This window comes from Edaphocola aurantiacus (assembly GCF_019797745.1).
GTDB classification, from domain to species: Bacteria; Bacteroidota; Bacteroidia; order Chitinophagales; family Chitinophagaceae; genus Edaphocola; species Edaphocola aurantiacus.
In genome coordinates this window covers 1-211,317 of record NZ_VOSI01000004.1, presented here as the reverse complement: position 1 = coordinate 211,317, position 211,317 = coordinate 1, and the positions used below count along the sequence as shown (strand labels likewise).

168 protein-coding genes and 3 tRNA genes are annotated in these 211,317 nt (G+C 44.3%); 74 read left to right on the top strand and 97 right to left on the bottom strand.

Annotated features, from left to right (window positions below; all coding sequences use genetic code 11):
* Window positions 1–99: 99 nt before the first annotated feature.
* Entirely contained in the window at window positions 100–885 is a 786-nt protein-coding gene (locus FTD44_RS12830; protein WP_222166818.1) for a 3-hydroxybutyrate dehydrogenase, read from the bottom strand.
* A 5-nt stretch (window positions 886–890) separates the two neighbouring features.
* Complete coding sequence (gene panC, locus FTD44_RS12825; RefSeq protein WP_222166817.1) at window positions 891–1,739, bottom strand: pantoate--beta-alanine ligase; 849 nt, start codon at window positions 1,737–1,739, stop codon at window positions 891–893.
* A 235-nt stretch (window positions 1,740–1,974) separates the two neighbouring features.
* On the opposite strand from panC, the gene FTD44_RS12820 reads away from it, so the two are divergent.
* From FTD44_RS12820 to glmS, 3 genes are read left to right on the top strand one after another with little or no spacing between them, the layout of a single operon-like run.
* Window positions 1,975–2,790, top strand: coding sequence for a glycogen/starch synthase (locus tag FTD44_RS12820; protein WP_222166816.1), 816 nt, complete (start codon window positions 1,975–1,977; stop codon window positions 2,788–2,790).
* A gap of 26 nt (window positions 2,791–2,816) precedes the next feature.
* Window positions 2,817–4,238: a DUF4270 family protein gene (locus tag FTD44_RS12815; protein WP_394369741.1), complete on the top strand. Its 1,422-nt coding sequence runs from the start codon at window positions 2,817–2,819 to the stop codon at window positions 4,236–4,238.
* A 12-nt stretch (window positions 4,239–4,250) separates the two neighbouring features.
* Window positions 4,251–6,089, top strand: coding sequence for a glutamine--fructose-6-phosphate transaminase (isomerizing) (gene glmS / locus FTD44_RS12810; protein WP_222166814.1), 1,839 nt, complete (start codon window positions 4,251–4,253; stop codon window positions 6,087–6,089).
* An 80-nt stretch (window positions 6,090–6,169) separates the two neighbouring features.
* On the opposite strand, the gene FTD44_RS12805 is transcribed toward glmS, so the two are convergent.
* The 5 genes from FTD44_RS12805 to FTD44_RS12785 all read right to left on the bottom strand — a co-directional run bounded on the left by FTD44_RS12805 (window position 6,170) and on the right by FTD44_RS12785 (window position 10,860).
* A complete protein-coding gene (locus FTD44_RS12805) occupies window positions 6,170–7,483 on the bottom strand; it encodes a phenylacetate--CoA ligase family protein (protein WP_222166813.1) in 1,314 nt (437 codons plus the stop codon).
* 93 nt (window positions 7,484–7,576) lie between these two features.
* Complete coding sequence (locus tag FTD44_RS12800; RefSeq protein WP_222166812.1) at window positions 7,577–8,500, bottom strand: beta-ketoacyl synthase chain length factor; 924 nt, start codon at window positions 8,498–8,500, stop codon at window positions 7,577–7,579.
* A 71-nt stretch (window positions 8,501–8,571) separates the two neighbouring features.
* Window positions 8,572–9,294: a ribonuclease III gene (rnc, locus tag FTD44_RS12795; protein ID WP_246625434.1), complete on the bottom strand. Its 723-nt coding sequence runs from the start codon at window positions 9,292–9,294 to the stop codon at window positions 8,572–8,574.
* 12 nt (window positions 9,295–9,306) lie between these two features.
* A complete protein-coding gene (gene fabF / locus FTD44_RS12790; RefSeq protein WP_222166811.1) occupies window positions 9,307–10,566 on the bottom strand; it encodes a beta-ketoacyl-ACP synthase II in 1,260 nt (419 codons plus the stop codon).
* Between the two features lie 57 nt (window positions 10,567–10,623).
* Window positions 10,624–10,860, bottom strand: coding sequence for an acyl carrier protein (locus tag FTD44_RS12785; protein WP_124635397.1), 237 nt, complete (start codon window positions 10,858–10,860; stop codon window positions 10,624–10,626).
* Between the two features lie 309 nt (window positions 10,861–11,169).
* Between FTD44_RS12785 and FTD44_RS12780 the strand changes: the two genes are divergently transcribed.
* Window positions 11,170–11,676: a hypothetical protein gene (locus FTD44_RS12780; protein WP_222166810.1), complete on the top strand. Its 507-nt coding sequence runs from the start codon at window positions 11,170–11,172 to the stop codon at window positions 11,674–11,676.
* Window positions 11,677–11,747: 71 nt separating this feature from the next.
* Here the strand turns inward: FTD44_RS12780 and fumC are convergent, their stop codons facing one another.
* The 9 genes from fumC to FTD44_RS12735 form a co-directional block, all read right to left on the bottom strand.
* A complete protein-coding gene (gene fumC, locus FTD44_RS12775; RefSeq protein WP_222166809.1) occupies window positions 11,748–13,169 on the bottom strand; it encodes a class II fumarate hydratase in 1,422 nt (473 codons plus the stop codon).
* Between the two features lie 44 nt (window positions 13,170–13,213).
* Window positions 13,214–13,285 (bottom strand) — tRNA-Arg (locus FTD44_RS12770).
* Between the two features lie 47 nt (window positions 13,286–13,332).
* Window positions 13,333–13,932 (bottom strand): gliding motility lipoprotein GldD, encoded by a 600-nt coding sequence (gldD, locus tag FTD44_RS12765; protein WP_222166808.1) that lies wholly within the window; start codon window positions 13,930–13,932, stop codon window positions 13,333–13,335.
* On the bottom strand, window positions 13,933–14,535 hold the full coding sequence (locus FTD44_RS12760) for a DUF4296 domain-containing protein (RefSeq protein ID WP_222166807.1): 603 nt from the start codon (window positions 14,533–14,535) through the stop codon (window positions 13,933–13,935).
* 7 nt (window positions 14,536–14,542) lie between these two features.
* Window positions 14,543–15,463 carry a type IX secretion system protein PorD gene (porD, locus tag FTD44_RS12755; RefSeq protein ID WP_222166806.1) on the bottom strand — a complete coding sequence of 307 codons (921 nt, stop codon included), beginning with the start codon at window positions 15,461–15,463 and terminating at the stop codon, window positions 14,543–14,545.
* A complete protein-coding gene (gene coaBC, locus FTD44_RS12750; RefSeq protein ID WP_222166805.1) occupies window positions 15,460–16,662 on the bottom strand; it encodes a bifunctional phosphopantothenoylcysteine decarboxylase/phosphopantothenate--cysteine ligase CoaBC in 1,203 nt (400 codons plus the stop codon). The genes porD and coaBC overlap by 4 nt, the downstream gene beginning before the upstream one ends.
* 5 nt (window positions 16,663–16,667) lie before the next feature.
* Window positions 16,668–17,990: a DUF58 domain-containing protein gene (locus FTD44_RS12745; RefSeq protein WP_222166804.1), complete on the bottom strand. Its 1,323-nt coding sequence runs from the start codon at window positions 17,988–17,990 to the stop codon at window positions 16,668–16,670.
* Window positions 17,991–18,114: 124 nt separating this feature from the next.
* Complete coding sequence (locus FTD44_RS12740; protein WP_222166803.1) at window positions 18,115–18,657, bottom strand: calcium-binding EGF-like domain-containing protein; 543 nt, start codon at window positions 18,655–18,657, stop codon at window positions 18,115–18,117.
* Window positions 18,658–18,782: 125 nt separating this feature from the next.
* Entirely contained in the window at window positions 18,783–19,499 is a 717-nt protein-coding gene (locus tag FTD44_RS12735) for a DUF4290 domain-containing protein (protein WP_222166802.1), read from the bottom strand.
* A 285-nt stretch (window positions 19,500–19,784) separates the two neighbouring features.
* Here FTD44_RS12735 and FTD44_RS12730 point away from each other — a divergent pair, with 285 nt between their 5' ends.
* From FTD44_RS12730 to FTD44_RS12715, 4 genes are all read left to right on the top strand, one after another.
* Window positions 19,785–20,624 (top strand): alpha/beta fold hydrolase, encoded by an 840-nt coding sequence (locus FTD44_RS12730; RefSeq protein ID WP_222166801.1) that lies wholly within the window; start codon window positions 19,785–19,787, stop codon window positions 20,622–20,624.
* 6 nt (window positions 20,625–20,630) lie between these two features.
* A complete protein-coding gene (gene tamL / locus FTD44_RS12725) occupies window positions 20,631–23,084 on the top strand; it encodes a translocation and assembly module lipoprotein TamL (RefSeq protein WP_222166800.1) in 2,454 nt (817 codons plus the stop codon).
* A 106-nt stretch (window positions 23,085–23,190) separates the two neighbouring features.
* A complete protein-coding gene (locus FTD44_RS12720) occupies window positions 23,191–24,798 on the top strand; it encodes a sensor histidine kinase (RefSeq protein ID WP_222166799.1) in 1,608 nt (535 codons plus the stop codon).
* A gap of 2 nt (window positions 24,799–24,800) precedes the next feature.
* Window positions 24,801–25,493: a response regulator transcription factor gene (locus tag FTD44_RS12715; protein WP_222166798.1), complete on the top strand. Its 693-nt coding sequence runs from the start codon at window positions 24,801–24,803 to the stop codon at window positions 25,491–25,493.
* Between the two features lie 104 nt (window positions 25,494–25,597).
* Here the strand turns inward: FTD44_RS12715 and FTD44_RS12710 are convergent, their stop codons facing one another.
* From FTD44_RS12710 to rpsJ, 18 genes are all read right to left on the bottom strand, one after another.
* Window positions 25,598–27,052 carry a hypothetical protein gene (locus tag FTD44_RS12710; protein WP_222166797.1) on the bottom strand — a complete coding sequence of 485 codons (1,455 nt, stop codon included), beginning with the start codon at window positions 27,050–27,052 and terminating at the stop codon, window positions 25,598–25,600.
* 85 nt (window positions 27,053–27,137) lie between these two features.
* Entirely contained in the window at window positions 27,138–27,491 is a 354-nt protein-coding gene (locus FTD44_RS12705; protein WP_222166796.1) for a hypothetical protein, read from the bottom strand.
* A 344-nt stretch (window positions 27,492–27,835) separates the two neighbouring features.
* Window positions 27,836–28,234 (bottom strand): 30S ribosomal protein S8, encoded by a 399-nt coding sequence (gene rpsH, locus FTD44_RS12700; RefSeq protein ID WP_129019805.1) that lies wholly within the window; start codon window positions 28,232–28,234, stop codon window positions 27,836–27,838.
* 119 nt (window positions 28,235–28,353) lie between these two features.
* Window positions 28,354–28,623 carry a 30S ribosomal protein S14 gene (gene rpsN, locus FTD44_RS12695; RefSeq protein ID WP_222166795.1) on the bottom strand — a complete coding sequence of 90 codons (270 nt, stop codon included), beginning with the start codon at window positions 28,621–28,623 and terminating at the stop codon, window positions 28,354–28,356.
* A gap of 2 nt (window positions 28,624–28,625) precedes the next feature.
* Window positions 28,626–29,198 carry a 50S ribosomal protein L5 gene (rplE, locus tag FTD44_RS12690; protein ID WP_129019807.1) on the bottom strand — a complete coding sequence of 191 codons (573 nt, stop codon included), beginning with the start codon at window positions 29,196–29,198 and terminating at the stop codon, window positions 28,626–28,628.
* A 2-nt stretch (window positions 29,199–29,200) separates the two neighbouring features.
* Window positions 29,201–29,536: a 50S ribosomal protein L24 gene (gene rplX / locus FTD44_RS12685; RefSeq protein ID WP_129019808.1), complete on the bottom strand. Its 336-nt coding sequence runs from the start codon at window positions 29,534–29,536 to the stop codon at window positions 29,201–29,203.
* Window positions 29,537–29,595: 59 nt separating this feature from the next.
* Window positions 29,596–29,964: a 50S ribosomal protein L14 gene (gene rplN, locus FTD44_RS12680; RefSeq protein WP_129019809.1), complete on the bottom strand. Its 369-nt coding sequence runs from the start codon at window positions 29,962–29,964 to the stop codon at window positions 29,596–29,598.
* Between the two features lie 138 nt (window positions 29,965–30,102).
* Window positions 30,103–30,363 (bottom strand): 30S ribosomal protein S17, encoded by a 261-nt coding sequence (gene rpsQ, locus FTD44_RS12675; protein ID WP_129019810.1) that lies wholly within the window; start codon window positions 30,361–30,363, stop codon window positions 30,103–30,105.
* Window positions 30,364–30,379: 16 nt separating this feature from the next.
* A complete protein-coding gene (gene rpmC, locus FTD44_RS12670; RefSeq protein ID WP_129019811.1) occupies window positions 30,380–30,586 on the bottom strand; it encodes a 50S ribosomal protein L29 in 207 nt (68 codons plus the stop codon).
* Between the two features lie 57 nt (window positions 30,587–30,643).
* The gene (gene rplP / locus FTD44_RS12665) at window positions 30,644–31,066 is read right to left on the bottom strand and encodes a 50S ribosomal protein L16 (RefSeq protein ID WP_129019812.1); all 423 of its coding nucleotides are present in this window, start codon (window positions 31,064–31,066) and stop codon (window positions 30,644–30,646) included.
* A 123-nt stretch (window positions 31,067–31,189) separates the two neighbouring features.
* Window positions 31,190–31,990, bottom strand: a complete 801-nt coding sequence (gene rpsC / locus FTD44_RS12660; protein WP_222166794.1) for a 30S ribosomal protein S3 — start codon at window positions 31,988–31,990, stop codon at window positions 31,190–31,192.
* A gap of 33 nt (window positions 31,991–32,023) precedes the next feature.
* Window positions 32,024–32,371, bottom strand: a complete 348-nt coding sequence (gene rplV / locus FTD44_RS12655) for a 50S ribosomal protein L22 (RefSeq protein WP_129019814.1) — start codon at window positions 32,369–32,371, stop codon at window positions 32,024–32,026.
* A 73-nt stretch (window positions 32,372–32,444) separates the two neighbouring features.
* A complete protein-coding gene (rpsS, locus tag FTD44_RS12650; RefSeq protein ID WP_129019815.1) occupies window positions 32,445–32,714 on the bottom strand; it encodes a 30S ribosomal protein S19 in 270 nt (89 codons plus the stop codon).
* A 75-nt stretch (window positions 32,715–32,789) separates the two neighbouring features.
* Window positions 32,790–33,617: a 50S ribosomal protein L2 gene (gene rplB, locus FTD44_RS12645; protein ID WP_129019816.1), complete on the bottom strand. Its 828-nt coding sequence runs from the start codon at window positions 33,615–33,617 to the stop codon at window positions 32,790–32,792.
* A gap of 94 nt (window positions 33,618–33,711) precedes the next feature.
* The gene (rplW, locus tag FTD44_RS12640; protein WP_129019817.1) at window positions 33,712–34,008 is read right to left on the bottom strand and encodes a 50S ribosomal protein L23; all 297 of its coding nucleotides are present in this window, start codon (window positions 34,006–34,008) and stop codon (window positions 33,712–33,714) included.
* A 67-nt stretch (window positions 34,009–34,075) separates the two neighbouring features.
* Window positions 34,076–34,711, bottom strand: coding sequence for a 50S ribosomal protein L4 (rplD, locus tag FTD44_RS12635; protein WP_129019818.1), 636 nt, complete (start codon window positions 34,709–34,711; stop codon window positions 34,076–34,078).
* 2 nt (window positions 34,712–34,713) lie between these two features.
* On the bottom strand, window positions 34,714–35,331 hold the full coding sequence (rplC, locus tag FTD44_RS12630) for a 50S ribosomal protein L3 (protein WP_129019819.1): 618 nt from the start codon (window positions 35,329–35,331) through the stop codon (window positions 34,714–34,716).
* 249 nt (window positions 35,332–35,580) lie between these two features.
* Window positions 35,581–35,886 (bottom strand): 30S ribosomal protein S10, encoded by a 306-nt coding sequence (rpsJ, locus tag FTD44_RS12625; protein WP_124635426.1) that lies wholly within the window; start codon window positions 35,884–35,886, stop codon window positions 35,581–35,583.
* A gap of 356 nt (window positions 35,887–36,242) precedes the next feature.
* Here rpsJ and FTD44_RS12620 point away from each other — a divergent pair, with 356 nt between their 5' ends.
* From FTD44_RS12620 to rfbG, 16 genes are all read left to right on the top strand, one after another.
* Window positions 36,243–42,503, top strand: coding sequence for a T9SS type A sorting domain-containing protein (locus tag FTD44_RS12620; RefSeq protein ID WP_222166793.1), 6,261 nt, complete (start codon window positions 36,243–36,245; stop codon window positions 42,501–42,503).
* Between the two features lie 336 nt (window positions 42,504–42,839).
* A complete protein-coding gene (locus FTD44_RS12615) occupies window positions 42,840–48,713 on the top strand; it encodes a GEVED domain-containing protein (RefSeq protein WP_222166792.1) in 5,874 nt (1,957 codons plus the stop codon).
* 220 nt (window positions 48,714–48,933) lie between these two features.
* A complete protein-coding gene (locus FTD44_RS12610) occupies window positions 48,934–53,748 on the top strand; it encodes an Ig-like domain-containing protein (protein WP_222166791.1) in 4,815 nt (1,604 codons plus the stop codon).
* Window positions 53,749–53,856: 108 nt separating this feature from the next.
* Complete coding sequence (locus tag FTD44_RS12605; RefSeq protein ID WP_222166790.1) at window positions 53,857–54,492, top strand: class I SAM-dependent DNA methyltransferase; 636 nt, start codon at window positions 53,857–53,859, stop codon at window positions 54,490–54,492.
* A 198-nt stretch (window positions 54,493–54,690) separates the two neighbouring features.
* Entirely contained in the window at window positions 54,691–57,342 is a 2,652-nt protein-coding gene (locus FTD44_RS12600; RefSeq protein ID WP_222166789.1) for an acetate and sugar kinases/Hsc70/actin family protein, read from the top strand.
* A gap of 26 nt (window positions 57,343–57,368) precedes the next feature.
* On the top strand, window positions 57,369–58,388 hold the full coding sequence (locus tag FTD44_RS12595; RefSeq protein WP_222166788.1) for a hypothetical protein: 1,020 nt from the start codon (window positions 57,369–57,371) through the stop codon (window positions 58,386–58,388).
* Window positions 58,389–63,875 (top strand): hypothetical protein, encoded by a 5,487-nt coding sequence (locus tag FTD44_RS12590; protein WP_222166787.1) that lies wholly within the window; start codon window positions 58,389–58,391, stop codon window positions 63,873–63,875.
* Entirely contained in the window at window positions 63,872–64,321 is a 450-nt protein-coding gene (locus FTD44_RS12585; RefSeq protein WP_129019827.1) for a hypothetical protein, read from the top strand. The genes FTD44_RS12590 and FTD44_RS12585 overlap by 4 nt, the downstream gene beginning before the upstream one ends.
* A 10-nt stretch (window positions 64,322–64,331) precedes the next feature.
* Window positions 64,332–65,465, top strand: coding sequence for a hypothetical protein (locus tag FTD44_RS12580; protein ID WP_222166786.1), 1,134 nt, complete (start codon window positions 64,332–64,334; stop codon window positions 65,463–65,465).
* A 16-nt stretch (window positions 65,466–65,481) separates the two neighbouring features.
* Window positions 65,482–66,372, top strand: a complete 891-nt coding sequence (locus tag FTD44_RS12575; protein WP_222166785.1) for a hypothetical protein — start codon at window positions 65,482–65,484, stop codon at window positions 66,370–66,372.
* Window positions 66,373–66,476: 104 nt separating this feature from the next.
* Window positions 66,477–68,756: an NADP-dependent malic enzyme gene (locus FTD44_RS12570; RefSeq protein WP_222166784.1), complete on the top strand. Its 2,280-nt coding sequence runs from the start codon at window positions 66,477–66,479 to the stop codon at window positions 68,754–68,756.
* 5 nt (window positions 68,757–68,761) lie between these two features.
* The gene (locus FTD44_RS12565; protein WP_222166783.1) at window positions 68,762–69,559 is read left to right on the top strand and encodes an RDD family protein; all 798 of its coding nucleotides are present in this window, start codon (window positions 68,762–68,764) and stop codon (window positions 69,557–69,559) included.
* Window positions 69,560–70,159, top strand: a complete 600-nt coding sequence (locus FTD44_RS12560) for an acyl carrier protein phosphodiesterase (protein WP_222166782.1) — start codon at window positions 69,560–69,562, stop codon at window positions 70,157–70,159.
* A gap of 68 nt (window positions 70,160–70,227) precedes the next feature.
* Window positions 70,228–71,460, top strand: coding sequence for a serine hydrolase domain-containing protein (locus FTD44_RS12555; protein WP_222166781.1), 1,233 nt, complete (start codon window positions 70,228–70,230; stop codon window positions 71,458–71,460).
* Window positions 71,461–71,490: 30 nt separating this feature from the next.
* Window positions 71,491–72,264, top strand: a complete 774-nt coding sequence (gene rfbF / locus FTD44_RS12550) for a glucose-1-phosphate cytidylyltransferase (protein WP_222166780.1) — start codon at window positions 71,491–71,493, stop codon at window positions 72,262–72,264.
* Window positions 72,265–72,280: 16 nt separating this feature from the next.
* Window positions 72,281–73,354 (top strand): CDP-glucose 4,6-dehydratase, encoded by a 1,074-nt coding sequence (rfbG, locus tag FTD44_RS12545; RefSeq protein ID WP_222166779.1) that lies wholly within the window; start codon window positions 72,281–72,283, stop codon window positions 73,352–73,354.
* A 109-nt stretch (window positions 73,355–73,463) separates the two neighbouring features.
* Here the strand turns inward: rfbG and FTD44_RS12540 are convergent, their stop codons facing one another.
* Entirely contained in the window at window positions 73,464–74,405 is a 942-nt protein-coding gene (locus FTD44_RS12540; protein WP_246625433.1) for a polyketide cyclase, read from the bottom strand.
* Window positions 74,406–75,048: 643 nt separating this feature from the next.
* A complete protein-coding gene (locus tag FTD44_RS12535) occupies window positions 75,049–75,624 on the bottom strand; it encodes a DUF4126 domain-containing protein (RefSeq protein ID WP_222166778.1) in 576 nt (191 codons plus the stop codon).
* Between the two features lie 114 nt (window positions 75,625–75,738).
* Here FTD44_RS12535 and miaE point away from each other — a divergent pair, with 114 nt between their 5' ends.
* Window positions 75,739–76,335 carry a tRNA-(ms[2]io[6]A)-hydroxylase gene (gene miaE, locus FTD44_RS12530; RefSeq protein WP_222166777.1) on the top strand — a complete coding sequence of 199 codons (597 nt, stop codon included), beginning with the start codon at window positions 75,739–75,741 and terminating at the stop codon, window positions 76,333–76,335.
* A 17-nt stretch (window positions 76,336–76,352) separates the two neighbouring features.
* Window positions 76,353–77,150, top strand: coding sequence for a 3-deoxy-8-phosphooctulonate synthase (kdsA, locus tag FTD44_RS12525; RefSeq protein WP_129019838.1), 798 nt, complete (start codon window positions 76,353–76,355; stop codon window positions 77,148–77,150).
* Window positions 77,151–77,222: 72 nt separating this feature from the next.
* Here kdsA and FTD44_RS12520 read toward each other — a convergent pair whose 3' ends face one another.
* Window positions 77,223–77,822 carry a thioredoxin family protein gene (locus FTD44_RS12520; RefSeq protein ID WP_222166776.1) on the bottom strand — a complete coding sequence of 200 codons (600 nt, stop codon included), beginning with the start codon at window positions 77,820–77,822 and terminating at the stop codon, window positions 77,223–77,225.
* A gap of 181 nt (window positions 77,823–78,003) precedes the next feature.
* Here FTD44_RS12520 and FTD44_RS12515 point away from each other — a divergent pair, with 181 nt between their 5' ends.
* Window positions 78,004–78,567 carry a UbiX family flavin prenyltransferase gene (locus tag FTD44_RS12515; RefSeq protein ID WP_222166775.1) on the top strand — a complete coding sequence of 188 codons (564 nt, stop codon included), beginning with the start codon at window positions 78,004–78,006 and terminating at the stop codon, window positions 78,565–78,567.
* A gap of 104 nt (window positions 78,568–78,671) precedes the next feature.
* Here FTD44_RS12515 and FTD44_RS12510 read toward each other — a convergent pair whose 3' ends face one another.
* A complete protein-coding gene (locus tag FTD44_RS12510; protein ID WP_222166774.1) occupies window positions 78,672–79,424 on the bottom strand; it encodes a LytR/AlgR family response regulator transcription factor in 753 nt (250 codons plus the stop codon).
* Entirely contained in the window at window positions 79,402–81,261 is a 1,860-nt protein-coding gene (locus FTD44_RS12505) for a tetratricopeptide repeat-containing sensor histidine kinase (RefSeq protein ID WP_222166773.1), read from the bottom strand. The genes FTD44_RS12510 and FTD44_RS12505 overlap by 23 nt, the downstream gene beginning before the upstream one ends.
* Before the next feature lie 153 nt (window positions 81,262–81,414).
* On the opposite strand from FTD44_RS12505, the gene FTD44_RS12500 reads away from it, so the two are divergent.
* The 4 genes from FTD44_RS12500 (at window position 81,415) to FTD44_RS12485 (ending at window position 85,551) form a co-directional block, all read left to right on the top strand.
* Complete coding sequence (locus FTD44_RS12500) at window positions 81,415–82,368, top strand: SIMPL domain-containing protein (protein WP_222166772.1); 954 nt, start codon at window positions 81,415–81,417, stop codon at window positions 82,366–82,368.
* 113 nt (window positions 82,369–82,481) lie between these two features.
* A complete protein-coding gene (locus FTD44_RS12495; protein WP_222166771.1) occupies window positions 82,482–83,654 on the top strand; it encodes a vWA domain-containing protein in 1,173 nt (390 codons plus the stop codon).
* Between the two features lie 102 nt (window positions 83,655–83,756).
* Window positions 83,757–85,175, top strand: a complete 1,419-nt coding sequence (locus tag FTD44_RS12490) for a serine hydrolase domain-containing protein (RefSeq protein ID WP_222166770.1) — start codon at window positions 83,757–83,759, stop codon at window positions 85,173–85,175.
* 118 nt (window positions 85,176–85,293) lie between these two features.
* Complete coding sequence (locus tag FTD44_RS12485; protein ID WP_222166769.1) at window positions 85,294–85,551, top strand: hypothetical protein; 258 nt, start codon at window positions 85,294–85,296, stop codon at window positions 85,549–85,551.
* 87 nt (window positions 85,552–85,638) lie between these two features.
* On the opposite strand, the gene gyrB is transcribed toward FTD44_RS12485, so the two are convergent.
* Window positions 85,639–87,621 carry a DNA topoisomerase (ATP-hydrolyzing) subunit B gene (gene gyrB, locus FTD44_RS12480; protein ID WP_222166768.1) on the bottom strand — a complete coding sequence of 661 codons (1,983 nt, stop codon included), beginning with the start codon at window positions 87,619–87,621 and terminating at the stop codon, window positions 85,639–85,641.
* Between the two features lie 265 nt (window positions 87,622–87,886).
* On the opposite strand from gyrB, the gene FTD44_RS12475 reads away from it, so the two are divergent.
* The 4 genes from FTD44_RS12475 to FTD44_RS12460 are packed head-to-tail and all read left to right on the top strand — an operon-like array spanning window position 87,887 to window position 92,172.
* Window positions 87,887–89,011: a hypothetical protein gene (locus FTD44_RS12475; protein ID WP_222166767.1), complete on the top strand. Its 1,125-nt coding sequence runs from the start codon at window positions 87,887–87,889 to the stop codon at window positions 89,009–89,011.
* A gap of 15 nt (window positions 89,012–89,026) precedes the next feature.
* Entirely contained in the window at window positions 89,027–90,079 is a 1,053-nt protein-coding gene (locus FTD44_RS12470; RefSeq protein ID WP_222166766.1) for a sensor histidine kinase, read from the top strand.
* Between the two features lie 20 nt (window positions 90,080–90,099).
* Window positions 90,100–91,179 (top strand): AI-2E family transporter, encoded by a 1,080-nt coding sequence (locus FTD44_RS12465; RefSeq protein WP_222166765.1) that lies wholly within the window; start codon window positions 90,100–90,102, stop codon window positions 91,177–91,179.
* 36 nt (window positions 91,180–91,215) lie between these two features.
* Entirely contained in the window at window positions 91,216–92,172 is a 957-nt protein-coding gene (locus FTD44_RS12460; RefSeq protein ID WP_222166764.1) for an ion channel, read from the top strand.
* 722 nt (window positions 92,173–92,894) lie between these two features.
* Here the strand turns inward: FTD44_RS12460 and FTD44_RS12455 are convergent.
* The 4 genes from FTD44_RS12455 to porW form a co-directional block, all read right to left on the bottom strand.
* A tRNA-Asn gene (locus tag FTD44_RS12455) sits at window positions 92,895–92,968 on the bottom strand.
* A 336-nt stretch (window positions 92,969–93,304) separates the two neighbouring features.
* The gene (locus tag FTD44_RS12450; RefSeq protein ID WP_222166763.1) at window positions 93,305–93,712 is read right to left on the bottom strand and encodes a hypothetical protein; all 408 of its coding nucleotides are present in this window, start codon (window positions 93,710–93,712) and stop codon (window positions 93,305–93,307) included.
* A 389-nt stretch (window positions 93,713–94,101) separates the two neighbouring features.
* Window positions 94,102–94,175 (bottom strand) — tRNA-Asn (locus tag FTD44_RS12445).
* 76 nt (window positions 94,176–94,251) lie between these two features.
* On the bottom strand, window positions 94,252–97,647 hold the full coding sequence (gene porW / locus FTD44_RS12440; RefSeq protein ID WP_222166762.1) for a type IX secretion system periplasmic lipoprotein PorW/SprE: 3,396 nt from the start codon (window positions 97,645–97,647) through the stop codon (window positions 94,252–94,254).
* A gap of 183 nt (window positions 97,648–97,830) precedes the next feature.
* Between porW and FTD44_RS12435 the strand changes: the two genes are divergently transcribed.
* Genes FTD44_RS12435 through FTD44_RS12420 form a run of 4 tightly spaced genes read left to right on the top strand, consistent with a single transcriptional unit; the run spans window position 97,831 to window position 100,460 of the window.
* The gene (locus tag FTD44_RS12435; RefSeq protein WP_222166761.1) at window positions 97,831–98,328 is read left to right on the top strand and encodes a GNAT family N-acetyltransferase; all 498 of its coding nucleotides are present in this window, start codon (window positions 97,831–97,833) and stop codon (window positions 98,326–98,328) included.
* 43 nt (window positions 98,329–98,371) lie between these two features.
* Window positions 98,372–98,983, top strand: a complete 612-nt coding sequence (locus tag FTD44_RS12430; RefSeq protein WP_129019853.1) for an L-threonylcarbamoyladenylate synthase — start codon at window positions 98,372–98,374, stop codon at window positions 98,981–98,983.
* 16 nt (window positions 98,984–98,999) lie between these two features.
* Window positions 99,000–99,422, top strand: coding sequence for a hypothetical protein (locus FTD44_RS12425; RefSeq protein ID WP_222166760.1), 423 nt, complete (start codon window positions 99,000–99,002; stop codon window positions 99,420–99,422).
* Window positions 99,423–99,449: 27 nt separating this feature from the next.
* A complete protein-coding gene (locus tag FTD44_RS12420) occupies window positions 99,450–100,460 on the top strand; it encodes a BtrH N-terminal domain-containing protein (protein ID WP_246625432.1) in 1,011 nt (336 codons plus the stop codon).
* A gap of 92 nt (window positions 100,461–100,552) precedes the next feature.
* Here FTD44_RS12420 and FTD44_RS16215 read toward each other — a convergent pair whose 3' ends face one another.
* The 15 genes from FTD44_RS16215 to FTD44_RS12345 all read right to left on the bottom strand — a co-directional run bounded on the left by FTD44_RS16215 (window position 100,553) and on the right by FTD44_RS12345 (window position 120,533).
* Window positions 100,553–101,092 carry a T9SS type A sorting domain-containing protein gene (locus FTD44_RS16215; protein WP_222166759.1) on the bottom strand — a complete coding sequence of 180 codons (540 nt, stop codon included), beginning with the start codon at window positions 101,090–101,092 and terminating at the stop codon, window positions 100,553–100,555.
* Window positions 101,093–101,199: 107 nt separating this feature from the next.
* Window positions 101,200–103,497: an SdrD B-like domain-containing protein gene (locus FTD44_RS12410; protein WP_222166758.1), complete on the bottom strand. Its 2,298-nt coding sequence runs from the start codon at window positions 103,495–103,497 to the stop codon at window positions 101,200–101,202.
* Between the two features lie 354 nt (window positions 103,498–103,851).
* Window positions 103,852–104,553, bottom strand: coding sequence for a L,D-transpeptidase family protein (locus tag FTD44_RS12405; RefSeq protein ID WP_129019856.1), 702 nt, complete (start codon window positions 104,551–104,553; stop codon window positions 103,852–103,854).
* Window positions 104,554–104,627: 74 nt separating this feature from the next.
* Complete coding sequence (locus FTD44_RS12400) at window positions 104,628–105,350, bottom strand: Bax inhibitor-1/YccA family protein (RefSeq protein WP_246625431.1); 723 nt, start codon at window positions 105,348–105,350, stop codon at window positions 104,628–104,630.
* A 123-nt stretch (window positions 105,351–105,473) separates the two neighbouring features.
* A complete protein-coding gene (locus tag FTD44_RS12395) occupies window positions 105,474–106,490 on the bottom strand; it encodes a DUF3078 domain-containing protein (protein ID WP_222166757.1) in 1,017 nt (338 codons plus the stop codon).
* Window positions 106,491–106,712: 222 nt separating this feature from the next.
* Window positions 106,713–107,729, bottom strand: a complete 1,017-nt coding sequence (locus tag FTD44_RS12390) for a DUF3078 domain-containing protein (protein WP_222166756.1) — start codon at window positions 107,727–107,729, stop codon at window positions 106,713–106,715.
* Between the two features lie 53 nt (window positions 107,730–107,782).
* Window positions 107,783–108,814 (bottom strand): gliding motility lipoprotein GldB, encoded by a 1,032-nt coding sequence (gene gldB, locus FTD44_RS12385; protein WP_222166755.1) that lies wholly within the window; start codon window positions 108,812–108,814, stop codon window positions 107,783–107,785.
* Window positions 108,815–108,875: 61 nt separating this feature from the next.
* Window positions 108,876–109,601: a tRNA1(Val) (adenine(37)-N6)-methyltransferase gene (locus FTD44_RS12380; RefSeq protein ID WP_222166754.1), complete on the bottom strand. Its 726-nt coding sequence runs from the start codon at window positions 109,599–109,601 to the stop codon at window positions 108,876–108,878.
* A 6-nt stretch (window positions 109,602–109,607) separates the two neighbouring features.
* Complete coding sequence (tsaD, locus tag FTD44_RS12375) at window positions 109,608–110,627, bottom strand: tRNA (adenosine(37)-N6)-threonylcarbamoyltransferase complex transferase subunit TsaD (RefSeq protein WP_222166753.1); 1,020 nt, start codon at window positions 110,625–110,627, stop codon at window positions 109,608–109,610.
* A gap of 21 nt (window positions 110,628–110,648) precedes the next feature.
* A complete protein-coding gene (locus FTD44_RS12370) occupies window positions 110,649–113,093 on the bottom strand; it encodes an AsmA family protein (protein ID WP_222166752.1) in 2,445 nt (814 codons plus the stop codon).
* 53 nt (window positions 113,094–113,146) lie between these two features.
* Entirely contained in the window at window positions 113,147–116,542 is a 3,396-nt protein-coding gene (locus tag FTD44_RS12365; protein WP_222166751.1) for a DUF4175 family protein, read from the bottom strand.
* Window positions 116,543–116,554: 12 nt separating this feature from the next.
* Window positions 116,555–117,718, bottom strand: coding sequence for a tetratricopeptide repeat protein (locus FTD44_RS12360; RefSeq protein ID WP_222166750.1), 1,164 nt, complete (start codon window positions 117,716–117,718; stop codon window positions 116,555–116,557).
* A 75-nt stretch (window positions 117,719–117,793) separates the two neighbouring features.
* Window positions 117,794–118,801: an NAD(P)/FAD-dependent oxidoreductase gene (locus tag FTD44_RS12355; protein ID WP_222166749.1), complete on the bottom strand. Its 1,008-nt coding sequence runs from the start codon at window positions 118,799–118,801 to the stop codon at window positions 117,794–117,796.
* A gap of 38 nt (window positions 118,802–118,839) precedes the next feature.
* The gene (locus FTD44_RS12350) at window positions 118,840–119,175 is read right to left on the bottom strand and encodes a YkvA family protein (RefSeq protein ID WP_222166748.1); all 336 of its coding nucleotides are present in this window, start codon (window positions 119,173–119,175) and stop codon (window positions 118,840–118,842) included.
* Between the two features lie 170 nt (window positions 119,176–119,345).
* Window positions 119,346–120,533: a T9SS type A sorting domain-containing protein gene (locus FTD44_RS12345; protein ID WP_222166747.1), complete on the bottom strand. Its 1,188-nt coding sequence runs from the start codon at window positions 120,531–120,533 to the stop codon at window positions 119,346–119,348.
* Between the two features lie 639 nt (window positions 120,534–121,172).
* Between FTD44_RS12345 and recQ the strand changes: the two genes are divergently transcribed.
* From recQ to FTD44_RS12305, 8 genes are all read left to right on the top strand, one after another.
* Complete coding sequence (gene recQ / locus FTD44_RS12340; protein ID WP_129019868.1) at window positions 121,173–123,380, top strand: DNA helicase RecQ; 2,208 nt, start codon at window positions 121,173–121,175, stop codon at window positions 123,378–123,380.
* A gap of 265 nt (window positions 123,381–123,645) precedes the next feature.
* Complete coding sequence (locus FTD44_RS12335; RefSeq protein ID WP_129019869.1) at window positions 123,646–123,894, top strand: acyl carrier protein; 249 nt, start codon at window positions 123,646–123,648, stop codon at window positions 123,892–123,894.
* 22 nt (window positions 123,895–123,916) lie between these two features.
* Window positions 123,917–124,804, top strand: a complete 888-nt coding sequence (locus FTD44_RS12330; RefSeq protein WP_222166746.1) for an LpxL/LpxP family acyltransferase — start codon at window positions 123,917–123,919, stop codon at window positions 124,802–124,804.
* 42 nt (window positions 124,805–124,846) lie between these two features.
* On the top strand, window positions 124,847–125,251 hold the full coding sequence (locus FTD44_RS12325) for a 3-hydroxyacyl-ACP dehydratase (protein ID WP_237559449.1): 405 nt from the start codon (window positions 124,847–124,849) through the stop codon (window positions 125,249–125,251).
* Between the two features lie 2 nt (window positions 125,252–125,253).
* The gene (locus tag FTD44_RS12320; RefSeq protein WP_222166745.1) at window positions 125,254–126,381 is read left to right on the top strand and encodes a beta-ketoacyl synthase N-terminal-like domain-containing protein; all 1,128 of its coding nucleotides are present in this window, start codon (window positions 125,254–125,256) and stop codon (window positions 126,379–126,381) included.
* A complete protein-coding gene (locus FTD44_RS12315) occupies window positions 126,378–126,956 on the top strand; it encodes a D-sedoheptulose-7-phosphate isomerase (RefSeq protein WP_222166744.1) in 579 nt (192 codons plus the stop codon). Before FTD44_RS12320 ends, FTD44_RS12315 begins: the two co-directional genes overlap by 4 nt.
* A gap of 12 nt (window positions 126,957–126,968) precedes the next feature.
* Window positions 126,969–127,655: a nucleotidyltransferase family protein gene (locus FTD44_RS12310; RefSeq protein ID WP_222166743.1), complete on the top strand. Its 687-nt coding sequence runs from the start codon at window positions 126,969–126,971 to the stop codon at window positions 127,653–127,655.
* Window positions 127,656–127,658: 3 nt separating this feature from the next.
* On the top strand, window positions 127,659–128,183 hold the full coding sequence (locus tag FTD44_RS12305) for a D-glycero-alpha-D-manno-heptose-1,7-bisphosphate 7-phosphatase (protein WP_222166742.1): 525 nt from the start codon (window positions 127,659–127,661) through the stop codon (window positions 128,181–128,183).
* A 112-nt stretch (window positions 128,184–128,295) separates the two neighbouring features.
* Here the strand turns inward: FTD44_RS12305 and FTD44_RS12300 are convergent, their stop codons facing one another.
* Complete coding sequence (locus FTD44_RS12300; RefSeq protein ID WP_317196839.1) at window positions 128,296–129,261, bottom strand: 3-hydroxybutyryl-CoA dehydrogenase; 966 nt, start codon at window positions 129,259–129,261, stop codon at window positions 128,296–128,298.
* 141 nt (window positions 129,262–129,402) lie between these two features.
* Between FTD44_RS12300 and FTD44_RS12295 the strand changes: the two genes are divergently transcribed.
* Window positions 129,403–130,095: a hypothetical protein gene (locus FTD44_RS12295; RefSeq protein ID WP_222166741.1), complete on the top strand. Its 693-nt coding sequence runs from the start codon at window positions 129,403–129,405 to the stop codon at window positions 130,093–130,095.
* Window positions 130,096–130,165: 70 nt separating this feature from the next.
* Here FTD44_RS12295 and FTD44_RS12290 read toward each other — a convergent pair whose 3' ends face one another.
* The gene (locus tag FTD44_RS12290; RefSeq protein ID WP_222166740.1) at window positions 130,166–131,488 is read right to left on the bottom strand and encodes a sugar MFS transporter; all 1,323 of its coding nucleotides are present in this window, start codon (window positions 131,486–131,488) and stop codon (window positions 130,166–130,168) included.
* 51 nt (window positions 131,489–131,539) lie between these two features.
* On the opposite strand from FTD44_RS12290, the gene FTD44_RS12285 reads away from it, so the two are divergent.
* The 7 genes from FTD44_RS12285 to FTD44_RS12255 all read left to right on the top strand — a co-directional run bounded on the left by FTD44_RS12285 (window position 131,540) and on the right by FTD44_RS12255 (window position 138,618).
* Window positions 131,540–132,472, top strand: coding sequence for an ROK family protein (locus FTD44_RS12285; RefSeq protein ID WP_222166739.1), 933 nt, complete (start codon window positions 131,540–131,542; stop codon window positions 132,470–132,472).
* A 35-nt stretch (window positions 132,473–132,507) separates the two neighbouring features.
* Window positions 132,508–133,743 (top strand): dihydroorotase, encoded by a 1,236-nt coding sequence (locus FTD44_RS12280; RefSeq protein WP_222166738.1) that lies wholly within the window; start codon window positions 132,508–132,510, stop codon window positions 133,741–133,743.
* 6 nt (window positions 133,744–133,749) lie between these two features.
* The gene (locus tag FTD44_RS12275; RefSeq protein WP_129019879.1) at window positions 133,750–134,310 is read left to right on the top strand and encodes a DUF4199 domain-containing protein; all 561 of its coding nucleotides are present in this window, start codon (window positions 133,750–133,752) and stop codon (window positions 134,308–134,310) included.
* A 13-nt stretch (window positions 134,311–134,323) separates the two neighbouring features.
* Window positions 134,324–135,271, top strand: a complete 948-nt coding sequence (locus FTD44_RS12270; RefSeq protein WP_222166737.1) for a glycosyltransferase family 2 protein — start codon at window positions 134,324–134,326, stop codon at window positions 135,269–135,271.
* Window positions 135,272–135,321: 50 nt separating this feature from the next.
* Window positions 135,322–136,488 carry a 1-deoxy-D-xylulose-5-phosphate reductoisomerase gene (locus tag FTD44_RS12265; RefSeq protein WP_222166736.1) on the top strand — a complete coding sequence of 389 codons (1,167 nt, stop codon included), beginning with the start codon at window positions 135,322–135,324 and terminating at the stop codon, window positions 136,486–136,488.
* Window positions 136,489–136,515: 27 nt separating this feature from the next.
* Window positions 136,516–137,886 (top strand): RIP metalloprotease RseP, encoded by a 1,371-nt coding sequence (rseP, locus tag FTD44_RS12260; protein ID WP_222166735.1) that lies wholly within the window; start codon window positions 136,516–136,518, stop codon window positions 137,884–137,886.
* A gap of 81 nt (window positions 137,887–137,967) precedes the next feature.
* Window positions 137,968–138,618 (top strand): heme exporter protein CcmB, encoded by a 651-nt coding sequence (locus FTD44_RS12255; RefSeq protein ID WP_317196838.1) that lies wholly within the window; start codon window positions 137,968–137,970, stop codon window positions 138,616–138,618.
* 77 nt (window positions 138,619–138,695) lie between these two features.
* On the opposite strand, the gene FTD44_RS12250 is transcribed toward FTD44_RS12255, so the two are convergent.
* On the bottom strand, window positions 138,696–139,460 hold the full coding sequence (locus FTD44_RS12250; RefSeq protein WP_222166733.1) for a hypothetical protein: 765 nt from the start codon (window positions 139,458–139,460) through the stop codon (window positions 138,696–138,698).
* A 297-nt stretch (window positions 139,461–139,757) separates the two neighbouring features.
* Here FTD44_RS12250 and FTD44_RS12245 point away from each other — a divergent pair, with 297 nt between their 5' ends.
* The 5 genes from FTD44_RS12245 to FTD44_RS12225 all read left to right on the top strand — a co-directional run bounded on the left by FTD44_RS12245 (window position 139,758) and on the right by FTD44_RS12225 (window position 144,712).
* Window positions 139,758–140,507: a hypothetical protein gene (locus FTD44_RS12245; protein WP_222166732.1), complete on the top strand. Its 750-nt coding sequence runs from the start codon at window positions 139,758–139,760 to the stop codon at window positions 140,505–140,507.
* Window positions 140,508–140,542: 35 nt separating this feature from the next.
* Complete coding sequence (locus FTD44_RS12240) at window positions 140,543–141,739, top strand: hypothetical protein (protein ID WP_222166731.1); 1,197 nt, start codon at window positions 140,543–140,545, stop codon at window positions 141,737–141,739.
* A 49-nt stretch (window positions 141,740–141,788) separates the two neighbouring features.
* On the top strand, window positions 141,789–142,433 hold the full coding sequence (locus tag FTD44_RS16095; protein WP_246625430.1) for a phage tail protein: 645 nt from the start codon (window positions 141,789–141,791) through the stop codon (window positions 142,431–142,433).
* Window positions 142,434–142,627: 194 nt separating this feature from the next.
* On the top strand, window positions 142,628–143,272 hold the full coding sequence (locus tag FTD44_RS16090; protein ID WP_246625429.1) for a phage tail protein: 645 nt from the start codon (window positions 142,628–142,630) through the stop codon (window positions 143,270–143,272).
* Between the two features lie 18 nt (window positions 143,273–143,290).
* A complete protein-coding gene (locus tag FTD44_RS12225; RefSeq protein WP_222166730.1) occupies window positions 143,291–144,712 on the top strand; it encodes a T9SS type A sorting domain-containing protein in 1,422 nt (473 codons plus the stop codon).
* Window positions 144,713–144,776: 64 nt separating this feature from the next.
* Here the strand turns inward: FTD44_RS12225 and FTD44_RS12220 are convergent, their stop codons facing one another.
* The 5 genes from FTD44_RS12220 to FTD44_RS12200 form a co-directional block, all read right to left on the bottom strand.
* The gene (locus FTD44_RS12220; protein ID WP_222166729.1) at window positions 144,777–147,914 is read right to left on the bottom strand and encodes an efflux RND transporter permease subunit; all 3,138 of its coding nucleotides are present in this window, start codon (window positions 147,912–147,914) and stop codon (window positions 144,777–144,779) included.
* Between the two features lie 72 nt (window positions 147,915–147,986).
* Window positions 147,987–149,090 (bottom strand): efflux RND transporter periplasmic adaptor subunit, encoded by a 1,104-nt coding sequence (locus FTD44_RS12215; RefSeq protein ID WP_222166728.1) that lies wholly within the window; start codon window positions 149,088–149,090, stop codon window positions 147,987–147,989.
* A 29-nt stretch (window positions 149,091–149,119) separates the two neighbouring features.
* Complete coding sequence (locus FTD44_RS12210) at window positions 149,120–150,403, bottom strand: TolC family protein (protein ID WP_222166727.1); 1,284 nt, start codon at window positions 150,401–150,403, stop codon at window positions 149,120–149,122.
* Between the two features lie 93 nt (window positions 150,404–150,496).
* Window positions 150,497–150,886, bottom strand: coding sequence for a hypothetical protein (locus tag FTD44_RS12205; protein WP_222166726.1), 390 nt, complete (start codon window positions 150,884–150,886; stop codon window positions 150,497–150,499).
* Window positions 150,887–151,346: 460 nt separating this feature from the next.
* On the bottom strand, window positions 151,347–157,658 hold the full coding sequence (locus FTD44_RS12200) for a T9SS type A sorting domain-containing protein (RefSeq protein ID WP_222166725.1): 6,312 nt from the start codon (window positions 157,656–157,658) through the stop codon (window positions 151,347–151,349).
* A gap of 660 nt (window positions 157,659–158,318) precedes the next feature.
* On the opposite strand from FTD44_RS12200, the gene FTD44_RS12195 reads away from it, so the two are divergent.
* Both FTD44_RS12195 and FTD44_RS12190 read left to right on the top strand, forming a co-directional pair.
* A complete protein-coding gene (locus FTD44_RS12195) occupies window positions 158,319–160,115 on the top strand; it encodes a sensor histidine kinase (RefSeq protein ID WP_222166724.1) in 1,797 nt (598 codons plus the stop codon).
* A gap of 51 nt (window positions 160,116–160,166) precedes the next feature.
* Complete coding sequence (locus tag FTD44_RS12190) at window positions 160,167–160,838, top strand: response regulator (protein ID WP_222166723.1); 672 nt, start codon at window positions 160,167–160,169, stop codon at window positions 160,836–160,838.
* Between the two features lie 74 nt (window positions 160,839–160,912).
* Here FTD44_RS12190 and gldC read toward each other — a convergent pair whose 3' ends face one another.
* Genes gldC through FTD44_RS12175 form a run of 3 tightly spaced genes read right to left on the bottom strand, consistent with a single transcriptional unit; the run spans window position 160,913 to window position 163,907 of the window.
* Window positions 160,913–161,269 (bottom strand): gliding motility protein GldC, encoded by a 357-nt coding sequence (gene gldC, locus FTD44_RS12185; protein ID WP_222166722.1) that lies wholly within the window; start codon window positions 161,267–161,269, stop codon window positions 160,913–160,915.
* A gap of 47 nt (window positions 161,270–161,316) precedes the next feature.
* Window positions 161,317–162,069, bottom strand: coding sequence for a tetratricopeptide repeat protein (locus FTD44_RS12180; RefSeq protein WP_222166721.1), 753 nt, complete (start codon window positions 162,067–162,069; stop codon window positions 161,317–161,319).
* Window positions 162,066–163,907: a BatD family protein gene (locus FTD44_RS12175; RefSeq protein ID WP_222166720.1), complete on the bottom strand. Its 1,842-nt coding sequence runs from the start codon at window positions 163,905–163,907 to the stop codon at window positions 162,066–162,068. Before FTD44_RS12175 ends, FTD44_RS12180 begins: the two co-directional genes overlap by 4 nt.
* A gap of 175 nt (window positions 163,908–164,082) precedes the next feature.
* Between FTD44_RS12175 and FTD44_RS12170 the strand changes: the two genes are divergently transcribed.
* The gene (locus tag FTD44_RS12170; protein ID WP_222166719.1) at window positions 164,083–165,243 is read left to right on the top strand and encodes a M28 family metallopeptidase; all 1,161 of its coding nucleotides are present in this window, start codon (window positions 164,083–164,085) and stop codon (window positions 165,241–165,243) included.
* Window positions 165,244–165,250: 7 nt separating this feature from the next.
* Here FTD44_RS12170 and FTD44_RS12165 read toward each other — a convergent pair whose 3' ends face one another.
* The 7 genes from FTD44_RS12165 to FTD44_RS12135 all read right to left on the bottom strand — a co-directional run bounded on the left by FTD44_RS12165 (window position 165,251) and on the right by FTD44_RS12135 (window position 181,684).
* The gene (locus tag FTD44_RS12165; protein ID WP_222166718.1) at window positions 165,251–167,053 is read right to left on the bottom strand and encodes a T9SS type A sorting domain-containing protein; all 1,803 of its coding nucleotides are present in this window, start codon (window positions 167,051–167,053) and stop codon (window positions 165,251–165,253) included.
* Window positions 167,054–167,210: 157 nt separating this feature from the next.
* Window positions 167,211–167,849, bottom strand: a complete 639-nt coding sequence (locus FTD44_RS12160) for a hypothetical protein (RefSeq protein WP_222166717.1) — start codon at window positions 167,847–167,849, stop codon at window positions 167,211–167,213.
* A 124-nt stretch (window positions 167,850–167,973) separates the two neighbouring features.
* A complete protein-coding gene (smc, locus tag FTD44_RS12155; RefSeq protein WP_222166716.1) occupies window positions 167,974–171,501 on the bottom strand; it encodes a chromosome segregation protein SMC in 3,528 nt (1,175 codons plus the stop codon).
* An 841-nt stretch (window positions 171,502–172,342) separates the two neighbouring features.
* Window positions 172,343–174,976, bottom strand: coding sequence for a tetratricopeptide repeat-containing hybrid sensor histidine kinase/response regulator (locus tag FTD44_RS12150; protein ID WP_222166715.1), 2,634 nt, complete (start codon window positions 174,974–174,976; stop codon window positions 172,343–172,345).
* 156 nt (window positions 174,977–175,132) lie between these two features.
* Window positions 175,133–179,317, bottom strand: coding sequence for a GEVED domain-containing protein (locus FTD44_RS12145; protein WP_222166714.1), 4,185 nt, complete (start codon window positions 179,315–179,317; stop codon window positions 175,133–175,135).
* A gap of 302 nt (window positions 179,318–179,619) precedes the next feature.
* Window positions 179,620–180,978, bottom strand: a complete 1,359-nt coding sequence (locus FTD44_RS12140; RefSeq protein WP_222166713.1) for a peptidylprolyl isomerase — start codon at window positions 180,976–180,978, stop codon at window positions 179,620–179,622.
* Between the two features lie 46 nt (window positions 180,979–181,024).
* Window positions 181,025–181,684 carry a porin family protein gene (locus FTD44_RS12135; RefSeq protein WP_222166712.1) on the bottom strand — a complete coding sequence of 220 codons (660 nt, stop codon included), beginning with the start codon at window positions 181,682–181,684 and terminating at the stop codon, window positions 181,025–181,027.
* Between the two features lie 114 nt (window positions 181,685–181,798).
* Between FTD44_RS12135 and FTD44_RS12130 the strand changes: the two genes are divergently transcribed.
* From FTD44_RS12130 to FTD44_RS12115, 4 genes are all read left to right on the top strand, one after another.
* Window positions 181,799–184,417 carry a valine--tRNA ligase gene (locus FTD44_RS12130; RefSeq protein WP_222166711.1) on the top strand — a complete coding sequence of 873 codons (2,619 nt, stop codon included), beginning with the start codon at window positions 181,799–181,801 and terminating at the stop codon, window positions 184,415–184,417.
* Between the two features lie 103 nt (window positions 184,418–184,520).
* Window positions 184,521–185,003, top strand: a complete 483-nt coding sequence (locus FTD44_RS12125; protein ID WP_222166710.1) for a hypothetical protein — start codon at window positions 184,521–184,523, stop codon at window positions 185,001–185,003.
* 8 nt (window positions 185,004–185,011) lie between these two features.
* Complete coding sequence (locus FTD44_RS12120; protein ID WP_222166709.1) at window positions 185,012–185,467, top strand: protein-disulfide reductase DsbD domain-containing protein; 456 nt, start codon at window positions 185,012–185,014, stop codon at window positions 185,465–185,467.
* A 162-nt stretch (window positions 185,468–185,629) separates the two neighbouring features.
* Window positions 185,630–187,456: a T9SS type A sorting domain-containing protein gene (locus FTD44_RS12115; protein WP_222166708.1), complete on the top strand. Its 1,827-nt coding sequence runs from the start codon at window positions 185,630–185,632 to the stop codon at window positions 187,454–187,456.
* A gap of 54 nt (window positions 187,457–187,510) precedes the next feature.
* Here the strand turns inward: FTD44_RS12115 and FTD44_RS12110 are convergent, their stop codons facing one another.
* Both FTD44_RS12110 and FTD44_RS12105 read right to left on the bottom strand, forming a co-directional pair.
* The gene (locus tag FTD44_RS12110) at window positions 187,511–188,356 is read right to left on the bottom strand and encodes an isoaspartyl peptidase/L-asparaginase (RefSeq protein ID WP_222166707.1); all 846 of its coding nucleotides are present in this window, start codon (window positions 188,354–188,356) and stop codon (window positions 187,511–187,513) included.
* Window positions 188,357–188,359: 3 nt separating this feature from the next.
* The gene (locus FTD44_RS12105; RefSeq protein ID WP_222166706.1) at window positions 188,360–189,268 is read right to left on the bottom strand and encodes a cyanophycinase; all 909 of its coding nucleotides are present in this window, start codon (window positions 189,266–189,268) and stop codon (window positions 188,360–188,362) included.
* A 220-nt stretch (window positions 189,269–189,488) separates the two neighbouring features.
* Here FTD44_RS12105 and cphA point away from each other — a divergent pair, with 220 nt between their 5' ends.
* Window positions 189,489–192,119, top strand: coding sequence for a cyanophycin synthetase (cphA, locus tag FTD44_RS12100; protein ID WP_222166705.1), 2,631 nt, complete (start codon window positions 189,489–189,491; stop codon window positions 192,117–192,119).
* Between the two features lie 45 nt (window positions 192,120–192,164).
* On the opposite strand, the gene FTD44_RS12095 is transcribed toward cphA, so the two are convergent.
* Both FTD44_RS12095 and FTD44_RS12090 read right to left on the bottom strand, forming a co-directional pair.
* A complete protein-coding gene (locus FTD44_RS12095; protein WP_129019911.1) occupies window positions 192,165–192,425 on the bottom strand; it encodes a hypothetical protein in 261 nt (86 codons plus the stop codon).
* A 3-nt stretch (window positions 192,426–192,428) separates the two neighbouring features.
* Window positions 192,429–193,640 carry a DegT/DnrJ/EryC1/StrS family aminotransferase gene (locus tag FTD44_RS12090; protein ID WP_129019912.1) on the bottom strand — a complete coding sequence of 404 codons (1,212 nt, stop codon included), beginning with the start codon at window positions 193,638–193,640 and terminating at the stop codon, window positions 192,429–192,431.
* 131 nt (window positions 193,641–193,771) lie between these two features.
* Between FTD44_RS12090 and FTD44_RS12085 the strand changes: the two genes are divergently transcribed.
* On the top strand, window positions 193,772–195,229 hold the full coding sequence (locus tag FTD44_RS12085; RefSeq protein ID WP_222166704.1) for an aldehyde dehydrogenase: 1,458 nt from the start codon (window positions 193,772–193,774) through the stop codon (window positions 195,227–195,229).
* Window positions 195,230–195,301: 72 nt separating this feature from the next.
* On the opposite strand, the gene FTD44_RS12080 is transcribed toward FTD44_RS12085, so the two are convergent.
* Window positions 195,302–195,790: an FKBP-type peptidyl-prolyl cis-trans isomerase gene (locus FTD44_RS12080; RefSeq protein ID WP_222166703.1), complete on the bottom strand. Its 489-nt coding sequence runs from the start codon at window positions 195,788–195,790 to the stop codon at window positions 195,302–195,304.
* A 3-nt stretch (window positions 195,791–195,793) separates the two neighbouring features.
* Window positions 195,794–196,279 carry an FKBP-type peptidyl-prolyl cis-trans isomerase gene (locus tag FTD44_RS12075; protein ID WP_222166702.1) on the bottom strand — a complete coding sequence of 162 codons (486 nt, stop codon included), beginning with the start codon at window positions 196,277–196,279 and terminating at the stop codon, window positions 195,794–195,796.
* 144 nt (window positions 196,280–196,423) lie between these two features.
* Here FTD44_RS12075 and lptB point away from each other — a divergent pair, with 144 nt between their 5' ends.
* Window positions 196,424–197,185 (top strand): LPS export ABC transporter ATP-binding protein, encoded by a 762-nt coding sequence (gene lptB, locus FTD44_RS12070; protein WP_222166701.1) that lies wholly within the window; start codon window positions 196,424–196,426, stop codon window positions 197,183–197,185.
* On the opposite strand, the gene FTD44_RS12065 is transcribed toward lptB, so the two are convergent.
* From FTD44_RS12065 to ccsA, 4 genes are all read right to left on the bottom strand, one after another.
* Window positions 197,186–197,743, bottom strand: coding sequence for an OmpA family protein (locus FTD44_RS12065; RefSeq protein ID WP_222166700.1), 558 nt, complete (start codon window positions 197,741–197,743; stop codon window positions 197,186–197,188). It lies immediately after the preceding gene.
* A 114-nt stretch (window positions 197,744–197,857) separates the two neighbouring features.
* A complete protein-coding gene (locus FTD44_RS12060) occupies window positions 197,858–199,279 on the bottom strand; it encodes a Glu/Leu/Phe/Val family dehydrogenase (RefSeq protein ID WP_129019918.1) in 1,422 nt (473 codons plus the stop codon).
* Window positions 199,280–199,307: 28 nt separating this feature from the next.
* On the bottom strand, window positions 199,308–199,520 hold the full coding sequence (locus FTD44_RS12055) for a CcmD family protein (protein WP_129020621.1): 213 nt from the start codon (window positions 199,518–199,520) through the stop codon (window positions 199,308–199,310).
* Window positions 199,521–199,597: 77 nt separating this feature from the next.
* Window positions 199,598–200,266, bottom strand: a complete 669-nt coding sequence (gene ccsA, locus FTD44_RS12050; protein ID WP_222166699.1) for a cytochrome c biogenesis protein CcsA — start codon at window positions 200,264–200,266, stop codon at window positions 199,598–199,600.
* A gap of 168 nt (window positions 200,267–200,434) precedes the next feature.
* On the opposite strand from ccsA, the gene FTD44_RS12045 reads away from it, so the two are divergent.
* Entirely contained in the window at window positions 200,435–200,935 is a 501-nt protein-coding gene (locus FTD44_RS12045; RefSeq protein WP_222166698.1) for an NADPH-dependent FMN reductase, read from the top strand.
* A gap of 105 nt (window positions 200,936–201,040) precedes the next feature.
* Here the strand turns inward: FTD44_RS12045 and FTD44_RS12040 are convergent, their stop codons facing one another.
* A complete protein-coding gene (locus FTD44_RS12040) occupies window positions 201,041–201,505 on the bottom strand; it encodes a hypothetical protein (RefSeq protein WP_222166697.1) in 465 nt (154 codons plus the stop codon).
* A 242-nt stretch (window positions 201,506–201,747) separates the two neighbouring features.
* Here FTD44_RS12040 and FTD44_RS12035 point away from each other — a divergent pair, with 242 nt between their 5' ends.
* Window positions 201,748–202,044, top strand: coding sequence for a hypothetical protein (locus FTD44_RS12035; protein WP_222166696.1), 297 nt, complete (start codon window positions 201,748–201,750; stop codon window positions 202,042–202,044).
* A 56-nt stretch (window positions 202,045–202,100) separates the two neighbouring features.
* On the opposite strand, the gene FTD44_RS12030 is transcribed toward FTD44_RS12035, so the two are convergent.
* The 9 genes from FTD44_RS12030 to lysA all read right to left on the bottom strand — a co-directional run bounded on the left by FTD44_RS12030 (window position 202,101) and on the right by lysA (window position 207,829).
* Window positions 202,101–202,667: a DUF4256 domain-containing protein gene (locus tag FTD44_RS12030; protein ID WP_222166695.1), complete on the bottom strand. Its 567-nt coding sequence runs from the start codon at window positions 202,665–202,667 to the stop codon at window positions 202,101–202,103.
* Between the two features lie 54 nt (window positions 202,668–202,721).
* Complete coding sequence (locus FTD44_RS12025) at window positions 202,722–203,300, bottom strand: YdeI/OmpD-associated family protein (RefSeq protein ID WP_222166694.1); 579 nt, start codon at window positions 203,298–203,300, stop codon at window positions 202,722–202,724.
* 4 nt (window positions 203,301–203,304) lie between these two features.
* Window positions 203,305–203,691 (bottom strand): DoxX family protein, encoded by a 387-nt coding sequence (locus FTD44_RS12020; protein WP_222166693.1) that lies wholly within the window; start codon window positions 203,689–203,691, stop codon window positions 203,305–203,307.
* A 6-nt stretch (window positions 203,692–203,697) separates the two neighbouring features.
* On the bottom strand, window positions 203,698–204,165 hold the full coding sequence (locus FTD44_RS12015) for an SRPBCC domain-containing protein (RefSeq protein ID WP_129019926.1): 468 nt from the start codon (window positions 204,163–204,165) through the stop codon (window positions 203,698–203,700).
* A 1-nt stretch (window position 204,166) separates the two neighbouring features.
* The gene (locus FTD44_RS12010; RefSeq protein WP_222166692.1) at window positions 204,167–204,493 is read right to left on the bottom strand and encodes an ArsR/SmtB family transcription factor; all 327 of its coding nucleotides are present in this window, start codon (window positions 204,491–204,493) and stop codon (window positions 204,167–204,169) included.
* Window positions 204,494–204,608: 115 nt separating this feature from the next.
* Entirely contained in the window at window positions 204,609–205,388 is a 780-nt protein-coding gene (locus FTD44_RS12005) for an enoyl-CoA hydratase/isomerase family protein (RefSeq protein WP_129019928.1), read from the bottom strand.
* Window positions 205,389–205,424: 36 nt separating this feature from the next.
* On the bottom strand, window positions 205,425–206,165 hold the full coding sequence (locus FTD44_RS12000) for a ParA family protein (protein ID WP_222166691.1): 741 nt from the start codon (window positions 206,163–206,165) through the stop codon (window positions 205,425–205,427).
* A 98-nt stretch (window positions 206,166–206,263) separates the two neighbouring features.
* On the bottom strand, window positions 206,264–206,602 hold the full coding sequence (locus FTD44_RS11995; protein ID WP_129019930.1) for a hypothetical protein: 339 nt from the start codon (window positions 206,600–206,602) through the stop codon (window positions 206,264–206,266).
* A 27-nt stretch (window positions 206,603–206,629) separates the two neighbouring features.
* Window positions 206,630–207,829 (bottom strand): diaminopimelate decarboxylase, encoded by a 1,200-nt coding sequence (gene lysA, locus FTD44_RS11990; protein ID WP_202615973.1) that lies wholly within the window; start codon window positions 207,827–207,829, stop codon window positions 206,630–206,632.
* Between the two features lie 410 nt (window positions 207,830–208,239).
* Between lysA and FTD44_RS11985 the strand changes: the two genes are divergently transcribed.
* Window positions 208,240–209,271 carry a T9SS type A sorting domain-containing protein gene (locus FTD44_RS11985; protein WP_222166690.1) on the top strand — a complete coding sequence of 344 codons (1,032 nt, stop codon included), beginning with the start codon at window positions 208,240–208,242 and terminating at the stop codon, window positions 209,269–209,271.
* Window positions 209,272–209,501: 230 nt separating this feature from the next.
* Window positions 209,502–210,560, top strand: a complete 1,059-nt coding sequence (locus tag FTD44_RS11980; protein ID WP_222166689.1) for a T9SS type A sorting domain-containing protein — start codon at window positions 209,502–209,504, stop codon at window positions 210,558–210,560.
* Window positions 210,561–211,317: the final 757 nt, after the last annotated feature.

Genomic DNA, 211,317 nt, shown 5'->3' with positions numbered 1-211,317 from the left:
CTTTAACAGCTCAAAAATATTTATAACTTTTTTATATAAATTGTGGGGGGGGGCCCCGGCCCCCCCCAACACTTTTTATATACAATTATGGATAAGCTATTAGTGTGCTGTCCAGCCGGCATCAACCGACAGGGCAATACCTGTTGTCACTGATGCTGCTGCGCTTTCTGTCAGGAACAATACTGATTCGGCAATCGCCTCAACAGTGATAAATTCTTTTACTGCATGCTCTTTCAGGAATACTTTTTCGATCACTTCTTCACGGGTCATGTTATGGGCTTTCATCTGGTCCGGAATCTGGTTCTCTACAATCGGGGTGAATACATAGCCCGGACATACTGCATTGGCCGTAATACCGAATTCTCCGCCTTCAAGGGCCATTGTTTTGGTAAAGCCGACGATACCGAATTTAGAAGAAACATAAGCACTCTTGAATGGTGACGCGATAAGACCGTGTGCAGAAGCGATATTGATGATACGACCGAACTTCTGTGCTTTCATAGCCGGCCATAAAGCTTTGGTCATATGAAAGGCAGCATTCAGATTGATGTCGATAATCGCATCCCATTTTGCATCAGGAAAATCCTCAACAGGAGACACGAATTGTATACCGGCATTATTGATCAGGATATCTACCACACCAAAGCGCTCCAAACTCTGAGCAGCCATGTCGCTGATCTGCGTCGGGTCGGCCATATTAGCCGGGAAGAACAGATGATCGATCCCGAATTCAGCAGCAATACCTGCAGCAATTTCCGCACCGTTTGGTTCCAGTCCGTTGAAGATAATATTATACCCTTTCTGGGCATACATTCTGGCAATAGCCATACCTATACCGCTGGTACTTCCGGTAATCAGTACGGTTCTTTTTGTTGCGCTTGACATGAGTATTATTTTTTTAAGGGTAAATTATCGATCAGTCTTATGTCACCGATAAATGCCGCAATAAGCGCAATCATGTTACGGGAAGGACTATAGTCTTCCAGTATCTCAAGGGTATCGGCATCGGCGAGTGTTACATAGTCGGGCCTAAAACCTTTATGCTCCAGCAAATCCAGGCATTCTTTCTTTACGATGTCAAATGCTTTAGTTCCGTTCTGCGCTTCTACAGATACCAGGCATTGATAGAGTAAACCCGCCAGTGCCCGCTGTCCTTCTGTAAGTCTGCGGTTACGTGAACTCATAGCCAGGCCATCCGGCTCGCGCATGGTTGGTACAAAGTGAATCATTGTATCATCCTCACGCAGGCTTAAGAGTTGCTTTACGACCATGCATTGCTGGTAATCTTTCTGCCCCATATACAGGTTATCGGCCTGTACGGCATCCAGTAAGCGGCTCATGACCTGGGCCACACCCTGGAAATGTCCCGGGCGTGCAGCGCCATCCAGCACGGTTTCTACATATCCGAGATCGTAAGACTCAAGGCTGACAATACCTTCAGGATACATTTCCGTGACCGAAGGCAGGAAAAGTATATCACAACTGGCATCCGTAAGCATGGTAATATCCTGCTCTATCGTAACGGGATAGTGTTCAAAATCTTTTGGATCATTAAACTGAGTGGGGTTGACAAATATGCTGCAAACAGTAGTATCAGCATTTTGTTTAGCGTTTTTGATCAGGCTGATATGCCCTTCATGTAAGGCGCCCATAGTGGGAATAAAGCCGATCTTTGCTTGTCCGGACCGGTAAGATTGCAGTGCTGCCTTAAGATCCGCTTTTGATTTAACTATTTTCATTCTGAAAATACGTGACTTCTGTGTAAATTATTGGTAAAAGGTACTCAGATTAGGGATAAATTCATATAATATTCGTACCTTTGCCGTCAAACCTACCATAAAAAATGGTTAAAAACAAAAAAACATGAAATTTATAACATTTTACGCTGTGCATACATACGCTATCCCATAGTGTAAGGTGATTCCGATTGGTGATTGTATGTTATAAATATTTGTAATTTAAAAAAGTGCTTGAATGTCTAAGAAAAGAGTTTTGATCATTACCAGTGAGCTTTCCCCATACCTGGAATCTTCGGATTTCGCTGAATTACTAAACAAATTATCGGTTAAGACCTTTGACTCGGGAATGGAGATCCGGGTTATTATGCCGCGCTTTGGCACAATAAATGAGCGCCGTCACCGTTTACATGAAGTAGTACGCTTATCCGGGATCAATGTTGTTGTAGATAAAGAAGATCATCCTTTACTGATTAAAGTAGCTTCTTTGCCTAACGCAAGACTGCAAGTATACTTCATGGATAACGAAGATTTCTTCAAAAGAAAATTTGTGTACCGTGATGCCGATGAACAATTCTACAATGATAATACAGAACGTATGATCTTCTTCGCGAAGAGTTCTCTGGAGATTGTAAAAAAATTCGGATGGCCTCCGGACATTATTCACTGTCATGGCTGGATGACCGCATTAGTACCGATGTTCCTGAAAACGGCTTACAAAAAAGAGCCTGTTTTCGCACAGTCTAAAACGGTATTTACAGCACAACAGAAACAATTTGAAGAAAAGTTGTCGGAGGATATGTTTAAAATGGTCCTGAATAGCGTTCCTATTAAAGACAAAGATCTGGAACCTTACGGAAATGACTATGATGGTCTCAACTACGGTGCCTGTAAATATGCAGATGTAGTGATTCATGGTCAGAGTACACTGAGCGACGATATCATCAACGATTTTAAATCGACCAAAAGCAAAAAAGTTGTACCTTACAACACTGAATGGTCAGAGGATATCAGCAGCTTATTTGAAGTGTACCAGACTTTGGCAGTAGATTAAAAGTAAAATTTAAACGTATTTATCTCTTGGTTACTAAAATCAATAAAAACATTATAAAAGCCTTGGCTGTTTGCACAGGCTTTTTTTCTTTGGCATCATGCCGGGAACACTCGGTAACACCTACTTCTGGGCTGGTACCGGAAGTGGATAACATTCATACATTCGCTATGAATACCGGTGACTTTACCATTCAGTTGCACAATCGCCTGTCCGACTCTATCATTACCAGTACTTATTATCTGACCGGCAGCACCAACGTGTCTGCGATCGGTTTAGGTACTTATGTAGATCCGTTCTTCGGTCGTACGACTGCATCTGCTTACCTGCAGGTAACTCCTTACAAGTCCGGCTTTGCTTTCCCAAGCGGTAGTATAATGGATTCTGCTGTGCTGGTATTTCCTTACCTGAGTGGTACTACAGGTGCCAAAAGCTATGGAGATACAACCAAAGCACTGCACCTGAATGTATACCGTACAACATCCAAAGTTGAGGTATCCGGTACGTATTACAGCAGCTCTGTACTACCTACAGAAGCTACTCCTATCGGATCAGGAACCATTCCGTTTACCAATTATAAGAGCAGCAGCAAAATAGCCACTGCAACAAAAGATACGCTTACAGCTCAGCTGAGACTGAAGCTGAACAATAGTTTTGCTCAGGAGATCAGAAATGCAGATACGGCTAATTTTCTTAATACTACAGCTTTCCAGGAATACCTGAAAGGCTTATACATTACCCCTGACCTTACCCAAGCCGGCGGATTGCTCAGCTACTTCCTGATACCGAGTGTAAGCTCCGGAGATCAGAAGAACCTGGCTGCTGCACGCCTGGAGTTCTATTACCATACTGCTGATACCGTTTTAATGAGCAGCTTCCCGCTGAAAACTGATGTATGTGGTTATTTTACGAATTACAATCGTAATTATACCGGATACCCTGCAGCGAATTACCTAAATAAAAATTCTGATTCTGTACTGATTCAGAGTGAGCCAGGGTTTGCTACAGAAGTTACGATTACCGGCCTGATGAATATTCCACTGGCGGTAATCAATAAAGCGGAGATGGTGTTCACTGCAGTGAACCTGGCCAGCCCGGACAATATCTTTACCCCGATCGATGTACTGACACCGGTACTAATGGAGAACGGTCAGGAAATGCCGCTATACGAGGTGGTAGATAATAACGGTAATACGAATAGCAGTGGTTCTTTATTTGTGAATCCATATGCTCAGAAAAGAACAATCGCGGGTATAGAATATACTCAGTACCGCATCAATATTCCAAGAACATTGCAGCATGCGCGCATTGAAGGAAAAAATGCAGTAACCATTCGTCTTCGCGGGTCTAAAAACTACCCTGGTATGTTCCGTGTACTGGCACCGGGTATCGGTGCGGGCGGAGAGACCAACTTTCAATTTAATCTCATTTATACTAAACAACAACAATAACTTTCATCATCTATGTGCGGAATCGTAGCATACATTGGAAAAAGACAGGCTTACCCTATTTTAATCAAAGGTCTTCAGAGATTGGAATACAGAGGCTATGACAGTGCCGGCGTCGCACTGTTAAACGGAGATCTGCATGTGTACAAAAAAGCAGGAAAGGTATCTGACCTTCAGAAATTTGCAGAAGGACAGGATGTTGAAGGAACAATCGGTATCGGACATACCCGCTGGGCGACCCACGGAGAACCGAATGACCGCAATGCACACCCTCACGTATCTAACTCCGGCAACTTTGCATTAGTACACAACGGTATTATTGAAAACTATGCTGCTTTAAAAGAGCAACTGACCAACAGTGGATATACCTTTAAATCAGATACCGATACGGAAGTGCTGGTAAACCTGATCGAAGAAATCAAGAAACAGGAAGAAGTATCACTAGAAGATGCTGTACGCATTGCCCTGAACGAAGTGGTAGGTGCTTACGCTATTGTTGTTATTGATCGCACTAACGAAGATAGCCTGATCGTAGCCCGTAAAGGCAGTCCGCTGGTATTGGGTATCGGAGACCAGGAGTTCTTTGTAGCATCTGATGCTTCTCCGATTATTGAATACACTAAAAACGTAGTATACCTGGATGACCAGGAATATGCGGTTGTAGACAGAGCAGGTAAATTCACGATTAAGACACTGGGTAATATCGAAATTACTCCGTTTATACAAAAATTACAGATGGACCTTGAGTCTATCGAGAAAGGTGGATTTGAGCATTTCATGCTGAAAGAAATCTATGAACAACCACGTGTAATCGCTGATGCTGTAAGAGGCCGTATGAGTGCTTCTGAAGGCTGGATCAAACTGGGAGGTGTAAATGAATTTGCAAACCGCATCAATAAAGCTAAAAGATTTATTGTAACAGCTTGTGGTACTTCATGGCACTCTGGTCTGATCGGTGAATACCTGATCGAAACACTGGCACGTGTACCGGTTGAGGTGGAATATGCTTCTGAATTCCGTTACCGTAACCCGATCATCAATGAAAGTGATATCATCCTTGCGATCTCTCAATCAGGAGAGACTGCAGATACACTGGCTGCGATCGAGGTTGCAAAAGAGCGTCAGGCGCTGGTTTACGGTATCTGTAATGTAATCGGTTCCTCTATCGCCCGCGTATCTCACGCCGGTTCTTATACCCATGCGGGTCCGGAAATTGGTGTGGCTTCTACCAAAGCATTTTCTACACAGGTTGTAATCCTGACTCTGATGGCTTTGCAGATCGCTCAACAGAAAGGTACTATTTCCAATTCTTACCTGCGTCAGGTATTGTATGAACTGGAAAACCTGCCTAAGAAAATTGAGAAGACACTGGAACTGGATGCACAGATCAAAGTAATAGCTGAGCAGCTGAAGGATGCACAAAACTTCCTGTATCTGGGTCGTGGCTATAACTTCCCTGTGGCACTTGAAGGCGCACTGAAACTGAAAGAAATCTCTTATATCCATGCAGAAGGTTATCCTGCCGCGGAAATGAAACATGGTCCTATCGCACTGATTGATGAGCAAATGCCGGTAGTGGTATTGGCTACGAATGAAAGTGCCTATGAGAAAATTGTTTCTAACGTACAGGAGGTTAAAGCCCGTAAAGGTATTGTTATCGCTGTAGTGAACGAAGGCGACAAACAAATCAAATCGATGGCGGATTATGTAATTGAAATCCCGCAAACGGAAGAGATCCTGACTCCATTGCTGACGGTTATACCATTGCAATTATTATCGTACCACATTGCAGTAATGCGTGGTGCCAATGTAGACCAGCCGCGTAACCTGGCGAAGTCTGTTACTGTAGAGTAATCACATTTTAATATACAAAGAGGAAGGCTCCTGCATATGTGCAGGAGCCTTCCTCTTTGTATAACTTATTGTATAATTGTTTATCGTATAATCCGGTTAAGCTTTCCGGCTTCGCATTTGGGTAATGAATCCTGGTCGTACAGGCATACATTGGTGGTAATCCCTACCCTCTTCTTTATTTCGGCCGATACTCTTTCTGCATAATCGGCTTTCAGTGCCCGGTGTTCTACGGTTTCCTTCCCTATCTTCAATTCTTCCAGCACATGATCATCCAGCTCGACATCAATATCCAAGGATACGATCATCTGCTCCTTTACAACAGGCTTCAGGTAGTAATTGGGCAGTAAGCCGCTGATATGTCCGAAGGCTTCTTCGATCTGGCTGGGATATACATTTACACCGCGCACAATCAGCATATCATCTGTACGGCCGGCAATGGGGGCCATTTTGACCATATTTATCTTTGAGTCATCATCATAATACAGACGGGTGATATCGTTGGTCCAGTAGCGCAGCAAGGGCATCCCTTCTTTGGTCAGTGTGGTGATGACCAGTACCCCTTCTTCGCCTGGTGGTACCGGCTCTTTGGTAACCGGATCGAGGATCTCGGGATAGAAATGATCTTCCCAGATATAACTGCCTCCTTTTTCCTCAAAATCTTCCATAGCAACCCCTGGCCCAATAATTTCGCTTAAGCCGTAAATATTGGTCGCTATGACGCCTAAACGCGATTCTACATGTTGTCGCACCATCTCAGTCCAGGGTTCAGATCCCAATACGGCATATTGCAGGCTGATCTCCTGAGGCGTAATACCTCTGCGGGCAAATTCATCGGCTATCGTTAAGGCATAAGATGGAGAGCAGCAGATTACCTCCGGCTTGAAGTCTATGATCAGGTCGACCTGCTTGGTGGTCATACCACCGGATATAGGTAAAACAGTCATGCCCAGCTTTTCGGCACCATAGTGCAAGCCCAGCCCCCCGGTGAAAATGCCGTAACCATATGCATTATGTAAAAGCATGCCCGGTCTGGCCCCGGCTGCCTTAAGGGAGCGCGCCACGACTTCGGTAAACAGATCCAGATCTGCCCGGGTATAACCCACAACTGTAGGCTTACCGGTGGTGCCACTGGAACAATGTATGCGGGTAAGTTCAGAACGGGGCACGGTAAGTAAACCGAAGGGATAGTTATCTCTTAAGTCCTGCTTATATGTAATAGGTAATTTGTGGATATCTTCAATACTCCTGATATCCGCAGTAGTAATGCCGGCTTCCAGCATTCTGTTTCTGTAAAAAGGGGACTTTTCCTCCAGGCGGGACAGCAGCTTAAGTAAGCGCTCTGACTGTAAGGCACGCAGCTCCGAAAGAGACAAAGTCTCTATCTCTGTATTCATTTTTAAATCTGTTTGAGTTGTTCTACTAAGCTACAAATGATTGAATGAATAAGCAAGAAAAAGCCTGTATGTGCTGTTAAAATAATGCTATAACTACGCTGTAACCGGCAGCAGCTCAAACACGGACCAGAAGGCTCTGCAGGAGTTGACCACAATAACCGGCATATTCATTTGCTGCAGGTATTTTATGCCCAGGATCAGCGCCATTGAGGAACCGGTAGGATTATATCCGATCACTTCATGTACATCCACTTGTTCAGGAGTATGTTCTAGCGTGATTGCCTCTGAATAGTTCTTCACTAATAAGAAGGGCTGATGGGCATACTGCTGTATAATAGCCTGTACCTTTTCAGCAGCAACAGATTTATTATTGGTCTTAAATTGTGTATATGCTTTTAATGCTGCAATTGATTTATCCGGTGTGTTACCCGCTACCATAAACGAGGCACCCTCTCCTACCTGGATATCTTTGCGCAGGCCTTTCAAAAGCCACTCCAGTGTATCATTTTTCTCGTCAACGCCACCAATCACTATCTTCTGTTGCGGATACTGTAAAAGCTTTAATTCTGCATCCAGTAAAGCGCTCTCGAAAGATTGTGCTTTATGTACGAAGGTCATGTTATGTACATTACACTGAATCGATAAGGCTATCGCTCCGGCAATGGTATTGTGTGTGCTTTGAATAAAGGCCGTCGGGTTCAGCATCGACTCATTCTGACGCACCATATTGCCCAGGAATGATTCTGAATCCTTAAGCATACCATATGCAGTACCTACCGTAATCGCAGAAAGATCTGCAGCGGTAACACCTGCATCATTGATCGCTGACTTGGCAGCAGTCAGCCCCATGCGCAGTCCTTTACTCATACGGCGCAGTTGCATCGGCGGGATCCATTGTGCATAAGCAGGTTCCTGAGCGTCAAGGCTTGGAGGACAGTTATCCAGATCAGGAAGCGGGCTATGGGTATCAATCATGCCCAAGGCATTGATACTGCATATACTGTGTATATACATCATAAGGTCATAAATCTTTGAAAAACACCTGCAATACGCAGGTATGGCCAGCAAATATAAGTAAAGATTTCAGCTTATTCTACTACCTCACCCAATTGTTCCAGGGCCTTTTGCGCAGCAGTCTGTCCGGCTTGTTTTTTGTTGTAGCCGGTCGCTTTAATAAAGAGTTCGCCGTCAATTTCGATTCCTACGGTAAATACCCTTCTTCCGGCTTCATTGGACTCGCCGAGGGTAATAAAATCGACTACTTTATTGTTGACCTGTGCCCAGTTATACAACTTGTTTTTAAAGTTGAAATCAGTGGCTTCAAGATCGTCAATATCGACGTAATTGTAGAGTAAGTTTTTGAGAATGAATTGCTCCGTTTTATCGAAACCCCGATCGAGGTATATGGCACCTACAAGGGCCTCCAGAGAGTTTCCGAATATATTGCTCCGGCGCAGCATTTTATCGTGCTTATTGAAGCGGATCAGCTTTTGTATACCCATCTTCAGTGCAATCTCATTAAGAGACTGACGGCTAACAATTTTTGAACGCATTTCGGTAAGGAAGCCTTCGTCCTTGTTAGGGTATTTTTTAAACAGATAAGCGCCTACAATACTGCCGATAAAAGCATCTCCAAGAAATTCCAGCCTTTCGTTATTGGCTTCCAGCTGCTCATTGGATGAGCGGTGTGTGAAGGCAATGATGTAAAAGGGCAAATGTTTAGGAGCAAAGCCCAGAAGATTTTTCAGTGCTTTTTTCAACTCTTTGTCATCACTTGACGAGTTCCTGAAAATATGCGTTCCTATGGCCAATAGTAAAGGGTTCTATTCTTCGAATTTTTTGAACACTACAGATGCATTATGCCCGCCGAAACCGAATGTATTACTTACCGCAGCACGGATCTCTCTTTTCTGAGCCTTGTTCAGGGTAAGATTAATGTTCGGATCGATAGCAGGGTCTGCAGTCGAGTGATTGATGGTTGGAGGTACAACGCCATTTACCATAGCCAGAATCGTTGCTACTGCCTCAATCGCGCCGGCAGCACCTAACAGGTGACCCGTCATAGATTTGGTAGAGCTGATATTCAGCTTATAGGTATGCTCACCGAATACTTTTTTGATTGCGGTCAGCTCAGCGATGTCTCCTAATGGAGTTGAAGTTCCGTGTACATTGATGTAATCGATGTCTTCCGGTTTCAGGTTTGCGTCATTCAGCACTTCATTCATTACATTGATTACGCCTAATCCTTCCGGATGAGGTGCAGTCAGGTGGTAAGCATCGGCAGACATACCGCCTCCTACCATTTCACAAATGATGTTGGCTCCTCTTGCTTTGGCATGTTCCAGCTCTTCAAGAATGATACCTGCACCACCTTCGCCCAGTACAAAACCATCACGGTTCAGATCAAATGGACGGCTGGCTGTTTTAGGATCATCATTTCTTTCAGAAAGGGCTTTCATTGCATTGAACCCTCCGATGCCGGATTGGGTTACCACAGCTTCAGAACCACCTACTACAAATGCATTAGCCTTACCTAAACGGATATAGTTAAACGCGTCGATAAGTGCATTGGTAGAAGAAGCGCAGGCACTAACAGTAGCATAGTTAGGTCCGCGGAAACCATACTTCATAGAGATATGCCCGGCGGCAATATCCAGAATCAGTTTGGGAATAAAGAAAGGATTGAAACGGGGAGTTCCGTCTCCTGAATTAAAATTGGTCATCTCTTCGATAAAGGTGATCATACCACCGATACCGGATGTCCAGATAACGCCTACTCTGTCTTTGTTAATTGTGTCTGCATCCAGGCCTGCATCTTTAACCGCCTGCTCTGCCGCTACCATAGCGATCTGAGAGAAACGGTCCAGTTTGCGGGCTTCCTTACGATCCATGAATTGCTCAGGATTAAAGTCTTTCAGTTCGCAGGCAAATTTAGTTTTGAATTTTTCGGCATCAAACTGTTTAATGAAATCAGCGCCCGATACTCCATTAACCAATGCGTTCCAGTATTCGGTTACATTATTGCCAATTGGGGTCAGGGCGCCGAGGCCCGTTACTACTACTCGTTTTAACGGATAATTCATTAAATGTGTTTTTGTCTAAAAATAATTAAACTCTGGTTTCGCTTTTTTGTGTGAAGCTTACTTTGCGTGCTCTTCCAGGTAAGAGATAGCCTGACCTACTGAAGTGATGTTCTCAGCTTGATCATCCGGAATAGAGATATTAAACTCTTTTTCAAACTCCATCATTAACTCTACTGTATCCAGAGAATCCGCACCTAAGTCGTTAGTAAAACTAGCTTCTGGTGTAACTTCTGATTCGTCAACGCCTAATTTGTCAACGATGATTTTTTTTACGCGGTTTGCAACTTCTGACATGTTAGTTGAAATTTTAAGATTTTGTGCAAAAATACTTTTTTATTTAAAATTACCAATTTTCGTTTCAACTTTTTTAAACCTTTTTATTTTAGGGATACCAGTTGTTTATGCTGTTATTCCGCTGCTTTTAGCCTTTTTTATCCCTTATAGTAAAGGTATGTTAAAGCCTGAAAAGGTATGCTCATGCCGCAGGAAAGCATCGCCGGAAGCAAGAACACTAAAGTTAAGAACAATTAAGCTTACATATTCTTTTTCCACCATATTTAATAGTAACTTCGACCTATATTTCACCTACTAAACATTATTATCATGCGTCTCAGACTATTCACCCTGCTCGCTATGCTCTTCCTGGGTACCGGTACCCTATCGGCTCAGAAGAGCAAGATTACGACTCCCCTCGAGCTCAACAATTATTATGCCGATGTAACAGACTCTCTCTATACAATGGGACAGACCTGGGGCAAACTCTTCAACAAATCATATACCGCAAAAGACTTTGCACCGCTGGTCAGCCAACATAAAGCCATGATTGCTTTTGTGGAGCGTAAACAGAGGGAAGTGATGGCACAAAAGGATTTCGCAGGATCGGAAAGCCTGCGCCTGGCCATGCTGGACTTTCTCTCTTATGAAAAACGCCTGATGACCGAGGGCTTCATCCCTTTTGAAAAGCTGAAGGCCAATGCTACGGAAGAACAGATCAAGACCTGTATTTCCAAGCTGGAGGAACTTGCCAAATCGGAAAGTGAAGAACTGGGTAAGGTACAGAATGCACAAATGGAATTTGCCGAAAAGAACGGCTTTACGATTGAAGAATAATAAACTTATCTATAAAAAGAGAAAGGATCGCGTAATGCGATCCTTTCTCTTTTTATGATATATCAGTTCAATTAACCGATCTCACCACACATACTTGCCGGAACAACCCACTCATCGAATTGTGCCTCAGTCATATGTTCAAAATCCAGGTCTTTCAGTTTATATTCAATTGCAGCCTGCTTCAGGGTAATGCCACGTTTGTGTGCATCCTGTGCGATACCAGCAGCGTTGTAATAACCGATTTTGGTATTTAATGCGGTAACCAGCATCAGGGAGTTGTTTACGTGCGCATCGATGTTTTTCTGAATCGGCTCGATACCCTGAGCACATTTCACATCAAAGCTTACACATCCTTCTCCGATCAGTCTTGCAGAGTGCAGGAAGTTAAAGATCATCATCGGCTTGAATACATTCAGCTCGAAATGACCATTAGAGCCACCTACGTTGATCGCTACATCATTACCCATTACCTGTGCTGCAATCATGGTCAGGGCCTCACACTGAGTAGGATTTACCTTACCCGGCATGATAGAAGAACCTGGCTCATTGTCCGGGATATGCAGCTCTCCGATACCCGCACGCGGACCGGAACTCAGCAGACGTACATCATTTGCGATCTTCATCAGACTTACCGCAACTGTTTTTAAGGCACCATGTGCAAATACTACTGCATCATGTGCGGCCAGACTTTCAAATTTGTTAGGAGCAGTTACAAATGGCAGGCCGGTTAAGTCTGCGATTTTCTTCGCTACAGCAACATCATATCCTTTAGGAGCGTTTAAGCCAGTACCTACTGCAGTACCACCCAGAGCCAGTTCGCTCAGGTGCGGAAGGGTGCTTTCGATCGCCAGGATACCGTAGTTCAGCTGTGCTACATAACCACTGATTTCCTGACCCAGGGTCAGCGGAGTTGCATCCATCAGGTGGGTACGACCGATTTTAACCACATGCATATAAGCTTTCGCTTTTGCATCCAGGGTATCTCTCAGTTGTTTGATACCTGGGATAGTGGTTTCTACCAGCATTTTGTATGCAGCGATGTGCATTGCGGTAGGGAAAGTATCGTTAGAAGATTGTGATTTGTTTACATCATCGTTCGGATGCAGTGCTTTTTCTTTATCGGTCAGCTGACCACCTTGCAGTACGTGTCCGCGATAAGCTACTACTTCGTTTACGTTCATATTAGATTGGGTGCCGGAACCGGTTTGCCAAACTACCAGGGGAAATTCATTATCTAATTTTCCTTCCAGGATTTCGTCACATACGGTGCCGATCAGTTGAGACTTTTCAGCAGGCAGTACACCCAGGTCAGTGTTAGTCAACGCGGCAGCTTTTTTCAGATATGCAAATGCCTTGATGATCTCTTTCGGCATTTTATTAATATCCTGAGCAATTTTAAAATTGTCTACCGAACGTTGGGTTTGCGCTCCGTAATATGCACTAACAGGGACTTGTACTTCCCCCATAGTGTCTTTTTCAATACGAAATTCCATTGTTTGAAAATTTTAATCTTTGAGAATGAACATAAATTGTAAAGTGGTCTCACCAAGAATCGAACTTGGATCTAAAGTTTAGGAAACTTCTATTCTATCCATTGAACTATGAGACCGTCCTGACTTCAATATTTCAGGAATTGCGCTGCGAATTTAAAAACTTTTATCTGAATTGCAGCGTCTCAATTAAATGTTCTATATCCTTTTTCAGGAAAGTGGCCGCCGGTGCTATAGAATCGGCATTCGGCGCACTGTTAAAATAGAGAGAACCGCGGATAAAATGTTTGGTTTTATCTGTAACGTAGAACTGGTATACTGATGCTGCATTGCCGCCAACAGTATAAAATACACCTTCCATACCGCTTTTGGTGGTAAAGGCAGGGGCATCAATAAAGTCGGCCTTTTTATTATGGGCATTGGTCAGTTTGTAACTCTCTCTTACAAGGTCGTTCAGATCTGCTCCCGGTGCAATCGCTTTATAGCTCAGGTATATCATTGCATTGATGCCTGGAAAGTTTACATTGATCCAGTAGGGCTGATGCTCTTCTTTGATCAGGTTTAAATCCTGTACTACTTTTCCGTACACAGGGTATTCGAACCGGAAAGGGAAACCAGCGCTGTCGAAGGTTTTATAGGCATGTGTTTCCGGCAGGTCTATCTTGAAATATCCTCTGGGCTTGGGCATAGAAGGCTCCGGCTTGCAGGAGGTTACAAATATAAAGGAACTCACTACCAGGGTAATTACTGCGTAAATATGCTTCATCTATTGTGCTTGCTTTTTAACTTTATCAAGGGTTTCTTTAATGTCTTTGTTTTTGCGGCGTATATCTTTCAACTCCTCGTCTTCGGTACGGTCTACCGGCTCTACAGAGGTCCGTTCCGGACGATCTATCTGAGGGGTTGCTACGGGCGTTGTAGCTTCTGGCTGCAGGATAGTGTCAGTACCGGCAACAGCAGTGCTATCCTCCGCCAGAGGAGCGACTTTGGGCATATCTGTCCCTTTGTATTTATTCGCCTTATCCAGCACCTTACGGTATACACTGTCCATAACTGTAGGATGCGCATAATACCAGTCCAGGGCGGTCTGCAATTTATCCAGCGACAAATTATGGTGCTTCAGGACCATGGCATAATAATAGGCCAGCGTGTCCGTGTTTTTTTCTGAACCATGTGGTATGGTATCTGCAAATTTACCAATGCTGTAATCCTCCGCAACCTGCAGGTCGAAGAGGATATTGCCCATTTCAGTTACGGGAATAGGAGGCTCCTGTTCTCTGTCGCAGGAGGTAAGTGTCAGGGAATAAACGACTATACTTAAAATAATGCCTAACCATATCCGGAATCGGCTCAATTGTACACATTTCATTACTGGGCTATCGGGCATCATTATATTTTGCAGCATTTGTAATATCTAATGCTGCCAGCTTAGGGGCATACTTTTTACGCTCTACTTCAGTCATTGCTTTCAGCATACCTATGTATTCTGTACTTTTGGCATTGAAGAAGAACTGGAGTAAAACAGAAGAAGGGTTTTGCTGGTTAAGGGTCACCAGACTTTCCAGACCATCCATGATCACTCTGCGGCTTTCTTCCGGTTTTTCCCACATCATATCCATCCCAAAGCGATGGTATGCATACAGGTAAGGACGAAACGCTTCAAAGCGCGGGTTCATGATCTGATCTATAAGCCAGTAGCGGTTCTTATTACTGCCTTCACTTGATTTCCATCCGACAATAGTCTTTCCCTCTTCCGGGGCATTCAGTACAATATACTGTGCCTTCTTGAAAAATTCTGTACCACCACCCTGCTGAAATGAATCATAGGTAAAGCCAAGTATAATATTGATATAATAAGCAATTGTTGCGGTAAGGTTAGCAGCAACCGGATCGCTGCCGGCAACACGCTGCTCATCGAACAGCACTACTTGTCCCTGCTCATATTTAAAAGAAAGATCCCGGTCCTGGAAATTGACCAGCGGAGAGGTATATGTTGAGTTGAATACCGGGCGGGATGCCTGTACCGTAAGCGTTCCGCTGAATATACTCCCGCTTTTCTTGGTCAGGTTCAACAGAAAACTGGCTTCTATTTTCTCAATATTCTTATAGGTGTCATTGGTCCATTTGGTATTATTCAGCAATTGGTTCAGGGAGTTCTCCAGGTTTTCCATCAACTTGGGATCTACCCCTTGCAGGCGCTCATAACGCACCGTTACCTTGCCGTTAAACTCCTGGGCAAGGACTGCTGTATTCACCAACAGCATGCAAACAATAACAACGATAAAGCGTCTGATCATGATCTGGAAATATAATTAATAATCTCCCGGGCTACATCGGCCTTGGACTGCAAAGGTAGCTCATATGGAGGTTTGTTTGTACTGATGATGGTCACCTTATTGGTATCTGTACCAAAGCCCGCACCTTTATCATTCAGGGAGTTCAGTACAATAAAATCGGCATTCTTCTTTACCAGCTTGGCCTGGGCATGCTCCAGCTCATTATTGGTTTCTAAAGCAAAGCCGACAATGACTTGTTTTGTCTTTTTCTGCCCCAGGGTAGCGAGGATATCCGGATTCTTGACCAGCTCTAAGGTCATATGATCCAAGTCTTCTTTCTTTTTAATCTTTTCTTTTGCCTGTTCTGCGGGTCTGAAATCGGCTACTGCCGCACTCATAATTACCAGGTCCATCTCTTCAAAAACGGCTTCGCATTGGGCGTACATCTCCTGTGCACTTTCTACCTTAACGACCGTAATTCCCGGCATCGATACCGTCTCTTTGGTCGGCCCCAGGACAAGGGTTACTGCTACGCCCTGCTGAGCCAGGTTCTGTGCCAGGGCAATACCCATTTTGCCCGAAGAATAATTACCTATAAAACGCACCGGGTCCAGTTTTTCGTATGTTGGTCCGGCCGTGATCAATGCCTTCTTATAAATGGATAAAGCCTGTTTTTCAGCCTTTTGCGCCAGGAAACCGGCCACAAATTGTACAATGCGTTCCGGGTCGGCCATACGTCCTGCACCAATGATGCCACTGGCCAGCTCTCCGTGTTCCGGCTCAATGATCGTATTACCGTATGACTGTATTTTCTGTACATTGGCCTGGGTAGAAGGATGTATCCACATATCCTCATCCATCGCCGGTGCGACCAGCACCGGACAGGTAGCGGAAAGGTATACTGCCTGTACAATATTATCGCAAAGACCATGTGCCATTTTAGCCAGGCTATTGGCACTACATGGAGCCACCAGCATAACATCGGCCCAGCGACCCAGATGCACATGATTATGCCACTGATCATTATCACTCACACTACTATATACACTATTCTTAGACACGGTAGACAGGGACAAGGGACTTACGAAGTCCGCCGCAGCACGGGTCATTAATACCTGCACCTCTGCACCCTGCTTTACCAGCTGGCGTACCAGTTCCGGTGTTTTATAAGCAGCAATGCTGCCGGTTACCGCAAGAATAATTTTCTTATTGGTCAACATAAATCTTAAATAGATTGTCTTGATTTCAGTTCTAAATAATTATTGACTACATCTACAGTCAACTTTTCCGGTGTTGTCAATACTGCTATAATACCATAGCGGCGCAGTTCTTTGACCATTTGCTTTTTTTCATAGTCAAAGCGATCTACTATTGTCCGGGTATAAATACCTTCTGTGGTATCGGGTTGTGCATCTTTCAGTTCTTTGATCGTCGTATTTTCAAAAAACACCACACAAAGCAAATGTCTCTTGGCCAGTCCCCTCAGGAAAGGCATCTGCCGCTCCAGTGAAGTCAACGATTCAAAATTGGTATACAGCATCAGGAAGGATCTCTGGCTGAGCTTATGACGGGTTACGGTAACCAGTCTTTCAAAGTCGGCATCCAGAAAGTCGGTATGCTGATGGTATAAGGTTTCCAGGATTTTATTCATCTGTCCCGGACTAGCCTCTGCCGGAATAATATCCTGTACTGCAGAGGAAAAGGTAATCAAGCCCACTTTATCATGACGATGCAGCGCAACGTTCATAAAAGTGAGTGCGGATTTAATGGAGTGATCCATTAAGGTCATTCCCTCAAAAGGCATTTTCATAGAACGGCCTTTATCAATCACACAATAGATCATCTGCGCCCTTACATCGGTAAAGGTATTGACCATCATATTGTTCTTACGGGCAGTGGCTTTCCAGTTGATGGTACGGATATCATCTCCGTTTACATATTCCTTGATCTGTTCAAATTCAAGACTATGGCCCAGGCGGCGGATCTTTTTGGTACCGGCCATCTGATTGCGATCGCTGGTGGCCATAAGCTGGTAGTTTTTAAGATAGCGGGTGGTAGGATATACTTTTACCTCTGCAGGCTCGTCCATCACAATCCTTCTCTTCAACAGCCCTAAAGGGCTGGTCACAAAAGCAATGATATGTTCAAAACGGTACAGCCCGCGACTGAGGGGTTTCAATTCATATGAGATAAGGTCTTCCTGTCCTGCGCTCAGCTGCTTATACAATACGAAATCGCGTATCTGAAACTGTACAGGCACTTCGTCTATACATTCAACCTTAATGGTATACCCAAACCGGTTTTTCAATTGCAGTCTTACGGGATTATCTTCGGCCAGGTGCCAGCGATCCGGCACAATGCGATGCATCTCAAGCGTTCTGTTGCCTCCAAACAACAGTAGGATATCAATTATGGTGAGTGCTGCAAAAGTGAATAGTAAGATTATGGCTGCATACCAGAGTACGGGCATAAAGAAAGCAGCAAAAAACAGTACGGCATTTATGGCCAGTACTATAAACCAACGATAGTGTATAAAAACATTTTTCATGGATACCTTCTAAACTGTACAGCAATTTGCCGATCAGAAGTTCAAAAATAATAAATAAAAGCGAGGCTACCGGAATAAAGATAGCCTCGCTTTTTCTTTTCGCAAGAAGAATTGCGGGATGAAATTATTTAGTCCACAGGGACGGAGAACCTACTCCCTGGTATCCGAAGTTATCAATGATACCGTCAGAAGAGCTTACACGATAGTATAATTTCAGCTCGCCGTGTCCTTTATAGAATTTTTCCGGGGTAATGGCGCCGTAACCTACAACGGTTTTGGTCAGTGTACCTACGGTATACGTCTGTGTTGGGATAAAGATAGAATCTTTAACAATGTTTGCAACCAGTACCGCATTGTTCTGGTTATTGAAGTTGCGGATCTGTATGCTGGTCAGTGTAGAGTTATTTTCTACTGATACTGTATAGCGCGCGATGCTGCTTACGGTACCATCTTCAGTAACTGTCCAGGCGCCTTTATAACGGTCACGGGTAATCGTTTCACAACGATCTCCTTCATAACCAGCAGGACAGGTACATGATCCGTCAGTCTCACAAGTTCCTCCGTTTGCACAAACGATAGCCTTACACTTATCCACTTCACAAGATGATATTGTAAACGTAGTAATTGCTGCTATTGCGCTAAAAGATGCCAATAAAAAACGCTTCATAATTATAATATCTTACAGAATGATTGAAAGGGATTACTTAATTTTAATGCCTAAAAATAATCAAAGAAATCGGAAAAGCAAACTTTTGCAAAAAAAACAATTCAATGCAGGACCGGTTATACGGCTTAACTGCGCTTTTTGTTTTTAGAATAATGCCCGCTATTGCTATTATTGTTGCTATTACTATTGCTGTTGCGGTTGTTTTTATTACCTCCGCCTCCGCTGCCGCTATTTTTATTGCGGTTTTGGTTATTATTATTGTTGCCGCTATTACTCTGCGCGTGTTTTTTAAAGTTGCTGTTGTTAAAGCGAACCTTTACATCTCCCGGCACATAGTCCAGCGCACCATTACTCAACATCCTCAGTTCTTCTTTGATGATATCGTCCTGCACCTGCTCTTTATGCCAGTTAGCATAGGATAGTTTCATGTAATAGGCTACTGATTGTGTAAACCCTTTACGTTTTTCTTCATCATCGGTCTGTATCGCACGGTCTATAATCTGGGTAATATTGTGCCCGATATGTTTATTCTTGCGGTTGCGTTTTGGATATGGTAATGGTTCCGGCCTTTTAGCCATTTCCTCTCTCGTCGGAACAGGATATGGGGAATCGATCTTCAGCTCAAAATCAGAGATACGGAAGATATGGTCCCACAGCTTATGCCTGAAGTCTTCTACATTTTTCAGATGCGGATTCAGGATACCCATCAGCTCTATTATGGACTGTGCATTTTTCTGGCGTTTTTCCGGATCTTCTATGGTGAGAATATAATCCACCATTTTCTGAATGTGCCGTCCATATTCCGGCATTAGTAATTTATTACGGGAAGTATTATACTGCATTAAAAAAGGATCAAAATAATTGAAAGTGAAGTAGCTCTCTCAATAGCATTTAAGGATGTATGCCATGAGCAAACTGTATAAACAGGAGATTACTGTTACTGCAAATATATAATATTTTAATTTAAAAACACTTTTTGTTCCTTTGGGCCAAAATGCAGGCTTCCGTTTAAATAATCGGAAGCGTTCGTAAAATTCCTGTAATTTTGCCACCTTCTGTATATTTTATTTTTAGTGATGCCATGTGGTAGAAGAGTACGATATGGCTTTACAATAAATTATTAATTGATGCAAAATCATTTCATCGAAAGCAACGGTCTTAAGCAGCATTACCTGGAGTTTTATGCCGGGCCGGACAAGCCTCACCTGATCATGGTGCATGGCATTACAGCCAATGCTCATGCATTTGACGGCGTTATTCATGCCGGGCTGCTGGGACAGTATAATATTTACTGCCCTGACTTAAGGGGAAGAGGCTTAAGTGCCAAACCAGCATTCGCCTACTCCCTGCAGGACCATGCTATGGATATACTCGGACTGCTGGATCACCTGGGCATTGAAGAGGCCAATATAGCAGGACACTCTTACGGCGGACTGCTCTCTGCCTATCTCTGTGCAAATTACCCGGACCGCATCCGTAAAATTGTGTTTATAGATTCCGCTGCGGAGCTGAACCCTAATTCAGGGGCCATGCTGGCACCGGTATTTGAGCGATTATCTAAGGTATATGACTCTTATGATGCATTTATTGACAGTATGAAGAGCGCTCCTCAGATTACCTTCTGGGATGACTTTATGGAAAGCTATTATTGTGCAGATATACAGATGCGTGCAGATGGCAGAGTGGACACTATTCCCAACCTGGCCAATATGACTTCTGTTGCACTCAATGTCATCAACCAGAACTGGAAAAGTACCTTTGAGAAAATAATGATACCTTGTGTACTGATCAACGGTACAGATGATTATAACCTGGATGAACCGTTGCTGCCCCGGTATAAGGCAAAAGAAACCGTTGCCATCATGAAGGACTGCACCCTGCATTCTGTAAAGGGCAATCACCAGACCATGTTATACGGCGCGCATGCCCGCGATATTGCACATATTATTTCGGATTTTATCCAGTAATCGTATATGAAATTTAAGGCGAAGACTACATATCGGAAATCGGGGTACCATGGCTGCTTTGCGGCATTATGGTTAGTCCTGTTCCTGTACTCCTGCAGCCCTACAAAGCACTTCAAACAAAATGAATACCTGCTGCGTAAAAACACCGTCAATCTGCGTACCGATCAGACCTATGCAGATAAAGGGGCTTTAAAAGATGCCCTGAAAAGTGTAATTGTTCAGCAGAACAATACTTATTTCCTAAGTGCATTCCCCTTCAAAATATGGCTGTATAACTTACGCTATAAAAAGTTCCAGAAGGACACTGCCAACTTTCAGATCCGCTCCCGCATTGCGGAAAAACCAGTTATTTTTAATGAAAGTACGATCAGTACTTCCAAGAAACAAATGCAAAGCCTATTGCGCAACCAGGGCTATTTTAATGCTGTGGTGACAGCTACTCATACCACCAAGGATAAGGAGGTTGTTGTACAGTATGATGTCAATACGCATCATGGATTCCTGATTGATACATTAGATTATAATGTTGACAGCTCTGACCTGGCGCAGACCATGCTGCCTATATGGAAGAAGAAATCATTGCTGCAGCAATCAATGCCCTACTCTAATGGCTTGCTGTCTGCTGAGCGCAGCCAGATGGTGAACCTGGCGAAGAACGAAGGCTTCTACAAATTCAACACTGATAATATTTCTTTTGAGCTGGATACCTCCGGTACCAAAACCTTACGCTCTAAAAAAAGTATAGTAGAAAACGCTGCCAATATTCTGGTGGGAAAAATCAAAAATAGCCGGCCTACTGTTTCTGTTACAGCTACGGTAAAAGAGGAAGAAAACTATACCGCATTTAACCGGTACCAGTACCAGCATATCTATGTATACCCGGAGTATAAGGATAATGAGAACTTTCGTAAAAGTTACCAGTACGAACAGGTGATTGACGGTATTACCTTCCGGTACAAAAACAAAAGACCGCTCGTTCGTAACGGGGTTATTAAATCTAAGATCTTCCTGCAACCAAAGGGCTTATACCGCCAGCAGGACTATGACAATACTCTGCTGCAGCTGAATGACCTTGGTATCTACAACTATGCCCGTATCTTCCTGCTTGACGGCAAAGACTCTTCGGGCAGCCTTGAGCAGTTAAATGCGCACATTATCCTGAGCCCCGCCAAACCATATGAGTTCTCTACCAACTTTGAATTATCAGGAGGGGATCTTTATATTGCCGGTAGTGCTGTAAATGCTTCTGTGACTAACCGTAACATGTTCCGCGGGGCGAATCAGTTCTCCGTTTCCGGCACCTATGGGTTTGAGCTGAACCAGTATAAGAATACCGATCGTCCGTTCTTTCAGCGATTCTACCTGCTCTCTCAGAATTTCGGTTTAAACATGAAGCTGATTTCGCCCAAATTCATTTTACCGTTTTCCATCAACAATAACCGCTCTGCCAGTCCCAAAACAGTGTTTACAATTGGGGTCAACTACCTGGACCGCCCAGCCTACTTCAGGCTGCGCAATATCAACAGTAGTTTTGGTTATGTATGGAAAAGCAATAACTGGACCACCTGGCAGATCAATCCTGTATTTATCAATACCCTGCACCTGAGTAATATTTCTGACTCTTTCCGTGTGCGCATGAATCAGGTTCAGGCCATTCGTAACAGTTACCAGGAGAACTTCATTGAAGGCGAGAATGTAGAATTTATTCATAATACAGAAGGCCGGTTACCGCACCGTCATACTTATCTGCGACTGGGCCTGGAAGAGGCCGGTACGCTTATGCGGGGTATCAATGCTATCGCCAAAGCTGCTAATGATAAAGGTTTATCCTTTAACTATGCTAATTATGTACGGCTGGATTTTGATGCGCGCCAGTATTTCAAAAGTAATAATGCAACATTCGTGCTGCGCATGTATGGTGGTGTCGGTATCCCGTATGGCAATTCCCGTACGCTCCCCTATATCAAACAATACTTCGTCGGCGGAGCCTATAGTATCCGGGGCTGGGCACCACGCCTGCTGGGCCCGGGCAGTTATTATAATCCTGCAGCCCAAAACAGCCAGGATCGCATTTTCATTGACCAGAGCGGAGACATTAAACTGGAATGGAATGCAGAATATCGTTTTAAAATGATCCAGCTATTCGCAGGTGCAATAGGCTTAAATGGCGCTGTATTTGCCGATGCTGGTAATATATGGCTGGCACAGCAGGACCCTAATCTTCCGGGTGCTTCTTTCCGCTTCAATGCACTGTGGCAGGACATCGCATTGAGTACCGGCGCCGGTCTGCGCGCTGACATTGGCGGCTTCCTGATCTTAAGGGCAGACTGGGCTTTCCCACTGAAAAAACCTTACGTACCTTATAACAGTGGCTGGGTAATAGAGGGCATTGACTTTGGCAGTAAGGAATGGCGCCACCAGAATATCAACCTCAATATCGGTATCGGTATGCCCTTCTAATGCCTAAGGGCTGATTCTATCTTAACTACTTATTAGTAAGTTAATTAATGTTAATGCACTCCTGCGATTGGAATAAGTCATTAATATTGTTTCTTATTTGTAAGTAATGCGCAGTAAAAGACAATTACGGTATATTACGGTGCTGATGGTATTGAGTCTGGCGCTTATTGGCCTTTTTCTGGGCATCTGGATCGACAGTAGTTATGAGACAGAAAAACGGAATCTGAATAAGGCGCTGAATGTATTATATAACGAACTGACCCAGGAACAGTTTACTGAATATATTACAGGCGAACTGAGCCGGTATGTGCTGCAACAGCAATTAGCATCCGGCATGCTTTCTCTCAACCAGATATCTGCACTCAAATCATCTGCTACGGTCCAGTCATTAGGCACACCTCATCTGGTCGCACCGCAAATGAATGATACAACTGCTTCTCATCATAAAAGGCAACCGGAATCGCTTCAGGAACAAGTACCTACAATACAATCCTATAATTCTATTGATGATGCCCCGGACAGTATTAAGAAACTCCTGGTAAACCAGATTCAGTCTATCGCCTCTACTCCAGATGGATTGACGATTATCGCTCAACCTGATTCTGCAATATCGTCTAAAGATACACCGGCTAAGGTTTCCGCCAGAGGAACTGCAGGAACCCTTAACTCCAATGCAAAGAAGAGTGCAAACCTGGACGAGATGATAGAACAGGTAATGGGCATGATTAACGGGGCTAATGTGATCAAGAGTATGGATACGGCAAGGTTGTTCTCCAGTTTCTCTTCGATGGTTGTAGAACGGTACAAGGGACTTAAAGTATCAAAAAAGCAGCGCTACAATGATGATTTCTTAATGGATAATGAGAAATCCGTTGCATCCCTACTCGGCATGGAAGTATATGTCTATAATTACAGACCATATCTCTGGACGGGATTATATACCCAGTTGATGCTCTCGCTGGTCGTGTTTGTGATCTGCACCCTTACCTTTTATTTTTCTTACCGCACCCTGGTGCAGCAACAGCAACTAACCACCCAGAAGAATGATTTCATAAGCAATACCGCTCATGAATTGAAAACCCCCATTACCACCTCGCTGCTGGCCCTGGAGGCCTTCAATCACTTCGAGATTAAAGACCATATCGAACAGACCAAAGAATACATCAGTATTGCCAACAGTGAGCTTAAACGTCTGGAGGCTTTTGTACTGAATATCTTAAACCAGTTATCGGTAGATCAGGGTACGATACAGTTTCATAAAAGCGAATTCCGCTTCCCGCAGTTATTGCAGAATGTAATTACAAAATACAAGGCAACTATTATTATGCAGGAAAGGGTGCTGGAAATACTGGGTACTGTCCCTAACGGGGTCATTGAGGGTGATCCTTTCCACCTGGAGAGTGCGATCGGCAATGTGCTGGATAATGCGATTAAATATGGCAGAGAGAAGGTATGTATTGCGACTCATGCTGCAGATGGATATGTGAGTATTGAAATAGAAGACGACGGCACTGGCATTGCACCGAAAGAGAGCAAAAGAGTATTTGAAAAATTTTATCGCGTACACAGTGAAAAGGGACATATCGTAAAGGGCCATGGGCTGGGGCTTGCCTATACCCAATATGTGATTAAAGCGCATAATGGCACTATACGTATTGATGACTCTACTTTAGGAGGCGCAAAATTTATTATAAAAATTCCGATTAAGTATTAGTTATGGAGGGTAAAAAAATTCTGTATATTGAGGATGAACAGGCACTGGCCAGGATTGTGACGGATATGCTGCGACTGAAGGGGTACCAGGTATTGCACAAGGAAGATGGTCAGAATATCCTATCCGTTTTAAATAATTTCCAGCCCGATCTCTGCATTTTCGACATTATGCTACCGCATATAAACGGATTGAGTATTGCACAGATTGTTCGCGGAATCGATACTAAGCTGCCGATTATTTTTCTCAGTGCAAAGGGACAGGGGCAGGATGTCATTGATGGCTTCAGTGCTGGTGCGAATGATTATATACGCAAGCCCTTTAGCATCGATGAGCTGATGGTGCGTGTGCAATACCAGCTCAAACAGAAAGAAAACCCTGCTGAGCTGCAGTCAGGCACTCATGAGCGTGTATTTGGCGATTGCAGCTTCAATCCTCAACAGTATACTTTAAAGGTAGGCACAGAGCTGTATACTTTATCTCAACGGGAATCAGAGATACTGTCCATGCTTTTCTTGGATCCTGATACGATCATTAACAGGCGGGAACTCTTGCTATCAGTATGGGGGGATGATACCTTTTACAATTCCCGCAATCTGGATGTCTACATCCGTAAAATAAGAAACTACTTCCAGGCCTCTGCACAGGTATCTTTGGTTACGCTGAAAAGTGTAGGTTTTAAGATGATACTGAAATAGTATGGCAATCATACATAAAAGGCTAAGTCTATCCCGAAGGGTAGCCTTAGCCTTTATACCAGTGTATATAGCTTAACAAATATGGCTAGATCTTAGCACATCTGCTAAAACATCTTTTTATAAACCAGATAGTCATTATTGTCCTTCTCCGGTACCCATAGAAAATAACCAAATCTTGTGCAATCAGAGTGCATAAACCTGGAATTACTTTCCGGAAATTGAATCTTCCCCTCTATATTTCTATGCTCTATATTATATTTCAATAGTGTATTTTTACTTTGCCCATTTTCATCTTTTGAAAAATAGGTGATTAGCAAATTGGGATATTCCACATTAATATTCCACATCAAAATATTTACAGCTTTATAATTGCTCATAAGGTTAGCATATCCGAAGTGTTCATTAACGGGTATGGACAAAATACTTGATTGCCCCGTTTCTAAATCGTATAGAATATTGGTAATTGCATTTATGAAATATTTTCCGCTAAACCGCAATTCTAAAAATTGATATCCGACTTCCTTTTGTATCTGAGGCATTGTAAATCTGAGGAATTTTTGAAACTGGTAAGTACCGTTTTCCAGCTCAAACCTGGCCAGAAAATAATTAGGTTTATCCGTATCTAATTTCAGTTTAACAACTGTAAAATAAGCCGCATTATTGTATATGTGGAATTTCGGAAGAATGTAATAATCATCAGGAAGCCGTTCATCGCTGATGGCACGGGAGCCGCAGTACACCCCATCTTTATACAAATTCATAGTATAAAAACTCCGTAATACAGAGTCCTTCATATTTTGGATATAAGTGTGCATAGAAGTAACATATATAGAATCATGGACGTATTCAAAATGTACAAACTCATCTCTCTTCGGAATACCTTCTGCCTCTACCTCTTTCAGCTTACTCATCGCTGTAAAGGAATCTTTGAAGTTCAACAGGTAGTTATTGAATAAATGCTGCGGGGTAAGGGAAACCTTTAGCTGCTGCCTCCCGGTTCTGAGATCAATAAAATCAAAAGTATTGGTCTGCACACAGTTTTGAATATACATCTGCTGCTTATTATTCAATAAAAGATTCGACGCAGATTTTTTAATTTTATAACTGCCCAGATCCAAGGTATCCTTTTGCCTCATTAATTTCACATCTTCGATCAGTACATCAATATTGCGGTAAATCTTATAATTGGAATCAGTACCAAACTCTAAAGCATATGTTTGCGGAGGAAAATAGTACTTCTGAAACAAGGCTGTGGATAGTATAAACTGGTTCCCTTTAAAATCATTCAATTTGTATTCCTTTTTGATGTAATCCAGGTCTTCCGAAAAATCTTCAGATAGCAGGAATGCATATGGAATATTCTTTATATCCAGCACTTTTAGTTTTTCATAAAATTGCTCATTACAGAGATGGCAGTTGCCCGGTACAAAAGGGATTAATACCCTTACATGTTCCTGCTCCTGTTTATACTCCTTTGTATGCTGCACCCTGCATTGTGCATTACTGATCAGAATGGCTATGTAAAAAATAATGTATTGAAAGTATCTGGTTATATTCATTTATGTTCTATTATAGGTTTTAAATAAAAGGAATATGACATGCTCATATTCCTTTTATGACTGAAAGCTGCAAATATTAATTGGACTAATTGCTGATATTATCAAACTCAATCTCCAGAGTAGTTGGCGTTCCCTTAATGTCCTCAATATTGGTTCCGTCGTTGTCACCAGGATCCATCATACAATTAATAATGGTGCCATAACCGACCATTTCATAATCATTGTAAATCTTAACCCTTTGTCCGGGTTGGGGATACTTTCCGTAGCCTTCAAATTCCATACAGCGGGGAGCATGCAGATTATGACAGGTTATTATATTTGTTGCGCTCCCGTTGTACGTGCCAGCCTGATTAGTTGACGGCTGCCACCTGATCCAGGAAGCATTTGCTACAGTCGACATTCCTATAATAGAAATACCTAAAACGATCATTTTTCTCATAAATGCAAAATTTAAGTTTGAATAGAGCCCAAACCTAGCATACATAAATCATTATTCATAATCGTTTTATTTACATTTATTGTATAGATATAAACTAAAATTGTAGTAGAAATTATATCAGTCAATTAAAATCTACACCTACAGAAGTTATTCTTTGGTTAATAAAAAGCACTACAAACAAAAAAGGCTACCCAAATCGATAACCTTTTACATATGCTTTAGCCAATATCTACAGCACTATTATAAAGCAGACAATTTTTTCGCCCCAAGAATAGATATGATATAAAAGAAAAGAGACTACCCTTTCGGACAGTCTCTTTTCTTTTATATTCAGTAAAAGTATATTACCAAACGTGGCATAATACTTCACCACCTACGTTATTGTTACGTGCTTCTTTATCAGTCATTACACCTTTAGAAGTAGAAACGATAGCAATACCCAAACCATTCTTTACTCTTTTGATTTCAGAAGGTTTAGCATACTGACGTAAACCTGGGCGGCTGATTCTTTCTAATGAACGGATAACCGGCTCTTTAGATTGACCATCATATTTCAATGCAATCTTAATTAAACCTTGTTTGTTATCGTCTTCGAATTTATATTTTAAGATATAACCTTTATCATATAAAATCTCAGTGATTCTTTTCTTCAGATTAGAAGCTGGGATTTCAACGATACGGTGTTTAGCCATCTGAGCGTTACGAATGCGCGTTAAAAAATCGGCTATAGGATCTGTTACCATTTTTAAACTTTAAATTTTAAGTTGAGTAATTGACGCTAGTTACCATATTGCTATGGACATAGGCCTAATAATTTCAAACCATCAGAAACCGAAACCGGCAATGATAGTCGACTAAATGCTTACCAAGAAGCTTTAGTTACGCCTGGTATCAAACCATTCAATGCCATTTCGCGGAAGATAACACGGCCAATACCAAATTGACGCATGTAACCTTTAGGACGACCTGTTAATTGACAACGATTTTTAAGACGAACAGGAGAAGCGTTTTTAGGTAATTTGTCCAATGCTTCGTAGTCACCTGCAGCTTTTAAAGCAGCACGTTTTTCAGCAAATTGAGCTACCATTTTCTCACGCTTGCGCTGACGCGCTTTTATGGATTCTCTAGCCATGATTAGTTGATATCTTTTTTAATATTTTTGAATGGTAAGCCTAATTCTTTCAGTAACTCGTAAGCTTCTTCGTTAGTTTTAGCTGTAGTTACGAAAGTAATATCCATACCAGAAATACGATTTACTTTATCGATATCGATCTCAGGGTAAATGATTTGCTCTGTAACACCAAAAGTGTAGTTACCACGACCATCAAAAGATTTGTCATTGATACCTTTGAAGTCACGTACACGTGGCAAAGAGATAGAGATCAAACGATCCATAAATTCAAACATATTAGCACCACGTAAAGTTACGCGAGCACCGATAGGCATGTTTTTACGTAATTTGAAGTTAGAGATGTCCTTTTTAGATAATGTAGGAACCGCTTTTTGACCAGCGATCATTGTCATTTCTTTCACAGCATCATCAACTAATTTCTTGTCAGATGTAGAACCTTTTACACCTTGGTTAAGACAGATCTTAACCAGTTTAGGTACTTGCATCACGGTTTTATAACCGAATTTCTTCATCAAAGCCGATTTAACTTCATCAGCATACTTTTTCTGAAGACGCGGAGTGTATGTAGTACTCATTATTAAATTGCTTGACTAGTTTTTTTAGAAATACGAACCGTTTTACCATCGTTACGTTCGCGCGTTACACGTACAGGAGCCTTAGCTTTCGCATCCCACAACTGTACATTTGAAATATTGATTGGCGCTTCCTCTTTTACAATGCCACCTTGTGGATTTTTTGCACTTGGTTTGATGTGTTTGGTAACGATGTTAACACCTTCTACCAATACACGCCCTTTAAGCGGATATACTGCCAATACCTGACGGGGAGTAGTGCGGCTTTTGTCATCGCCTGCGATTACTGCAACCTGATCGCCTTTCTTGATATTGAATTTTGGTTTGAATCTAGTTTTCATTTTAAACGAATTCTATAGTGCCGCTTGAGTCAACGGGCGGCAAAGGTACAAAATATTTTTTACAAAACCTCAGGAGCTAAGGAAACAATTTTCATGTATCCTTTATCACGCAGCTCTCTGGCCACTGGCCCGAAGATACGAGTACCACGAGGGTCGCCAGCATTGTTTAATAATACTACTGCGTTTTCATCGAAGCTGATGTAAGAACCATCTTTACGACGTAACTTGTTCTTTGTTCTTACGATAACGGCCTTAGTAACAGTACCTTTTTTAATACCACCAGCTGGGATAGCATCTTTTACTGTAACCACAATCTGATCGCCTACATAAGCATATTGCTGACCTGAGTTGCCTAATACACGGATACAAAGTACTTCTTTTGCACCACTATTGTCTGCTACTTTTAGCCTTGATTCTTGCTGTATCATTTTATAAAAATGTTTAGCTGTTCGCTTTAATTGTTAATTGTTTAATCCTTACACAGCAATGAGCTGCTCCGGACTGTTTAAAATCTTTTCAGCGCTGCAACACGATGGAATGCAGATGAATAAAGATCGCGTGGTAAACTATTTAGCCTTTTCGATGATTTCTACTAATCTCCAGCATTTTGTTTTGCTCAGAGGGCGAGTTTCCATGATACGTACGGTGTCACCAATACCACATTGGTTAGTTTCATCGTGCGCGTGGAATTTAGTAGTTTTTTTCAAAAACTTACCGTAAATAGGGTGTTTTACCTTACGCTCTACTGCAACAGTGATTGTTTTATCCATTTTGTTGCTAGTAACTAAGCCTATACGGCTTTTTCTAGTTTTTCTTTCTACTGTCATGATGACTAAAATATTTTTAGTTTCCTAATTGTCTTTTGCGTTGCTCTGTAATTAGTTGTGCGATCTGACGACGTACTGAACGGATGATCATCGGATTTTCAACTGGGTTAACAGAGTGGCTGAATTTTAATTTATTAAGACGATCAGTCTCAGCACCAATCTTATCTAACAACGCCTCATCGCTTAATGAACGATAGTCTTCTACTTTTTTAGACTTTGCCATTTTAAATACTTTTTTAATGGTTAGAACTATGCTTTACAGCAAGATTCATGATGTTAATTATGCTTCAACGTAATCGTGACGAACAACGAACTTAGTTTTGATAGGCAGTTTTTGAGCGGCTAATTCCATTGCTTCTTTAGCCAGTTCCATTGGTACACCTTCAACTTCGAACATGATGCATCCTGGTTTTACTACAGCTGCCCAGTATTCCAAGCTACCTTTACCTTTACCCATACGTACCTCTGCTGGTTTTGCAGTAATTGGTTTATCAGGGAAGATACGGATCCAAACAGTTCCTTCACGCTTCATATGACGTGTCATAGCCTGACGTGCAGCTTCGATCTGACGGTTAGTAATCCATTTTGGCTCTAAAGCTTTCAGACCGAAAGAACCGAATGCTACAGTAGCACCACGTTGTGCATTACCTCTGATACGGCCTTTATGCTGTTTACGACGCTTAACTCTTTTTGGTTGTAACATTATATTATATTTTATTCAGATTGTACAGGATGATATCTTTATTGATTACCAGCGCCTGAACCTCCTGAGCATACAAAATTATTTTTATAAGGCAGCGTGGTATATCACCACGCTACAGGATAATTAGTCTTTATTTTGACGAGGAGCTCTGTCACCACCACGGTTGTTGTTACCGCCACGGTTATTGCCACCGCGATTGTTACCACCTGGTCTGCGATCGCCACGACCTTCACTACGCTCACCGCCACGACGGTCTGTAGAACCGGAAGTGATGTTCGGATTCAACTCTCTCTTACCTAAAACTTCACCTTTACAAATCCAAACTTTCAGACCGATTTTACCGTAAACAGTCATCGCGTATACGTTAGCATAATCGATATCCATACGGTAAGTATGTAATGGTGTACGACCTTGTTTCATTTCTTCTGAACGCGCGATCTCAGCACCACCTAAGCGACCACTCGCTTTGATTTTGATACCTTCTGCACCCATGCGCATTGCAGTAGCGATTGCCATTTTGATAGCTCTTTTGAAGCTTACACGGCCTTCGATTTGACGAGCGATAGTTTCACCTACGATCTGAGCATCCAGTTCAGGACGACGGATCTCCATAATGTTGATTTGAACATCAGCATTAGCGGTTAATTTTTTCAGCTCTTCTTTAATTCTATCTACTTCCTGACCGCCTTTACCAATGATGATACCTGGTTTAGACGTGTGAATAGTAATGATTAATTTACCAAGTGTACGTTCGATAACGATACGAGAAACACCACCTTTGTTGATGCGGGCATTCAGATAAGTACGGATTTTGTGGTCCTGTACCAGGTTCTTGCCATATTGTTTCTGATCGCTATACCACATAGAATCCCATCCACGGATGATTCCTAAACGATTACCTATTGGATTTGCTTTTTGACCCATTATTCAGTTGTTATGGATTTGAAATATTTTAAATTAGTTTGCTTTGCTATCAACAATGATTGTTACGTGGTTGCTGCGCTTGCGGATGCGATATGCACGACCTTGCGGAGCTGGTAACATACGTTTTACCATACGACCACCATCTACAAAAATTGTTTTTACGATCAGGTTAGCATCTGCTACATCCTGACCCTGGTTTTTTTGTTTCCAGTTGTCAATAGCACTTAATAATAATTTCTCCAATGCTACTGAAGGATGCTTTGTGCTGAACTTTAAAATGCTTAAAGCCTTTTCTACTTCCATACCGCGCACCAGGTCCGCTAACAAACGCATTTTGCGCGGAGAAGTAGGATAATTTCTTAAACGAGCTGTTGCTTCCATATACCTTAAATCCTTGAAGGACTCTATTTAAAAAGGTTACTAAAAAAATTAAATACTGTACGTAAGGTTTAACTTACTTTTTCTTGTCACTGTGACCTTTGAAGTTACGTGTTGGCGCAAACTCACCTAATTTATGACCTACCATGTATTCAGTTACATAAACAGGGATGAATTTGTTGCCATTGTGAACTGCAAATGTGTGACCTACAAAATCAGGAGAGATTGTAGAGCGACGGCTCCAAGTTTTGATTACAGTTCTTTTAGCGCCTGCTTCGTTTTGAGCCAATACTTTTTGCTCAAGGTTATGGTCAATGTAAGGACCTTTTTTAATTGAACGACCCATTGTTGCGTTTTTTGTGATGATTTGGCAGGTTTACTTTGCAGCAACCTGCCCATTTTATCTATTAAGAATTAATTATTATTTTTTCTTAGCACGTTGAATAATCAGTGCATTTGAAGGTTTAGTCTTGCTACGTGTTTTCTCACCTTTAGCATACTTACCAGTACGGCTACGTGGGTGACCACCAGAAGATTTACCTTCACCACCACCCATCGGGTGATCTACAGGGTTCATCGCAACACCTCTTACACGTGGACGTAAACCTCTCCAACGGTTACGACCTGCTTTACCCATAGATTCCAGTTGGTGATCGCTGTTAGAAACAACACCTACTGTTGCGTAACATGCGCTTAATACTTTACGCAGCTCGCCAGATGGCATTTTTAATACAGCATATTTATCTTCTTTCGCGCTCAGCTGTGCATAAGTACCAGCAGAACGAGCGATAGAACCACCTTTACCAGGTTGCATTTCAATGTTGTGAATTACAGTACCTAATGGCATGTTTTTCATCAACAGAGCGTTACCTACTTCAGGAGCAACGCTGTCACCACTGATTACAGTAGCACCAACCTGCAGACCCTGAGGAGCAATGATGTAACGTTTTTCACCATCAGCATACGCTAATAAAGCGATGAATGCAGTACGGTTCGGATCGTATTCGATTGTCTTAACTGTAGCAGGAATATCTTTCTTGTTACGTTTGAAATCAACGATACGATAGTGTTGTTTATGACCACCGCCAATATTGCGCATAGTCATACGACCTTTAGAGTTACGGCCAGAAGAACTGTTCTTTCTGTCTAATAAGCTCTTTTCTGGTTTGTCAGTAGTAATTTCTGCAAACGCATTTCCTACTCTGAAACGAGTACCGGGAGTGGTCGGTTTGTATTTACGTAAAGCCATTTTTCTAAATAGAATTTAGTAATTTGATTATCTGGCGGCTAGCCAATAGCGTCAAATTATTATAATTAATGATTTAATTATTGTATTTCAATTATTACAGAGAGAACAGGTCAATTGTTTCTCCATCTAAAAGCGTAACTACTGCTTTCTTGTATGCTGGCTTACGGCCTTGTACATATCCGGCTTTAGTGAAACGGCTTTTATTTTTAGCAGGAACTACCATAGTGTTTACTTCTTCAACTTTTACATTGTAGAAATTCTCTACTGCTTCCTTAATTTCCAATTTGTTGGAACGCTTGTCCACTACGAAAGTGTAACGGTTTTGTTTTTCCATTTGGCCATTTACCTTTTCGGTAATCACCGGGCGAACCAATACTTCTGAAAGTCTCATTGTTATTAAATTTATTTTTTTAGCTATTGCTAATCAAAAATTATTGTTTCTTTCGTCAACGTGAATCTTAAGCTTCAACTTCAACTGCGTCAGTAAATACTTTAGCAGCGCTTTCTGTTAATACCAGTGTTTTTGCATTCAGGATATCATAAGTATTGATATCGCTTAATACGCTAGCTTTAACTTTAGGCAGATTGCGTACGCTTAAGTAGAAGTTTGCATCGTAATCAGCATTTACTAATAACAATTTCTGATCTGCAACTTTCAGACTGTTTAATACAGCTAACATTTGTTTTGTGTTAGGAGCATCAACTTTAATGTCTTCGATTACTACGATTTTGTTATCTTTTGCTTTATACGTCAGTGCAGACATCTTAGCCAGATCTTTTACTTTACGGTTCAGTTTGAAATCGTAAGAGTGAGGAGCTGGACCATTCACTGTACCACCACCTTTATATAATGGGTTACGGATGTTACCTTTACGGGAACCACCAGTACCTTTTTGACGGTGTAATTTGCGGCTAGAACCTTTTACTTCCGCGCGGGTCTTTGTTTTGTGAGTACCTAAACGACGAGCTGCTAAATATTGCTTAACTGCTAAATAGATAACGTGATCGTTAGGCTCAATGTTGAAGATATCTTCTGGCAATTCCACCGTGCGACCGGTCTTTTCACCTTTGCTATTTAATACTTCGATTTGCATGATTATTTCTGAATTAAAACGATGGAACCATTGTGACCCGGAACTGAACCAGCAACTACGATATAGTTTTGTTCAGGAAACACTTTCATTACTTTAAGAGCTTTAACCTTTACGCGGTCACCACCCATTTGGCCAGCCATTCTCATATTTTTAAATACGCGGCTAGGATAAGAAGATCCACCAATAGAACCTGGTGCACGCTGACGATCGTGCTGACCGTGAGATGCCTCACCTACCCCGGCAAATCCGTGACGTTTAACAACACCTTGGAAACCTTTACCTTTTGTAGTACCGATTACACTAACTTTTTCGCCTTCAGCGAAAATGTCACATGTAATAGTTTCACCAACTTGTTTATCGATAGAGCAGTTGCGAATTTCTTTCACTACAGATTTCGCATCTGTATTTGCTTTTGCGAAGTGATTAAGAAGAGCTTTCGGCGTGTTTTTCTCTTTACGTGTACCGTAAGCTATTTGAAGCGACTCGTAACCGTCTGTTTCTACGGTTTTCTTTTGCGTAACAACACAAGGGCCAGCTTCAATAATGGTGCAGGCAACCTGCTTTCCATTAGCCTCGAACACACTTGTCATGCCGATTTTTTTGCCAATAATACCTTTCATTTGTTAGAGATAATTATTATTTCGTTATTACAAGGGACAACAATCCCGTTTTGTTTTATGTTTATTTAATAGCTCAATGGAAATTCAGAACTGTGTCTGACACCCTTAGTCAAGCGCCCGTTTCAGTTGTTATTGCTACAGTATTATATATCTGTCGCACTGATAGGGATTAACCGTTTATTCAGTTATGTATAAAGAACAAAGCTTTCGCTATTAAATTTTTTGATTTTTGCTTGAAACTACAGCAGGTTAGGCTTTGATTTCAACTTCAACTCCACTCGGAAGATCCAGTTTAGACAGAGCATCAACAGTCTTGCTGCTAGATGTATAGATGTCTAATAAGCGCTTGTGAGTACATAATTGAAATTGCTCTCTTGCTTTTTTATTTACGTGCGGTGAACGCAGAACCGTAAATATTTTCTTATCCGTTGGCAAAGGAATAGGGCCAGTTACGACTGCTCCTGTACCTCTTACCGTCTTAACGATTTTTTCTGCTGACTTATCAACCAAATTATGGTCGTAAGATTTCAATTTAATGCGAATGCGTTGTGACATAATTCAAAAAACTTCCTTTAATAATTGGGAGTGCAAAGGTATAACTAAATTTTTAATATCCAAATTTATTTTTAATATTTTATTTTTTCAGCATGTTATCATACTGTAACCTCCTGCACAATGAGGCGCAAATGTACATAAAATCAGGCATTCTAATTGAATTTATTATTTTTCACATCTCTAAATGATTACATGCCAAATAATTAGCTGTAAAATAAAACACATTTAATTAATAATAATGCATGTAAAGTTTCACTTTTTTTTTCTTTTTAATTACGTTTGTAGGCTCCCTATGTTAACAAGTTGTAAACGAAGTGTTATGGTTTAATCTTAAAAAGTAATTAAATTCTATCATTATGATGAAATTTACTGCGAAAGTAAAGTTGGCTCTTCTGGCCGCCATGATGTGCATCACACAAGGCTTTGCCCAGACGTACACCTTTACTAATGCCGGCGCAACCGGTACCAACGGCCCCACCCAGGCCCAGGTAACCACAGCCTATGCTGCTACTCCCCAGGCAGGCATGGTTACCGTAACTGGTGGTATTCAAAATTGGAGTGTGCCCGTCTCCGGTCTCTATAAGATAGAGGTATACGGAGCAAAAGGCTACGGCACGAATGCGGGCCGCGGTGCCTATATGAGTGGCGAGTTTAACCTTATTGCAGCGGATCAGCTCAAGATCCTGGTTGGTCAGCAAGGCGGATGCTGTGTGGCTAGCGGAACACAGCAATTTGGCGGCGGCGGCGGTTCTTTCGTTGTCAAGACAAGCGGTAATGTACCTATGATCATTGCCGGTGGCGGTGGTGGTGCTAATGGCAATGCTGCACTGGTCGCTACAGCGGATGCATCAACTGCAACCTCAGGTAATCCTGGTGCCGGTAGCGGCAATGGCGCAGCCGGTACCAGTGGTGGGGGTGGTGGTGGCATCAACAATGCCGGCGGTGGCGGTGGCTTCTCCGGCGATGGCGGTGTTACTGCTGGTGATCCCGGCGGATACGCTTTCCTGAATGGAGGTATGGGCGGTACTGCCGCAACTACATCCGGCGGATGGGGCGGATTCGGAGGCGGTGGTGGCGCCAACTCCTGGGATAACCGTCGCGGTGGCGGCGGTGGTGGCTACAGCGGTGGTGGCGGTGCAGGATCTTCTACCGGAGCTGCCGAAGTCGGCGGTGGTGGCGGTTCTTACAACTCCGGCAACAACCAGGTAAATACAGCTGGTCTGGGAACCGGACATGGATCTGTAATCATTACATTACTGAACCCTGTATCCAGCATTCCAAACAATACTGGTGTGATCGGCTTCCCCAGCCTGGTAAATGGCGCCTGCCCCGGTGGACAAATGATTACAGCACGCATTATGAACTTCGGTAATAATTTCGTGGATTCTGTAAAAGTGGCCTGGTCTGTAAACGGTGTGTTGCAGACGAATAACTGGTACCAGGTAAACCTGGATACCATTACCACTCCAACCAGTCAGCTTAATGTAAACTTAGGCACCTACAACTTTGGCCCGGGCACTTACCAGGTTAAAGCGTGGACTTCCCTACCCAATAATCAGAATGATACGGCTCACGGCAATGATACTTTCCAGATCAGTTTAACGACTAAACTGGCCGGTACCTATACTATTAACAGTGGTGCGGCCACTGGTGGTACAAACTTTACCAATTTTAATGATTTTGCTACGGCCCTCAATACACTCGGGGTCTGCGGCCCTGTTGTGGCTAATGTTGTAGCGGGTTCCGGCCCTTATAATGAAACTGTATCCTTTGGCAATATTGATGGTTCCAGTGCGATCAACAGAGTGCGTATTAATGGTAACGGAGAATCGATTCAGTTCAACCCTACCAGTACTACAAACTACAGGATCGTGACCCTGGACGGAACAAAGTACTTCACGATCAACAATCTTAAGATCAAATCACTGAATAATACTTATGGCTGGGGTGTACATATTACCGGCAATGCGATGAGAGACAGTATCGTGAACTGTGAGATCAATCTCTCTGCTATCACAGGTACCTCTTCTGTAAATGCCAATGGTATTGTTATCTCAGGATCATCAACCTCTGCAACTACTGCCAGTAATGTAACCCATCTGTATATCGGTAATAATAATGTTATCGCAGGCGCTAATGCCGGTTCCGGTGGTGCATACTATGGTATTACCTTCAGTGGTGTGAGTTCTACTACTCCAAACGACAGTATCTCCATCGTAGGTAATGAGGTCTCTAACTTCTATTACTATGGTATACGATATACTTATGTAAACGGTGGTAGTTTAAACTATAATAATATACACCGCAGCAACAAAACTGCAATCGGAACAACTGCTTATGGTATATACTCATACTATTGTATCGGTATCCGCACTATCGGGAACAAGATCCACGATATGGCGGCCCCTGGCGTAACCTCGACCAGCACATTCTATGCAATGTATAACTACCATTATAATAATACAGCGGCTACTCCTATTATAATTGCAAACAATGTCTTGTATAACCTGGGTAACTACGGTGGCATACAGTACCTGCTTCAGGCAACCGGTCCTGCGACTAAGGTGTACCACAATACAGTCGATGTAAGCGCAGCCCAGGGTACGTCTACAAGTGCCATTTATGCGATCTACCTTACGACTAATACCGGTTCTGAAGTTAAAAACAACATTGTAAACTTTACCGGTGGCAATAATGGTACCAAATATGGTATTTATGTGAGCACTGCCAGTACACCTGCAAACCTGCAGAAGAACAATGTGTACTTCAACACAACGCAGTCCGGTGCACAGACACCATATTATTACGGTACAGCATATGCAAGCCTTGCGGCATTCCAGGCGGCTTACCCGACTCAGGAAGTGGGCTCTCCTTCTGCAGATCCGATGTTTGCCAATGCTGCTGCAGGCGACTTAAGTCCGGCATCTTCCGCGATCATCAACAACGGAACGAATGTATTCACCGATGTGCCTACCGATATTAATGGCTTACCAAGAAGTACGGTGCCAACAATCGGTGCATTTGAATTTATCCCATCCGGCAATAATGATGCGAAAGCAGTAGCTTACTTAAGCCCTGCGTCTACTTTCTGTGCCAATACGACTTTACCTGTTCAGGTAATTATCGGCAATGGCGGGGCTAATGTGCTCAATACCATGCAGGTAAACTGGAAGGTAAATGGTACAACCATGACTCCGTTCAGCTATACAGGTCCATTGACGGCTCCGGGATCTCCTACAGGCCAGAGCATTGATACAATTACCTTAGGTAATGTCACCCTGCCTGCAGGTCAGAATAATATTGTGGTTTGGACCTCTAATCCGAATAACGCTACGGACCCTAACCATGCCAATGACACGATTTTCTGGTCGGGATTATCCTCTCTCAGTGCAGGCACTTATACGATCAACAGTGCGGCACCTACTGCGGGTACAAACTTCAACAGTTTCGGTGCTTTCGCAACTGCATTGAACGCGGGTATCTGCGGACCGGTAGTGGCTAATGTGGTATCCGGTTCTGGACCGTATAATGAAACCGTGGAGTTTCCTAATATTCCGGGATCAAGTGCGGTAAATACGGTGCGTGTGAACGGTAACGGAGAAACAATCCAGTTTAACTCAACGGGCCTTGGTAACCATGTGATCGTTGGTCTGAACGGTACGAAATACTTCACGCTGAACAATCTTAAGATCAAAACCCTGAACAATACTTATGGCTGGGGTGTATTTGTGACAGGCGATGCTAGTCGTGACAGTATAGTCAATTGTGAAGTAGATCTGTCGACTATTACAGGTACCAGTTCTGTAAATGCCAGTGGTATTGCCGTTTCCGGATCCAATACCTCTCCGACTACTTCCTGTAATGTTACACACTTGTACATAAAGAACAACAAAGTGATCGCAGGTAGTACAGGAGCCGGTGGTGCATACTATGCTATTACCTTTAGCGGAGTAAGCTCTACTGCTCCGAATGACAGCATCTACATTGTAGGTAATGAAGTAACAAACTTCTATTACTATGGTATCAGGGCTTCATACAACAGGGGTGGAGAGATCAGTTATAATAACGTTCATCGTTCCAGCAAAGCCAATACCAATACTTCGGCATATGGTATTTATTACTATTATGGTCAGGGTATTAAGTGTATCGGTAACAAGGTACATGATATGGCCATGCCTGGTGTGAATAATACCAATATCCTGTATGGTATTTATAATTATCACTACAACAACCCTGCTACTACTCCGAACCTGATCGCCAATAACATCCTGTATAACCTGGGCACTTATTCCGGAACGCAATACTTAATGTATATATACGGACCTGCTCAGAATGTTTATCATAATACGATAGATGCCAGTGCCATTCAGTCTAATGGCGGTGGTACGATGTACGGAATTTATTTTGGTTATAATACCGGATGTAATTTCAGAAACAATATAATCAGCATGACGGGTGGCAGTACCGGAATTAAATACGGTTTCTATGGTTCCTCCACAACCTATGCTGCTGATTTGCAGAAAAACAATGTTTACATGAACTCTACACAAACCGGTGCACAGTATCCATATTACTTTGGTACTGCTTATGCAACCCTGGCAGCTTTCCAGGCAGCATATCCGGCACAGGAAGTAGGTTCTCCAAGTGTAAATCCACAGTTTATTTCACCTACTACAGGAGATCTGTCTCCGCTGAATATTGCGGTAATGACTGCGGGTAATAACTTACAGACTGATGTACCTACCGATATTAACGGTGCCGTACGCTCTGCAACTCCGACCATTGGTGCATTCGAATTCTCCATATCGGGTACAAACAATGCCAGAGCCCTGAGCCTGATCAATCCTTCCGGCAATTACTGTTCCGGTACACAACCGGTTGAAGTAATGATCGGTAATGTGGGTACAAACAATATCAATAGCCTTCAGATCAACTGGAGTATAAACGGCGTATTGCAGACACCAGTTGCCTATAACAGCCAGCTGGTGCCGGTCGGCGTTACTCCAGGCCAGAGCTTCGATACGGTATTGCTGGGCAATGCAACCTTTAACGCGGGTACTAACCAGGTGAAGGCATGGACCTCGGCTCCAAACGGATTACCAGACAGCCAGCCGGCTAATGATACCACCACAACGCATACCAGCCCGGCAACATTTACTGTTACCGCGAGTAAGGCTACGATCTGTGCCAACGACACATCTATCCTGTCTTTGTCTCCTGGTTACGGCTATGCTGACAATGCTTTGGAATGGCAATCCTCTACCGATGGTATTAACTGGACTTCAATTGCCAACTCTGATACCGTAAATTACCTGGTTACCAACATTGGTGCCAATACCCAATACAGGGTGCGTATTCTTACAGGCGGCAATAACTGTACCTCTCCGACAACAACGATAAATGTTACTTATGTAGCACCTCCTACGGTAGTGGGTGACGAGAGTTGTGCGCCGGGAGCGCTGATGCTGACTGCATCTACAGGCCCCGCCAATTTTATCAGATGGTACAACAGTACCACAACCAACACTGTCCTGCTGACCAATGACACGCTCAACCTCCCTTATGTTGGTGTAACTGCAACCTACTATGCAGTGGCTGTTACCCCGACTGGATGTGCCAGTGTAAAAACACCGGTTAATGCAGTGATCCATGTATTACCGCCTGTTAACTTCGGACCAGACTTCGATACCTGTACTACAAATGCAGCTGTGTTTACAATTGATCCTGGTGTACAGCATCCTGGTGCTACATACCTCTGGGATGATAACAGTACCGCAAGCATACGTAATGTACATGTATCAGGTACTTATTATGTTACCGTAACAGATACTAATGGTTGTTCTAATTCTGATACCGTTAATGTATCCATCAGCCCCAGACCGGTTGTAGATCTGGCAGCAGACGGAACAGGCTTCTGTATCGGTGCTACTAAAGTGCTGGACGCCGGTCCTGGTGGTGAAAACGGTGGTAACTACTACTGGACTACCGGTGCTACAAGCCGCACCATCACTATAGCTAACCCGGGTACCTATATAGTGTATGTAACGAGCAATGCAGGATGTCTGACGGTAGATACAGTAACCGTAACACAGGACGGATATGCACCTACTGCGACTGGTATACTGGCATTAGCCAATGGGCCTACCGGCTTCACCTTCTCCGCAGTGAATGCACAGAATGTTACCGCATATGAATGGGATTTCGGTGATGGCAGCGCAGTAAGCACACAAGCCAACCCGACGCATCATTATACTGCCGGTGGTTATTATACCATCAGATTAAAACTGTTCAGTACTTGTGCGGATATCTCAGACAGCTCTACGGTATATATATTAGGTACCGGAACCAAGGATGTCAATCTTGCGAAAGAGGCCATTAAAGTATACCCTAATCCGACAAACGGACAAAGCGTATTCCTTGAAGTGACTGACCCTGTTAAGATCAATGAAATAGTTGTGTACAACACATTGGGCCAGGAAGTATACCGCACACCGGTAAGCACCTCGGACAATAAGTACAGACTGGACCTGCCGGCATATTTAAGCTCAGGAATGTACCAGTTAAATATCAATACCAACAAAGGGAATACTGTTCGTAAACTCGAACTGCTGAAGTAATTCCTGATATATTTACTGATAATAAGAAAGCCCCCGGTTACGGGGGCTTTCTTATTATCAGTAAATAGCCATAATCTTATATCATATTATTATTTTATGATAATTTTAACATTTTCATTACATTTAATTCACATTATTGCTAAAAGCATCATTTCATTGCTAATCAATACTTTTTAAAAAACATAATATTTAAGCGAATATATAATAAATATAATTTAACACCATATCTATCTTAAATCACGACAGGTAGCTATGCGAAATTTCACTTTCCTATTCAAAAACTATACATTCGTTGACCTTTTTATAAAAAGGATTATTTTTTTTAATATTTATCGTATGAAAGTAAAATTCACATCTTCCGGAAGGATTTGGGCGCTGCTCATTCCCCTTCTTATGTCCCAGACGGCAGGCTTGTACAGTCAGGCTCCTGCGACCTGTACACCCACCTACTCAACCGGTTGTACTTCTGGGGACAACATTGATGATGTTACGCTTGTTGGCGCAACCACTACGCTGTCCAATATGAATACTCCCTGTGCGACTGCACCTATTAATGGTTATGCAGATTACACAACCAGCCCGACACTGGGTGTACCGGATTTATACCCGGGCCAGACATATAATGGTACCGTAACCACAACTTACGGTAGCGCTTATGAATATGTTACGGTATGGATCGACTATGATAACAATGGTACTTTTGCCACAACAGAACAAGTGGCTACTTTTGGCCCTATCAGTGTAAGCTCTACCGGTGCTTATTCCTTTACCGTACCGGCAGCGGCGACTCCGGGTATACGCAGAATGCGCACAATGGTGGTGTATAACTCAGCGCCTACCAACGCATGTGGCTCTTATACCTACGGAGAAGCGCATGACTACCGGGTCTTAATCGGTTCTAATACCCCGTGTACCAATCCTCCTGTTGCCGGTACTACCGTTGCCAGCCCATCGGGTCAGGTGTGTCCGGGCAATGCAGTAAGCCTTTCTCTTAATGGTGTTACCATTTCTTCGGGTCAGACCTATGAGTGGGAAAGTTCACCTAATAACACTACTTATACAAGTATGGGTACCCCTGGTATTTTGCCGGGAACGAATGTAAGCCCGCTGGTCACTACATGGTACAGATGTAAGATAGTATGTTCAGGCGGTACTCCTGTATATTCAACTCCGGTGCAGGTAAATGTGGCTACCGGATTGGCAGGTACCTATACCATCAACTCGGCTTTAGCTACTGGTGGTACCAACTTCCAGACCTTTACCGCGGCAGCTGCGGCATTGAACTGTGGCATTACCGCACCGGTAACCATCAATGTTGTACCGGGATCCGGACCATACACAGAAACATTCAACCTGACTGCTATCGGTGGTGCAAGCGCGACCAATAAAGTTAGAATAAATGGTAATGGTGAGACGATTCAGTTTAACGGAACCGCTACTACGAACATGAGAATCGTATCGATGGATGGTACCAAATACCTGACGATTGACAGCTTAAATATCAAATCTCTGAATGCCTCTTACGGCTGGGGTATACACATTGCCGGAACAGCAGAGAAGGATAGTATCCTGAGATGTACTGTGGATATGTCTTCTATTACCGGTACCTCTTCTGTAAACGGTAATGGTATCGTTATCTCGGGCAGCAACCTTAGCTCTGCTACGAATGCATCGAGTGTAAGAAGTATCTATCTCGGAAAAAATAAAGTTATTGCCGGTCCTGCAAATGCTTCCGGTGGTTGTTACTACGGTATTACGTTTACCGGATCAAGCTCTACGGCTCCGAATGACAGTATCTATATCGTAAACAATGAAGTAACCAATTTCTATTACTACGGTATCAGAGCCTCATACAATAAAGGTGGTGAGATTAGTTACAACAATATACACAGAACAGCCAAAACCGTTTCTACAGCCACTTCTGCATATGGTATCTATTACTATTACGGTGTGGGTGTGAAGTGTGTTGGCAATAAAGTACATGATATGGCTGCGCCTGGTATTGGCAATACCAATACCTTATACGGTATCTATAACTATCACTATAACAATACTGCAACTACTCCTATCCTGGTAGCCAATAATATTGTATATAATCTGGGTAGTTACTCCGGTAGCCAGTACTTACTGTATTGCTATGGCCCGTCTCTTAAAGTGTATCATAATACTGTAGATGCAAGTGCCGTACAGGCTACTACTGCCAGTACTATGTACGGTTTGTATGTAGGTTATAATACAGGCAGTGAGTTTAAAAACAATATTATCAATATTACCGGAGGTAATGGTGGTACCAAATATGGTATCTACCACAGCTCCACTACTTATGCAGCTACTTACCAGAAAAATGATATCTATGTAAACTCTACACAGTCCGGTACACAAACACCTTACTACTATGGAGTAGCCTATGCGTCTCTTGCTGCATTCCAGGCGGCCTACCCTACACAGGAAGTAGGTTCTCCTAATGCTGCACCGCAGTTCACCAGCCCTGCAACGGGTAACCTGACTCCGGCGGCTTCTGCACTGATCAATACCGGTACCAATGTATTTACAGATGTACCTACCGACATTAATGGAATTCCAAGATCTGCAACACCAACAATTGGAGCATTCGAATTCTTACCTGCCGGTGCCAATGATGGTAAATCTGTAGCATTCATCAGCCCTGCGGGCACATACTGTGCCAATACCAATACTCCGGTTAAAGTGGTGATCGGTAATGCCGGTTCCAATACCCTGAGCAATATGACCGTAAACTGGAAGTTGAATGGTACTACTATGACTGCGTTTAACTGGACTGGTAACTTAGTGGCTCCAGGTTCTCCAACCGGTAATACAACGGATACTATTGTTTTGGGTACGGTATCATTACCTGCCGGTTCGAGCAATATTGTGGTTTGGGTAACCAGTCCTAATGGCCAGACAGATCCGGTACATAATAATGACACAATTACCTGGGCAGCAAACTCTGCATTACCTGGTGGTACTTATACCATCAACGCAGGTGCCCCAGTTTCAGCAACAAACTTTACCAGCTTTACAGGATTCAAAAATGCCCTGGCATGGGGTATCTGTGGTCCGGTGGTAGCGAATGTTGTTGCCGGTTCCGGTCCATATAACGAAATGGTTGAATTCCCTAACGTTACCGGATCAAGTGCGGTAAATACAATCAGAATCAATGGTAACGGAGAAATGTTACAATACAATGTACCTAATGCCAATATCTTACCAATATTCTCTTTAAACAATACCAAATACTTTACCTTAAATAACCTGAAGATAAAAACCCTGAACAATACTTACGGATGGGGTATCCTGCTGACAGGTGATGCAAGCCGCGACAGTATTGTAAATTGTGAAGTAGACCTGTCAACCATTACCGGAACCAGTTCTGTTAATGCGAATGGTATCGTCATCTCTGGCTCTAACACCTCTCCGACAACTTCTGCAGCGGTTACTTATGTTAATATAAAAAACAATAAGGTAATTGCGGGTAGTACAGCTGCAGGTGGTGCATATTATGGTATTACCTTCACTGGTAACAGCTCAACTGCTCCGAATGACAGTATCAATATTGTAGGTAATGAAGTAACCAACTTCTATTACTACGGTATCAGAGCATATTACAATAAAGGTGGTGAGATCAGTTATAACAACATTCATCGTTCCAGCAAAGCCTCTACCGCTACCTCGGCATATGGTATCTACTATTACTATGGCCAGGGTATCAAATGTATCGGTAACAAAGTACATGATATGGCTATGCCTGGTGTGAATAATACCAATATCCTGTATGGTATTTACAACTATCACTACAATAACACTCCGGCAACGCCTAACCTGATTGCCAATAATATCATGTACAACCTGGGTACATATTCCGGTACACAATACTTAATGTATATATACGGACCTGCTCAGAATGTATATCATAATACTATCGATGTAACTGCGCTGCAGTCCAATACCGGTGGCGGTACTATATATGGTATCTACTATGGGTATAACAACGGCTGTAACTTCAAGAACAATATCATCAACATTACAGGTGGCAGCACCGGTGTTAAATATGGTTTTTATGGTTCATCTACCAGCTATACTGCTGACTTACAGAAAAACAATGTTTACGTAAACTCTACACAAACCGGTGCACAGTATCCGTATTACTATGGTACTGCATATGCAACCCTGGCAGCATTCCAGGCAGCATATCCAACACAGGAAGTAGGTTCACCAAGCGTAGATCCTCAATTTATTTCATCTACTACAGGTGATTTATCTCCGTTGAATGTTGCGGTAATGACCGCCGGTAACAACTTACTGGCTGATGTACCGACAGATATCAATGGTGCAGCACGCGCTACTACTCCGACCATCGGTGCATTCGAATTCAGTGTTTCCGGTACGAACAATGCAAGAGCACTGTCTTTATTAAAACCTACCGGCAACTACTGCTCCGGCACACAACCGGTTGAAGTAATGATCGGCAATGTGGGTACAAACAACATCAATACATTACAGATCAACTGGTCGGTGAACGGCGTTACACAAACTCCTGTTCCTTACTCCAGCTTATTAGTTCCGATTGGTACGGCATCCGGTCAAAGCTTCGATACCGTTTTACTGGGCAATGCTAACCTTAATCCGGGTAATAATGCGATCAAAGCATGGACATCAATACCAAACGGTCAACCTGACCCTTACCCGGCTAATGACACTGCAAAAATCACTGCAGTACCTGCATCATTCTCCGTAACGGGCAGCATGGCTACTATCTGTGCCAATGATACCTCTGTATTATCATTATCTCCTGGATACGGATATGCACCGGGATCATTACAATGGGAGTACTCTACAAACGGTACTACCTGGACGGCTATCCCGAATACTGATACCGTAGTGTACAAAGCAACAGGCATCTCAACTGCTACTCAGTACAGAGTACGTATCTTAAGCGGTGGTAATGGTTGTATTTCACCAAGCTTTACACTGAATGTTAACTATGTTGCTCCGCCAACAGTGGTAAGTGCACAAAGCTGTAGCCCTACTGCCTTAACGCTGAGCGCTACTCCGGGCAGTGGTAACACCCTGAAATGGTACTCCAGTGCAACCAGTAATACAGTTTTGGCAACCACCAGCAGTTACACGACACCAACCCTGTACGCAACTACAACATACTATGTTGTTGCGGTAACATCTACAGGATGTGCCAGCGTAAGAACACCGGTTAATGCTTATATCCATATCCTGCCACCGGCAAATCTGGGTCCGGATTTTGATACCTGTACCTTAAATGCAGCCGCATTTACAATAGACCCGGGCACACAACATCCTGGTGCAACATACCTCTGGGATGATAACAGTACCGGAAGTAGCAGAAGCATTACCCAATCGGGAACATATTATGTAACCGTAACCGATACAAACACTTGTTTTAAATCAGATACAGTTAATGTAATCGTAAACCCAAGACCTATCGTAGACCTGGATGCAGGTGGTACCGGATTCTGTGTTGGTGCAACCAAAGTACTGGATGCAGGACCAGACGGTGAAAATGGTGGTAATTACTACTGGACTAACGGTGCGACTAGCCGTACCATTACCGCAACTGCTGCCGGAACATACATCGTATTTGTAACCAGCGCCGAAGGCTGTCTGACTTCAGATACCGTTACCCTGACCCAAGCCGGTTATGCTCCTACTGCAACAGGTATCCTGGCCCTGGCCAACAGTCCTATGGGCTTTACCTTCTCTGCTGTAAATGCACAGAATGTTGTGGGCTATGAATGGAACTTCGGAGATGGTACACAGGTGAGTAACCAGCCTACCCCATCGCATACTTATGCTGCTGGTGGTTATTATACTATCAAAGTAAAACTGTTCAGTGTTTGTGCAGACATTACTGATAGCTCTACAGTATATATCCTGGGTACCGGTACTAATGATATTAATATCACAAAAGATGCCATCAAAGTATATCCTAATCCGTCGAACGGACAAACGATATTTATGGAAGTGGCAGATCGCATCCGTATCAAAGATGTGGTGGTATTGAACAACCTGGGACAGGAAGTATACCGCACGGCATATAACAATAGTGCAAGTAAATATCAATTGAACCTGCCTGCTCACCTGAGTTCTGGTATGTACCAGTTACATATCAATACCAGCGAAGGCACTACCGTTCGCAAAATTGAACTCATGAAATAGGGACAACAATCCTTATCTATATAAAAAGTCCGGCGCTCTGCAGAGCGCCGGACTTTTTATTACCGCATACACCTGAAATAAAGATCTATATGAAAAATACGGACAAATGATTTTTTTAGTATAACTTTATACTCTCTCTAAATTATACTTTTTGTGTCGGCCTTCTCTGGTCGACGGGCTATTTATTATTGGTGCATTATCAATTATAAATACCTAAAGTATGTTACGCAAACCCTTTTACAATGTTTTTCAGGCGCTTCTATTCCTGCTGACCCTGTATGGTTCAAGCAGCTTATACGCGCAAACAGTGACCATTACGTCCTCTTCTACTACCATTCCCGGGCTCACCAATAGCTCAGGAGGCGGTACAACTACTATTAACTTTCAGAACAGCAATCCCTATCCCGTCATTATTACGAACATATCGGGTGTATCTGCCACTTCGGGGAATATGAATGCTGCACTCTGGTATAAAACCAGTGCCATTTCAGCAGCTCCCGGCCTTATCTCCACCGCAAATGGATGGCAGCTTGCGGCTACAGGTACCTTTGCCAATACGGCAAACACTACCACGACCAATGCAACACCCGTATTATCTAATATCAACCTGGTCATACCACCCAACACGACCTATGGCCTTGCCATATACCTTGATGGTCAGAGGGCCTGTTTTCCAGCCCTGACCGCCACATTAACCGGCGGCGGCTGTACGGTGACCATGAGCCCGACAACCAGCTATGGTAGCGGTATACCAAACAGTAGTCCGACCACTTCACTTTCCTATAACTGGATTGGTACGATCACTTTTATCAAAGGGGTAAACGGAATGAATAATGCAGGGGTTACGCAATTGAGCAGTCCCGCCAGCAACATATGTTCCGGCACTTATCCGGTTAAAGTAAAGGTGAACAATGCCGGTAATAATGTGATCAACAATGTTACCGTACAATGGTTGCTGAATGGTGTGGCACAAACCCCATATGTGCTCAGCCAGCCTCTGGATACTTTTGGGGGCAGTGGCGTTAATGAAAGAGAAGTTATACTGGGCAACTATACATTTGCATCCAATACTCCGGTTGCGATTAAAGCATGGACAACCCTTCCGAACGGTGTAGTAGATACTGTTCCAGCCAATGATACCATTAATAAAATCATTAAAACCGGTCTTGCCGGTACCTATACGGTAAACAGCGCCGCTGCTACCGGGGGCACCAACTATGCCTCTTTTACAGCACTGGCCAATGACCTGAATACTTATGGTTTGTGCGGACCGGTTACGGTAAATGCTGTTGCAGGATCAGGACCATATACCGAGTATATCAATTTCAAAAATTTCCCGGGCAGCAGTGCTACTAATACGGTACGCATCAATGGTAACGGGGTAACCGTAAAATACCTGAACACTGCAAACCAAAGACAGCTCTTAACACTGGAAGGTACCCAATATACACGCATAGACAGCATTACATTCCAGTCTATGGCTACAGACTATTGCTGGGGAGCATTGCTGTATGCCAATGCATTAAATGATTCTATAACCCGATGCACTTTTGATCTGAGCTCCATAGTAACCACTACCACAGCAAACTCCTGCGGCATTTTGTTCAATGGTGCTCCGCTAAGCCTTTCTATAGGAGGGACTAACGGTACGAACTGTTACATCGCTGACAACTATATCAAAGGTGGTACCGGTACCGGTGGTATGTATGCCGGCTTCTATATATTCGGCAACAACAATAACAATATCATCCGGAACAATCGCATTGAGAATTTCTACAATACCGGTATTTCATTGACAGATGGCATCAATAATATTGTTGAAAATAATGATATTAATCGCGCAACCAAAACAGGAATGAGCACCTTTAGCGGTATTAGCTGCGGCGGGTCAACAAGTACCACCGGGAGCCTGATCGTACGCAACAATAAAATACACAGTCCTTATGGGGGTACCGCGGCGAATACCAACTCATTTACCGGTATCACAAACTCTGCCGACGGCACAAGCTCCACTCCTGTTCTGGTTTACAACAATATGATCTACGATGTAAACCAGGGAGGAACAATCTATGGTTTATTCATCTCTGGATCTCAATACTCCCGTTATTATCATAATACCATAGACATCAGTAAACCACTTACCGGCACCGGCTTGGTACACGGAATGTATATTTCCGGACCAGATACACAGCTGTATGTATATAACAATATGGTATCCATCACCAGCGGTACGCTGGGTACAAAGTATGGATTTTACTACCTGAACGGAACGGCGGTTACGGATGCTCAGAAAAACAATATTTATGTCAATTCGAATCAGACCGGAACCCAGTATTACGGATATCTTTCTACCCCGTATACAACACAGGCGGCATTCCAGGCCGTGTATCCAGCAATGGAAAATGGTTCCCCTATTGCAGATCCGCAATATGTAAATGCAGCTGCCAATAACTTTGCCCCTGGCAATCCGAATGTAACCAATGCCGGGCTTAATGTAACCAGCTATGTACCGGTAGATATCTCAGGCACTACTCGTACCATCATGCCGACTATCGGTGCTATAGAGGTGCTGCCTACACAAACAAATAATGGTGCATTGACACACCTGCTGACCAAAACATCTTTGTTCTGTGCCGGCAACCAGAATATCTATCTGAGACTGGCCAATACCGGAACCAATACCATCACCAGTGCAACACTAAACTGGCAACTGAATGGTGTAAACCAGGCTCCGTTAAACTACACCGGCAACATGGTTGCGCCAACCAATACCAGCGGCCAATGCTTTGATACCATAACGATCAGCAATGTATCCGTTACTGGCCCCTCCACAATCAAGGTGTGGCTGACTCAGGTAAACGGTGCGGCGGACAATAATCACAACAATGATACCATACAGTTATCGCTGAGCCCGACTACATTTGTAGTGGCAGCAACCAAAGACAGCATTTGTAGCGGTACTCTGGCTTATCTGGCATTAACACCGAATATCGGTTATCCTGCAGGGGGACTGCAATGGGAAAGTTCTCTGAATGGTACAAGCTGGACTCCATTGAGCAGTACCGATACTACCCGGTATGCATCCGCTGCACTGAGCGCCAATACCTGGTTCCGTGCCCGTATCATCAACGGTGGTACCGGATGTTATTCCAATAGCAAACTGATCAATGTAAATACCAATACCCTAACCGCTGCAGACACTTCCCGTTGCGGACCTGGTACCGTTACCTTCAATGCCAATACCACTTCCGGCAATGTAGTAAAATGGTACACTGCTGCAACTGGCGGTACTCCTGTAGCCACCGGCAACAACTTTACGACGCCATCCCTCAGTGTGACTACTCCATATTATGTAACATCCGAGTCTTCAAACCTGATTGATACCAGCGTTGGACGTCAGTCGACGACATCAACATCAAGCAGCGGCAACAATGAGTCCGGACTGGTATTTGATGCCTTGCAATCTTTCATCCTCAGCTCCGTTAATGTATATGCGATCGTGAATCCTGCGGGACCGGGTACCGTTACGGTTTCTTTAAAAGATGCCAATGGCACAGTGCTGCAAAGCGGCACCTTCCCTGTTAATGCGAATTATCCTGCAGGTACCCTGAACACTTTGCCGCTCAACTTTAGCGTACCGGCCGGTACCGGTCTGCGCCTGACGCTGAGTGCCTCTACAGGTATTGCCGGTTTCGCCAGAGAAACTGTTGCCGCGAATATCAACTTCCCGTATACCCTTAACGGCGTATGCACGATCAACGCTTCTTTCAGCGGCACTTCAGTTCTGACTACGCAATACCTGCACTTCTTCTACTGGAAGATCAAAAATGGCTGTAGTTCTGCACGCCAGCAAGTCAATGCGATCATCAAACCGAAACCAACGGTTACCTTAGGTAATGATACCGCTATCTGTCCGGGTAATAGTATTACGTTAAATGCCACAGCTACTCCGGCTACCGGTCTGAGCTACCAGTGGAGCAATGGTGCGACCACCAATAACATTACAACAAATACGCCAAATACTTACTGGGTTAAGGTTACCAATAATGTAAGTTGCTCTGCTACCGATACGCTGATACTGAGCAATGCACCGATTCCAACAAACGTGCTGGCTACAGATTATGTATTATGTACAGGAGGTAATGTAGTATTAAATGCAGGCAACCCCGGCAATACATATCTCTGGAACACGGGTAGTACCAGCCAGAGTATTACCGTTACAACACCGGGCAACTATACTGTAAAAGTAACCAATGCAGGAGGCTGTAATACCATCTGTAATACACATGTTACCCAGTATCCTTTGCCATTAAAATCACTGGGTGCAGACCAGGTGATCTGTAGCTGGGATACTGCTATATTGAATGCAGGTAATCCGGGTTGTACCTATAACTGGAATACCGGTAATACAACGCAAATAATCACAACCCCAGACTCCGGTACCTACTGGGTAAAAGTAACCAGCACTGTAGGGTGTGTACAGTATGATACGGTACATATTGCTTATGCAACAATACCACCAAATGACGGTTTCAACTTTATCCCGCAGCTCAATATCCAACCGGGACAAGTATTGTTTGAACCGATCAATCCCCTGGCTGGCCTGAGTTATACCTGGAACTTCGGAGATGCTACCCCGGAAGTAACACAAAACAGTCCGGTACATATTTACGCCTCAAACGGTAATTATGTAGTAAAAATGACCTCGTTCAATGGTTGTCTGTACCATGACACCACACTCACCATTAATGTTGATCTGCTGACCGGAATCAAACGAGTGCATGGACTGGATGCCACTATTGATATATACCCTAATCCTGCGCAGGACATCCTGAATATCGAGATCAGAGATAAGGATATCAAAATGAATGGCATTGCCGTGTATAACAGCATTGGTCAGGCTGTATTCCAGCAAACCATGCTGAATACCACCAAACAACAAATCAGTCTGAGCAATCTGAGCGCGGGCAGTTATATCATACATATCATTACCCCGAACGGTATTACATACAGAAGATTTAATATTATCCGATAAAGATTTGTTTATTGCACTACACCAGGGGCTGTACTTTTGTACAGCCCCTTTTTGCTAATGATATAATTCAGTCAGCGATGATTATTTTTGTATAAAACCTATTTAGCTATGTCCGGACAAGATGATAAACAACCCACTTTTGACGCCTGGAACAAGGTTGCCGCATTGTATGAAAGCCGGTTTATGGATCTGGACATCTACAATGATTCCTATGACATCTTTCTTGGCTTACTCCCTCAAAGTGCAACAGTTTTGGAGCTGGCCTGCGGACCGGGCAATGTTACCCGTTACCTCTTACAGCATCGCCCTGACCTGGAGCTTACCGGTATAGATATTGCTCCGAATATGATAGAGCGGGCAAGGCATAATAACCCGAAGGCTGTATTTGAAACAGGTGATATCAGGGCAATAAAAAACAGAACTGATCGCTACCAGGCTATTATTTGCGGCTTTGGTCTGCCCTACCTCAGTCCCGAAGAAACGGCTGCATTGTTTGCAGACAGTGCCGGGCTTACAGCAAAAGAGGGTGTGCTGTATATCAGTTTTGTGCCGGGCGATCCTTCTTTGTCTGGTTTACAAACCGGCAGCAGCGGAGACCAGATGTATTTCTATTATCATGACCCTCTAATGATCGAGCAGCAACTTCTCGGTGCCGGATGGCCTATACATCACAAACTGCATGTACCCTATACCCATACAGATGGTAATGCTTCCATGCACACTATATACATCTGTATATGCTAACCTACAGTGCAGCAATGAGATAACCACAATTTTCACAAATATTAAAGAAGCCCGAAGGGTTACCTTTTGCCTCTTGCTCAATTAATGAAATAAAGGTCGGGATGCACTCGCCGGGAAATATGGTGTTTTGCCGAAATTATCATATCTTTTGTAAGTAAATGTTTATTTTGCGATACGCCACACAAGAAAAACATCATTATGAATTATTATATTTTACCCGTTGTCATTAACGATCGCAGAGAGGTAACCTTACAATTACAATCACAGGATCAGCCTGTGCAAAATCAATATTTAATTGAAGTTCCTGAAAATGTACATTTCAACTTATTCAGTATGTTGAAGGATGCAGACATCCGTACATTTATACCCGAAACACAGGATATACACATTGGAAATCTGAGTCCAGCTTACACGCTGGAAGGGAACAAGCTGACCGTTACCCTTAGGGCTCAGGAGCAAGCGCCCATTGTACCTGCAGCACCGGAGCCGGAACCGGAAGCAGAGGCGCCACTCACTTATGATGACCTCGATACTTATAAACCGGCACCCAAACAACAGCCACAGTTTTTTGATGCACCACCTCCGGTTCTGTCTGCCAGCAGCAATATCGGCCATTTCGCAGGTTGTATTGAGATCACTGCAAATAATTACAGCAATGGTGCGTTCAATGTATTCGGTAACATAGGTCACAAGCTGCCGGAGCTGAATACTGATCAGTTTCCTGACCTTCATATCAGTGTAGAGCTGGTTGTCAGTGCACAGACTTACATCCACCAGTTCATCATCTCTTTTGCACATCCGGAACAGTTCCTGGGCATGGCCCTCGACTTTGGCTCCGAATCCAGCCAGCTGGCTGTAAAACGCTATCAGAGCGGATTTGGCTACCAGGAAAAGAAACCGGAACACGAAAATCTCTTCCGAAATATCTATGCCTTCCACAAGGCAAAAGGCTGGATCGATCGTGAAGACACTTCTTCTTATTACCAGGAAGAAGAACATACTAATTTCTACAAATCAATCTTCTTCCTTAAAGAAGATCTGACAGGAGAATATGAGGATATAGACAAAGAACTCTTTATCCAGAATATGCCAGACAACCTGAAAATGCTGGTCAACAGTTCCAGTAAGGACAGTGGTTTTGTAACCCTTACAGAGAAAAGATTCCATCAGCTGCCTAACCTGAAGATTACGCATAAGTATGTAGATGTATTCAGCCGCCTGAATTTCAATATCAATAAAGAAGGCTATGACATCAATGTAAATCTGGGAGAGGTTAAGAACAAAACATATAACAGCATCCTGAAAGTTATCATTGAATCTTTCCTGAAAAAGGAGTTCATTAAATACAGCCAGGCCAAACGCAAGATCCGTTTTGTATTGCTGGTACCTAACATTTATGACTATGCAGACATACGTCATACGCAGCAGTTACTGCATATGATCTTTGCCGATTTTGCCCAGCATGAATACAAAGACAAAATACTCGCCTGGGAGATCCTGACCATCTCGGAAAGTGATGCGTCCTTCCTGGGATATATTAATAAGAATGATGTACAGGTACGCAAAGACAGTGATTATATCATTGTTGATGCCGGTAAAGGCACTACCGATTTTTCGGTGATCCGTACAGGTAAAGACAATCTGTTTAACATCAAACCGATTTACAGAAATGGTTTCGCAGGTGCCGGTAACATGATCACTTTCGCCATTTTTGAAACAGTACTGCATTACATTCGTGCCAATGCAGACAATGCTGCAGTAGCGTTCCGCTTTATTAAAGACCAGGTGTTACGTAACCTTACCGACAGTAACCTGGAGGTAAAAAACAGGCTGTACAAAGAACTGGAGCGACTGAAGTATAACTATATTGACAATAAAGCTTATGCCCTGAACCAATGGGTAAATGCCAGATCGGGCGACTTTAATTTCCGTAACATTACCGAATCCGGATCGGATATTAATACCCTGATCGATCTTCTATCACAGATCGAAAACATCAGTGACTTCTATGGTTATGTAGAAGATACCAGCAAACTGATCGCTCAGCGTGTAGTGAGCAATCTGAAAATGATCAAGGATAATAAAGAAGACTTTAACTGTGGGGGCATCATCCTTACCGGTAGAGGATTTCTCTTTAAACCACTGGCAGAAGAGTTACGTTCCAGCCTTACAGACCAACTGCAGATCGCAGGTGGCTTAATACATATTCTGAACGGTACAGAGCTGAAAGATGTTTGTATCAAAGGGGTATTCAACAATACTGTACGATTGAATACCGAGCGTATCGGCTACCCGATCCAGATCATTGTAGGCGCGAAGCAGGATGCTGCTCCGGCTACGCAGGAACATGAGGAAGAGAAGAAGAAAGTAAGCCTGGGCAATCGCCTGATCAACCTGTTCTTCAACGAACTGAACGATATAGAAAATGCCAAGGCCGTACTGACAACTGATAAACCGATCACATACGATACATTATACAAGAGCCAGATCCTGATCGGGGCTAAACGCTTTAAAGTATCCGGCAGCAGCCTGTATGATAATCCGGGACAGTCCGTAGATGCTGACATCATATTCACACCACAGGGTTACCTGGTGCGCAAGCTGGAACATGATACAGTAAAACAGATCCTGCAGCTATCAGAGATATTTGACCATGATAAAGTAGAAATGAATATGGTAGTACCATCCCTCTTCCCGAACTATATCGATGAGCAATATATCTACAGTATTCGCCGGGACGATATCCGTAAAGCGCCTATCCTGCCCCCGCCGCCTTTCTCCGGAGGAGCGAGCCAGAACCCGGGATACAATGCACCGGTAAACAAACCGAAAGGACCACAATATTTCTAAATCTATAAGCCCTACATATCTTCATTATGAAGCAAGCTATTTTAATATCAGGCATGAGCTGCATCAGCCTCTTCAGTTTCGCACAGAATATTGACGCGCAGAAAGGCAGCATGCAACTTCCCGGCTACACCGGCAGCGCCGCTGTTATCATCAGCAACGATGTCCTCAAAGTACAAAAGGATGAAAAAGTACAGGACTTTGCCATAAAACGTTCCGGAAAAACGATAGAGCTGGTCAATCCGCAGGATAGTACCGCGATATATAATTTACTCCATGTATCCTCAGCACAGTTAACTTCTGTGCTGAGTGATAATGCCGGAAGCAGCACCATCAATAAGATGCTGGATGTTGCCGGTAAAATGCCGGATGGCAAACTGCTCATCAGCCAGAACGGAACTGCCGCTTCCGCTACGGACACCGTCGAAGAAGAAGGGGCACAACCGGCCGCTGAAGTTGCCGAAACATCTACCGCCAATGCATGGTTATGGCCACTGGTAAGTGGTGTTATAGCCCTGATCATCGGTTTTATTGCAGGTAAAATGATGCGCCCTTCCGCACCGGCACCACAACATAATGACAATGTTGCTCCAGCCGGCGCAGCCGATCCACTGGTCTTACAGCAATTACAGAAAGAGTTGACGGATACGCGAGATAAAAACCGCCTGATTACAGAGAAGACTCAAGCCCTTATTTCCGGCGATGAGCTCTATTACAACCAGGTATTTCAGAAGATCGTACTTCCGTTACAGGAAGCCATCAACCAGGGCAACCAGGCTGAAATCATGCGTCAGCTCAACATTGCAGCGACGCACCTGTCCAGCATTACCCGTACCAAGATCCGTAAAAAACTTAATTATGATGATGCCAATGTGCAGCTCATCACCGGCAATCCGACCTTTACCAATGAGTTCCCGGTTATAGGTCCGGATACCCCAATCGATAAAATACCGGCCAACATCCGTGTACTGCGGGATATCCTGCAGCGCAATGGTGTGACCGGACTGGATGACAGTATCGTACTGGGTTATAAATTAAAGCATATCTAGATGAAGAAACTTTTGTTCTTTGGTATACCGGCTGCCGCGATTATCGGCCTCAATATTGCCTTTGGCAGCGTGCTGAGCTGGTTCCTGAGCCTCACCATTATTGCATGTCTGTTTTTCTATGTAGCCAAACTGGGGCTGGAAAACATTATCAATACCCGGTTAAAGCAATATAAGCAGGGCGATGAACGCATCAGTAAAATGGTCGCGTTCAATAATAAATGGAAAAGCGTACTGAATTTCGGTTTACTTACCCTTGTCTTTATGACAGGGGTATTTGCCGTATACTTTACCATGAACCCTTTGGGAGACCGCAGCTGGTTTACCAATAATGAATACCATGGCTTAAGCAATACCGGTATTGCATTTGATAAAAAGCTGGATGTATTCCCCATCCTGCAGGACAGTACCAATCGTGATGCACGCATTACGATAGCAGCATCCGGTACAGATCAGGCCAGGGTAAGCTTCTCGGCATTCTATCAGCCGGTGATACAGGTTGGTGATGATGGAGAAAACCGCCTGCTCAACAATATTTTCACTGCAGACATTAAAGATCAGTTCAGCATCAGTAATGCACAGAACAAACTGAATATTAGCATACAGGAGCAGCACTACAACATATTCAAACGCCTGTTCGGTGCTCCTGAAAGTGAAACGGTTTATACTATAAGCCTGCAGTGTAATGATGCAGAATTGCTGGAGCAGTTTAATCTTACGGCGCCTTATACCGATAATATCACCATCAAAGATGCTCCGCTCAAAAAAGGGATGTCCATCTTCGACCTGTTCCTTGACAACCGCAACTTCAGTTCCGGTAAGCCGGAAAGTTACCAGGTACTGGAATCTATATTGTTGCAAACCGGCAATACCTACCTCCTGGTCAATCATTCAAAGGATGCACAATCATTGAAACTATTCCCGGATAGAAGCTTCTTCACCAACGGATACCAGTTACAGGTAGGCGGACAAACGATCAGCCCGAATATCAGCAACGCGGCAACGATCGGCCTGGGAGAACAGTTCTACATCGGATTCAATAATAATAAAAAACTATTGCACCTGGGTAGTATTGCAGGTGCAGATTATGCTCTGGGCAACCAGAACAAACTGGCTATTGTATTTGATTATCCCAATACCTATATGCTCAAAAGCCCGGGTATCCAATCCAGGGGCGACAAGAATATTCGTTTCATTACGAACGATTTTGACCGCATCATTACGGATAACTTAAAAGAAGGCTTCTATTTTACGACCTACAACCTGCGTGTGAGCGAGGCTATTGATGGTAATATAGACTATGTTACCGGATCACCCAATACCCCGCTGGCCCTTGCTGTAACGGACAATAACCGTAATGGCAAACACCAGGATGTGACCCAGCAGAAATTCAGCCTGAGTAGCGAAGACCATAGTGTGCATTATTTGTTTGATGTGAGGGATTTCTCCAAAAACGGATTCAGCCCGGACAATACAGTGCTGTACCTGGGCATTATCTATATCGCCTTTGTATTGCTTACAGTCTTCTTCCCCGGCAAAAAAATAGACCGCCTGGAGCCGATCATCCTTTCTGTGATCTTTGTGCTGACGGCCTTACGTTTTATACTGTACTGGCGTGTAGCTACCTTCCCTCCGCTGGAGAACATTACCAAATACGAGCTGGAAAATACGCTGATCAATTTCGATTTTAACCTTGGCTTTATACTACCGGTACCGCTTACCCTGATCTGGATCTTGTTGTTTGTCCTACTCATCATTATCTACAGAGCAGTACTGAACCGTAAAGGTGATTTTGAATTAGATCGTTTTCTGAAGCTGAATACAGGCAACATGGCCGGTATCAACAAGACATATGCTATATTCATCGCGGCCTGTCTTGTACTCTTTATGCTCAACAAGAAGGTGATGCATATAGAGATCTTTACCCGTATTATTTCTATTCTGGTGCCACTGCTGGGCTATTGGTATTTTTCCAAGATCAGCAACCGCCGGTTCGAGTATAAGCCACTGGATATACTGGGCGAAAAATCCAAACTGAAAATACAGGCCAAGGCTTATTTCTATTACCTTTTCAATAATCCGACCTTCATCATTACCGCGCTGACCATCCTGTTCTTTGCTGTATGTGACCGCGGATTTGCCATCCTGTTTACCCTTTTCATCCTGCTGAAGAATATCTTCATCAACTTCCTGAAAAAGCCACTGGATCGCAGCAACAACAGCATCAAGCGTATGCTGTACAAACCGAACAACTATTGGATATACGGTATCACAGCACTGATTGTATACCTGACTACCCTATCGTTCAAATCGCTGTTCTACTACCTGCTGACGTATAAATTATTCGTCATACTGGCCGTACTGGTATTCGTAGCATTGATCATTTATGTGCTGTATCCGAAAGACAGTAAAGTACTGAAGATTACATTAGGTGTAACCGCATTGTGGATCATCCTGATCAGTATACCATACACCCGCGCAAGAGTAGATCATCAGTTGAATGATGTTGTAAAACACGTACAGTACCGCGCTTCTATCATTCACCAGCCGATCAGCCAGCTGATGCAGGAGAATGAATACACCTCGTTCAAAACAAGGAAGATCATTGAAACTGCTGAGAACCAATGGTTCATCAACTCTTATATCAGCAAACCGTACGATGAGCATTATACCATCAACCTGCGCCCGCATTCCCGTGTGGGGGTAGACTATCCTACGCAGACGCGTGATGTAGTGATCGCCCGTTATGTGATCAGCGAGCTGGGCGATTTTGTCATGTATCTGATCCTGTTCCTGATCTTATTACCTATGATCCTGTACCTGATCTCGTACAAGGTACAACTACTGCCATCCGATCCGTCCAAACCGAGAGACCTGGGCAGCTATGCGGGCTTAATACCGCTGATCCTGCTCTTTACCATAGCCTTGTTTGTATGGCTGACGGCCACCAACCGTTTCGTATTCTTCGGCCAGGATTTTCCATTCCTGAGCCTTACCAGCCGTGTATCGGTTATATTACCTTTATTACTACTGGGCTTAACGCTGGTACAGGCACCTACACAACAGCACTCATTCAACATCAACCTGCAGGGCAATGCTATTAAGTATGCCTTCTTCGTGGCCTTAATCGCAGCATTTGCCTTAACCACAGTACAGAGAAATGAACTGAATAATAAAAACTTCTCTATCACCCTGGACAAAACCCAGAAGCATATAGATGTTGACCTGAACGGGCTGCTGGCCACTATACAGGACAGCCTCGACAGCAAAAGAGTGAAGTATAATTATACCCAGCTGATCGGCATCCTAGGCAAGGATGATCGCTTTGCACACCTGAAAAACGATGTGGTCGGGGACCCCTATACGCGCAGTATCTTCAATAACCTGATAGACAAACCATCTACAGCATTTGAACTGAATAATCCGCTGTTTATCATTTACGACAATGAGCGCTACAATGCCGTGTACAATAAGAATATGTACCTGGAACTGCCTCCTGTAGAAAGTCGTATGATATGGAACGGAAATGTAAGCGAGTCTTTATTCTTTAATGATGTATCTACCGCATTGGTGAGCTATAATAACAGCGCCAAAAATGTGCTGTTACCTTATTTCATTAACGATCCGTCCAGCAGCATACAGTTTGCCTTAATGCCGGGCAACTGGTTTGCAGGCAACAATCCGGAAAATGTAGGGATCATTAATGTAAACAATAGCAGCAAAGGCCAGGCACATATTTTTGTATATAAAAATGTACAGAAGAATATTGAGCAGAATGCCACTTCATTTGTCAGCACACTGAACAATGAAGATCAGGCAACCATCTTCAATCAGGATCAGTCCTTTACCCTGGGCTTCCGCAACTCCGGCAACCGCTATGCCTTAAATAAATGGATCAACGGAGAATATAAGATTGTGTACCCGCTGAAAGAAAATAACTTCTGGATATACAACTTTGCCAATGCCCTGAAAACAGCCTACAGTAACGAGAAAGAGCTGAATAAGGAAGTACGCATTACCCTGGATTATGCATTATCAAAAGATGTGCAAAATGACATCAATGCGGTCAGCAAACAGATTGTTGATAAAAACAAGAAATACAACTTTAGTGTTATCGCCACCGACGGTGACGGAAACGTGCGCCTGATGGCAGACTACGTGACCAATCGTAATGTGCTGGATCCGAATAACGATGCTGCTATTTATGCCCTGCAAAGACAGCAGTTCTTCTTCAGCAATGCAAAAAATGAAAGGGATCAGTGGGGTAATCGTAACCTGCTGAACCTGTTCCTCGGACCAGGCTCCTCCATCAAACCACTTACGACCAGCCTCATCGCATCGCAGGTAAATGCCGGATGGGAAAACCTGGTATTGCATCCTGCCGGCATACCGGAGATCAATACTTATGCTGGTCTGAAACTGGTGAAACCATGGAAAAATGATGACCACTATTACGGTGATGTAGGCCTGACCAAGTTCCTGGAATTTTCCAGTAACTACTATCAATCGGTAATGATGTTCCTGGGTTCGTATAGCAAAGGAAATTACTTTAAAGATAACCATTACAGCCTGGAAAATGTGCTGAGTAGAGGTGCAGGCGCCAATAATACCTTCCCGAATTTATCTTTTAAAGGATCAAATTATTACCTGCCTAACTTCAATGCCCGCAAAGGCAACTGGCCGGCTACGGATAAGGGTAAAACGCATAAAAGCTACTTTGGCAATGAGAACTCACTCATCGCTACGGGCTTTGAGCAGAATGCCAGCCTGCGTACCAAAGACAAGGACAAAAATGATTTCCAGGTGACGAGTATCGACAGGGTTAATTATGTAGACTCTGCCCTGTATAATGTACTGGACCGCAACCGCAGCGGTGGTTACTTATGGAGCTTCCCTGAGCAATCGTATTATCTGCAGTCAGAACGGGCATTCAACGAGATACAGCAGAACTTTAACCTGGGGCTGAAAACAGCCACACTGGGTGGTTATCCGTATCGCATCACACCATTTATGATGTTGCAGATGTACATGTCTATGGCCAGCCAGAACCGCAATTTCCGCATGAGTGTGACGCGGCAGGCAATGCCGGTTCAGAACTGGCAGGTAGACTCCAGCTGGAGAGGCGATGGTAACTTCCGCACCTTTATGGCCTACAATATCATGCAGGGGATGAGTGATGTGATCAATGGTGCAAATGGTACCGGTAAGCGTTTATCAGGTCTTAAAGCGAAGTACAGTAATTACTTCTTCTATGCCAAAACGGGAACGATCAACGAGCAGACCTCGAAAGGAAAAAGCTCCAGGAGACTGATCGTTATTGTAGCAGACAAAGATCTGACCAGTGCAGCAAACATAGGACAGGCAAGACTATACGGATGGTATTTCACCATAGACCATACAGGCGATTTTGACTGGGATCTGGTTAATCGTATCATCAGTCAATCTGTAGAATCACAATCATTCAAATACTATTTTAATAAAAAACCATGAGATCAACACCCATAAAGATCATATTGATTATCCTGTCAATAGTTCTGACGATAGGCCTGGTTTCCTGGCTTAAATTAAGTATTAAAAATGCGGCACCCGATAAAGAAAGGGTTACGGTCAGGGATGATGCATTTGGCCCGGAGCATTACAATTGGATAAAAACCGATACCTTCGTGCGCCTTGTCCAGACTGCATATCAGCCTAATATTAAGACTGAAGTAGTAGACAGCCAACTCCTGGTTACCCTTAGCGGAGCCAATGAGATTACCCGGGATTTCTATAACGGTAATGCTGCACTATTGAAATATGATCTGAACCAGTTCGGATTTAAAATCACTTACGACAAGAACAACAATACCGTGTATGCAACATTTAAAATAAAGAATAATGCTATACCGGTGCCTAATGATATTCTTATTAAGATTGTAGACAAAAACAACAAGTAACCTAAAGCACATGCAGATCAACAGCAGCAACATAAACGCATTTATCAAATACCTGTACCAAAGAAGATTGTCTCAGGAGGCCAGTGAAGAAGTATTGCAGAGCTGGGCAGGATTGAATGATGCAGAAATACAGCAATACCTGAAAGAGATGTTTCTCTCCTGGAATTATACCGGGGAGGATATACACAGGGAGATACAGGAGTTCTATGCACAGCAGGGTACGCAACCTGTAGCAGCAAAGGTACAGCCGCCGCAGGATATACCTCAGCAGCGCCAGGCACCGGCAAGCCGTCCGGCTCCTGTGAGTGTAAAACAAAAACGCAGTAGACCCTGGATCGCACTGCTGTTTCTGCCCATACTCGCTATCGTCGTATACGTACTGTATCAGTATAAGCAATTCAAAAGCCTGCATTATGTATATGTCACTACAGACAATGTAACGATACGCGATATTGAGGGAAAACCGATCGGTCGTATGGACATATACCCTACTGCCAATTCGGTATCTTATCTGCGTACAACAGATGCTAAACTATACCAGGTAAAGGTGAATGATAAAATGTATGCCAGTCGTCGTGTGGTGTTTGACAGTACCAGTTTCAGCGATTACCTGCTCAACAAACCGGAGGCCTTTGGTTATGTTAATGAGAACTATGTGATCGAAGACAAGGATAATTTCCTGGTGTACCGCAATGTATTCCGCGAGATCAATAATGTAAAAAATGAAAGCGCTACCCTTACCTCTCCATTCCGTAAGGTGATTGTCGGCAGCATCAAACAGCAGCCTGCCCTGCAGAAACTGTATATCGTCAATACCTGCAGCAATGGTAACAAGGCTTACTCCTCCATGATCAAACAGACCCTGAAGGATAATGTATATGGTGTAGTGGCGCAGCTCTCTGACGGGGGTTATTATGTATTTTACGGTAATCCTGAAACGAATAGCTATGAAGCGCCGAAACCGCTTAAGTATAAGACTGCATACACAGAGAGCTATACCGATCTTAAAAATGACAATACCTTATTTAAGCTCGTGAACGGAACCTATTTTTTATTTAATTGTGACGGTTCTGCCAAAGAATATTATACTAAATTTGACAACTCAGGTAGAATCGAATACCTGAAATATGCTTTAGAACCTTAAAGAAAAAAAACAAACAATGATCAGCAGAAGCAATATTGTAGCGTATATAAGTTTCTTATATCAGAAAAAATTCGGACAGGAAGCACCACAGGATCTGTTAGATTCCTGGAATGGTCTTAATGATTCGGAAGTAAACATCCACCTCACCGGCTTGTATAAGCACTGGAACCTGGATGCCATCAGTTCTAAAAATTTCGAACAGGAGTTTTTAGGACAATCCCGTAGTAACCATATTCCGATCATGCCTACGCCACCACCGGCTCCGGCTCAGAAAATAGAGTATCCTACGCACAATACACCGATGGAGCATCAAAACTTCAGCAATGTGCCTCCAGAACCCTTTAATGCAGCATTGGTACAAAAGAAAAGCAATGCAGGCATGTGGATTGCCATTATCGTTGGCTTGCTGGTAGTCGGCGGCCTGGCTTATTATTTTCTGGAAATAGAGAAGCAAAATACTAATGTACCAAACGAGGTAAAGGCAACCGATACAGCCAATACAGCCGTAGCGACTGCTAAACCCACAGAGACTATAGAACCTGCTGCCCCACCGCAAACGGAAGATGACCGTACCAACGCCCGCGAGATACAAACATTATTATCTGCAGAGCAGTCCCGTAATTTCGATGAGATCTACCAGCACTTCTCTCCTAATATGGAGCGCTACTGGGACATCAATTACCCTACATACGATGAGCTGAAAGACCGCTACCAGGGCACCTGGGATAAAACACAGAACAACCAGCACAGCAATATCAAAGTAGAAAAGGTAAGCGATAATACCTACGATGTATCCACTACCTACTCTTACTTCTCTGTAAAAGACCAGAAGGAGAAAAAGGTAAACTCTAAAGTACGCTTTGTCTTTGATGCAGATCACAAGATCATCAAAACATACGGACTCTAAGCATGTAATCTTTTTTAATATAAAATAAATTTTAAAAACAGCCTCAAATCGTTAAATTTGAGGCTGTTTTTATATTTAACCGCAAAGGCACAAATTAAGCTGAGATGAGTACACACAGAAACATCAAACAAGAAGCACTGGACTATCATGCGAACGGAAGGCCCGGAAAGATTAAAGTAGTACCGACTAAAAATACGAAAACACAAAGAGACCTGTCTCTGGCCTACTCTCCCGGCGTAGCAGAGCCTTGTCTCATGATCAAAGAGAATCCTGAAGACATTTATAAATACACCGCCAAGGGCAACCTGGTAGCGGTAATCAGTAACGGTACCGCGGTACTGGGCCTGGGCGATATCGGTCCCGGCGCCAGCAAGCCGGTCATGGAAGGTAAAGGTGTATTATTCAAAATATTTGCAGACATCGATGTATTTGACCTTGAAGTGGATACCAAAAACATCGATGAGTTTGTAACCGTGGTAAAAGCCCTGGGACCCACTTTCGGCGGCATTAACCTGGAAGACATTAAAGCACCTGAATGCTTTGAAATAGAGCGCAGGCTTAAAGAAGCCATGAACATACCGGTCATGCACGATGACCAGCATGGCACCGCTATGATCTCCGGAGCAGCCTTACTGAATGCCCTGGAGCTGGTTAAGAAAGAACCGTCTAAAATAAAGATGGTGGTTAGCGGAGCGGGTGCAGCAGCAGTTGCCTGTGTAAAAATGTACCTGAACCTTGGGGTGAAGAAAGAAAACATCATCATGTTCGATGTTGATGGTGTGATCAATATACACCGTACCAACCTGGACGAAAGCCGTATGTTCTTTGCACAGGATACACATATCCAGACCCTGGCAGAAGCAATGGTGGGTGCCGATGTATTTATCGGGCTCAGCGCAGGTAATGTACTGAACCAGGATATGGTGCGCGCTATGGCGCAGAACCCTATCGTGTTTGCCATGGCTAATCCTAACCCGGAAATCACTTATGATGATGCCGTAGCAGCACGCCCGGATATTATTATGGCAACGGGCCGCAGCGATTATCCTAACCAAGTAAACAATGTACTGGGCTTCCCGTTCATCTTCCGCGGAGCACTGGATGTGAGGGCCACCGCCATTAATGAAGAAATGAAAATTGCTGCAGTGTATGCGCTTGCATCGCTGACCAAGCAACCGGTACCGGACATCGTTAATATCGCTTATGGTGAGAAAAACCTAACGTTTGGTCCGCAATATATTATTCCAAAACCACTCGATCCGCGTTTGCTCTCTACCGTAGCTCCGGCTGTGGCACAGGCAGCGATGAATAGTGGCGTAGCCCGTAAGCCGATCATGGATATGGAGGCCTACAAACAGGAACTGAATGATCGCCTGGGCATCAATAACTCTATCGTAAGGGTGATCAATGAGAAAGCCCGTAAGAATCCGCAGCGTATTGTATTTGCAGAGGCTGACAATGTGAAGGTGCTGAAAGCCGCACAGATCGTGGAGGAAGAAGGGTTTGCCTTCCCTATCCTGCTGGGTAATGAGAAGAAGATCAAACAACTGATCGAGGAAAACAAGATTGAACTGAAAAACCCTCAGATCATTGATCCGCGCAGCGATGAGGCTATGCCGAAACGCATTGCTTATGGAGAGCAATTCTTCCAGAAGCGCCAGAGAAGAGGACTTAATGCATATGAGGCGAAAAAGATTATGCGCGAGCGTAACTACTTCGGTTGTATGATGGTTGCGGCAGGTGAGGCTGATGGACTGATCAGCGGACTGACCCGAAACTACCCGGATACAATAAGACCGGCACTGCAGACTATTGGTGTGGAACAAGGCGTAAAAAAAGTTGCGGGTATGTATATCGTACTGACACCTAAAGGACCTTTATTCCTGGCCGATACTACGGTGAACCTGAACCCTAATGCAGAAGAACTGGCAGACATTGCCTTACTGACCGCAAGAGAAGTAGCGCACTTTAATATTACCCCAAGAGTAGCCATGCTCTCTTATTCTAACTTTGGCAGCAGCGATACCCCTGAAGCACGTATGGTAGGTGAGGCAGCGAGAATCGCCAAAGCGAAACAGCCGGACCTGATCATTGATGGTGAGATTCAGGCGGCAATGGCTTTCGATAGCGAAACCTTAAGAGAAAACTATCCTTTCTCGGACCTGGTAGAAGGTGGTGTGAATACCCTTATTTTCCCTAACCTGTCTTCCGGAAATATTGCCTACAACCTGCTGAAGGAAGTAGCCGAATTTGAACTGATCGGACCAATATTACTGGGGCTGGAAAAGCCGGTGCATATCCTGCAATTGGGTAGCTCCGTGCAACAGATCGTGAACATGGTAGTGATGACGGCATTTGATGCTCAGAAGAATAAAAAGAAATAAGGCATATGGCCAGACTAACGGTACATACTCCTTTCAATATTGACCTTGAATTTGCGGTGGCTCCTATCTTTAAGAGAGGAGCCGCTTACGGCATAGACCTACTGATCACCGCCATTTTCGCGTTTGTTATGACCAGCACGGTTTTAGACAAAGCTTCGGAGCTGGATGACCTGCTGGAAGCGTCCCAGCTTTTCCTGGTTGTGCTGCCCATATACCTTTACCATTTGGTATGCGAGCTGCTGATGAACGGACAAAGCCTGGGAAAGAAAATCATGCGCATAAGGGTCGTAAATGAATCCGGAAATGCGGCCAGTACCAGCCAGTTTTTGCTGCGCTGGATTCTGTCTATCCCCAATCTTGCCTCGGTAGGAGTGGCCTATTACCTGCTTACTATGCCTGTTGTGGTTTTAGCAGTCGGCATCCTGGCATTACCGGACATCATATCTATGGCAATATCCGAAACGGGCAAGCGTATAGGAGACAGGGCTGCCAATACTGTAGTGATCGATCTTCGGTACCAGACAAATATTGAGCATACTATCTTCAGAGAAGTGGGTACACAAACCGATTATGTTCCCAAATTTCCGGAAGTCATGCAACTGACCGATAAGGATATCAACACCCTGCGTAACCTGTTGTCGCAGAAACGTACCAGCGACCTGGATCTTTATGTAGACCGTGTGGCCCGCAGAATCGAAGATGTACTTAAGATTCATAATAACAGTATGGATCCTTACTACTTCTTTGAAGAACTGCTGCACGACTATAATTTTATTACCCAACAAAAATCAAACCGATCTTAATTGAACTACCTCGGCCACGCATATTTATCGTTTAACCATCCGGAACTTCTGGTTGGCAATATGATCGGTGATCATATCAAAGGCCGCATTGCCTTACAAAGCCTTCCGCAAGGCATTCATAACGGTGTATTATTACACCGGGAGATAGATCGCTTTGCCGACAATCACCCCGCGTCCCAAAAGGCCAAAACGTACTTTCGAGAGCACTATCGCTTATATGCCGGTGCATTTGTAGACAGCCTTTACGATCATTTTATTGCAAACGATCCTCACTGCTTTACCAGTGAGCAGGCATTATTTGATTTTACCCAGGAGACTTACCACACACTGGTGCAATACCTGCCCCAGCTGCCGGAAGGCTTCCAAAAGATATTCCCATACATGCGGGAGCACAACTGGCTGTATGGTTACCGTACGATGAAGGGCATGCAGAAATCCTTTAACGGACTGGCGCACCGGGCCAAATATATCGACAATGCCGACCAGGCCTATGTTGCCTTCGTCTCCCATTATTATACCCTAAACCAGTACTATTACGAGTTTATCGATGATGTAAAATCATTTGCACAAAGTGTCATAGACCAGTACGCAGAGAAGTAAAACTTATTGTTAATTTTTTCAAATAATTGCAGGTTAGAAGTAACTTCGCAATATTGTATTTTTTTGAAATGAATATTGATCAGTCTGTGATGAAGATCCTTAAAGCATCCCCTTATTATATCTTAGTATTTTCGGCATTTTTCCTTGCCTGTCAGGCAGGAGCCACCCATGAAGCGAGCGGCAAACCATTGATCAATAAAGAAAATTATAAAAAGATCAATATTACCTATGCCGATACCAGCAGCCCTCAGGCGAGACAGCTTATCGGTTCCCTCGATTCCTATTACAATGTACAGGTTAACCGTGGTTTTAACGGGAGTGTACTGATTGGTAAAAAGGGCAAGATCCTTTACCAGCGACACTTTGGCGTGGCCAATAAGGCAGCACAAATGCCATTGAGCGCTAATATTTCCACCCAGCTGGCCTCTACCTCTAAGCCATTCACGGCAACTGCTGTGTTATGGCTGTATCAGAATAAATACCTGGATATTGAGCTTCCGGTAAATACCTACCTGAAGAACTTCCCATATACTAATATTACGGTAAAAATGCTGCTGGATCAACGCAGCGGATTACCCGATTATACCAAAACGGGCGTGCCTAAATGGGCTGGTAAAGCTCCGATGTATAATAATGATCTGCAGCAATACCTGGCTACGTATAAACCGAAGCTGATGTTTACACCGGATTCTCGATTCAACTACAGCAATACAAACTATGCACTGCTGGCAAGAATCGTGGAAGAAGTATCAGGCATGCCGTATAAGCAGTTTATGAAAGAGCTGATCTTTGATCCGCTGGGTATGACCCATACATTTGTGTATGATCCTAAAGATGATTACAGCAATCGCCAGATGACGACCAGTTATAAATTTAACTGGCTGATCCATGACAACACACATGAGGATGGTGTTTATGGTGACAAAGGTATCTACAGTACAGTAGAGGATATGTATCGTTGGGATCAGTCTTTCTACAACCACGATATCCTGAGTGATAAAATGCAGAAACTGTCCATTACCGGTTATTCCAATGAAATGCGCGGTATGAAAAACTACGGACTGGGATGGCGTATGTATGACTTCCCTAACGGGCAGAAGATCGTATACCACAATGGTTGGTGGCACGGAAATAATACCGTATTTTACCGCTTTATTCAGGATAATACGACTGTAATTGTACTGGGCAACCGATACAATGCCAAGATATACGAACAAGGCAAAGAAGTATACCAGATCCTGAAAAGATTCTCTAAAGACTGCATCTATACCTTTGGCCAGGATGTAGCCGGAGACGAATAAACAAACCCTATTTTAATCATACTATTCAATATGAAAGTAGTCATATTTGCCGGAGGCAGGGGCACCAGAATATCAGAAGAATCGCAGCTCAGACCTAAACCCATGATCGAGATCGGTGGCAAACCGATTCTATGGCATATCATGAAAACCTATGCGCATTACGGGCATACAGAATTTATCATTTGCCTGGGTTATAAAGGCTGGCATATCAAAGAGTATTTTGCCAATTACTTCCTGCATAATGCCGATATGACGGTAGATCTGCAAAACAACAGTATTGAATTTCTGAATAATAATGCAGAACCATTTAAGGTAACGATGATTGATACCGGGCTGGAAACAATGACTGCCGGAAGACTGAAACGTGTACTGCCTTATACCAACAATGAGCCTTTCCTGCTGACGTACGGCGACGGGCTTATTGATGCAAATATTAATGAGACCATTGACTTTCATAAACAAACCGGAAAGATATGTACCATGACTTCCATACAGGCGGGCAGCCGCTTCGGAGTCATCAAGATGCAGGACAACGGTGTAATAGAATCATTTGAAGAGAAGCCTAAGGATAGCGGCTCCTGGATCAATGCGGGATATTTCGTAGTAGAACCGGAGATCCGTAAATATCTTGAAGGTGATATGGATGATATTATGTGGGAAGCAGAACCTATGGTAAACCTGGCAAAAGATCAGCAGATTGCCGCCTATAAGCACCATGGTTTCTGGAAATGTATGGACACCCTGAGAGAGAAAGAAGAGCTGGAAAGCATGTGGGAAAAGGGTGCAAAATGGAAATGCTGGTAAAAAATAATTTATAATCATGCAGGATCTCAGACAAGTATTTAAAGGCAAAAAGGTATTTCTTACCGGGCATACCGGCTTTAAGGGAGCCTGGATGCTACAATTACTGCACCACCTGGGTGCCATTGTAAAAGGCTACTCCCTGGCTCCTGAGCAGGACCAGGACCTGTATAACCAGATAAATGGTGAAGCACTCTGTTATGCCTCTGTAATTGACGATATACGCAATGCACAGGTGTTACAGGGAGAGATTATACGCTTCGAACCGGATTTTGTATTTCATTTTGCAGCGCAGGCGCTGGTTCGTAAAAGCTACGAAATACCGGTTGATACTTTTTCGACCAATGTAATGGGGACCGTACATATCCTGGAGGCCATGCGCCACCTGGAAAACCCTTGTATCGGTATCATCATCACTACGGATAAAGTATATGAGAATAATGAAAAAGGATTGCCCTTCCTGGAGCAGGATAAATTAGGCGGTTACGATCCCTACTCTGCCAGTAAAGCGGCATCTGAGATCGCGATCAGTTCCTACATCAATTCCTTTTTCAACCCGGCAGATTATGCCGTACATCAGAAAAGTATTGTATCGATGCGTGCCGGTAATGTAATCGGCGGTGGTGATTATTCCATAGATCGTATTATCCCCGACATCGTACGGGCCATCCAGCAGGATGTACCGGTACAGTTACGCAACCCGCAGTCGGTACGTCCATGGCAGCATGTTATTGAGCCGCTGTATGCTTACCTGCAAATGGCAGCACACCTGCAGGAGCAACCGACACAATATGCTACAGCATATAATATTGGACCGGAGGCGGCTGATGTATTAGATGTAAAAACCGTAACAGAGCAGTTTATCCAGGCATTCGGCCGCGGACAGTATGAAACTCCGGCCCAGAACGGGGCTGCTGTACATGAGGCAAAACTACTCTTGCTGGACAATACCCGGATTAAAGAAGATATCGGCTTCCGCCCCAAACTGAATGCCCATCAGGCCATACAATGGACAGCAGAATGGTATGCAGATAAAGAGCGTACCGCAGCTGAAAAATGTTGTGCCCAACTGGAAGCATACATGGCGCTATAGCAATAGACATAAAAATATTCAATACAATGGAATACGGTGAACGTGTTCCATTTTTTTTATGGCCTGAACTGATGCTTCCTTGACTACACCTTAATGTATAGAAGTATTATTACCTGCCGTATTTCATTTTTAGATCCTTTTCAAGATTATTAAATACATAGTCATGCTCCTGGCTAACTCCTAACTTTTCCATTGGTTCCCAGTAAAAACGTGGAGTTAGCACAGATGTGTAGGTGGTTATTCTGGTTAATTTGCAGCTATTATTGCCAACTGGCTCGAAATAATAAATCGCTTGCTTAAACCCTATCCATTTTCTTCCGATCAGATTATAATCAATAACATCCATCTTCAAGACTTTTCCACGTTCCAGTTCCGTCACTCTTTCTGTAATCGTTCCTCCACCAAAGTCAGCATTACTTAACCTCCCGCCCCTGAAATAACAAGTTCTCAATGCTCCCACTTCTTCTTTTTCCAGAATACATTTTGTAGGAATGGGTAAATCCAGTTTGAGCAAAAGTGGCTTTTCCGCATCAAGTGTATCAACCGACTTGATGGCATCATATACTTCGATTGGAGAGTAGTTAAAAACCTTTTCTGTTTTAACCTCTATTATAGTTTCCTTGTCACTTTTAAGAAAATGTTCCGTTGGCGCGGCGATCAAAAAAGGAATTAAGGGTAAAACCAGCACAGAAAACCTGTTGGTCTCCTTGATTATTTTGTAACGCTTAACCAATCTGGTGATTACATAGCCTAAGAAGATGAATGGAACAATTAACCCCAGGGCCATTACAATGCAAATGACACCAGAAAGACCGGGAATGTAAATCGCAATAAGTAACAGGATTGTGGTGATGACAGTTCCCAGAAGTGCATATCCCCTGACCTTCATAGTGCCGATAGCAACACCCAATACAACGGGAAGGAGGCCAAATAAAATCCAGCTATAGTCTGCAAGTCCAAAAAACAGAAATACAATTCCTGTCCCGATAAAGATTGTGGTCAGCAAAATAGAAAGCCGGAAGCTTTTATCTTTCAGTATTGTATTCAGCATTTCTTACTCTTGTTTTTAAAATTAAAGGTAATCTGATAAATAGGTAATATAATAAAGCTGATCGTCCATACATAATACCCTATACTGATAGACATCTCCTGGTTTGTAAACACCGTTTTGAAGTCTATTACAGCTTCAAATATGAAAAAGCAAACAGCTAGTATGAATGCCATTATACCCACAGGATAGGTATCCTTACCTTTTCTGAATTGTTTGACATCAATGTAATACAGGATATTGGCAGACCAGAAGAACAAATAAGGCCAGGACAAAGGGTAGAACGGAAACAGAAAGCCAGATATTAAATTTAATACGCCAATTTGATGATTAACTGCTGGTAGTAGACAAGACAGCGCAAACAATGCCAATGATAAATACAGGATGCCTTGTCTACTTACGCTATTCATGCAATCTTGATCTTAAAACACCACGAAGATATAGGGAATATCTTAATACAGACTTTATTTCTTTGCCAGAGGAAATAAATATATTTCCTCTATTCATAACGCATTAAACGCTATCAAAAAAGGAGCACATTTATGTGCTCCTTTTTTGATAGCATCCCCAGAATTCGAACTTCGAACTCTGATTACGGGACACCAAATACCTTCTATATTTTATAATGCGCAGTAATATTTTATGCTCAGACTGCCGATCTTCTGAATCGCCGGATCAGCCACCCGCCCATTACCCATACCATAATCAGGGCTACAATACCTGTAATAATGGGTAGTACAAAGGCCATAACCGACCCACCTATTGAAGCCACATTTTCACCACTGGCGACTATTCCGTTACCGGTGGTCATGGTGAACTTACCGGAAAGTAAGCGGGTTATGACCGTACCGGATTGTATGACTCCGGCACTACCACCACCTACAATAATACCCAATCCCCAGCGCAGCATTTCATCATTTATAGGTAAGACAGCAGAGGTGAGCAATGTTCCGGCTACCACCGCAAGGGGTGTTGCAATCGTATCCAGCGCATGATCGACCACAGGGATGTAATACGCTGCAATCTCTAATACAGATGCACTGCCGAATGCTACGATAGCTGCCATAGATCCCATCCAGGCAAACTGGTTATGCACCCAACCGGGAAACCACCCGAAATGGGTAGCCAGGGCTGTAACCAGCATAGGTACAAATACACGGAAACCGCAACTGGCACTGAGTCCGACGCCCAGTAAAACAGCCATGATTATTTCCTTATTCATTTGGTATGTTTTTAGTGTCTTATAAAGTTACCATTTATCCCGGATAATGTACAGAAAGAAGCTGATCGGGGATTCCTTGAAAAGGGCTAATTTTGCAGTTCATTAAAAAGCTTTATGTCAGAAAATACGATACTGGGCCTTAAGCTGCCTACCGATCCACGCTGGGTAGATATTGCCGCTATTTCACTGGAAGATATACTGACCGATCATGCATTCTGCGAACAGAAAGCCGCGACCACAATGATCTCCATTATTCAGCGATATTCTGATCGTGCCGAACTGGTCGACAAATTATCTCCGGTGGTAACGGAAGAATGGGGCCACTTCCGCATGGTGCTGGCCGAGCTGAAGAAAAGAGGATTACACCTGGGTAAACAACGTAAGGATGATTATGTGAATGCCCTGCTGACCCGCGAGCCTAAGAACATCAGCCCGGAACAACGCCTGCTGCATAAATTATGTATCTGTGCACTGATCGAAGCCCGCAGCTGTGAACGCTTTCGCCTGCTGAGCCTTCATATCTCCGATGATAAACTGAAAGAATTCTATTATAAATTTATGGTTTCAGAAGCCGGGCACTATCGCCTGTTCCTGGATCTGGCGCGCACTTATTTCGAAGAGGAAACCGTACGTGACACCTGGCAATGGTGGCTGCAGGAAGAAAAAGAGATCATGGAAGCTATGCCTCCCCGCGCAGATCGTATACATTAATCCATTAAAACGATAACATGCAATATACCCAAACAGACAACTTCTTTCTGATGGCCGGCCCTTGTGCCATAGAAGGTGAAGATATGGCCCTGCGCATTGCAGAGCAGATTGTACAAATTACCAGTGCACTGAACATACCATATATTTTCAAAGGTTCTTACCGTAAGGCAAACCGTACCCGCCTCGATTCCTTTACGGGTATTGGTGACGAGAATGCACTGAAGATCCTGCAAAAAGTGGGACAAACTTTCGGAGTACCGGTGGTTACTGATATTCATGATGCTTCAGAAGCAGCTATGGCTGCGGAATACGTAGATATTATACAGATTCCGGCATTTCTGTGTCGTCAGACTGATATCCTCGTGGCAGCAGCACAAACCGGGAAAGTCGTAAATATTAAGAAAGGACAATTCCTGGCTCCTGAGTCAATGCAGTTTGCAGTGAACAAAGTAAGAGAAAGCGGTAATGAGCAGGTGATCCTGACCGACCGTGGCACAATGTTTGGCTACCAGGATATGATTGTAGACTATCGTGGCATCCCAATCATGAAAGATATGGGGGTACCAGCTGTGATGGATTGTACACACTCTCTGCAACAACCGAACCAGACCTCTGGTGTAACCGGTGGTAATCCGCAGATGATTGAAACCATAGCACGTGCTGCCATTGCAGTAGGTGCAGATGGTTTATTTATCGAAACGCATCCGGACCCTAAGCATGCTAAATCGGATGGTGCTAATATGCTGAACCTTGCTTTATTGCAACCTCTGCTGGAGAAGCTGGTGCGTTTGAAAGCAGTAGTGAATACGCTTTAATACACTAACCCATTTATAAAACAACGGTGGCGCGCTCATAGAGCGCGCCACCGTTGTTTTATAAATATTGACTTAAGAATTAGGTGCCCAGGAAGGTTTGAAATCCCGCTGAAAATCCTGCCAGGTGGTCTTTTTAGGATATGCCTCCACAAAGAATTTCAGTATACTTTCCATCTGGTCAATACGCTGGTATCCCGGGATCGGATTCACAAAACTCAGGTTCTCTCCAAGGATAACCGTAGTCGGATAACTCATGCGTCCACCCATCATTTCTGCTGCCAGGCGATTAGCCCGCAGCTCCTGTTCGAAGGTGTACTCCTTGCCATAGAACTTTATAACGTCTTTGGTTTCGGCATCAAACTTCACCGCATAGAAGTGCTGGTTTACATATTTAATCAGCTCTTTATTGGTATACGTTTTAGAGTCCATTACCTTACACCATCCACACCAGGAAGTATAAAAATCGATCAACACCATCTTAGGTCTGGCCTTCATTTTAGCCTCCAGCTCTTCCATAGAGATCCATTGGATTTCGTTGGTATCTACCGCAGCATCTTTCACTACAGCAGATGTCGTTTTAGAAGACTTGGCTGTACTCTTTGTTTTTTTCTGTGCCCATAATGGTTGTGTAATACAACTTAAAGACAAGGCAGCAATTAACAGGTATTTCATAATTACAATTTCATGCGCTTAATAAGACCGGCATATCCGGCTCAGAGGTTTGTAAATTTAAGCTAAAAACCGCAATGAAAGCGTTAAGATTAGGGAAAGACCGGGACAAAAGTCTGCCGCAAGTCTGCTGTGCTACAGATTTAGCCGTACTTTTGCATAGCATTTAAACACATTATTCATCATGAAAATTGCAGTTGCCATTACCGGTGCCAGCGGATCGATCTATGCGAAACTTTTCCTGAAAAGCCTGAAAGCTTTGATCGATGAGGATCTCGCCATACAGGTAGACCTTGTATACAGTAAGAACGCATATACGGTGTGGAAAGAGGAACTGGATGATGAATCTTACAAAGAGTTCCCTTTTAAGATCTGGGAGACGCATGACTTCTATGCACCGTTTGCCTCAGGCAGTGCAGGATATGATGCGCTGGTGATCGTGCCCTGCAGTATGGGTACGCTGGGTCGTATTGCGACCGGCATCAGCGATAGCCTGGTGACCCGGGCAGCAGATGTAATGCTGAAGGAAAGACGTAAACTTATTTGTGTAATCCGTGAAACACCGTACAACCTGATACACATCAATAATATGAAAACGGTAACTGAAGCCGGTGGTATCATATGCCCTGCATCACCCAGCTTTTACAGCAAGCCTAAAGACCTTACAGAAGCGGCCATGACGGTTGTGGACCGTATTATAGGCCTGTTGGGCCTGCCAGGAAAAGGATATAAATGGGGAGAAAAATAAATCGGAATACCGCAACTGAGGCTTCTGCATGAGCACTTCCTTTATTGCCTAATCGCTGCTGCCCAATGTACCCTTCGAGTGCCTCAGAGTATGATAAGGCAGTCTTAAGCAAAAGCTTTCAGCAGCTGATCTTTATACCCGGCCGAAACCTCTATCTCACTGCCATCGGCCAGTACAACATAACCTCCAGTACCCTTATGGTATTTCTTCACGAAATGGATATTGATGATGTGCGACTTGTGAATGCGCACAAAAGGATAGGTCAGCAGTTCTTCAAAATGTTTTAAAAAGCGGCAGACCATTTTCTTGCTGCCATCTTCCATAAAGATATCTGTAAAATTGCCATTGCCTTTCAGGCGCATAATAGTCTTGTTCTGCACGACTTCAAAGCCATCAATAGTGGGCAGGATCAGCTTTTGCAGTTCAAAGTTGTTCTTGTTATTATCAATCACCACCTGGTTGCGGCGTATACCATCCTTCTGCTGTATGAGCTGACCAACTTTCTGTACGGCAACGATCAGTTCTTCTATACTGACCGGTTTCAGCAGATAATAGGCTGCACTCTGATTCAGGGCGCGCAAGGCATACTCAGAATAAGCAGTTACAAAGATTGTCTCAAAATCCAGATCACGACAGCCTTCCAGCACATCAAAGGCATTTCCAAAAGGCATTTCCACATCCAGGAATACCAGTTGCGGTTGCAGCTCATGCAATATGGCAATAGCATCAGTACAGTTATGGGCAATACCGGTAACCGTTACCTGCGGGCAATACTTGGCCAGGTAAGCTTTCAGTGCCTGCACCGCAGCCATTTCATCTTCTACAATAACGGCATTAATGGTCTGTATCTTCATCATTTTTTCTTTGTATGGGTAAGGTAAGGGTTACGGTCGTTCCGTTTTTGCCTTCACTGGAAAGGTCTTTCAGCTGGTAATTGATCTGTGTTTTATACAGGCTGTTCAGCAGTTCGATCCGCTCTTTGGTATTCTGCATGCCCAGTGATTTATAGGCTTTCTGGTTCTCTGTTTTCAGGGCCAGACTCTGCTCTATTCCAATGCCATTATCAGTTACAGTCATATAGAGCGTATTGCCCGCCTGCTTTATATTCAGCCACAGCTGGCCCTTATCTGTTTTATACCGTAGTCCATGCCAGATGGCATTCTCCAGGAAAGGTTGCAACAGCATATTGGGAATCATGATATCATGCGATTCTATATCATCGGCCACATTGATGTGGTATTCAAACTGGCTGCTGAATCGCTGATACTCCAGTGATAAATACTTTTGCAGGTGATCCAATTCTACACTCAGGGGCACAAAATCATGACTGGAATGCTCCATTACCGTACGCATCAGGCGAGAATAGGCATTGAGGTAGGCATTCGCTTTGCGGTCATCGTGCTCGGCAATAAACTGGTTCACACTATTAAGGCTGTTGAATACAAAATGCGGATTCATTTCTCTGCGCAAAGACTGCAGGCGAATCTGTTTATTTTTGCGCATAATGGCATAATATGCGCGCAGCATCAGCCCCAGGAACAGCAGGATGACCACGACAATAGCCAGCAGCAAATAATTGGAGCGGCGCGATTGTACAATAATCTCTTTCTGTAATTCCTTTTCGTTCTCCAGTTGCTTTATTTTCTGTGCCGATAATTCCACTGCTTTTTTATCCATAAGCGCGCTGTCCTTCAGCAAGAGTTCATCCATATCATCAAGGAACTGCAGCATAACAGACTGTGCTTTCCCGGACTCATTGGTCTGTATATAAAACTCGAGCAGATGTTTCAGGGCATTTTTGCCGGCTTGTGTATTATGTACTGATTTGGCGGTATCATAAGCCTTACGCAGGTTTTCTTCAGCCAGTACTTGATTTCCGGACTGCGCATATAATGTACCCAGTTGTGTATAGGCAGTAACCTTTAGTTTAGATTGCGTCTGGGCATCCGTATTTTTCACCAGGCTCTTATTCAGTGCAATGGCATCTTCGACCTTATTCTGCTGCACCAGCTGTCGGGAGAGCTGTTCCGCCGCGGCTTCGGTACCGGCATTGGATTTATCCTGTTGTTTTACGGCATTGGTCAATGAATTAATGGCTGCTTTACTATCTTCTACATTATTCTGAGAGGTGGCCAATTGTGTATAGGCATCGCTCATTTCCTGCTGTACATCGACCTGCTTATCTTTGGTCTTCTGCAACAGGGAAACATTATCCTGCGATAATTGCTGCTGGTATTTATAATTTGTTGTACGCAGCCGATTGGCATCATTATAGTTCAATTTGCGGTTCAGGCTTGTATTCGATCCTTTACCGGCAAGGTCATAGTTTTGAGCTGCCAGGTTCAATTTTGCCTGCATCTCCTGCGCCTTAGCTACTTTACGTTTGGCTGCAGAATACTCCCGGTCATTATTCTTTAACAGCACTGCTGCCTTTTCGAAATACCGCTCTGCCTCATTGTATTTTCCCTGTGTAAAAAATACATCTCCCATACGTATATACCCATCGGCCTGCTGCTGATTATTATCAGAGCTGATGTCTTTCTCGGCTTCACTGGCTATAGTACCCATGCTTTTTGCCTTGGGCAAACCCTTCTTCAAGGATTCGGTACTGGCAGGTGCAGACTGTGCCATCACTGAGCCGGTAAAGGCCAGTAAAAGCAACAATAACATACTCACTTCAAGACTTCGTTTCATCTGCATATTTTAAAAGATAAAATTATAACTAATTATCACAATGACCTCCTGTTTCACCAAGTCATACACTGCATTCACCCATTAGTACCTTCTGCACGCTATCTCACTGGCTACTTTTGAATTGTAAAATATCCCTCAATACAATTTTCCATTATGAAAAAACTCATTTTTGCCTTTACTGCTTTATGCTCCTCTTTGCTGTCCTCAGCACAGATCTCCGGCAATATCAATTACGAAGAAACGGTACACTACCCGGAACAAACCATTAGTGTAGGAGCGACGGCTGACCGCAACCTGTATATCAATATTAAAGGTATGCTCAATGTAAAACCGGATGTGCTGATCGCTACTTTTTCCGTTACACAAACCGGCAAAAGTGCACAGGAAGCACATGAGCTGATGGATAAGCGCATCAAAACGGCTACCGCCGCCATGCAGGCGCTTAAAGGGGCTCAGATCTATGTAGATATGATTTCCTGCGTACCGCTGTATCAGACGCAGGTAGAACAAAAAATCTTCAGTAAAAAGACCTACAATGAAGTACCTGCCGGATTTGAGCTCAAAAAGAATATACAGATAAGGCTCACCGACCCTGCACTGATGGATGAACTGATGGCCATCGCCGCGGAACAGGAAATATACGATCTGGTCAAAGTCGACTATACGGTACTGCGTATGGAAGAGCTGAAAAAAGAGTTGATGGCTAAGGCGCAGAAACTGGTCCTGGAGAAGATCAAATTCCAGGAAACACTGTTGGGTAGCAGCCTTACGGGCACTGACCGTACCTACAATGACGGCTTCAAAGTTTTCCTGCCTACAGAAATGTATAAACGCTATACTGCTTACCGCAACAACTCAATTACCGGTGGCGTTAACACCAATCGCTTTAATGCAGCGGATAAGAATACAAGCCTTTTTTATCAGCCGGTGATGGACAAGGAATTTGATTTCATCATCAACCCCGGAATACTGGAGCCATCGGTACAGATCCTGTACCAGGTGCAGCTTACGATTCTGAGAGATAAGGAAAAAGACAAGAAGCCGAATAAAGAATATATCCTGGTGAGTCCGGATGGTCAGTTCAAAACATTACCGTTACAACCGTAACATCAGTTTACCCTATTCTTTAGTTCATTCATCAAGTCATGCGGCATATTGACCCAGTTTGCCGAAAACACATCTGACAAGCAAATAGCTTTGTATCTATAAAAACAACTGTTATGAAAAAGATGATCCTTTGCGCCTGGACCGCGCTATATAGTATATCCTGCATCGGTGATGTTACCGCACAACAGCAGCAACGCAGACCGGTAAGCAGTTTTGACCGTCCGGTAGCTGCCCGTAAAACCAGGATACAGGTGGCCATTCTGCTCGATACTTCGGGTAGTATGGAGGGCCTGATCGAACAGGCAAAATCCCGTCTATGGAATATTATCAACAGCTTAAGCACCCTGCGTTTTCAGGGACAGCAACCACAGATCGAGATTGCTTTGTATGAGTATGGTAATGACGGCATCCCGGCCTCTAATCAATACGTGCGCATGATCAGTCCGCTGACAACAGACCTGGACCTGATCTCTGAAAAACTATTTGCCCTGCGCACCAATGGTGGTGAGGAGTATTGCGGTGCCGTGATCCGTAAAGCCACACAGCAGCTGGCCTGGTCGGATAGCCGCAATGATATACGGCTGATCTACATTGCGGGTAACGAACCGTTTACCCAAGGAAGTGTTTCGTATAAAGAGGCAATCGGTCTGAGCAACAGCAAAATGATCGGAACCAATACGATATACTGCGGCGATTATACGGAGGGTATCAACAGTTCATGGAAAGATGGTGCATTAAGAGGCAACGGTGAATATTTCAACATCAACTCCAATGAAAAGATCCGTTTTGTGGCGACTCCGTATGATGATGAAATTGCACAGTATAACGATCGCCTGAACAGTACTTATGTGCAATATGGCGCATCTGGTGCGATGAAAAAAGACATGCAGATGAATCAGGATGTAAATGCCTACAATGTAAGCCAGTCCTTAAAAGTAGAGCGTAGCATCAGTAAATCCAAAGCGGCATATAACAACCAGTCATGGGATCTGGTAGACCGGATGAAAACGGACAAAGGAGCCGTTAAAACGCTGGAGAAAAAATATCTACCTAAAGAACTGGATGGTAAATCAGAGGCAGAAATAGAAGCATACGTTGTGACCAAAACGAAAGAGCGCGAGGCCTACCAGGACAAGATCAATACGCTGGCGAAACAACGTCAGGCATACATTGACAAGAAGACCGCAGAAAATACGGCGGCCCAACAAGATGATCTGGGTACGGCAATCAATAATTCTATTATGAAACTGGCAAACAAGAAAGGCTATACTGTAGATAAAAACTAATAGCCGGAGCAGTGCGGGAGTGCAGGGATATCTATTACAACATACCGACGGACTCCCGCATTATTACTCCCATTATACTTTAACACCTTATTATTTATCTGCATGATCAAAATCAACTTATTACTACTCTTGTCCATTTGCTCACTCGTATGCTTTGGTCAGCACAAAAACCACGCACAACAGCTGGATAGTATTTTCGCTACACTGCATGCCCAGCATCAGTTTAACGGTTCGGTACTGATTGCGGAAAAAGGAAAGGTGATTTTGGAAAAAGGCTATGGCTATAGTAACGAACAGACAAAGGAACTGAATAATGCACAGACAATTTATGAACTGGCTTCCTGTTCTAAACAATTTACCGCTACAGCCATTGTACTGCTCAAACGGGAGGGCAAGCTAGACTATAAGGACCCGATCTCGAAATACCTGCCGGAACTGAGCTCCTGGAACAAGGTTACGATTGCAGATCTGCTCCGTCATACCAGTGGGCTGCCCGAATTTCTTGCAGATATGGATAACCATCAGGATAGCACTAAAATTGCGACCAATGCAGATGTGATCCGGTTTTATGCACAACGAAAAGATACACTCAGGTTCGAGCCAGGAAGCAGGCACCGTTACTGCAACACCAATTATGTGCTGCTGGCCAGTATCGTGGAGCGCGTATCAGGCAAGCCCTTTGCCGGTTTCCTGCAGCAGCGCATATTCAAGCCCCTGCATATGGATCACACGTTTATTTATAACCGCAAACAGCAACCACGCACTATAAAGAATATCGCAACGGGCTACGCCTGGGCCACCGGCTCTTTTAGAAAAATATCTTCAGACCAAAGGGAGTCCGGAGACTATTTTGTACGCACAGTTGACGGTGTGACTGGTACGGCAAAAGTAAATTCAACGGTAGCCGATATCTATAAATGGATAACAGCGCTTAAAAACAATACCTTCCTCACCAAAAGTGAATTTGAAGAAATGACGGCTGTCACACAAACCAGCTCTGGTAAGGACATTGCCTATGGATTCGGGTTTATGCTGTCTAAAGGAGCCAATAAATTTTCGTTCGGGCATAACGGCAGCTGGGATGGTTTTGCTACCCTCATCTTCCATAATATGCTGAAGGATCGCACCGTTATCATCCTGCAGAATTTCAAAATGGGTGCTTTCCCTTATAACAATATTGTGCAGGTATTGGAGGACAGTCCACAGGAAACGGAGTTCCATAAAAAGATTGCATTACCAGCGGCTACAGTACAACAATATACAGGTGTATACCAAACGGCTGATACCAGTGCCGGCGCAGAAGCCCACTCCATTACCTACCTGGATGGTCATTTACTATACAACACAGCCAGGAATACCTGGGACATGCGCTTCTATCCCATTTCGGAAACAAAATTCCAGGGCATCCGGCAGGCAAGTAATGATAGTTATTTACAATTTACACCTATGGAAAACGGAGACCTTAAACTTGAATTATTACAAGGCGGTAAAGTCATTGACAGCGGTATCCGCAAAAAATAAAAACCCCAATCCTACCACTATCAAAAGGGCGCTCACAGAGCGCTCTTTTTCTTAAGTATACACTAACTAGTGACAAAATAGTATATTCGTTAAATCTTTATTTAAAAAATAAGATTATATGAAAACAATGCTTACAATTTTCTGCACGCTTTTTTGTGCAAGTCTATTCACTTCCTGTGTAAAAGACTACGAATGTACCTGTGTCTATAAATATGATGATGGTACCATTGCTTCAGAACACATTGCAGTAGCTATTATCACGCAGGCCAAATCTAAAAAAGAAGCTGATATTAACTGCGGCGCTAAAAATAATGGTTCCACTGTAGTGGTAAATGGCCGGACTATGACTTCGTACTGCAATGCAGCACGCTACTAAACCTGGTTTCATTTATCTACCCTCATACAATAAACAAGGGCTTTCCAGATCGGAAAGCCCTTGTTTATTGTATTATATCAAATCTGATTAGATATCCAGTTTCGCATATTTAGCATTAGCTTCGATAAACTCTCGGCGTGGTGCTACTTCTTCACCCATCAGCATCGCAAATACGCTATCAGCTTCTGCAGCACTATCAATGGTTACCTGTTTCAGCGTACGGCTTGCAGGATTCATCGTTGTTTCCCAAAGCTGCTCTGCATTCATCTCACCAAGACCTTTGTATCGCTGAATGTTTACGCTATCTTCTTTACCACCTGCAGCCAGTTTTATAACCGCGGCTTTGCGTTGGTCTTCATTCCAGCTATACATCTGGTCTTTACCTTTCTTCACTAAATACAATGGTGGTTGTGCAAGGTATACATACCCCTGCTCTACCAGTTGCTTCATGTAGCGGAAGAAGAACGTCAGGATCAGCGTAGCGATGTGTGAACCATCGACATCGGCATCCGTCATGATGATTACTTTATGGTAACGCAGCTTGGTCAGGTTCAGCGCTTTCGGATCCTCTTCAGTACCTACTGTTACACCAAGTGCCGAATACATATTCTTGATCTCCTCATTTTCGTAGATCTTATGTTCCTGTGCCTTTTCTACGTTCAGAATTTTACCTCTTAATGGCAGGATGGCCTGGAAGGTACGGTCACGGCCTTGTTTGGCGGTACCACCTGCCGAATCCCCTTCCACAAGGTATAGCTCACAGCGTCCCGGATCTTTATCAGAACAGTCAGCCAGTTTACCCGGCATACCACCGCCGGTCAGTACGCTTTTACGCTGCACCATTTCACGGGCTTTTTTGGCTGCGGCACGTGCCTGTGCGGCCAGGATCACTTTATCAATGATCAGTTTGGCCTGCTTTGGATTTTCCTCCAGGTAGTGCTCCAGTACTTTGCTTACTGCCCCATCCACGATACCGCTCACTTCTGAGTTACCCAGCTTCGTTTTGGTCTGACCTTCGAACTGTGGCTCCGGCACTTTCACCGAAATGATTGCGCTTAAACCTTCACGGAAGTCATCTCCCAGGATTTCAACTTTTGCTTTTTCAAACAGTTTATTCTTATCGCCATACGCCTTAAATACACGCGTAATGGCTCTTCTGAAGCCGGATACGTGGGTTCCACCTTCAATAGTATTGATATTATTTACATAAGAGAAGAGATTCTCGCTGTAAGAGCTGTTATACTCCAATGCGACTTCTACCGATACAAATGCTTCCTGGTCGAAGCCCTGCATATATACCGGCTCCGGAATCAGCACATCTCTTTTCGCATTTTTATCCAGCAATTGGATGAACTCTACGATACCGCCCTCACTGAAGAATACTTCTGTCTGAGGCGCACCGTCGTCATCAACTTCCCGCTCATCGGTCAGGGTAATGCTGATACCTTTGTTCAGGAAAGACAGCTCACGTAAACGTGCCGCAAGGATATCTCTGCTATAAGTAGTAGTGGTGGTAAATATGGTATGGTCCGGCCAGAAATGCTGCTGGGTACCACGCTTGTCGGAAGTACCGATCTCCCGTACATCATATTGCGGAATACCGCATTTATACTCCTGCTCAAAAATTTTCCCTTCACGGAAAACCGTTGTATGCATGTGCGTGCTTAGGGCATTCACACAGCTTACCCCTACCCCGTGCAAACCACCGGATACTTTATAGGAATCTTTGTCGAATTTACCCCCTGCGTGCAGTACTGTCATTACGATCTCCAGGGCAGATTTACCTTCTTTCGCATTAATGCCCGTAGGGATACCACGGCCATCATCTTCTACGGAAATAGAGTTGTCGGGATAGATAACGACTTTGATATTTTTACAGTGTCCTGCCAAAGCCTCATCGATGGAGTTATCCACGACCTCATAAACCAGGTGGTGTAAGCCTTTCACACCCGTGTCCCCGATATACATTGAAGGGCGCTTACGCACCGCTTCCAAACCTTCCAATACCTGTATGGAATTGGCATCATATCCGGGCTGAACGGTCACATTTTCGTTGTTTTCCAAGCTCATTTGTGTGTTTTATATTTCCTTAAAACCGGGCCGCAACGGCCCTTCTTTGCTAATATGCGAAGATACGATTTAAATAGCAAAAAAAGACCATACTTATCCCCAAAACAAGCATAAAATGTAGATAAGTCTTTATATGTAAATACGGCCTGCCCCGAAGCAAAAAATATGCCCGAAATTGTTGCGTTTACAGTACATTTGTCGCAATTATGCTATACATTTATAGCTACATTAGGTAAATATACATATATCAAAACGCGTAAACACGATGTCTATAACGATCAGACCGATACATACCAAAGCCGATATTAAGAAATTTGTGCAATTCCCCTTTGATCTTTATAAAAACAACCGCTATTGGGTTCCCCCGATAAAGGATGATGAAGTAAAATCGCTGATGCCGGAAACCAACCCTGCCATGAAGTACTGCAAAACGTCTTTCTGGCTGGCCGAAGATGATGGCAAAGTGGTAGGTCGTGTTGGAGCGATCATTAATCCGGCTGCGAATGAAAAGTTCAATGAAAAGATGTGTCGCATTACCCGACTCGAATTCATTGATAATCCTGCAGTCTCTGCCTTATTACTGAAAACAGCGGAACAATGGGCTCTGGATCAGGGCATGGATGGTGTACACGGGCCTCTGGGCTTCACCAACCTGGATCACCAGGCTATGCTGATCGAAGGATTTGATCAATTACCTTCTATTGCATCGGAATACCATATGGATTATTACAAAAAGCATATGGAGGCGCAGGGTTATGAGAAGGAAATCGACTGGGTCGAGTTTAAACTGAAAGTACTGGAAGCGATCCCGGAGAAGGCCGTAAAACTGAATGATCTGATCAAGAAAAGATATAACTTAACGGTAAGAAGCTTTAGCAATAAAGATGAGTTAAAAACCGTAGCATTGCAGGTGTTTCACCTGCTGAATACAGCTTTTGACGAACTGTTCAGCTTTGTACAAATGCCGGATGATGTACTGCAATTCTACATCGGTAAATACATCGAGGTACTGAATCCGAAATTCGTGAAAGTGGTAGAAGATCCTGATAAAAACATCATTGGTTTCATTGTAAGCTTACCCTCTTTAAGCGAAGCGATGCAGAAAGCAAAAGGAAAACTATTCCCGTTTGGCTTTGTGCACATCATGAAGGCACTGAAAAAGCCTAAAGTTGCGGACCTGCTGCTGACGGGCATTCACCCGGACTGGCAGGCACAGGGCGTAAGCGCACTACTGATTACAGAACTGCAACACATCATGATTGAACATGGTGTGGAGTGGGTAGAAACGACCGGTATGATTGAGACCAATGAAAAAGCAATCAATCACTGGAAAAATTATGAGCATGTGCAGCACAAACGCAAGCGATGCTTCAGAAAAATGTTACGATAAACGAGAGCACATCCAATGCCCAATTCTATAAAATACCTGTCTCCGAAGATGATCTGCCTGCTGGCAGCATTTATACTGGCTTCCTCTCTTTCACTCCTGTCGCTGGCGATAGATGGTGAATGGACCCTGCCGGTCATCATTTTCGGAGTCTCTTTTGTATTGTCCTACCTGGTGTATAATTACTTCCTGCAGATCTTTATCGGCAGAAGACTGAAGCTGATTTACAAATTCATCTACAATACAAAGGCGGGTAAAAAGGAACAGTTTTTCTACGACAAAATTCTGCCGCAAAAGACTATAGAACAGGTAGAGAATGATGTAACCAAATGGGCGGAGAAAAAGAGTACTGAGATTGAGTTACTGAAAGTAAATGAGCAGTTCCGGAAAGAATTCCTGAGTAATCTGACGCATGAACTGCGTACGCCTATTTTTACCGTACAGGGCTATGTCCATACCCTATTGGACGGGGCCATTGAAGATGAAAACGTAAACCGCAAATTTCTTAAAAATGCCAGCAAGGGCCTGGACCGCCTGGTACAGCTGGCCAGTGACCTGGAGCAGATCTCAGCACTGGAAGCGGGCAATAATCCTTTGATTTATTCTAACTTTAAGATCATGAACCTCTTTAAGGACACTTACGAGGAGCTGATGCTGAAAGCCAAGGAGAAAAACATTCAACTGCTGTTTAAAGATGATGCGGATGAAAACCTGCTGGTGCATGCCGATCGGGAAAAGATACGCCAGGTGGTCGTGAACATTATTGAAAATGCGATCAAGTATGGCAATCAGAATGGCACCATAACAACCGGCTTCTGGGAGCTGGATCAGAAGAAGATCTACGTTGAGGTATCGGATGATGGTGTGGGCATTGAAGAACAGCATTTAAACCGCATTTTCGAACGTTTTTACCGTACCGACAAAAGCCGTAGCAGTGCAATACCGGGAACCGGATTAGGACTGGCTATTGTAAAACATATTATTGAAGCACACAGACAGATTATTAATGTAAGAAGTAAAGTTGGTGTAGGCTCCTCCTTCGGGTTCAGTCTTGCCAAAGGCAAACATTAAACGCTATGCAAAATCCAAACATGAGACAGAAAGACATTATGCAGTTCCTGGCCTACCGCCTGGTGGTCATCAGCATTATTGTACTTATGCTCACCTTTGGCAAAAGCGTATTACTCCCCCTGGCTATGGCCACTATTTTTGCCCTGGCTATGGCAACCCCAACCCGATACCTGGAAAAGAAGGGACTGAGCCGCTCCTGGGCTGCTACCATATGCCTGCTTCTTGCATTGCTGATATTGAGTGGTGTATTCCTTTTCATCTCTGCACAGGTAATCAATTTCCGGAACGATTTTCCGCAGCTGGAGAATAAGTTTAATGAACTGATCGTCGATGCCCAGAACTTCATACAGGACCATCTGCATGTTTCTCCAGCGGTGATACAGGAGAATATTGATCCCCTGCTGAAAAAATTACTGAATGAAACGCCTAATGTAGTGGGCAGTATGATTTCATTTTTCTCCAGCTCTATGCTGCTGGGTGTCTTTACCTTTATCTATACTTTAATGATCCTGATCTATAAGGATAATATCGGTACCTTTCTGAATGTCAGTTTCCGTCATCTGGAAGGCGGTGCTGTAGCGCAGATCATCAATAAGACACAAAATGTGATCAAAGGCTATCTGAACGGCCTGCTGATCGAAATGCTGATTGTTGCTTCCTGCCTGGCCCTGGGCTTCTCGATTGTGGGGGCTAAGTATGCTATTTTACTGGCGGTGATTTCTGCGATGATGAATGTAGTACCCTACCTCGGATTCATTACGGCAGCCATCATCAGTGTGATCATTACTTTTGCGACCAACTCTCCGCATGCGGCCATATGGGTGGGCATTATTTCTATTATTGTACACCTGATCGACAGCAATATAATCCTGCCGGTACTGGTAGGCAACAAAGTCAGCATTAATGCGCTGGCTACGATCGTCAGTGTATTTATCGGTAGCCTGATATGGGGCATTCCCGGTATGTTCCTGGCGGTACCTACAGTAGCTATTTTTAAAGTTATTTTCGACGAAATTCCAAATCTTCATCATTGGGGAGTTTTGCTGGGCGGACGCCCCAAGCCTCCTAAGCTCAAGAAGAAGCCCGTGGTGAAGGCATAATCACAACATTCCCCTTACCCTTTAATTATCTCATTCATGGCTATACATAAGCCCGGGAAGAAAGATATTGACAATACCGGACTCAACAGCAGGGCTACGACCAAGTATGCCCGTTTTATCAATAAGGACGGTAGCCCCAATGTCGTATGGCGCGGCTCCGGCATCCTGGATCGCTACAGCATTTATCACTACCTGATCAATATCCCTAACTGGAAGTTTATCCTGCTGATTTTCGGATACTATATGCTCATCAATCTACTGTTTGCGGGCATATACTATGTAGGCTGCCAGAACCATCTTTTAGGGCTGATCAAGGGCACTCCTTTTGAGACCTTTGAAGAGGTATACTTCTTCAGCTCTCAGACCCTGACTACGGTAGGATACGGGCGTATAAGCCCGGAAGGTTTACTGACCAATACCATTGCCTCTACTGAGGCCCTGATCGGCATCCTGACCCTGGCGATTATAACCGGTCTTCTTTATGGCCGTTTTGTCAAGCCCAAGGCTTATATCCGTTACAGCGACAATGCGGTGATCGCTCCTTTCCGGGACAGCAAGGGACTGATGTTTCGCCTGCTGCCAATCAAGAATGCCCGACTGAGTGAAGTGGTTGTAACCCTGACGGCCAGTATGATGATTGAGGAAAACGGGAAAACCATCAATAAGTATTACAGCCTGCCGATGCAGTTCAATACCATCAATTCTTTGTACCTGAGCTGGACCATTGTGCATCCTATTAATGAGGACAGTCCGATCTGGGGCATGAGTATGCAGGAGCTGGAGGAAGCTGATTTTGAATTTATGGTCTACCTTAAGGCTTATGATGAAGATTTCTCCAACACGGTTATATCCCGCACCAGCTATACCTTCGATGAGATCCTGAATGGCACAAAATTCACCCCGATGTATTATGATTCTGAAGAGGGAGAGGGAACTATTATCGATGCCAGCAAACTAAATGATTATACAAAGACCCCTGAAAGCAGGATATAAAGAGAATGATATACAAAACAAAAATTCGCGCTCCAAGGAGCGCGAATTTCGTTTCCAATAAATGTGCTCATTTTTTGGATAAACTCAACCGATTATTATCACTCAGAACGAAAGAAACCGATGGCAAGAATTCTGCATTGTCCTATTTATTTATAATCCATAGGTGTTGGAATATATGTGCATAAAACTTTACTTCATCAAACAAATAATCGAATTCAGCTACCCTCACAAGCTGCCTGAACAGGCGGCTATAAGACAAAGGATATAGCATCCATAAACTACTACTACTACCAAACCGGACGCTATACCTCTATCTTGTTTCCTCAGATCATCATTCACTGCTATCATTTTTCACAGGTGCAGCTGACTTATGATACATACCTTCAACGATAAAATTTAGAAGCATCAGCTCTCCTCAAAGCTTCGGCTTAACGAGCTATATCATATACATTTCAATAGCGATCTTCTCTGTATCAGGGATGTATAAAACACAATCTATTCATGCACAAAAATCAGGATATTATACTTTTTGTACAATGACCTGATCAGACTATTTTAAGTACTGAATCTGATAATATTTCTAATATATTTATGGTAGTCGGCCTATGTATAGTGATTACCTGTTAATGAGTAGCAGCAATCTTGTACAAGAGCTATTGTAATGATTACAGAAGTGGTAAAGACATAAAAAAAAGCTCCGGTAAAATACCGAAGCTTTTTTGCTCTCCCTTCAGGACTTGAACCTGAGACCCCCTGATTAACAGTCAGGTGCTCTAACCAACTGAGCTAAGGAAGATTCTTTCCCCGTTTGGGATTGCAAAGATAAAACAGTTTTTGAATTCTTCCAACAGATTTGAAAAGATTTTTTAAAAAAACCTCGTGCAAACCCAGGCCTGGCAATGATTGCTGTACACAAAAAAGCATCAGTAAGCTTACTGATGCTTTTTTGTGTACTTAACCGGCGAAATATTAGATTAATTGTAGCAAAATCTAACTGAAATGTGTGCTTTTAATGGCCTTTATTTATTACAGACAATGAAAATAGGTTCACCTGGTCATCAACTGTTAGCACTATAGATATGCAACAGCGTTTACAAGATCACTTATCTGGTGATCTTATATTTATGTTATGCTATTGACATACAAAGTAAACACGATATACATAATTACCCGGAGAAACCTGCTTAATTTCCAGCACATCGCAATTTATAGAGAAAGAGACATAATTACCAGATGAAGCATTGATAGCTGCAATTTCAGAAGGTCCAAGATCGAATGTTACAGGGGTGCCAGGATATAACGAAGCATCGAAGGTTATTACGAAATAATTGGCATCACCAAACTTTGATAAGGGTGAGCCATAGGTCATATTGGTTAGAGCAGTACATGTTGTGTAAGTACATACGGAAGCGGTTGAAGTACCTAAGCTATACAATGGATCTCCAGGCACGTTTTCGCGAGTCAAGGTAGCAGCATTGGATGTTAAGCTAGTAGCCAGTAAAGTGATACCTAAAACAAGCATTGAATATAATCCTTTCATAATAAGAATTTAGAATGTTAATGATACTCAAACATACATCAATTAGATATTAAATACAATAAATATTACCCACAATAAAGAATTATTTATTGATATAAAAAAGGAATACACCATAACAGTTACTGTTATGGGCATAGTATTTAACGGTACAATTTCGGAGCAATAAATCCAACACTTAAGCTTTGATCTGCTACCATACCTTTCGAACCCTATACACCAGCCACAACAGAAGCAATAGGCAAGCTTGGTGGTATAACTCCGAGAAAAACTAAATAAAAAAAATCAGATTTGCATCATCAAAACTCATGAAGTTTTTAGCCTAATAAGCAGTATGGGTAAGGCTTTAAAAGAAAACAGCCCTGCAAAAACTGCAAGGCTGTATAGTGAAGCTCTCCCTGCTGGACTTGAACCAGCGACCCCCTGATTAACAGTCAGGTGCTCTAACCAACTGAGCTAAGGAAGATTCTATTTCCCTGTTGGGATTGCAAAGGTAAAAAACGAATTTGATTCTGCAAAATTTTCTTTAAAAAATCTAAAAATTATTGCGGGTATTTATTCTTATAAAACTCCTGGTATTTAGCCCAGTCTTTATCGGTAAACAATTTGATGATATTGTCCGAAGAAACCATAATTAATTCATACTCATTAGCCGAAAAGTCACGGAATAGGTTCGCCTGTTTTTTAAGGTTGCTGATATATGCTTTTGCAGCTGCTGCATTCTTAAACTCTTTTACAACCACAATATTTTTCTGCCCGTCAAGTGGGGTCAGGGAAGTGGTCAGTTCATTCAACCCTTTCTGTGACTGATGGTAATCTTTAAGTCCTGCACGCAGGCCCACCAATCTGTTCTGATCTCCTGTAGCGGCTATCAGTACATAATGCAGGTTAGCAGGAGTATAACTATACGCAGCAGGTACATTGGCTCCGGCCATAACCTGCGGGCCATTGGCACCATTACTTGCCGATGCTGCAGGTTGCTGCGACATTGCCTTCTTCACATACTGTTGCAGGGATTTAGCCCAGCCAGCAGTCTCATCGTTAGGGTGCTGTGCAATAAATCCGGTCAGTAAGGAGTCGGCTGTTTTATAATCTCCCTTACCGGCTATTGATGCGATACGCACCAGTGTATAACGATTAGCAAATGGTGCATAAGCATTAGGATACAGGGATTGTGCACTGTCGGCATTGCTCATTGCCAGTTGGTAATCCTGGCTCATCAGTGCATTATAGGTACGCTCATAATGTGCGGCAATATCTTCCTGACTGCTTTGTTCCTGTACCTGCGCAGCATTAGTAGTCATCAGTCCGGCCCATTTAGAGTCTGCGTATTTACTTTTCAGTGTTTGCGCATAAGCATCTGCATCGGTTACGGATGATTTGGCCAGCGCCATACGATAACGGTTATATAATTCCTCGGCACGGTTAGGATGTTCCGGGAAGCGTTTGTCCAGGTCATCATACGTTTTAATCGCCATTGGAATATCTTCCATATTCTTATAATATGCTGTACCCAGCTCAAAAAGGGATTGCTGCAGTCGGCCTTTCATCTCCCTGATATCTTTCTCTGTCTTGGGTATTCTGGCCAGCAGATCCTCTTCTGTAGGCAGGCTTTTCAGCGGATCAGTTTCTTCCTCTTCTTCCTCGGCACCTGCAGTACTACCACCACCGGATTTAAAGTTATTACTCCTGTTCCAACTGTCTTTTAAGGTACGTTCACCCCATTTCTGTTTAAAGGTGTTGATACCCTGCTGTACCATAGAAGGATTGGCGAAGTAAAAAGTCGACCCTCCGCCTAAAGATACCGGTCCGGCAAGTACAGGGTTATTCCCTGCTGCTGAAGGATTTTTGGCCAGGTATATACTATCATTGATTCTTTTTTCCAGGTCTTTGATGTACCTGCGGGCTATAGCTCTTTGCTCTTTTTCGGAGAGGCCGCTGAGTGTCAGTAAACTATCCAGGTATCTTACTTCATTACCAGGTGCAGCTACTTTGTCCAATGCCTGTGAGCGCTGCAATGCCACCGGATGTTCCGGCTTATTCGCTTCGGTCAGGAAGAGCAGGGCACTGTCATAAGATATTTTAGCTTCATTGTACTTATTCTGGTCATAATACAAGGCCCCCATTGCCGCAAAGGACAATCCTTTCTGCGTTGGGTTAGTAGTACTTTGCTGAATACTCTTACGGTAATTGGCAATGGCTCCGGGCACATCTTTATTGCGCTCGGCCACTTTAGCCATAGTGAAATAGATCTTATCGTAAAACGATTTGTACTTCGCTTCGCGACTCATTGCACTGAGGCTCTGCATCAATTGTTGTGCATCTCCCCTACCGGCATTAATACTGTTATTGACCAGGTGAATACGGGCATTAAAATCCATCTCCATAGCAGGCTTCAGGTCTACTACTTTGGCAAATGCAGAATCAGATGCAAGGAGGTTATTTTCTCTTTGCAGAATCTGCCCCCTAAGGTAGGCTGCCCGCTCTCTTAGCCATTTAGGCATCTTTTCATCATCGTATATCTTAGCCAGGTCGTCGGTAGACTCGGCATATTCAAACTTTTTAAGGTCAACGAATGCCTGAGCGGCAGAGAATCGACCTTGCAGGTCTTCATTAAACTGCTTGCTGCTGCGCACCATATTCAATACCGTCTGAGCCATATTGACCTGACTGTCCTGTGCCAGCGTTCGGGCCAGCCAGAGCATCGCATCGTTCTTAGAGGAGAGGTGGGTGAATATATTCTTCTTTTCTTCCTCTGCCAGGTCATTACCTTCTGCAGATTTAGTTTTGGTATTTCCTTTTTTCTGACTCTTTTCTTTTTCTTTCTGACGCTTCTCTGCTTCTGCAGTGGCTACGATATATTTGAATGCATTAGCAGCATTGGTATAATCTCCTTTGTAGTAATATGCCTTGCCCACCAGCAGGTACATATTATCCTGCCATTTGCTGCGCGGATCGTGAATCTGTATACCTACTCCTGCTCTTCTGATGAGGGAGTCCATATCACTGGCAAACCTTGTGGAATCCTTGTCCGGATCGAAAGGATATAAAGGCAACAGGGAATCGTAATTATTATTGGCCAGCTTGAGCATATTCTGCTCCATCTTATCCATATTCAGATTGGCATTATAATAGTAGTTATACCGTGTGGTGGTATTATGAAATACCTGCCGCACAAAACCCCATTTCTTTTTACGCATCTGCTCGTTGGAATAGGCATCTCTTTTCTTCTGCTCTTTGGCCCTTTCTTTGGCATTCGCCTTTTTCTCCCTGTCTTTTGCCCTCTTCTTGCTTAAGGCCTCGCGCTCAACTTTCGCCTTTGCCAGACTATCGGTGCGTACTGCTCTTACCGCAGCTATACTGTCTTTAATAACCTTGTTACGCGCCGTCTGGGCAGCTATAACCGCCTGCAGACTATCGTTATACTGCTTCCGGACAGCCGCCAGGCTATCCTGCATACGCTTACGCTCTGCAGCCATCTGCTCATTGCGCTTTTCTCTTAAGGTAGCCAGACTATCTAGGCGGGCCTGTTTCATCCGGGCTAGGCTGTCTTTATAGGCCTTGCTTTCCCGGTATGCTTTGGCTTTGACCAGGCTATCGGAGCGACGCTGCTGTATTACCTTCAAACTATCGGATATGCGCATACGGGCCGCACGCTGTGCTTCCAGTACGGTATTCAGGCTATCCCGGTAATGTTTATTGGCCGCGGCTGTGCTGTCTGTAATACGTTTCTGCGCCGCCCGCATGCTATCCAGCTCACGGGTGCGTGCAGTCTTCATACTATCTACATAGCGCTGCCGGGCCTGCTTCATACTGTCGATATACTCTTTAGAACCAGGCTTTAACTGGCTCGCTTCGTAGACAACCTTACGGGTTGTATCGGCAGGTGAAGTGACTTTTTGAGGATTTTGCTGCCTTTGCTGTTGCTGAGCATACATTTGTTGTATACAAAATGCAACAAGCAGGAACAAAAAACTATATATATATCTGTATTTTTTCAATTTTCGGGTCTTAACTGTGCGATGTTACAAAAATAATAACTACTTTAATAATAAAATATTGCTCATTTTTCAATTTTTTTTGCGCTTTCTCTGCATTTTTGCAGTTAAAAACATCCAATCGTGCCTCATCATATTACTATTGTCTCTCCAAAAGCCCTGCATTATATTACTGATATTGCCGCCCGTACCTGGAAGGTTGCTTATAAAGACATCCTGAGTCCGGAACAGGTTAGCTATATGCTGGAAGAAATGTATGCGCCGGCTGTACTGCTGCAAAGACTCGAAAAGGGTAATTTATTCTACCTGATCTATGATGAGCTGGAGGTACCTATGGGCTTTGCCGAAGTAGAACTGAATATAAACGGCGCTGAAGCTAAGCTTCATAAGATATATGTACTGCCAGAAGCCCAGGGCAAACATATGGGCCTTCAATTGCTGAACCACATCAAATCGGTTGCCGCCGCCGGTGCACAAACAGTGCTTACCCTGAATGTAAACCGTTATAATCCGGCGCTTAACTTTTACCAGAAGCATGGCTTTACCGTGCTTCGTGAAGAAGATATCAATATAGGCAATGGCTACTACATGAATGATTATGTAATGCAGTACTTATTTTAGTGTATTTTTGTATACATACAATCACTATATATAAAAATTCAATATGCTTGTACATCTACATCCTGACAATCCGCAAGAACGTGTACTGAAGCAAATCGCCGATGTACTGAAAAAAGGTGGGGTTATTATCTACCCTACTGATACCATATATGGTATTGGCTGCGATATCAATAACCAGCAGGCTATTGAAAAGGTATGCCGTATCAAAAATATCAATCCCAAGCAGGCGCAATTCTCTTTTATCTGTAAAGATCTGAGCGAACTCAGTACTTATGCAGCCAATATGAGTAACCCGACATTCCGTTTTCTGAAAAGCTGTATTCCGGGGCCATATACATTTATCCTGAATGCGACTAAACTGGTACCCAAACTGCTGAAGACGAAAAAGGACACTGTGGGTATCCGTGTTCCGGACCATAAAATAACGCATGCCATAGCCGAGGCTTTAGGTAACCCGATCATGAGTACCTCTTTACCACAGGAAGCTGATGTAGAGCACTACACGGACCCTGAGGTTATTCACGAGGATTTCGGCCACCTGGTAGACATGGTCATAGATGGCGGTATAGGTAATATACAGGTATCTACTGTAATCAGTCTGGTTGATGACTATCCTGAGCTGATCCGCCAGGGGGCAGGACCTTTCGAAATATAAAATTTACTTTTGCTTTATGAAAACGAATGAAGTACCCCAGGACAAGGGTAATTATAAAAACAGGGACCAGAGCCGGAAAGTGGTATATGCGACAGATGAAAAAGGCGAATATACTACGGTAAACAGTGATGGCTGGGAGGTAGAACACCTGGCCACAATTCAGGCCTGGGACCAGGCTAAACTGGAACTGGAAGAGGTACTGGATGGTATTCGTAAGGGAGCATTAAGTCCACTCGCCTATTTCATGAAGAAGAACCTGATGGATACCGGTATACTTGCCCGCCATGTAGGTAAATGGGGCTGGCAGGTAAAACGCCACCTGAAAGCCAGAGTATTTGCCGGGCTACCGGAAAGTATGCTGCAACGCTATGCAACCACATTCAATATAACGGTTGCAGACATCCGTAACTTCAATCCCGATACTGCTGAGCAGCATTAATCATCACTTATAATTCCAGATCATATTTTGCCTGTTATAGATTTTAAGCACCAGATGCATGCCCACTGTGAGAGTGGTGCAACAACCAATTTATTAAGACATTACGGTGTACCCATGACCGAGCCCCTGGCTTTCGGTATCGGCGCCGGACTGTTCTTCAGTCATATTCCTTTTATTAAAGTAAACGGTGTGCCCGGCACCAGCTACCGCAGCTATCCCGGCACCATCTTTAAAACCCTGATGAAGTCGCTGCATATTGATTATACCATGCAGCAATTCGGCAGCAATGAAGCCAAAGGAAAACAGGCACTGGACCAGCTGCTGGACCAGGGTATACCGGTAGGTATGCTCTCCGGCATCTTCTACCTTACTTATATGCCCGAGGCCTATCGCTTCCAGTTCAATGCGCACAACCTGGTTGCCTATGGCCGGAAAGAGGATGGCACTTACCTGATCAGTGATCCTACCCTGGAAGGGCTGCACGAGATCGCTCCCGAGGATATGCAGAAAGCACGTTTCGCCAAGGGCTTTCCTGAGCCTAAGGGCAAGCTATACTACATTACCGGTGTACCGCAACAACTGGATATGGAGCAGGCCATCAAAAAAGGAATCAAAAAGAATATATGGCTGTATACCTCTCCGCCAATCGGTATTTTCGGAAATAAAGCGATACATACCCTGGCGAGAAAGATCAAAACATACCCCGATAAACTTACCGACAGGCAGGCTGTTCTGTACGTAGGTAATATCATACGTATGCAGGAGGAGATCGGTACTGGTGGTGGTGGTTTCCGTTTTCTGTATGCAGCGTTCTTACAGGAAGCCGCAGAAATACTGGGTAAACCGGAATTAAAAGAGTTTTCTCAACGCATGACGGCTATTGGCGACCAGTGGCGGAATTTTGCCTACAGCGCAGCCCGCATCTGCAAGGCCCGAAAATCTGACCTGGTCAGCTATAATGACCTTTCCGATATGCTGCACCAGATCGGGCATGATGAATTACGCCTGTTCAACGAGCTCAAGAAAGTAAACATATAAGATCAGCCAAATATAAAAATCCCCCGCAGGGTATTGAGACCAATACTACCCTGCGGGGGATTTTTATGTGGTTAAATGAGGAAAGCTATTGTTTACTGTTTCACTACTTTAATCTGTGCAACCGGTGTGGTGCCAGTATATACGGTGATGAAATAAACCGCGGGGGTCAGTGTTTCCAGCGACAGGGTCATTTGCGGACCATTACCCGTAGTTTCCAGTACTTTTCTACCACTCACATCGCTAACCGTAACAGTTGTCTGATCGCTAATACCCTGGATCATTACCTTATCCATAGTTTCTGTTGGGAATACCTGTATATCGGCTGCACAGGATATAGCTACCAGCTGTACTCCACTGTAACTATAACGCGTATCATGATCATTAAATCTTAAACGGTAGGTATAACGCCCTTTTGCCAGTGCCTGGTCGGTATAACTGTAGGCAAAGCCTGCGCCGCGTGCTGTGATCGAAGCTATAGGGCTAAATGCCTTGCCTTGCTCACTACGCTCTACCTGTATGTTTTTCAGTTGCTCTTCTTTCAATGTTGTCCAGTCCAGGCGTACCGCACAGTGGTCATCTACTACAGCTGTGAATGCACCTAAGGTTACCGGCAAGGGCTGACTGAAGTTCACGGTATAGGTTGCAGGACTCGGGTCTGCTTTACCTGCCTGGTCTATTGAAGTAAACTGGAAGCTGGTTGTTGTTGTACCTAAAGGCGTACTTGCTGTTGCCGTTATTGTCAGTAAAGCGGGATTGTATCTCCGGGATTGATCGTTACTCCATTATATTTCAGGACAAAACCATTGGTAGGTGTGGCCGTTACAATAACCGGTTTGCCGCTCAGAGGGGCTTGTACACCACCATTATCTTCAGGATCGGAACCCTGCATCGGTACATCAGACAGTGTGATGGGTACACCAATAACAGGAGGTCCGGTAACGGTTTTAGTGGCATCGTAACTTTCCGGCAGACGTTCGTAGCCAAAGTTTACATTCGTAACATCATCTGTAGGATTTGTCGGATATACTGTAACCTCCATATCCGTATTAGTAAGGTTGTTACCCGAGGTATTGTTAAGCCCTGTATTGCTACCGGTAGTCGCCCACCCGGCAAGCGAAGCCGCAGGATTATACACATCTCCCGCGTTTAATACCTGTGTACTGGTTACAACTTTATAAGTTTTAAATTCTGGTGCGGCCAGACTAAATGTACCATCTGCAGCTACCGGCGAGATTCCCGTAACCTGATTGGTAACAGGGTCTATCAAGTAAGCAAATAAAGGGGCGCCGCTCAGGTTATTGATCGGTGTTCCGTCCACCAATCCGTTATTCAGCCCATTCGCATCATTATAAATGGTGCCGCTGATCATATAAGAAGACTTGCGCAGGAAGAAATTGTCCAGGTACGCATCATTACCATTTTGCGCGGAGGAAGTCGTTAAATAATATACCCCGTAAGTACCCGAAGTAGCCGCGTTAAAACTTATAGTTACTTTATTCCAGCCCAGATTAACACTATCGGTCTGGTTACCTATAGTCGGTTGTACCACCAGATATCCTATAGCAGCTGTATCACCTGTACCCAGATTTCTTACAAAATATTTCAATTTGGTAGGTACGGCATACTGACTGCCTTGTTGCCATTTATTGGCCGCCTTACCATATACACCGATAGAATAATTATTATTGGCAGACAAGGTTATGGTATCTGTAAAAATGGTAGAGTTTGTAGAGGTATCTTGCACACTCGCACCGTTTATGGCCATATAGCGATCATTCCATGCCCCGGTAGTGGCACCGGTAGTATACCGCCAACCCCAGCTATAAAAACTAAATGGTGATTTAACGTACAGCTTACCATCACCATTAAACCCCGTTTCGATATAGGTTGAACTTAAAAAATCACAGATGGCATATGTTCCGTCATTTTGCAACACTCCGCTACCGCCCGAAACGTGGGTGTTACTAAAAGTATAATTCGTTCCCCAGGCATAATTTGTGGTCGGAAAATACAATTCCGGATGAGGAGCTGAAAGGTTATAAATATGTCCATTGGCATGGGCTAAGAGAAAGTTATTGCCCATGGAGTCTGTAGTACCGAAAGTACCTCCAAATTCATTAGTGAGGAGATTGGGATTTAAGGTAACCGCTGTATCAATTGCAGCAGAGGTCTTGGGCGGCAAAAAACCAAAATCCAATACACCATTCTGGCTATAGGGACTAGGTACCTGCAGTGAAGATGTATTACCAAATAAGTAAGCCCCATCGGCACTTGTTGAAGGATAGGCAAAGGCCAGCTTTTCTGTTCTGGGTTGCAGGCTACCCTGTGGCTGCACGATCACAGAGAATCGTTCCAGGCCATCGAGCTGGGCGCTGGTAAACTGGTAAGCACCGTTTGCATCGGTAAGTATAGTGGCGATCGGAGTGCTCACGGTAAGCTGCTTAAGCCAAACTTTTGTTCCTGCCACAGCAGGTTCTGCGCCATCTTTGATATTATTCAGGTTAAAATCCTGGAAAACAGAACCGCTAATGCTGAAATCAAGAAACAGCTCTGCCTCTGCTATGTGCATTGCTATGCCGCCGTTATTGACCAGGCGGTAGTAGCGATAGGCCGTACTGTTAGTGGCTGCAAAAAATTTTCTTGATCCCTGCATCTCCCAGGTATTAGCCGTGCGGGAGTCCAGGTTTACATAACCGCTGCCTGCAGTATTGGATCCCTGCAGGGTCCAGCTGGCCGGGTTAAAGCTGGCATTAGCAGGATCATTCGTGAGACTATAGCCTTTAATGATCTGTGCACTACCAAGGTCGATGGTGGCGGTACCATTGCTGTTCAGCAATATAAAATTCGAAGGGTTGTTATTGACCAGGTTGCTGCCTGATATACTGGTCCCCAGCCCTGAGGTGTCTACAGTAACGCTGGTACCGGAGCTGGTCGCATCCTGTAAGCTTTGCGCCCGGGCTGCATAATTTGATCCTGCGAGTAATACCAGTGCGCATAGTCCAGCTCTGGTGAATCTCTGTTGTAATGTTAAGCTCATATCTGTTATTTTTAAGGTTAACTATTGTGTTTATTTACTATCGAGGACGCCATAAAATCATATGACATTGAGTCCCAATGCAAAATTCCCACAATAGAAAATCCCAGTCAAAACCCAGGAGCTAACTTATGTACTGTTTTTGTCTAACCCGGACAGGCATACCTATCCAGGCCCATACATTTGTACTGTATTTATATAAAATAACCATATATTATTCACTGAGTACCAAATATCAGAAAGCAAATCTCTTATATACATTCCAGATTTTGCGCCTTAGAAACAGGCATATAAAAAGAGCGCAACCGGTATTGGTTGCGCTCTTTTTATATGCCTGTACTTACTGTATAGCTTATCTTATTTCTTTATATATACCCTTACTCCCGGGCGTACAAACTTGTAAAAGTCCATGATATCATCTGTAGTCATCGACACACAGCCATCTGTCCAGCCCAGACCCATTTCTACCATTTTAGCACCGGTTGGGTAGGTACCGTGAATACCTATCGCACTGCCCACACCTACCTGAGGTGAGATAAGCCCCTGGGCTTTTGCCGCCTGGTGCTTTTTATAGGACTCTTCGTTCGGGTAATTCAGCTGGATAAATTTGCCCCAGTTTGCATTGTCGCGCACACTGATAATTTTGAACCAGCCTTCGGGTGTTGCACGATCACCCTCACATAACTTATCCTTAAGCCTGTCCGGACCAAATACGGCACGGTATTGGCGAATGCGTTTCTTTTTGTAAATCAGGGCTACCAGGTAATTGGTCTTGTCTACATAGACCAACAGGGAGTCCCTGTTCATAGTATCCACATTAAAAGGTTTCCTATCCTTAAAACTGGGCATTGGCGGAGAGATCGTCGTTTGCGTTACGCGCATACCATCCTTAAAATACTGGATTTTACGGACGATATTGCCATGTGCATCTTTGCGCTCTTCCAACACAGTTATTGTCTTTGGTACATCTTTCTCCTCAGTCTGTGCCCATACCCTTCCGCTGCCTGCGATACCTAATATTGCGGTAAGTATAAGTAAGCTCTTTTTCAATAACTTCATTGTACAAAACAGAATAATTGTTTTACAAAAAATAAGCAGCCAGCAAGGCTGCTTATCAAACAAATATACGAAAATTAATCTCTTCTTCCAAAAATGCGCAACAGCATCAGGAACAGGTTTATGAAATCGAGATACAGGGTTAATGCCCCCATAATAGCCCCTTTCTGGCGGGCTTCTTCGCTGTCCAGCAATGCTAATGCTTTGATTTTCTGCGTGTCATATGCAATCAGGCCCACAAATACGGCTACACCTACATAAGAGATAATCCAGTACAGCATGCTGCTGCCCAGGAAAATATTTACAATAGAAGCAATAATCACACCCACCAATGCCATGAGCATTATACGGCCGAAAGAGGTAAGGTCCTGCTTGGTAAAATAACCGATCAGGCTCATGATACCGAAGGTAACTGCTGTAGTCCCAAAAGCAGACATCAGCGTAGCTCCGCTGTATCGTAACAATATGGTGGAGAACGTAAGCCCTGTAAGCGCTGCATATACCAGGAAGACAAACGTTGCGGTACCGACACTCATTTTATGTATGCGCAGGCTTAAGTAGCCCACCAGTAATATCTGTCCTAAAAAGAGTCCGAAGAAGATAAACGGATTTGCAATTAAGGCCGATAAAATAGTAGGATTGTTCACCGTAAAGAATGCCACGGCCGCCGTAATAGTCAGCGCTAAGAACATCCAGCCATATACTTTAGTAATATACTTGGCCACATAGTTCTGGTCAATTACTTTATATTCTCCATCCATAAGAGAATCATTGTTGTAATCATTTTGATTGTAATCCATAATAATAGCTTTTGAATAGTACAAATATAACGAATTCCCTGCGATTCTGATTGTAAGTACGCTTAATGCATAAAAGGAGCCAGTGGCTCCTTTTATGCATTAAGCGTACTTATGTAAATTGCTTTAGAACTTATAATTAAAGCTCAGGGAGAAGGTTTGCTTGATCTGCCACCAGCCCAGTCCGCGCAGCGGATCCTGACTCTGGTTACCGCTAGCATCTTTTGAAGATACAAATGGCACATCATTGTCATAGATGGCAGTCAATCCGAAGTTGGCAGAAAAATACTTAAAGAACTTAAACGCGATAAAGTTGTCTACCAGGATATCGATATTGCCCGGGTTATCTTTTTTAATCAGGTTTCCGGTCTCATCATAGGTATTTTTGGCCAGGTAATTAGAGTATAAGTCTAATCTTCCCCTGTACGTTATTGTTTTGCTCAGATCCTTCTGAAAACGCGCTGACAAATATGCCCCTAATTCCATGCGCAGGGTCTTATTATAAGGCACACCAAAAGCGCCGACACTACTTCTGCCGGTGTACTCTTTAGACACAAAAGTCATACGCATGGCGGCCGGCGACACGAATACACTAAACATAGATCCTTTACGGTATTCGATACCGGGAGATACAAGTACATACAGGGGTGAAAGGAACCCGGAGGTACTGCTATCCCTCCAGTTAGGCAAGTCGTAATTATAACCTTTACTGAATTGTGTCTTAGCATTCAACAGACCGGAAATATAAAAATTTGTGTTATTGCCTCCTAACCTATAACCATATTTGGATGTATAATCCAGGCGGTCATCTGTTTTACGTGGCTGAAAACTATTGGAATAAGCATAGAACAATCCATAGTTGGCATCCAGGGTATTGGTCCATATATGCCGGTTATAATAGCGGATAATATTACCATTAAATACGCCATTGACGGTGAGGGATGCCAATTCGCCCCCTGCAGCCCAGTTATGTAGCATGCCCTGATTTCCGCCAAGATATATATTGGCATTCCTGATCCAAGCTACGGTATCTATATTTTGATCTTCCATTTTTTGGGCAGAGATCTCATCTACATTAGTAAGTTGTGCCTGGCTGCTTAAGGATAATAAAGTAGCCCCAAGTAACAGTAATCTTTTCTTCATTGTTTTGGAATTGTAGTTGTTATTTAATAGTTGTAGTTTATTTTCTTTCAAGAATGACAAAAGTAGTATCATCAATCAAGTAAGTACTACTCATTCCGGTTAATACCATGTTATACTTATTATTAAATCACAAATATTATAAAACATAAAAAGAGCCAAGAAGCATAGGTATTACTTCATGGCTCTTTTATGTATTATTTATCAGTATTATACGGTCAGGCTTTAAAATTTATAGGTAAATCCTACCGTAAAGGTCTGTTTGATCTGCCACCATCCTAATCCGCCGATGGGTTCTTTTATCGGGTTGCCATTTGCATCTTTTGTGGGAATAAAAGGCACATCGTTATCATAAATAGCCGTCAACCCAAAATTGGCAGAGAAGTATTTAAAGAATTTAAAGGCAATAAAATGGTCGAACAGGATATCAATATTACCCGGATTGTCCTTTTTAATCACATTTCCGTTAATGTCGTACGTATTTTTGGCCAGGTAGTTAGAATACAAATCTAAGCGGCTGCGGTAGGTAATGTTCTTCGTAATGTCTTTCTGGTACCTTGCCGACATATAAGCACCCACCTCCATGCGCAGGTTTTTATTATAAGGCACCCCGAAGGCGCCCACATCGCTACGGCTGGTATACTCTTTAGACACAAAAGTCATACGCATGGCAGCCGGCGACAAGAATACGCTCAGCATAGAACCTCTACGGTATTCTATACCCGGAGAAACCAGTACATATAAAGGTGAAAGAAAGCCAGAAGTGCTGCTGTCTCTCCAATTCGGAAGGTCATAGTTATATCCTTTACTGAACTGTGTTTTGGCATTCAGTAAGCCGGAAATATAAAAGTGTGAGTTTTTGTCTCCCAACCTGTAGCCATATTTGGACGTATAATCCAGGCGGTCATCCGTTTTACGCGGTTGGAAACTATTAGAGTAGGCGTAAAACAGTGCATAATTAGCATCTACGGTATTAGTCCATACATGCCGGTTGTAATAACGAACGATATTACCATTCAATACCACATTGACAGCAAGGGAGGCCAATTCTCCTCCCGCGGACCAGTTATGCAGCAAGCCCTGGTTACCCCCAAGGTAAAAATTGGCATTTTTAATCCATGCTACGGTATCTACATTTTGACCCTCTACTCTTTGCGCATAGATTTCATCTACTTTACTGAGTTGCGCCCGGCTGCTTAAGGATAGTGCGGCAGCTCCGACTAACAGCAATACTTTTTTCATTGTACAATTAGAATTGTGAATTGTTGGTGCTTAAAATATTAATAATGTCTGTGTTAAGGTTTATATTTTGACGCCTGGAAAGTGGCGGTATTATCCTGTTCGTTCAGGATCTGCTGCAGGTCTTTGCCGCTTTTTTGCGCATAGGCCTCAACAATACGGTATCCGATAAAGGCACTAACATTGCCCGGAGCTTCGGCAGGGAAACCTGCAGAATTAGGCGCCGGCGTAGCATAGCGCATGATCTGCTGGTAATTTTTACTGTACAGCAGGTTATCTTTCAGGAAGAAGTTATAAATCAGTGGTTCATTAGCCTCACACCATTTCATCTGCTCGGGAGTATAGCCTAATATAAGGTTCAAAGGCATCTGCGGCAATACCTTGTGCAGGTAATACACCTCCTTACCATTCAGCAGCATCAGGTCCAGCAGTGATTTATTGAAATTATCATGTTCGTACACACTGTTATACACTGCTTTGGCTGCCCACATCGGAATATTCTCAGGGGTGTGGTTGATGAGTGCATAATCTGGTATACCTATGGCCTGGTAAGGGAGAAAACTCTTGCCCAGGAACATATCCAGACCAATACCTAATTGATCATTATGGGTAAATGAAGTCCATTTGTTCAGGCAGGAAGTAAAATAATACACCTTGGTCGGCAAGGGTACATTTGGCAGATAATACTTGATGTGTTTGAAGGCATCCAGTATAGCCTCGTTGTACTTACGGGTATCTGTAAATACTTTATTGACCGTATCGTTTAATGCTTTGAAATCAGGGTGAACAAAAACCGTGCGTACCGGAACTATATGTTCGGCATTGGTATACGGCTGTTCTATATGACCGAAAGGCAGTAAGGTATCCAGATAAAAGGGAAGAAAAGTCGGATACTTCTGCTGTAACTGCTGCAAGCCTTCTGGAACAGCATTACTGTCAATGGCAGAAAAATCTTTATAGAAGTCAACGTAATCCAGCTTTACAGCTACTTTACTGACATCAACATCTCCGGCACCAGGGCCGCAGGAAACAAATATGTTCAAAAGGATACAGGCCAGACCGGTTCCTATAGTAGAAAGTATACGCAATTTTATAGTTTTTTGCCTGCAAATGTATTAAATATTTCATACAACAGATAAGGCACTTAACTTACAAATGCAGATAGTAGGGGTTTAACAAATCTATAAACTCAGGGGTATAGGTGCGGGAACCCGCTTCGTAAATGCATAATCCGGTTGTTTCCGTTTGCGGATGTACCTGCCTGCTCATCAGTCCTACTACCCTGTTGGGCGCTTTATGGAGATGCGGTCTGATCAGTAATTGGCTTTGTACATGCAGGCCGGCCTTGCGGGCAATGCGTATCCAGGCATCCCATTCAGATGCAGGGTATAATATACCAGCTTTACCATCGGCAGACAGGAGCTGTGCTACTTTTTCGGCCAGCACTTCTTTACTTAAAGTATGGCTATGCCTTGCCATGCTCCGATGGCTATCCTGGCTCTCGAGATGATTGTGAAAGAAGGGCGGATTACAGATAATGGCATCATACAATGAAGTATCATCCATATCCTGCAAGGCTTTGCCGCAGACCCGTACCCGCTCGGGCCAAGGGCTGTTACGCACATTTTCGGCAGCCTGTGCACAGGCGTCTTCATTAATTTCAACAGCAGTAATCAGGGCATGGGGTATTTCCTGTGCCAGCATCAGGCTCAGCAATCCGGTACCGGCACCAATATCCAGTATAGTCGCAGGATTGTACTGTCTAAACACAGTAGCCAGCCAGGCCCCTTGTATACAGGCATCTGTACTCACTTTCATCGCACAACGATCCTGTGCTATACGAAACTGTTTGAAGTCGAAATACGCGTTAGGCATAGATAATTATTTCCAGGCAGCTCTTGCAGTAGGCACTGCCAGCAGATCGGTAAATTCTTTACGCTGCATTTTATAATGCGCCGTAACGGCGATCATCGCTGCATTATCGGTACAATATTCAAACTTGGGCAGGTACACTTCAATCCGCAGTTTCTTACCCAGTTCGGTCAAGGCCGTACGCAGGCCGCTATTGGCCGATACACCTCCTGCTACACCTATATGGCGTACCTTATATTGTTTAGCCGCTTTTTCAAACTTTTTCAGCAAAGCAGTGACAATGGTATATTGTACAGAAGCGCAGATATCCGCTATATTTTTCTGCACAAAATCCGGGTCTATTGCTTTTTGCTTCTGAAGGAAATATAAAACGGCGGTTTTGATCCCGCTGAAACTATAATTCAAGCCTTCCAGGCTGGGAATCGGGAAAGGGAATGCCTTAGGATTGCCCTGCTGTGCATAACGATCGATCAGCGGGCCACCCGGATAAGGCAGTTCGAGCATTTTAGCAATCTTGTCAAAAGCCTCTCCGGCCGCATCATCAATGGTCTCGCCCAGTATCTCCATATCCAGCGGACTATGGCAGAGCACAATCTGTGTATGACCTCCCGAAACGGTAAGGCACAAAAAAGGAAATGCAGGTTTAGGGTCCTCAATAAAATGAGCCAGTACATGCGCCTGCATATGGTGTACCCCGATGAGGGGAATATTCAGGGCCTGCGCCATCCCTTTGGCGAAGCTGCTGCCCACCAGTAAAGAGCCCAGTAATCCCGGAGCCTGTGTAAACGCAATGGCCTGTAAGGATTCTTTGGAAATACCAGCGGTCTTCAATGCCTGGTCCACGACAGGGACAATATGCTGCAGATGGGTCCTGGACGCAATTTCGGGCACAACGCCTCCATATTGCTCATGCACTGTCTGCGTGGCAATAATATTGCTTAATACTTGTCCGTCTTTGATTACTGAAGCTGCGGTTTCATCGCAGGAGCTTTCAATAGCCAGGATAATCTGATGCTGTGGTACTTCCATTTCGCTGCAAAAATACGGGATTTATTCCTCGTCTTCATCTACAACTTTACCATTATCCTTCTCATAGCCCTTACCCACTCCGATAACGATTTTGCCGGATGCATCAGAGTGCGCGTTCAGGTTGATGACCAGCCCTTCGCCTTTCCTTCTGCTCAGGCCTCTTTCCTGGCGGTCTTTATCGACCTGCGGATTACGCAGCGGCACACGGAAGTCTATATTGGTGGGCTTACCCGGTGCCAGTCCATACACCCCGGCAAAGGACAGGTTCAGCGCACTGGTATGCAGTTCTGTTTTAGGAATAAAAATACTGCCGCTGCGAATATCGAAATTGCCGATAAAACGTTCTATCTCGATATTGTCCAGGCGCCGGTTTTTAAACCATTTCTGTACTTTATCGAATAAGGCAAAATTCTTTAAGGATGCTTTATTCAGATCATATTTTATGATGCCGTTCAAGCGTTCGGCCAGCAGTACGCCTTTATCGGTCACATTTCCATTCAGGCTTCCGTTCAGGGACACATTGCCACTCACATTTTTATCGGTCAGGCTTTTAAAGCCGAAATTGTTCATGGCATAAAACAGCTGGCTGACCTGCACATTTGCCACACTAAACTGCAGGTTGAACGGATTATTTACCGCCTGCTGGTTTACCTTACCACTGAGGTCAATAGCCCCCTGGGCATGGTTGAGGTGCAGATTATGTATGGTAAGACCGGAATTGGCGAAGGACATAGAGGAAACTACATTTGTAGCCACCATCTTGCGGTACACCGCTTTATTGATGCGCATATCCATAGCAATATCACTATTGGTAAGGAAGGCATCCAGGCGCTCGGAAGCAGAAACTTTACTGCGTTTGCCTGCGCTTCTTTTCTGTACGAAATAGGTCATGAATGCGCCCAGGTCAATATTATTACTGAGCAGGTGCAGGTTCATTGTAGCCTTTCCGGGTATTTCCACGAAGCTTTTCAGAAAGTCTTTCGAGACCCCATTAATGGAGATATCGCTGTTCTGCGCAAAGATCTGCACTTTATTCAGCAGCAGGTCCGGTCCGTTAAACCCGAGACTGGCATTGCCGTTATGGAATTTGAGGTTGCGGGAATTATAGACAAAGTCAAAATTCTTCAGGTCAATGGCACCGTATATTTCATCCGGGATCAGAGAGTTGGCAAATAAGGTGCCATTATACTTCAGGTCATAGCTACAGGTACCTCTAGTAAAGGTAAACTGATCGCCGAATGTATTGTTCAGCGCTGTGGCATCAAACTGCTCTTTAAGATAAGCGATCACATAAGGGCGAACAAAGTTCATGATCACCACATCACGACCCGACACGGGCAGTCCGTTATAGGAGGCGTGTACACTATCCAGCAACACCACCGAGTTACTGTCGTGCCGGCCTTTGGCTTCGTTTACATGATTGTAAAATTTGCCTTTGAAGTATACATCGGTAAAGGTAGATCCGAGCATACTTACCGTATTTTTCTCTGTCTTGAAATTGATGTCCAGGTACGGATTGGTTCCGCGCTCGAGCATGTCGCCACGAATGACCGCAGCCACTTCAAGTGTTTTGGCGAAATCGAATTTGGAGAGCTTATTAAAGATGTTTTCCGAAAGCCATTTTACGGCCACATTATAGGTAATCTTCTTTCCCTCCAGGTTGATCTGGAATGGCAAAACCTTTGGTCCGCCAAAACGCATCCAGGCCTTCAGTTTCAGCTTTTCATTATCTATTTCAATATCGCGCTCCTGTACTACACCGAGCCGGGTGATGGTATTGTAGTCAAAATGCAGTGTTCCTTTGATCTCTGCATTTTTCAGGAAAGAACCTTTGGACAGTTTAAAGCCCAGGCCACCCATCAGTATATTGACATCCGCTCTAATTTTCATAAAGCTGTCTACGCTATGTACGGTCGCATTGATCGTCCGCAGCTGCATGTGGAAGCGTTTGTTCATAGGAACATTATCAATCACAAAAGCTACATTATTGACTTCTATATTTTCTACCTCAATCTTGCTTTTTTTAGCCTTAACCTTCGGCACCCGGGGCTTGAGTAAATAGTTGTTTGAATAGCCGTTCTGATCAATAAAGATGTGAAAGGAACCCTCATCAGCAATGATCTTAGATATCCTGGGTTTACCGGTCAGTAAAGAGAAGATATTCAGGCGCACGTAGGCATGCTTCAGATCGATAAGTTTCTGATGGTGTTGTTCATAAAGGCTGTCCTGTAGCGATATACCATCCATGCGGATCGATATATTCGGAAAAGTGCGGAACAGTTCGGGACTGATGTCCTCTATATGTAACTGTCCTTCAATACGCTCTCCGGCTGCTTTTTCGAGGCGGGAAAGCAGTTCTTTTTTATGGGTCTGTACATACCAGTATAGTACACCCCAGAGTATCAGCAACAGTAAAAATAATGCTGCCAGTACGTACAGTATTTTTTTAATCCATTTTTTACGCATAGATAGGTGGGTACAGTTTGATTCTTATTGCTTTAAATATACTGTATATTTCTCTATTGTCCCTGAACTTTTTTCAGGTATTCCTCCGACATTTTCTGATAGAAGGGTTTTAATACCGGTGCGGTTGTACGGTAACGCTCAAATAGCATCTGCTGTTGCTTCAGGTAATCTGAGAGTTCTCCAGGCATTGGTCTCGGGGCGTCTTTGCCGGCCTCTGCACTGCGTTTATTATCTTCTTCCTGCTCTTGTATTGCCTTTTCGGCTTCCAGCATGCGGGTAAGAATCTCTTTATTTCGTTGTATCAGTTGGCTGATATCTTTACGGAATACCAGGTCAGTTTCCTGTTTATCCAGTTCTGCCTGTATGGCCCGTATCTCATTAGTCAGTTTGCTGCCCCCCTGGCCGTTACTGTTCAGTACATCCAGCAATTCCTGCATCTGTTTACGCAACATCGCCTGCTGCTGTGCCAGGCGCGCGACCTGCTCTGCATTACCCTGGCTGCCTCCATTTTGCTGCCCTCCAGAGTTCTGGCCACCCTGTCCGCTCTGTCCCTGACCCGATTGGCCGGGTTTATTTCCGGACTGGCCTTCCTTCATCTGCTGCATGCCCTGCCCCATCTGTTGCTGGCCGGTAATAATATCTTTCATCATGCCTGATCCACTGCCCTGGCCTTTACCTTTTTTAGGTTTGCTTTGCCCGCTGCCACTGGCGCCGCCTTGCTGAGATTGCATGAGGTTACTCAGCAATTCGTTCAGCAGTAATGCCAGGTTATTGGCCGCTGTCATTGCATATTGCTGACGGGGCAGAATCTCACCAATATTGCGCTGTTCAAAAGCGTCTAAAGTACGTGCAATATTCTGGTCCAGATCCGAAGTTTCTTTGTTCACCGTTGCGGCAATACTGAAGATTCTTTTGCTCAGCACGTACAGGCTGTCCTTGATCATTTTAGTATTATTCTTCAGTCGGTTCTGCTCTTTGGTCAGCAGCAGGTAAGCCGGACTGCTCACACTGGTGGTACGCAGTGCATTCATCAGCTTTTCCTGGTCGAAGGAGAAACGGATAAGATTGGTCAGCAACTGTCTTGTGGCTTTGATATCAATATCCAGCTGTTCCATATCCATACCCGAAGCCATCTGCTTCAGGCTCTGGCTCATTTCCTCCAGTTTGTTTTTCGCATTCTGCTGCGATTGCTTTGCATTCTTCTGATTATTCTGCTGTAGCTGTTCACTACTTTTATTCATTTCCGATTCTGCCTCTTTACCGGCATCCTGGGCTTTATCCAGTTGCTGCGGTTGTTGCAGTTGATTATTCTGCTGTTCAATGGCTTTCATGTCTTCCTTCATCGCCTTGTCCAGCTCCTGTTTGATCTGTTCCTGTTCTTTACGCAGCGCTTCATTACTTTGTGCACCGGTTTCAGTTTTCTGTTCCAGGGCTGCTTCTTTCTTCGACAGTTCTTCCATTTTCTGTGCCAGGCCCTCCATTTTCATCTGCATCTCCAGGCGCTTCATCAGCTCCTGCATCCGCTCCATATCCATATTGAACAGTTTATTATTCTGTTCCATCTGTTGCAATTGTTCCATTGCATTGCGCTGATCTCTTTTCTCCAGCAACTCCTGCAGTTTTTTGATCTGCTCTTCCAGCTGCTTATCTTTCAGGTTATCGATCTGATCCTTTATGGCCTCCTGTTTTTCTTTCAATTCAGGACTCAGGCTTTTGGCATCGCTTTGCTTGCGTTGTTCTTCAAATCTCTTTTTAAGGTTCTCCAGGTTAGCTTTCAGTTGCAGATTTTTGTCCAGCAGCGATTGCATTTTCTGATTGCGCTCCCAGCTGCTCTCTCCCGATTCCAGCATTTCTTTCTGCATGTTCTTAAACTCTTCGTTCAACTGCTCTGCCTGTGCGGCACTGCTGCTCATACTGGAGTTCATTTTCTCCGCATTCTCCTCCATCACTTTATCCAGCTGCTTCATATCCGGCGCCTTCCAGGACATTACAGAACTTTTACTGCTCTTACTTCCGTTAACGGCATCATTATCCCAGGCTTCAACGTAATAATTTACCTGGTAGCCCGGCTGTAATTTTAAAGTAGCAATATCAAAATAATGGGAGAATTGTACCACCTGCCCCCCGCTCTTCAACGGTACCGCTTTTATGCTTACCACTTTATTCTGCGGATCGAGTACCTGGTATACAAATGATACCTGGCGCAAAGCGTAATCATCGCCGGCAGTACCGGTCACCAGCACCTGCTGGGCAAATGTGGTATCCTTATGTGCATCTATACTCACCTGCGGGTACTGATCGTCTATAACCTGTACCTGGTATTGAAGCGTATCGGTTGTAGCCTGTGCATTATTTTTAAGCCATAACTGGTAAGGCATAGAGGCCATGAAGCGAACGGCGGTGCTGAAGCGTTTGCCCTCGCGGCTCATAGGCTGCTGCACATTACCGGCTTGTACCTGTACCTCATCGGTATGGGCTGCACCTAGCTCCCAGTGTATGGTGGTACCTACAGGTACAGTAACATCTGACAATCCCTGCATGGTCTCACTTTTCTTTCCCGTATATGCAGGATAAGTCAGGGTCATGCGCATCTGCTCCAGCTCCGGTTGAAATAATACAGATAGCTTATAGGGCTGCGAATAGTAATCGACCGCGGTGAGGCGGAAAGACAATGCATCGCTGACCTTGGGAAAGGTATAGGTAAATTTATGATTGCCGATAGATTTCATTTCGACCTGCTCGCTACCCAATACGAGGAAAAGGCGCTCTGGCAATTTCTCTCCCTGCACAGAAGCGGTAAGGGTGAATGCTTGTCCTTGTACTACCCTCAACTGTTTAGGGTCGACATAAAAAGTAAAGGGAGCCGGCTTCGCAAAGAAAACAGATGGTTGCGATAAGCGATAACCTCCTTCTGTAAATACCTTTGGGGCAATTACAAAAATCAGTGCGGCTGCAATAACCGGCAAAAACAGGAATGGCAAATACCGTTTGTTTTTGCGCATATCAATCGCAGCTCCAAAAGGCAGTACACTTATTTTACCCGCTTTCTGGTCTATGCTTGCGGCAATCAGTTCATTACTGGCCTCGCTTTCGCTGCTCTGCTCTTTCAGCTGCAATACATTCAGCAATTTGTCCTTTACTTCAGGAAAGAAATTACCGACAATGGTTGCTGCCTGCTCATGATTAATCACCTTGCCCAGTTGCTGCATTTTCAGCAGGGGTATAATAACCCAGAATACCAGGGAAAGCAAGCCCACACTGAGCAGGAAGACCAATAGGGTCCATTTTACCTGTATCGAAAAGTAGAAAAAATATTCACCTATAGTGATCAGTAAAAGATAGATCAGTAAACAGGCTGCAAAGATGAGCCCTCCGCGCAACAGTTGGTTGGCGTAGTACTTACGAATGAATGCATCCAGCTTCTTCAGTAGCAGATCGTAATGGCTCATTGTCTGGTATTCCTATTTAATTTGTTTGCGCACCCGTTTCAATGCTGAAAGATAGGCGGTATTGTTACTTACGGTATTAGCGGCCTTTTGATACTGTTGTGCAGCATCGCGGTATTGTCCCATTTTTTCATAAGCCATGCCGGCATTGTAATGGGCATTGGCTTTTTCCTGGCTGGTCACTCCGGGGAAGCTGGCTACCTTATTGCTCGCTTCGATACATTCTGCATATTTACCCATGCGCAGTGCGGCCAGCGCAATGTTATTCACAATATGCGGTTGCTCCGGAGCAGCACTCTGTCTCAGGGCCTGCATATACAGACGTACTGCGGCTTCATAATCTTTGCGGGCATAAGCTTCCTCGCCCTGTTGCAGGTAATCCGGAGCTGCGGTTGCCGCAGCGACGTCAGCAACAGCTTCCGCCTCAGTGGCTGCAGAGATATCATCATAATCGGTGCCGAAATAGCCGGTATAGCTCAGCTCGTTATAATCGGTAATGCGGTTACTCCGGTCTATGCTGAAGACTTTCCAGAGATTACCTTCCTGCTGTCCGGGCAGATAATAGGTTTTCACCAGTTCATCACCACGGTATACAAATACTTTTGCATTGCTCCGGCTCAGCTCATCAGTGCGGTATTTTTTATTGGTATAATCCCTTACCCAGAAGGTGTACTCATCGGCATCGCGTTCCGCAACAGTAATCGTTTCCGGGCCATATCCGTTACGGTCATCCACATCCAGGTTAGCCCCCGGTCCGTTCTGCTTACCGTAATAGACATGATTGGTGCCATAGATCGCATGTATGTCCAGATCTGCAGGCTTCCAGCCCCAGCTAAGTACTACCCTTATCGCCTGATTGTCTTTCAAAGAGGGACTAAGGGCATAGGTATATCCCTGACAGGGACATTTTACCACCAGTGTGGAATAACCATTTTTCTTGATAATGAGCATAGTTTGTTCATCATCATCAAAGTTGCGGTCAGTCTGTATCTCGCCATTGCCATTGGTCGTACCGACAACGCTCTGGCGGCCATTTTTCTGTATATAGATTTCTGCACCACTTACTACGGCATCTTTTACGGTAGCATCAAGCACTTTTATGGTTTTGCTATTTTGTGTCCAACCAGTATAGCCGGTCAGTAATAAAAGCGGCAACAGGTATGGTTTAATATTAATCATCTAAAACGCAGATTTTTTATTCCAAAGTCAAATATAATTGTTTTACATCTTAATGCCGGGAAATAGCCAGGCTATTTACGATAAGAACTTATCCAGCACGGACTGGTATTGTGTGCGTCCTTCTTCCCGCATCATATTTGCAACAAAATCGGTAATCCATAATGGACCCGCACTGAATCCTTTTGTGCCCAATCCGTTACAGATCCCAATCCTTTTATATAACGGATGCCAACCGATAAAGGGTATCTGCCCTACTGTCGTGGGGCGTTCTGCACAGGTATGCTCCAGCACCTCGAAAGGCAGTTTCATCCAGGATTGCAGCAAAGCAATCGTTTCTGCTTTCCAGTGTTCATCGGGAATCATATCTTCAAAATCCCAGTTATAATTACTGCCACACCAGTAGAGGCCATTGCCTTTCGGGATAAGGCGTGTTTTACCTTTATTAAAAATGACCTGTTCCGGCAGGCCGTTTATGTGCAGGTATAATACTTCTCCACGGTTACGGGTAAAGCGCAAGGGACTGAAATAGCTCGAATCTCTTGCGGCTACACCATTACAGTACACTACCGCATGCCAGTATGCTCCTTTATATGCCACAGCATCCTCTCCCGGAATCAATAATTGCTCCTCAAAAACCGCTTCCATCAAAAGCCCTTTTTCTTTGAGGAAGGCGTTCCATGCCTTCAGCAGTACTTCATTGTGCACCATGGCCACCGGATCACAAACATGTACTATTTCAAAATGCTGAAAAAAGTCGCGAAACGACTCCGCCTGCTCCGGCTGTGGCTCACGATCTGAATCAAAAAATACCAGGCTCCCATCACTAACCAGGGGTATACCCAAAAAGGATTGCATCTCCTGGTATATCCCGATAGCTGTATCATACATAACACTCCGGCGCTGGACACCGGGCCTGGTCTTACCGGAATAGGGATTCAATACCGCTCCGGAAGTATAACTTGTCGGGTTGGGTGCCGGCATATCTATTACCATAAAAGGAATATTCCTGCGGTATAACATAAAACTCAGTAAAGTTCCTGCGATACCTTGTCCGACAATAAGCACGGGATGATGAATATGCATAAAAAAGCCAGCGTTGTTGCGCTGGCAAATGTAGTTGTTTACTTCCACTTGGTATTGAGTACTACCGGCTTTCCTGATATATAGTCTTTAGTTTGCTGGTAGCGTACCAGCTCTTTTTCCAGGAATTTAGAAGCATAAGAAAACAAGATCAGATCATCTATCCAGCCCAGTACCACAATCCAGTCGGGTATAATATCTACCGGAGAAAGGATGTAGAAAAAGGATGCGATAAACAACAATAAAGTCAGTACCGGCATCTTATAAGTTCCGGCAAAAACCTCACGGAACATCGGCAGAATGATATTACGCTTTTTAAATAAGCCATAAAATCTGCGTAAACGTGCCCATGGCATAAAAGTTCCTTTGTTTTTCAATTGTGCAATCTTGAATTTGGTTAATAATTAATAGATATAAAGCTAGCCATTAAGTTTAAAAGAAATTCTTAATATATTACAATTGTATTGTTAAAGATCCGGCTGTATATCATTATGGCCGGTGCATGCACCGGCCATAATGATATACAGAACAATTAATATAAGAATGTTTATTTTTTGACCAGCTTCAGCTGCTGTATTTGTCCCTTTCCAGATACTTTCAGCAGATACCAGCCCGCATTCCAATCAGTCGTATTGACCTGTATCTGCGTTGTGGTAGCGGTTTGCTGCAATAATGTTTTTCCGGTAATATCATAAACTGCGATCTCCTCCCCTTCACTGATGCCCGCAATCGTCAATTCACCGGATACAGGGTTAGGAAATGCATTCAATTGCCGGCCGACGGCCCGCTCTATCCTGCGCACCAGGCTATATTCAAAACTATTGTCCGCATCTACCAGTTTAAGACGGTAGTACGCAGATCCGGCTGCAACATATGGATCATGGTAACTATATCGCTCTGCTTCATTACTGTTTGCCTTGTATACCGGTACAACATTTATAGTATTCCAGTTTTTGCCATCAGCGCTGCGCTCGATTTCAAAACCTTTGGCCTGTTTCACCATACGGGTTTCCCATTGCAGGTCTGCACCTTCTGCGCCGATACCGGCATTAAAGTAACTCAGGGTAATAGGTAAAGCGGCCTGGAATACTTCCAGCTTAATATCATCCAAGCCAAAATCATTCCCATTGACAGCAGTCTGGGCATTATTGATTGCCAGGGTATGGCTCGTTGCGGTAGCCACAAAAGTTACTGTGGCCGTAGCCCAGCTTGTGGTTGCTGTGGTCACACTCTGACTATTCCCTCCATCCCGCAAAATAGTAAAAGTAGGCGCACCAGATACGGAACCACCTGTTTGCAGCAAGAAACCATATTTAAAAGAAAAGCGGTACGTACGGCCAATGGTAAGACCAAGGTATGTTTTGCTGAAGACGACACCCGCAGATGCGGATGCAGAAAACAGGTTATCTGTCCAATACATCAGAAAACGGCCTCCGGAAGCATTGTTCGGGCTTTGGGTTGCTCCTATATTGGTATTGCTCACCTCCCAGCTACCATTGATCAGGCCATTTCTCGGGCCGGAGGAAGGCGACGCCGCATTTTCATAATATGCACTGCCATTGTCCGTATAATCACTTTCATAAGTCAGGCTATTGAAATCAATCAGGTCTACCTGGTTCCAGGTTTGTGCCCGCGCATCGGCAGTTGCACTCAAAGTGCATATGGTCAATATGGAAAATAGTTTCCATTTCCGGGACATAGGAATCCCGCAAAGGTTTGGTAATGTTCTCTTCATAACATCTTATAAATTAAAAATGGGTAATACAGCTCTATCATCCCAACAGCCAGAAAAGGCTGCAGGAAATCATTATTTTAACTCAATAGGGTATGGTTGTATCCAATTGCCGGCAAATACAGTTAGCTCAGGAAAAATCCCACTGTCTTGATCAGAATTGCATTTTTTTCAAATAGATATATTAGTATCCGAGTACTAAAGTAAAATACCCTTCTCGTGCGAAAAAATATAACCAATCCAATAACCAGACCTTAACAGCTCAATAGCTGCCGGGAAACAGCAGAAAAAAACGCAGAAGCAATACAGGCAATACTAACAGCCATACGTTCTTGGTTTTCCTTATTTTACAGAAAGTTTATGAAACATATTAAACTGAAAAGAACTATCTTTGCGCGCTCAAAAAGTACATCTTAGTGCTTTATCGTATTACAGATCGACAAAACACTTTACTAGATTCACTTTGCTGGCAAAAAACAGTTTTTTAAGGTATCTCCCGGCGGAACTCTATTACGGGTTTCGCTTTTTTATCGCTGTTGATTTTAGCAAATTGATAAGAAAATATTCCGGAAAAAGCTTATATTTATATACCCTTTACCGGACAAACAATCGATAAAATGCGTTCATAATATTATTGTAGAAATGGCTGTAAAAAATAAAAGAAACTTAAAAAAAGAATTACAGAAGTACTTTGGTTTCGATAATTTTAAGGGAGAACAGGAGGCGATTATCAACAGCATTCTGGGCGGCAAAGACACCTTTGTAATTATGCCTACCGGCGGTGGTAAATCGCTGTGTTACCAGTTACCGGCACTGTTGAGTGAAGGGGTGGCACTTGTGGTTTCTCCGTTGATCGCTTTAATGAAAAACCAGGTAGACCTGATCAGGGGATATAGTGATGATGATAATGTGGCACACTTCCTGAACTCGAGCCTGAGCAAAGTACAACAACGTAAAGTAAAGGAAGATCTGGTATCCGGCAAGACTAAGCTTTTGTATGTAGCACCGGAAACACTGACCAAACAGGAGAATATTGATTTCTTTTCCGATATTACTATTTCATTTGTAGCAGTGGATGAAGCGCACTGTATCTCTGAGTGGGGACATGATTTCCGCCCGGAATACCGTAAACTCAGCGCTATGATCAAAGAGATCAACCCTGATCTGCCGATTATTGCCCTGACCGCTACCGCTACTCCTAAAGTACAGGACGATATCGTTAAAAACCTGGAGCTGAGAGGCCCTGAGGTATTTATTTCTTCCTTTAACAGGCCAAACCTGTATTATGAAGTAGTACCTAAGGGTTCCAAAAACCAGGTATTGAAACATATTGTACGGTTTATCTCCCAGCATAAAGGTAAGAGCGGTATTATTTATACCCTTAACCGTAAGACGACAGAAGAGCTGGCCAGTACACTGGTCGCCAATGGCATCAAATCGGTTGCCTATCATGCTGGTCTGGATGCAGCGACCCGTGCGCAGCGACAGGATATGTTCCTGCATGAAGAGGTGGAGGTTATTGTAGCCACTATCGCTTTCGGTATGGGTATCGACAAACCGGATGTGCGTTTTGTAATGCACTACAACATTCCTAAATCAATCGAAAACTACTACCAGGAAACCGGTCGTGCCGGAAGGGACGGACTGGAAGGAAGGTGTATTTTATACTACTCTCATAAGGATGTTCAGAAACTGGAGCACCTGATGAGGGACAAGCCTTTGAGTGAACGCGAAATGGGTGCTCAGCTGATTGCTGAAACGGTTGCTTATGTAGAAAGCGGGGCTTGTCGCAGAAGACAATTGCTGCACTATTTCGGTGAGATTGATCGTATCGAGAATTGCGGTAACTGTGACAACTGTTGTAATCCTAAAGAGAAGCTGGATGTAAAAGACAGCGTTAAGATCATACTGGATGCGATCGACCAACTGGACGAACGCTTTGGTATTGATTATGTGGTGGACCTGGTACTGGGTAAGAAAAACCCTCAGATCACTACATTCAAACATAACAAATTATCGTCTTACGGTGCCGGTCTGATCATGGAGATGGATGACAACTTCTGGTACTCCCTGATTCGCCAGATGATGCTGGAGGACTTTATCCGTAAAGACATTGAGGAATACGGCTTGCTGAAGATTACAGAAAACGGCCGTAAATTCCTGAAGAAAATATTCCCGATCAAAGTACCATTGAATCATCGTTTTGAGGATATGGAGGAAGAGGAAGAAGATACACAATCCGGAGGTACCGGTGCAGCTGACACTGTACTGCTGGAAATGCTGATGGACCTGCGCAAGCAGGTGGCTAAAGAGAAAAAATTACCTCCGTTCGTAATCTTCCTGGAGAATTCTCTGGAAGACATGGCACTGAGCTACCCTACTACTATGGCAGAACTGGAAAAAATCCAGGGTGTAAGTAAAGGGAAGGCACTGAAGTTCGGTAAGAAGTTTATTGAATTGATTGCTGCCTATGTTGAGGAGCATGAAATCGAAAAGCCGGACGACTTTGTGATGAAAAACGTGGTGAACAAGAGCGGTCTTAAGGTATTTATCATCCAGAATATCGATAAAAAGATTCCGCTGGAAACGATTGCCAAAAACAAAGACCTGTCGGTTCACGAACTGTTGCATGCGATGGAAACCATCGTAGCCAGCGGCACCCGTTTGAATATCGGTTATTGTATAGATGAGGAACTGGATGATAATGAGCAGGCAGAGATCTTTGATTATTTTAAAGAAGCGGAAGATGATGATCTGAACGCAGCTTATGAAGAGTTCAGAGACAGCGACGTATCTATTGAACAATTACAGCTGATGCGCATTAAGTTTATGAGCGATTACGCAAACTAATTATAGATATACAAAAAGATCAGGCGGCTGGAAACGGCCGCCTGATCTTTTTAGTACTGTACCTGATCATTAAACCTAAATCCCTGCATCTGGTCAAATGATTAAGGGTCGTAATACACCGTTGACACATATACAATACATTAAATATAAAAAATCACATTCTAATTCTCAAAATGTTTAATATTTAATAAAATAATTGTAGTTTTGCGACCGATTTTTGAGCCTCTCAGGAGGTTCCCCGAACCCAAAAATCCCTAATAAAGTAATGGAAAAAGCAGAAATGATTGCCAAAATCAACCACTTTTTGGTTGAAGATTTTGAAGTTGAGGCAGAAGATATTCAGCCGGAGTCTAAGCTGAAAGAGACCCTGGACCTGGATAGCCTTGATTATATTGACTTAATTGTTGTGATTGAAAATAATTTCGGATTTAAAGTAAAACCGGAAGATTTCCAGACCATGGAGACAATCGAAGATTTTTACAATTATGTTGAAAAGCGTCTGGTAGCCGCTTAGTACCAGAACTATTGCCCTTATTATGGCTCAGTGGAGTGGAAAATCTCAAGGATCCGCATTAGGATATAAAATATTTATCTTCCTGTTACGCATAGGTGGTCTCAAACCAGCCTATGCGTTACTGTATATAGTAGGCTGGTATTACATTTTCTTTGTACCGGCTGCTACCCGTCCCCTAAAATACCTGTACCAGGAACGCCTGGGCATGGACTCCCATGCTGCCCGTAAATTGATCCGTAAAAACATTATCCGTTTTGGGCAGACTATTCTCGATAAAATATATCTGTTCAGTACGCGCAAAAATCCGTTTACCATTACACGGGAAGGAGAGCGTAACCTGAATGATATGGTTGATGCCGGTAAAGGCGGCATTATCGTGAGTGCGCACCTGGGCAATTATGAACTGGCCGGTCAGCTGCTGGAGCGACTGGAAACGGTGATCAATATCGTAATGTACGATGGCGAAGACACCCAGATCAAACAATACCTGGATAAGGTTGCGGATAAGAAAACCTTCAATATTATTTTCATCAAAGATGACATGTCGCATATATATGAGATGTCAGCGGCCCTTAGCCGTAATGAGCTGATATGCCTCCATGCCGATCGTTATGTGCCTGGCACACGTACAATTAAGCATGATTTCCTGGGCAAGGAAGCCCTTTTCCCATTAGGTCCGTTCATTCTCGCAAGCAAGCTGCGCGCACCGGTAAGTATCGTATTTACGCTGAAACTGGCCGATCTGCATTATCATTTTACGGCAACGGTACCACAGGTCTACGAAGGACGTGGCATGCTGGGCGCCGAGCGTATGCTGGAAGATTATGTGGCTGCGCTGGAAGAAAAAGTACAGCAATACCCGGATCAGTGGTTTAACTACTTCGATTTTTGGGAAGAGCAGAAAGCGTAAATTATCGTAACTTCACGCCTTAAGTATCAACAGCAAACGATTGTGCAATATATACCTCAGGCTGCTCCTTTTGTCATGATCGACGAGATCACAGAAGCAAATGAGCAGCAGACTACTACTACTTTTCGCATACCTGAAGAGCATCTGTTTGTATCGGAAGGATATTTTACGGAACCCGGCCTTATTGAAAACATGGCCCAGACCGCTGCTGCGGGTACGGGATATATGGCGGCACAGCATCATGCGGCTCCGCCTGTGGGTTTTATAGGGCAGGTAAAACAACTGGAGATACATGCATTGCCTAAAGTGGGTGAGCAGATCACCACGACTACAACCAATGTACAGCAGGTGATGAATGCCTTTATCGTTAACGGGATCATTCATTCGGGAGATAAACTGATTGCCCGCGCAGAATACAAAATATTTTTACAGGAGGAAAACAAGTAAATATGATTTACCATGTTTCCGACGCTATAATCAGCCCCCTGGGCTTTGATACCGACTCGGTATACGAGGCGGTACTAAATGGCACAAGCGCCATTCGTCCGGTGTCTTTTCCCGACGGCAATACTTTTATGCTGGGCAAAATGCAGGAGGCACAATATGATGCACTCAACACAGCAGCACTAAACGGTTACAGCCGTTTTGAGCAGATGTGTATTGCGGCGATACAACAGGCCTTATCTGCAACAGCCATCAGCCTGACAGATCCTGATACCGTACTGATCTTATCTACGACCAAAGGAAATATAGAATGGATCAATGATCCGGAGCGCAAAGCACTGGCATCTATTCCCGCTGCGGCTCAACGCATTGCTGCTTATTTCAAACACCCCAACCCGGTTATTAATGTATCGGTAGCCTGTATCTCCGGGGCAGCTGCCCAGATCACCGCCAGACGTATGCTGGAGGCTGGTCTGTACAAACATGCTGTTGTAGCAGGTTGTGATGTAATCAGCGATTTCGTGCTTGCCGGCTTCAATTCTTTCCAGGCACTTTCAGATGAGCAGTGCCGTCCCTTCGATGCGGAAAGAAAAGGATTGAACCTGGGTGAAGCTGCGGCCTGTATTGTATTGAGTACTGATATACAATATAGCAGCCACACTGCGGTACTCAGCGGCGGCAGCATCAGCAATGATGCCAACCACCTCTCCGGCCCGTCCAAAACGGGAGCAGAACTGGGCATGGCCATCAGCCAGAGCCTTGCTGAAGCACAGCTTGAACCACAGAATATCGGTTTCATTTCTGCACACGGAACGGCAACTAATTATAATGATGAAATGGAAGCTAAGGCTATTGGTCATGCTGCTCTGTCGGCAGTACCGGTACACAGCCTTAAACCTTATTTCGGGCATACACTGGGTGCCTCGGGCCTGCTGGAAAGTATCATCAGCCTTAAAGCTATGGAACAGGATACCCTGATTCCGGTACCGGGCTTCCAGGAAAGCAATACCAGCGTACCTTTACACGTTATTACCTCGATCGGCCATCAGCCTGTCGCGCATTTTGCAAAAACTGCTGCCGGATTCGGTGGCTGTAATGCGGCACTGGTATGGTCTAAAAAAGTAAAACAATGACCTCTTCAATTCAAGCAATACTTCAACGTTCTATAGACGTAAAGCAACAAATCCTGGAAGACCAGGAACTGATTGCCCGTGTACAATCATTGACAGAACAGATCACAGAAACCTTCCGTAATGGAGGTAAAGTCCTGTTCTGCGGCAATGGCGGCTCGGCAGCAGACGCACAGCACCTGGCAGCAGAGTTTTCCGGTCGTTTCTACACAGACCGCGATCCCCTGCCCAGCGAAGCACTGCACTGCAATACTTCTTACCTGACAGCTGTAGCCAATGATTACGGGTATGATATGGTATACAGCCGCTTACTGAAAGGCTCCGGCAAGAAGGGCGATGTCCTTATAGGACTGAGCACTTCCGGTAATTCTACCAATATAGTAAAAGCATTTGAACAGGCACGGGAAATGGGCATCATTACAGTGGCCTTTACCGGCAGTACCGGCGGGGCGATGAAAGACCTCTCTGATATACTGATCAATATTCCTTCTGATGATACGCCACGTATCCAGGAGTGCCATATTACCCTGGGGCATATCGCCTGTCAGTTGGTTGAAGCAGCATTATTCAAAGGCTAAAAAGATATGAGTATGGAATGTATCGTACTGGCGGGCGGCCTGGGCACCCGTTTACAACACATCGTACCGGATGTACCTAAATGCCTGGCACCAGTCAATGGTCAGCCTTTCCTCGCACACCTGTTTCACTACCTGGAGCAGCAATATTGCGATCATGTGATCTTATCTCTGGGTTATAAATATGAGATGGTACTGGAATGGCTCAAAACCAAAGCCTTTACGTTCAAGATCAGTTGGGTGATTGAGAAAGAACCCCTGGGCACGGGCGGCGGATTGAAAAGGGCTTTGCTGAAATGCCATTCTGATCAGTGTTTTGTACTCAATGGTGATACGTTGTTCGACATCCCCCTGAGGGAAATGAGCGAAGGACTCAACGACGAGGTCAAAGCAGTGATTGCCTTAAAGCCGATGCAACAATTTGAGCGTTATGGTACGGTTATCCTGGACGAAGACCAATACATTACCGGCTTCCGCGAAAAGCAGGCCTGCGACAAGGGCCTCATCAACGGTGGCATTTACCTGCTGAACCATACCACTACCCTACTTAAGGATATGCAGGACCGCTTCTCCCTGGAAAAAGAATTCTTTGAACCGGAAGCAGATAAGCATAGCCTGAAGGGATATATTAATGAAGGATATTTTATAGACATAGGCGTGGAGGAAGATTACTTACGGGCGCAAAAAGAGATCGGACAGTAAAACATGAGAGCATTATTCCTGGATCGCGATGGGGTGATCAACATTGAAAAAGAAGGAAGTTATATTTTCAATCCTTCAGAATTACATTTTTATGAAGGCGCGCTGGAAGCGATTGCCCGTGCCCGCAAATACTTTGACCTGGTGCTGGTGGTGACCAACCAGAGGGGTATCGGCAAAGGCTTGATGACAAGCCAGGACCTGGAAGAGATTCACCAAAGTATACAAGAGGCATTAACGCCACACCAGGGCCACATCGACTGCTTTTATCATGCTCCGGCATTGCATAGTGATGACCTGATGCGCAAACCAAATACAGGTATGGCATTGAAGGCCCAGGAAGATTTTAAAGATATAGATTTTGCCCGATCGGTTATGATCGGCAATAATTACAGTGATATGAAATTTGGCAGAAGCATGGGTATGAAAACGGTATTCCTGCATACTACCCAGCCGGCACAGGAACTGCCTAATGAATGGATCGATGAGCAATATGATAGCCTGGCATCCTGGATAAAGACTTTAGACTAAATTTTCCCCAAGGTTCTACAAAGAAACCTTAAACATAAAAAGGAACGGGCCGATATATATCGGCCCGTTCCTTTTTATGCAAATGCAGCAACAGGTTGCCTGTGCTATATTATTACTTCCATTGATTACCGGCAAAGCTATCGCTTACCACCAGTTCTTTGCTACCTGAAGTGTATTTGTAGAAACCTTCTCCGGATTTAGCACCCAGACGGCCCGCCTGTACCATATTGGTCAGTAAAGCAGCAGGAGCATATTTAGGATTACCGAAACCGTTATGCAGTACGTTCAGGATAGACAGGCAGGTATCCAGACCGATAAAGTCTGCCAGTTGCAGTGGTCCCATCGGATGAGCCATACCTAATTTCATAATCGTATCGATCTCTTCTACACCAGCTACACCTTCCTGCAGGCTGATGATCGCTTCATTGATCATTGGCATCAGGATGCGGTTAGCGATAAAACCAGGATAGTCATTTACTACGCAAGGTACTTTACCAATGTGTACAGACAGATCGTAAATTACTTGTGTAACTTCTTTTGTAGTCGCATAACCATTGATGATTTCTACCAGCTTCATTACCGGAACCGGGTTCATGAAGTGCATACCTACAACCTGTGCTGGTCTTGACGTTACAGCAGCGATGCGGGTAATAGAGATAGAAGAAGTATTGGTAGCCAGGATCGCATGAGCCGGAGCTAAACGATCGATGTCTTTAAAGATTTTCAGTTTCAGGTCTACATTTTCTGTAGCTGCTTCCACTACCAGGTCAGCGCCGCTCAGGCCGCCTTCCATATCGATATGGGTAGTGATGTTTGCCAGGGCGGCATTTTTCTGCTCTTCGGTAATACTGCCTTTAGTGATCTGGCGGTCCATATTTTTACCGATATTAGCCAGGGCCTTATCCAGGGCCGGCTGAGCGATATCGATCATTTGTACTTTATACCCGTTTTGGGCAAATACATGCACGATACCATTTCCCATAGTACCTGCACCGATTACAGATACTGTTTTAATTTGCTGAATATTGCTGATAACTGTGGTTGCTTCTGCCATATCCTTAATTGCTGTTTCTGACATTATTAATTTTTTTGAGAACATACAAAAATACAACAATTTCATAATGTTTGCTTCAAGCTGTTAATAATGTGGCGTTAAATATATTAGCGGCCGCAAAACCGTCAAATAACTTTATCTTCGCAGCCAAATTTATTGCCTTTTATGCCTCAATCGCATTTAAAAATCAATACACTCGACCATAAGAAACCATTGCGCATACTGGCCAATATCGTTTCTGTTGTGTGCCACCCGGTCTTTATGCCGGTTATTATGACCTTTGTGCTGTATGGCATCAACAGGGTAAGTTTTGGTAATATTACCATGAAAACGATGTATAGCTGGACGGGTATTCTCGCACTGAATACAATCTTTTTCCCTCTGGTCACTATTTTCCTGCTGAAGCGCTTAAACTTCATTGAAAGCATCAAACTGAATAATTCCAAAGACAGAATTATTCCCCTGATCGCCACCATGATCTTCTATTTCTGGGCGTATATGGTGTTCAAGAACATGAAACAACCGGAAGTAGCACCGCAGGTACTGCGTATCTTCCTGCTGGGTAATTTCTGGGGTATCATTGCCATTTTCATGGTCAATATCTTTAAAAAAGTGAGCATGCATGCCGCTGCCGCAGGTGGAATGATTGGTATCCTGATCGTAGCCATGATCGTAAGCCGTGTCAACCTGTTTATGCCGCTGATGATCTCTCTGCTGATCGCCGGTATCATCGGTTCTGCAAGACTGGTTTTACGTGCACACACCAATGGGGAGATAGGCCTGGGTTATATCCTGGGTATTCTGGCACAGCTGGCTTCTTATTTCTACATCACCCGTCTGATCAATATTTTTGATTAATTCATTACATAATTGTCCCTAAAAAAGCCTGCACTTTGTGCAGGCTTTTTTATTTAATATCACTTTCCACTTATCTTTTTCCCATGCGGTATCCTTTCAATGCGAAGTACAAGATAAAGAGATATGCAGGAATCATCATATAATAAGCGGTCTGTACATTGATGCCATTCAGTTCAGATATGCGGCCATATAATGGTGGTAAAATTGCGCCGCCTACAATGGCCATAATCAGCAGTGCAGAACCCATTTTGGTAAAACGACCCAGGCCATCTATCGCCATAGGGAAGATCGCAGGCCACATCACCGAATTGGAAAAGCCTAACAGGGCAAAGAACCATACCGCAGGATGCGTTGGTATGCTCAGCTCCTGCCCCATAAGGGTAAAGGTTTTCAGGCCAGCTTCTCCATTAGTCGTTACCGATAATACTACCAGTAACATGCTTAATATACAGGCAACCGCCAGTGCTTTGCGCTGACTGATATATTTGGGAATAGCCCAGATACCGATCCCATAACCCAGTAATAAGGTATAACCGGTATAGGTAGCCAGGTGTTTGGATACATCCAGAGAATAACCCAGGTATTTACCAAAGCCGGTAAAGGTATCATAACTGATTACCTCTACCCCTACATACAGGAATAAGGCCAGCACACCGATCACCAGGTGCGGGAACTCCAGTACGCTTGATTTCTGAACAGCAGTAGCATTTTGCACTTCCGGTGCATTATCCTCATCCGGAATCTCAGGAAGGTGGGTAAAAAACAGGAGTAAACCAACAACAGCAAAGGCAACCGCAATCCAGGTATATGGGGTAATTACTTTCTGTGCCAGGGCATCCAGCGTTTGCGCCTTCATTACCGGATCCATTGTAGTGAGTTGCTGCTCCAGGGCATCTCCATCTTTCAGAATGATGCCGCCCAGCGTATATATGGCTATAATTCCCGCAATTTTATTACATACGCCCATAATACTGATCCTACGGGCAGCACTTTCCTTAGGTCCGATGGCTGCAGCATAAGGGTTGGAAGCGGTTTGCAGCAGTGCCAGTCCCGTGCCAATGATAAACAGACCGGTCAGGAACAGGGGGAAGCTGCGGGCATTGGCTGCAGGAATAAATATAAGGGCACCAATAGCCATAATGAACAGGCCCAGGGACATTCCTTTCTTGAAGCCGGTAGCTTTTAGTACATAGGAAGAGGGTATGGACATGACAAAGTATGCCGCAAAGAATGCAGTGGCTACATAATATGATTGGGTAGTCGTCAGCTGACAGGCAAGCTTCAGGTAAGGAATCAGCTGGCTGTTGGCCCAGGTGATAAAACCGAAGATGAAAAAGAGCAGCCCGATAATCAACAATGCAAAGCCGTAATTATTTTTATTATTATCCTGCATTTATATATATTTTTGGCGTCTAAAGTACAATTATTGTTGTTAAGTTAAGATATGAACGATAAAAAATATGCCATAGGAGTGGATATTGGTGGCACCTATACCAAATTCGCGCTTGTTGATGAAGCAGGTAATATCACCAGAGAACAAAGAATCCGTACGGACAGCTTTTCCACACCGGAGGATTTTGTTCAGGGCCTTTGCCTGCATCTGCAATCTATCCTGGACCAGCATAAAGAAAGAAGCCCGATACGGGGTATCGGCATCGGTGCGCCGAGTGCCAATTATCATACCGGGGTTATTAACGGTTCAGCCAACCTGCCCTGGCGCACCTACATTCCGCTGAGGGATATGGTTGCAGCACAGATGGTCGGCATGCATACCGTAGTAACCAATGATGCCAAGGCTGCGGCTTTGGGGGAAATGCAGTTTGGCGTGGCCAAAGGCATGAAGGACTTTATGGTCATCACCCTGGGTACCGGTATCGGCAGTGGTATCGTATCTAACGGGCAACTGATCTATGGACATGATGGCATGGCGGGTGAGGTAGGTCATATTATAGCCAAGCCGAATGGTCGTCCCTGTGGCTGCGGCCGTAAAGGCTGCCTGGAGACTTATGCTTCCGCGACCGGTATACTGGTGACTGCCCAGAAAATCATGCTGGCCAATAAACTGATCCCTTTTGAAACCTCGCAGGAGATTACAGATGCCGCCATGATGGGCAACCCTATGGCGATGGAAATCTTTAACCAGACCGGTAAAGTGCTGGGTAAGATACTGGCTCATGTGCATACAGTCATTTCTCCGGAAGCAATTATTTTCTTCGGCGGACTGGCTAATGCCAGAGAGTACTTGCTGGTTCCTACGCAAAAGGCATTTGAGGAAGAATTATTGTTTGTTTATAAAGAGCGCAAACCACAATTCCTGGTATCGGCGCTGCAACATAAAAACGCAGCGATACTGGGTGCCGCAGCATTAGTTTTTTAATTCACTTATTACCAAAAGGTTTATCTTTGCGCATTATGTCATCCGTTCTTATCAAAAACATTCAGGTTGCCGATGTGACCTCTGCGCACAACGGCAAAACTGTAGATATACTCATTGAAAAGGGCCAGGTTACCCAGATTGGAAAATCGCTTAAAGTAACGGCCAAACAGACCATCGAAGGAAAGGGCAGATTTATAGCCCCGGGATGGATCAGCTTAATGACTGATTTTGCCGAACCGGGATATGAGCATAAAGAAACGATTGAAAGCGGCCTTAATGCCGCTGCACAAGGTGGTTTTACACAAGTTATCGTTGTTCCGAATACCAATCCGGCACTGGCTACAAAAAGTTCTGTGAGCTTTGTACAGCAGAGCGCCAAAGGGCATCGTGTACAGTTGAAAGTAATGGGTGCTGTATCGCAGCAGCTGGAAGGTAAAAATCTGGCCGAAATGCTGGAAATGTATCATGGAGGGGCTATTGCCTTTACCGACGGCTGGAAGCCTTTGCAGCATGCAGGACTGATGCAGAAAGCACTGGAGTATGTGAAAGCATTTAATGGTACAGTGGTACAGATTCCGGTTATGGCCGAGCTATCGGACGGACTGATGAATGAAGGACCTAATTCTGTACAACTGGGTATGCCGGGCATACCGGTTATCGCAGAGACTTTACTGGTAAACCGCGACATTGAACTGGCCCGCTATACAGGTTCTAAACTGCACCTCTCCGGTGTAAGTACCGCCGAAAGCCTGAACCTGATCAAAAAAGCTAAAAAAGATGGTGTAGCCGTAACCTGTTCGGTAACGCCATATCACCTGCTGTTTACAGACGACAGCCTGTCGACCTACAACAGCTTATACAAAGTAAATCCCCCGCTGAGAAGCGAAAAAGACCGCAAAGCGCTGATCAAGGCGCTGGAAGATGGTACTATTGATGCTATTGCAACACACCATAAGCCGCAGGACTGGGATTCGAAAGTTAAAGAATTCGAATACACCCAATCCGGTATGGCTACACTGGAGAGCTGCTGGCCTATGCTGCGTAAAGCGGCTCCGCATGTTACTGCAGAACGCTGGGCTGCCCTGCTATCTCAGAACATCGCAACCATATTCGGACTGGAAACGGCTTCTGTTACAGAAGGTTCCATTGCGGACTTCACCCTGTTTGACTATGATACGGAATGGATGCTGACACCGGAAAACAAAGCCAGCCTTGCCTTTAACACGCCATTGCTGAACGAAACACTTACCGGAAAAGCCCAAATTCTCTAGTTTATTATGAAGAAAAAAAATATTGCCTTCGGTATCAAAGCCGGACTGATTATTGCAGCATTGTATGTGCTGATGCTGTGGATCAAATTTAGCTTTCTAAGCTATAATCCTTTTGCATTTTACCTGGGTAGCTTTATTTCTTACTTTATTATTATCGCTGCATTGGTGATCACCGGTACGCAAAAGCGCAGTAGTTTAGGTGGATATGCAGAGATTAAAGATCTGTTCCAGCCTATATTTATCGCGATCATCTTTGCAGAGGTGGCATATCTTTTATTTACTTATTTTTACCTGAATTATTTCAACCCTACATTCTTCCAGACCTACGAGCAGTCAATGGATGCTTTTGCGCATAAGAATAAAATGAGTGCGGAAAAAATCAAGGAGCAGATAGAAATGGTGAGGGGACAGGCCAAATCCAGTAAGGATTTCTGGGGATTAGCCAAGAACCTGCTGGCCCGCTGGGTAGTGGTAGATAGTATTTTCGGACTGATGATTGCCTTCCTGCTGCGTAAAAAAACACCGCAGCAACTGATGGATATGCATATGTCCAAACAAGAACTTTAAACCCGACAAACAAGTGTTAGATTTATCTGTAGTAATACCTTTATTGAACGAAGAAGAATCGCTGCCGGAACTGGCTGCGTGGATAGATCGTGTCGCACAGGCACATCAGTACAGCTATGAAATCATTTTCGTGGATGATGGCAGTACAGATGACAGCTGGGATGTAATACAAAAATTACGCAGCGCCAATCCGAATATCAAAGGCATTAAATTCCAGCGTAACTATGGCAAGAGTGCCGCACTGAATGAAGGCTTTAAAGCGACTAACGGATATGTTGTGATCACTATGGATGCTGACCTTCAGGATAGCCCTGATGAGATCCCGGAATTGATGCACATGATCCGTGAAGAAAAATTCAATCTGGTGAGTGGCTGGAAAAAGAAGCGTTTTGATAATAGAATTACCAAAAACCTGCCTTCTAAATTCTTCAATGGTGTAACCAGCCGCATGTCAGGCATCAAACTGCATGACTTTAACTGCGGACTGAAAGCGTATAATTATAAAGTAGTCAAGAGTGTGGAGATATATGGTGAAATGCACCGCTATATCCCTGTTCTGGCTAAGAATGCCGGATTTAAAAAGATCGGCGAGAAAGTGGTACAGCACCAGGCCCGTAAATATGGGGTGTCCAAGTTTGGCTGGAACCGCTTTGTCAATGGCTTCCTGGATCTGCTCACCGTACAGTTCATCGGGCAATTTGCCAAAAGACCTATGCACTTCTTCGGACTGCTGGGAGCCTTCCTGTTTTTTATCGGCTTTATTTTTGTGTCTTACATGGTTATCTGTAAGCTGATCTGGTGGGATGCTTATGGTATTGTCAACAGACCGCCTTTCTATATCTCATTGACGCTCATACTGATGGGAACGATGTTCTTCCTCTCTGGTTACCTTGCCGAACTCATTGTTCGTAACGCGCCGGAGCGTAATCATTATTATATTGACGAAAAATTAGGACTTTAACATCCTTTTAGATCATTATATTTGCGAACATCCCCCCAAAAGCAGACAAAATGGCTCAGAAAAGGTTAGCAATACTCGGCTCAACAGGCTCTATCGGTACACAGGCATTGGCTATCGTCGATGCTCATCCGCAATTATTTTCGGTAGAGATACTGAGTGCTCATTCCAATGCAGCGCTGCTGATCGAACAGGCCGGTAAGTACCAGCCCAATGCAGTAGTGGTTACGGATGCGAAGGCATACGAAACGGTAAAGCAGGCTTTATCCGGATCGAATGTAAAAGTATTTGAGGGACATAATGCCCTGAACGAGGTGGTACAATGGGATACCGTAGATTTTGTACTCGGTGCTATTGTCGGCTATGCCGGCCTCCACTCTACCCTTTCTGCCATTGAAGCGGGCAAAACCATTGGTCTGGCCAATAAGGAAACCCTTGTTGTAGCGGGCGAACTGGTGATGCAGAAAGCTGCAGAGAAAAGGGTACCAATTATTCCGGTTGACAGTGAGCATTCTGCTATATTCCAGTGTCTTGCAGGCGAACGTATGGATACGATCGAAAAGATCATCCTTACGGCCAGCGGTGGCCCTTTCCTGGGCAAGAAACCTAACTTCCTGGTTAATGTTAAGAAAGCGCATGCCTTGCAACATCCGAACTGGTCTATGGGGGCTAAAATCTCTATTGATTCTGCGACACTGATGAATAAAGGCCTGGAGATGATAGAGGCGAAATGGCTTTTCGGATTGCAGAATGAGCAGATCGAAGTGGTGATACACCCCCAGTCTATCGTTCACTCCCTGGTACAGTTTACCGACGGATCTATCAAAGCACAGATGGGCCTGCCGGATATGAAACTACCTATACAATACGCGATGGCATTCCCTCAGCGTATTCAGAATGATTTCCCGAGGTTTCAGTTCAAGAACTATGGCACACTGACCTTCGAAGATCCCGATATCAAAACCTTCCGTAACCTGCAACTGGCGACACAGGCAATGTACAAAAGTGGCAATATGCCTTGCGTACTGAATGCTGCCAATGAAGTAGTGGTTAACGCATTTATCAATAATAAAGTAGGCTTCCTGGAAATGAGCGATATTATCGAGCAGACCATGGAACAACTTCCGTTTATCGAAAAACCGAATATGGAAGAACTGATAGCCTCTGATACTGAAGCCCGTGCATACGCGGAGCAGTTATTACAAAACAATGATTACTAAAAACCTATTAATACATCAGAATTTCTCATGAGTGGACTTTGGGTGCAGATTGCACAATTTTTCGTAGCACTTTCCTTGCTGATCGTTTTACACGAGGGAGGGCACTTTTTCTTTGCACGCCTGTTCAAAACAAGGGTAGAAAAGTTCTATCTTTTCTTTGACTTTCTCTTCCCTTTCAGCAATATCCTGCCTTTCTCTTTATGGAAAAAGAAAAAAGGTGATACTGAATATGGTATCGGCTGGTTTCCCTTAGGTGGTTATGTAAAGATCGCCGGCATGGTGGACGAGAGCATGGACAAAGAGCAATTAGCCAAGCCACCAGAGCCATGGGAGTTCCGCAGCAAGAAACCCTGGCAGCGTCTGCTGATCATGCTGGGCGGGATTATCGTTAATATACTTACTGCATTTGTAATTTATGCTATGATCCTCTTTGTATGGGGAGAAAAAAAATTACCGATGGCTGAGCTGAAATCAGGTATCGAAGTAGCTGATAGCCTTGGTTATAAGCTGGGCTTTAAAGATGGCGACCAGGTAAAAAAGGTGAACGGTGAAACACTGGTTTACTATAACGATCTGATGCCGAAAATGCTGTATGCACACAATGTTACAGTGACCCGTAACGGCAAAGACACCACGTTTACCCTGCCGGTTAACTTTGTGGAGCAATTAGTAGATAATAAGAGTAAACTGTTATTTACCGTACCATTCCCTGCTGTAGTAAAAGGGGTGACCAAAGATAAACCTGCTGCACAAGCCGGTATCATGGCCAAAGATGTGATCGTAGCAGTAAACGGCCAACCTGCATCAACTTTAATGCAATTCAAAAATGCATTATTGCAGCATAAAGGTACTACCATACCTGTATCGGTATCCCGCAATGGTACACTGACTACAGTAAACACAGCAGTATTAGAAGACGGTACTATCGGTATTGAATTAAGACTGCCTGAAAATAATGACGAGCTGGCTGAAATGGCTAAGGTCAATATGGAAGTGAAAAAATACACTTTCATCCAGGCACTGCCTGCCGGTATGACTATGGCCAAAGATAAAATTGGTCAGTACTTAGGCCAGTTTAAACTGATTTTCAATCCTAAAACCGGTGCCTATAAAGGTGTGGGTGGTTTCGATTCCATGCGTAAGATCTTCCCTGAAGAGTGGCACTGGCAGTCGTTCTGGAATATCACTGCCTTTATCTCCCTGGCATTGGCGGTAATGAACCTGTTGCCTATCCCGGGATTGGATGGTGGCTATGTAATGTTTACCTTATGGGAAATGATTACGGGTCGCAAACCGAATGAGAAGTTTATGGAGATCGTCACGACCATAGGCCTGGTGCTCCTGCTGATCCTTATGGTAGCGGTCAACGCCAATGACATTCTGAAATACTTTAAATAATACATGATAAAGGGCTGCTGCAGAAGCGGCCCTTTTCTTTTGAATTACCTATTTTTGCAATCCAGGAAAAACAGATCGCACGTGAATACCGTATTAACTCTTATCAAGAAAGACATCCTGCTGGAATGGCGTCAGAAACATACATTCTTCAGTGTATTGCTGTATGTCAGCTGTACGGTGTTTGTGATCTATATGATGGCGGCACAACCCGAGACTAAAATCTGGAACGCTTTATTCTGGATCGCACAACTGTTCATCACGGTAAATACGGTAGCTAAAAGTTTCCTGCAGGAGAATACTGCCCGTAACCGGTACTACTTTACCATTGTGCCACCGGTACAATACCTGCTGGCTAAAATGATCTATAGTGTAGTCATGATGCTGATCATCTCTCTGCTTACCCTGGGCTTATTTTCCTTACTGCTGGGCTACCCCCTGCTGCGTCCCGGAATGTTTGTATCTGTCGTATGCCTGGGTGCAAGTTGCATGGCAGTGCTCTTTACCTTCTTATCTGCTATCGCTGCACAGGCTAAGCAGAATGCGGCCCTGATGGCTATTATGGGCTTCCCTATTGCTATTGTGATGCTGATGATGCTGAGCAAACTGTCTAATGCGGCTTTATCGAATGTGCTGCAGGAGGGCTGGATGATGCTGTTGCTGGTAATGCTGGGTATGAATTTCCTTATTTTAGGGATCGGGGTGATCCTGTTTCCTTTCCTCTGGAAAGAATAGTATATACAAAAATCTATGACATTAAAAAAGAGTGCTGTATCATAACAGCACTCTTTTTGTATCTGGTTTGCTTCACATTAGAAAGCGAAACCTAATCTGATACCAGTAACGATACCAGGAGTAAATGTAGCTGATTTACCAGCAGATTTGTTAGTAACTGTAGTAGTTACGTTGTTGAATGTTTGAGTCAATTCAGTTTCACCCATTGTAGTAGAAGTGTATCCTAAACCAGCTTCAACACCCAGGTATACGTTCTTAGCGATGTAGTAATCAGCACCAACCATCGCACGCACACCCCATACAGTGTTGTTCATGCTTTTAGAATCGAAAGAGTAACCAGACATGTATGTACCATTCTGAGTAGCATCTTCGCCATTAGCGTGTGCACTCATGTTACCAATGATGAAATCAGCAGCTACATAAGGAGACAGTCTTCTTGTACCCATGAAGTGTTTTTCAGCACCGATGTTGAACAATACAGTTGTGTTACGCTCTTTTACGAAACCTTCTGCGCTACCAGTACCGTAAGCATTAGTTCTTTCAAACTCGTTAGTGATGTTAGCACCCAGTCTTACAGCCCAGTCGTTAGTAACGAAATAACGGAAACGCAGCATACCTGCATTGTTGTTCAGGCTTAAACCTGTATTACCTAAACCACCTGTTAAACCTAACTCAGCAGTTACATTACCAGCGTGTGGTTTCAGGAATTCATGCTCAGCATTTTCGCCGCCCATGTTTCTGAAGCGTTTTCCATCACGACCAGAGTAAATACCTCTTTCTTCTTGTGCGTTAGCAGCCAGTGCAAATACAGACAGACCAACAATTGTCATTAATTTTTTCATAAAACAAAGTGATTATTTGATTGTAAAAAGTGGCGCAAATTACTCATTAATTTCAATATTTTGACATTTTTCGACAATTTGTCGAACTAATATATTGTTAAAGTCTAACCATCACAAAACCTTGCTACCCTTTAATTTAGGGGAAAAATCCCCTTTTTTTACAATTAAATAGCATTGAATTATATGATTAGAATAAAAAACATTTAGCTTTACATTAACGTATTCAAGTACATTTACATTAACACAATCAACTATATATAAAAACACTTCTATTCACTCCTCAAATTACTGTATTACATGAAACATTTTTACTCCGGATGGTGTAAGGCGATTTCCGTCTGTACATTCATCTTTGGTTGTCATACCCTGACCGCCCAGAATAACCTCGGTATAGGTACTGCCAGTCCCAGCGCCAGTGCAAAACTGGATGTAAGCAGTACCACACAAGGCTTGCTTACTCCGCGTATGACGCAGGCACAGCGTAACGCAATATCCTCTCCAGCTACCGGTTTACTGATCTATCAGACGGATAATACACCGGGATTTTACTTTTATAATGGAGCCTGGACCGCATTGAGTGGTAGTGGGGGCAGTAGTTCCAGTAACATTCTTTACAGTGAGCTGGCTGCTCAGTTTACTGTAAGCACCAGTTCTCCTACTTATTCCAATGTGGTAAGCTTAACGCTGGAGGCCAACAAAACGTACCGTATTACAGGTATGATCTACGGTCAAAGGGCAGGCGGTACCAATGCGCCGATGACGGTACGGTATACTTATTCTGGCAATGCAACGACCACTTTTGGGGTTAGCTATTCCGGTTCTCTGATTCCCGGTACGGTATTTAACAGCACGGGAACGCATGATCTTGAAGCAGCTGGTTTTGGCAACTCTGCGACTGCGACAGTGGGTATCCGATATACTGCCGACCTGATCATAAAAACCACCACGGGAGGTACATTTACGATCCAGACCGCAAGGACAACAACAAATACCACACTTGATTTTATCGTGAGAGAGGGAAGTTTCCTTATGGCTACGCCTATCTAAAATAATAAATACTCATAACCATATAATCAACTACTATGTTCTCAACTATACATATTAAACGATTGTTACTTGCAGTATCAGTGCTTGTAGCGGGTAGTACCCTATACGCCCAGAATAACCTCGGTATAGGTACTGCCAGTCCCAGCGCCAGTGCAAAACTGGATGTAAGCAGTACCACACAAGGCTTGCTTATGCCCAGAATGACACAGGGCGAGCGTGATGCCATCAGCAGCCCTGCTACTGGACTTATGATCTTCCAGACCAATAATACTCCTGGTTTCTATTACTACACGGGCTCTGCCTGGCAGGCAGTAAGCTCATCTGGCAGCAGCAGCTCTGGTGCCGATATCTATGGTAATGGTGCAACCGGTGCGCTTAGCGTAACTGTTGGTAACACTGTTGACTGGTCTGCATCACCTCCTTCTGATCTGAATTTTCAATTTTCCAGTATTACGATTGCAGGCACCCTGATTGTACCCAGTGGTACCAAAATACACTGTAGCGGTAACGTTTCTATTACCGGAACCATTACGGTGTTACCTGCTGGCAACACAAACTTTGCCACTGTTGGTGACAAAGGTATTGCGCATACGATAGCTGTATTCAGTACCAATACCTATGTACCACAGGGTGTGCGTACTGCATCTATTCCCAGCCTGATCAATATTCCTGTATACGGCGGCGGTAGCGGTGCCGGTGCCAGTAGTGGTACCAGTACCGGTGGTGGCGGTGGCGGATCGTTTGCGATCTACGCCAAAGGAACCATAACCGTAAGTGCAGGTGGGGTAGTTGCGGCCAACGGAGCCAACGCTATACTTGCCGATGCGGCCGCAAATAATGCCGGTGCCGGTGGCGGTGGCGGCGGACTTATTGTATTAATGTCCAAAGGCGCTATGAGTATAGCAGGAACCGTAAGAGCCAACGGAGGTAACGGAAGTGATGCAGCTACCGTAACGGGTAGTTACCGTGCAGGCGGTGGCGGCGGTGGCGGTGGTATCATTATCATGGCAGCTTCTGCTACGCCTAGTATAACCGGAACCTTACAGGTAAACGGTGGAGCTATCGGAGCTAATACTACTACTGGTACCTCTGCTGGCAGCTTCGGAGGTGCTGGTGGTGCATCTGGTGGTAACGGTGGTGTAGGCGGCATAGCCAATACAAGCCCGGCCACTGCAGGATCTACTGGTATCACCAAAACTATTGTTTCTGCCAGCCCGGAGAATCTCTATTAATCCAGCGATTCACAACTCAGTCTTTTTCACTATTAAACATAAAAACAAAATGAACAAAACAGTTACTCTGATCAAACAATCGATCTGCACCCTGGTATTAATGCTGAGCGCATGGACCATCCAGGCACAAAACAATGTGGGTATTGGTACTACCAGCCCATCCAGCAGTGCTAAACTGGAAGTAAACAGTACCACACAAGGTATGCTGATCCCACGCATGACTTCTGCACAAAGAGTCGCTATCAGCAGTCCGGCAACCGGCCTGATGGTGTACCAGACCGATGGTACTGCAGGATTTTATTTCTACAACGGTGGTAGCTGGGTTTCTCTAAGCAGTTATACACTGCCTTCTCAAACAGGCAATACCGGCAAAGTACTGAAAACAGATGGTGCCAATGCAAGCTGGCAGGATGCTGTAACTACAGAAGCAGTACGATTTTACATTTGTGTAGCAGGAATTTTCCCTTCTTATGACGACCTGGGTTATGAATATCATTCTATGGGTGAAATTATTATGCATGGCGGCAGCTTTAACAGCAGCGGAAGCTGGTTGCCTTGTAACGGACAGATCCTGAGCATTGCACAGAATTCAGCACTGTTTGCTATCCTGGGTACAACATATGGTGGTAACGGACAAACTACTTTTGCCCTGCCTAATCTGAATAACCCATCTAAGATCCCTACTGGTCGCTAACCTTATACAAAAGAACCTATGAATTTCAATTCTAAACAAACGCTGGACCTTAGTATTGTCGGTGCGGGTATTGCCTATACAATTACAACCATTGCAGGTTAGGTTTTACAGGCATCATCAAAGCAACTGTTTCGTATAATTCAGCGCTTGTCCATCTTCATCAGGTCTTTTTCACTAATTAAACTTAAAACAAAATGAACAAAACAAATACGCTCATCAAGCAGATAATCTGCACCCTGGTATTTATGCTGAGCGCATGGACCATCCAGGCACAAGATAACGTTGGTATCGGTACCACAAGTCCGGCAAGCAGTGCGAAGCTGGAAGTAAATAGTACCACACAAGGAATGCTGATTCCACGCATGACTTCTGCACAAAGAGTCGCTATCAGCAGTCCGGCAACCGGATTGATGGTATATCAGACCGATGGTACTGCAGGCTTTTATTTCTACAACGGCGGTAGCTGGATTTCTCTGAGTACTTATACCCTGCCTTCTCAAACAGGTAATGCCGGCAAAGTACTGAAAACAGATGGCGCCAATGCAAGCTGGCAGAATGCTGTAGCTACTGAGGGTGTTAGATTCTACATTTGTGTAGCTGGTATTTTCCCAAGCTATGATCACCTGGGCGGAGAATCTCATTCCATAGGTCAAATCATCATGCATGGCGGCAGCTTTAACAGCACCGGTAGTTGGTTACCTTGTAACGGACAGACCCTGAGCATTGCACAGAATACAGCACTGTTCTCTATCCTGGGTACCACTTATGGTGGTAACGGACAAACTACTTTTGCTCTGCCTAATCTGAATAACCCATCTAAAATCCCTACAGGTCGATAACCTTTAAAAAAAGAACTTATGAGCTTCAAATCTATAAAAACATTGGGCCTTGGCCTTACGGGTGTATGTATGGCACTTTCTGCATCAGCCCAGGTGTTCTATAACAATGGTGCGGAAATATTCGTCAACACCGGTGGTACCATGCAGGTAAACGGTGATATGACCAATGCCAGCGGCAGTACATTTACCAACAACGGTACGGTTACCGTAACTGGTATCCTGACCAATAACCAGACAATGGCTGCACCAACTACAGGTACACTTACCTTTAATGGTACCGGCGCACAAACGGTAAACGGAAGTGCACCCTACCTGGCCAAAGATGTGGTAATCAATAACCCTGCAGGGGTAACCCTGAATACGCCACTGGTAGTATCGGGTAATATGACCTTTACCTCTGGTGATATCGTTGCAGCCAGTACAACTACGCCAGTAACCTTTACCAGCACCGGTACTTATTCCGGTGCCTCTAACAGCAGCCACGTAAATGGCTATGTGGTTAAAGAAGGTACAGGTACCTTCAGCTATCCGGTAGGAAACGGTACCAGCCTGCAAAAGGTGGACCTGAACCTTTCTGCTAACGGAACAGGTATGCGGGTAAAGTATAACACAGGTAGTGCCGGTGGTAATAACTATACCACAACAGGCTCCGATGCTACGCCCCTGGCGGTTTACAATACCGGTGAATACTGGGATATGACTCCGCTGACTACTGCGACTGGTGCGGTGACTATTTACTGGGATAATGTAAATAATATTACGATCACCAGTACTTCAAGCCTGCGTGTAGCACATAAAAGTGGCGCAAACTGGCTGAATGAGGGTGGTCTGAACATTACCGGCAATACAACAGCAGGTAATGTAACGAGTAACCCGGTAAGTACCTGGAGTCCGTTTACTTTAGGCGCAACTTCTATTACTGCCCTGCCGGTACACTTACTGGATTTCACTGCAAAAGCAACGGATAAAGGTAGCCTGCTGGAATGGAATACCGTTTCTGAAGAGGAACAAACCCGCTATACTGTTGAACGTAGCGCTGATGCAAAAACATACAGCAGCATCGGAACAGTACAAGGTCTGGGAGAAAGCAAGAACAGCTATTCGTTCCTGGATGAACAACCATTAAGCCCGGTTAACTATTATCGTCTGCGCATTACAGAACCTGGTGCTGATGCAACTTACAGCCCGGTACGCCTGGTTCGTCATGAAGGCAAAGGCAGCTTAACCGTTAGCCCGGTTCCTGCTCATGACTACATTATGCTGACGAACAGCAATACAGCACTCAATGGCAAAACTGCCTGGATCAGTGACCTGCAAGGCAGATCTGTATTGAACTTTACGATAGCAGAGCAGGTACGTCTGTCTACAGATCACCTGGCTGCAGGTATGTACATTGTACATCTTCCTGATGGTCAGAATCTGAAGATTATTAAAGATTAATCCACTAAAATTCAAAACAAAAAAGGCCATGCATCATTGCATGGCCTTTACTTTTATAATCAGATTATCCCTGTATCAATCCGGCTTTTTTGAGCAGTTTACGATTCTTACGTTTATGGATTAAGTTATAGGCATAGCTATAAATAATCGGTAGAATCAACAGGGTAAGGATGGTGGAGGTCACCAGACCACCGATCACGACAATTGCCAATGGCTTCTGCGTTTCAGAGCCCACACCAGTACTGATCGCGGCCGGAATAAGGCCAATTGCAGCCATCAGGGCAGTCATTACTACCGGGCGAATGCGGGATACAACACCCTGATGTATCGCTTCATCCAGGTGCATTTTAGCCTCCAGGTTTTTACGGAATTCGGTAATCAGGATGACCCCGTTCTGTATACATACCCCAAACAGGGCAATGAAACCGATACCAGCGGAGATACTGAAGTTCATATGGGTAACATGCAAGGCCAGTATACCTCCGATCAATGCGAACGGTACATTCATAATCGTCAGCAAGGCATCTTTTGCATTACCGAAAGTAACGAACAGGATCATAAAAATACCCAGTAAGCAAAGCGGTACCACATTACTCAATGTATTGCTGGCTCTTTGTGCATTTTCAAATTCACCATTCCAGGTCATTGTATAGCCCTGTGGCAGTTTAATGTTTTTAGCCACAAGTGCCTGTGCTTCTTTAATCGTACTACCCAGATCACGACCACGGATAGAGAACTTAACCGGGATATAGCGGGAGTTATTATCCCGATACACGAAACTCGCACCAATCAAGGATTTGGAGGTACTGATCTCGCTGATCGGAATCTTGGCACCATCCTGTGTCGGTACCATCAGGCGGGCAATTTTATCATCTGCATCACGGAACTCTTTGGCATAACGTACCCGTATATCAAACTTACGTTCTCCCTCATACAGCTGGGTAGCGGCCTTACCCCCGATTGCCATTTCAATCACCGAGTTGGCATCCTGGATATTCACACCATACATGGCCATTTTTTGCTGATCCAGTTCGATGCGATACTCGGGCTGTCCGAGGTTACGCAATACACCCAGGTCTTCTATACCCTGTACTTTCTTTAACTGATCCATTACCTTGTTGGATAAGGAGTCGAGTGTATTAAAATCCTGACCGAATATTTTAACCGCGAGAGAAGCCGGAACACCCGCTACTGCCTCATCTACGTTATCACGGATCGGCTGAGAATAGTTGTATAATACGCCGGGGATTTTGCTGAGCTGGTCATTCATCTTATCTACCAGCTTATCCGTAGTAACCCCTTTAGGCCAGTCTTCTTTTTGTTTAAGATCAACTGCGATCTCTACGTTGAAAAAGCCTTTGGGATCGGTACCATCTACGGTACGGCCTACCTGTGCCAGGGTATGATTTACTTCCGGAAATTTCTCAATAATTTCCATCATCTTACGCGCCACCTCATTGCTCTGATCTAATGACGAACTCATAGGCAACTGCGCTTTTACCCACAAGGCACCTTCATCCAGCTCCGGCAGGAACTCAGAACCCAGGAATTTGGCAGAACCAAAAGACAGGGCCATAAATACCAGTGCAGACAGGAAGCTCACTTTAGGATGCGAATAGGTCCAGCGGAATGCACGTCCTATATATTTTTCAAAGAAATGTACGACTACATTATGCTTCTCTTTTACATTCTTACGCAGCAGTACACTGGACAATGCAGGCACCAGGGTAAGGGTGTACAAAAGCGCTCCCAGCAAGGCAAAGCCCAGTGTAAAGGCTAATGGAGAGAACATTTTACCTTCTACTTTCTGGAAGGCGAAAATCGGAATCAGACAGGTAATGATAATCAGTTTGGAGAAGAAGATGGACTTACCCATTTCTGCGCCTACCTGCTTGAACAATCCTAGCTTAGCCAGTTTATTAAAGCGTTCCATGCCGACTTCTCTCGACTTATGATCGAGGGCTACAAATATCCCTTCGACCATAACGACGGCACCATCGATAATAATACCAAAGTCTACCGCTCCCATCGATAGTAAGTTTGCAGACATGCCCCGCATGCGCATGAGCATAAACGCAAATAATAAAGAAAGCGGTACGATGATGCCCACAATAAGCGTAGTGCGCCAGTCAGCCATAAAGATGAGTACAATGAGCGTTACCAGCACAATACCCTCAACCAGGTTATGCAGTACCGTATGTGTTGCATACTCCATCAGATGGGTACGATCATAGAAGGGTACGATCTTTACATCTTTGGGCAGGATATTATTATTCAGTTCATCTACTTTGGCATGGATCAGGTCCAGTACCTCTTTGGCATTTTCGCCTTTACGCATCACAACAATACCTTCTACGACATCGTCATTATTATCTAGATGAACCTGCCCCAGGCGCGGCTTTTCGGTCTCTACGACTTTAGCCACATTCTTTACCAGGATAGGTACGCCATTAGCCTTAGTGACAATAATATTATTGATCTCATCAATATTGTTCAGCAAACCGATACCGCGTACGATATAGCTCTGTCCGTTCTTTTCGATCACATCGCCACCGACATTGATATTACTTTTATTCACCGCTTCATACACGTCCAGGGCCGATAAACCATAGTTGGCAATATCCTGCGGGTCTACCCTTACTTCGTAAATTTTCTCTCCGCCACTGAATGTATTTACATCAGCAACACCTGGTATAGACTTGAACTTGCGGTCCAGCACCCACTCCTGTATGGTATTGAGCTCACGGATGTTGCGTGTCTTGCTCTTCAGTATATAACGGTATACCTCTCCGGTAGGACCATATGGTGGCTGCACATCCGGCGACGCACCATCGGGAAGGTCGGCCCCTCCTATGCGGCTCATAACCTGCTGGCGGGCAAAGGCATCATCTACATGATCATCAAAGATGAGGCGGATATAGCTCAGACCAAAGGAAGAGGTCGAACGCAGGTTGATCTTGCTCTGCACCGAATTTAACTGTGTTTCCAGCGGTATGGTTACGAAGCGTTCTACTTCTTCTGCACTGCGGCCGGGCCACTGTGTGATGATAATGATCTGTGTATTGGTTACATCGGGAAATGTCTCGATGGGTGTTTTGGTATAACTTACATACCCGATTACAGCCATGACAGCTGTCAGGAAAAACACCAGGTATCTGTGTCTGAGGGAAAAGTGTATGACCCCCTTAATTACTTTATTCATGTGGAAAATATTTTTAAACTGCCACAGCACTCATGTACCGGGCATTGTTTGTGATAGATACGATACGGTACCTTAATATTTCTGTAGTTCTTCAAAAAGGAGGGACTGGTATTTAGTCACTACTTTCTGTCCTAATTTCAGGTCTTCTGCCTGGATGAATGTGAGGTCATCGGCCTTCTTGATCACATGCACTTCTACAATCTGCAGGTCATCTTTGGCATTAAATACCACGACATAATTTTTACTGTCGACAGATATCAGGGAACTGGTAGGAATACAGGTAGCCGTACTACCTTCTGTATTTTCCACAATTACTTTTACAAACATTTCCGGTTTCAGCAGCAGGTCTTTATTGGCCAGGCTTATTCTTACCGCCATAGATTTATTCTCGGGGTCCAGCACATCGCCTACTTTTTCAATCTTGCCTTCAAACACTTTATCCGGGTAAGACATTGGTATGATCTTTACGCTATAGCCTTGTTTTACTTTCGGAATGTCGGACTCATACACGTTAGCATTTACCCAAACATTGCTCAAGTTTGATACGGTGAAAATATTCTTAGCATCATCAGAACGAATGAAAGCGCCTGTGGTAGCGTTTTTAGCCACTACATAACCATCTATCGGGGAGGTCAGTGTATAGTTACCGCTTTGTGTAGCACCGCTACCACCATTAATGCTGATCTGTGCTTTGATACGATTGGCCTGTGCCAGTGTTTTCTGATAGTTTTGCTTTGCTTCTACATACTCACGTTCGCTGCTGATACCGTTTTTGTACAGGTTTTCTGCACTTTCCATTTCTCTTTTAGAAATCGATATATCGGCATTGGCGCTGTTCAGGTCACTGTAGCTACCGGCTACATCGGCACTTTTGATTACGGCCAGTACCTGGCCTCTATGTACAAAATCGCCCAGAGACACCGTAGTAGAAACGATCTGTCCACTACTGCGGGGAAATATATTCACTACATTATTCTCATTGAAACTTACGCTACCGGTAAGGGTCAGCTGATCTACTACCGTACTGGTGCGTACGGAGTCCAGCTGTATCATGTTCATCATCGTGTCACTGATGACGTATTTTTTATTGGTATTATCCTGTGGTTGTTCTTTACTGCCGCAGGCGGTAGCCCATACCAGCATGCATAATACGGGAATGCTTATCTTAAAATTCATGGTTATTATTTTGTTTTGGGGGAAATAAATTATTTAACAAGATCCGCTCCGGACTGGAAGTTCAGTTCTTCCTTGGCCAGTTGCAATTGCAGGGCCAGGTTGGATTTCTGGCTCATTACATCCAGGTATGCCTGGTGGTAATCGATAAATTCTACAAGGCTCAGCTGACGCTGCTTATAGCTCTGCACGATATTGTCATACAAGGCATCATAGTCTTTGTAGAATGCATCCTGGTTATCGGCATTCATCTTCTGTACCGCGAACAGTTTGTTGTATGCTGCTGCTACATTGTTCTGCAGTGCAATACGCTTATTATCGACCACAGCCTGTTGAGACCTGATCTGGAATTGAGCGGCCTTGATATTACCCTGGTTACGGTTGAATACCGGTATAGGAATACTCAGTCCCAGCCCCCAGTAATTAGGTGTATAGTTACTATTCTGATCAAAATTGGGAGAGATGGTCAGATCCGGTACGGCCATGGCTTTCTGTACTGCCAGGTTTTGAGTAGTACCGGTCAGCCGGTAGTTCTCAATTTTATACTCCGGATTATACTCGATTGCAGTAGTCATGGCATCCTGCAACTGAGGCAGTACCACCTTGTTATTCATCTGTTCAGATGGTATCAGTATACTTTGCGGACCGGTTTGCAGTAAGGTACGCAGACTAGCCTCCAGGTCTTCGATCTGCTGGTGGTTATCCGCTATTTTCTGGTGCAGTGTCAGTTGTAATGCCTGCAGCCGAAGCAAATCTTTACGGGCAATATTACCGGCCTGTAATTGTGCCTGCATCCCTTTGACCAGCTGGTCCAGGTGGCCATCTTCTTCTGCATATAAACGGGAGAGATTCAGCGCCTGAATCAGTGTATAATAGTTATTACGTAACTCTAGCTTCAGTGTACGCATGAGGTCGATAAACTGCCAGTAGGTAATTGTCGCATTGGTACCTGCCAGCGCTACATTTTTGGACCTTTTACCACCCAGTTGTATCAGCTGCTCCACCTGTACCAGGAACTGGCCTCTTGGTGTACCGTCAGGGTTGACACCATGCTCGAAAAAGCGGCGATTGGCATATACATTCTGGTCTGTGCTCAGCACCGGATTATCCCAGAGCCTGGCCTGCGTGATCAGGGCACTGTCCGCATTAACCTGATAATGCTGTGCCAGTAATAATAAGTTTTTTTCTAAAAAGGTCTGCTCAACCTCGTTCAGGTTGACGCGAAGGGTATCGCTGGTTTGGGCATAGGTATGCGCACTGCATACCCACATTATGAACATTGCTCCCGCAATGCCCAGTAAGGTTTTCCGCTTCATTTAATTTAATCGTATTAAATATAAGATATACACCTGTACCATAGATACAAGCAAAACAAACATAATACACACATATGCGTATTACAAATATACTTAGACTAAATTAAATTTGGGAGGGGGAGGATTGATCTCTTTGTAATAAAGAAAATCGTATTTATCGGTATACTCTGTATATTTTACAGGAGCATGTTCCGTAATAGACTGTAATTCGAATTGTCGGATTTCCTGTATTGCTACATCAAAGAACTTGGCAGTCTTGGTGATGTGCTTGATAGGATGATGGTGGCCCGTATCTTGTTCAGGAAACGCATTTACCTGACCGAAAGTGATCTCCACGAGATACTCCAGTACAGAGTCGATCTGGTTGAACATAGATACCTTATGTCCTTTGCCGTCTTTGACTTTAATATAAAACCCCGAACTATAGACGCTCATATTCATGATCTGAAGCGCCAATAGCATCACGATGAACTTCTTGCTCAATATGTGGAATTTCCTGGTCAAGTTCGGAATGGGCTTTTGGTAATTTTGGTACAAATGTAGAAACAGTTCGGGCTAATTCCTAGTTAACACACTGTTATGTAACATTTTGATTTTTTTAATAGTCAGCAAATATAACAGTTTAACTCAAGTATGAATACAGAATGCACTTTTTAACAAAAAAAATATCTGGGCAGGCTAAAAATAAACAGGCCAGATGCGCTGCTCTGGCCTGTTAAGGTACACTCCTCTACTATTTGAAACAAATCAAACACTAAAACTAGAATCCTCCTTGTTTTAATCTTTATGTAAAAAAATGGTTTATTTATACCGGTACCAAAAAGTACCGTATTATATGAATATAGCATAAGAACTTCCCGCAGTGCGGTAAATAACAAACCCGCCTGCGATAAGCAGGCGGGTTGTCTTGTGCATTAAAGTATGTGCAATATCAATTTATAGCTTATTCTTTAATCACTTTATAACTGCTCCTCACACCATTCTCTTTCACTACGGAGATGATGTATAAGCCCGGTGCATAGTGACCCATGTTGACCATATGGCTGGCTACATTATCCGTTTTAATTGTTACCATAACCTGTCCGGTAGCATTGGTAATTACAATCTTGTTGCTGCCACTCAGCCCCTGAATCCATAACTCACTGCGGACAGGGTTAGGCAGGATGCGGATTGTATTTTCGGTTTGTGCAAAGCCGACCATTCTAACCGGGCTGTATACATAGTTACCGTCAAAGTCTGTTTGCTTCAGGCGATAGAAGTTATTACCGTTCACAGGTTCTTTATGGGTAAATGCGTATTGCAATGCTGCATTGCTGTTACCAGAAGCAGCCAGGCTATTGACAAAACCGATAGTATTCCAGTTGCGGGCATCAGTACTATGCTCTACTGCGAAACCTTTGTTATGCTGCTCGCTGGCTGTAGTCCAGTCTAATACAACCTTACCTTGTCCTTTGGTTGCGGTAAAGGTAGTCAGCTGAACCGGCAACACAGTCTGTACATTTTCTGTAGAAGACAGGTATACAAAGCTGTAGAAGGAATTGATGTTATGGAACTCTACATAGCTCACGCCATTTTCTACGCCTGTTGCATCCGGAGTGATCGCAACAGCTTTACCAGTCAGGAATACACCATCACTGTACACATCGGTCAGCACTGAATCTGCATTACCTTCGTATTTAAACCAGCTGTTGGTTACCGCACCCGGTACAATAGTTGCATTCATTTCGCTCTGGCTGTAGTATATTCTTACTTTACCGGTTGATAATGCTCCGGCATTACCGTTTACGACGGTAGTAATACGAGGCATCAGGTTGGTTGTGCGGGTACCATCATCGTAGCCGATACCTTCTGGTGTAATCACAACATCGAAGTTGTTTAACTCTGTAGTTGTATATCCGGCCATACCCAGCATTTTTTGTGTCGGGTTACCAGTCTGATAATACTGGATCCACTCACCTACTCCACAGTTATTGTTATACTGGTCTGTAGTTTCTGTTACCGCAGGCAGGTATACCACGCCATTGGCCAGTGGGGTCAGTTTAGCAAATGTGAAGAAGCTGGTTCCGTTCGGGAAAGCATGGGTTACGTCATAGTCCGTTCCGTTAACGGTAAGCGGCAAAACGGTCAGGTTATTCGTAAAGGTACTGTCATTTGCAAACAGGATCGCATAGCTGCCACAAGCATCGCCCAGAGGCAGTGTAGTGGTACCTACCGAAGCTACAGGGAAGCGGATCAGCATCTCGTTAGCCACATTGGTATTCTGTACTTTCCATACACGGTTCATACGACGTGCATTGTTTGTACCACCTGCATAGTTAAATGCAGTGTAAGTGGTCGCTGTATTGGTCATAGCTTGCGTATTGCCATTGTCGCCCCATAACAGGAACTGACCATCAGTCAGTGTTGCAGGGTTCAGGTCGTTGGTAGAGTCGATCTCTCCCAGGCCCATAATCACCTGATTGTTGGCATTTGCCATCTGGCTGCGGCTTTGTTTCTGCAGTAATGCAGAGATATAATCGTAACCCACACCGGCCACATTGTGGTAATAGGTGGCGTTGGTTGCGGCATTCCATACTACTACATTCTGAGCAGTTGTGTAGTTGTTGCTGCTCTGCAGGGTAATACCATATTTGATCGCCAGGTAAGATTCTACTTTGTTTCTTTCCGCAGGAGTAATATTACCATTACCATAAATGATTACCTCACCCAGGTCGCCGGTAAAGCCGGCATTATCACTACCATTGCTGGAGAACTGTGTAGAACCGAATGCATGACCACCATTGAATTGACCTCTTGCCGAGTTGGTGCCTGCAGTACCATTAGCGGCGCCATTCACCCCTTTCGATACATCGATATCGCTGAATTTATTGTACATGATACTCGGACTATTTGTGGAGTACAAGATACTGCCAGGATTAGCAAGGTATCTGTTGCTGTATCCAACATTCATACGTTCGATACGCTGGTCGGCCAGGATACCGATACCATCCCAATAGTTAATGCTTCCGCTCTGGTCTGCATTATTCACCAGGGCACTGAAGATTCTGCCATTAGCACCAGGAGATACGCCTTCTTTGGTCAGGGTGAAGATGTCATAGTTCAGACTGGTAACCGTTTGTACATTCAGATTGCCCAGAGACTGGTTTGCGGAGGTAAACTTAACACCAGGGTTATAGTTAAAATATGTGCTGCCGCCCAGTGTCGAAACCGGCTGTGCATTATCGCCTAACTGCGCGGAAACAGTACCGGAAGTAAAGTCTGTCCATGAAGTTACACTCGAACCTGTAGCCGCAGATTCTGCAAATTTATCTGCTCTGTACCAGTAGCTGAGGTTATTGGTAACCCCGCCCGGAGCCTGGATGAAAGCTGCAAAGGTGAAGTACTGGCCATTGGCAAGGGTAACATCTGCATAGTTATATTCTACGCCATTTACTACCTGGCTGCTGATCATATCAGTGATTACATCAGAAGAAGAGATGGTTTCATCAGTACTCTGGATCAGCTTCAGATTAGCATATCCTTTAGGCCATGCTACACGTACTGTTCCCACAGTACCGGTATTCTGTACTTTCCAGATCGATCCGAAACGATAGTTTACACCAGTAATGCCGGCAATAGATACCGTAGGCGCTTTAGCCAGATTATTATCACCCCAGATCAGGAACTGACCGTTGGTCATTAACCCGGAGTTAGCTGCATTAGTGCTTTCCAGACCGGTAGTACTTACCAGTACCTGCTGGCCTGCATTGACACTTCTCGATTGTTTTTGATTTAAGGAACCTACGTCATCTCTACCGATACCGGCAATGTTACTATTATAGCCAACATTTGTAGTCGCTGCATCCCATATCACTGCACTGGAAGAGCTCACATAATTTTGTGCGCTGGTCTGATCCAGGGTAATGCCATACTTCAGTGCCAGATAACTATGAATTCTGGACAGATCTGCATTGGTCATATCACCGCCGGTAGGATTGTGATACAATACCACTTCGGCAATATCACCACTAAAGTTATCGCCGGTTGTACCGTCTGCACCGATATAAGCACCAGTAGTAGGCAGCGAATAGTTACCCCCGGTATACGGATATGGTGATGGGTACACCTTCATCAGGCCATTATAGAATCCTCTCTGATTGGCAGGGCTACCGGTCTTTGGTAATATTGCAGAATAGATACCAAAGTTATTCGGAGTAGCTATGGCAGCAGCAGCTACATTGTAGTTGTTACCGATTGCAGGGATTGCTGTATTACTACCTGCTCCGGAATAGAAGAATCCATCATCATTACCAGCTATGGCAAAAAGACTGCGGGTAGCAGTATTACGCTGCGGGTTTCTGGCAACTACGATGTAGTGAACAGAACCTGCAGTATTTAAGTAAGCGGTAGTGTTGTTACGTAAATAATTGTTTGTACCATCAAAACTAACGGTAGGATTAAAGTTCCAGGTGCTGGTATAAGTTGTCTGATCATTATAAGGCAGTACAGCAGTACCACTTGGTGTCAGATTCACCGCATTGGTAGTTGTGGTAGCCCATTCAGTAACCATCTTATTCGCATCTGTAGTCACACCGTTGTCGGCTTTATACCACAAAGACAGATCGGTGCCTACACCACCCGGACCAGCGATATAGCCTCCGAAAGTGAAGTAATTTCCGTTTGTCAGTGTAACATCTGCATAGTTGTATACCACACCATTTATGGTTTGTGTATTCACGCTCATATCCGTTCTCACATCACTTGCATCAAATACAGCATCGATACTCTGGATCAGCGAAAGGTTTACAATACCGGCAGGCCATGCTACGCGTACGGTGCCAACTGTATTTGTATTTTGTACTTTCCAGATGGCTGCGAAACGCAGGTTGAGTCCTGATATGCCAGTCAATGGTGTAGAAAGCGCTTTAGCCAGACCATTGTCGCCCCAGATCAGGTACTGACCGTTAGTCAGGGCAGCACTGTTTGATGCATTGGTATTGGCAAGACCAGTAGTACCGACCAGGACTTGCTGTCCGCTAACGTTACTACGGGATTGTTTCTGATTTAATGCACTGTTTTCATCATTAACCAGACCGGCAATGCTGTTGTTATACCCATTATTGATGGTGGTATCCCAAACCACTACTGAAGTACTGCTCAGGTAGTTCGTGGTATTGGTACCGGCATCATTTTTTAAGGTTATACCATATTTAAGGGCGAGGTAAGAATTGATTCTTTGCTTTTCATCACCACCAGAATTCTGGTGGTCTACACTGTAGGCAAATACTTCTGACATGGCGCCCTGGTATTGCTCATACCCGGTTGCGGTAAGGTTATACCCTTCTGAACCGATAGCAAAATTAGCCGCACTATTTACACTACCGACATTATATGATGGTGTAGAGAACAGTTGTCCGTCTATGTTCATATACATCCCATTGGTGCTGCCACGCCAGGACATGCCGCCGATATGAGCCGGTTTGGTATTTAAGGTAACCGAACTATTAGTATTCAATACCGTTCCGTTATCGCGGGTCAGATAATACGCGTTATCTCCTCTTACCAGGTTAGGATCATCATCGCCCCAACCGTATGGAGTACGCCATCCGCCCACTGTAGAGTTGAGCATGACGCCATAAGCAGAACCCGGACTGGTAGTAGTCGGGAAGTAGTTATCATTAAGTCTGTAGAAGAAATCGTTCGTTCCATCGAAATAGTAGAATGGATTAAAGTTGAACGTATAGTTTCTGTTATTGGCCGTATAGCTGGCATTGGTCACCAGTGCAGGCTGATAAGTAGCATTATTGGTCTGGATTACATCTCTTCCGTTACCGGATATGTCTTTCCAGATATTTTTCTGCCCGGCAGCAGCCGTACCGTCATCGGCTTTATGCCACATGAGTAAGCCGGTAGTTACCCCACCAGGGCCTGCCAGTTTCGCACCGAATGTAAAGTACTGACCGTTGGTCAGGGTTACATCTGCATAATTGTATACCACCCCGTTTATGGTAGTGGAGTTAGCAGTCATACCAGTAATCGCATTACCGGTTGCAAAAGTCGCATCTGTACTCTGGATCAGGCTCAGATTGGTTAAGCCTTGCGGCCAGGCCACTCTTACCGTACCTACAGTACCTGTATTCTGCACCTGCCATACTGCAGCGAAACGATGGCTCAGACCACTTCCGGTAAAGGAAACCGTAGGCACTTTAGCCAGTCCGTTATCGCCCCAGATCAGGTATTGACCATTACTCAGTCCGCTTGCATTCGCAGCATTAGTATTGGCCATGCCGGTAGTACCGATCAGCACCTGTGTACCCGTATTGGTGCTCCAGGATTGCTTTTGATGTAATGCACCATTATCGTCACGGGCGATACCGGCAATATTGCTTTTATACCCGGTATGTGCGGCGGCAGTCCATACTGCAACACCTGCTGCGTTTTTATAATCTTTAGTACCACTTGCGTACGTAGTACCGTATTTAATAGCCAGATAGCTTTCCAGCTGATCGGTCTGAGCAGCAGTAAGCCTGTCTTCAAAAACCAATATCTCATTCAGCTGACCGCTGAATGAACCATAGTTATCATCGGCACCGATACGCAGATCGCGTGCGCCGGTACTCTGATTAGCATTATTTAACTGAGACCCGATATAATCGGCACGGTCTCCGTTCATGGATACAGTAGCTGCAGCATAGTTTGCATTGGTACCGCCACCATTCTGCCATCCCGATCCAGCATTAAAATACATATTTGCTTTCAGCGCATTGGGACTTAAGCCCTGGTATCCTGGCCCTCCGGTAAAGAACAGTACCTGGTTTGTGTTCGAAAAAAGGTGCAGTCCCGGATAATCCATAGAAGAATGGAAGCCGAGAAAGCCATTTCTTTTCAAAACATTTACATACCCCGCTGCATAGAGCGATCCGTTGACCCGGTCAATGATGTTGACACCGGTACCCGCACTGAACTGCATCCAGTCATTGCTTCCGTCAAATGTAACGGTAGGGTTAAAGTTGGCAAGTGTAGTGCTTGCGGAAAACACAGGTCTGCTGCCTGCTGTTGACTGGAGCAGGTTAAACCCGGTGCCCTGGTATTCGTTCCATTGCTGTATTGTCGTGTTGTTGCCGGCACTCGTAATGCCCGCATCTGAAAATAAGCTGGATACCACATCGGCCCGGTACCATGCCGTAACAGGTACTCCGCCCGGATTTTGTGCCAGTGTCGGAATACTCAATGACAGGTTAACCGCCAGTACCTTCCAAAGTAGATTTCGTTTCATAGAGAAAAAATTGAGTAATACAATAAAGGTTAGAACAAGCACAGCAGCGGTTTACTGATACATAGATGTAGTCTGAAAAGACGGTCATCATCACATTTTTATGCGGGGCCACTGTGTATTTTTCCAAGGTGTTATGTATCAAAAGTAGAGCGGGAAACGAAGGCGGTTAAAAACTTACGAACAAGTCGAATTGTCTTATTGAACATTCCGCACTCAGGCATTAACACTATGTACAAAACCCCTTGTCCGGCATTAAGAGAGGACAAAAACAGGCACCGGATCAGAAGGAATATGATTAGTACATAATATTTTAATTATTGAATCAGATCGAATTATTATACTTTCGGAGATTACGATATGGAGAAAATGCTTCGGATTTGTATCTTTCGCCCACTATTGGCCTAAATCATATTGTACTTGTTCAATACTTATATTCAGAAAACACAATCGGATTCTTCGAAAATACCCCGAGGGCTTACCTTTATGACCTGAATGCAATATTGACCGGATTTAAAGTACTTCAATTCATACACAGTCATTTTTATGTTTGCAACAGCACAAACTCAGCACAGAAAAAACAATTTAAGAAGTACTATCGCTGGCAGCAGACGGCGAGGGCTGATTGCATTAGCAGCAGTTATAGCCTTCATATTTGCCGGCATGGGAAGGTCCTTGGCACAAAGCAAAGAAGACTCTGCTACCAGGGTTTTGAATAACCTTTACATTCGGTATCAGAAAGGGGCACTGAAAGAAAAAGAGTATCTGGATGCGGTACAGGAAACAATGCAGTTATTGACATTCAAGCATGTATTATTCAAGAACAAGGATATCCTCGATATCATGAGTCCTTACCGGAAAATTGTATGGAATAATAATTATAATGATTTATATAAGCAAGAATACTATGCTATCTTAAGTAATCAGGCAAAAATGTCCGGAAGAGATGGGCAAATGCTTTATTACGCAGAGAAAATGATGGCGCAGGCCAAAACAAGTCGCAGTAAAAACTCCATAAGTCCGCTTATGTTCCTGACCGACTATTATAATGGCAAGAACTCCTATCACCGCACGCTGGACTTGTATAAAGAGAACAGGACCTATATACTAGGACTTCCCGCTGCAGTTGTCAACCAACGCCTGGATAGTGCTACCTTAATAAGAACGGGCAATCTACTGATCTATATGGGTAAGGCTGCCTATCATGAGCAGGACAGCATCAGCGGACAAGAAATCACTGATGCGATAAACAAAGCGCTGACCAATGTACAACAGAACAACTCTAAAAACCTGCTTGCTATAGCTGCGCTTCGAAATGCGCAGGTTAAGTTACTGTACGAAAAAGGGGTGTCTACAAATGACCGTAAACTGATCTGGAATGCCATCGAGCAAATGCAGGCACTGGCTGATTATGAGGGTACCCCAGAATATTTAAAAAGCTATCTTAAGTTCAAGGTTATCGATAACAAAACGGTATTCTTTCTGGAGGAAGCGAACATTGATAGTACGGCACATTATATAAAGCTGCTAGAAGGAGAGTTTAATCAAAACAGAAGTACCTGGGATCATTATATAGTGACCAAGTATAAAGCAAGAGCATTATATAACCAGGGTAATTACGTAGCATGCATTGATACTCTGAGGCGAGCCATAGAAATCGGCGAAGAATTTATGTCCACTACGGTGACCGAGGCCAGCGATATGATGTATGCAATGGCGAAAGTGGAAGACCAGCAAATTGTATTGGCAGAAGCAGAGGCCAAGCAAAAGAGAACAGATCAGCTGCTATTACTGATCGGGTCTGGCACTGTACTGCTGCTGCTGGCCGGTGTTTCTGCTTTTGTGATTATACGCCAGCGGCAACAGGCTAAGTTCCTGGAGTTTAAACTTAACCTGGCACGGAATATACATGATGAGGCCAACCCGGCACTGTTATATGCCAAAACACTGGCAAAAGCCAAACGGGCGGGAGAAGGCCTGTCCGACAAGAGTGAACTGGAACACCATATTGATCATACTATGGAACTGATACGGAGTCTGGCACATGACCTGAAATCGGATAAACAATATTCTGTTGCGGACCTGATCAGCAATATCAGGGCGACACTGGAAAAGCTGAGTATAGTAGGTGAATTTCAGTACCAGATACATGAAAAAGCAGATGATAAGCGCTTCTTAAGCCACTACCAGTTCTCTCAGCTGAAGGCAGTATTACAGGAGTGCATTACCAATACCCTGAAGCATGCAGAGTTCAGCAGGATTGATCTCCTTTTCAGCAATCAGAAAGATAAACTGAATATCATTTATAAAGACAATGGAAGCGGATGGTCGGAGCAATCGTCCAATGGTATAGGGCTGGACAATATGACGCAGCGCATTCAAAAGCTGAACGCAGATGTTACGATAGACAATCACTATCCTGAAGGATACCAGATTGACCTTTCCGTGAAATTACATTAAACAGACCGGAGCTCCGCAGGGGATAATGACCGGGACAGTAAACAATAGACAATGGAACCCTCAAAATACAATAAAGTGCTGGTGATCGATGATCACAAAATGGTAGCCAATGGTATAAAGCTGGTTATCGGCGACCTGTATAATCATTTTTATATGGCGTACGAAGGGGCCACAGGTATGAGCCTGGCCCTGCAACATTTTCCTGACCTCGTTATCGTTGACTATACCCTGCCGGATACGACGGGTGATCTGCTGGTAAGAGAACTGAAATATAAATTACCCGAAACCAAGATACTGGCGTACTCTTTCTCTTATGCTCCGGATGCGATCCTACGCATGTTGCAGGCTGGTGTAAACGGCTATGTGATCAAGAAAGAGGATGATGAGGAATTTATTAAAAGTGTACACCTGCTCATGAGTGGCAGGGATTATTTCTGCAAGGAGGCCCGCAACCATATCATTAACCGTTTTTCGGATGCGAATGATGAGCTGGCGATGAAGCACCTGATTGCCAACACTAAGTTTTCCGGAAAGGAACTGGAACTGATCAAACTATTGTGCAGACAGATGACTACAAAAGAAATCGGCAATCACCTGTTCTTATCAGAGAGAACGGTGGAACAATACAGGAGTAATATCTCTAAACGTATAGGAGCGCGGAACCTTGCCGGCATTATTAAGTTCGCACTGCAGAACGGTATTGTGCAGCTGGACGAATTATAAAGCACATTCTCCCAAAAAAGAATAATGCTGTTGTAATATTAACCCTTCGGTCGTATTACAACAGCATTAATTATTTACTTATTCTTAGCCTCGTCGTCCATCAGGGCCTGGTCGGCTTTCTTCTTAAAGTTACGGGCAAATTCTTTGAATTCTGTGGCCAGCGCTTCGTTGCGCGTTGCACGGGTAAAGGTATCGGCCAGCGTCATCATTGTCTGGAAGAAGAAGTCATTCATCTCATCTACCATCATACGCTTAGTCCACAAATCAATGCGCATTGCCGTTTTCTCCTGTCCGTCCCATAAAGACAGGAACATCGCTTTAGCCGGACTCGGTTCTCCGTTGGTGCCTGATGCATGCCAGTCGATATGTTCCGGCATTTTATCATTATCCAACATTACATTTATATTGATACTGTGTTTGTTGTTACTCATAATTTACTGTGTTTTGCGCTGCAAAGTTGCTATTTTTTTTTCAGTTTTCAGACAATTTCTACATCCGCCTGGTCAATCCAGCCTTCCGTACCATTTGCCAGGCGCACCAGCACCTTTCCTTCTTTGGGCTGACCGATTAAGTTCAGTACGGTGCCTTCCGGCACACTCATCCTGGGTTTGGTCATATCGCCGGATTCATACAGGAACGCCTGTGAGGAGAGTACTACCCCTTCGGTATTCACTTTTCCCTGACGATAGCCGGTAAAGGCAAAGCTGATGATCAGTAACCATACAACGGTACTGAGGCTCAACCAGCGGTAGCCAAAGCGGATCTTCCCTGTAATCATGCGATAGATTACAAAGAGTACCAACAGGAAGCCGATCAGGGCAGCAATAGCCCAGGTATTGGCCGGGATCTTATACAGTACGGCATGATACCAGCGCATAAAAAAGATATCTTTTAATACAACCGGTGCGCCCGGCGTTTTGCTGTGGATAAAAGATATATTATCCCTGGCCTGCTTATTTGATGCATTCAGTTTCAAAGCCCTTTTATAGTTCAGTACGGCCTTGCCCCGTTCACCGTTTTTATAATACGCATTTCCGAGGTTGTAATATACGACATCACTGGCCTCATGCTTTTTTACAATGGCTTCATAATGCTCCGCAGCATTACGGTACTGGTGTGCTGCGTAAGACCTTGTCGCTTCATTCCAGTCCTGCACAGCAGCCTCATCCTGCGCCCATCCTACGATACAGCCCAGTAACAGCAGTACAGATAATATTGCTTTCCTCATCATTTCTTTTTAAAATAGGTTTCATAAATACCAATCAGGTTCCCCGCTTCGTCTAACGTAGCCTGCCTTTGCTGCTGCCCGCCTTCAGGACTATACAGGGCCATTTCACATTCCGTAATCAAGGCAATTGTTTTTTGTACCTGCTCCTCTGCTATACCACGAAAACGCAGTTTCTGTGCTATATTCTCTTTGCTGAGGCTGCTGATCGGCAAGGCCAGTTTATCGCTCAGGTATAGCCATATTGCTTTCGATACCTCTTCGTAGAATATTGTATTGCTGCTATTCTGCAGGGCATTTCTGGCTGCAGCCAGACGCTTCCAGGCTTCTTTATTGGCCTGCCGGGAGCGAAAGACATCTGCGTGCTGTACCCTATGTTGTTTGCGGCGATGCAGTACGGCCAGGAAACCAAGCCCGATCAGTCCTGCTATATACAGCAACCAGTAGTACGGCTGTTGCCATAGCAGGGTATGCTTATCTTTAAACGCCGGCATTTCACTAACCGGTCCATGTATATCTTTCATCTGCTCCACACCGCTGCCCTGGCTGCCTGCAGTTTTGGTACCCTGCGATACAGATAGGGTAAATGATCCTGTCTGCAATGTTTTATAAGTACCTGAACCGATGTCAAAATAACTGATCTGAATAGGGGCTATGGTATAATTACCGGCACTGTCGGCACTGACCTGATACAGGAATTTTCTGGAACCCAGCAGTTTCGGCATGAGGTCTGAAATAGAATCGCGGGACTCCGGATCGGCCGTATGCAATCCCGAAGGAAGGTTCAGTACCGGGGCATTGATCAGTCCTATGTTTCCACTACCATTTATGGTTAACACCAGTTGGGCCACATCATCAGTTGACATGCTGTTGCGGCTGAGTGATGCTGATAAGACAAACTGCCCTACACCACCCGAGAAATCCGCAGGTTTACCGGCGGGCAGCGGCTTTACATCAATATCTACAGCGGGGCTTTCAATCTCGGCCTGTATGGTCTGGGGCACATAACGGTTACCACCAACCGCAGCAGCCACTTCTACCATACCTTCTGCCTTGGCCGGATCCAGTCGCAGGAGGCCACTCTGCTGGGGAAACAAGGCTGTTTTCCGCAGCACAAATACATTATATCGCTTCCCGTTAAAGTTTTCCTGCACCGGATTCACATCCGGTTCTCTCTGCTGATCCTGAGACCAGAAGCCGTTCAACACCGGCAGGGAGGTTGGGGACAGCGACATACGCAGGCGGGTATATAGTTTATACACCACATTGATCTGCTGACCCAGATAAGGGTTTTTGTTATCTACTTCTGCACGGATAAAAATATTGTCTTTCAGGTGTGCTTCTGTCAATCCGGTTACATCTACCGAAGGGAGCTCCTGCCGTGGCTCCTCCTCTGCTCCAAATGCCTGCTGTTGCATCTGCTGCCGGCGGCTGCCTTGAGAGGCGACCAGTATATGTACCGGATTCGTCCTTATCTCCTGGCCGCGCTGTGTACGAATACCGGCAGAGCCAATGGTAAAGTTACCCTGTCTCAAAGGTTGCAGCACATAGGTATAGCTGACCATATTTTCCTGGGTGGTATGCCCGTTAATGGTCACTACATTATTGCTGTAACTTTCTCCTGGCCCATCCAGCACCCGGAAATCCCTGAGGGCAGGCTCCAGGAACGTAAACCGCTCGGTAGGGTTAGATACCGTAATTGTGAGCAGGAATTGCTCCTGCACCCCTACAGTATTACTGCTTACCTGTGCAGAGACTGTGGTGCTCTGAGCGACAGCATTAATACTGCTGAGCAACAGCAACACAAGACCCGCAAATACTCTTTTATATTTACACCAATACATATTCAATCTTAATACTCCCTTTTTGGATTAGCAAATGTAAAAAAACTGTACTGTACCTGCATGCGTATTTGCTAAATCTTCCGGTAATTTTTCCTTAAGGCGCATCCGTCCCATTATTATGAAGAATCTGTTTCTTTATCTATATTTATGCCTCTATCAGGATAACGTGATTTTTATGAAAAAATTGACCGCAATACTATTTTTAGCCACTACTTTAATCCTGGGCACACAGGAAACTTCATACAGCCAGCAAAAGGCCTACTCCCGTGCGGTGGTTGATACCCTTTGCAGTCCTTACTTCTGCGGAAGGGGATATATCAAAAACGGTATGGAAAGAGCTGCACAATATATTGCCGCCGTATTTAAAGAAAACGGGCTTAAACCGCTTTCCGGGCAAAGTTATTTTCAGCCATTCACGTATCCGGTCAACACCTTTCCGGGGATAGTAAAGGTAAGTATTGACGGGCAGGAGCTCGTAGCCGGCAGGGATTATCTTGTTGGCCCGGAAAGCCATGCCAATAAAGGCTCTTTTACACTGGAACAGAGAGACAGTAATATTTATGTAGCACAAGCCAGGGTTCCTGTAGTGATCGAACAGGTCAAAAAACTGATCTGGAGTCCTGCACCGGAAGTGGCTAAATATACCCTTATTCAATTGCTGGACACTACGGGAAACAAACATCCGCAAACGGTGCAGCTCCATATTGAACAGGAGTTTATACCGGAATTTAAAACCTCGAATGTCTGTGCGATGATCAAGGGAACACAATACCCGGACAGTTTCCTTGTTGTGACGGCTCACTACGATCACCTGGGTGGTATGGGTAGCCAGGTCTATTTTCCCGGGGCTAATGATAATGCCAGTGGCGTAGCTTTACTGCTGAACCTGGCACAGTATTATGCCCGTAATCCGCAGAAATACACTATGGTTTTTATTGCCTTTGCGGGTGAAGAGATCGGACTGAAAGGGTCTAAATACTTTACAGAACATCCGCTGATGCCTTTGTCCCGGATCAAATTCCTGATCAACACAGACCTTGCCGGTACTGGTGTGGAGGGCATTACTGTAGTCAATGCTACAGAGTTCCCTAAAGCCTTTGCGCAGCTGCAGGAGATCAATACAAAACAAAAACTGTTTACTGCTGTGCACTCAAGGGGCAAAGCAGCCAACAGCGATCATTATTTCTTTACGGAAAAAGGAGTACCTGCATTCTTTATCTATACCCAGGGTGGTATTGCAGCCTATCATGATATCTATGACCAGGCCCGCACACTGCCCCTGGATCACCAGGAGCAGTTGTTTCAGCTGATTGTTCAGTTCTTTAAAGGCTTATAAAAGCGGACTATTGTTTGGTGATTTTATGCACTTTCAGCAAGGCGCCGCTACGTGCATCGGTAATGTGTATAAAATAAACTCCGGCGGAGTATGCTGCCAAAGACATGGTATTGCCTCGTGCACTTTTCAGCACTTTACCATTGATATCAACCAGTGCTAAGTTTACCTGCTTATCTGTTTGTACAGAGACCTGGTCCTTAACCGGATTAGGATACACTTTAATGGCATCTGCTGCGGCAACATCATCAATGCTGTTTACACCAGATACATAATAAGCTGCAGAGTCGCTACAGTTACCGGCCCCTCCTACTTTAAGACTATACCAGCCGGTATCGGTCACGGTCAGTGTTGCTGCGGTGGCTCCGGCAATGGCCTGCCCTGCTTTGTACCACTGATAGCTGCTATAGGATTGTGTAGCACTGAGTACGGGATGATTGTACTGTAACTGTAATGGCGCGACCGGCTTTACCGTTATTTTGAACGTATCTGTTCTCGGGCCACACATAGTATTATAACGCACCCAGTAAGCGCCGGCAGACTGTACGGTCCGGCTCAGGCCGGTTGTCCCATTATCCCAGATATAGTTATTGAATACCGGGTATGCCGATAAGACAATCGGGTTGAACGTACTGGTACAGATAACCGTATCCATCAGCAGCCTGTTTGCGGGGGTAAATCCGCCTTCTGCAGGTACTTTTACCACTTCATTGGGCAAGCCTACCAGTAAGGAAATACCGACCGGCGGATTGGGGAAAGCGAGCGAAGGAACATATTGTTCAAACTGACAAGCTGTTCCGGCAAGATCCGGGCTGGCTATACGCCCCAGGTAACTGTTGGTCGTATTGGTATTGTGGGCTCCAAGAAAGTACACTTTACCATCCACAGCCAGTTTGAACTGGCCCAGACGGGCGGGACCTAAATCTGTGCTTACATGATTGTCCAGATTATACTGCTGTGCACGAAAATTGTTACTGAAATCGCTGTAATACAGTCTGCGACCATTAGGAGAGAAAGCCAATCCATAGCTGGAAACATTGCTTTTCAGGACCTCTGAATCATATACGACACCCGATGCAACATCAAATTTGAATAATTCCAGACTGGACTGCGCACTGGAGCTGCAGGTCGCCAGCATTGTCCCGTCGGGAGAGACAACCATTTGCCCCTGGAAATAGGAATTGGCGGGTGCAATGCCGATTGTGCTGATGACCGGAGTGGTTACCAGACCGGTACTATTGACCTGGTATGTATAAAATGCCGGCACATTATTGGCACGAACGACTACCCATATATTATTATTACAACCTCTTAATGCTACCATTTTCTCCCCCATAGTATCTGTGTTGATCACGCCTTTGAGCGGGTATGAGGTTACAATATCGCCATAGCCGTTATTCAGGCTCATATCTACGAGGTTTACATACAGATATAATCTCATTGAGAAAACAAAGTATTGATTGGGATTGCCCGGGTGTGGTACGATCAGTGCGCCCTGAGTGGTCGTAAGGCTGCTGGTACCGGTATTATTAATGTTCAGGCCATTAGGCATTACATTGCCCAAACGATCCCAGACGGTACTTCCATCAGTGTAAAAACGCAGGTGCCCGTTAGCATCACTTAGCACGGCACTACACTCAGAACCGGTAACCTGTGAGGTAATGGGTACCGGCTGCCCTCCGGAAAAGTCAACACCGGCAAAATTAGCCATCGCCCATACACTATTTTCAGGTATATAATACTGGCTGTAGGCAAAATTTGCCGCACAGATACTACACAACAAGAACAATAATTGTATACTTCTTTTAATCATAATATTAGTTTTCAGACCATTAAGAACAATAATCAAATTTAATATATTAATGACACAAAAAGATTTTTTTCTCAGACATGTATACAAACACATGCTGGTTATATAAAAACGGGCTGCCTTCTGGCAGCCCGTTTTTATAATTTATTGCTTTATAAGATTACCATTTCGGAATGAAATTACCGAAGCGATAGGTAACACCAAGCTTGATCATAGCCGGTAATTTCACTTCGATAGCATAGCCATTCACCTCATTGGCAGGCAGATCTGCTTTCAGTTCCACACCCAGATTACCCGGACCGGCTGCAAATTCATAACCCAGCATTAATCCTATGAAAGGATGCTTGATGGTCTCTTCTGCATTCTTAAATGTGGTCTGGTAGATACCGGTATTATACTCACCTACGGTCTGGTTGTATTTGAACATTTTATAAGAGAAGCCCATACCGATATAAAAACCGTTGTATGCATACTCACGTTCTTTACCGAAATATCTTTTTACATACAGCTCCGGGCTGAACGTAAAGTACTTTAAGGTTGTGGTAGTGGTCTCATCTGCCGGCATCATATCCTCTTTATAGAACAGTTGCGTTTCTGTTTTTTCGGTACTCGGCATGAGCACATCTGCATTGATACCCACACGGATGGTACGCAGGAAGCCAAATTCTACTGCGGCTCCGAAATAAGGTTTTTTATAATAAGAGCCATGCGCATAACCGGCATTAAGGCCACCCATAAATTGTGCCTGAGCTACAGTGCATCCAACCAGGCATAATATAGTGATTAGAAATTTCTTCATACTGATTTTGAATTTGCGGCTAAAAATATAATTTATTGTTAAGAAAACCAAGTATTCAAAAGCCCCGGTAAGCGAATTTAGTTGTGCGCATTACCGGGGCTGATGATTTATATTTTCGGATCTGTTAGTTCAAGCTTCTGAAATCGACCGGAACCAGCTTGCTTACACCTGCTTCCTGCATCGTTACCCCATAGATCACATCTACAGCAGACATGGTTTGCTTATTATGTGTTACAATAATAAACTGTGAGTTATCGCTGAATTTGCGGATCATCTGGGTGAATTTACCCACGTTGGCATCATCCAGCGGGGCATCTACCTCATCCAGGATACAGAACGGTGCCGGCTTGATCAGGTAAATGGCAAACAGGAAGGCTGTTGAAGTCAGTGTTTTTTCACCACCGGACAACTGCGTTAATGTGCTCGGGCGTTTACCTTTAGGCTGCGCATAGATCTCAATCCCGCTATCGGCAAGGTTGCTCTCATCTGTAAGGCGCAGATCTGCATTATCTTCTTCTGTAAACAGGGCTTTGAACACCTGTACAAAGTTCTCTCTTACTCTATCAAACGTTTCTTTGAAACGGGCATTGGCCGTATTCTCCACCTCTTCGATAGTAGCCAGCAGGGTATCACGGGCATGCTCCAGATCTGACTTCTGATCGGCGATAAAATCGTGGCGCACTTTCATTTCCTGGTATGCTTCTATCGCAGTCGGGTTGATTTCTCCAATATTGTCCAGTCGTTTTTTCAGTTTCTCTGCTTCTGCATTCAGCTCATCGATACTCAGCTCATTTACCCTTGGTTGCTCCAGCACCTCATCCAGGTCTACTTTAAATTCTACATGAAGGCGCTCCTTCATTCCTGCAACCTGCAGTTTCATTTCACTCAGCTTTTCTTTGATGGAGGAGAGCAGGGTATCGGACTGATCTCTTTCTCTACGCTGGCGGCTGATGCGGCTTTCATGCTCGCTGATGCTATTGCGCAGCTCATAATACAGTCGATCTTTCTCACTCAGTGATTTCTCATCCGTCTCTTTCTGCTTCAGCAAATCGTACAATTCATTATCTCCAAAGTGCAGCTTACCACTGGTATCACTGATCATCTGCGAAGTCTCTTTGAGTTGTACCCGGTTGTTTTCTACCTGGGTAGCCAGATCTTTTAACTGATTGGATTTAAAATTCAGTTCCTGCTTCAGGTTTTCGATCTTACTCTGTTGACGGGTATATTGCAGATTCTGGTTATTATATTGCTGGGAAGCCATATTAAAATCGGCTTCAACCATCTGGAAGTCACTCTCTGCAGCCTTTATCTGGTCCAGCAATTGCTGTAACTGATCATTGATATCATCCAGTTCGGTCTGCTTATCACTTACATTCTCCCGCGTATCTTCCAGCTGCTGTTCAGCATCCTGTATACGGGTCGTACTGTTCTGATCCAGCTGCTCCAGGTGCTCGGCTTTATTGCCCAGTGCATAGATCTGGTTCTGCAACTGATTCAGTGCAACTTTAGCCTGGTCAATCGCTTTATCATTCAGGGTAGCATTAAAGCCTGCAATCTCGCTGCGCTTCTGTTCTATAGAGGTTTTCAGGGCTTCGGTACTCTTGCTTAATGCTGCAATTTCCTGCTCCAGTCGTTCCAGGTTTTTGGCACGACCGATCTTGTTCCCCTCAAACTTGCCTATTGAACCACCGGTCAGGGAGTAGGCGCCTTTAAGGATATTGCCCTGTTTATTGATCAGCACGGCTCCGGCAGGTACCTCAATGTCTTCAACAACCACATCTTCTGCTACGTATACATTCCGCAACAGGTGTTCTGCCAGCGACTGGAATGGCTTGTCTACGGTTACCACAGACAATGCCGGTGTGAGCCCTTCCTGTTTCCATTGCACAGGTTTGCCGTCTGTCTGGAGTGCATCCAGGATAAAGAAGCTGGCCTTTCCTTTTTTATGGGTATCCAGCAAGCTTATTGCTCTTTGCGCTTCGGCAATATCCTTCACTACATAATAGCTCAGATAGGCATCCAGTACATTCTCCAGTGCGGCACGATAGGCATCATTCACCAGGAATACATCAGACAAAATAGGTGCTTTACTACCCCACTCTTTATTTTTATTCAGGAATTTAATGCTTTCCGGATAGCCTTCCAGGCTGTTTACCAGGGATTGCAATAAATCATGTTCATTCTTTTTGGCATCCAGTTTACGGGTTTCTTCTACAGAAGTCACTCTTAGTGACTCCAGCGATTCCTGGCTCTGGAAAATATGTTCTTTTGTTTCTTCCTGCTTTGCAATCAGTTCCTGCAAGGCATCCTGCTGATCAACCAGTTGATCTTCCAGCATTTTCTTTTCAGTATGAATCGCTTGCAACTGTGACTGGCGCTGTGTTTTATCTTCCAGCAACTGCTGCAGACTGCGCTGCAGGTTTGCAATAGAAGTATCGGCCACAGCAACTATTTTCTCCGCATCGAACTGGCGACGCTGATTCTGCTGGAATGTACTGCGGTGCGTTTCCAGGACTTTCTTCTTTTCATCAAAAGTGTGGCGTTTATCATCTACCGTATCCCGGAGGTTTTCCAGTTGCTCTTTCAGGTCTTCCAGTGACTCCTGTTCTTCATCGAGCTGTTGTGTGGTAAAGTCTATACGCTCCTTAAGCTGTGCCACCTGTGCATCCGCTCCGGACAGGAATTCATTCAGATTCTTTTCCCGATCCTGCAAGTGATCCAGTCTTTGAGCGGCCAGCTTTTTATCTCCTTCCAGCTGGCGTATACTTGCCAGCAAATCGTTAAAACGCTTTTGCAGGCCATGTAATTCATGCTCCTGTTGGGTCAGTTTTACTTTATTGGCTTCGATCTCGGCCTCATCTCCGGCCAGGGATGCATCTACCTGCAGCTTGCGGTCACTTTCACGCTCCAGCTGGTCGTTCAGTTCCTGGTATTGTCCGTTAAAGGTTTCGAGAGATGCTTTGGCCAGCTCTACACTGACTTCGCGATATTCATTTTTAATCTGGTAGTATCGTTCTGCTTTTTTGGCCTGGTTTTCCAGGGTACGCAGGTTATTGGTAATCTCGAACAGCAGGTCTTCGATACGGTCTACATCCTGCTGGGTGGCTTCCAGCTTGGCCTTGGCCTCTTTCTTTCGGGTTTTGTATATGGAGATACCGGCTGCCTGCTCCAGCATTCTGCGGCGGCTGCCTTCCTTATCTTTAATAATATCATCTACCATGCCCAGTTCGATGATTGCGTAAGAATCATTACTGACACCGGTATCCAGGAAGAGGTTATGGATATCTTTCAGGCGGCAGGCTACATCATTCAGGCGATACTCACTTTCTCCACTCCGGTAAAATTTACGAGTAATCGTTACAGTGGTAAACTCTGTAGGTAATAGATTACGGGTATTTTCAAAGGTCAGCGATACCTCGGCCATACCACTGGTGGCACGGCTACGCGACCCGTTAAATATCAGGTCTTCCAGGTTATCGGAGCGCAGGGCTTTGATCTTATGCTCTCCGATTACCCAACGGATGGCATCAATGATGTTGGACTTTCCGCAACCATTAGGACCTACGATCCCGGTTATCGGATTATCCAGTATGATCTGGGTTTTATCGGCAAATGATTTGAACCCCTTTATCTCAAGTGACTTTAACTTCACGTACAGAACTGATTTATGCGGACAAAAGAAGCTGGTATGGCGAACAGGTTGTAAATATTATATATAACCATAGCCATGATACATTATGGATGCAAATATATCATATTTAGCTCTATATAGCTATACATCAGTCAAACCTCGGGAAAATTTCCGGTTTCAGCAAATCAGGGTTTCAACGACAGAAAATGTCTATACCCTGTCATTGTGCTACTAGATATACTTCCAGGCTTGTTTACCTCATCTGCCATACTTTTTGGGTCAGTATAGCCGATATATAAAATGGCATGACTGGTATACCAATCATGCCATTTTTGTATAACTGACTATCAGCATTTAGTCAACTCTTTTATTCGTCCTTTTGTCCGGCAACAAAAGGACCAAAAGTGCCTTTGTTTTCATCAAGGCGATTGCAAGCACCGCCATTTTGTACCGTTGCGTGCACTGATCGTCTGAGCTTAACGTGTGATCCGTTCGGTGCTCAACGATCGCAGCTCCACTCCAAAATGGCTATCGCTGTGATGAAAACAACAAGCGATCCGTACCATACAGATCGCTCGAAAGGCCTTATAAATCCGGCGTTAATAAAATCATTGGCTCGGCCGATAAAGTCGGAAACCACTGTCTGAGCGTAGCGAGTCTGGTTTGCGACCGGCCGACACATTGATTTTTAGCCAGGAATTTATACAGCCTTGATTTTTTGGCGCTACCTTTTGCCTTGATGCAAAAGGTAGCAACAGATATAATTAGCATACCTAAAACATAATGTTAGACTTTGTTCCCTTTAAGCGGATACCCAGTTTTGTATATTATAAAGTGCAATAATTATCCGGGCGAATGATCCCTATTGTTGCAGCACCAGGTTCAATTCTTCAAAGGCTTTGGAGCAGACCTTACTGAGGTGCTGCACCAGGCCCGGCAGCACTTCCTGTTGCGCTTCTGCAGCCGAATGTTCGATCAGGTATATATTACTTACCTCTTCCTTCACACCCATATAACCCAATTGCGGCTTAAGCGAGTGTGCCGTTATTTTCATGGTAGCATAATCTTTATTTTCCAGGGCTGTCGTCAGTTGCTGTAACAGCTTTGGACAGTTTTCGAGGAACATGGAAATATATTTGTTGCGCTTTTCAGGATTACTTCCGGTAAACTGCTGCAGAAACTGCATATCGGTTACCTGGTCCGGTAATTGCAATGTTTTGGAAGCACTGTTTTCCTTTTCTGTTACCGATGGTTCTACAGTTTCCGCCTGAAGGTTCAGCTGATTGCTCATCTTCAGCAACAGCTCTTCTGTATTAAAGGGTTTGGAGATATAGGCATCCATACCTTCTTTAAAATAAGTACGCACATCGTCCTGCAATACATTGGCTGTCATGGCTATGATTTTTGTAGAGCGTTTGGGCTCCTGCATTTCATTGCGTATATAACGGGTGGTACTGATCCCGTCACGGACCGGCATCTGTATGTCCATCAGGATCATATCATAGTCTTTTTCATGCAGGCGCTCTATCGCTACATCTCCGTTCTCTGCAATATCGATACGCACTTCCGGCAATAATGATTTCAGGGTCTCTACCGCCACGATACGGTTAAACTCATTGTCCTCGACCAGGAGTACACGCGATTTATTCAGCGCAACCTTCATCTCTTCGGTCACTGCTTCTTTCTTAATAACCGCGGTCTGGTTTTCTGAAATATCGAATGGCAGGTAAACAGAAAATACGGTACCGTGCCCCAGCTCGCTTTCTACTTCTATTCTCCCCTTCATCATATCCACCAATTGTTTGGAAATGGTGAGGCCTAAACCTGTACCCCCATACTTACGGGCCATATCACTACCCGCCTGGGTAAAGCTTTCAAATATGGAGTTGATATACTGCTTGGAGATGCCGATACCGGTATCCGCAATATCAAAACGGATCAGCACTTTATTCTGCTTCAGATAGGATGCGCTAAGCCTGATCTGCACACTTCCTTTTTCGGTAAATTTTATGGCATTGCCCACAAGATTGACCAGGATCTGGTTCAGGCGTGTAGGATCACCCACCAGCCGATCCGGGATGTTGGCAGCAATGTCCAGGTTGAAAGCCAGGTCTTTTTCCTGTGCTTTCAGGATCATCATTTCCTTGGTGCTTTGCACCAGCTCTTTTACTGAAAAATCGATTTGCTCGATCTCAATTTTATTGGCTTCGATCTTTGTCAGATCCAGGATATCATTGATAATAACCAGCAGGTTATCGGCACTCTGCTGAATAACGTTCAGGTATTTTTTCTGTTCATCCGAAGGCTGCTTATCCAGCAACAGGCGCGTGATTCCCACAATGGCATTCATCGGTGTACGAATCTCATGACTCATATTGGCCATGAACTGCTGCTTCAATGCTGCAGTACGTTCGGCAACTTCTTTCTCTTTCTTGGCGACTTCAATTTTATTTTTGATCTGCAGGTTACGCAGTTTGTTGAAGGTATTCTGATGAAAAATCTCTTCCTTGAGTTTTTCATATGCTTTCATATGCTGGTATGCCCTTGGAATGTCATTGAGGGCATCGAACAGTTCAGACATTTTCTCATGAATACCCAGGATATCCTGACGGCGCAGAAACTCTTCTGCGAGCTGCAGGCTGCGCTCCAGATAGGCCTGTGCCTTGGAGTACAGAGACTGCTCCTTGTACATGCAGCCCAGATAATATTCTGATAAGATCTCACACTCTACATTACTGAACACTTTTGACTGCTCCAGTGCTATGTTGAGGAAATGAGATGCTTTTTCAAAATCATTCATTTTGAAATATACCTTCCCTACCCCGCTATTGGCCAGGGCCTTTGCAGGAGAATGTTCATCGGTAAGGGCTTGTGTGCGTTTGAAATATTCCAGGGCCTCGGGAAACATTTCTTTTTTGAAGTAAATATTACCCAGGGTGTTATAAATGCTGACCAGCCGGGTCTTATCATCATCTTTTTCGAATATCGGCAGGCATTTGAGTGCATATTCCAGGGCAGGATCATAATCTGCCATATCCAGGTACAGATTGGCAATATTCGTAAGGTTGATAGACTGATTGATCACATCATCCAGGAATTCGTTGATCTCCAGGGCTTCCTCAAAATGCACCAGTGCATTGGAAATATCACCCAGTTCACGATATATGCGGCCGTAATTATTCAGGGCTTTTGCCTCGAGCGATTTGTCATTGATCTCCCGCGCAATGGAGTATGCTTCGGCCAGCTCATCAAGGCCATCTTCATACTCCCCTTTTATCCAGTAACAGGCACCTTTATGATTATACGCGGCACCGATGCCTTTGGCATAGCCAACCTTCTCGGAACGTTCCATAATCTCATCAGCCAGTACAAGCGCACGCTCTACATCTTCTGTCCTGATCTCTAATGCGATATCTGACAGAATATCAATCCGGTCTTCTTCGGTTGCGGCATTTTTGTATTTCTCCTGTAACTGGGAAAGCTTTACGGTATCCATTATCTCTCTTTATCAAACTTTTAAAAACAATAGCCCTAAAGTTAATCGAAAAGAATGATTTTTTCTAATATTAGTATTGCTTATGCGATTGAGTATCAGTATTTAAAAAGCCCCTGCTGCAAAGCAGGGGCTTCAGTCACTATTCTTTCAGATATATTACTTCAGGATTTCAAACTTGCGTTCGGCAGTGCCTTCTGCAAATCTGATACGCATATGATACATACCATTAGCCAGGTTGCTCACATTGATCACCTGTTTGCCATTAGGATGTGTTGCTTTGTGCGTAGCAACCAACTGACCTAATACATTATAAACCTGTATTTCCTGCAGGTGCATGCTGCTTACATTCTCCACAACGATGCTTTGGTTTGCAGGGTTAGGATAAAGTTTCAGCGCGGCCTCATCCAGATCCAGATCATGCACACCATTCCCTTGTACCGTTACTTGTTTGGTCAGGGTAATGCTGCCGCAATCATTAGTCAGGGTTACGGTTACCGTGTATGTACCCGCTGCAGCATAGCTGTGTACCGGGCTGGCACTGGTTGAGGTAGAGGTATTATCACCGAAGTTCCATAAGTAGGAAAGTACATTCTGTCCATTGGTTACGGTAAATGTAAAGCTAGGCGACGTTCCGGTTACCGTAATCGCATCTGCAGAAGGCAATGGATTGGTCGTCAGGTTCATCGTGTCCGAAGCAGTACAACCTGCAGCATTGGTTACCATTACATGGTAGCTGCCTGCGGCATTTACACCAATGGTCTGTGTAGTAGCACTATTGCTCCAGAGATAAGTAGCCCCTGCGTTACCGGCATCCAGTGTCAGGGTATCGTCGGCACATATAGCCGTATCATTACCCAGAGCTACTACCGGCAGGGCATTAATGCCGATGTTAATCGTATCTGCTTTGCTACATCCGGTAGAGTTAGTTACAGTAACCGAATAAGCACCTTGTGCACTTGCTGTAATGGTTTGGGTTGTCGCACCATTATTCCATAAGTATGCAGATCCTGCATTTCCCGCATTTAAAGTAATGCTGGCATTGGCACAGATCGCGGTATCATTACCTAAAGATACGGTTGGCAAGGTACCGGTGGTCAGCACAATCGTATCGGTAGACCAGCAACCATAGATGTTGGTTACTTTAGCCCAGTAAGTACCTGGTGTGGTTACGCTGATGGTTTGTGTAGTGGCTCCGGTACTCCACAGATAAGTGTTGCCCGGGTTACCCGCATTCAGGGTTTTACTACCTCCGCTACAGATAGGCGCATCTGGTCCCAGAGCTACTGTTGGTAAAGCACTGAAAGCAACAGCAATGGTATCTGATTTAGCACAGCCATTGGCAATGGTTACCGTCACAGAATAGTTACCACCTATTGATGGGGATATTGTCTGTGTAGTGGCACCGTTGCTCCAGAGATAGCTGGCACCTGCATTTGCCGCATTCAGGGTCAGTGATCCTGATCCGCAGATCGTAGTATCATTGCCTAAACTTACGGCAAGACCCGCACAGGATACCACATTGAGGGTATAGTCTTCGATGGTACCATAAGCACCGGTATAACAAGGAGACGGTGTGGCAGCATCAGCACCACCGATGCGCATACGATGTGCACCTAAGGTAGCTGTAGCCGGCACCACGAACGATGCATTTACAGTATCTGCACCACCCGATCCGGCAGACAGGCCTGTGAACACGGTTTCATCCGGATCATTAAAATCAAAGTCATTATTCCAGTCTACATAGATCACGGCATTATAGTCATAGGTAAGCGTGCTGAATACAATCTTCATATTCTTCTGCTGCCCCTGAGGACCATTAATGCTCAGGTTAGTGTAGTTGCCATAGTTATTGGTTTCTGCAGTAGTAGGATTACTAAAGCTGCCGGCGATCACATTAATGATACCCTGATCATCTACAGAAACAGGTGCCGGTGTACAGTAGTTGGTCGTTACAGAAGCCATATTAGACCATGGACTTTTATCAGTACCAGAACATACAGATCTAACCCAGAAGTAGTACGTTGTATTTGCAGCCAACGGACTCACGTTAGCAGTAGTACCGGTAGGTACATTGTACACTGGCGTGGATGCTGCTGTAGGCGCAACACCGGTTGTATTGTAATAATACTGATACCCTTGTGCCGGCGCTGGTGTCGGTGCAGTCCAGGAAAGGCTTGCAGCAGTAGCTGTGGTGAGGTTTGCCGTTAAGGACTGAGGATCAAAACAGGTTGGTGTTTGTCTCAGCTCAAAGTTATCAAAACCAAGATACCATGGACTTCCGGTTGCTTCATTTACACGTATAGCGAAATAGTATGTGCCGCTGGTAGTTGGGATAAACGTCCTGGTTACTTTCTGATACGTCATATTGGTAGTCGTACCGGTAGTCACAAAAGAAGCGCCCATCGTTACAGCACCAGTACTGTCCTGTATTCCATTACGATACACATCTCCCTGCCATCCGGAATAGTTATCTCCGGCCCAGTAGAAGCTAAAATCGTAAGAGGTACCGGCAGTAAGCTGGAAGCCAGGAGTCCACATAAATTCTTTATCTGCAGACCATCTGTTACGCAGCGCATTGGCTCCGGAATATGGTCCTGCAAAATAAGTACCGGCAACTTCGTTGGTCGTTTCCCAGTCACCATTCTGTTTTTTCCAGCAGGATGGGAAAGCTGTAGCACCAACAGAACTCAACGCATCGAAGTTTTCTGTCCATGGCAGCACCGTTACCGGCAGACATGGAGTAGTAAAGCTGCCGATAGTTGACCAGCCGCTCTTCGCACTACCGGAACATAAAGAACGTACCCAGTAATAGTGTGTTGCATTCGGCGTAATACCGGTAGTGACATTTACCGTAGTAATACCCGCACCTACAGAACCTGTTGCAGTGGTAGCTGCAGTAGGTGGTGTATTGGACAGGTTGATGTAATATTCATAACCATTTGCAGCACTCGCAGCGGCAGCCCATGAGAGGGTTACACTTTGAGCGGCTACATTGGAAAAAGTTGTCGTTGCTGGTTGTATACAAGCCGGAGCGGCAATGATATTTATCTTATAATCCAAACCCATACCATATGTAGAGCCGGAAGCATTACACGCTTGTGCATTGGTAGGCTGTGCATCATCTCCTCCTCTTATACGCATGTATACATTACCCAGAGATGCTGTAGCCGGTATGGTAATTACAACACTGGCTGTACCGGATGATCCGGGATTAGAGTTGGAGGTAAAAAATTCTGTAGTCTCGAAATTACCGTTGTTATTAAAATCTATCCACACACCGTTATACTGGTTACCATCTGATCCGAACGTAAGACTCAGGGTAGTTGGTACCGTTTGCGGAACATCCGGAATTGCATTCTGCACACCGGATCTGTCAAAGTAGTAAGGGCTGTTATTGGTTGGAGGAACATCGCTCAAAGTACCAAGTGTAACCTGTGCGATATTATCCGTAGTACCACCATTGGTATAAGTCGGTACACAAGTCAGAATAGAAGTTGTAAATGATCGTACAGTACATCCTGCTGCAGAGCCTAAGCTATTTTTGGGAACTACTTTCCAGTAGTAAGTTGTGTTTGCTGCAAGACTGCTTAAGCTATAAGTGGTATCAGAAACCGTACCCGCCAGTGTAGTAGGGTTGGATGTTGTGCCATAATAGACATCATACCCGGTAGCACCCAGAGCGGTGTTCCATCTCAGGGCCACAGGAGAATATAATCCGGTTGCGGCATTGGCAGGAGCGACATAAGTTGCACAGGGAGGAGGTGCAGTAGGAACCGTATAGGTAATGCTTAAAGACGGAGTGGCTCCGTTACCACCGGCATAACCGGCAATATTATACGTATTGGTAGAGCCCCGCACGAAACCCAGACATAACTGGGTACTGGTAAGATTGGATGCCAGGAAACTAATACCGGCTGCATTCAGACTAAGGGTATTACTGGCATTGGCAGCCCAGGCAACAGAAGAGAATGCGGTACCCGCACCACAATTGGTATAAAGGGTTGCACCTGCTATGGTTGCGGGGTCGCCGGTAAAGCCGTAAATGTTGTTAGCTGCGCTGGAAGTGGTACTACTGTAGGTAACAAAAGTTACACTTGCTGCACTGATTACAGCACCGGCAGGAATGGAAGAGAGGTTAAATTTTGCAAAGCCACGGTTGGCACCCGAGTTGATCGTAACCATGTTACTATCATACTTTGTTCCGGCAGAACTCACACTCCCCACATTGAAGGAGCCGGCAGTACCCGTGGCCTGAAGGGTAACAGTAGTTTGAGCTTGTGCTCGCCAGCTACCCATCAACAATAGCAAAGCGAATAATGATTGAATAAAAAATGTTCTCATACAGTTTTTGTTTGAACGTTTAAGTGATTCATAATGTAAGCTTGTACTCTATCCTATTTTACGTTTACTTCTATTTAGTTTTTGGCGATACCCCTCCCTGGCATTATTATATATGTTTTTAATTAAATATTGTCTATTGTTAAATTATTAACTTTATAAAATTATTTTTTTATTAAATAAAACCAAAGGATATATGACAAACTAAGTGTCAATAACATTTCTTTAACTAAAAATTACCAACCAAAAAGAAGGCCCCCGGTTTATAACCGGGGGCCTTCTTTTTAAAGCTTATATAGTCTATACTATTTTACATACATTTTCAACTCATCGCAGGAGGTCATATAATTCGGATCTATTTTGATATAATAGCCTTTAGACTTCTCTCCCAGCCACTTTCTCAGGTGCATCAACTGCTTCATCTGCAATGCATTTTTCTGTAAGATATTATAATCATCCTTCAGGTTTAACTGATGCGGATCTGTCTTAGACTTTACATACAGGATACGGCATTTCATACCACCATATGGATCACTGTATTGTTTTGGCTTGCTGTATTCACCTACTTTCAGCTCTGCTGCAGCAATAACCAGATCTTCAGATTGGATATTATCAACGCTCAGGATGGTAGAACCGGTACGCGGGTCAATAACCATACCCCCACCGTTTTTAGAGTTTTCATCATTACCTACTTTCGACAGGGCTTCATTAAAGGTAAGCTTTCCGGTACTCAGCAGGTTATAGGTACTATCCAGTACGGCCAGGGCTTTGGCAATATCTCCGGAAGTAAACTGCGGGATGATAACGATATAACGGATATTCGCATCATCGCCGTTTCTGCTCACCATTTTGATGATATGATAACCGAAGCTGGAGCGGAACACTGGAGATATTTCTCCTGGCTGTAATTTAAATGCCGCAGCAATAAAGCGGTTGTCAATATTGTTGGATTTACGGTTCAGGTTCATTTCACCACCCGTTTCCTTTCCGGCATCTTCTGTATACAGCTGTGCCATCAGTTCGAAGCTTTTCCCATCTTCTACAATCTGGCGGCGGATATCAGCTACTTTATCATAAGTATACTTTTCCACTTCCGGATCTACTGAAGGTTTCAGCACAATCTCACCAAACTCTACTGTAGCCGGGATATTGGTACGTTTATCTTCAGGAATAGTATTGTAATAGTCTTCTACCTCTTTAGGCGTAATGGTAATATTTTTGATCACCTCCTGCTTCATGCGCTCAGAGATCATCTGGTCTTTGATCGGCTCACGGTAATCTTCCTTGATCTGGTAAATGGAGCGGCCGGTTGCTTTTTCCAGTGCTTCTTTATTTCCACCAAACTCGTAGTTCAGGATGTCAGATATACGACCTTCCAGTGCAGATTCTACCTCATCTTTCGTCACCATAACACTATCCCTTGCGGCCTGTTCTACCAGAACCTTTTCGGCGATCATGTCTCTTAAAAAACCGCATTTTTCACTTTCGGGAAGTTCCAGGCCGGAAAGATCTTTCTTTTGACCCAGGTAACGTGCACCAATATCAGATTGCAGGATAATTTTATCACCCACTACCGCCGTGATTTTATCGGCATACTGGGTCTGCGCCTGGGCTGTATAAGCACCCAGCACCGCACATAAAATTAACATTGATTTCTTAACCATAAGGTTGCAAAGATAATTTTTGTATTTTGAAATAAATAATAAAAAATCACAGGTAATAACCGATTCGTAAAGCGAAAAGATTATTGCGCTGTGCTTTATATCCGCTAAAGTCCTGCGGTATATCTGCAGCTGCCCGAACCGGTGTTATGGAATACTGGTAGCGCAGCTCTGCGATGACTTTGTTACTTAAACGGAAACTGGCACTGCCAACGTATTCCCATTCATTTTTTTTGTACGGATATTTTTCCGGATCAAAATCATTCCAGGCATACAGGCCTCTGTAGCGCTCCTGCGATTGCACCAGGCGATTGTACGACACGCCCGCACCGATTACCCATCTCGGGGCCAGTTCATAATGCAGCAGCAGCGGCACTTCTATATAATTCAGCTTCATCTGGTATACCATCAGGTATGGCCCGGCATAGCTTTGCCATTCCCTGCCATAGCGCGATCCTTTCTGGGAAAATAGTAGCTCCAGGTTCAGGTATACATTTGGTGCCAGCATCGTATAAGATGAAAATCCGGCATTCAGGCCCACTTTATGTACTCCCGCATCAAGGTCTCCATCTACCTGAGAGAAATTACCACCGGCTATGATCCCGGCCTGAAACCTTGGCTGTGGCTGGCTTAATACCGGCTGTGCGCTAGCGTAAAACGGGAGCAGAAACAGGCATAGCAGGCAGGATATAAGGGTGGTATTTTTCATTATATATATCAATTTTAGATCTGTCGCAAATTTACACATTCATTTATCGCCCCGAAATCTTTATTTTTGCATACTTTTCATATACGTTAAACACAACCATATTATTATATATCGATGGAACTGAGTAAGAATTTTCAGCATATTGCCAGCGAAACCAAGTGGTACGAGCACTGGAACAGCAAGGGGTATTTTAACTCCACCCCGGACGACAGACCGGCCTATACAATTGTAATGCCTCCACCAAATGTAACCGGGGTCTTACATATGGGTCATGCGCTGAACAACAGTGTGCAGGATATCCTGATACGCCGTGCCAAATCACAGGGATACAATACCTGCTGGGTACCCGGTACCGACCATGCTTCTATTGCTACAGAAGCTAAGGTAGTGGCCATGCTGGCAGAAAAGGGCATCGATAAAAATGCTTTATCCCGAGAAGAATTCCTGAAATATGCCTGGGAATGGAAGGAAAAATACGGCGGCATCATCCTGCAGCAGCTGAAAAAACTGGGCTGTGCGCTGGACTGGAACCGTACTCATTTCACCATGGATGATGCTTACTACAAAGCGGTAATCAATGTATTTGTAGACCTGCATCAGAAAGGCTGTATCTATCGCGGTGCGAAGATGATCAACTGGGATCCGCAGGCCAAAACTGCCTTAAGCGATGAAGAAGTACTGCACAAGGATACGCAGTCTAAACTGACGTACCTGCGCTATAAAATAGAAGACAGCGACGAATATATCACTATAGCAACCGTACGTCCGGAAACAATTATGGGCGATACCGCAATCTGTGTACACCCTGAAGATCCGCGCTACGCGCACCTTCGTGGCCAGTTCGCTATTGTACCGCTGATCAACAAACGCATCCCGATCATATTTGATGACTATATCGATATGGAATTCGGTACCGGTGCCCTGAAGGTAACTCCGGCACATGATGTGAATGACTACAACCTGGGCCAGAAACACCGCCTGGAAGTAGTTGATACTTTGAATGAAGATGGTACTTTAAGCGCTGCTGCGCAGATCTTCGTTGGTGAAGATCGTTTTGCCGTACGCAAAAAAATCATCCCGGAACTGGAAGCCGCAGGTGCACTGGTTAAACAGGAAGATTATAAAAACCAGGTTGGTGTAAGTGAGCGTACCGGTGCAGTAGTAGAGCCACGCTTGTCTATGCAATGGTGGTGTAAGATGGAAGATATGGCCTTACCGGCACTGAATGCGGTTATGAACGATGATATCGAATTCGTACCGGCTAAGTTCAAAAACCTGTACCGCCACTGGATGAGCAATATCAAGGACTGGTGTGTAAGCCGCCAGCTGCGCTGGGGACACCGCATCCCGGCATGGTATGCTCCGGAAGGAAATATTTATGTAGCGGTTGACGAAGCCGGTGCATTTGCCCAATACAACAAAGATTACCCTGAAGCGAAACGCAGCGACCTGAAACAGGACAATGATGTACTGGATACCTGGTTCAGCAGCTGGTTATGGCCTATGGAAGTATTCGGATGGGATGCCAATAAGGAAAATAATGCCGAACTGGATTACTACTACCCTACCAATACACTGGTAACGGCTCCGGAGATTATCTTCTTCTGGGTAGCCCGTATGATTATGGCCGGTTATGAGTACAAACAGCAGAAACCGTTCCAGCACGTATACTTTACCGGTATTGTACGCGATAAGCAGGGTCGTAAAATGAGTAAATCATTAGGCAACTCTCCTGATCTGCTGAAACTGATCGAAGATTATGGTGCAGATGCGGTACGCTTTGGTGTCATGATCGCATCTCCTGCAGGTAATGATATCCTGTTTGATGAGGCCTTCCTGGAGCAGGGACGTAACTTCTCCAACAAAATGTGGAATGCCCTGAAGCTGATCAAGATGTGGGAAGCTAATGCAGTTGCTACTGACCATAAGGCACCTCATTTTGCTACTTTATGGATGCGTGAGCGCATCAAAGAAGTGGCTGCTGAAATTGAAGATTTATTCAAAGATTTCCGCCTGAGTGAAGCACTGAAAACAATCTACTCCCTGATCTGGGACGACTTCTGTTCCTGGTACCTGGAGTGGATCAAACCACCATACGGCGAGTCTATCAGTGCACAAACACTTAACGATGCTATCGGTATTTTCGAGCAACTGTTACAACAGCTGCATCCGTTCATGCCATTCGTTACGGAAGAATTATATCATTTACTGCGTGAGCAGGATCAGGACCTGATGACCCGCCAGTTACCGGATTACGGTACTGCCGATAAAGCAATCCTGGACCAGGCAGCATTGCTGAAGCAACTGATCTCCAGCATACGTGATACCCGTAACAAAAACCAGTTGAAACCAAAGGATACGGTAGAACTGGTGATCAATTCTACTGATCCTGAATTTTATAGCAAAGCAGGCCAGATCCTGCAGCGCCAGATAAATGCGACCAGCATTGAATTGTCAGAAACAGTACCACAAAGCGGCATTGCACTGGTTGTAAATACAGAAAAGGTATTTGTGATCACTTCTGTTGCTGTAGATGCTTCTGTTCAGAAAGATAAGATGGCTGAGGAGCTGGCTTACCTGAAAGGATTCCTGGTGAGTATTGAGAAGAAACTGGGTAATGAGCGTTTTGTACAAAATGCGAAACCGGAGATTATCGCTACCGAGCAGAAGAAAAAATCAGATGCCGAAGCCAAAATCAGAACACTGGAAGAAAGCCTGGCCAATCTTAACTAAAAAAATTGAACTAAAGATTATGTTAATCTGTAAGGGTTTAGTCGATATTGACTAAACCCTTATGTATATTTGGTATCCTATTAAGGTTAAATCTCTTCGGAATATGAAACAAAACAGGTGGAAACAATGGGGCATTACCGCAGTTTTAATTGCTGGTACTGCAGGAATGTTATGGGCACAGAAGCAAAAAGCTCCGGTAAAAGACGACCGGAAAGGGCAAACGTATCTTTCTGATAAAGCTACGGCAACGGGCAATATCAGCGTAGACAATTTTCATAAATTGATCAGCGAACCGGTTTGGGTTAAAGATTCTGCCGGCAATTTCTACCCGGTACAAACCTTTACCTATACCTATGCCGAAAGAGGGATGTATGAAGATGAAACCGGAAAGGAATTTATCAGCACCGATTACCTCAGCAGCCATTGTAAAGATAAGCTGGACAAAGGTATGGCCAGTGATATGCAGTTCCGGGCCAAAGCCGGAGATACCGCATATATTGAACAGGTAATGTACCTGCTGCCGAATAAAGAGGGCAAGCAGGCGGCAGTACAGGCTCAGGGCATAAAATTGATTCTTACCAAATAAAACAATACATGAAACATATACTGTTATTTATACTCGGCATCTTCCTGACTTCTGCATCCTTCGCACAGCAGACAGAAAAAATAGTCTCCTGGACGGTAACGGTTAAAGCTACGAATGCAGACCAGGCAGAATATGAACTATCGGCAAAAGCAACTATGCAGAAAGGATACCATATCTGGGCTATGGATGCGGGTGGCGACGGCTCTCTGATCGCGACCAGCATTACGATTACTCCCGATCTGAACTGGAAAGATAAATGGATGGCCAATCAGAGACCTCATGATGAGAACCTGGATTTTATTGAGGGCACTGTTTTTTCCTATAATAATACAGTCACCCTGAGCAGGAAATTTACGGCAGATAAAGGCACAAAAAAAATAAAGGGTATCATAACTTACCAAAGCTGCAACGAAAGCATGTGTCTTCCACCGGACGATGTTCCATTCGAAGTTACATTACCATAAAGCAAGAGCGGGTTTCCTAGGAAACCCGCTCTTGCTTTATCTCCACTAAGTGACCTAAAACCCAATCCTGACAGATATATCATTGGCATTCAGCAATTTAATTTCGTTTTTCTCCAACTAATGGGCTGTTTCTACCTGTCTATCTGAGAAACCCTGTTAAACATGAGAAAACTTTTATTATTGCTTACCGGTAGCCTGTTCTTTATGGCAGAAAACACGGAAGCCGCAACACAAATCACTACGGCTACGGTCAGCGGTAACTGGACACTCGAAGGTTCACCTTACTATATACATAATGACATTTCAGTTTCGTACAACAACCTGTTGACGATACAACCAGGTGTACAGGTTGTATTTATGGGTAATTACCAGATGATTGTACAGGGTAAATTATCCGCAGTCGGTACCCTGGAGCAGAAGATTACTTTCCGGGCCAATGATACTACCGGATGGTCCAATCCTGCATTAAATACTGCGGGAGGATGGCGTGGTATGGTACTCTTGAACAGCATAGGTACCAGCATGAATACCCCTACCCTGGAATACTGTATTTTCAAAGATATGAAGAATGGCAGCATTCAGTCCAGCGGTGAAAACCTGTACATCAACCAGTGCGAATTCTACCATAACCATACGAACGGAAATGTAATCAATCTGGCGAACTTTCCCAGCACGGGCAATGCCAAATTGAAATTCACCAATTCTGTATTTCATGATAACCTTGCGGGCGGCGCCATGCTGTTTACACTGTATGCAGACAGTACATACGTCACCAATAATAAATTCTATAATAATACCAATAACGCGAGTCAGGGCATTTACTGTAATGCTGCCTTTGCAGACACCTCTACCGGTGTGCTGATATTTAAGAATAATGAACTGTATAACAATACCGTAACTGCCGGCGGAGCGGTAGTCAGCTGCCTGCAGGGAGGCATTGTCAATATCCAGAACAATAAGGTGCACCATAACCAGACGACATTTCAGGGCGCGGTATCGGTGCAATCAAAAAAAGCACTGGTGGAGCAAAACCTCATAGCCAATAATCAGCAGATACTGGGCGATGGCGTTTTCTGTGGCATCAATGATGGCGGCGGCGGCCTGCACCTGCTGGGACAGATCCTGATGAGTGATGTGCCGGGTAAGAATGAATATACCGTGCGCAACAATATTATTGCCAATAACTATTCCTCCACCAGTGGAGCAGCTATCTGGGCACAGCATTGCAAGGCAACGATTATCAATAATACGATCATGAATAATACGGTGAAGGACGCTGCGGGCTCGGCAGCGGTGCATGGCTGGGGTACTTATTGCCGTTTAAAAATCAGTAATAACATCATTCTGAACAATAAGCAGAATGCTATTCCTACTGATACAGTTTATAACAATTTCAGATACTGGGGGCCAGAGATCAGCTTCTCCAAAAACCTTATTGACTACTTACCTACCAGCAGTATTATAGCCGGTGCGCAGGGGATCAATACTAATATCTACAAACAGAGTGCATACCTGGCGGCTCCTCCTCAGGGGGTAGGTCCTACGGTGAATGCGATGAATGCAAACTTCAGCCTGACCGCGGCTTCTGCAGACTGTATCAACAAAGGCAGCATGGCAACGAATACCTATGGTACGCTGGATTACCTGGGCAATGAAAGGGTATTTGAACAACTGGTAGATATAGGAGCCATCGAATACCAGAAAACCACAGCAGATACTTCTACCGCACTGAATACCATCGCAGCAGAGCAATATTTTAAAGTATATCCGAATCCGACTAAAGGGGTTTTATACCTGGAGTATGATGCACAGCAGCATAAATTAACGCAGGCAGACATCTTTACCATTACCGGTCAGCTGGTACAGCAGGTATCGCTTAAAGGCGGCAGCGCCATTGATGTAAATGCGCTTGCAGAGGGCATGTACCTGATGCGCCTGATTACTGACAAGCAGGAAATTGCGTATAAAAAATTCATCATCAGTAAATAAACATTCCTGATGATAAAAAAAGGGTTGAGCAAGCGCTCAACCCTTTTTTTATCATCAGGAAAATACTTCTGTATCGATCCCGTCAAAACTGGCATACACCATGCTGGGATGCGAGTCCTGGTGGTATATATTACCGGCGGCATCGATTGCGATCGCTCCGGCAAAACCATCATACGGTTTTAATTCTTCAAATGTCCGGGCAAAGGCTTCTTTAATATGCATGCCATCAGTAACCCGGGTAACAATTTTGGAAGCTACAGCACCACTGACGATATCCTCTCCTACTCCGGTACAACTTACCCCGCAAAAAGCATTGGCATAATTGCCCGCCACTGTTGCCGAATCGGAAATGCGGCCGGGTATTTCAAAACCCTTACCGCCTGTTGAGGTTGCTGCGGCGATATGACCGGCTGCATCTAAAACCACACAGCCTACTGTTCCGGTACCAGTAGAGGCCGTTTTTGCTTCATATTCTGCTCTGCGTTGCGGAATCTCGGTATTGAACTCCTCATAGCCATGTGCGCGTGCATAACTGGTAGCACCTGAGCCTCCCAGAATACGGTCATCCTCACCTTGCAGGTCCAGTGCCACTTTGATCGGGTTTTTCACCGCTTCAATATTAATGACCCCACTCATTTTCTGCGTAGTGCCATCCATTACCGCGGCGCTCATCCTGATCTTGCCATCACGCTGTATCTGCGATCCGATTCCGGCATTGAACAAGGCATCATCTTCCAGCAGGCTAACGGCATATACTACCGTTTCTGTAGCAGTATGTCCCGATGCCATGTACTGGTAGGCCTTTTGTACAATTTCTGTCAGTGCATCCTGCTTGGCTTTCTTAGTTGCTGCACTCGTTGACGATTCTGAAAAGAAACCGCCATGTATGATTACTTTCATAGCTTAATTATTATCCACCCCGAACTTACCTATAGAGGTATATTGTGAAGAGTGTATGAAGAGGCGACGTGTCTCCAGGTCATAGGTATCGAACATGCTCATGACATGTGTCACAAGGTGATTGATAGAGATTGGCTGACCCAGGTCTACGCTGGTCAGGTTGGTATCTTTAATCTCATTACCATCTACCAGTATCACCAGACCGGAACCCAGTGCTTCCATTTGTTTATTGTTCTTGATCAGCAGACCGGTATCCTCTCCCAATCCTATACCCAGCACCCATGGGTTACCCACTACGGCCTGGAATAAGCGACCGATACGACCTCTTTCCACGAAATGGGTATCAATGATCACATCATCTATAAGCCCCAGTCCGCCGGTCATTTTCACCTCGCCTTTGAGCATCGCTTCAGTGCTGGATCCCTGGTAGATCATATTGTCTGATGCCGCAGCAGCACCGGCTGAAGTACCGGCATATAAAAATTCTTCTGTACGATATTTTTTGAGTAATAACCTGTGAAACTGAGTACCTCCGAGAATGGAAGATAAACGCAGCTGATCACCACCGGTAAACAGTACTACATCTGCTTTTTCGAGGCGGCTGATTACTTCGGGATCATTTGCATTTTCCCGTGTAAGGATATTCAGTACACCGGTATTTTTAGCATTCAGGTATTCAAACGTGCGTACATATTCTGCACCAACCTCGCCCGGAATCTGAGAAGCCGTAGGTACAATCTCGATACGGGAATCTTCACCGTGTTTAGATTCTTTGATAATACGCTTCAGAATACCTTTTTCAAAAAAATTGAGGTTATTCGCTACATTCTCGTCGTAGCTGACTTCTGTAAAACTGCCCTTGTTCACTGCACCACCTATGATCACTAGTTTTCCCACAACATCTTCGTCCATTAATTTTACTATTTTATCATTTACAATGAAACAAATGTATAAAATATTTCCAAACTGGTACATACCAAAAGGCCCTTAAAACACAAATCCGGATTCTTTAACCAACAGTAAACAAGTTGCCATAATATACCTGGCAGAAAGTATTTTGCATTTGTATATAAAAAAAACTTTAACTTGGAAGGGATATTAAAAGCAGTTCCCTTTAAACATAGTTTCCCAAATGAAAATCTTGAAAATACAAGCCCTGAGAGGCCCAAATATATGGAGCATCAGAAGAACCAAACTCATACAGATGAGGCTTGATCTTGAAGAGCTGGAGCAACAACCGACGAACCTGATACCGGGATTCCGGGAGCGAATAGAAACCATGTTTCCTACCATGATCAGCCATCGCTGTTCTGAAGGTGTAGAAGGTGGTTTTTTCTATCGGGTAGAAAAAGGTACCTGGATGGGCCATGTCATTGAGCATATTGCACTGGAGATCCAAACCCTTGCGGGTATGGAGACAGGCTTTGGCCGTACACGCCAGACCAAAACGGATGGTATATACAATGTAGTGTTCAGTTATATAGAAGAGAATGTAGGCCTGTACGCTGCCGAAAGTGCGGTGCGTATTGCTGAATCCCTTATTACAGATACCCCTTATGATGTTGAGGCAGACATTATGGAAATGCGCCGCATCCGCGAACGGGTACGTCTGGGACCAAGTACCGCCAGTATTGTGGAAGAGGCTGTTGCCAGAGACATCCCCTGGATAAGACTGGGTACCAACTCGCTGATCCAGCTGGGTTACGGCATCAACCAGATGCGGTTCCAGGCGACCATTACCTGTAAGACCAGCAATATAGCGGTAGATATCGCCTGTAACAAGGAAGAGACTAAACGGATGCTGGATATGGCCTCCATACCGGTTGCGAAAGGAAGTATCTGTGTTGATGAAGAAGGCCTGAAACAGATTATAGATCAGATTGGTTTTCCGATCGTGTTAAAACCATTGAATGGTAATCATGGCAAAGGCGCTTCTATTAATGTACTGAATTGGGAAGATGCGGCCTCTGGTCTTTTGCATGCACAGCAATACAGTCGTAAGGTTATTGTAGAGCGATTCATTACCGGCCATGACTTCCGCGTCCTGGTGATAGATAACAAAGTGGTCGCTGCTGCACGCAGGGAACCGGCACACGTTATCGGAGATGGTAGCAGTAGCATACAACAACTGATTGAGCTCACCAACCAGGACCCGCGCCGTGGTTACGGACATGAGAATGTATTGACCGAGATTACGGTAGACCGCGACACTGAAGATATCCTGGCTAAAAAGGAATATAACCTGGAGACCATACCTCAGAAAGGTGAGATTGTACACCTTAAATCTACAGCCAACCTGAGCACCGGTGGCACTTCCGTTGATGTAACCGAAATGATGCACCCGGAAAATATTTTCTTATGCGAACGCATCTCCCGTGTTATAGGTCTGGATGTATGTGGTATTGACATCATGGCTCAGAACCTGACCCAGCCGCTGAAAGAGAGTGGTGGTGCAATTCTGGAAGTGAATGCTGCACCGGGTTTCCGTATGCACCTGGCACCATCGGAAGGTTTACCGCGCAATGTCGCGGCACCGATTATAGATATGCTCTACCCTCCGGGTAAGCCAAGCCGTATTCCTATTATTGCAGTAACGGGTACCAATGGTAAAACAACGACTACCCGACTGATCGCACATATCATTAAAAACAACGGTTACAAAGTCGGATTTACAACATCAGATGGTATTTATATCCAAAACCATATGATGGAGAAAGGGGACACAACCGGACCATTAAGTGCTGAATATATTCTTAAAGATCCTACAGTAGAGTTTGCGGTACTGGAGGCCGCCCGTGGTGGTATACTCCGTGCTGGCCTTGGCTTTAGCCGCTGCGACATCGGGGTGATCACTAATATACAGGAAGACCACCTGGGCCTTAATGATATTGAAACACTGAAGGATCTCGCCAATGTAAAAATGGTGGTGGCCCGCAGCATCAGAAAAGATGGCTGGGCCATCCTGAATGCAGAAGATGAGATGTGCCTGAAAGTAGCTAAAGAACTGGATTGTAACGTTGCTTATTTCAGCATGACCGAAGACACTCCTTTTGTACAGAAACTGGCGAAAGAAGGTAAGATCGTGGCCGTGTACGAAAACGGTTATATAACGATCAAAAAAGGCTCCTGGAAGATAAGGGTGGAAAAAGCCAGCCTGGTGCCACTGACCATGGGCGGAAAGGCGCGGTTTATGATAGCCAATGCACTGGCGGCTACACTGGCGGCTTATCTATGGGGCTTTAAAACAGAAGACATCAGCCTGTCCTTGCAGACCTTTATACCGGGTGCTGCTCAGACACCGGGCCGTATGAATATTTTTGAATTTAAACGCTTCAAGGTCCTGATCGATTTTGCACATAATCCTGCAGGGTATCGGGGTATTGAAGAGTTTATGCAGAATATTGATGCCAGCCGTAAGATCGGTATTATTGCCGGTGTGGGTGACCGCAGAGACGAAGACATCAGGGAGTGTGCGAAGATTGCGGCAAGGATGTTTGACCACATTATCATACGCCAGGAGAAACACCTGAGGGGCAGACAGGAGGAGGAAATCCTGCAACTGCTGCTGGAGGGTATCAATGATTCCGGCAGAACCGTAACCTGGGAAACCATTCCGAAAGAGATAGAGGCCCTGAAACATGCGATCAGCATTGCACAGGACGGTACCTATATTGTGGCCTTAAGCGATGTAATTACCAATGCGATACAGGTAGTACAACAATACCTGGACAAGGAAAATGAAGAAGATATTATTCTATCTTAACATAAAAAAAGGGCTGAACAAATTGTTCAGCCCTTTTACTTAAAATTAATCATTATTGCTCTTAGGTGCTAATGCCGTTACACGCTGGTAACGGAAGATTACGATACCGATCAGGGCAACAATACCGCTCATTCCGGCAATTAAAATGTCTTGAGTAAACAGGAATGAAAGTGCCGCTACCATGCCTTCAGCAAAGATGCAGGCCATAACATGACGAAAGCGCCACATATACACATCATACCCTTTCTCTCCGACACGCTTACCCAGAAAATAAGTGGATAATATTATTATTAAAAGATCTATCATTGTTTACTTTACATATTGACTCATAAAGGCCGTAATACTTTCTTTCATATGGTCGATCTGCATGGCATCCAGACCATGGTGACAAGCGATCAACATACCGCCACGCATTACTTTATCGGCCTCAGGATAACCTGCTGCGCTGGCTTTATGTGCTACATTTTTAAATCCTGGCTGACGCAGAATATTACCGGTAAATACGGTACGCGTCTGGATATTTCTTTTCTCCAGGAAGATCTGCAGATCTCTGCGGATGAACGGAGCATTTTCTCTTACCGTAACGGCAAATGCCAGCCATCCTGTACGGGAATCCGGTAACTGCTGTGGCAGGATAAAGAACTCTTCGTATTGCTCGAAGAAGCTGCGCATCGTTGTATAATTAGCAGTACGCTTATCTATATTATCGCCCAGTTTATTTACCTGGATCAGACCGAATGCAGCACCCAGTTCTGAAGGTTCAATGTTGTAGCCCGGCTCTTCGAATACAAATTTTGCATCGTAAGGGATACCGTCTACTTCTACATTGAAACGGTTTTCAATTTTCTCTGATTCTACAAACAGGGAAGAACTGCGTCCCCAGCTTCTCAGCAGGCGACCACGATCATAAAATGCATCTGTATTCACACACAGCATTCCACCATTACCGGCACAGTTTACAATGTGAGAACCATAGAAACTTGTTGTGCTCATATCGGTATAACGACCGCTGGAGGCACCTCCGATTTCAGCACCTAAAGTATCGGCACTGTCTTCCAGTACAAACAGGTTGTGTTTGTCTGCAATCTCACGCAACACTTTCCAGTCCGGCAGGTTACCGATCAGGTTAGGGATGATCATGGCCTTGGTTTTAGAAGTAATCATTTCTTCCACCTTAGACACATCTGTATTATAAGTACCCTCCGCCACGTCAACAAAAGAAGGAATCCATCCTTTCTTAACGATTGGCGCTACCGTTGTGGAAAAAGTCAGAGCAGGAGTAAGGATCTCCGCACCGGCTTCAAAATTCAACAGATCAGCTGCCAGGTATAAAGCAGATGATCCCGAGTTTACACCAATACCATATTTTTTTGCATAAAGCCCTGCCACTCTTTCTTCCAGCGCACGTACATTTTTACCCATTTGTGTAGAGGTCTTTAAGACTTCTACTACCGCATCGATTTCTTCTTGACCATGAACCGTCTTACCATAAGGTACATGAGGATACTGATTGGTACTCATAAAGTATTTAATTTAAAAATTTACAAGACAGCGAAGGTACAATTTAAATTGATGTACTATTTTAATTTCCTGCAGATTATTGTTAAATCCCGGAGAATGATTTTACGCCTGATTAGTTCTATATTTGTAGCATGAATTTAAGTATCCCAGCTACTATACAGAACTATATCGGGGGCAGATTTCAAGACCCTGAAAAAGGTATTTATCTTGACAATATCAACCCGGCAACAGGTGCTGTATATGGGCAGATTCCCAACAGTACCACAGAAGATGTAGACCTTGCCGTTGCTGCTGCAGAAAAGGCCTTCCCTTCCTGGGCGGCTACCAGTCCGGAGCATCGCTTCCGCATTATGAACCGCATGGCCGAACTGATCGAAGCCAACCTGGATGCACTGGCGCTGGCCGAGACTAATGATAACGGTAAGCCCCTGAGCCTGAGCAAACGTGTGGATATACCCCGCGCTGCGGAGAACTTCCGCTTCTTTGCTACTGCTATCATGCACTTCGCTTCGGAAAGCCATAATATGGAAAACCGGGCCATTAATTATACTTTACGCAAACCAATAGGCGTCGTGGCCTGTATTTCGCCATGGAACCTGCCTTTATATCTTTTTACCTGGAAGATCGCGCCGGCACTGGCTGCAGGCAACTGTGTCATTGCCAAACCATCTGAAGTAACGCCTATGACGGCTTACCTTCTCTGCCATATAGCAGCAGAAGCCGGCCTGCCGGAAGGGGTATTAAATATCCTGCATGGTGATGGCCTGCATTGCGGATCTGCGATGGTTGCTCATCCTAAGGTAAAAGCCGTTTCCTTTACCGGAAGCACCCGTGCGGGCAAGGATATCGCTGCACAGGCTGGAGCCGTGCTCAAAAAGACATCCTTAGAGCTGGGCGGCAAAAATCCTAATATCATTTTTGCTGATTGCGACTGGGAGAAAATGATGAAGACTACAGTCCAGTCCTCTTTTGCAAACCAGGGCCAGATCTGCCTTTGCGGTTCCCGCATCCTGGTAGAAGAAAGTATTTATGAGCGCTTTAAAACAGAATTCATTGCAGCGGTACAGCAACTGACGATCGGTGACCCACTGGAAGCAACATCCAAACAAGGCGCGGTGGTAAGCAAAGTGCATTTTGATAAGGTAATGAGCTGTATAGAGCTGGCACAATCCGAGGGAGGCCGTATTCTCCTGGGGGGAAAAGCCGTTCAGCCAGGGGGCCGTTGTGCCAATGGTTACTTCATCGAACCTACTATTATTGAAGGACTGGGACCGGACTGCAAAACCAATATGGAAGAAATCTTCGGACCGGTAGTTACCCTGCAGTCCTTTAAGGATGAGGCGGAAGCCTTAGCCCTGGCTAATTGCAGTGACTACGGACTGGCGGCCACTATCTGGACACAGGACGTAAGCCGTGCACAACGTATGGCCAACCAGGTACATAGTGGTATTATATGGGTAAACTGCTGGTTGCTGCGCGACCTGCGTACGCCTTTCGGTGGTTTTAAAAATTCGGGTATGGGTCGCGAAGGTGGCTGGGAAGCCTTACGCTTCTTTACCGAGCCCAAAAATGTTTGTATCGAATATTAAAAGAACATACTCTTATATAAAAAAGCAACCGGATGATTGATCATCCGGTTGCTTTTTTATATAAAGTTTCAATTAATTGTAGCGCACTAAACGAATAGTATATACCAGTATCTTATCAGAAGGTACATAGCTTGGCTCCAATATTGTATGGTTTCCCTTTCCTAATGATGGTGGCAGGTACAATTTCATTTCTCCTCCCATACCAATCAGTGGCAAAGCATATCTCCAGCCATATATGTATTTCGACAAGTCGTGGTACATAGCGGTAGAGTTATTATTGGTTTTCACAAAATAATCTTCGTTGTCATAAGCACGACCTTCAAAGTTGGCATATATATCAGAGCATATACCAGGATGATTGGCTGTACCTGGTTTTACGATCTGGTAGAAAAAGCCTCTGTTATCGTACACTGCATTTGCATTTACCGATTCAACATATGCCTTCAGCGCCGTTATTTCCTCCTGGGGTACTGCCACACTTACATCCTCACATACATCCTTTTTAAAGCAGGAAGAAAGGCTCACACAGGCCATCAGGGCCACAAATATTTTTTTCAGCATAAATTAATCTTTTGTAATGCTATGAAGCTTAATGGTAAAAATAGTGATAGAACCTCCGGGAATAGGCCCGTTATCCTCATCACCGTATCCCAATGCAGGTGGCAGGTACAGGATGATCTCTCCACCTTCTCCTACTAATGGCATGCCCATTCTCCATCCCGAAATCAATGATAAAAGGGAGAAGGTCTGGTTATTATTGGAATCGAACACCGTACCATTCACCAGCTTACCGGAGTAATCGATCATAATGGTAGCGCATTGCGATGGCTTTTTGCTCGATCCCGGGTTCTGGATTTTATAATAAAAACCCCTGCTGTCATATTCAGCGTTAATACTGTTATTGGTTATATAATTCTTCAGGGCAACAGAATCGCGTTCCGGAATAGTTATATTAACATCCACACAGGTACTGCTGCTTTTATCCTTGCAGGAAACGGCAGTGGACAGAATAGCAGCGGACAGAATAGTATACAATACGGATTTCATCATCGTCAGTTCAAAAAAAGTAAACGCAAATTTATGCTATTTCATTCAAATTCCGCTCCGGAATCCGTAAACATAACTTAATTTGTTATCTTTTTATTGTGAGCCTATACGGTTCTTTTTTTACTATTTTTGCGCAAACACTATCAGATGAAGGATCAGGTCCATCAAAAAATACATACGACTGAACTGGTTAAAAAGTATGGCAAGCGTACTGTAGTAAATCATGTATCTATAGAGGTACAGCAGGGCGAAATTGTAGGACTGCTGGGTCCGAATGGTGCGGGTAAAACGACCTCTTTCTATATGACTGTGGGCCTGGTAAAACCGGATGAAGGACAGGTATTCCTGAATGATATGGATATCACGAAACTGCCTATGTACAAACGTGCGCAGCTGGGTATCGGCTACCTGCCGCAGGAGGCTTCCATCTTCCGTAAACTATCTGTGGAAGATAATATTGCTGCTGTACTGGAAATGACAAAATTATCCCGCCAGGAACAGAAAGACAAACTGGAAAGCTTGCTGGAAGAGTTTCGCCTGACACATGTACGTAAAAGTATGGGTGATGTACTGAGTGGTGGAGAACGTCGTCGCACAGAGATTGCAAGGGCACTGGCGGTAGATCCTAAATTCATCCTGCTGGATGAGCCATTTGCCGGTATTGACCCTATTGCGGTAGAAGACATTCAGGCGATTGTAGCCAAACTAAAATTCAAAAACATCGGTATCCTGATTACGGATCATAATGTAAACGAAACCCTGTCGATTACCGACAGGGCTTACTTAATGTTTGAAGGCAGATTATTGAAATCCGGAACTGCTGAAGATCTTGCAGCAGACGAAGAGGTGCGCAGAGTATACCTTGGTAAACACTTCGAGCTACGCCGTAAGAAATACGACGTAAACTAACTAGCCCTTCTCCTTACCCGGATATTCATCCTGGTAGTTATATAATATCACGAACTCTACCCTCCTGTTTTGCTGGCGGCCCTCAAATGTTTCATTGCTGGCAACAGGATTTTTAGGGCCGAAACCCCAGGTATAAACACGTTTATTTTTCACTTCACTTTGCAGTAATGCTGCTTTTGCACTTTCTGCACGCTCCCAGGACAGTTTTTCATTCATCTCCAGGTTGCCCGATATATCGGTATAACCGGTTACCAGTACACTTGTTTTGGGATATTTGTTCAAAACTGCTGCCAGTTTTCCCAGAGAAGGCAGATAACTGGTATTTACGATTGAGGAGTTCACCTCAAACAGTAATGCCTCCGGCAATACTACTTTTACTTTATCATCTTCATAAGTAACCTTCGCCTCTGGTAAGGATTTGGATAATGTCTCATACACATCCTTCATGTCCTTACGCTGCTTTGCAGTGGCGTGTTTTTTGGTTTTACAGGATGTAGCGGTGGTCATCAATGCTGTGCCAGAACCCAATGCCAGGAATAAAAACAAATACTTCTTCATCTCAAATACATATTTATATCGCAAATATAGGCAATACAGTCTTATAAAAGTATTGCGCGCCGCTTGCGGCGCGCAATACTTTGGATATCAATAAAAAAACTACTTAATTTTCTGTTAAGGGAAGATACCTAACTCTTCGTATGCAACACCAACTTTGTTGATGGCACAGATGAAGGCTGCTGTACGCATATCTTCAACACCCTGATTCATTTTCAGTGCTTCACGGATCTCGTGGTAAGAACCGATCATAGTGTCTTCCAGACCGGAATATACCAGATCAACTTCTTCAGGTCCACGCAGAATCATTTTACGCTCTACAGCGCCGAATGATTTACCGGTAATGCTTTCTACACCTCTAACGATTTCCGCATTCATATTTTCGCTGAAACGTTTTTCCAGACGACCATAACGAACGTGGCTCAGGTTTTTCAACCACTCAAAGTAAGAAACGGTTACACCACCTGCATTCAGGTACATATCCGGTACAATCAGTACACCTTTTTTGTTCAGGATCTCATCAGCTTCCGGAGTCAGCGGACCATTAGCCGCTTCACCGATAATTTTAGCCTGAATCTTCGCTGCATTATCACCATTAATAACGGCTTCCAGAGCGGCCGGGATCAGGATATCACATGGTTTTTCCAGTGTTTCTGCGCTTTGCGCAATATTCTGTGCACCAGGGAAGTTCAGGATAGAACCTGTTTCCTTACGGTGAGTCATTACCGCTTCCAGGTCAAGACCTTTCTCGTTGTAAATACCACCTTCATATTCTGCCAGACCTACCAGTAAACAACCTGATTCCTGGAAGAATTTAGCGGCGTGGTAACCCACATTACCTAAACCTTGCACAACAACACGTTTACCATCCAGACCAGGAGTCAGACCGATAGCATGCATATCTTCTGCAACATTTACCAGTTCGCGGATACCGTAGAATACACCCAGACCGGTTGCTTCTGTACGGCCTCTTACACCACCCTGTGCAATTGGTTTACCGGTAACACAAGCTTGTGCATTCAGCTCACCAGGGTTTAAAGAAGAGTATGTATCTACGATCCAGCTCATCTCACGGGCACCTGTACCATAATCCGGAGCAGGAACGTCGATACCAGGGCCGATAAAGTTTTTCTTAGCCAGCTCAGAAGTATAACGACGGGTAATTTTTTCTAATTCAAACGGAGTGTATTTTTTAGGATCAATCTTGATACCACCTTTACCACCACCAAACGGTACGTTTACCATCGCACATTTGTAGGTCATCAGTGCTGCCAGCGCCATCACCTCATCCTGGTTTACATCCATGCTGTAACGAATACCTCCTTTACAAGGTAATTTGTGGTGAGAGTGCTGTACACGGTAGGCTTCAATTACCTCTACTTCATTGCCGATTTTTACCGGGAATTTGATTTTCAATATCGAGTTACAAGCTTTAATCTGCTCTAAGATACCTTTTTCAAAACGAGTAAATTTAGCTGCCTTATCAAAATTACGCTCTACTCCCTGAAAGAAGCTGTATTCGCTGTGTGATGCTGACATACTTTTTAGTTGATTTTGGTTATTAAAATTATGGTTGATTTTGCTCTATCTTTTTAATTTTCTTTTCGATAGTAAACAAATATAAAATTATTCCTAAAAAAATAGTAAAAATTACGGTTACAACTACATATATTTTTCCGTCACCTCTCATTTGGTCTGCCATGGCCACCTTGCCGGTATCCTGGGCATTAGTGATCAGCGGTAATAGTACAGCTGACAGACACAAGATCAGCTTAGCCAAATATGATTGTATGTGTTTTAAACGCATAGTATTAAAAGTGTTTTTTCTTTATTACTTACTTTATTGAGTACATCTATTTATTTTCCGCCGCCAGTCAGCAAATCTTTCTTGGCCACCAGCTGGTACCGTATACCCAGTGTAGCAATCCAGCATCCTAACAGGAACCAGCCAAACACTGCTGTATAGAATACCGGGCGCATTGAAGGAGCCAGGTCACCAAATCCGGGATTACCACCATTGCCCGGGTGCAGAGATGCAGTAAGGCGTGGCAGAATCATGATCAGAGGGATCATGATAAAATAGGCAAAGACATTGTATACTGCCGATATTTTGGCTTTTTTGTCGTAATCAGGTACTGCTCCGCGCAGGGCCATATACGCAAAATAGATCAGTAAGCTCAGCGCAGATGCCAGCTGCTTAGGATCATTACTCCAGAACTCTCCCCAGGTAAAACGGGCCCATTCCATACCAGTAACCATACCTAAAGAACCGTACAGGATACCCACTTTGGCAAACTGTTCGGTATAGATATCAAACTTCAGATTCTGTGTGTTCAGGAAACGGATAGCATAAACGAGACTAACTGTAAAAAGAAGCATCATACCGAACCACATCGGTACGTGGAAATACAGGTTACGAATCGTTTCATTGAGAATGTTCAGTGCCGGTACCGGCATCAGGAGTCCTACAATAATGGTTACAGAGAGTAAAAGGACACAGACAACTTTCCACCAGATTTTTCGCATAATAAGAATAGCAAAGGCTATATTAATTTATTATTAATCCGACAAAGGTAATAACATTTATGCCATTTCAGATACCAAACTGCCGTAATTATTTTTTGTGACAGATTCCTGATCATATGTCTTTTATGGCATTTGGAGACAAGGCGGTTCAGGAGCTATATTTGCAGTATGATTACGATTATTTCCGGCACCAACAGAGCTGGTAGCAATACACTGAAAGTAGCTGAATATTACTATAACATAGTACGCCAACGCACGTCCGATGTACATTTGTTCTCTCTGAAGGATATGGATGTACATTACCGCAGCGAGGCATTTAAGCAGGTAGAGTCTGAATGGCTGATCCCTTCAGAGAAATTCATATTTGTGCTGCCAGAATATAACGGCAGCTTTCCGGGTATATTGAAAACGATGATGGACAGCTCCGACATCCGCAAATGCTGGTGGCATAAAAAAGCACTGCTGGTGGGCCTTGCAGACGGCCGTGGCGGCAATGCCCGCGGACTGGATCATCTGTCTAATATCCTGCATTATCTGAAAATGCATGTGCACTATAACAAACTGCCCATCTCTAAAATCAATGAAGAACTGCTGGAAGACGGTAGCTTTAAGCATGACAGTACCCGCATGAACATTGAACAGCAGATAGAAGCTTTTATGCAGTTTTAGTGCAGCAATTATACATGCTACATTAATTAATATTACTAAAGCCCCTGTATGATTTAATTCATACGGGGGCTTTATAGTTCATTGTCTGTATTGTAAATACGGTCATTATCGTATCCGCTGCATGCCCCAGATATCCTGCTCGTCCAGGAAGCGGACAATAGCCTCATGTACCTCCGGACTCAGGACTTTTTCCCGGCAGATAATATCATAGCCTTTAGGCGTAAATAAAGTGCGCTCAAAAAAGATCAGTGCAAAATCATCATCCATATGCACCCATTCCCATTTAGACCGAACGAGTGTCAGTAGCCCTTTGCCTCTCCATTCAAACTTAGTACATTCCTTATTGATGGGTTTATCCCAGCCCCTGATCCGCTTTTGCTCCAGTCCTTTCATGTAGAAAACTGTGTCCTCCAGCTCGGGGCCTTCCGTTCCGGCCACGATACGATAATGAAATGATGGTTCTTTCTTATCTCCTTTCAGCCACATCGGAAAATTGGTATAGTGTACATACCAGGTTCCGGTCAGGGCATCCAGTGTATTAAACATGGTCTCGATCAGCTTTGTATGCATAGGCTTGACTAACATTTAGTATACTAATATACAAACTGATTCCCTATTTACCAAGCAAAAAGCAGCTTGAAATGCAGTGCCAGCAATGGTTCTACGACGAACGCCCGATTTTACCCGACGAATGTTCATCGAGTGCTATCCCTAACTGGTCGAAAAGTGCTGGCACACCGTGCAGGGGCGGAGTATGTTTGCATTAGAAAAACAAACAAATAATCTTAATCACTCATCAAAAACTAAATATTATGAAAAAATTATTCTTCGCAATCGTAGCTATCGCAGCATTCTCTGGCTTTTCTGCACAGGCACAATCTACTGCCAGCAAACTGGTGTATTACAAATCGGCACATCCGGTAATCGAAATCGAACTGGGCAATATTATGACCAATACGACTTTCTATATCAAAAATGACAAAGGAGAAGTGATCAAGAAAGGAAGCGTAACCCGCAATGGCAAGATTGCTGTAAATACAGCGGAACTGAAAAACGGCAACTACCGCTTCGAGATCTGTGGTGTGACTCAGGACTTTACTATTCGTTAATCCAATATATAAAGCGCTTCCTGATTGTCTGTATACAAGCAGGAAGCAGCTTTTCATTACACGGTTAGTGCAACACGAAAACCGCGTGCAGCATAGTATGATTCGGCACCGTTGTGGTAGGTAAATACAGTGTTGTAACGCCGGTCACAAAACAGGGCACCACCCAGAGAACGGATGTCTTCCGGTGTCTGCACCCAGCTGGATGTTTTCAGATCAAAGGCGCCCAGCTCCTGCAGCTCCCGGTATTGTGCTTCTGTAAGCAATGCAGCACCCATTTCTGCAGCCATACCCAATGCACTATGTTTGGGCTTATGCTCTTTCCTGGATTCCAGTGCCTCATGGTCAAAACAGACGCTTCTGCGGCCTTTAGGGCTTTCTGCGGCGCAGTCTACAAAGAGGTACTCATCTGTTTTTTTATTGTAACCAATTACATCCGGCTCACCTCCGGTCATTTCCATTTCATTAAGTGACCAGAGTTTATCGGGATGGGATTCTAGTCTGGCCTGTACTTTAGCCCAGCTGATGCCTTCGTGCCGGCCTTTATTTTTTTCAAAACGCGCCTGCAGTATATCTAGCAGCTCCTGCTGCACTTCTGGTGCTACGGTCTTTTTGTTACTTTTCATATCAATAGATTGAGAGGAGTATTATGATGCTTTTAAAGATCAGCCGGACAGTACCTAATCGTCCAGGCCCTTGCCTTCCATGATTTGCGGAATACATTTCTCTACCCGGGAAGCGCGCGTCTTCGATTGTTTCGCTTGTCCGAAATAAAAAAGATAAGCCCTTTGTCTTCCGGGAGTCAACGCGAAAAAGGCTTCATTCAGCGCAGCATTACTATCGAGCTGCTCCTGAAACTCTTCCGGTATGGCATAGTCTTTTGTTTTCTTCAGTGCTACTTTTTCGCCCGACTCTTCTATTTCCACCGCTTCAAATATGTACTGCTTCAGGGTTTCCTGCACAGCCTCTATATCGGCCACGGATGTGAAGCGAACCTGCCTGGCCGACTGCACATTTTCCGTCTGCTGTATGAGTATTCCTTTCGGATCTTTCAGCAAAGCGCCTTTCACAAATAGCACCGCACAATACTCCTTAAAGGAGTGAATGAGGATTATATTCTTGTCCTGATAAGTATAGCAGGGCACACCCCACTTCAGCTCTTCTTTAAGCTGGCAATCCAGGACAATAGTGCGCAGCAGCCTTTGTTCGTCATGCCATTTGGTGGCCTTATCAAAAAAGAAATCTACTTTCGGATTCATAGTATTAATTGTGGCTTAAAGTTAATGTTTTTCGTGCAGCCGGGCGGAAATACCAGGATACAATAGTCAGTAACAGCAGCAATAGTGAGGGAAAAATTTCTCCCATAGGATCACTCATAGCTATATGCGATATAGCCGCACCGGTCATAGCAAAGAAGAACCCGGCATATGCCCATTCTTTCAGTACCGGAAACTTAGGAACCAATACGGCAACAACACCCAACAGTTTCCACACACCCAGTATAGTCAAAAAATAGGACGGATAACCCAGTGCTTTCATCTTTTCTGCTTCTTCCTCCACCGGGATCAGTTGCACAATTGCCGTAGAGACCATACCTAAAGACAGCCAGACCGTAGCTATCCAGTAAATGATTTTATTTCTTTTGCTCATGGTATATTATTTTGAGGTAGCCAATAATTCCTGAATACGGTTGTGTGCCATGTTGAGCCCATACTCAAACGGCAGCTTCAGCATCTGGTCACGATCTGCGATAGAACGGTATACAATCTGCATGCTCAGTTTGCTGCGGTTATCGTCCAGCGATTCAAATTCCAGAAATTCGAGCTGCACGGGGAAGCCCGCATTTTCCATTTCAAAGGTGCGTACAATACGCTTGTTCTCTGTACATTCATGAATGGTGCCATTGGCTTTGAACACCACATTACCTTTATCATCGCTGGTTTCAAACTGGTATCCGCCATGCGGCTGCACATCCAGCTTTACCACTTTTGTACCCATCCACTGCGCTACGATCTCCGGCTCTATATATGCCTTAAACAGCAGGTCCAGGGGCAGGTCGAATGTGCGGGTGATCAGCAGATCTTGTTTACCTTCTTCGGCATGTACTTTAGTTTTCGGTTCCATTTTATTTATTTTTAGATTGATAGTTTTTCATAATGGCTTCCAGTTTGTTGAAGCGCTCATCCCACATCTGGCGGAACGGTTCTATAAAATCTGCGATTTCTTTCATCTTATGCGGGTTTAAGTGATAATATATCTCCCTGCCGTTCTGCTCCTGCTTCAGCAGCTCACATTCGGTCAGTATCTGCAGGTGCTTAGAGACGGTTGGCCGGGCCGTATCGAAATTGGCGGCAATAGCCCCGGCCGACATCGATTGTGCAGCCAGCAGCATCAGTATAGCCCTGCGTGTAGGGTCGGCAATTGCCTGGAATACATCTCTTCTCAGATTCATTGTGTAGCTATTTGACTACAAATATACATGTAGCCATTTAACTACACAAATATTTTTTCATAAAAAAAATGCCCGGCACAGCGCCGGGCATTTTTTTTATGAAATTCAGTTATGATTATTTACCCTGAAATGCAGCTGGTCTTTTCTCCAGGAATGCTGCTGCACCTTCTTTTTTATCTTCGGTATCGAAACACTCACCGAACATACGGATTTCATTATCCAGTCCGGTAGGGCTAACGGTAGCCGCTTCATTAACCAGGCTGATGATCTTGCTGATCGCCACTGGTGCTTTGGTCAGTATTTTCTGAGCGATCTCAGTCGTTTTAGCCAACAGCTCTTCTGCAGTAAATACGTGATTAACCAGGCCTAAAGCTTTTGCCTCGTCTGCTTTGATCATATCTGCAGTCATCAGCAGTTCCATTGCTTTACCTTTACCAATCAGCTGTACCAGGCGTTGTGTACCGCCATAGCCAGGAATCAGGCCCAGGTTCACTTCCGGCTGACCGAAACGTGCACCTTCACTTGCTGTACGGAAGTGGCAGGACATTGCCAGCTCACAACCACCGCCTAATGCAAAACCGTTTACCGCTGCGATAATTGGTTTAGGGCTGTTTTCAATTTTATTAAACACAAGCTCAGCACCTCTTTTAGCCAGGGCCGCACCGCCATTGCCATCCAGGTCTGTAAATTCAGAAATATCTGCACCCGCTACGAAAGCTTTTGCACCGGCACCGGTAATAATGGCTGCTTTGATGTCTGCATTCTGATATACCTCGTCCAGGGCAGCACCCAGTTCTGTAATCACGTCTTTATTCAAGGCGTTCATTTTGTCAGGACGATTGATCGTAATGGTACAGATATGTTGCTCTACTTGTGTTAGAATTGTTTGATACATGTTTTTAAAAAATGGTTTATAATTAGTTTGTATAATTTAGAAGATGCCCTCTTTCAGTTCTTCCCACAATTCTGTGTATGCCTGTGCCGCCCTGGAGCTGGGTGCAAATGCCATGACCGGAGCCTGGTATATGCCCATCTTCTCCACATCGGACAGGTAGGGTATGTAAGAAGAAAAGAACCTGCGCTGGCGATGAAAAGCTTCCATGGTTTCGAGATGCAAGGCTTTGCGGCTGTCGACCATAGAGAAGTAACACATCAGCTTGGCCAGGTCTATCTTCTTTTCTTCAAAGAAAGACTTTACGGCCTCGAAGGTTCTCAGAGATAGTGTAGTAGGTATAGTAGGCAACAGCACAATGTCTGCCGCCTGAAAGATATGCTCTGCCAATACCGAAAAGCCCGGAGGGCAATCTATAAAGACCAGGTCATAATCGTTTTTAAGTGGTTTCAGCAATTGTTTTACATACTTCTTGCTGTTACCCTGTGCCTCCAGTAAGGCATCCAGCTTGCGGCTGGAGAAGTCGGACGGAACAATGTCCAGGTAATCATAACCGGTATGCTGTATCAGCTCAGAGATGACCACATGCTGTTCTACCAGCTTCTTTGTATCCTTGGCACTACCGGCACTGGCCTGGTAGTAGAAGCCTGAAGCCCCCTGCGGGTCCAGATCCCAGATCAGGGTACGGTACTCGTCCATAGCAGCAAGGTGTGCGAGGTTTACGCAACCGGCGGTCTTCCCCACACCACCTTTAAGATTATACAGGGCAATGGTAATCATAGATAAATATTTTAAAATGTTTACTATGCAATTCACTGATGTAAAACTAAGATATAATAGCCTTACATGTATTACCTTTCTATAAAGCCTGCTGCTGATTACATTTTGCCGATCTCGTCATCGATCCACAGCGCATAATTGGTATACCATTTTGCGGCTTTAGGATAGATTTCTGCCAGGGCACCTGCATCGGCTTGTGTACCGTGTAACAGGAAAATATGGTTTTCGTCCTCATCTTCGCTGTTGGCAAACACGAATCCGAATGGGTTCAGTGCTTCAAACTGTTTCATATCTTCCGGAAATACAGACAGTACCTCCAGGTAAGTATTAGTAGGCATGTGTACCAGTACTGTACGGCCTTCCAGTTGTTCGCCTAAGTGGTTTTCGCCATCCAGCAGTACGAATTCAGGAATCGGGAATTTATTTGCAATATTCATCTCTTCTTATTTTTGCTGTTTATATAATTACAATACTTCGATCTGGTTTTTCAGCAGATCTTCAAATACTTCTCTTTTTCTGATCAGGTGTGGCTTACCATCTACCACCAGTACTTCTGCCGGTTTCAGGCGGCTGTTAAAGTTAGAGCTCATTTCGAAGCCATAGGCACCTGCATTATGAAACACCAGTACATCGCCCTCTCTCACTTCATTGATCTTACGATCCCAGGCAAAGGTATCCGTTTCGCAGATATTACCCACCACAGTGTAGATACGCTCAGCCCCTTTAGGATTGCTGATGTTTTCGATATTATGGTATGCATCGTAGAACATAGGACGGATCAGGTGGTTGAAGCCCGAGTTTACCCCTACGAATACGGTAGCAGTAGTTTGTTTGATCACATTTGTTTTCACCAGGAAATGGCCAGATTCGCTCACAATATATTTACCTGGTTCGAACCACAGCATCAGTTCTTTGTTGCTGGCTTTCTGAAATTTATCAAAGGCTTTCAGTACTTTCTTTCCTAAAGTCTGTACATCTGTCTCCAGCTCATCCTTAGCATAAGGCACTTTAAATCCGCTACCCATATCGATATACTTCAGGTTAGGGAAGTGCTCTGCTACTTCAAACATGATCTCCAGGCCTTGTACAAACACATCGGCATCTTTGATCTCACTGCCGGTATGCATATGCAGCCCTTCTACATTAAGACCTGTAGACTTCATGATGCGCTCGATATGGCGCAGCTGATGAATAGAGATACCAAATTTACTATCGATGTGACCGGTAGAGATTTTATAGTTACCACCAGCAAAGATGTGCGGGTTGATGCGGATAAAGATCGGGTAAGCACCGGCATATTTATTACCGAATTGCTCCAGGATAGAGATATTGTCGATATTAATGTGTACGCCCAGTTGCATAGCTGCTTCGATCTCGGCCAGGTCTACACAGTTAGGGGTAAACAGGATACGGTCAGGGGTGAAGCCTGCACGCAGGCCCAGTTGCACTTCATAGATGCTCACACAGTCCAGTCCGGCACCCTGCTGCTCTACTACTTTAAGGATATTAATATTGGACAATGCCTTACAAGCATAAAAGAAACGAGTCTGCTTATCGAATGCCTTGCTTAACTTTTGATACTGCTGCTTTATCTTCTCTGCATTGTAAACATACAATGGGGTACCAAATTCTTGTGCAATAGCTAATAGCTCGTTGTTTGTCATAATAACTTTTATACTTGTTTTAAAAAATTTTAGAATCCACAAAAATATATTAAAATATCATTTATAGCAATTCCAATGCGGATAAATAAGCCTCTGCGCACCCTGTACGGGTATATGCTCCATAGCAGGGGCAAAAATACATTGTTTACAAGATGCCTAGTATCAATACAATAAACATAGTCTTTTTACCTGCTTCGAAAAGTTTAGGGATCAAAATATTTTTAACAATTTCATTAAACCTGTGCAAAGCCTTATAGTCTATGTAGGGCTGCTTAACTTTATATTAAGGAACGCAATAGCTATTTCACTAATTAGTGTACAAAACCGTACGTCTGATATATTATATCGCTATTTTCGCCGTTATTACATCTTGAGTCCAATCATATTTAACCCGTAATAATAAATTAAACATGAAAAAAACACTACTCGCCTTACTGGCCACAACGACCATTGGCATGGGCATAAGCCATGCACAGACTCCTGTTAAACGCTACGATGCAACCTATAGCTCCGGCGGCACTTATACCCAACTGACCAATGCTACAGATATTGGCTTTGATGTAGACTGGGACGATACTGTGAGTGATGCTATCACCCTGCCGTTTGCCTTTAAATACCAGAACACTACTGTCGCTACTGTCAACATTGAGACTTATGGTGGTCTGTACCTGAACGAGTCTTTCCATGAAGACCTGGAGATCGGCAACATCATGGGGGTGAATATGGATTATGTATCTGCAGGCAGGGGTAAAATATTCTACACCACAACAGGCACTGCCGGCAACCGCATCTTTAAAGTAGAGTACCGCAACGTAGGCCGCTACAATGACGTTAATGGTACAGATACCCTTAACTTCCAGATCTGGCTGTACGAAAGCGATAACGCAATCGAATACCGCGGCGGCTACTCTAATGTGCCAGCAAGTGAATTTGCAAGCGACTTCGATGACATGGACAATGGTCTGGATGGTATATTCTGTGGCCTCATTGGCAATGCCGGAGACTCTATTGCGACCAGCGGTGATGCCTTCCTCCACGCTGCACAGCGTATGAACAATGTATTCAGTGATACAGCTATTGGTGTAGCGGCTGCACAAAACCCTGCTATGTTTGATTATTTGCTGTACGGTGCTTACCCTGCAAACGGTTCTGTGATCCGTTTCGTACCACCAAACCCGAACAGTATTGCGAAGGTAGACTTCGATATGGCGAGCGTATACCCTAACCCGTCTAAAGATGGTAAGTATAGCCTGACCCTGAAAGAAGCCCCTCTGGCTGGTGCTACACTGACGATCTATGATATGACCGGAAAGGTAGTCCTGAACCAACCTTTACACCTGGCCAGCACAGCTATAGATCTGACTGCTTATGCTAATGGTAACTACTTTGGTAAGATCACCAATGGCGGCCGTACCGGCAGCTTCAAACTGATCAAAGAGTAAGCTATTCTATAATATATTAAAAAGAGTTGGGCGCTGCAGATGCAGCGCCCAACTCTTTTTAATATATATCCTATCTGCCCAGGAGGGCGGAGGGTAAATACCTAATTTAAAAAAAGAAACAACAATTCTCTAAGCCACGCCATGTGCTTTGCGTCTATATTATCACATCACTCAAAAGAGACATAATACCTTTTCCCTATAAACCCTTAAACAACCCAAAGATCATGAACATGAAAAAATTCTTACTCCCTTTACTGGCCGCTACCATGATGGCTACGGGTATAAGCCATGCACAAAGCCCTGTAAAACGTTACGGTGTCTCCTATACCGGAAGCACCTACACCCCACTGACCAGTGCCACTGACCTGGGCTTTACCGGCAACTGGAATGATACAACCAGCAACAACATCGCTTTTCCCTTCCCGTTTAAGTACCAGAATACTACGGTCAGCACATTTGCAGTACACAGCTCGGGTAGCATATACCTGAATGGTGTGGAGAGCGATTATACCTACCTGGGCCAGATCAGCGGCATCAACCTGCCGTACGAAGGCCGGGGCAGAGGCAAGGTCAAGTATGCCACCACCGGTACAACGGGCAACCGTATACTCAAAATAGAATTCAGTAATGCAAGCTGGGCGGTCGATATTACCGGTACCGATACCCTTAACTTCCAGGTATGGATGTATGAGCAGGACAATGCTATCGAATACCGTGCCGGTTACAGTAATGTAGCCAATACCATGTTTGCCACTACAGCCGCCGAGGTATTGTATGAAGGCAAAACGCCTATTGCCTGTGCCCTGCTGGGCAATCCCGGCGACTCTATAGGTACCAACTTCCAGCAACAGTTTATCCATGCTGCCCAGTACAAGTTTATCAGCAGTGAGTTTACAGATACTGCTGTGCTGCTCAGTGAAATGTCTTTTGATAATCCAGAGTTTGATATGGCTGCCCTGGATGCCGTTATCTATGGTTATTACCCCCCTAATGGCTCCATAATCCGCTTTGCACCGCTTAACCCCAGCAGCATTGCCAAAGTAGACTTTGATATGGCCAGCATATACCCTAACCCATCGAAAAATGGTCAGTTCCGTATGCAGCTGAAAGAAGCTCCTAAAGCGGGTGCTACCCTGACGGTATATGATATGACAGGCAAGGTTGTATGGCAACAAGCAATCAATCATACCACTACCCATATAGACCTGGCTGCTTATGCCAATGGACACTATTTTGGCAAGATCATGAACGGCGGCCGTATCGGCAGCTTTAAACTTATCAAGGAGTAAATACACAGATTATCCATACAATAATAGGGCCTTGCATATGCAAGGCCCTATTATTGTATGGAACGAAACCCGGTCCCACGCCGGCGCGCGATCCCAGCGCGTGCCTTAAATCTTACAGCTACAAAACAAACAGTAAGGCCACAGCTTGTACAAACCGGGCACACGCAAGGTGCGTGCGCTCGCCTGTAATCGTTCCGTCATTTCGAGTACAAACGAAGAGCAAGTGCAACTTGTGATTGAAGTTTGCGAGCGTAGCTCTGGAGCGGCGTCGAGAAATCTCCTGAATGCAGGTACAAAAGGAGATGTCTCCACTGCGGTCGACATGACGAAGTGAGTGTTCCGTCATTTCGAGCACAGCAGAGCGGCGTCGAGAAATCTCCTCATTGCTGTTCTGTATAAAAGGTAGATGTCTCCCCTGCAGTCGACATGACGAAATGAGTGTCCCGTCATTTCGAGCACAGCAGAGCGGCGTCGAGAAATCTCCTCCTCGCTGTGCTGCATAGAAGGAGATATCTCCATTCCGCTGCGCTTCAGTCGATATGACGAAGTAACGAGAAGAAGACGAAACCCTGTCGCGGAGGCCTCCCTAAGCGTCAGGGTTGTGCCCTGGGCCCCATACTATCACCTCCGGAAACCCCAAAAACAGTACATAAGTTAGTGCCCGGGCTGCTGCGGTTGCAAGAGCGGGATATTATTTTAGAGGTAATATTTTTTCACTTTCTAAACCCAAAACTTATGTCAGGAATCAATAATAACA

Bases quoted from the DNA above. Each gene is read 5' to 3' on its own strand.
- FTD44_RS12000 (WP_222166691.1), bottom strand. From the start codon at position 206,165: ATGATTACCATTGCCCTGTATAATCTTAAAGGTGGTGTGGGGAAGACC.
- FTD44_RS12120 (WP_222166709.1), top strand. From the start codon at position 185,012: ATGAAACATATACTGTTATTTATACTCGGCATCTTCCTGACTTCTGCA.
- FTD44_RS12105 (WP_222166706.1), bottom strand. From the start codon at position 189,268: ATGGACGAAGATGTTGTGGGAAAACTAGTGATCATAGGTGGTGCAGTG.
- FTD44_RS12275 (WP_129019879.1), top strand. From the start codon at position 133,750: ATGAAGAAAAAAAATATTGCCTTCGGTATCAAAGCCGGACTGATTATT.
- coaBC (WP_222166805.1), bottom strand. From the start codon at position 16,662: ATGTTGACCAATAAGAAAATTATTCTTGCGGTAACCGGCAGCATTGCT.
- rplD (WP_129019818.1), bottom strand. From the start codon at position 34,711: ATGCAAATCGAAGTATTAAATAGCAAAGGTGAAAAGACCGGTCGCACG.
- rplP (WP_129019812.1), bottom strand. From the start codon at position 31,066: ATGTTACAACCAAAAAGAGTTAAGCGTCGTAAACAGCATAAAGGCCGT.
- FTD44_RS12500 (WP_222166772.1), top strand. From the start codon at position 81,415: ATGAAAAAACTCATTTTTGCCTTTACTGCTTTATGCTCCTCTTTGCTG.
- FTD44_RS12505 (WP_222166773.1), bottom strand. From the start codon at position 81,261: ATGAAACGAAGTCTTGAAGTGAGTATGTTATTGTTGCTTTTACTGGCC.
- lysA (WP_202615973.1), bottom strand. From the start codon at position 207,829: ATGACAAACAACGAGCTATTAGCTATTGCACAAGAATTTGGTACCCCA.
- FTD44_RS12035 (WP_222166696.1), top strand. From the start codon at position 201,748: ATGAAAAAATTATTCTTCGCAATCGTAGCTATCGCAGCATTCTCTGGC.
- FTD44_RS12600 (WP_222166789.1), top strand. From the start codon at position 54,691: ATGAATTATTATATTTTACCCGTTGTCATTAACGATCGCAGAGAGGTA.
- rfbG (WP_222166779.1), top strand. From the start codon at position 72,281: ATGCAGGATCTCAGACAAGTATTTAAAGGCAAAAAGGTATTTCTTACC.
- FTD44_RS12595 (WP_222166788.1), top strand. From the start codon at position 57,369: ATGAAGCAAGCTATTTTAATATCAGGCATGAGCTGCATCAGCCTCTTC.
- FTD44_RS12075 (WP_222166702.1), bottom strand. From the start codon at position 196,279: ATGATGAAATCCGTATTGTATACTATTCTGTCCGCTGCTATTCTGTCC.
- FTD44_RS12175 (WP_222166720.1), bottom strand. From the start codon at position 163,907: ATGTATTGGTGTAAATATAAAAGAGTATTTGCGGGTCTTGTGTTGCTG.
- FTD44_RS12200 (WP_222166725.1), bottom strand. From the start codon at position 157,658: ATGAAACGAAATCTACTTTGGAAGGTACTGGCGGTTAACCTGTCATTG.
- FTD44_RS12265 (WP_222166736.1), top strand. From the start codon at position 135,322: ATGGCTCAGAAAAGGTTAGCAATACTCGGCTCAACAGGCTCTATCGGT.
- FTD44_RS12160 (WP_222166717.1), bottom strand. From the start codon at position 167,849: ATGAAGAAATTTCTAATCACTATATTATGCCTGGTTGGATGCACTGTA.
- FTD44_RS12520 (WP_222166776.1), bottom strand. From the start codon at position 77,822: ATGAAATACCTGTTAATTGCTGCCTTGTCTTTAAGTTGTATTACACAA.
- FTD44_RS12135 (WP_222166712.1), bottom strand. From the start codon at position 181,684: ATGAAAAATACCACCCTTATATCCTGCCTGCTATGCCTGTTTCTGCTC.
- FTD44_RS12610 (WP_222166791.1), top strand. From the start codon at position 48,934: ATGTTACGCAAACCCTTTTACAATGTTTTTCAGGCGCTTCTATTCCTG.
- rfbF (WP_222166780.1), top strand. From the start codon at position 71,491: ATGAAAGTAGTCATATTTGCCGGAGGCAGGGGCACCAGAATATCAGAA.
- FTD44_RS12730 (WP_222166801.1), top strand. From the start codon at position 19,785: ATGCAAAATCATTTCATCGAAAGCAACGGTCTTAAGCAGCATTACCTG.
- FTD44_RS12410 (WP_222166758.1), bottom strand. From the start codon at position 103,497: ATGAGCTTAACATTACAACAGAGATTCACCAGAGCTGGACTATGCGCA.
- FTD44_RS12720 (WP_222166799.1), top strand. From the start codon at position 23,191: ATGCGCAGTAAAAGACAATTACGGTATATTACGGTGCTGATGGTATTG.
- FTD44_RS12005 (WP_129019928.1), bottom strand. From the start codon at position 205,388: ATGTATCAAACAATTCTAACACAAGTAGAGCAACATATCTGTACCATT.
- rpsC (WP_222166794.1), bottom strand. From the start codon at position 31,990: ATGGGTCAAAAAGCAAATCCAATAGGTAATCGTTTAGGAATCATCCGT.
- FTD44_RS12615 (WP_222166792.1), top strand. From the start codon at position 42,840: ATGAAAGTAAAATTCACATCTTCCGGAAGGATTTGGGCGCTGCTCATT.
- rpsS (WP_129019815.1), bottom strand. From the start codon at position 32,714: ATGGGTCGTTCAATTAAAAAAGGTCCTTACATTGACCATAACCTTGAG.
- glmS (WP_222166814.1), top strand. From the start codon at position 4,251: ATGTGCGGAATCGTAGCATACATTGGAAAAAGACAGGCTTACCCTATT.
- FTD44_RS12735 (WP_222166802.1), bottom strand. From the start codon at position 19,499: ATGCAGTATAATACTTCCCGTAATAAATTACTAATGCCGGAATATGGA.
- FTD44_RS12320 (WP_222166745.1), top strand. From the start codon at position 125,254: ATGATTTACCATGTTTCCGACGCTATAATCAGCCCCCTGGGCTTTGAT.
- FTD44_RS12060 (WP_129019918.1), bottom strand. From the start codon at position 199,279: ATGTCAGCATCACACAGCGAATACAGCTTCTTTCAGGGAGTAGAGCGT.
- FTD44_RS12095 (WP_129019911.1), bottom strand. From the start codon at position 192,425: ATGATAGATCTTTTAATAATAATATTATCCACTTATTTTCTGGGTAAG.
- FTD44_RS12740 (WP_222166803.1), bottom strand. From the start codon at position 18,657: ATGAAGCGTTTTTTATTGGCATCTTTTAGCGCAATAGCAGCAATTACT.
- miaE (WP_222166777.1), top strand. From the start codon at position 75,739: ATGTCAGAAAATACGATACTGGGCCTTAAGCTGCCTACCGATCCACGC.
- FTD44_RS12150 (WP_222166715.1), bottom strand. From the start codon at position 174,976: ATGGATACCGTAAAGCTTTCCCAGTTACAGGAGAAATACAAAAATGCC.
- FTD44_RS12760 (WP_222166807.1), bottom strand. From the start codon at position 14,535: ATGAAATGTGTACAATTGAGCCGATTCCGGATATGGTTAGGCATTATT.
- FTD44_RS12085 (WP_222166704.1), top strand. From the start codon at position 193,772: ATGAATTTAAGTATCCCAGCTACTATACAGAACTATATCGGGGGCAGA.
- FTD44_RS12425 (WP_222166760.1), top strand. From the start codon at position 99,000: ATGAAAACGAATGAAGTACCCCAGGACAAGGGTAATTATAAAAACAGG.
- FTD44_RS12165 (WP_222166718.1), bottom strand. From the start codon at position 167,053: ATGATTAAAAGAAGTATACAATTATTGTTCTTGTTGTGTAGTATCTGT.
- FTD44_RS12405 (WP_129019856.1), bottom strand. From the start codon at position 104,553: ATGAAGTTATTGAAAAAGAGCTTACTTATACTTACCGCAATATTAGGT.
- FTD44_RS12805 (WP_222166813.1), bottom strand. From the start codon at position 7,483: ATGAATACAGAGATAGAGACTTTGTCTCTTTCGGAGCTGCGTGCCTTA.
- FTD44_RS12010 (WP_222166692.1), bottom strand. From the start codon at position 204,493: ATGAATCTGAGAAGAGATGTATTCCAGGCAATTGCCGACCCTACACGC.
- tamL (WP_222166800.1), top strand. From the start codon at position 20,631: ATGAAATTTAAGGCGAAGACTACATATCGGAAATCGGGGTACCATGGC.
- gldD (WP_222166808.1), bottom strand. From the start codon at position 13,932: ATGAAGCATATTTACGCAGTAATTACCCTGGTAGTGAGTTCCTTTATA.
- FTD44_RS12170 (WP_222166719.1), top strand. From the start codon at position 164,083: ATGAAAAAATTGACCGCAATACTATTTTTAGCCACTACTTTAATCCTG.
- FTD44_RS12570 (WP_222166784.1), top strand. From the start codon at position 66,477: ATGAGTACACACAGAAACATCAAACAAGAAGCACTGGACTATCATGCG.
- FTD44_RS12360 (WP_222166750.1), bottom strand. From the start codon at position 117,718: ATGATTAATATTAAACCATACCTGTTGCCGCTTTTATTACTGACCGGC.
- FTD44_RS12030 (WP_222166695.1), bottom strand. From the start codon at position 202,667: ATGAAAAGTAACAAAAAGACCGTAGCACCAGAAGTGCAGCAGGAGCTG.
- FTD44_RS12370 (WP_222166752.1), bottom strand. From the start codon at position 113,093: ATGCGTAAAAAATGGATTAAAAAAATACTGTACGTACTGGCAGCATTA.
- FTD44_RS12015 (WP_129019926.1), bottom strand. From the start codon at position 204,165: ATGGAACCGAAAACTAAAGTACATGCCGAAGAAGGTAAACAAGATCTG.
- FTD44_RS12620 (WP_222166793.1), top strand. From the start codon at position 36,243: ATGATGAAATTTACTGCGAAAGTAAAGTTGGCTCTTCTGGCCGCCATG.
- FTD44_RS12565 (WP_222166783.1), top strand. From the start codon at position 68,762: ATGGCCAGACTAACGGTACATACTCCTTTCAATATTGACCTTGAATTT.
- FTD44_RS12785 (WP_124635397.1), bottom strand. From the start codon at position 10,860: ATGTCAGAAGTTGCAAACCGCGTAAAAAAAATCATCGTTGACAAATTA.
- FTD44_RS12830 (WP_222166818.1), bottom strand. From the start codon at position 885: ATGTCAAGCGCAACAAAAAGAACCGTACTGATTACCGGAAGTACCAGC.
- FTD44_RS12215 (WP_222166728.1), bottom strand. From the start codon at position 149,090: ATGAATTTTAAGATAAGCATTCCCGTATTATGCATGCTGGTATGGGCT.
- cphA (WP_222166705.1), top strand. From the start codon at position 189,489: ATGAAAATCTTGAAAATACAAGCCCTGAGAGGCCCAAATATATGGAGC.
- FTD44_RS11995 (WP_129019930.1), bottom strand. From the start codon at position 206,602: ATGAATATTGCAAATAAATTCCCGATTCCTGAATTCGTACTGCTGGAT.
- FTD44_RS12705 (WP_222166796.1), bottom strand. From the start codon at position 27,491: ATGAGAAAAATGATCGTTTTAGGTATTTCTATTATAGGAATGTCGACT.
- FTD44_RS12110 (WP_222166707.1), bottom strand. From the start codon at position 188,356: ATGAAAGTAATCATACATGGCGGTTTCTTTTCAGAATCGTCAACGAGT.
- rplN (WP_129019809.1), bottom strand. From the start codon at position 29,964: ATGATACAGCAAGAATCAAGGCTAAAAGTAGCAGACAATAGTGGTGCA.
- FTD44_RS12220 (WP_222166729.1), bottom strand. From the start codon at position 147,914: ATGAATAAAGTAATTAAGGGGGTCATACACTTTTCCCTCAGACACAGA.
- FTD44_RS12335 (WP_129019869.1), top strand. From the start codon at position 123,646: ATGGAAAAAGCAGAAATGATTGCCAAAATCAACCACTTTTTGGTTGAA.
- FTD44_RS12475 (WP_222166767.1), top strand. From the start codon at position 87,887: ATGTCTATAACGATCAGACCGATACATACCAAAGCCGATATTAAGAAA.
- FTD44_RS12605 (WP_222166790.1), top strand. From the start codon at position 53,857: ATGTCCGGACAAGATGATAAACAACCCACTTTTGACGCCTGGAACAAG.
- FTD44_RS12450 (WP_222166763.1), bottom strand. From the start codon at position 93,712: ATGAAAGGATTATATTCAATGCTTGTTTTAGGTATCACTTTACTGGCT.
- FTD44_RS12115 (WP_222166708.1), top strand. From the start codon at position 185,630: ATGAGAAAACTTTTATTATTGCTTACCGGTAGCCTGTTCTTTATGGCA.
- FTD44_RS12280 (WP_222166738.1), top strand. From the start codon at position 132,508: ATGTCATCCGTTCTTATCAAAAACATTCAGGTTGCCGATGTGACCTCT.
- rplV (WP_129019814.1), bottom strand. From the start codon at position 32,371: ATGGAAGCAACAGCTCGTTTAAGAAATTATCCTACTTCTCCGCGCAAA.
- FTD44_RS12400 (WP_246625431.1), bottom strand. From the start codon at position 105,350: ATGGATTACAATCAAAATGATTACAACAATGATTCTCTTATGGATGGA.
- FTD44_RS11980 (WP_222166689.1), top strand. From the start codon at position 209,502: ATGAAAAAATTCTTACTCCCTTTACTGGCCGCTACCATGATGGCTACG.
- FTD44_RS12345 (WP_222166747.1), bottom strand. From the start codon at position 120,533: ATGAAGAGAACATTACCAAACCTTTGCGGGATTCCTATGTCCCGGAAA.
- FTD44_RS12130 (WP_222166711.1), top strand. From the start codon at position 181,799: ATGGAACTGAGTAAGAATTTTCAGCATATTGCCAGCGAAACCAAGTGG.
- FTD44_RS12285 (WP_222166739.1), top strand. From the start codon at position 131,540: ATGAACGATAAAAAATATGCCATAGGAGTGGATATTGGTGGCACCTAT.
- rpsN (WP_222166795.1), bottom strand. From the start codon at position 28,623: ATGGCTAGAGAATCCATAAAAGCGCGTCAGCGCAAGCGTGAGAAAATG.
- FTD44_RS12715 (WP_222166798.1), top strand. From the start codon at position 24,801: ATGGAGGGTAAAAAAATTCTGTATATTGAGGATGAACAGGCACTGGCC.
- FTD44_RS16090 (WP_246625429.1), top strand. From the start codon at position 142,628: ATGAACAAAACAAATACGCTCATCAAGCAGATAATCTGCACCCTGGTA.
- FTD44_RS12180 (WP_222166721.1), bottom strand. From the start codon at position 162,069: ATGATGAGGAAAGCAATATTATCTGTACTGCTGTTACTGGGCTGTATC.
- FTD44_RS12195 (WP_222166724.1), top strand. From the start codon at position 158,319: ATGGGAAGGTCCTTGGCACAAAGCAAAGAAGACTCTGCTACCAGGGTT.
- FTD44_RS12125 (WP_222166710.1), top strand. From the start codon at position 184,521: ATGAAACAAAACAGGTGGAAACAATGGGGCATTACCGCAGTTTTAATT.
- FTD44_RS12510 (WP_222166774.1), bottom strand. From the start codon at position 79,424: ATGATGAAGATACAGACCATTAATGCCGTTATTGTAGAAGATGAAATG.
- kdsA (WP_129019838.1), top strand. From the start codon at position 76,353: ATGCAATATACCCAAACAGACAACTTCTTTCTGATGGCCGGCCCTTGT.
- rpmC (WP_129019811.1), bottom strand. From the start codon at position 30,586: ATGGCAAAGTCTAAAAAAGTAGAAGACTATCGTTCATTAAGCGATGAG.
- rpsJ (WP_124635426.1), bottom strand. From the start codon at position 35,886: ATGTCACAACGCATTCGCATTAAATTGAAATCTTACGACCATAATTTG.
- FTD44_RS12485 (WP_222166769.1), top strand. From the start codon at position 85,294: ATGAAAACAATGCTTACAATTTTCTGCACGCTTTTTTGTGCAAGTCTA.
- FTD44_RS12225 (WP_222166730.1), top strand. From the start codon at position 143,291: ATGAGCTTCAAATCTATAAAAACATTGGGCCTTGGCCTTACGGGTGTA.
- FTD44_RS12380 (WP_222166754.1), bottom strand. From the start codon at position 109,601: ATGCCTAACGCGTATTTCGACTTCAAACAGTTTCGTATAGCACAGGAT.
- FTD44_RS12355 (WP_222166749.1), bottom strand. From the start codon at position 118,801: ATGCATATTCATCATCCCGTGCTTATTGTCGGACAAGGTATCGCAGGA.
- FTD44_RS12585 (WP_129019827.1), top strand. From the start codon at position 63,872: ATGAGATCAACACCCATAAAGATCATATTGATTATCCTGTCAATAGTT.
- FTD44_RS12310 (WP_222166743.1), top strand. From the start codon at position 126,969: ATGGAATGTATCGTACTGGCGGGCGGCCTGGGCACCCGTTTACAACAC.
- FTD44_RS12710 (WP_222166797.1), bottom strand. From the start codon at position 27,052: ATGAATATAACCAGATACTTTCAATACATTATTTTTTACATAGCCATT.
- FTD44_RS12080 (WP_222166703.1), bottom strand. From the start codon at position 195,790: ATGCTGAAAAAAATATTTGTGGCCCTGATGGCCTGTGTGAGCCTTTCT.
- FTD44_RS12040 (WP_222166697.1), bottom strand. From the start codon at position 201,505: ATGCATACAAAGCTGATCGAGACCATGTTTAATACACTGGATGCCCTG.
- rplB (WP_129019816.1), bottom strand. From the start codon at position 33,617: ATGGCTTTACGTAAATACAAACCGACCACTCCCGGTACTCGTTTCAGA.
- FTD44_RS12575 (WP_222166785.1), top strand. From the start codon at position 65,482: ATGATCAGCAGAAGCAATATTGTAGCGTATATAAGTTTCTTATATCAG.
- FTD44_RS12820 (WP_222166816.1), top strand. From the start codon at position 1,975: ATGTCTAAGAAAAGAGTTTTGATCATTACCAGTGAGCTTTCCCCATAC.
- FTD44_RS12090 (WP_129019912.1), bottom strand. From the start codon at position 193,640: ATGAGTACCAATCAGTATCCTCATGTACCTTATGGTAAGACGGTTCAT.
- FTD44_RS12470 (WP_222166766.1), top strand. From the start codon at position 89,027: ATGCCCAATTCTATAAAATACCTGTCTCCGAAGATGATCTGCCTGCTG.
- FTD44_RS12395 (WP_222166757.1), bottom strand. From the start codon at position 106,490: ATGAAGAAAAGATTACTGTTACTTGGGGCTACTTTATTATCCTTAAGC.
- FTD44_RS12295 (WP_222166741.1), top strand. From the start codon at position 129,403: ATGCCTCAATCGCATTTAAAAATCAATACACTCGACCATAAGAAACCA.
- FTD44_RS12365 (WP_222166751.1), bottom strand. From the start codon at position 116,542: ATGAGCCATTACGATCTGCTACTGAAGAAGCTGGATGCATTCATTCGT.
- rplE (WP_129019807.1), bottom strand. From the start codon at position 29,198: ATGAGTACTACATACACTCCGCGTCTTCAGAAAAAGTATGCTGATGAA.
- tsaD (WP_222166753.1), bottom strand. From the start codon at position 110,627: ATGGAAGTACCACAGCATCAGATTATCCTGGCTATTGAAAGCTCCTGC.
- porD (WP_222166806.1), bottom strand. From the start codon at position 15,463: ATGATCAGACGCTTTATCGTTGTTATTGTTTGCATGCTGTTGGTGAAT.
- FTD44_RS12190 (WP_222166723.1), top strand. From the start codon at position 160,167: ATGGAACCCTCAAAATACAATAAAGTGCTGGTGATCGATGATCACAAA.
- FTD44_RS12140 (WP_222166713.1), bottom strand. From the start codon at position 180,978: ATGGTTAAGAAATCAATGTTAATTTTATGTGCGGTGCTGGGTGCTTAT.
- FTD44_RS12300 (WP_317196839.1), bottom strand. From the start codon at position 129,261: ATGTCAGAAACAGCAATTAAGGATATGGCAGAAGCAACCACAGTTATC.
- panC (WP_222166817.1), bottom strand. From the start codon at position 1,739: ATGAAAATAGTTAAATCAAAAGCGGATCTTAAGGCAGCACTGCAATCT.
- FTD44_RS12590 (WP_222166787.1), top strand. From the start codon at position 58,389: ATGAAGAAACTTTTGTTCTTTGGTATACCGGCTGCCGCGATTATCGGC.
- FTD44_RS12290 (WP_222166740.1), bottom strand. From the start codon at position 131,488: ATGCAGGATAATAATAAAAATAATTACGGCTTTGCATTGTTGATTATC.
- FTD44_RS12330 (WP_222166746.1), top strand. From the start codon at position 123,917: ATGGCTCAGTGGAGTGGAAAATCTCAAGGATCCGCATTAGGATATAAA.
- rplW (WP_129019817.1), bottom strand. From the start codon at position 34,008: ATGAGACTTTCAGAAGTATTGGTTCGCCCGGTGATTACCGAAAAGGTA.
- FTD44_RS12430 (WP_129019853.1), top strand. From the start codon at position 98,372: ATGCTTGTACATCTACATCCTGACAATCCGCAAGAACGTGTACTGAAG.
- FTD44_RS12745 (WP_222166804.1), bottom strand. From the start codon at position 17,990: ATGAAAAATGTTTTTATACACTATCGTTGGTTTATAGTACTGGCCATA.
- FTD44_RS12390 (WP_222166756.1), bottom strand. From the start codon at position 107,729: ATGAAAAAAGTATTGCTGTTAGTCGGAGCTGCCGCACTATCCTTAAGC.
- FTD44_RS12245 (WP_222166732.1), top strand. From the start codon at position 139,758: ATGAAACATTTTTACTCCGGATGGTGTAAGGCGATTTCCGTCTGTACA.
- fabF (WP_222166811.1), bottom strand. From the start codon at position 10,566: ATGAATTATCCGTTAAAACGAGTAGTAGTAACGGGCCTCGGCGCCCTG.
- FTD44_RS12540 (WP_246625433.1), bottom strand. From the start codon at position 74,405: ATGCTGAATACAATACTGAAAGATAAAAGCTTCCGGCTTTCTATTTTG.
- FTD44_RS12025 (WP_222166694.1), bottom strand. From the start codon at position 203,300: ATGAATCCGAAAGTAGATTTCTTTTTTGATAAGGCCACCAAATGGCAT.
- FTD44_RS12460 (WP_222166764.1), top strand. From the start codon at position 91,216: ATGGCTATACATAAGCCCGGGAAGAAAGATATTGACAATACCGGACTC.
- FTD44_RS12145 (WP_222166714.1), bottom strand. From the start codon at position 179,317: ATGAGAACATTTTTTATTCAATCATTATTCGCTTTGCTATTGTTGATG.
- FTD44_RS12555 (WP_222166781.1), top strand. From the start codon at position 70,228: ATGAATATTGATCAGTCTGTGATGAAGATCCTTAAAGCATCCCCTTAT.
- fumC (WP_222166809.1), bottom strand. From the start codon at position 13,169: ATGGAATTTCGTATTGAAAAAGACACTATGGGGGAAGTACAAGTCCCT.
- FTD44_RS12250 (WP_222166733.1), bottom strand. From the start codon at position 139,460: ATGAAAAAATTAATGACAATTGTTGGTCTGTCTGTATTTGCACTGGCT.
- rplX (WP_129019808.1), bottom strand. From the start codon at position 29,536: ATGAAAACTAGATTCAAACCAAAATTCAATATCAAGAAAGGCGATCAG.
- rpsH (WP_129019805.1), bottom strand. From the start codon at position 28,234: ATGGTAACAGATCCTATAGCCGATTTTTTAACGCGCATTCGTAACGCT.
- rpsQ (WP_129019810.1), bottom strand. From the start codon at position 30,363: ATGACAGTAGAAAGAAAAACTAGAAAAAGCCGTATAGGCTTAGTTACT.
- FTD44_RS12240 (WP_222166731.1), top strand. From the start codon at position 140,543: ATGTTCTCAACTATACATATTAAACGATTGTTACTTGCAGTATCAGTG.
- porW (WP_222166762.1), bottom strand. From the start codon at position 97,647: ATGTATGCTCAGCAACAGCAAAGGCAGCAAAATCCTCAAAAAGTCACT.
- lptB (WP_222166701.1), top strand. From the start codon at position 196,424: ATGAAGGATCAGGTCCATCAAAAAATACATACGACTGAACTGGTTAAA.
- FTD44_RS12045 (WP_222166698.1), top strand. From the start codon at position 200,435: ATGATTACGATTATTTCCGGCACCAACAGAGCTGGTAGCAATACACTG.
- FTD44_RS12800 (WP_222166812.1), bottom strand. From the start codon at position 8,500: ATGATGTATATACACAGTATATGCAGTATCAATGCCTTGGGCATGATT.
- rplC (WP_129019819.1), bottom strand. From the start codon at position 35,331: ATGAAAGGTATTATTGGCAAAAAAATCGGCATGACAAGTGTGTTCGAG.
- gldC (WP_222166722.1), bottom strand. From the start codon at position 161,269: ATGAGTAACAACAAACACAGTATCAATATAAATGTAATGTTGGATAAT.
- FTD44_RS12315 (WP_222166744.1), top strand. From the start codon at position 126,378: ATGACCTCTTCAATTCAAGCAATACTTCAACGTTCTATAGACGTAAAG.
- FTD44_RS11985 (WP_222166690.1), top strand. From the start codon at position 208,240: ATGAAAAAAACACTACTCGCCTTACTGGCCACAACGACCATTGGCATG.
- recQ (WP_129019868.1), top strand. From the start codon at position 121,173: ATGGCTGTAAAAAATAAAAGAAACTTAAAAAAAGAATTACAGAAGTAC.
- FTD44_RS12465 (WP_222166765.1), top strand. From the start codon at position 90,100: ATGAGACAGAAAGACATTATGCAGTTCCTGGCCTACCGCCTGGTGGTC.
- FTD44_RS12535 (WP_222166778.1), bottom strand. From the start codon at position 75,624: ATGAATAAGGAAATAATCATGGCTGTTTTACTGGGCGTCGGACTCAGT.
- FTD44_RS12780 (WP_222166810.1), top strand. From the start codon at position 11,170: ATGCGTCTCAGACTATTCACCCTGCTCGCTATGCTCTTCCTGGGTACC.
- FTD44_RS16095 (WP_246625430.1), top strand. From the start codon at position 141,789: ATGAACAAAACAGTTACTCTGATCAAACAATCGATCTGCACCCTGGTA.
- rseP (WP_222166735.1), top strand. From the start codon at position 136,516: ATGAGTGGACTTTGGGTGCAGATTGCACAATTTTTCGTAGCACTTTCC.
- FTD44_RS12305 (WP_222166742.1), top strand. From the start codon at position 127,659: ATGAGAGCATTATTCCTGGATCGCGATGGGGTGATCAACATTGAAAAA.
- FTD44_RS12210 (WP_222166727.1), bottom strand. From the start codon at position 150,403: ATGAAGCGGAAAACCTTACTGGGCATTGCGGGAGCAATGTTCATAATG.
- FTD44_RS12065 (WP_222166700.1), bottom strand. From the start codon at position 197,743: ATGAAGAAGTATTTGTTTTTATTCCTGGCATTGGGTTCTGGCACAGCA.
- FTD44_RS12020 (WP_222166693.1), bottom strand. From the start codon at position 203,691: ATGAGCAAAAGAAATAAAATCATTTACTGGATAGCTACGGTCTGGCTG.
- ccsA (WP_222166699.1), bottom strand. From the start codon at position 200,266: ATGCGAAAAATCTGGTGGAAAGTTGTCTGTGTCCTTTTACTCTCTGTA.
- FTD44_RS12495 (WP_222166771.1), top strand. From the start codon at position 82,482: ATGAAAAAGATGATCCTTTGCGCCTGGACCGCGCTATATAGTATATCC.
- FTD44_RS12490 (WP_222166770.1), top strand. From the start codon at position 83,757: ATGATCAAAATCAACTTATTACTACTCTTGTCCATTTGCTCACTCGTA.
- gyrB (WP_222166768.1), bottom strand. From the start codon at position 87,621: ATGAGCTTGGAAAACAACGAAAATGTGACCGTTCAGCCCGGATATGAT.
- FTD44_RS12580 (WP_222166786.1), top strand. From the start codon at position 64,332: ATGCAGATCAACAGCAGCAACATAAACGCATTTATCAAATACCTGTAC.
- FTD44_RS12515 (WP_222166775.1), top strand. From the start codon at position 78,004: ATGAAAATTGCAGTTGCCATTACCGGTGCCAGCGGATCGATCTATGCG.